Origin of the sequence: Shewanella sp. HL-SH4 (genome assembly GCF_051164845.1) — a bacterium.
GTDB lineage: Bacteria > Pseudomonadota > Gammaproteobacteria > Enterobacterales > Shewanellaceae > Shewanella > Shewanella glacialimarina.
Genome location: NZ_CP195037.1, coordinates 692,057 through 922,742 on the forward strand (window position 1 = coordinate 692,057; position 230,686 = coordinate 922,742).

Sequence of the window (230,686 nt, forward strand, 5' to 3'; positions counted from 1 at the left end):
ATAACGCACCTTGAATTGAGTTAGCGGATTTATCATCCTAAAATGAATTAAGTGACAGACTGAGAGAATTTAACGATTTCTGCCACAGCAAGTTTTAGGCTAGCGTCAAACGTGGTACCTGACGACTTTCTTGGTGTAAAACTATGATCGCCATCAGGAATAGTGACAAACTCAATGCTGTCCCTGAACGTCCATGCCGCTATTTGTTCAGGCAAACCAAATTTATCACGCTCTCCCTGTAGCACTAAGGTTGGCATGTTCGAATCATTAAGGGGTGGTAATCTGGGCTCTCCGCCTTTAATAGGAACAAAGGGATAACCCAGACATATTTGACCAACAACCTGGCCTAATATAGTTTGCGCCTCGACATTATCACAGGTGTGTAAATTTGAGGTTAATGTCGCCATCATTCTTGAGCCCATCGACTTACCGATAAACACGACTCGTTTAGCGGTAATAACTCCCTGCTGCTGTTTGTGATAAATATCGTTCAGCACAGATTCAAGATGCGACAGTAGCTTAGGGGGTCTATCAGGTGGGCGCTTCTTGCCATCAAGCATATTGGCCTGCATGTATAAGAAATTAAATCGATATACAGCAAAACCTTGTAATACCAAGAGCTCAGCCAATTGCTGCATAAAAGCATGGTGCATATTAGCGCCTGCGCCATGGGCAAGCACAATTAAAGTATCACTTTGATTATCGCCTTCAAGTAAGTAATCGCTTGCTAACAAGCTTGCTGGGCGATCAATATTTAAAGGACTGACAGCTAAGCTATCCTGTGAGTAATTCACTGCGTGACTCCTCTGCAAACATATCCACCATCCATTCACGAAATGCGCTGACTTTGCCTAATTCAGAATGGTTTTGCTGACACACTAAATAGTAAGCATCTTTACTGACTAAGACTTCAGGAAACGGACATACCAGGCGGCCCGCTTTAATATCCGGCCTGGCTAATACGCTGTAGCCTAATGCAACCCCCTGCCCGTGGGCAGCGGCTTGTAACACTAAAGATGAATGACTAAAAATGGGGCCTTGGTTAACATTAATATCACTTACCCCGCATTGTCTAAACCAGGCCTGCCAGTCGTGGCGGCTTGAGTCATGTAATAGGGTATGATATTTCAAATCACTTGGGGTACTTAGTGGCTTAGGTCCATTTAATAACAATGGTGAACAAACAGGGATCAATACTTCATTGCGCAGTTTATCCGCTCTAAGCCCCGCCCAATTACCTTGACCATAATAAATTGCCACATCAACATCATCTGTTAACGACCCTGTATCACTGTCTACCGCTTTAATACGCACATCAATATCAGGATTCTTTTCACTAAATTTGGCTAACCGCGGCACCAACCATTGAATCGCAAAACTCGGTGACATACTTACCGTTAACGAGCCCACAGCGCTGCGGGCAAGCAAGCGGTCGGTCGCCTCTCCCAACTGAATGAAAATATCCTTGATGTCAAGAAAGTAGCTCTGACCTTCTTCGGTTAACAGTAATGATCGATTTTTACGTCTAAAAAGCTTTAACCCTAGAAAATCTTCTAATGCTTTAATCTGATGGCTAACCGCCGCCTGAGTAACAAACAACTCCTCTGCAGCCCTAGTAAAACTGAGGTTTCTTGCTGCCGCTTCAAATGCTTTAACTGCATTTAAGGGCGGTAATCGTCTGGCCATGATGATTAATCTCTTATTATTTTAATTAGTTTTTCTAATGATTATCTCTATTTTTTACGGTTTGTAAAGAACAGGTTTTTGATTAGATTAACATATTGAAATAACGTTAGCGGGGAGGATTTTCGAGGTGTATCTCAGCTGAATAATGGAAGGGGAAATTCGCGCTCACGAAACGGTATTAATTAGATTTTTCCATATCGAAGATTATCACTTAATTGCTATAAACAGTTGCTATAAACAAATGCTATAAAAAAGGCTTGCACCGTTGAAGATACAAGCCTTTATTACAATCAGCTTAACGTTTTATGGACGATAAACTTTTACATTCTGATAGCCTTGTTCAATTAAATACAAGGCTTGTAATTTACTCATCACACCGCGGTCACAATATAATAGGTAGGTTTTGCTCTTATCTAACTCAGCAAATTTTGTTGCCAACTTAAAGAATGGGATTGCTGTAATCTCTACGCCTTCTATTGATAATGGCTTACGCTCTTCTTCAGGTGCACGTACATCAATCACTATTTCGCCAGATGCAATATCTGTTACCGTTTCTGTTTCAGTGATTTGTTGATTCATTTCTGTTTCAATATCTCTAATATCCATCACTTTAGCTGAATAAACGATACGTTCGATAAGATCTTCATCAAACTTTAATTCTTCAGCTTCAATTTTAGATAACACTGCTTTTACCGTCGGTTTTTGAGAGATAACACCGCAGTATTCAGGCATTGTCTTAGCAAAATCCTCTGTGCCAATTAAGCGACTTTGATTGATGATATCCTGTTTGTCCATGGCTATCAGTGGACGCATAATTAACATGTCAGTACAGCGGTCTATCACATTCAAATTGGTCAAGGTTTGGCTAGACACTTGACCTAAACTTTCACCTGTCACCAAACCCTGAATTTTAAATTTCTCGGCAATACGCGCAGCTACACGCATCATCACACGCTTTAAAATAACGCCCATTTGGCCACTATCAATTCGTTCTAAAATTTGTTCTACAACTGGCTCAAACGGCACGGTAATAAAACGCACTTTATGTGACTCACCATAGGTTTTCCATAAATGATAGGCGACTTGTTTAACGCCTATTTCATGCTGTGCGCCGCCCAAGTTGAAGAAGCAATAATGGGTACGCGAACCCTTTTTAATAAATTGAAAACTTGATACACCAGAGTCAAACCCACCTGAGATAAGTGATAACACATCCTCTTGGGTTGCCATTGGAAAACCACCTAAGCCTTCAATACGACGCTCAACCAAATAAACTTTATTCCCATCAATTTCAAGATTAACGGTAACATCGGGATTGTTCAGTTTTACGCCCAAGGCATCAGCATGTTGATTTAAGCCACCACCGACATAACGCTCAACATCAATAGAATTAAAATCATGGTTTCCGGTACGTTTTACCCGTACACAAAATGTTTTACCGGCAATTTCATCACGGTACCGGGGTAAGGCTAACTGGTAAATGCTGTCAATAGTATCAAACGGATACTCGCTGACTTGCACCACATGGGCAATACCAGGAATACACGCTAAGCGTTGCCCAAATATGTCCTGCAATTCTGGTTTATCTTCAGGTACCTTGACGATGATCCGATCAAATAAACGTAGCACCTTAGCCTCTTCGTCGACTTTTTTAAGTACATTTCGAATATTCGTTTCTAGCATTTTAGTAAACCTTAATCTTACCGATTTACTCTTCATCATGATTTCAGGGTATAACTTTACAATAAACTTCATAGCGGTTCCGGCAACATTAATTACTAGCTAAACACGGCAATGTACTTAGCCAACGTCATAGTTAATGGTTTGAATTAAGAAAATAAGGACTTATTTTTCACGGCAAAAAAATATCGACCCAGCTTACACTGAGTCGAATACATTAATTACCGTACGTAAAAAAGCAGTAATTCTGAGGATTATATCAAATTTTTAGTCGCTTGTAACAACATTATCCGCTTGGACAAGCATCACGATATATTTAAATCACGCTAGATATGGTCCAAAAAAAGCACAATCATTTGATTGCGCTTTAAAGTCAGACATTTGCGTTTATTAAGGATTTTGGGGCGTCTGCGGATCCTGAGTCACTTTAATCTCATCAGACTCTTTAGGTTTGCCCTGCTCTATGGCTATTTCGACTCGACGATTTCGAGCTCGATTAGTGTTACTGTCATTAGGCACCAGTGGATTATTGGACGCCTCTCCCATCACTTTCATTCGTGTCTCATCAAAGCCAGGTACTTTCATCAACTCATGGGCTACCGCAACAGCCCGCTGACTGGATAAATCCCAATTTGAACTATAAAGCTCATTGCTGATATGGGCGCCATCTGTATGTCCTGACACAGTGATAATGCCTGGGACATCTTTGAGTAACTCACCGATGGATCGCACAATAGGCCTAAACTGGGGCTGAAGAAAGCCTGAACCGGAAGAAAATGAACCCTTTTCTCGAATTCGAATAATAATTTGCTGACCTAAGGATTCTAATTCAATGGCACCATCAACAATTTGTTCATTCAATTGTTCAGCCATTTTTTTAAGCTGTTCATTGATATTATCTTGTGAAGATGCGGCATCTTTTTTAACCGCCTCAGCTTCTTTTTGTGCAGTTGCGCTAGCATTACCCCCACGTTGGGCGCCATTCTGTTTTTGTACTCCGCCAGCACTGTCTTCTTCACCTGCTTGATACTCAATGGTTGGTTGAGTCATTTCATTAGTTTGCTGGTTAATAATTTCAATCGGAGTGGGATCGGGTCGACCAGGACGAAACTCCAGTGCAATAACAGATGTTCCTTTAGGGATGTCTTTGACTTCAACTTTATTTTGTACACCGAAGGCATACTTCATTGAACCTGCAATTTGCTTGAACTTCATTACGTCCATTTCAGAGAACGCTAATAATAATACGAAAAAGCACATCAGCAACGACATGAGATCAGCAAAGGTTGCTAACCACATGGGCGCGCCGGCAGGTGGACATTCACACTTGGCCTTAGCCATGGGTTACTCCCCGTCCGTTGTATCTATTTTACGTTGTTTTTCAGCAATATAATTTTTCAAAAAGCCTTCAATTACCCGTGGATTTTGACCGTCTTGAATCGCCAATACCGCATCCATAATCAAATTACGATTCAATAGCTCTTCATTCATCCGCAGCGCCAATTTATCCGCCATTGGTATGGCTATCATATTGGCGATTACTGCACCATAAAGTGTGGTTAATAACGCCACCGCCATTGATGGCCCAATTGATTTAGGGTCATCCATATTTGATAACATGGCAACCAAACCAACAAGCGTACCAATCATCCCCATCGCAGGTGCAACATCGCCCATGGCTTTAAAAATATTCACCCCAGACTTATGGCGCTCTTCAGTTAAGGCAATATCCTTCTCTAATGCATTACGTACGACCTCGCCATCATGACCATCAACTAACATATCGACAGCTTTTTGCATAAATGTGTTACTAATTTGCGCTTCTTCTAACGCTAAAAAGCCCCCTTTACGGGCAGCATCGGCCATATTAACTGATTGCTCAATGAGGTCTTCTGGTTTATCAATTTTAAACATAAAGGCTTTTAAGCCAATCTTAATCGCACCTAAAAATTGTTTTAGGTTAAACTTCATCATCACCACAAATAAAGAGCCGGCAACAACAATCAAAATTGACGGTACGTCGATAAATAGGCCAATACCACCACTGGTCACCATAGCGCCAATGATAAATGCAAAAGCACCAATAATTCCTATCAGGGTTGCTAAATCCACAACATCTCCTCAAATGCAGTTAAGTCTGCTTGAACATGCTAATGCTAAAATCGTTAAACTTAAACATCATCTTACTATGTTATCGGTCAAAATCATTTCTAGTTTAGCTCGAATTTCAACTTTCTAAACAAATTTCAGTAACAAAGCGTGCTATTGAGCAAATATCCAGCGTCTGTATTTGACCCAAAAGCTCGGCTGATATACCTTGTCACACGCTGAACAAGAGGAAATATCAACGTGGCAAAAAAACCTGAAAATCTCAGTTTTGAGCAATCTTTAAATGAACTTGAAACTATTGTAGCCAGTTTAGAGCAAGGTGAAGTCTCCCTTGATGATGCATTGAAGCAGTTTGAACGAGGCATCAACCTCGTACGCCAAAGTCAGGCAAAACTTGAACAAGCACAACAGAAAGTATCCATTTTATTAGATGATAAAGACACCTTAACCCCATTAGAAATTGAACAATAAACAGCTTTGACAGCATGTTGAGGTATTACAGTGCTAACTGATGCAATAAAGACTTATCAACAAAGAGTTGATCAAGTATTAAGCCAAAAATTAACTGACCTTGATAACGCTGCACCAAAATTAAAAGCGGCCATGACCCATGGTGCGTTATTAGGTGGTAAGCGTATCCGACCTTTTTTGGTTTACAGTATAGGACAAATGTTAAATGTCCCGCTAAAGGTATTAGATAATTTAGCCGCTGCCATTGAATGTATTCATGCATATTCGCTTATCCATGATGACTTACCAGCAATGGATAATGATAGTCTTCGCCGTGGCCAACCTACTGTTCATATTGCTTTTGATGAAGCCAGCGCAATATTAGCAGGTGACGCATTACAAACTCTGGCATTCGATATTATCAGTGAGCCTATTGAGGGTTTAATGCCCGCTCAGCAACTAGCCATTGTTAAATCATTGGCAAAAGCCTCTGGTTATCAGGGGATGTGTGGTGGTCAGGCAATTGATCTTAGCGCCACAAATCAGCGTATTGAAATGGCGAGATTAACTGAGCTTCATAACAAAAAAACGGGTGCATTAATCTGCTGCGCAGTAGAAATGGCGTTGATTGCAGCCAATGCCACCGATAATGAACATCAAGCCTTAATGGTTTACGCTGGTAAAATAGGTTTAGCCTTTCAAGTGCAAGACGATATATTAGATATCGTTGCTAGCACCGAAGAGTTAGGTAAACCACAAGGCAGTGACGAGCAATCAAATAAAAGTACCTTTCCTAAATTACTTGGTTTAGAAGGTGCCAAGCAGACATCACAGCAACTTGTTGATGATGCTCTATCAGAACTGACTAAATTGCCATACAATAGTCAGTTAATTGCAGACTTTGCCCGGTATATTATCGTGCGAAGAATATAATAAGACAGATATCTCACTATGAGTTTCGATAATTCTCAATATCCTGTGTTAGCAAAAGCTAACACCCCAGAAGAACTTAGACAGCTACCTCAGAGTTTATTACCGCAGGTATCAGATGAGCTGCGCCAGTTTCTGTTGCAGTCGGTAGGCATGTCTAGCGGTCATTTTGCTTCTGGCTTAGGCACGGTTGAATTAACCGTAGCGCTTCATTATGTGTACGACACGCCTTTTGACCAATTAGTTTGGGATGTTGGCCATCAAGCTTATCCTCACAAAATTTTAACTGACCGCCGTAACCGCATGCACACTATTCGCCAAAAAAACGGTTTACATCCTTTTCCATGGCGTGAAGAAAGTCATTACGATACCTTTAGTGTCGGTCATTCTGGCACCTCTGTCAGTGCAGCTTTAGGCATGGCAATTGCCGCCGAAAAAGAAAATAAAGGCCGTAAAGTTGTTGCTGTTATTGGTGATGGCGCAATGACAGGTGGTATGGTATTTGAAGCTTTAAATCATGCCGGTGACTTACGCAACGATATGTTAGTCGTGCTGAACGATAATGAAATGTCGATTTCAGAAAATGTTGGCGCACTTAATAATCACCTTGCTCAACTTATGTCTGGCCGCTTTTACACGACTATCCGTGAAAGCAGTAAAAAAGTGCTTAAAGGCATGCCTGCTATCAAGGAAATAGCTAAGAGAACAGAAGAGCACCTAAAAGGCATGGTGGTTCCCGGGACTTTGTTTGAAGAACTAGGCTTTAATTACATCGGCCCTATTGATGGCCATGATGTTGATGCCTTAGTTGAAACCATGCGCAATATGCGTAGCCTAAAAGGGCCACAGATCCTACACATCATGACTAAAAAAGGTCGTGGATATGAGCCAGCAGAAAAAGATCCTATTGGCTGGCACGCAGTGCCTAAGTTTGATCCTAGCCAGTTTAAAAAACCTGCGACTAAACCGGGGTTACCGACATTTTCACAGGTGTTTGGTAAATGGCTATGTGATGTTGCTGAGCTTGACGATAAAGTGATGGGAATTACCCCTGCTATGCGTGAAGGTTCAGGCATGGTTGAGTTTTCACAACGTTTCCCTAAACAGTATTTTGATGCTGCTATTGCTGAGCAGCACGCAGTAACCTTAAGTGCTGGTATGGCAACCCAAGGCTTAAAGCCCGTTGTAGCCATATACTCTACCTTCTTACAACGTGGTTATGATCAACTCATTCACGATGTCGCATTACAACGCTTACCAGTGTTATTTGCCATTGACCGTGGTGGTATTGTCGGCGCAGATGGTCCGACCCATCAAGGCGCGTTTGATTTAAGCTTTATGCGTTGTATTCCCAACATGATAATCATGACCCCTTCTGATGAAAATGAATGTCGTCAGATGCTGTACACCGGCTATTGCTATCAGGACGGTCCTACTGCGGTGCGTTACCCAAGAGGTTGTGCAACAGGTGCTGAACAAGTTGAAGAAATGACCCAATTGCCTATCGGCAAAGGCGTAATGAAGCGCCACGGCAAAAAAATTGCTATCGTTAATTTTGGTACAACATTAGAAGCCGCCTTAATTGCTGCTGAAGCATTAGATGCTTCAGTTGCCGATATGCGCTTTGTGAAACCGTTAGATATTGATCTACTGACAGAACTGGCAAACAACCATGATGTGATTGTCACAGTTGAAGAGAACGCGATAATGGGCGGCGCAGGTAGTGGCGTGATGGAAGCGTTACAACAACTTAAAATCATCATGCCTGTGCTTCAAATCGGTCTGCCAGATGAGTTTATTAAGCACGGCGCGCCAGATGAAATTATCAGTGAGCTGAAGCTAGATTCGCAGGGTATTGAGCAACAAATTAGAGATTATTTAGCCTAACTAGCATTAATGTTAATGCTAGGTTTTAATGATCAACAAACACAAAAAAGGGCTGATAATTCAGCCCTTTTTGATGCGTTAAATTTGCCTACACAAGTGATTAGGCTTGAGTATCTACACCTGGACCACCTTGCGATACCATCACCATAGCTGGACGTAATAAACGGTCATTTAAAATATAACCTTTTTGCATCACTAACATCACGGTGTTCTCTGGATACTCAGCACTTGGCTGCATACCAATAGCTTGGTGATGTGCAGGATTAAACGTCTCGCCTAATGGGCTAAGCTGTACCACGCCAAATTTCTCAACTGTACTTAAGAAACCTTTCATGGTTAATTCAACACCTTCATAAATCGCTTTAGTGGCCTCATCAGCTGGCGAGGTACCTTGTAACGCTCTATCCATGTTGTCGATAACCGGTAAAAGCTCATTAGCAAATTTTTCTAAGGCAAACTTACGCGCTTGTTCTACATCTTTTGCAGTACGTGTACGAATATTTTGTATCTCAGCGGCCGCACGCACTTCAACTTCTTTGCGATCAGCGAGTGCTGCTTCAGACTCTGCTAATAGCTGCTCTAATTCTTCAATGCGGAAGTTAGCCTGGGTTAACTCATCCATTAAGCTTGCTTCACCAGCTTCAATGACGGTACCTTCTTCCACTTGATCTTGGGTATCGATATCTTGTGGATCGTAGTTTGACTCGTTGCTCATTTTCACTCCAGCTAAAAAATGCGATATTTTCGAAAATCTGACAGAAACATGTCAGAAGAAGATTAATTATCATGCTTCTGACACTTTTAATTAGTTTGGGTATATTATGGGGATCAATTTCAGCGTTTCAAGGCTTTTAAGCCCAACAAATATCAATATGAGCAAAAAGTTTAATACTATCGGCCTTATCGGTAAGCCGCATCATCATGGCACAAACTTGACCTTGAAGCGTTTGCATCATTGGTTATCAGTGCAAGGCTACCATGTTATTGTTGAGTCCCGTGTCTCAGCAGAACTGGGTAATGATATTTCATCCATGGACTTACTCGAGATGGGGGAACATTGTGATCTCGCCATTGTGGTCGGTGGTGATGGAAATATGCTAGGTGCAGCAAGGGTGTTAGCCCGTTTTGATGTTGCTGTCATTGGCGTTAACCGGGGTAATTTAGGGTTTTTAACCGATTTGCCTCCAGATAATTTTGAAGATACCTTGTCTGATGTACTTGATGGTGAATTTGAAACTGAATACCGCTTTTTATTAGAAGCTGAAGTACATCGCCATGGCAAAATAACCTCAAGTAATACTGCGGTTAATGAAGCGGTATTACACCCTGGTAAAATTGCTCACATGATCCAATTCGAAGTCTACATAGACGAGCAGTTTATGTACAGCCAACGCGCGGATGGCATGATTGTATCAACACCAACAGGGTCTACTGCATATTCATTGTCAGCAGGCGGTGCTATTTTAACGCCTAATTTACAAGCACTCATTCTAGTGCCTATGTTTCCCCACACCCTTTCTTGTCGCCCTATTGTGGTTGATGCTTGTAGCACTATCAAATTAGTAGTGTCACCTGAGAATGGTGAAAATCTTGAAGTCAGTTGTGACGGCCACGTTCACTTAGCCGTGTTGCCTGGTGATGAAATTATTATTCGCCGCTCAAGTGAACAATTAAGACTAATCCATCCTAAAGGCCATAATTACTTCCACGTATTGCGCAATAAACTGGGCTGGGGCAGCAAGCTGTTTTAGTCACTTAATGCTCACGCTCGATCTCTTCAACTTCCTATCAAGGTGATATATAGCATTGTTTATCACCTTGAATGCCCATCTCGTGAGTGAGTTCACATTCATAATCGCTAATATTAAGTAAAATCATCCTTCATTCGCTGAACACTTAAACGGTGATATTAATCACATACTTAAATGAGTGAAATCGATCTATGTCCCAATGTTTGGATGGTTTGTAATAGTTAAGATTTAAAATGATCTTTATCAAGTATTGAAGTCACAAAATACAGTCTATTACATCTACCTTTTGTTACATCGAAGTAATAGAAATATAACAAACAAAAATAAGACCTAAACTAACAAGCTTACAAATAAAGAGGTGTGCATGACTACGTTACAGCTAATCGCGAGCTTAACGCCTATTATCAGCGTTATGGTGTTCCTTGTTTTACTTAAGCTCCCTGCATCTAAAGCTATGCCCATTTCAATGGTCGCGACAGGATTAGCGGCTATCTTTATTTGGCAGATGGACACTAGAATACTCGCAGCTTCGATTGTAGAAGGATTATTATCAGCCCTCACACCCCTCACCATTATTTTTGGCGCAGTGTTTTTACTCAATACACTTAAATATTCTGGCGCCATGGACACTATTCGAGCCGGCTTTACCAGTATCAGTGCAGATGCGCGAGTACAGGTTATTATTATCTGTTGGCTATTTGGCTCGTTCATTGAAGGTTCGGCTGGTTTTGGTACACCCGCAGCCATTGGCGCCCCATTACTAGTTTTATTAGGTGTGCCGCCTATTGCGGCCGCTGTAGTGGCATTAATTGCCGACTCGACCTCGGTATCATTTGGCGCAATTGGTTTGCCTGTATTATTTGGTATGGAACAAGGTCTAATACAAAATGGCGTGTCCATGGCAACCGAACAAATTACCGCCCATGGCGGTAACTTTGCTGATTATGCTCAGTTTATTGCCATGCACATTATCACTATTGATTTAATCACGGGTTCATTAATTCCCTTAGTGGTTGTCTGTGTGTTAACTGGCTTTTTTGGTAAGAACAAATCATTTAAAGAAGGGTTACAAATCTGGAAATTTGCACTGCTAGCAGGTTTCGCTTTCACCATTCCGGCATGGTTAATTAATTACCTTGCCGGTCCTGAATTCCCCTCGGTTATTGGTGCGTTAATTGGCATGGCAGTGGTTATTCCGGTCGCTCAAAAAGGCTGGTTACTTCCAATAACGCCCTGGAATGACTTTGCAGACAATGAACAACTATCACAGGATATCACCACTGAAGATAAGCCTGTAGAAACTAGGTTTTCGCAAATTGCAGCCTGGTCGCCGTATATTATTATGGCCGCATTGTTAGTGCTTTCCAGAGTTGTTACCCCATTTAAAACTTGGTTAACAGGATTCAATATCAGCTGGACGGGGTTGTTAGGTACCGAGCTAAAAGCCAGCTTTGCCACATTTTATGCGCCGGGGATTTTCTTTATTCTAGTGTGTGTTTTAGGTTTTATATTATTCAGAATGAAACCAAAAGCCATTAAACAATCTATCACGGTATCTTGCGGTTCAATGTTACCCACCATCATCTCACTCGGCGCATCTGTGCCTATGGTCAAAATATTCTTAAACTCAGGTGCAAACTCTGCAGGCCTGCAATCTATGCCGGTAGCATTAGCAGATTTACTTGCCAATACTATGGGCTCAGTTTGGGCCTGGGTATCGCCCATTGTTGGTATATTTGGTGCATTTCTTTCCGGTTCAGCCACTTTCTCCAACATGATGTTTTCAGGCTTACAGTACTCTGTTGCCGATAATATTGGAATGAGCCATGCGCTGGCCTTAGCACTGCAAGGCATTGGTGCTAATGCTGGTAACATGATGTGTGTGATGAACGTTGTTGCAGCGGCAACCGTGGTGGGAATGGCAGGACGTGAGTCTGAAATTATTCGTAAAACAATGCCTATAGCATTAGGTTATGCGCTTGTTGCTGGCACCATTGCTGTCATTTGGGGTGGTTTCTAAGCTTAATGACCTGTTCTCAATGTCGCAAGTCACTGAAGTTTACTGTTGATGGTTTATTACTGTGATTTGCTGCTGAATTAATAAGAGAAATATTATGACGATTGATTATCAAACCATCATGCAAGAGTTAACGCTACAACTAGGCGAAAAAGCGGTCAGCAATGACCCAACTCGTCGCTTTGCGTGGTCTACAGATGCTAGTTATTTTCGTATCGTACCTGAAATCGTTGTTCATGCTAATGAACTTGAACAAGTTAAAATAACCCTTAAAATTGCACGCAAACATAATGCACCAGTTACCTACAGGGCAGCAGGCACCAGCTTATCAGGCCAAGCAATTGGTGAAGGTATTTTATTAATACTCGGCCATGACGGCTTTCGCACCATTAATATCAGTGCAGATAGAAGTCAAATAACCTTAGGTTGCGCGGTTATAGGTGCAGATGCGAATGCGGCATTAAAACCATTTAACAAAAAAATTGGTCCTGACCCTGCCACTCTTGCGGCGGCTAAAATTGGTGGTATTGTATCCAATAACGCTTCTGGGATGTGTTGTGGAACCGCTCAAAATAGTTATCAAACGATTTCGTCAGTGAAATTATTGTTTGCAGATGGAACCGAATTAGACACGGGTTGTGAACAATCTAAATCTGCATTCGCACTAAGTCATCCAGGTATATTAGAAGCTTTATCATCTTTAGCTAAAATGACCCAAAATAATTCGGCTTTGGCTGCGCGAATTCGTAAAAAGTTCTCGATTAAAAATACCACTGGATACAGCATCAATGCGCTAGTCGACTTTAATGACCCTTTTGATTTAATCAACCACCTCATTGTGGGTGCAGAAGGAACATTAGCCTTTGTCAACGAAGTGACTTATCACACAGTAGAAGAAGCCCTTTTTAAAGCTTCTGCTATGGCCGTGTTTTTCAGCATGGAAGATGCTGCAAGTGCCGTTCCACCGATGAAGGGGGACAGCGTAGCTGCGGTTGAATTACTCGACTGGGCATCGATTAAATCTGTTATGGGTAAGCCTGGTATGCCTACCTGGTTAAATCAATTACCTCAAGGCGCGGCGATATTATTAATTGAGTGCCGAGCAAACAATAAAACAACATTAGCCCAATATACCCAAGATGTGATTAACAAAATTGCCCATATTGAAACAGAACGCCCAATTGAATTCAGCAACGATCCTGCTGTATTTGGTCAATACTGGGCTATGCGTTCAGGTTTGTTCCCTATTATTGGTGGCGCACGCCCTAAAGGAACCTCAGTTATTATTGAAGATGTAGCCTTTGAACTTGAGCATCTTGCTGCCGCCGCGGCCGATCTAACCGCTTTATTTCATAAACACGGTTACCCTGAAGGCGTTATTTATGGCCATGCATTAGCGGGCAACTTCCATTTTATTATCACCCCCACCTTTTCATCTGAAACCGACACGCGCAACTTCCATGCATTTATGCAGGATGTCGCGGATATGGTGATCAATAAGTATGATGGTTCAATGAAGGCGGAACATGGTACAGGCCGTGCCGTCGCCCCTTTTGTTGAAATGGAATGGGGCGCTGATGCTTACACCATAATGAAGCAGATTAAACACATTTTTGATCCTCAAGGATTACTCAATCCTGGGGTGATTTTAAATGATGACGCTGAAATCCATGTCAAAAATATCAAACCATGCCCTGTAGTTGATGATTTTATTGATAAATGTATTGAATGTGGATTTTGTGAAAAAACCTGCCCAACATCAGCACTTAATTTTTCACCCCGCCAACGTATCGCCGTACTGCGTGAAATAGAAAGATTAACCGAATCCGGTGACAAGCAAGCGGCTGCAGAAATGCGCGCTAGCGCTAAATATGATGTAATTGATACTTGCGCTGCATGTCAGTTATGTACTATTGCCTGCCCTGTTGACAGCAGTATGGGGCAACTGGTGCGTAAACTGCGTACTCCTTATATCAGTACCACTGAACAAAAAGTATTAGATTTTCAAGCCAAACACTATGGCGCTGTGAATACCGTTATCAGCACAGGCTTTAATCTATTAGGCACTATTCATAAACTGACGGGTGATAGTGTTACCAACTCATTGATGAATGTCGGCCGCATGATCAGCAAAGAAGTGCCCTATTGGAACCCTGACTTCCCTAAAGGCGGCAATGTTGCTAAACCGTCAGCCCACATAATTGGTCAGCCAACTGTGGTTTACTTCCCAGCTTGTGGTGGGCGTACATTTGGCCCTACGCCAAAAGATCCTGACAGCCGCACCTTATCGGAAGTGGTTATGACTTTACTTGAACGAGCAGGCTATAACGTTGTTACGCCAAATAACACGCGTGAATTGTGTTGCGGCCAAATGTGGGAATCAAAGGGTGATTTCAAAAATGCTGACACTAAACGAGATGAGTTAATTGACTCCCTCAGCAAGCTCAGTGAGAACGGTAAAGTTCCTGTAGTGGTTGATGCATTATCTTGTACATATCGCACGCTCACGGGTAACCCCAAAGTCGATATTTTAGATCTTGTGCAGTTTATGCATGACAATATTTTACCTAAAGTGACTATCACTAAAAAAGCCAGTATTACGCTACACCAGGGCTGTAGTGCGCGTAAAATGAAACTTGAGCCGACCCTCCAGGCAATTGCTAATGCCTGTGCTCAGGATGTGATAGCACCGGCTGGCATTACCTGTTGTGGCTATGCGGGTGAAAAAGGGTTATATAAGCCTGAAATTAACGCCAGTGCATTGCGTAATATCAAAAAGCTTATTCCTACTGAAGTTAAACAAGGCTACTACGCCAACAGAATGTGTGAAGTGGGGTTAACTCAACACAGTGGTATTTCGTATCGTCATTTAGCGTATTTACTTGAAGAGTGTAGCCGTTAGTTTCTATCACAACAGTTACGATACTCTTTATATGTTTACATAAAATAGGCCCGTCTGATGACGGGCCTATTTTTTAGCGACATAATTGTAAAATCGAATAATGAAATAGATATGTTAAATAATGCTACGCGCCATATAAATAAAGCGACTCATAATCGTTAACCACAACAGGCCAGTAAACCTAGCTGTAATGCTTGGGCATCTAATGAAGTTGTGGCAATAATCTCTAATCGTGAATCGTTCGCATCATCCAGTTCAGATAAATTCAACTGCGCATCGACCATATTGACCCCAAGAATACCTTCTCCGGTAATCATTACCGCTTTAAGGCGAAGTATTTCAGGTCGTTTAAATGTGTCAATCCAGGCCATTAATAAATCAAAATCAAATATTACGCTTGGGCTAATTAACCAACCCACACTGAAGCACCCTTCACCTTGGTTGATTTTACACACCACTTCACCCTCATTTAAAGCAGGTAGAGCGATCTCTTCAACTTGATTAAACCATAAATTTGATTTTGCAGATAAGCCACTGTTTAACAAAGCATGTTGTGGCTTAATCTGTTTAATCGGCTTAATGGTTTTTTTATGGGGCTTATGCAAACTTTTTAGCAAAGTGTCAATAAGTTGAGGTGAGCTAAAATGATCGGCTGCGGTAACAATATTAGGATTAATTTTCAGCTCGTAAAAATAGGCGGTTAACGCTTTAATATCAGATGATTGGTACAGTTCACTTTTACTGGCAACGATGACATCTGCTATTAACAATTGCTGAATATATATTTCATGCTGACGATAACGGTTATCGACAATTTTGCGAGCGTCAACCAAACATAAACAAGCCTGCAGATGAATAACTTGTTGGTAATGTGGCTCACTCAAAGTGTTAATAATTTGCTGCGGGTGACCAATGCCGGTAGGTTCAATTAGCAACCTATCGGGTTTTGCCCGCTGAATAATTTGATTTATTGCCACTTGTATTGGTATGCCAGCGGCGCAGCACAAACAGCCTCCAGCAACCTCTTTAATCACCACACCATCTGTTGGCGAGCGATTAATTAACCCCGCATCAATACCAATTTCACCGAACTCATTGACCAGTACAGCCCAAACCTCGTTAGCTGGTTTATGCTTAAGTAACTGTTTAATTAGGCTGGTTTTACCTACGCCTAGAAAGCCGGTAATCACATTGGTATTGACGGGTTTTATGATCATATTTTGCTTATACTTCAGTTGTTTTTATTAACTCAGTTATTTCTTCTTACTGTATTTTCCATGGCGTTGTGGCTTAGCTGAGTCTTTATCAAATTGGCCTGAACGGTTATTACGATTTGGACGAGCATGCTTTTTAACTTGCTTTGTTTTGGTCGGATCTGACGCTAATTCACGATACCGAGCAGGAAGCGGCGCACCTTGCTCGTAGCCAGCAATGCTTGTTAATAGTAAAGGTTGTTGAATAACCGCCTCAATAGCCTCAAGGCATTCCTGCTCTTGCGGGCTCACTAGCGAAATAGCCTCGCCAGCTAAACCAGCACGGCCAGTACGGCCTATTCGGTGAACATAATCTTCAGGCTCTTCAGGTAGTTCAAAGTTAATCACCCGCGGTAAGGCTTGTATGTCTAACCCTCGGGCGGCTAAATCGGTTGCCACTAATACACGTAACTTGCCAGACTTAAACTCTTCAAGGGCTTTATTACGAGCGCCTTGGGATTTGTCACCATGAAACACAGCACTTTTAATGCCGTCTAATGACAATTCTTTTTGAAGATGATCAGCGGTTTCTTTACGGCTGGTAAACACCATCACTTGCTGCCAATTATGCTTGCCGATAAGTTCCGATAATAATTCAGCTTTACGGCGCTGATCGACTTGATAGGCCAGCTGAGTGACTGTGGCTGCAGTAGTTGTGGTTGCCACATTAATATGCTCAGGTGAAATAAGCATATCATCGGCTAACAATTTAATTTCATCAGAAAAAGTCGCTGAAAACATCATCGTCTGGTGATCGCGATTAATAAGCCGCTTCACTTTTTCAATGTCTTTAACAAAACCTAAGTCAAGCATACGGTCAGCTTCATCAATGACTAAATATTTTACCGATGCAAGTGATAAGTCATGCTGACCGACAATATCAAAAAGACGGCCTGGGGTAGCCACTAAAATATTTACCCCTTGGCTTATTGCTGTCAGCTGCGGGCGAATACTGGCACCACCATAAACAGCGACACTTTTAATTGGCAAAAACTGACTAAATTGTACAATATTCTGTTCAATTTGAATCGCGAGTTCACGCGTTGGCGTCATGATTAATACCGTAAGCGGATTAGCATCTAAGCCATCTTCATTGTCAAAGCTATCATCTGCTGAGGTGATCATTTCAATTAACGGTAATGCAAATGCCGCTGTCTTACCTGTACCTGTTTCAGCATTCGCTAGAATATCTTTACCAGCCTGGATTTTGGGGATCACCGCCAGTTGAATTGGCGTAGGGGTCACATAACCAATAGCGGTCAGTGCTCGTTGAATTTCAGGCTTTAATCCTAGCGATAAAAATGACATAACAGGCTCTATAGAGTAAAAGAATTAGCAATCGCGCATTATATACTGGATTGACCCGAAAACTTATAAAAAAACGGCAATAGCACTAAGGTTTGTCGATCATAATTCAAACACACCGAGTAACATTTTGTATCAACCAGACAATTTTTGGTTGAATCAATGGCCTAAAACAGCAACTATGTCGCAAAACTTATAACAACTTTATAAAGGAATATATGAAAGCTTATTTATTAGCAGCAGCTTTAATCAGTTTATCCGCCTGTGGTGGTTCAGACTCATCACCACAAACGCCAACGCCCCAACCAACTCCGACGCCAACTCCTTCGCCTGAGTTAGCGATTAATGTGTGTTATTTGGTAGATACCACCATGGGCGAATTCACCTTAGGAATTGATAACACTAACATGCCTATTACTGCTGCTAACTTTAGTCGTTATGTTGACGAAAAATTTTATGATGGCACTCTATTTCATCGCATTGCCAATAACTTTGTAAACCAAGGTGGTGGTTTTACACCCGGCATGAATGTAAAGTCGACTTATGACCCAATAAAAAATGAATCGAGTGTTGGGCTTAAAAATGATCGCGGCACTATAGCGATGGCACGCACCCAAGTATTAGATTCAGCTACCAGTCAGTTCTTTATTAACATTCATGATAACGATAACTTAAACTACCCTAGCCAGGGCGGTTATGCGGTATTTGGTATGGTAGTTGCTGGCATGGAAGTGGTTGATATTATGAATGCGGTTAATACTCAATCAGTACAAAAAGATGGTGTCACCTTTACCAATGTCCCTGTAGAGGAAATTATCGTTAATTCAATCAGTGAAACAAACTGTCCAGGGTAATACTCAATTCACCTGGCTACTTACTTATTTACTTTCGGTTAATCGTAAAAATAGCCTCTCCCCTTGGTAATATCGCTATTCAAACTTCAATGAATAGCGATATATTTTGCCTTTTAATCAGTAAACACGCTTAATAAAATAACGAATTTAAATAACAGCCAAGAACACTAAAAAAGGTGTAAGCGCACCTTTTTTTGCATTTCATGATAGAAGTCATATCACATTTTATTCAATACTTTCGTCCTAGTAACAAAACTACTCCTTTTTAAGTATGATTCCGTGAAATATTTGATATCTCTCACAAATATTATCCACTGAGGTTGATATGTTAACTACAGATAAAATAATCCGTAGAGGTAACACCATGGCGACAAAATTCTTTATTCCTAGTGTCAATATCCTAGGTAAAAACGGCGTTGAAGAAGCAGTAAAAGACATTAAAAGTTTTGGCTTTAAACACGCACTTATCGTTACAGATAAACCATTGGTAGCTATTGGTTTAGTCGCCAAGGTAGCCGATAAATTGCAAACCGAAAATATTCAAGTGTCAGTTTTTGATGGCGTTCAGCCTAACCCCACTACAGGCAACGTAGAAGCTGGATTGGCTTTGTTAACTAAAAACCAATGTGACTTTATTGTCTCGCTTGGTGGTGGTTCACCACATGATTGCGCCAAGGGAATAGCATTAGTTGCCACCAATGGCGGCAGCATTAAAGATTATGAAGGCGTTGATATGTCATCTAAGCCTCAATTTCCTTTAGTCGCTATTAACACTACAGCAGGCACAGCAAGTGAAATGACACGTTTTTGTATTATCACCGATGAAGCACGTCATATCAAAATGGCTATTGTTGACAAAAATACCACTCCTATTTTATCGGTAAATGACCCCGAATTAATGCTCGAAAAACCTGCGGCATTAACCGCAGCAACAGGTATGGATGCATTAACACATGCTATTGAAGCCTATGTCTCTATTGCCGCTAATCCGATTACTGATGCGTGTGCCATTAAAGCAATCGAATTAATTCGAGCAAATTTAATTAATGCAGTAAAAGAGGGTCACAATATTGATGCCCGTGAGCAAATGGCTTACGCCCAGTTTTTAGCCGGTATGGCATTCAACAATGCAAGCTTAGGGTATGTACATGCTATGGCGCACCAATTAGGGGGTTCTATGACTTACCTCACGGAGTTTGTAATGCCATTTTATTACCCTATGTGCAAATTTATAACGCCAAAGTGGTACCGCAACGCTTAGCCGACGTGGCCAAAGCGATGGGAGAAGAGATCAGTGGTTTATCAGCTGAAGCAGCCGCCATGCTAGCCATTAGTGCAATTAAGCGCTTATCTGAAGCTGTCAACATTCCAGCGACACTTAGCGAGCTTGGCGTAAAAGCTGAAGATATTCCAACACTGGCAGAAAATGCATTAAAAGATGCCTGTGGTTTTACTAACCCACAACAGGCAAGCTTTGAAGAAATATGTCAAATTTATCAAGCTGCGTTGTAAAAGTTAACCGGTAAAACGATTAGTACTGTTTTCCAAAAATATCATTTCAATAAATAAAAAGCTCGCATATTTTGCGAGCTTTTTATTAGAAAAATTTTGTTTATCAACAGATGGTTAGTCAGTACATTAGTAAAAGCGAACCTAGATCTCAGTTCTGATAATAACGATTGACCACCATAGAATTTACGGTCTATGATAAATTATCTTATAAAGAAAAGGTGCACCTAAAATGACAGCGATAACTCATGTCCACAATTACACCGTTCGTTGCCCTCACTACCAACAAAATGACAAGCAAGCCTCTTGGCAGAATCATATCGAAGTTAACCATTCTTGCGAAATAGCCTTAGACAGAATCACTAAATGGCATAACAATGCTGGCAGTAAATTATTTGAAATAGACGGCATTACTATTCGTAAAGCTGATAAGGAAGAAGCTTACTTTGCGATGCAAAGTAGTCGCTTAAAAAATGATGGTCACGGTTTGGTAACCTTTAAAGTTTATTTAGATAATTGTTGCCAAGATGCTTCGGTAAACGACATTATGACTCATCTGATTAATGACTATATGCAACGCTGTGAAAAAATAAGCTAGTCAAATAACAGCCCACAATACAGTCAACAATAAAGGTTTAGTATCACTACTAAACCTTTTTTATTACTTCAAAACCACAATAAATTTAGGTAATAACTATCCGCAGTTTAGCTGCATAAAGCCGCCTGCATGAGTGCTCTTATCAAAGGTTAAGCCTTTAAAATGATTATTAAGCAACGCTTGCTGATGTTCTTGAAAATGCGTACTAATACACAAATACTCACCAGTCGAAAGGTGACGGTGTTGCACGCTGGGGTTATCCCATAAAACAGAGCCTATTGGCTGACAATCTGGCAATGCTAAAGGCAATAAACCGGTGCTATTTCGCAAATAACATCTTAATCCTGCTCCTGCTCGCGCAATAACAGCATCATAACGCTTCAAGTCGATACTGATATAAACCATATTGGTAAAAATATGTAGCCCGGAACTCATTATCCGTGAGTTGAGATAATTAAGCATCTCAACGGGGTTAAGTAGCTCGCTACTTGTTCCAGTTCTAAAGCTTTTCAGTTTTTGATTAATAAAACTACGCAATAATACACATCCAAATGCGGCACTGTTATCTTCAGGTTGAAAATGAGCCATATACATCACAAGGTGATCATCACCGACCATAGTCGAATCAATAAAATAAGCACTGACATCGCTGTTTTTAAATAAACTGTAATCTATCGCAGCTTGCGGATATTGAATGTGAGAAGCGGGGAAAAGTTGTTGTTGCACATTTTTAGCGGCATGTGAGCTTTGCTCAAGTAACAATAAATTTTCATTTAATTCAAGATATGATAGCTCAGCTAATTGATGCTCAAATACATCTGTGGGGTCATAGGTATTCTTTGCGGTTTGATTAACGGAGTGGTTTAATGCCTGTTGGATAGCCGCTTCAATAATAAATAAATCCGCCAAGGGTTTAACAAGATAATCACACGCCCCTATGCGTAATGCTTCGACGACATCTGGCATTTCATCGTTACCAGAAATCACAATTACAGGCACATTTGGATTAATCACCATCATCTGCCTTATCATGGGTAAACCACCCAACTTAGGCATATTTAAATCAGCGATGACAATATCAAATGTTAACTCACTGAACAGCACTAAACCTTGATGCCCATTAGCAGCATATTTAACAACAGCCCCTTTGCTTTGCAAAAAGTCTGTCATTAACTGACTAAAAATAGGATCATCTTCAACAATTAAAACCGATATATCTGTCAGTGCCATGCTACAACTCCACAGATGAAAACCTCCCAGAGTCGTTATCTCTCTGGCTACTTACTCTAACTCATCCATATATTCATCTAACAGTTCATCATCCTGTTGATATTGAGGCACATTACCATCATAAACTTTATAATCCATGTGCTGAAAATATGCTTCTTTTACAAATGTATAAGGGTCAAGAGCATTGTCTAGCAGTCTTTCTTGATCGATAGCGGATGCACGTGTGTGCAACCCTTTAAATGCCCACTTTAAAGCTGATTGCCATAAAGTAAACTCTGATAAAGGGAAGTATAGACCATCAACCCAGTCTGTCGCGAGTTCACGTGTCACATAAGGGCCTAAAAAGGGCGCCATAAAATACGGACCATTGGGTACACCGTAATATCCGAGCACTTCATTGAAGTCATCATCTTTACGCGCCATGCCGATCATTTCTGCAACATCAACAATGCCCAGAAGTCCTAAGGTGCTATTAATAGTGAATCGCCCACCAGCATTGGCAGACCAACCCCATTTACCTTGCAAGGCGTTGTTGACCATCGAGCTAGGCTCTTCAAAATTACGAACAAAATTATCTAAACCTGACTTTACCGGGTGAGGAACATAATCATTGTAACCATGTGCTACTGGGCGAAATAAATACTTATCGAAGTATAAGTAATTTAAATCCCACATCACGCGGTTAAATCCTTCAAATGGATCTCGGGGATCATTATGGATTACGGTAACTGAAGATACATTGTCGCCGACTTGCATTAAATCGGTATCAGGCTCACTAGCGGCAGCATTACTGACATTCAATAACAGGAAAGGAAGTAATATTCCCTTAGACTTATTCATAATACTCTCTTAAAAACACAGCGGATAAAGCTATAAACAAACTGCTATTTTGTCGTTTTTATTAAAGCAATGATTGTTCAAGTCGATAAATGCTGAGATAGTCAATCCCAGCGAACTACACAGGCTAACGAGTCATTAAAAATTGACTATGTACTCTAAAAAGCCATTAGGCCGCTAAGGATACTTCAGCAGACATTAATCGCAAACTCAAAATTGTAAAAATAAATGAAAATTGCATCTTTAGTTTTATAACAGAAACACCTAAGGCCATAACATGAAGGCGCCACACACAAGATTACAGCCAGCAGTAAGTTCTAGCCCTGATGGTAAAACTGAGCAAATAAATAAAGTCACTGGCTCTGCTAATCAGCATGCACAGGCGCCTGTAAATAAGTCTCAATCTTTGTTAGATGTCCCCTTACGTGCAAGTGTCAATAACTCTGCCTATGTTGTTGCAACTACATCAGCCTCAGCAACAACCAATACAGTGCCAACTCAATCGGCTTCGACACAAGGTATAAGCACTCAACAGACAAGTTCAAGCACAACCAACAGCGCCATACTTGTCAGTGCAGACAAATCATTTATCTCGACCAATAATATCCAACCTGTGGTGATATCAACAACACAAAATAATAGTACGCCATCTCAAAATATGAACATCACCATTGCAAATCAGCAGTATCAATTTAACTTGACCGCAGAACTGCAAAAAATATTTCAAAACAGTGCTCAAATTGTTATTACTGCTGATGCGGCTAAAGAGGTTAACCTGCAACGAATAGCGGTCATTAATACATTAATGCAAACAGCCTCGCTAGATGGTGTACCTAAGTTGGCATCTTCATCTAAATCTACATCTTCATCTATGCTTGCACCAAATCACCAAGTTCAAACTCAGTTGATATTATTAGCACAAGCCATTCAAATAAAATTACCGACAACTCTGATTGCACTGGCGGTTAAAAATGGCGTATCAACTGAACAACTGTCACAATTAGCATCTCGGCCCCAAGGTTATCCATTACCCAATGCGATAATTAATCAACAACAACTCAGCTTTGTTGATGGGCCAACAATAAAATTAGATCATGCTCATTTGGCAAAGGGGCAATACCTAGTCAATATTATGAACGTTAATCAGCGATTGGTGCTGACTCTTACCCCTGTGCAAGCCGAAGTAAAGGTGAGTTTAACCCCAATAACTCAAACGCAAGATAGCACAATAACAACCAAGCAAGACTCTATTGTGTTAAGTAAACCAGAACCTTCACAGCTGCTCAATCTACTATTTAAAAAGCTCGAAACCTCATTGTTAACAGAAACGACACTCAGAAATAATCAGCCAACTAACGGACAAGCATCTCAATCTGAAACGGCCACTAAACAAGCTCTATCACCCGATAGTTTAAGTATACAGAGCAAATCAGCGGCTGTTACAGAGACTATTGCTAGCTCAAAAATAGACATATTATCTGCGCAAAAAATGGCTAAAGACATTGCTGGAGCTTTCAGTCAAAACGCTTTAAATCAGAACGCTTTAAATTCAGGTTCAACTAAAACTCAATCACCATTAGAGATAAATAATCCAGCTTCTTCAAATACAGAAAAACCGACTTTAGGTCCCATTGAAGTGTTGCAAAAAGCACTGTCTAAAGCAGGTGCCATGCCCGTAATGACTAAAACCGCCAACCAATCACCTCAAAATTTAGCATTAGAGTTACTAAAGTTACTGCCACAATTAGCGCCTCAACCTATGACAACATTGACAGAACCCAATCATTTACTGGGTGAATTACACAGTATAACCGGATTAAATTTAGCCCAAACAGCGCCTCCAGCTTCACAGTCTCAACTTTTTTCAGGTGGCGCTGTGTCAACATTATTTCAGTTATTGTTGGGCGTTAAAGCCCAAAATAGCGGCAAGCAAATCAGCGAAAAGCTACAAAACCACTTGCAGTTACTACAACGTTTAACCTCAGGAAAATCTTCAGCAAATAGTGGTTTATTGGGCTTGCTTGAAAAAGCAGGAACCTTAGATAGCATGAGTCAGCTAGCCAATAGTTTTCAACTTTATCAGCAAGCCAGCAGCAGTGATCAAACCATAAATTGGTATTTTGCTTTACCCTATTCCCTCAATCAACGAAACGAGCAATTTGAAGGGCACTTTCAAAAGGAACCCGATAAAGACACTGAAGATAAGGCGGGTTGGCGTTTACAGTTAAAATTTAATTTATCTCAAGGTGCTATTTTAATTATCGCCCACAAAAAAGCTGATGTTCTCAATTTACAATTTGAGGGTAATAACCAACAGCTATTAGATAAAATCTCCAATTTTGATAGCGCATTATCACAAAAAATGAGTCAAATTGGATTTACACCCGGCGAGTTTTCAACTCAAATAGCCAATATTCCAGCAACCCTGTTACCGGGTGATCATTTTTTGGTAAAAACACGCGCTTAATCGATTGGAGTTTGGAGTTTGGAGTTTGGAGTTTGGAGATAAAATATGCAAGAAAATGATCATAAAAGCAAAGTAAAACATGCTGTTGCCTTAAGTTTCGATGGTAAAAGTGCCCCAAAAATAACCGCGTCAGGGAAAGATTTAGTTGCTGATGAAATTATCTCACTGGCGAAAGAAGCAGGTGTTCATATTCATCAAGACCCTCATTTAAGCGAGTTTCTACAACTACTAGAAATAGGTGAAGAGGTGCCTAAAGAGCTTTATCTTTTAATTGCAGAGCTTATTGCCTTTGTCTATATGTTAGAGGGGAAATTCCCAGAGCAATGGAATAATTTGCATCAGCGTATCCTTACTGAAGTTTAATGACTGCCAGACACAGAGAGCAGGGATTTTGAAACCTTGTTCGCATGGTCAAATAGCTAAGTGACGTGGTAAACTTCATGTTCATTCCCTATTCCAGCAATTGACACAAAAACTCATGACTGACTCTCCATTTACTATCAGCAAAGTGGCCACTTCTAGTGCTGAAAAACGTGCTATAAGTTATGCCAGTACTATTTTCAATTTATTTGACTCTGTACTGACAACTAAGCAACCAGCAGATCGCATCATAGCCAACTATTTTAGAGAACATAAAAAGCATGGTTCAAAAGATCGACGTGTGATCAGAGAGAGTTTGTTTAGTTTATTTCGTTGGTGGGGCTGGATCCAACAACTTGGCGAATACCAACAACAAGAAACTTTTTTTAGCATGTTAGCGAGTGCGGCACAATTAGAAAACCACTCATGGATTGATATTCGTGACGCTTGGTTAACATTTGGCAAGCATAGTCATTTAGCCAACCCACTGCCATTATCAGCATCAGATAACGTTGTCGATAAACTTGATCTGTTTAAGCAATTCTCCCAACTGGATGACTGTACACTTGAACAGCTTTTACCCGCTTGGTTTTGGCAGCACTGTATTATAAACTCTGAGATAGAAAAGCAGGCTGTAATCCAAGCCATGAGTTCACGCCCGCCTATCTGGGCAAGAGCACAACAGGCTTCGACTCAAAATGTATTAAACCGGTTGTCCGTAGACAATATTCAAGCTGTAGGTTCTGAGTATTTTAGTGACACAATCAATTTAGGCCATAACAGCGTTAATTTAAATCAAGTAGCCGCATACACCGAAGGCTTGCTTGAGATCCAAGACATTGCTTCACAGGTGATTGGTCAAACTTGCGATCCTAAGCCGGACAGTCAATGGTGGGACGCTTGCTCCGGTGCTGGCGGCAAGAGCCTTCAATTATTATCATTAATGCAACAGGCTGGTATTGAGGGGCATGTAACAGCTTCTGACATAAGATTAAATCCGCTTAATGAGCTACTAAAACGTGCTAAAAGAGCCAACTTTAAGCAAATAAGTATTTCCCCATGGAAAACCGAGCAGCTGCCGGTTAAGTCAGACTTTTTTGATGGTGTGTTAGTCGATGCACCTTGCAGTTGTACAGGAACTTGGCGTAGAAACCCAGACATGCGCTGGATAGATGATGTTAGTAGTATAGAAATGAAGCCTCAGCTGCAATTAGATATTCTGAATCGCAGTGCTGATGCTGTAAAAGTCGGTGGGGAATTAGTCTACGCAACTTGCTCGCTTGCACAGGTAGAGAATCAACAGGTTGTGAAAGCATTCTTGCAAAGTAATGTTAACTTTGAACTGGTAATATTGACTCATCCTTTTGATGGTACACAAAGTAATATGATAACCGTGTGGCCACAGCAGGCCGACAGTGATGGTATGTTTGTCGCAAAAATGCGCCGAATAAAATAGTCATTCTTGCTATTAAAACGAAAAAACCATTACAGTTGTAATGGTTTTTTATTAACAAAGGCTATTTTTTATGCAACCGCAGCAGTAATTCAACCTCAGCTTTAGGCAATTCACATTCAAGCATAAGCTCTTCAATACCAGCGCCAAGTGCAATCATCTTCACTGCGCGCGAGTAAAGTTTAGCCTGCGGATCTTGTTGGCTTGCTTCATCAATAAGATCTGACTGTTTAGTCAATTTCTTCTCAATTTCAGCCAGTTTACGCCCCATGCCTATCGTACCACTGCGAAGCTCATTGAGTTCACGCTTGACAGCTTCTCTTTGACGATCGCTTTCTTTTACTAATAAAGTTAACGCTTCCACTTTGCTTTTTAACTTACTTGATTGTTGTTGCAAATAAAGCACTACACCTAAACAGGCAATGACATAGACCAAGGCTGCTATTAAAAATTCATCACCCATGTTTTACTCTCAAAAAACGCTTAAAACAAAAAGCCAGCATACTGAATGAGCTGGCCCTTTGTCACTGAAAAGTTTATTTAAATATCTGTTAACTCTTCCCACTCTTCGTCGGATAACAATTTATCGAGGTCTACTAAAATCAATAGTTCATTGTCGCGATTACTCACACCCTGGATAAACTTAGCACTTTCTTCGGTGCCCACGTTAGGTGCATTATCGATCTCAGAGCGGCGTAGATAAACAACCTCAGCAACACTGTCGACTAGAATACCAATAACTTGTTTTTCCGCTTCGATAATAACAATACGCGTAGAATCATCTACATCAGCAGGCTGCAAACCAAAACGTGAGCGGGTATCAATAACCGTCACTACATTGCCTCGCAGATTAATAATTCCCAATACGTAATGCGGTGCACCTGGTACTGGAGCAATTTCAGTGTATCGTAATACTTCCTGAACTTGCATTACGTTAATGCCATAGGTTTCATTATCTAATTTAAATGTAACCCACTGTAATACTGCATCGTCTGAACCTGCAGCTACAGCTGCTACACTTCTAGAATCACTCATAGTTAACCTCGGTCAATCGAATCCTGACAACCTAAACCTGCATCAAGCATGTCAATCAAAGCTTGTACATGCAATATGCCACACATTTGTTGTTTTACAACTCCGGCAAGCCACGGACGCTTACCAGGTTTCTCACGCCAATTGACGTGTGATTTATTAATCTTGACGGCATTGACTAGCGATTCACAAGCCAGTCCCCATCGACTATCGTCCAGCATCACCAGATACTGATAATCTATCGACTCAGCCATTTCAGGAGAATATTTCTCTGGCATCACCCAGGCACAAGTATCCACCACATTAATTTTTTGTTCTCGATAGGGCTGAACCCCTAAAAACCATTTAGGACGACCTATTAAATGGTTTATTCGTTCCACTTTTACAATACCACCTAAATTAACTAGGGGTACTGCTAATGTTAACCCTGCAACATTAAAAAACAGTACTTGAAACTCATCATCAAGCACTTGTTGTAAATCATGAGTGATACTCGGTGGTATTGCACCTAATTGTGTCTCAGGTACTACATCAAGTTTCTCTTCACTATTTATAATAGCTTCATTTACAGAACTTGGGGTTGTTTCTGTTAAATTTATATCGACTAAAGGCTTGATTTCTTTATTGGCATTTAGTGTTTTTTGTAATGAAAGAGGATTAACTGCAGTTTTTTTAATCGATTCCTCTATTGGCAGTCCTAAATTTTGTCTTACCTTATCTGCACTGGCCTTAATTTCCTGAGCTGTTATTGTCATTTTAGAAGAATCTGGCATAGCTTCAGTTTTGACGTCAGGTTTTACTTCAGGCTTTGAGACGGCCGACAATAACTTTTCAAGTGCTTGCTTATTAATACTCTCACTTGGTTCTGCAAAACTTCTTTCTAGAATCGAATTTAATGGCTGCTGATATTTAACTGCAGCATTTGGTTTATTTAACACCTCAAAGGAAGTTTTAGAGTATTTATCATCGATTTGATCAACACCTATCGCATCCGCCGTATCCACTCTTTTTGAAATAAACCTCGTCTCAGATAGTTTTTCTGGTTCAGAAAGGTCTTTTGCAAAATGAGAGTCTGGTAAGGTTTTTATCTCTGCTGTGGACTTTTTAGTGATTAAATTTGAAACTAACTTGTCAGAACTTGTTCGACTTATTTTACCTTTTGATATCAGCCCTGTAGAGTCAGAATTCTCAGATGCAACAAATCCCTGCTTTGCATCATTCGATTGCGCAGTTTGTGTATCCTCAGTAGTGTCCGAAGTCGGCTCAGTGAGGAGCATTGTAAAATAATCAAAAACAGTTTCATCAACCGATTTTGACATGTGCTAACTCCCGCGAATCAAGGTAATTTAACAGTAAATTGTAGGCTTTTACTCCACGGCTAGATGGAGAATAATGCGATGCAGGTAAGTGCGCTAAACTGGCATCCCTAAACTTAGTATCTACAGGGATCACATTATCTGGCCATAGGTTTTTATTATATTTTTCTTGCATATACGACAATGCTATCGGAGAAGCTTTTGTGCGTTTGTCATACATTGTCGGCACGACAGTATAGCTATACCGAGTCTTTTTAGAACGCCCCATTAGCTCCATCGTTTTAATCATTCTGTCTAAACCTTTAATCGCCAAAAATTCAGTTTGAACAGGAATAACAATATGTTGGCTCGCCGCTAATGCATTAACCATCAATACACCTAAAACGGGTGGACAATCAATAATGGCAATATCATATTTATCTTCTAGTAACACGAGTAGATTACGTAACACCAGGCCCATACCTTCTTGATGCCCTAATGCTCGGTCTAATGTTGCTAATGCCATTGTTGCTGGCAGTAAATCAAGCCCCTCAAGTTGAGTTGGCATAATATATTGTTGGATAAATTCTGCGGTAAGCGACTTATGATTTACAAATACATCATAAAGCGAGCCTGGAACCTCTTCAGAATCAATGCCTAAGTAATAACCTAGTGAAGCATGAGGATCTGTATCTATCATTAAAACACGCTGCCCACGCTTAACTATAGCGCCAGCTAAACTTGCCACAGTTGTGGTTTTACCTACCCCACCCTTTTGATTTGCTACGGTCCAGACTTTCAAATATTCATTCCTCGGCCTGTTATTATGAGTGAGATTTTATCATGCTAGCGTTTTGATTCAGTTTCTTTAGGTAATTCACGTGTAGTTACTCTTATACCACCATGAGGTAAGCGAATAACTTTTACACCATCAGCATTTTCAGACACTAACACATCTGTCGGTGGATTATCGTGAACCATTTGAGTAGCTGAAGGCTCAGTTTTAGAGAACTCTGTTGCTATTTGTGGCCCTAATAACACACTTTGCTGGGGTGAGTTTTCACCGACATTCCCATAAGTGCTGCTCTTATCACGACCTGCAAACTCAATAATTGTTTCAGTTTGATCTGGATGTTGCGCTAACCAATTTGCAATATCAGCAGCTTGCTCATCAGGTACCATCAGTAACACTTGTGAAGCTGCCAACCTTTCTACATCTGCCTTTAAAAGATCATTTTTTTTAAGGGCGTCAAAATATAAACTCGACAGCGCGATTACCGCTAACATTAATAAAAAAAGCATTAAATTGATACCGACGCTGCCACGGTAATATTTAAAACCTTGACTAGCCACGAGAAGTCTCTTTTAAAATTGACTCAGCCATGTTGTCCAAGCTAATAGAGTGACTAGCAATGCCTGCTGAGGCAACAGCTTGTGGCATACCATATACAACACAACTTGCTTCATCTTGCGCCCAAATATTGGCACCAGCAGCTTTCAGCATTCTAGCCCCTTCACGTCCATCTGCGCCCATGCCTGTTAATACTACGGCTAAAATGTCTCCCCCATAAGCTTTAGATGCCGATGCGAAGGTAATATCTACGCAGGGTTTATAGTTCATGTCACTGTTTCCAGGGATAACTTTTAACCGACCTGATATACCCGCTTTTTCTACTAACATTTGCATACCACCCGGCGCTAAATATGCACAGCCAGGCTTAAGCACATCGCCACTTGCCGCTTCTTTTACACTAATCTGGCAAAGGCTATCTAAACGAGTAGCAAAAGCAGGTGTAAACGCCGCTGGCATATGTTGAATAAGTAAAATGGGATGCGGGTAATTTGCAGGGAATTGAGTTAACACCTTTTGCAAGGCTACTGGACCGCCTGTAGAAGTACCAATTAGCAATAATTTATATGATTTACCACTGGCACGGATAGAAGAAGGTAAGTTCGGGACTGTTGATGCATTACCTAATGTTGAGCCTAACGTCGTTCGTGTTGAAGTGTCAGCTGAAGAAGACGATAAGCTCCTACGAGAGGTTAACGAACTTGCCGCATTGGCACTATTTAAGTTTGTGTTGGATGAGCTTAAGCTGCCTGTAAGTGAACTAGAAGACCTATAAGCTGTAGGAGCAGATGGTGATATACGGCTAACAGGTCTAAACACCCTTCTACGCCCTAACGCTTTTATACGTTGTTGTAGCAGAAGTATCGCATCATCTTTATTTGTAGCAATATCTTCAAAACGTTTAGGTAAAAAATCAAGTGCCCCAGCTTCAAGTGCATCTAAAGTCGATTTAGCACCATCATGAGTTAATGATGAAAACATAAGAATAGGAACAGGGGTACTTGCCATAATCGCGCGAACAGCACTTATACCGTCCATCACTGGCATTTCAATATCCATAGTGATGACATTCGGACTAAGTTCTGCCGCCATTTTAACAGCTTCTTCGCCATTGACAGCCACGCCCACAACTTCGAGTTCAGGATCTTGATTAACAATCTCACTGACTCGACGTCGAAAAAAGCTTGAGTCGTCAACAACTAATACTTTTATAGCCATTTCATTCCTTAAATAATGGAACTTTTATTTTTTATTTTTGGCGTACTGTTTTAATAAACCTGGTACATCTAAAATCAGCGCAATACCACCGTCTGAGGTAATTGTTGCCCCCGCCATACCCGGCGTACCTTGTAGCATACTTCCTAACGGCTTAATAACCACTTCTTCCTGTCCAATTAAACCATCAACCACAAAGCCAATCTGTTTTGTACCTAATTGAACAATAACGACATGGCCGTGCTTTTTATCACCATGTTTAAACTTAGTTTTATGGCTGTGCAACCAATGCTCTAAATAAAATAATGGTACGGCTTTATTGCGTACAATAACGGTTAGCTGACCATCTACAACATTGGTTTTGGTTAAATCAAGATGGAAGATCTCATTGACACTTGATAGCGGTAAAGCAAACACTTGCTTAGATACATCAACCATTAAGGTCGGCATAATAGCTAGCGTTAACGGTACTTTAATTTCTAAAACAGTGCCTTTGCCCTTCAATGAGTCGATATGAACAGTACCGTTTAGCTGAGTAATACGGGTTTTCACCACGTCCATACCCACGCCACGACCAGAAATATCTGATACCTCCACTTTAGTTGAAAAGCCTGGCGCAAAAATTAAATTATATGCTTCGGAATCTGTCATCCTAGATGCAGTATCCTCATCAAGCACACCACGGGTAATAGCGATCTCTTTCAGCTTTTGCGGGTCCATTCCCGCACCATCATCTTCAATTTTCAGTAAGATGTGATCGCCTTCTTGGCTTGCTGATAATGTAATAGTACCTGTTCTTGACTTGCCATTCGCCTCACGGGTAATAGGCATTTCAATCCCGTGATCAACCGAGTTACGCACTAAATGCACTAACGGGTCGGCTAAAGCTTCGACAAGGTTTTTGTCTAGATCGGTTTCTTCACCAATCATAACTAAATCAATTTCTTTATTAAGTGTACGCGCTAAGTCACGCACAACCCGCGGAAAGCGACCAAAAACCTTCTTAATTGGCTGCATACGAGTTTTCATTACTGCGCCTTGCAAATCAGCAGTAACTAAATCTAAATTTGCCAGTGCTTTTGACATTTCCTCGTCTTCACGAGTAACGCCTAAACTAACTAACCTATTTCGGACTAATACCAACTCACCGACCATATTCATAATTTGATCAAGTCTAGCGGTATCAACACGAACAGTTGTTTCTCCCTGAGGAACAGATGCAGCCGCTTTTGTTGGCGCCTTATCTTTAATAACCACGTCAACATTTGCTACAGGAGCAGGTGCTTTAGGTTGAGGAACTGGAGCTGGAACTGGAGCTGCTGCGGCCTTTACTGGCTCAACGGTTTTAGGTGCCGCTGTTTTAGGTGCTGCTGTAGAACTTGACGCAGAAGTATCTACTTTAGCAGGCGAAGAACCTTTACCATGAAGCTCATCAAGTAACTTCTCAAACTCGTCGTCGGTTATATCATCTGAGTCTACCATTTGAACTGGAGGCTCTACAGATTTAGCTGGTGCAGGTTTACTCTCAGCTGCACTTAATTTATTTGAACCATGAAGTTCATCTAACAATGCCTCAAATTCGTCATCAGAAATTTCATCTGAGCCAACAGGAGCTGGAGCTGATTGCTGAGGTGTTTTAGCTGTTGATGAAGTAGTTGCTACAGGACTATTACCTTGACCATGAAGCGCATCTAATAATGCTTCAAATTCGGACTCATTTATTTCGTCAATATTAGTGTCAGCGCTAACATTGTCTTCAATGAATTCTGGTTGATTGACAGGCGCGATTTCCTCTACGAGTTCTTCTACTGGCTCTTGAATCAGCTCTTCACTCTGCCCGCCCATTTCTGATGGCAAAGGTGCACCCGAACTGAGTAGCTTCAATTTATTAAGTAGTTCGACTTCAACAGGATCTTGTTCTTCGCCTTGCTGAGTTTGGGCAAACATAATGTTAATAGCATCAACTGCCTGCAAAATGATATCCATCAATTCTGCATTAACACTCCGTTTTCCGGTTCTCAATAGATCGAAGGTATTTTCCGCTTCATGGCAGACGTCTACCATAGGTTTCAAACTTAAAAAACCAGCTCCACCTTTTACAGTATGGAAACCGCGAAAAATAGCATTCAACAAATTACTGTCATCAGGATTATTTTCAAGCGCAACTAACTGCTCTTGAAGAAGCTCTAAAATCTCACCAGCCTCTACCAAAAAGTCCTGGAGTATCTCTTCATCAACATCAAATGACATTCAACTGACTCCTAATTAGAAACCCAGACTGGATAGCAAATCATCAACTTCATCTTGACCTGCGACCACGTCATCACGCAATTCTGCGTGCATAATTGGGCCCTCTGCCTCTATTTTATTCTCTTTTTTAACAGTTTCCGGTTGCGGCGTATAATCACCAAATACTGTCAACATAGAGACTAGATTATTTTCGACTTCGCGAACTAAGTCGATAACTCGACGGATCATTTGCCCTGTTAAGTCTTGAAAATCCTGCGCCATCAGTATTTCATTTAGTAATTGTCGTAAACGGGTTGTATCGTGTTCACTATGTGACATAAGCTGCTGAACATCATGACAAAGTTTTTTGAACTCACTCAACTCTATGTCTCGACGCATTAACTTATCCCACATAGGGGTAACAGATTTTATATTGGTAATTATTGTATCGGCCAAAGGTAAACATTCTTCAACTGCATCCATGGTTTTATTTGCAGCTTGTTCTGTCATATCAATAACGTAATTTAATCTCTCTTTAGCATCCGGTATTTCAACCTTGGCTAATTCTGATAAACGGTTATCTACCTGAAAATCTTGAAGTGCACTATGAAGTTGACGTGTTAATTTCCCGACCTCTTCAAATAATTCACGCTGTATTGGTGTAGCGAGTTCTCTAACAACGTCGTCAGCTTGATCTTGCTCCCCCGCAGTAAGCAGTTCGACAAGTTGCTGGGCCTGCTCGAGAGTAATTAACCCCGATATTATTGGCTGCATAACTTATCCTTGCTTAAGCGAGACGTTCAAAAATTTTATCTAATTTCTCTTTAAGGGTAGCCGCTGTGAAAGGTTTAACAACATATCCATTCACACCTGCTTGGGCGGCTGCAATAATTTGCTCACGCTTAGCTTCTGCCGTAACCATCAAAACAGGTAAATGTTTTAATGAATCATCGGCACGAATAGCCTTCAGCAAATCAATACCTTGCATACCAGGCATATTCCAATCTGTTACAACAAAGTCAAAATCACCTTTTTGCAACATAGGTAAGGCTGTTGATCCATCATCTGCTTCTTGGGTATTATTGAATCCCAAGTCTCGCAACAAGTTCTTTATGATACGTCGCATTGTTGAAAAGTCGTCAACAATAAGAATCTTCATATTCTTGTCCAAGGTTTCCTCCGGTGAGCTGACACTCTAGTGCTCTAATTAATAATTATTGTTGTGTCCAATGCTTGAGTTTGCCTTTTAATCTAAGCATAGCCTGACTTAATATCTGACTAACCCTAGATTCGCTTACTTCAAGAATTGCACCGATTTCTTTTAAGTTTAACGCTTCGTCATAGTACAGTGAAAGTACTAATGCATCTCTTTCTGGTAAGGTTTTAATTGCTTCCACCAGCGCTGATTTAAATTGCGTTTCAGCTAATGCTTCAAAATTATCATCTGGTATTCCATCATCTGTTACTAACACATCTTGCGAAATACCTAAATCTTCTATGCCTATGATTTTCCCAACAGAAACATCATTTAAAATATGATGGTACTCATTGAGCGACATATCAAGTTTTTCTGCAATTTCTGTGTCACGAGCATCACGTCCCAACCCTTGCTCTAGTTCGTCAATAACCTGCGCAACCCGGCGATTATTGCGATGAACTGAACGAGGAACCCAATCACCACGGCGGATTTCATCAATCATAGCACCGCGTATCCGAATGCCTGCAAAGGTTTCAAACTTAGCCCCTTTGGTGTCATCAAATTTTGATGACGCTTCAAGTAACCCTATCATGCCAGACTGTAGCAAGTCGTCGAGTTGCACTGAAGCAGGTAATCGCGCCAACATATGATGTGCAATTCTTTTTACCAGCGGTGCATACTGTTCAACAACGGATGTTTTATTATCGAACTGAGTATACGCGGCGGCTTTATTCACTCACTCTATCCTCTTGTGTTTCTTTGCGTTGGACTAAACGTTCAACAAAAAACTCTAAGTGTCCACCCGGCTGTTGTGGAACTGGCCAGCTCATAATTTTATTTGCCAGGCCGTGATAAGCAATAGCTGATGGCGACTTTGGATACGCCTCAACAACTAACTTTTGCTTTCGCACAGACTTACGTAAATTTTCATCAAATGGCACGGTTGCAACTAACTCTAAAGCAACATCTAAAAACCGATCCGTTACTTTACTTAGTTTAGCAAACAATTCCATTCCTTCACGTAAACTGCGTACCATATTAGCCACAATTTTGAAATGAAATACACCGTGTTCACGGCTTAATATTTTTATCAGTGCATAGGCATCTGTAATAGATGTCGGTTCATCGCATACCACAATTAATACATCTTGTGATGCCCTTGAGAAACTCAGTACCATATCTGAAATACCTGCCGCGGTATCGACAATTAATATGTCAAACTGTGTACGCATCTCACTGAAAGCACGAATTAATCCTGCATGTTGAGCCTGGGTTAACTCAACCATAGCTCTGCTTCCAGACGTTGCAGGAACAATACCAATACCTTTAGGGCCTCGAACAATGATATCGTCTAATTCGGCATCGCCAGATAAAACATGAGATAAATTTTTCTCGGCACGAATTCCTAACATCACATCAACGTTAGCTAAACCAAGATCCGCATCTAATACTAAAACACGTTTACCTTTTTCCGCTAGGGCAACGGCAGTATTTATAGAAACACTGGTTTTTCCTACCCCACCTTTTCCACCGGATACGGCAATTACTTTAACTTTTTCGTTATTTGGTTGATTCATCATACGTAAACCACTTGCTTGATCACGGGTCATATTCTTACTCGAATGCATAAGTCATTTCATTCGACCATGCGCTTGTGTCTTGAGAAATTACTTGTTCTGTTTCATTTAACGCGGCTAAAGCTTGCTTAGCCAGAGCTAAAGTATCTGCTACTTTTATGTCTTCAGGAACACGTTGGCCATCAGTCACATAGCTTAATGGTAACTCATTTTGTATCAGAACGCTCAATGCACCTGCAATTGATACAGATTCATCTAATTTGGTTAAAATTACACCCGCTAATGGAATGCGTTTAAAATGATTAACCGCGTCTTGTAATACCCTGCGTTGCCCTGTTGCCGACATCACTAAATAGCTGCGAATTGGGATCCTACTGTTTGCTGTCAAATTATCAAGTTGTTGATAAAGACGCATATCACGTTGCCCCATACCCGCTGTATCTATAAGTACTAACTTACGACTTCTAAATTGGTACAAAATCTGTTCTAGCTCGGTGACATCATGTGCTTGCTTTACTGGACAACCCATTATTTTGCCATAAGTTGCTAATTGCTCATAGGCGCCAATACGATAATGATCCGTTGTAATAAGTGCAACTTGATCTGCACCATGTTGTGCTGCAAAACGTGCAGCAATTTTTGCCAGAGATGTCGTTTTACCAACACCAGTTGGTCCAACAAAAGCCACAACGCCTCCGCGCTTTACAATATCATCACCTTGGTTATCAAGTAAGTTAGCCAAACTTTGTGGTAATGAACGCACTAATTCCGCTGGATTATAGTGTTGACTCAAAGATGAAAGTTTAGCTGCAACGGGTGCTGAAAACTCTGCAGCAAGTAGTTTACTTTCAAGCATAGCACCCACAGGATCTTTCCGCTTTTTTTGTTCAGTCATCAATGAAGATACTTGATGAGTCAGTAAGTTACGTAATGAAGCCATTTCTTCACGAAGCGCATCCATTTCAGTCGAACTGACTTTATTATTTTTTGACTGCTTATCAAATCCAGCCTGTTGCTGATACTGAGGTTTAGCTGGCTTGGCGTCAGCTGTCGCACCTTGTAATTGGCGCGCCCATTCAGGTAAATCAGAGTCATCTTGTTTAGGAGGCATTTGCTGACTTAAGCGGCTTTGTTGTTTCTCTAACAACGCTTGTAATGAATCTGCCGCTGGCGGTGGATTAATTTTTGTCTTTGCCTTGATTACAGAGTTAGATGCAAGTGATACGCGATCCTCACTTAGATCCATAAAGCCTGGAGTCGGTGCCGCCATAGCGGCACTCGCCTTAGGCTCATCGTAATCAACGGCGGCGACAATCTCGATCCCGCCTGCCACTTTTTTATTCGACATAATGACAGCGTCAGAGCCAAGGGTCTCTTTTACTTGCGCTAATGCTGCGCGCATATCTTTGGCAAAAAATCGTTTAATTTTCACTTACGCACCTCTTTTATCTGACGTTATCACTATTGGCCAACAGATGAAACAATCCGTATCTGTTTCTCATCTGGAATTTCTTGATACGAAATTACCCTTAAATTTGGAATAGTGTACTTAACAAATCGTGACAGAGTTGAACGTAGCATGCCTGATGTCAATAAAATGGCTGGCTGACCGACCATTTCTTGTTTCTGTGAAGCATCAAGTAATGACTGCTGCATGCGTTCTGCAAGGCCTGGTTCAATATTTGGCCCCTCTCCCCCTGTCGCCTGCATAGACTTATGCAACATTTGTTCCAACTCTGGAGCCAAAGTAATGACGGGGATTTCTAGCTCAGGTCCGGATATTTCTTGCACAATCATACGTTTTAGCGCGATTCGAACTGCAGCGGTAAGCACTTCAGTATCATTACTTTTGGTGCCGTATTCCAGCAAAGTTTGCACTATAGTACGTAAGTCACGCACAGATACACCTTCATTCAATAGATTTTGCATTACTTTAACCACATTGCCCAGCGACATTACATCCGGAATAAAGCCATCAACAAGTTTTGGTGACTGCTTAGAAAGCATGTCCATTAATTGTTGTACTTCTTCATAACCTAATAACTTAGCAGCATTATTACTGAGTAATTGGCTGATATGGGTTGCAACTACTGTCGCAGTATCTACCACTGTATAGCCTAGTGTTTGCGCATGCTCACGTTGCTCTGGTGCAATCCAAACGGCTTCTAACCCAAATGCAGGATCAGTCGTTTCTATGCCATCAAGCTTGCCATAAACTTGGCCAGGATTAATGGCTAATTCACAATCATGTCTGACTTCAGCTTCACCGACGACCACGCCCATTAAGTGAATACGATATGAATTTGGCGATAAATCTAGATTGTCACGGATATGCACTGCTGGCACTAAAAAGCCTAATTCTTGTGATAGCTTTTTACGCACACCTTTAATTCTACTCAATAATTCACCACCTTGGCCTTTATCAACCAAGGGAATAAGTCTATATCCAACCTCTAAACCGATAGTGTCAACGTGACGGACATCATCCCAACTTAAATCTTTTGGTTCTTTATCTTTGATGTCTGGTGGACCTTTTTTGACAAGCTCTAATGCTGCAGATTTTTTATCATTAATACGTTTGTGAACAAAATATGCCGCACCGGCTGTCAAAAATGCAAAGCTGATAAAGGCAACGTGTGGCATACCAGGCACAATACCCATAACAAATAACAAACCTGCAGCAATTGCTAACGATTTGGGCTTGTCAAACATCTGGCTCATCATCATCTGGCCCATATCACCAGATTCATTTTGACGAGTAACCATTAAAGCGGCTGCAATTGAAAGCAGTAAACCGGGTATCTGGGCGACTAAACCATCACCAATCGTTAGCAGTGTATAAACTTCAACAGCACTAGAAAAATCAAGCCCATGCTGGGCCATACCTATGATAAAGCCGCCCAACATGTTAATCACCAATATCATAATACCGGCTATCGCATCGCCTTTTACAAATTTTGACGCACCGTCCATTGCGCCATAAAAGTCCGCCTCACGGGTCACTTCTTCACGACGAATACGCGCTTGTTCTTGGTTTAGAATACCTGCGTTTAAGTCGGCATCAATGGCCATTTGTTTACCAGGCATAGCATCTAAGGTAAAACGTGCACTGACCTCTGATATACGGCCTGCACCTTTAGTTACAACAGCAAAGTTGATAATAATCAAGATTAAAAACACAACTAAACCAACAGCATAGTTACCACCAATAACCACTGAGCCGAAGGCTTCAATGACTTTACCCGCCGCGTCGCCACCATTATGGCCTTCCAGTAATACCACACGAGTTGAAGCCACATTTAAGGCAAGTCTTAGTAAAGTCGCTACTAAAAGTACTGTGGGGAAAGCGGCGAAATCGAGTGGTCTGTCGGTATAAATAGCGACAAGTAACACGACTAAAGCCAGTGCAATATTGAATGAAAACAAGATATCTAATAAGAATGGCGGGATCGGTAAAACAATCATCCCTAATGCCGCCAACACTAACAGAGGCGTACCAATTCCTTTAAAGGTTGATGGTCGGATTTGTTTAAATTGGCCGAAAACTGCTTTTACATCCATTCGCGAAAGCCTTTTACTGATGAATTTTTGACGCGTACAGTCAAATAGCAAGAATTAAGCCAACAAAAATTCAATGTCAATTTGATAACAGCATCTATGTAGTACGATTAAAAAACAATCTAAGAATGTTATTAATGCTTTAGTTCATCCGGAATGGGTTGCTTTAACGGGACTGGTATTGGACGACGCCCTTTACCTTTTTGGTATTGTTTTAACTGAAAGACGTATGCAAGTACTTGAGCAACAGCGGTAAATAAGCCTTCTGGCACTTGTTGATCTACTTTTGTTGTATGATAAATAGCCCTTGCTAATGGTGGCGCAGACACAATCGCAACGTTATGCTCACGAGCGATTTCACGAATCTTAAATGCAACATCGTCAACTCCTTTAGCAATTAAAAATGGTGCGGAGGAGCGTGCAACATCATATTTAACCGCAACAGCATAATGTTCAGGGTTGACCACAATAACATCAGCATTGGGCACTTCGGCCATCATCCTTCTTTGCGCCATTTCTCGTTGCAGTTGTCTGACACGACCTTTCACTTCAGGTTGGCCTTCAGAATCTTTATACTCGTCTTTAATTTCTTGTTTGGTCATTTTAAGTTGTTTATTGTGATTCCAAATTTGAAACGGTACATCAATAATCACAATGATTAACATCGAGGAACATAAGAGAATAAACATCCAAACTAATAAATCTAAAGCATGGTAAACATTGCCAGGTAAATGATCGCTAGACAGCATTAGAATATCGTAAAAATAGACCTTTAGTAAAAAATAAGCTGCAATGGCTACTACCGAAAATTTGGCTATACCCTTAGTTAACTCAACTAACGCCTGCGTTCCAAACATTCGCTTAAATCCACTGACGGGACTCATTTTACTGCCCTTGGGCATAAAAGCTTTTACAGAAAAAGACAAGCCACCTAAAACAATATTGCCCAAAAAGGATACCAAAGCGAGCAAAGCAATAAAACTCACCAAAGGCCATGCGAGCTCATTGCCCACCACGCCCCAAATTCGATACATCGAATTAGTATCAAAGATTTGATCTCGCTCCATGGTAAAAATTTGTTTCATTATGGTATACAAACTTTTGGCGATAGCTGGCCCAGTCATAGCAAAGCCAACCGATGCAGCAAGTAATACCGCAGCAGTGCCTAACTCTTTAGATCTGGCAACCTGGCCTTTTTCACGCGCCTGTTCAAGACGCTTACTGGTGGGCTCTTCTGTGCGCTCTTGACCGCTGTCAGCTTCTGACATTTACTGTGTCCTTAAAAAGCCACATCACCATCAATTTGGCATTGCAGTTGTAAAATATCACACATCAATAATTGGGCTGCTAACCATACTTCATCAAAATGTGCCATGATAGGACCTAATGTTAGCCACAATATCACTAATCCGCTAACCATGGTGACTGGAAAACCTATTGAAAAGATGTTCAGCTGTGGTGATGCACGGGTCATTACACCAAAAGATAAATTGATCAATAATAACGCAACAATGGCTGAGATAGACATAGTTAGTGCCGCGCCGAACATATAAGATCCCCATTCAGCAAGATTTTTATAGGTGGTAATATTAATACCTTCTGCCGATACTGGAATAGTTTCAAAACTGGCGACAATCATTCTAAACATCAGTAAGTGACCATCAACGGCTAAAAATATTAACGTCGCAAGAAGCAAGAATATATTACCCACCACAGGGGTTTGCTCACCAGAGCCCGGATCAACCATTGATGCAAAACCCAAGCTGGTTTGCATACCAATAATATGCCCTGTCAGCACGAATGTTTGCATCATCATCACACTCACAAAGCCCATTGCAGTACCAATTAAAAGCTGTTGTAAAGTAATAAACACTGAGCTGAGTGCAAATAGCTCTACATTTTCAACAGGGGGAGTACAGGCACAATGGCAAACGTAAAAGCCATTGAGAAAAGTAATCTAACGCGGGAGGGCGTTGTATTGGCGCCAAAGACAGTCATGGTCATCAACATGGCTGATATGCGAAATAGCGGCCATAGGTACATGGCAATTGTCTGACTGATTTCATCAAACAATATTTCCATCGGCCTACCCAATCACTACAGGGATAAGGTTAATCATCTCGAAGAAAAAATCCATCATAGTCTGTATAAGCCAGTGTCCTAGAAACATCAATGCAAATAAAGTCACCAATAATCTAGGTAGAAAACTCAATGTTTGCTCATTAATCGATGTTGCGGCTTGAAACACAGCAACCACTAGACCAATTGCTAAACCGGGCAAAATAATCGCTGATACAATCAATACAATTATTGATAGTGCTTCACGAAAAACATCAATTAAGGACTCGGGAGACATGTCTTCTCCTAAATGCCAAAGCTATTAGCTAGGGTACCCATGACGAGACTCCAGCCATCAACCAGCACAAATAGCATAATCTTGAAGGGGAGTGACACAATCATGGGTGACAACATCATCATACCCATTGCCATCAAGATACTGGCGACCACTAAATCTAATACTAAAAATGGCACAAATAACATAAAGCCAATTTGAAAAGCCGTCTTTAACTCACTGGTGATAAAGGCTGGCACAATGACAACCATTGGGGCTTGTTCAGGAGATTGAATGTCTTTGTAGCCTGAAATTTCAATGAACGTTTTTAAATCCGTGGTTCTTACCTGTGACAGCATAAAACTTTTAATTGGTTCTTTGCCAACATCATATGCTTGGGAAAGTGTCATCGATTCATTCATATAGGGTTCTACCGCTTCGGCATAAATTTTATCAAAAACGGGTGCCATGATAAAAAATGTCATAAACAAACTGAGGCCAATTAACACCTGGTTTGATGGAGTTTGTTGCAAGCCTAATGCTTGTCGAAGAATAGATAACACAACAATAATGCGGGTAAATGAAGTTAGCATTATCACCATAGCAGGAATAAAGCTCATGGCGGTCATCAGCAATAATATTTGCATGGTAACCGAATATTCTGTCGCGCCATCGGCACCTGTGGTTACGGTTAGCGCTGGCAACACCCCATCTTGTGCGATTGTACCTGAAGACCAAACTGTCGCAGCCAACACCGAGAACCAGAGTATTGCTTGAAACACTTTACTCATGATGTCTTTCCTTAGCATGTTGTAGGTTTTGGGCAAATGAATGAGTAGAGGCTTCAACGGGGCTTGCAAGTTTATCGATTAAATTAATTTGCTGGGATGTCACGCCGAGTAAGTATTGCTGTTGATTAATTTCAACCACCATCAACTTCTCTTTTTGACCTACAGGTGTCATCGCAATCGTCTTTATAATCCCATTTTGACTCGGAACAAGATTGAGCTTTTTAACGATATAGGCGAGTAATATAATAAGCGCAACTACAACAATAAGACCACCAAGCATATTTGCTAAGGTAGAGACTGTAGAGGTGTTATTTACCGATGTCGTTACATCAGCCACGGGTAACACTTGTGCTGTTGTAATGGCATTGGATAAAGCAACAGTTAGGTATGACACGGTTAATCCTTGAGCCATATGTCACTTAAGTGATTAATAAAAATATCAGCACTTAAGTGACCATTGATGATTAAAGAGCAATATAAAAAGGACTATAAAAAATAAACTAAATACATATTATTAATACTATTTTAGTTTTTTAATACGCTCAGTTTGGCTAATAACATCTGTCAGTCGGATACCAAACTTATCATTGACCACAACCACTTCACCGTGGGCAATTAAGGTACCGTTGACCATCACATCTAATGGTTCACCAGCCACCCTATCTAACTCGACAACTGAACCTTGGTTTAGTTGAAGTAAATTACGAATGCTGATAAAACTGCGCCCAACTTCCATTGAGATAGTTACCGGAATATCTAAAATAGAATCCAACTTAGCGGCATCTTCTTTAGAAATCGGCTTTGAATCATCAACTAATTCATCAAGCTCAATTTGTTCAGCTTCTTCAATTGCTTGCTCAGCCATTGCAGCTGCCCAATCATCGCCGGTATCTTCTGTGCTCATTTACATCACCTTATAATTCTGAAATATCACGCGACTTACCTTTGCGTGTTACCAATTGCAACTCAGACTTTACTGTTTCAGGTCGCGGAATTTTTTCACTAATTTTTAACGCTAAGTTATCGCGTGAACGCCCCAATTTACATCGGTAAGTGGGTAAATCTTCGATACGCATCATAATATGTTCAGGTAAATCTATCGGGATAATATCACCCGCTTTAAACCCCATAACATCACGAAGCGTCACTTCGTGTTCAATAATATTGGCGTCAAAACCAACCTTCACGTCCATAATTTCATCACGTAATGCCTGAGACCAACGCATGTCGGTATCTTGTTTATCACTTTGCACACCTGCATCAAGTAATTCACGTATAGGCTCTATCATCGAATAAGGCAGCGTGATGTGGAAATCACCACCACCGCCGTCCACTTCAATATGGAAAGAGTTGATCACTACCACTTCTGTCGGACTAACAATGTTAGCCATTGCGGGGTTAACTTCAGAGTCCAAATATTCGAACTCTACATCCATCACAGGTGCCCAAGCGTCTTTATAATCTTCAAAAATAATTTTTAATAATAACTGAATAATTCTTCGCTCTGTCGGCGTAAATTCACGGCCTTCAATTTTTGCATGAAAGCGACCATCACCACCAAAAAAGTTATCTACCAGTATAAAGACTAAGCGCGCTTCCATAGTAATTAGCGCAGTTCCCTTTAAAGGGCTGAAACGCACCATATTTAGGCTAGTTGGCACAAATAACGTATGCACGTATTCGCCAAACTTTAACATTTGCACACCGTTGATAGACACTTCTGCCGCTCTGCGCATCATATTAAACATGCTGATCCGTAGATGACGAGCAAATCGTTCATTGACAATTTCCAGTGTCGGCATTCGGCCACGAACGATACGATCTTGAGAAGAGAAGTCATAAGATCGCGCATCTTCGCCACCTATATCACCATCATCCTCATCAACATCATCAACACCATGTAATAGTGCGTCAATCTCGTCTTGACTTAATAAATCACTCACATGTTCACCTTAACTCTATCCATCTGGATTATTGCATCACAAAACCAGTAAATAGCACTTTCTCAACAAGAGGCTTTCCAGTAACAGGTTGCAAGGTATTTTGTACACTTAATAACGCCAATTGACGTACTTCGTCTTTACCCGCTTGTGTACTTAACTTTTGAACATCTGCACCGCTAAAAGTGGTTAGTAAAGCATCTTCAATTAAGGGAATGTGCTTTCTAACTGCAGTTTCATCATCAGCGCCACGCACCATTAATTGCACTTTAATTTCAACTAAACGAGATCTATCGACCCCAGGCAAATTGAACAAAAATGGTCTTGGCATACCGACATAATTTGCTTCATTAGTTGGTGCTTGAGAAGAGGATTCGGTAACCGCACCAACATCATCACTTTGAGCTGCTGCAGCAGGCTCGTCAGAGCCTAGAAAAAACCATGCTCCTCCCCCAATTAATAGTGCTGCAACTAGCCCTATTCCACCGAAAAGGATTAATTTTTTGGATTTTTTTGGTTCACTGCTTGCTTCATTAAGCTCTAACTCTTCAGCCATGGAGATCCCTAAACAAATTATGCGTATCAACTATGCGAATATCTAATAAGGGTAACATAAACCGCTTAGTTAGCTTATGAACCTTTAAGATAATAATTATGCTATAGATTACCGACTTAAGCGTAATAATCTATACCTGATTGCAAACTCTCTGGATGATTTTGAAACATTGAATGCTCTAACGCGGAATTTTCATCCATATCTTGCTGTTCAGCATAGCGTTCCGATGAGTCTTGCGGTTGTCCATCCCGTCCTCCGCCACCTTGAGAAACCTGGCTGTCGGTAAGTTGTAATCCTTCTTGCGCTAACATGTCTCTTAATCTAGGGATTGCTTGCTCAATCAATTCACGAGTTTGTGACTGCGTAACATGAAACTGTACTTGAGTTTGATCGCCATTTATCTGAATTTTAACCGTCAAGTGACCTAACTCAGGTGGATCAAGGCGAATTTCCGCCTGTTGAATGCCATTACTAACCATAGTGATCAATTGTTGCTTCATTACCGGTGAAAAACGTTGGATCATCTCCTGCATTTGAACTTGAGATTCACCCTGCTGCTTTAAAGATAATTGAAACTGCGGTACTTCACTTTTATGAATAGGAGTAAAACTACTTTGATTTTGCATCGCCTTTACATCAATCTCTTCATCCGGAGCACCAAAAACGTCAATACGAGCTGATTTGGCTAATTCGCTATCTATATTGGTTAACGCTGCAACAGAAGCTGTTTTAAGCGACTCAGCAGAAGCTGGCGTTTTTGAGTCAACCTGCGCCACAGCCATTGGCTCAATGACGTTAGCTGGACTAGGAGCTTCATCGCCCAAAATATTGCCACTATCTTGAGTGTCCACCGAGCTAAATAAAGCATTATTTTTTTGACCCAAAGAGTCATTCGCTAATTTAGTCGCATCACTGTCTTGAATGATATTGTTAGCCATATTGGTACTAGCCATAGCAGACATTGGAGCTTGAAGGGGCGCAATTGGAGAAGACTCTGTAATCGCTGGAGAGACATCATTAAGTGAATTAGCAGCAATAGGATCTAATTTAACCTCTAAATTTTTAGCTGCTAAGTCTAAAATAGATTCATCAAGTACCGGAGCTTGTAAATTAAAGTCAGCTACAAGGTTAACTAAATCATCATGGCTCAGCGCAATTAACTGCTCTGCTGATAAAGTTGAAAAATCGCTCAATGATTCTTTTTCTGAATCCGACAATGATGCCAAAAATTCGTCATTAGACTCACCTTCAACCGGCAATTGAATCATATTACTAAACAAGCTATTTTCTAATAGCTCTATGTCATTACTGGCGACTTGATTATCTAAAATGTCAAAGTCACTTTCACCATCAATGCCATCAATGCCATCAATGCCATCAATGCCATCAATGCCATCAATGTTGGATAAAGCCTGCGTTATAGCATCAAGACTGCCATCATCTGTAACATTACTTTCACCCTTAACCTCAAATATCGGCAATATTTGTCCGTCACCTTTTGACTTATCAAATGACTGCGCCATGTCTAATTGAGCGAAAATAAGCTCAATATCAGCTCCCTCTAGAGGCTCTGATAAATCAACATCAATAGTGGTGATTGCAGATTGCTCAGACTGTTTACTCGTATTAACAAGTTTAGCCGATTGAAAAGAAGACATTTGACTTGCTTGATTAAATTCATCTATAAATGATTTACTTTCAGACACTTGCATAGCATCTTTAGCCTGTGAGCCTGTAGACTTACTCGTACCAGTTAAGAGAATATTACCCATCTGTTGCATTATATATGCTCCACAAACTCAATCTAAAAGAAGATAATCAATCATCTTTTGTGTATTTAATCTACCGCCTAATAACACGCTAAACAAAATGTCACAACGCCACTTCAATGACGATTAATTATTACGTAGTAGATATTAAGCAATATAAGTGCCAACATAATAGTTGCAATTTGATTATCGTCTTATAAAGAAAGCTACTTATTTAAGCGCTGGCGAATATATTGCTGCATTGCAAACTCATCAGACATTTTTTGCTCGCGCTTAGTTTCTGCAATTTGTGCTTTTTCTGCTTTGTTGGCTAACAACATTTCAATGGCTTTACGTTTTTGTTGTTTTTCAAGCCAATGAGTTTGACGATAACTTATCTGGTATTCAGCATCTTGAACAGCTGTTACTTGTTGAGTAATAGCACTATCGACCTGTTTAATAAATTGATGAAATTGATGATATTGATTGGCGCTAATACTTTGCCCTTGTTGGCTTTTCATTTGCTTCATGTAATCGAGACGGTAGTTATTTAGCGCATCTAACTGACCTTGCCGTTTCTGTTTTTCAAATTGCGCCGACTTAAGCTGCATGGCGGCTTGGCTTTCAGCTTCGGTCGCTAGTTTGAGAACGGTAAATAACGGATCACTTGCCATAGGTTACCTCTTATCAACACACCAAATAAATCAACACAACTGATAAATCAACAGTAAAATAAATATTGCTTTGAATTAATTCTGACATTGACCCGCTATTTGCGTCATCATAATAGCGCTACTGTCAAAACTAATGGCTTCTTTATAACCCTGACGTAAAAAGGCATTCATTGCAGGTTGTAACCTAATCGCATTATCAATCCGCGGATCACTCCCTTGAGAATATGCCCCAATAGAAATTAAATCTCGATTCTGTTGATAAAGAGAGTACATTTGTTTAACGCGACGCATTGCCTCTAAGTGTTCATCACTGATCACCATAGGCGCTACACGGCTAATGGATTGTTCAATATCAATAGCCGGATAATGGCCTGAATCAGCAAGCCGACGCGATAACACCACGTGGCCATCTAAAATAGCCCGCGATGCATCAGCAATAGGGTCTTGCAAATCATCCCCCTCGGTTAAGACAGTATAAAAAGCCGTGATAGACCCCTGACCTGGGCCACCATTACCCGCACGTTCAACTAATCTAGGCAACTTAGCAAACACGGAAGGTGGATAACCTTTTGTTGCGGGCGGCTCACCAATCGCTAAAGCCACCTCACGTTGAGCTTGAGCATAACGGGTTAAACTATCCATTAATAACAATACGTTATAGCCTAAGTCTCGAAAATATTCTGCTATACGAGTCGATGTTTCGCATGCCCTCAAGCGCATTAATGGAGAGGTATCGGCAGGTGCTGCTACAACAACTGAACGGGCACGTCCTTCATCACCTAATATCTCTTCTATAAACTCTTTAACTTCTCGGCCACGCTCGCCAACGAGCCCAACGACAATAACATCGGCATTTGAACCACGGGTCATCATGCCTAATAAAACACTCTTACCCACACCAGAACCAGCAAATAAGCCCATTCGCTGACCCTTACCCACTGTTAACATGGCATTAATAGCACGAACCCCAACATCTAAAGGCTCGGTAATTGCACGTCGAGATAAGGGATTGATATAAGGAGGATGACGAGAAGCCTGTTCACTTGTGGTTAATGGGCCCAGCCCATCAAGGGGCTGACCGCTGCCATCTAATACGCGCCCTAATAAACTTAAGCCTACTTTTAAGCCTTCTTGCTCACCTAAAGGCTGCACTTTTGCGCCAGGTAATACCCCCCGAAGCTCTTCAACAGGCATTAAATATAATAATTTATCATCAAACCCAACCACTTCTGCCGTTAGCTCTCCCGCCATAGTTTCAATTGAACACAAACTGCCCACAGGTGCGCGACACCCAGTCGCTTCTAGCGTTAACCCTACAACACGCACTAACTGGCCGCTAGCAATAGGGCGTACAGGAGCAACCTTAAGATGATGGGTTTTAAGTTTATTCAGTAACTGATGTTGGCGGTCTTTCATCAACTTCACCTTGCTCAGTAATTTGCGTATCAGCGTGTTTAGATGAAGCTATGTCAATTGCTTCTGCTTCAAGAGATTGTGATTGTGAGTCTGATTGCTCTTTATCTATAGCCGCTTGTGCTGAACCAACTGCATCAGTTGGTGTTTCAGAAATTGACTCTGGCACATTGTCGATTAATGACGCTGTGGCGTCAGGCTCAGATACAGTCGAATGTTCGTCACTTGAATCATCATTATGATTTTTATCATGATTGTTGTCGTGGGTAGAACTAACATCAACAGATGATAGGTCGGTATCAACTTGTGTTGTGGTATAAACGCTATCTTCATGTTTTGCCAGCTGAACTTGACGAGCTAACTGAGCTGATTGTTCATCAAGGCTGCCAAATACCTGTAAAATACGTTGTGATAAACGTAAGTCAACATTTGAACGTGTACTATCAATAAATACATCACCTACCGATAAACTTGGGTCACTTTCTAGATGCCAATCATTTTGGGTTAATTGTGATTCACCGTATAAAGATATCACTAAAGCAACATCATCAGGATGCAATCTTAATTTTACGCGTTGCTCTTTTATTGGCAGAGCATCTACGCCTTGACGAATAGTGGCTGCAATATGCTCTGGATGCATTTTCAGTTCTTGTTGTACAACGGCTTTGGCTAACGCCAATGTCATTGCTAACACTTCTGACTCAACTTCAGCATCCAAAATAGCTAAAGGCTGTTGAAACTGATTGATTAATGAGGATAATTGCTCTGCTAGTTGATTGGCTTTAACCATTCCAGCTTCATAACCCTGCTCTTGCCCCTGAGTAAAACCTTCTTCATGGCCTTGGGCTAATCCATCTAGTCGACCTTGTTCAAGCCCCTGTTTAAGCCCCTCTTGTTTGCCTTGCTCAAATCCTTCGCTTTCTGCATCTGCTCGAATCTCTTCAATTTGAGCCATAGTCGGCATAGACACGACTTTATCAACCACGGCAACAGAAGACTGATATGCACCTTCTTTTTTACCGTATAGGTTTGAGGGTTTAGCTGAAATATCTTCGGTGACATCCGGCAGCTGCCAATGGCTGAACTCATGTTCATCCTCAACATTTAACACTTTCTTGGATATTTTTGAGTCAGTCATAGTTTAGCCAATGTTATATACATTCCTGCTGTGACATGTTGATTTTCGAGATAGATGTCGCTTCGAAAGTTCAATTGCCATTCGTCATGGGCTGAAGTGCTCCTTACAAGAACTCTTCACCGCCGCCACCGCCAAGCATAATCTCGCCACTATCAGATAAACGTCTGGCAATCGATAAAATTTCTTTTTGCGCCACTTCAACTTCACTGATACGAATTGGTCCCATAGCCTCAAGATCATCGCGCAGTAACTCTGCAGCACGCTTAGACATGTTACCTAATATTTTCTCTTTCAATGCATCATCAGCACCTTTGAGCGCTTTCATTAGTACATCTTGTTGTACGTCACGCAGTAATGCTTGAATACCACGGTCATCAACATCAATAAGATTTTCAAACACAAACATCATATCTTGAATTTGTTGTGCCATTTCTTCATCAGATTCACGCATGGTTTCCATAATCTGACTTTCGACACCCGTATCTAAGTAGTTCATGATATTGGCCGCAGCTTTTAAACCGCCCATTTTCGCTGCTTGCGCACCGCCTTGGCCAGCAAACTGTTTCTCCATAATATCGTTTAACTCTTGTAATGCAGCCGGCTGTACTTCTTCAAGGTTAGCAATACGCATCATTAAATCAAGGCGAGTATTTTCGGGGAACTGGCTAAAAATTTCAGCCGCTTGATCCGGTTCTAAATAGGATAAAACAATGGTTTGGATCTGCGGATGCTCATTTTGAATAATGGTCGCCACTTGGCGTGCATCCATCCATTTAAGCGAATCTAGGCCTTTAGCACCACTGCCCATGATAATCTGTTCAATCAAATTACCAGCTTTATCTTCACCTAACGCAGCTGTTAGTGCCTTACGCACGAATTCAGCACTGTTAAAACCAATTGAAGAGAACTTCTGAATTTCATCTAAAAAAAGCTTATGCACACCAATGACTTTTTCTTGACCAAAATCATCCATCGCCGCCATTGCCATACCCACTTTCTGGACCTGTTTAGGCTCAAGGTGCTTTAAAATTGACGCTGCATCGGCTTCGCTTAAACTCAGCAATAGAATCGCCGTTTTTTCAATTCCACTTAAAGAATCAGAATCAAAACCGACTTTCTCAGCTTTTTCTTTTTTATCTGTTTTATTATCAGCCATTGTCTTGTAACCAATTTTTAATTACTTGAGTGGATAATTCCGGCTCATTTGCAACCAGTGCCCTAATCGCCTTAATCATATCATCATCTTTATGTAAATTCGGAATAAGAATTGAACCATCATCAGCATAGCTGTATTCAGCATCTTTGGTATTTAGCATACCTAGCGTATCTGCAGCATATTGATCTTCAATTTCAGCAAGTTCATGCCCCAAACGAACATCATCCGGCATATTAACACCATCAGGGTTAACAAGGCGCTTAAGCATAGGGCGCACTACCGTAAGAATAAGAACTAAGACCACTAATGCACCTAGCACCAGTTTAATTGCACGCCAAAACCAAGGTTCTTCCCACATATCTGGCGCGGGGAGTTCTTCTAATAACTGATCCATAAACGGCACAGTTACCACTTCAAGCGCATCACCACGTTGGCTACTAAAGCCTACTGCACCTTCCAGCAACCGACGAATGTTAGTTAACTCTTGTTCCGTACGCGCAACCCGGCTAACTTGGCCATCTTCACCCGCCTCTCCTGGTTTAAAGTCGATTGCCACAGACACACTCACCCGACGAACTTGCCCTACTTGCTGGCGGGTATGACTAATTGTCGTGTCATAGTCAAAGTTACGGGTAGCTTCTCGATGAGTATCCGATGATTTTGATGATGCTGACCCACCGCCCCCAGCTTCAGTAGGAATATCAGACTCCATGGGAGGTTGATTGGTTAATGCACCAGGTATTCCGCCTACACTTCCACCAGATGATTTACTTTCAATAGTCATCTCACTGCTCAATGCAGGTAAATCAGGATCATAGCGTTTTGAGGTTTGCTCTATCGCAGTAAAGTCCATACTGACATCAACCTGAGAGGTGTAGTTTTCAGGACCAAGAATAGGCATAAGAATTGAATCTATCTTTTTACGGTATTCTGCTTCTTTTTGTTGCACTAACTCAAGTTCACGACGGGCACGTGCTGATACCCCATCTTGACTGCCCGAATTTAATAAGCGTCCATTAGAATCGGTTACTGTCACGCGCGAAGGTTCAAGACCTTGTACCGCGGAGCCTACGATATCAACAATAGCGTCGACTTCTTCTTGGCCTAGGCCGCCTCGACGCACATTGACTACAACTGTAGCACTTGGCTTAGATGCGTTACGGGCAAAAACATTCTCTTTAGGCAGTGCAAGAATAACTTTGGCACGGCTAATACTTTTTAATTCTTCAATAGCACGGGCAAGATTTAACTCTTGGCTGTGCTTTAATCGCGCTTGCTCCATACGCTGACTCACCCCAAAGCCACTATCCTGGCTTAAGTAGTCATCATTTTTGGTACTACTTTCGACCCCTGCACGACTTAACAGCAGTTTAACGTCTTGGTATTGATCTTCAGGAACCTTCACAACATCAACACTGATTTGGTATTTAATATTATTTTTATCAAGTACATCCAGTACCTGGATCATTTCAGCTGTTTCCATTTTACCCAATGGACGATACTCAGGCTCCTGTGCCCACATCATAATAAAAACAGCTAGGGCTAAACACACTGCTAACGCCAAAATCATAGTGATTTGACGCATCATGTCTGCCCCGCCCACATTGCTCAACAAGCCAGACTTATTCTCTTGCTGAATACCGGCATCAACTGCCGCATCTGAACCTACCATTATGTCTGTGCTCACAATATGCCCCTACTTTTATACTGCTTTAATAACGTCTTTGTGATGCAAGTTATACCGGCATACTCATGATTTCTTTATAAGCTTCTACCAGTTTATTTCTGACTTGCACACTCGCTTCAAATGCTACGCCTGATTTTTCGCGCGCAATGACGGTGTCAGATAAGGTCACAGTTGAATCCCCCATATCAAGACGAGTCGCTAAACTTGAAGATGATTTCTGTAAACCACTCACATGACCGACAGCTTGGGATAACAACTGGCCAAAGTCTGAACCTGAGGTGTTATTCACTTGCTGGATTAGGTTAGGGCTAATACCCGACCCCATATTCGAACGACCGGAAGGTGCAATTTCACCACGAAGTGACTGCATTTCTTGAAGTAATGGATTGGCGTTGATCTGCATGCTGAAACTCCCATTCGTCGAATATTTGACGATATTAAACTGTCTTAATAGGGATAAAGCAATTTTAGTGCCAGCATTATACGTAAAGTAAAAAGCTACGCGTGAAAGCGTAGCTTTGGTAGGAAATGATGAAAAATAAGTTCAGGGTGTTCATTAAACAAACAAATTAGTGATTATGCGGGCAATTGAATTCCCGCATCACGCATTTTAGCCATTTTATAACGCAGCGTGCGTGCACTTATACCTAGTTTTTCAGCGACAAGTTTTCGACTACCATGACATTGATTTAGGGTTTCAAGAATAATCACATGCTCTTGCGCTTGCAACTCACCGCCAAGACCTTCAACTTCAGCAGGCTTTTCGATACTGTCAATATCTGTGTGTAAAGCCACATCTGCCGAATCAATAATAATATCTTGCCCGCTTATTTCGCCACCATTACTTAAAATAAGCGCCCTTTGAATCACATTATCCAACTCACGAACATTACCAGGCCAACGATGGGCTAATAACCGTCTGGTGGCTACCTCTCCTAGAGTAGGAACGGGTGTAATATTAAATGCTTTAGCATGTTTAACCAGCAAATGTCTGGCTAACGGTAAAATATCGGCAGGACGCTGATAAAGTGCTGGCCAAGTTAATGGAAATACATTGATCCGATAATATAGATCTTCTCTAAATTCGCCTGAACTGATAATGGCTTTTAAATCACGATTTGATGTAGCTAATACACGCACATCAAGTTTAATCGTTTTACGACCACCTAATCGTTCCACTTCGCGCTCTTGTAAAACACGCAACAGCTTTGCTTGCAACCCCAGCTCCATTTCAGAGATTTCATCGAGCAGCAAAGTGCCACCTTGGGCCTGCTCAAATTTTCCTGGACATGCTTGATATGCACCTGTAAACGCCCCCTTCTCATACCCAAATAGGGTCGCTTCCAGCATATTTTCAGGGATAGCAGCACAATTGATGGCAATAAAAGGCGCATCTTTACGACTGCTATGATGATGAATATAGCGCGCTAGCACTTCTTTACCAGAACCGCTGGGACCTAAAATCATCACTGAAGCATCTGATATCGCAACACGTTGGGCTAACCCTAACAATGCGAGACTTTTTTCATCGGCAACAATAGGTTGGTTAGTATTTTGCTTCTGCGGCAAATATCTTGATACCTGATTAAGCAAAACTTCAGGCGCAAAAGGTTTAGCTAGATAGTCTACAGCTCCCAACTTAATGGCACTAACCGCACTATCAATAGTGGCATAAGCTGTCATCAACAATAGCGGTAGTTTAGGCTGAGCTTGCTGCAAATAGGTCAGCAGACCTAAACCACCAATACCTTCCATTTGGACATCGCTGATGACTAAGTCAAAATGTTGTGCTTTTAACGCTATAATCGCATCTTCTGCACAGCTAACATCAACACATTCATAATGCGCCAACAATAATGTATCAAGTAATGCTTCACGTAAATCAGCATCATCTTCAACGAGTAATAGTTTTGCTTCAGACATGATTACCCTCCTGCGACTGACTGTTCAATTCCGAATCTTTAGACATCGGAAAACTTAATCGCACCTGACAACCCATTTGCGGTTTACATGATAATTGAATGTTACCACCATGGTTACGCACCACGGATTGCACAACAGCTAACCCTAACCCAGTCCCCTGTGCTTTAGTGGTAAAAAAAGGCTCGAGCACTTGTTGCTGCATTTGAGGGTCTAGTCCTTTACCATTATCAATCACATCAATAATGACACTACCTTCAGCTTCCGTGGCGCAAATTTTAATTTTGGTTGCACCGGCCTCGATACTATTCATCACTAAATTATTCACCGCAGAACTTAACGCATCGCGATTAGCATATAAACTGGCATCAGTTGAGCATTGCTGGAATATCTCACAGGATTTTTTGTTGGCAATCACTTCACAATTAGCCATAACAATATTAATAATATCAGATACTGCTACGTTATCCGCTTTCGCATCTTGACGTCCTTTGGCCATCAAAAGCATATCGTTTACTTGACGCTCTAACTCATTTAAACGATCAACCAGTTTTGATTGAAAGCGAGTTCTAGAAGGCTCTGCTAGTTTAGTGTTACCTAAATTTGAGGCGTAAAGTAGTGCGGCTGATAGTGGCGTACGAATTTGATGAGCTAAAGTTGCTACCATTTTGCCAAGCGCCGATAAACGCTGTAAATGGGATAAGTTTTTTTGTAGTAAACGCGTTTCAGTTAGATCAGTTAATACAATCAACTGACCGGGTTCTGGGGTTAATGGCGTAATAGCCAACTTAACTCGACGTCCATTTTTCAATGACACTTCGTGGCCATCATCATCTTGGGGTGAAAAAGCGCGATTAATAATATCAAACCAACGTAACCCCTGAAGCGGTCGGCCGAGCAGCTCTGCCGCCATAGGATTAGCGAGTGTGACCACACCATCACCGTTAATAATAACGACACCAGACGGTAGCGCCTGAAGAATATGCGCCATTTGATTTGACATATTGGCAGCCTCTTTCACATGGGCAAACTGACTTCGGGTCAATTTACTGTCATGAAGGTATTCTGCTGAGGTGTCCACTCGCAAAGAAGCTACAGCAGATTGTTGCAGCGAATATTGAGTTTGCTGAAAATCTGTTGATTTTTGCTGGGTTACAGCGTGTGCAATTAGCATAGTGACTCCGTCAAAAGAACGACATTTAACGGGTTATTGCATTTAGTATGCCAAAATATGAACAAAAAAATAAAGCATACCTTTGGGGGTATGCTTTATCAGTTAATATACACAGTGTATAAAGGTTACTATTCTTTACCCATACCGTATTTTCGCATTTTTTCTACCAAGGTAGTGCGACGAATGCCCAACATTTCAGCGGCTCTAGCAACCACATTATCCTGTAATTCTAACGCCTGACGGATCATATCTATTTCAAGCTCTGCCAATAAATCTTTAAGGTTGACGCCTTCTGGCGGTAACTCTGTTGGAAAGCGTGTGTCAGGGAGTTCAATGGGCTCATCATCATTAAAAATAGACGCTAATGCATCACGCTCTAATTGCTCCTCACTTATCTCAACACAGTATTCTGGTACATCAATATAGCGATATTTATTAGGTAAATCGTTTACATCAACTAATCCACCAGGAAATAAGATAGTCAATCGCTCGACTAAATTAGACAATTCGCGAACGTTTCCAGACCAAGTGTGCTCTTTTAATGACTCAATAGCACGCTGGGTAAACCTCACTTTACCTCGGCCTTCATTAAAGACTCGACTAACCAATTCTTGCAATAACAATGGCACATCATCACGACGTTCAGACAATGCAGGCATTTCAATTGGAAAAACGTTCAGGCGATAATATAAATCCTCACGGAATTCATTCTCTGAAATCATAGTTTCTAAATCACGATGCGTTGCCGCGACGACACGCACATCCGTTTTGATTGTTTTACTGCCGCCAACACGTTCAAATACTCGTTCTTGCAGAACACGCAATAGTTTCACTTGCATTTGCAGTGGCATATCGCCAATTTCATCAAGAAATAGCGTGCCACCTTCGGCTAACTCAAAACGACCTTTACGGGATGATATTGCCCCGGTAAACGAGCCTTTCTCATGGCCAAACAACTCACTTTCTAACAACTCTGGCGGTATCGCACCGCAGTTAACCGGTATAAACGGTCCGTCACGACGTTCTGATATGTAATGAATATTACGGGCAACCACTTCTTTACCTGTACCAGATTGGCCAAGCACTAAAACCGTGGCATCAGACCCTGCGACTTGGCTAATTAAGTGTCGCACATTAGCTATACCCTGACTGCGGCCAACAAGACTGCGAAATAATTTAGTTTGATTACCACTGGTAGGAGCTTGCTCTTTTTTAGCTTGACCGAACACCTGACAAAAATGCAGTAATTCGGTTAATTGCGGATAATTAATCGGTTCTTCTATTACACCAAGAATACTGGACGCCTCAATAGCGGTATTGCCCAAAAGTAATAGGGGCTGCCAGGGCGCTATTGCTGCAATATTTTTAACACTGTCGAGCCCTACCGCATCGGAGTCTATAACAATGGCGCGGTATCTTGATTCTTCTATCAAAGGCAACAAAGCGTCAACGGCTAAAATGTCACATTGCTCACCTAAGAATTCAAAAATGCAGCACAGGCGAGTTACACGCTCAGAGAGGGTACCGACAATTAAAATTCGTTGTTCAATTTGCATCATTCAGAGGGCCAAAGCTTATTATAAGTATAAAAAATCCTGAGTCATTATTACGCGTTTAATAATAAAACCAAAGGACAAAATGGTCACAGTAAGTGACAAATGTTAAACAAAACATTAATTATAACCATAAAATGTCTATCCGAAGATGATTTTCTCGTTTAGAGGACTAATTGTTTCGCTTATGGGGTTAATTTTTCATTTACAGTACTAAATATGAATTAACCCCGAACCAGAAGCAAGTGCTTCAACGGCTAAATCATTATCTAAACTCATATTAGTGCACAATTGCTGATAATTCATGCAATACAATGTATTTTTTAAAAAAATATAAAAAAACGCCATTGAGATTTGCTCAATGGCGTTGAAATCTGTCACAGCATACCTGAATAAAACTAGCTTGCTTCAGAAGTTAGATGATGATCGCTTTGTGGAATAGCATCCCAACCTTCTTTCAGTGTCCTTAAAACACTGACAGCATCGTCGATAGACTGAGTATCGTTTTTCAGATTCGCTTCGGTGACTTTTATTAAAATAAAGTCATATAATTGACTAAGATTGCCAGCAATTTCACCACCAGCTTCCATATTTAAACTATTATTTAAACCGTTAACGATACCAATAGCTTTGCCGATAAACAGACCTTTATTTTCCATATCACCATTTTCAATGGCATAGCGACTTTGAGCAAGTCTTTCCAAGCCACCAGCGAACATCATCTGAATAATACGATGTGGCGAAGCAACTGATATTTCACTGTCAATCGAAACCTTACGGTATGACTGTAAAGAACTTCTCATAATAACCTACCTATTTGCATCAATGTTTTGATAAACTTTAATTTGTCGTTGATGAGTGCTTTTTAAATTTAATAAGTTTTGTCGATGGGACATTATTTTAGAAGCCCTGTTCACAAAGTCATTAGTGACTAGTAGCTGTTCTGATAAATAAGCAGCAAATGTGTCATCGACAGCATCATTAATCATTGAGTCAATATATAATTGACGCTCTCCTATACACTCAAGCAATAATGATACCAACTTATCAGACTGTTCATCTTCAGCAGGAATATTATCGATTTGATTTAACGTATCTTCAATAGTGTCGTTAATCAGTTTAAGTTTAGAGTGCAATCAATCATTCCTTTTATGTTCGAATGACGCCAGGTAGCGAATTGAGCCTATCTGACAAACCAGAACTTTGTTGATTTAATTGTGCAACAATCAAATCCATGGCATTAAATTGTTTAAGCAGTCGAGCTTGTAATTGTTCCATTTTCAAGCTAAACGTAGCTCTTTGATCTGTTAACCGACTTGATTGCTCTGTATAGGAGTTTTTTCGACCATCAATCACACCACCAGCTTTAGTATAGGTCTGAACCAGATCATCAAATTTATGTGCTAAACCTGTATTTTCAGTAGAGAAAACCCCCTCAACTAACGACATGTTATTATTAATAGCGTCAGTTAAACGGGTATTATCAATATTGAGTTGACCTTTATTATCTGTCGATATTCCTAACTCATATAAAGCTGACTCTATACCATCAACACTGACTCTTTCACTCACCGTCTTTCTAAGTTGGGACTCTAATGAACGGATCATAGAATCACCTTGTAAAGCTGATGCAGTCTTTGTTTCAGCATTATATGAAGACAACTTATCAATAGATGATATAAGAGTATTATAAGCACTAACAAACTCTTCAATATTCTTTTTTACTGAATCGGTATCTTGTTTAATCGAAAGTGTTGAGGTGGAGGCTATGTCTGCCTTAGTTAGGTCAAGTGTGACACCAGTAATAGCATCATCAACAGTATTACTTTGAGAGGTTAACTTTTGACCGTCGATGTAAATAATAGAATTGGCTGCAGTTTGAAGTTCTTCAAGATTAGCGCCATTAAACATATCGCTTAACCCTGTACCACTGGTATCTGTTGCAGACATGGTAATTTGATTATCGGTCCCAGAGTCATTGGCGGTAAAAACGAGGCGACTACCAGCATCACTTTTAACCACGGTCGCAGTGATACCTGCATTATCTGAAGCATTATTAATTTTTGATGCTATAGCGGAAAGCGTATCAGCTGGATCGACACTAACCGAGAAGTTTGCACCATTAACAGATAGGGCTAAACTACCTTCACCAACGGCCTGACTCGGATCGGCAATATTGGCACCAGCAACTTTGTGGGAAGCCGCAAGCTGCTCAACCTTAATAGAATACTTACCTGGTTGAGCAAATTGATCAGCCTTGGCGGTAAAAAATGCACTGTCTCCAGTCGATACTGTACGCAAATTTAACAGTGCACCACTTTGTAGTTTTTTGGCTGCATCTTGAAAGTTTGACAAGCCACTTTTCAACGTTCCTATGGCAGAAACTTTTGCATTAATTTGGGTTTCTTGTCGGGTAAAGAGCGCTTCTTTAGGGCCTTTTTCAGCACCTACAAGTACGCTGACAATATTTGAAATATCTAACCCAGAACCAATACCCGTCGCAGTTAATGCCATAACAGCCTCCGTTGAGCCGATTAATTACCTAAAATGCTTATTGCCAAAAAATACCTACACAATTTAGTATACAAATTTTTGGAAAAAATTAAACTTCAATTGGCATCAATACCCCTGATACCTCACTGAGTTTTTGTGCTAACTGTAATGCTTCTTCACTTGGGATCTGTCTGATAATATCACCAGACTCAATATCTTGTACTTTAATAACTTGCTTACCTGAATCAACATCAACAGAAAACTTTAAGCCTTTTTGCATCATTGCGACCATATCAGTCAATTCTTTTGCAACAACCTCTAGAGACTCATTTGGTTTTTTGCTATCCGTTGATGTTTCTTCTTGCTGTTTTACAGCTTGAATTGATGATTCTCGATTTAATTCTACCTGGCTAACATCAATTTTTTTAGCGCTCAAAGGTACACTATTTAAATCAGATTTTGTCGACTCAGCCCTGGCAATAAAACTCGCACTGCTATTTGTTTGAATTTCCATGTTCCACCTCAACTAATACTCTTTTACCAGTTAATTAATCGCTTTAAATAGATATCTTTGAAACAACAAAGGGAGATCCGCCAGCGAATCTCCCTATTAATGCTTACAGAACTAACTTACATTATAGTAAAGATAATGCGATTTGTGGTAATTGGTTAGCCTGAGCTAACATTGCCGAACCCGTTTGTTGAAGCACTTGGTTTTTAGTCATCGTTGATGTTTCTTTGGCGAAATCTACATCTACAATACGAGACTTAGCATCTGCAACGTTTGCTTGAGTGTTAGCACTGTTACTGATGTTATGGCTTAGACGGTTCTGAATCGCACCTAAATCAGCACGTTGGGTGTCAATACTCTTAATTGCAGCATCAATCCTAGTTAGTACTGAAGCACGGCCAGCTGATGTAGTCACATTTAAAGAGTTAACGGATAAAGAACCGGCATTGGTTGTCTTAACGGTAATCTTAACATCTTCCCCTTCTTGATGACCAACTTGGAAAGTCTTACCACCAGAAAAACCACCTGCCATTAGTTTTGTATTACCAAATGCGGTAGTATCACCAATCGCAGTAATTTCTAATGCAAGTTGATCCATCTCTGCTTTCAATGCTGTTAAATCCGCTGAACTGTTTGCACCGTTTTCAGATTGGATTGCTAAGTCACGCATACGTTGAAGCATGTTAGTCTGTTCTTGCATGGCGCCTTCTGAGATTTGTGCAATTGAAATTGCATCATTCGCATTACGCATACCAACATCAAGACCACGAACCTGTGAATTTAGACGGTTCGAAATTGCTAGACCTGCGGCATCATCTTTTGCGCTGTTAATACGCATACCACTAGACAAACGTTCCATAGAAGTCGCAAGTCCACTAGAAGATGAATTCAAATTTTTCTGTGCTTTTAATGATGTAACATTAGTGTTTACTGTGATAGCCATGATTGCTTCCTCATATTATTTCTGACTTGAGATACGCCTGTTTGCTTTAGCTCAAGTCAGACAGGTCTTGCTCGTTACAATATATGTAACGGCAATTACTTTTTTTCTTTAGATTTTTTTTGATTTATTTTTGTTCTTAATCTGTTTAAAAAATAAATTCCAAAAAAAACAATATTTAACAGAAAAATAAAGTTCTAGAAATTAGAAAGCAATTGGGTCATAGATACCCTATAAACAAAATCAGCCTCTATATAGAAGCTGATAGAGGCTGATTTATTAGTCGCTTCAGATTATCCCAATAGAGATAATGCAACTTGAGGTAACTGATTTGCTTGAGCAAGCATTGCAGAACCTGTTTGTTGAAGCACCTGGTTTTTAGTCATAACGGATGTCTCTTTAGCAAAATCGACGTCAACGATGCGGCTCTTAGCATCTGCAACGTTAGCTTGAGTGTTAGCACTGTTAGCAATGTTATGACTCAACCGGTTTTGAACAGCACCTAAGTCAGCACGTTGAGTATCAATTTTGTTAATCGCGGCATCAATTCTACCTAATGCTGAGTTACGCCCTGCGGAAGTTAATACTGTTATGGCATTAACAGATAATGACGCTGCATTATTAGTCTTGACAGTAACTTTAACATCTTCGCCTTCTTGATGGCCTACCTGGAAAACTTTTCCCGCCGAGAAACCACCCGTCAATAATTTAGTATTACCAAATGCAGTACTATTACCAATAGCAGTTACTTCTGTCGCAAGTTGATCCATCTCTGCTTTTAATGCCGTTAAATCAGCAGTGCTGTTTGCACCGTTTTCAGATTGGATGGCCAAGTCACGCATACGTTGCAGCATGTTAGTTTGTTCTTGCATCGCGCCTTCGGCAATTTGAGCAATTGAAATCGCATCATTGGCATTACGCATGCCAACATCTAACCCACGAACCTGCGAGTTCAAGCGGTTAGAAATAGCCAAACCAGCAGCATCATCCTTAGCACTGTTAATTCTTAATCCACTTGAAAGACGTTCCATTGACGTATTTAATGCACCCGTTGAGATGTTTAGGTTTTTTTGCGCCTTCATTGAAGTTACGTTTGTATTTACTGTAATAGCCATAAATAATTCCTCATTCCTAGTTTTGTTGCCAAGACTGTGGAGCTTGGCTAAATTTTACAATTTAACGTGATTGCTTTTTTGTTATATATAATCAAACAATGAAAGCGAACCCACTTTACTAAACACACTCGATACAGCATTAAGTGCAAGTTGTTGTTTTTCAAACTCTGTTATCGCTTCTGCATAATCTAAATCTTCCAGAATTGATAACGCACTACTATTAATAATTTTCTCGTCTGAATGATTTGTTGAAATGCTCTCCAAACCCTTCAAATTATTACCCGCTATACCTCGTGCTGTACTGACTTGATTTTGACCACTATCTATACCATTCAATAGTTGTGCCAACTGTGACAACCCTTGTGCGCTATTTGTTGAATTTGGGCTTTCTAATAACGCTAAAGCCTTATTAAATGTATCAAATACGCTTACTGTCTCTACCGGTTCAATGGTAAAAGAGTCCCCTGCTACTGGCGATCCATCCAATTTAACGTCAATGCCATTGAAAGATACTGGGGTTGTTGAATTGAAATTGGTTACAGTTGCAACGGTTACACCGCCAGAATCTAATACCTGAAGATCGACATTGGAACCATTCGGTGTAAAATTAAAAGTATAAGTATCAGCCACATGAGATGCTTGATTGGTTATTTTCGCACTTGAAACAGTAAAGTCACCTTGTTGTGATGACAAATAATTGGCGCCGTAGTCACCAAGTGGATTAACAGCATTCATAAATGCCGTATCTCCTGGTATATTTGTCGCCATAACGATTCCAGATGCGACCACACTTTTTCTGACACCAGAGTCACCGCTGTAAACAATTTCATCATTAGCGTCAAAAGAAAAAGGTTTAGAATTTGTTTTATTGCCCGCAAACAAGTAATTACCTGATTCATCCTTACTATTAGCAATAGAAAGTAACTCATCTAAACTTGATCTCATTTCATCGGCAACCATTTGCCGCTCGACTGAACTAAGACTGCCGTTAGCGCCTCGTAATACTTGTTCGCGCATAGATGAAATTAATGTTTCTGCACTGCCAATTTTGCTTTCGCTAATGGATAAGTGATTTGTCGCATAATCAATATTTTTAGCGTATTGATCGACTAAAGCATTTTTTTGCTTTAGGTTATCAATCACTATTGCTGCAACAGGATCTTCTCCCGCGGTATTCACTTTTTTTCCGCTAGAAAGTTGTTCCATAATTTTGTTTGTTGCAGTTTGCTTTTGCAAAATACTGCTGGTGTTTTGATTAAACATTTGTCCGGTAGAAATTCTCATGATTTACCTCCTAACGAACCGAGCTTAATAAAGTATCGAAAATGGTTTGTGCTGTTGTCATTATTCTGGCGGATGCTTGATAAGCTTGTTGAAAACGCATTAAATTAGCGGCTTCTTCATCAAGATTGACACCTGATTCACTTTGGACTCGGTTATAAGCTTGCTGAAAAATAGCATCTGCTGACCCCGCTCTCACTTCAGCAGCTTTTGTTTTACTGCCAATATCTAATTTAGTGTTTTCAAACACACCGACGAGCGTGGTTGTTCCACCGTTCATTAATTTGGCGTCAGCCATTTCTGCTATTGCAACTGCATTGCTGTTATCACCTTCTGCAAACGATAGATCGAAAGTAAAGCTGTCAGTGACACCTGCTGCAGATGTGTCATCAATTTCGATGCTGAAGCCATAACCGGTATTGACTGTAGGAGGCGTAAAAGCGCTTGGCCCCGCTAAAGAAGTGCCTGATGCATTAAAAACTTCAAAGGTATTGGCAGAACTATCTACGCGAACAGTGAGCTCACTGCCAGTAAGCGGAAAACCAGCTGTAGTACGGCTAACAGCACTAACCTTCACTTCCATTTCACCTGAGTTTGTTGTACTAGCTGTAATCTTAGGTGCGGCGGCGGCAATACCTTTAGGGTCGGTCATTATCATGGTTAACCCAGCAGCTGCACCAGAGGTTGGGCGGATTTCAAACTTGTCGCCATCATTCATTGCACCAGTGCTGATATTGATGGTAAAGCCGTCACCACCGACTAACTCTCCAGGTGGATTTAATGTCAACGGGCTAACTTTACCTGTTTGGGTATCAGTTAATTTATAAGTCGCCGGGGCGGTGAAAGATAACTCATAGCCACCACCACTTAACTTGCCAACATCATCAACATTGACGCTAATTTTTGCATTACCTGTATTAGTAGAGAACTCACCAACCCTTCCAGATGACATTAATGGGTCATTAATGTCGCGAAATAGGTTTTTGCCAACATTGCCATTTAAGTCGAACCCTTTTGACTGCATTTCATTAAATGCATCAGCAATACCTAAAGCCAGCTGGCCTAGCTCTTGGCTGGCAGGCACTAAGGTTTCTGAACGAAAATCAAATAAAGCACCTAACTGTCCACCTAACTTAGAGGGATTAATAATCAGTGACTGATTGCCGGTGCTTGCGGTGATACGAGGCTCATTTGGATAAGGGTCGCCAGTGGTGACGCCAACTGACATCGACACTTCGCCCGATACCAACATCACAGATCCGCCTAACATAATAGACTTAGCACCAGTGTCTAATGGAATGACGTTCACCTGAGCATACTGGCTAAGCTCTTGAATTAGTGCATCTTGTTTATCTAACAATTGACTGTCATCACCACTAGACTTCATTAGTTCTAAGTTGAGGTTGCCCAACTCTTTACTAATTTCGTTAATGCGCACCGTCATTGACTCAATCTGGCTATTGGTTTGTTTAGTTTGATTATCTAAATGCGATTGCATTTGATTCATCGTTTTGGCCAATTGCTCAGCTGAACTTAATGCACTGCTGCGGATCCCTATGTCTGTAGGTAAATCAGCTACGCTATTGATACTGCCAAAAAAATTATTGAGTCCTGCAGGTACCATATTGCCGATTTGTGAATAAAGTTGATCCAATTCACTCATCTTTGAATAAGTCGCCTCAGCACCACTTAAGCTAGTTTGACCAATGCGTAACTCACGGGCAGCGAATTCGTTGTACACTCTTTTAACATCAGTGACATAAGTGCCAGTGCCATAAAAGCTATTGCCTAATCGTTGAGACTCGGTACTTGCTTGGTTCGCCACCTGACGGTGATAGCCTTGTGTATTAGCGTTGGCAATATTATTACTGGTAACCGCCAATTGTGATTGCGATGCCTGTACACCTGTACGAGCAATATTAAGTAGATCGATAGCCATTATTTAGTCTCCACAGGTATTACGGACTTAAGTCCTTCAGTTACAGACTGCATTACGCTGATCACTTTTTTGGCATATTGTGGGTCGGTGGCATAACCCGCCTTTTGCAAAGCATGAATAAATTGACGCGGCTCACTGGCCACTTTGCGCGCATCTTGATAGCGATCGTTTTGAGAAATAAACGACACAAAGTCATTAAAACTTTGCTCTAAGCTTTCATACATACGAAAATCAGCACGTTGTTGAACAGGAATACCTTTTTCAAATTCAAGTGTATTCACTGTGGTTTTATCACCTTGCCAACGTTTATCGGCTTTAATATTGAATAGGTTGTTGCTCATACTGCCATCTTGTTTACGAATAACTTTTTGACCCCAACCCGTTTCAAGTGCCGATTGAGCGATTAACACTTCTGGTGTTGTGCCTAACTGCTTAGCCGCTTTTTCGGCATGGGGATACAACACAGATATGAAGTGTTGTGGATCATTAAATTTATTGATTACCTCAGTTATTGAAGGTGTAGATGCTGTGTTAAGCATTGGTTTACTTATACGTTTTGAACTTACTACAGACTTTTCTTCCGCAGTAGATGCGACCGCTGTAGGCAATACTTTGCCATTAAGATGATCTGTGCCACTTGGCGATACCTTGCCGGCTAAGATTGAATCCATGGTTTGTTTATCTGAAATTGACGACACAGGTGTTGCCATTAAAATGTCGCTTTTACCTGCTAAAGTCTGCGAACTGCCTAGATTATTGTTCGCAGTCCAAGACGGAGAAAAAGAAGAGGTGTTGAGCTCATTTGCGCCATTCACAACCATAGCTGGAATGACATTCCCATCAATATTACCACGCAATACTGATGCAGGTGTCATAGGGCTATCCTCAGGAGAAAGCTGCTGGACCATTAGCTCTGCTAGGCCCAGCATGCCTTTGTTTGATAAATCCATCGACATTTGTTGGTCACGCATTTGCTCATAAAAAGCTGTGGCGTCACTATTAAAAGGGCTATCTGACTTAAATGCTTCGTTGGCATCTCGCATGCTTTTCATCAGCATTTGAATAAAAATACCTTCGAACTGTTTAGCCACTTCTTTAAGCGCGCCCTTCTCGTCTTTCTGGGCTTGAGCACGAAGTGAATCCAGTCCCCCTAGATCCAGAAAGTGCGAAGAATTTGACAGCTTTTCCATAGTAGTCCCGTAACAGAAGTCGGTCTTATTTAAATAATCACTTTAAAAAAGTGCCAATATTTAAATGATGATAAGTTCACCATGCAAAGCGCCTGCCACCTTTAATGCTTCAAGAATAGCTAGAACGTCTGAAGGAGCTGCGCCGACTAAATTCACTGCCCGCACTAATTCATCTAAGGTGGTTCCGGGGTTAAACATAAACATACGTCTATCATCTTGTTGTACGTCAATAGTCGTGTTGGTGGTAACAACGGTTTCTCCCCCTGCCAAAGCATTAGGTTGAGACACTTGTGTTGCTTCAGCTATAGTGACTGTGAGTCCTCCATGGGTAACCGCTGCGGGTAGTAATTGCACATTTTGGCCCACAACTATGGTGCCGGTTCTAGAATTCACTATCACTTTGGCTGACTCGTCAGCTGGTTCAACCTCTACATTTTCTAAGGTCGCTAAAAATGACACCCGTTGTGAGGCATCTCTTGGCGCACTAACTTGAATTGAACTGGCATCTAAAGCTCTCGCCATGCCTGGTCCTAACAAATCATTGATGGCATCTGCGGTTCTCTTAGCGGTAGAAAAATCAGCCCGGCGTAGGTTGAAGGTTAGGTGATCACCACTTGCAAACGGTGATAGCACACTGCGTTCTACAATTGCACCACTAGGAATACGTCCAACTGTTGGGGTGTTCTGTATAACGCTTGAACCGTCTAAGCCATCGGCGCTAAAGCCACTTACCACTAAACTGCCCTGTGCAATGGCGTAAACATTACCGTCGACCCCTTTCATAAAGGTTTGAATCAAGGTTCCGCCACGTAAACTTTTAGCCTCACCAATACTTGATACGGTGACATCTATTGTTTGACCGGGCTTAATGAAGGCTGGCATGTCAGCGTGAACCGCAACCACTGCAACGTTTTTCACTTTAGGTCTAACTGAATCGGGTAAATTTATACCGAAGTTTTTTAACATAGTTTTAAAGGTTTGTTCGGTGTACTGAGTTTTCTCACCAGTACCAGGCAAGCCAACAACAAGTCCATAACCAATAAGTTGGTTACTACGAACACCTTGCACATTGGCAATATCTTTAAGACGCTGTGCTTCAGTGGGTGTGGTAATGACCATACATGCAGTGAAAATCAAGACTAAAATAGGTTTAATATTCATGTTCTACCCCTTAAAAAGGCCACCACTCACCCATAAAGAACGAGCTTAACCAGCCCACTTTTTGGGTGTCGGCAAAGGTGCCGGTTCCGCTATATTGGATACGAGCATTAGCTACTCGTGTTGATTCGACTGTGTTATCTGGTGTGATATCTTGGCTGCGCACAATACCCGTCACGCGAATAAATTCATCGCCATTATTGATGGAGATCCATTTCTCGCCTCGAATAACCAGGTTACCGTTACTCAGTACTTGCATTACATTGGCAGAAATACTGCCATCTAAACTGTTCGATTGATCAGCATCAGCTTCACGTTTGGTATTCATGCTGTCTGAATAGCGTAAATCTAACGGTACCCCTTTAATAGAGATATTACCGCCACCAGCGTAAAGTGGATCGACACTTAATCCGGTATTTTTTTTCATTTCATTGTTGGCACTTTTGGTCGCCTGAGTAGACTCTTTCAATACAACGGTGATGATGTCACCTACTTTGTGGGCACGAAGATCCGAGTACAAACTTGAAGCTTGTGAATCTAAAAATATTGATCCCGTGGCTACCACTTGAGTCGAAGGTTCTTCAGGATAAACAGGCGCGTAAAAAGGATCATCTGGGATCGGCTTTTTCTGAGTAGAACTGCAACCGACTAACAGCATGGCTGTTGTAGCTAAAACAAGAAGTTTACTCATCACTGCCCCCTAAAGATTTTGATTAACATAAGACAGCATTTGATCTACTGCTGAAATAACCTTCGAGTTCATTTCATAGATCCGCTGACTTTGAATTAAATTAACCAATTCTTCTGTCACATTAACATTCGATGTTTCTAACGCGCCTTGACGAATTGCCCCTAAACCATTTTGTGAAGCAGTACCTTGAATAGGCGTGCCACTGGCACCGGTTTCGGTATAGAGATTCTGGCCCAGTGGATCAAGTCCAGACGGGTTGATAAAGTCTGTCATGGTAAGCTGACCGATTGTCTGATTATCTGTTGCACCAGCCAATTTAACTGACACTTCACCCTCAGCAGAGACAGTAATACTCATAGCATCTTCAGGAATAGTAATTGGCGGTTGCAATACGTAGCCTGAACCAGGGGTAACAATTTGCCCGGTATCATCTAAGCTAAATTGACCATTACGGGTATAGGCTGCTGTGCCATCAGGCATTTGGACTTCAAAGAAACCAGGACCTTCAATCATTAAATCTAATGAATTGTCGGTTGTGAGCATGTTGCCCTGGGTAAACACTTTTTGCGTAGCAACAACTTTGGTACCCGCACCTAAATTTAAACCATTAGGTAACTTGGTATTGTCGGCACTGATCCCACCGGCTTGGTTAATTGTTTGATAGAGCAAATCTTCAAATACCGCACGGCCTTTTTTGTAACCTATGGTGCTAGCATTCGCCACATTATTTGAAATAACCGCAATATCTGTTTGTTGGGCGTCTAAACCCGTTTTACTAATCCACAGAGCTGGATGCATAATAAATACTCCTAACCAATTCTTAGTAACGATGAAGATGAGCGATCTGCTTCTTCTGCATTTTTCATCATCTTCACTTGCATTTCGTACTGACGCTGAATATCTATCATCGCCACCATTTCATGTACAGGGTTAACATTACTGCCTTCAACAGCACCACTTTCAACTTGTACCATGGGATCTTTGGGTGCAGGCAAACCAGACATTAAGCGAAATAAGCCATCTTCACCGCGCATCATTTGATCATTGCCCGGATTAACAAATTTAATTCTGGCGACTTCCTCAATCACTTCAGCTGTCGCTCCCTGAGGGCGAATTGAAATGATGCCATCTTGTGAAATATGAACTTTATCGATTGGCAGTGGCAAAACAATTGGGCCTGCATCGCCCATAATTGGCGTATTACGACTATTAACCAGCAGTCCAGTACTATCGAACTTCAAATGTCCTGCACGGGTATAAGCTTCTGACCCATCAGCCGCTTGCACTGCAATCCAGCCATCACCTTTAATGGCAATGTCTAAGTCATTACCCGTCTCTCTGATAGGACCTGGAGAAAAATTAGACCCAGGGCTTTCAATCATTGAAAATACTCGCGTAGGCAAACCTTCGCCAAACGCCTGCATTGACCTTGCTTGGGTCATATCCGATTTGAAGCCATCGGTGTTGGCATTGGCTAAGTTGTTCGCACGAACGGCAAGAGCATTCATGCCTTGCTTTGCACCGCTCATTGCAACATACAAAAATTTGTCCATTTGCCGCTCCGTCAATAATGCTTTAAATAAAGATACTAACTAGACAAAGCAAAGGGCATGCCAACAATCACGGTCAATATAAGTAACTGATTTAATTAGGTGGGGATACGATTTAAAACATAGTATTGTGAATGAAGTGTCAAAAAAACACCGATAAGAGAAAGTGAAAAAAAATAATGAAAATAAAAGGCAAGGTGTTGCCGCTATGGGCAACACCTTATTAAAGCTAATATTATAAAAACCAATGAAACGAGTGCTGTCAGGAAGCTTATTATCTGATCTGCAATATCGTTTGGTTCAAGGTATTGTTAACTTCAAGCGTACGGGAATTGGCTTGAAAGTTACGTTGGGCAGAGATTAAATCAACTAATTCTGTAGTTAAGTCGACATTCGATTGTTCAAGTGATGAAGAACGAATACTGCCGAAAGTACCGCTATTTGCTTCGCCCGCTAATGCAGGGCCAGAATCTAAACTCGCCTTCCAGGCAGTATTCCCTACCTGAGTTAAACCTTGCTCATTTGCAAAGCGAACTAAAGCGACTCGCGATAAAGGCACAGTAGAACCATTACTATAGCTTGCTGTGACTAAACCATCAGCACCTATACCTACGTTAGTTAATCGACCTACTGTTGTACCATCTTGAGTTAACTCAGTGACTTCAAATGGTGAGGCATATTGTGTCGGATTATTAAAATCAATCGTAACAGTCTGTGAGCCATCAGCTCCAGGCCCTAATACATTGGCACCAGTAACACCCAGTGGCAGAGTTTTTAGCACTGTAGGATTGCTACCGGTATAAGTACCAGAGTCATTAAACTTTATGACAGATCCTCTCCAACCACCTGCAGTTTGTGCATCACGAGGTGCACCATCAACTAAACCATCACCCGTAGTATCAACACTATATTGGCCAGCTGCACCGTCTAAACTTACTGGTTTACCATCAATGGCATAAAATGCAACCCAGTTACTTTCACCTGTGTAGGAACCGTTTTCAGGCTTAATAAAGTAGCTGGTCATGATATGCGATTCACCCAGAGAGTCATAGATAGTCACTGAAGTAGAATTATTAAATGTATCTGCATTGTCAGGATCAAATGCAGCAGGGTCTAAAGGTGACTCACCGACATTTAGATTCATCTGTAGGCCGACTTTACTAGACATAATAGGACTTCCTGCTGTGTCTGGTACTTTAATTGCCTGTGTAGTGGTTAAACTCACTGAAGTCGAGTTACCGTCCTTATCCACAGGGAAGCCCTGTAAGAAGTTGCCCGCTGAGTCAACCATATAATTATTTGAATCAACCTTAAAAGCGCCTGCTCGGGTAAATGATTGGTCACGTGTGCCAATCCCTGATGAGGTCACAAAAAAACCCCCACCACTTATCGCCATATCCAAAGAGTTACTGGTAAGTTGTAAACTACCTTGGTGAAACTGTTGTGCTACTTGAGTTGTAGCAACACCGCCACCGACTGCAGTTTTGCTGTTAGAAAAAATTGAGTTAGCATACACATCGGCAAACTCCGCACGAGACTCCTTAAAGCCTATAGTATTTACGTTTGCAATGTTATTGGCTGTGGTATTTAGATCTTTTTGAGCGGCTGCAATACCACTTAATGCGATGTTAAAAGACATATTTCACCTCGAGTAATCAGGTTTTCTTTAATGACAATTTCTTGTCACAAGCGTTATTAAATTTATGATTCGGACACCGCAAGTACATCGGTCAATTTAATGCCACCAATACCTCGAAGATTGAGAATCGCCCCAGTTGCTGCTGTACCTAATGAAACACTCGTCACATGTGCATAAGTAGAAACAGGTAAATCTTGAGATTGTCCATCGACTTTACCGCTAGCTTTGATGACGTAAGCACCTTCAACCACAGGTTTACCATTTTTATCTAGACCGTCCCATGTCACGTCGACGTTTCCGCCAGCACTGCCATCAATATCAAAGGTCTTAATTAACTGACCTGACTCATCTTCAATACGAATGCTTATTTTATCAATAGCAGCAGGCGTGCTTACCACACCTTTAAGTTCAGGACTTGCCGGCGAAATAGATCCAGTGTCTGATGGGATCAACACTTTGCGCCCAACTAAACTAGAAGCTTGTAATGCCTGGCTTGAACTCATAACACCATTCAAATTGAGAATTTCTTTATTTAAATTCGAAATACCATCAACTGTTGAAAATGAAGCCATTTGAGCAATCATTTGATCATTATCAACTGGCTTAAACGGATCTTGCATTGAAAGTTGCTGACTAAGCAGTGCAAAAAAATCTTCCTGCTTAAGCATTTGATCTTTCGCAGCAGGTGTTTCAGGCGCATCAGGTAAACGAATACCATCTAAAAATGGGTTACCTGTTGTCGTACTCGTCGTGTTCGATTGGACGGTATTTTTACTGACCGTACCGGTATTAGACAATGCTGATGCCTGTTGTGGCAAAGATTGGCTACTATATGGATTAACGAGGCTCATCATTTACCTCCTACAATAATCATGTTATTTACCCATTCTAAGTGTTTGTTGCAGCATTGTTTTAGCTGCATCTGCGACTTGAACATTCATTTGATAAGAACGAGAAGCTGAAATCATATCAGCCATTTCTTCCATTACATTTACATTAGGCTTATAAATGAAACCGTCACCATCGGCCATAGGGTGATCTGGTGAATATTCTTTAACCAATGGCTTATCACTTTCAACAATGCCACTTACATTAACGCGATGAGAACCTGATTGCTGATGATTAGCTTTAGACATTTCAGCTTCAAATACAGGATGTCTGGCACGATAAGTTTGATCAATACTACTGGAAACAGAGTCAGCATTGGCAATGTTACTTGCGGTGGTATTTAAGCGGACAGACTGTGCTGTCATACCTGAACCGGCGACATTGAATATATTAAATAAGCTCATGATTAATCACCTCGTAATGCTTTACGCATACCTGAAAACTTACTTTCTAGGAATCCCAATGACATTTGGTATTCAATAGAGTTTTGCATAAAGGCTGATTGTTCTTGTTGCATATCAACCGTATTACCATCGCCAGTATCAGGCTGGTTAGGGACTCGGAATTTGACATGTTGCTGACTGAGAGCAGTTAAATCAAAATGCTTTTCATTAGTGGCACTCATCGTTAAACCTTTCTGACGAGAACTAGCAGCTTGCATTGCTGAGGCAAAATCGACATCGCGTGCCTTATACCCTGGGGTATTCGCATTCGCTATGTTACTTGATAGCACTTCAGCGCGCTGTGCCCTGACACCAAGGGAGTATTGATGTACCCCAAGTGCATTATCAAAATTAATCGCCATAAAATTGCCTCCATCAGCTAACTGATAGATATAAAGCAAAGGTTATGCCAATTATTTAATCAATGGGAGGATATATAGAGAGGAAAGCATGTGAAAAAAGTAACACATGCTTTTCAATAGGTTAAACTAGGTTTTCTTTTGGTAATATATACCAGGGTTACAGCGGACCATGTCAAATTCTTCTGTTAATCCGGAAATAGATTCTGATGCCCCAAGAAATAAAATACCTTTTGGGTTTAAAGCGGCAGCAAATTGCCGCAAAATTTTAGCCTTTGCCTCAGGCGCAAAATAAATCAATACATTACGACAAAAAATAATGTCGTATTTTCCTAAAAGCGTATAACTTTCAAGTAAATTATGCGCTCTAAAATTCACTAACCGCTTAACATTATCTTTGACTTTCATATTGCCATTAGGCAAAGCATCAAAAAACTGACGTTTACGTTCTTCTGATAATCCACGCGCCAATGCCAAGCCATCATATTCAGCATTTTTACAACGTTCAAGCATCGAAGGTGACAAATCAGTCGCTTGAATAGTCACACCACCAGGCAGTGCACCCGGCTTGCGTTGTTGATACTCTAAAGCGGTCATTGCTAATGAGTAAGGCTCTTGCCCTGAAGAACAAGCCGCAGACCAAATACGCAATGAACGACCTAACTTAGAATATTCAGGTAGTAAAGTATTATGTAATAAATCAAATGGATAACGGTCACGAAACCACAATGTTTCATTGGTTGTCATCGCGTCAATCACTTCCGCACGTAATTGACGTTCGGTGGGCTTCATTGAATGCTTAACCACTTCAGATAGCGAGGGTAAACTGTATTTGCCCATCAATGGTGCTAAACGGCTTCGTACTAGGTATTGTTTATTTTCACCTAAAACGATGCCGCTGTGTTGTTCTAAAAACAATCTAAATTGATTATATTCTGCTTCTGCGAGTGATTTATCTGTCACATTCACATCCTAATATAATGAGTTATATTTGCCCTATCATTAGAGCTTTTACGCATAACTAACATTCATGAATTTTCATGCTGCCTACTGCGTTCAATAGACAGAAAAGATTACAAACTTAAATGTTTGTTTACCGCTGCGGCTAATTCATCAGGATTAAACTTAGCAATAAAGTCATTTGCGCCAACTTTTTGTACCATTGCCTGATTAAATACGCCACTTAAAGAAGTGTGTAGCACAACCTTAATATTTTTTAACTTAGGGTCATCTCTAATTTCAGCTGTAAGGGTATATCCATCCATTTCAGGCATTTCAATATCGGAAATAATCAACGGGATCTCTAACGATACATCATCCATCTCTTTAGCTATAGCCTTGAGTTTGTTCAGTGCTTCTCTACCATCTTTGGCGGTATCAATTTGTAAATTTAAAGACTCAAGAGAACGAATAATTTGCTTACGTGCTACAGCAGAATCATCTATCACCATGACATGATAATTTTGTTCTCTGTCTATGGTTAATGTCTTATCAACTTCTTCACTGATTGCCGTTTTAACAGGAGAAATTTCATCAAGAATTTTTTCCACGTCTAAAATTTCAACCAACTCACCTTCAATTTCAGTAACGGCAGTCAAGTAAGAATAACGCCCAGCACCTTTTGGTGGCGGCATAATGGCAGCCCAATTCATGTTGATAATACGTTCGACAGAACTGACTAAGAAACCTTGAACACTGCGATTGTATTCAGAAATGATAATGAAGCAATTCTCAGTAGAAGTGAGTGGACGTCCACCTGTTGCAGCGCTTAAGTCAATGACTGAAATAGTAGCACCACGAATGTGTGCAACCCCTTTAACAAAAGGGCTCAGTTTAGGTAACTTAGTTAACGGAGGACATTGAAGCACTTCTTTCACTTTAAACACGTTAATGCCAAAGCGTTGACGGCCATTAAGCTTAAACAACAGTAACTCTAATCGGTTTTGGCCAACTAATTGAGTACGTTTGTTGACTGATTCCATGATACTCGACATAACACTGCCTTTTTTTATTAAAATATCCGAATAAATAGATACTAGCTTGTTTTACTTAAAAACATAAATCGAATCATGATTTGTCTTGATTAGTAGGATTAAATTTGTCCTTCCTGCTGCTCATGATTCGACTATGCACTGGGTCAAGCCAATAACTTACTACCGGCATGATTATTGCTTTTAAATTATATTAATTGCATTAGCAGAATAAATAACGAGATAAGTCAATATATTGTCGCTACAGCTTAGCAAACTATGCCGTATTTGATATCAAATAAGCACATACACAAGCGGCATCAATATTTTCAAAAGACTCTAGATCAATTTATTCTTTTTATCTTCATAGAATTTAAGTATAGGTGCATTCTGGCTAAACAAGCTAGTATCTTCATTATGAAAATATATTTTTTGTTATTTTTTTATTTATTGTTCAATTCATTAGCTGCTTTTGCTGATGAAGAAGCTAGCATACCCTCTGTATCGACCATAAGTGAGATGGCTGAAGAGGCTGTTAGAAAAAAATCCAATTAACACCTGATGCTCAGTTGATAATTACCCCTCAAAATTTAGAAGGTCGCTTAACGCCTCCGCGCTGTTATAAGCCATTAACAATCGAACTTGCAAGTGATCGGGACATAGCTAGGAATAATACGGTTAAAATAAGTTGCAACAGTCCTGACTATGATTATCCTTGGCAAATATTTTTATCGGTGAGAGTCGAAATCATGTATCCCGTTGTGGTCGCCAGTGAAATTATCTCGCCGGGCATATCACTATCAACACAACAACTGCACATAGAATATATTGATCAGTTCAGCCTTAGAGGTCAATTTTATTCTGACATCAAAGCCGTTTTAGGCAGTAAAACTAAAAGACGTATTAGTAAAGACGCGCCAATTTTAAATAGTCATTTATGCTTTGTGTGCAAAGGTGATGCTGTATCAATATACGCCAGGAGCGAAAACCTCCAAATTAAAACATTAGGTGAAGCGATGCATGACGGTAGTATCGGTGAATCGATTAGAGTTAGGAATGCAAATTCAAGCAGAGAAATAGAAGCTAGGGTAATTGGTGTTGGTGAAGTAGAAGTAAGAATGTAAGAATGTAAAATAGATTAAAGTTTTTTTCAGCTAGGTCGATAGCCTATTTGGAAAACCAAAATTAACGCTGGAGCCACTCATGGCAATTGACATTAATAAACTTAAAGCTGCAACTTCGACACCAATGCAAACGGCACGAGATGCTAAAACGACAGGTAATACCGCTCAAGCAGCTCCCAAAGCTGCCACTGTTACAGTAAAGACCGACTCTGTTAGCATTACGCCTCAGGCGCAAGAGTTGCAAAGTGTGCAGTCAAAAATGGCTAGCCTACCTGAAATCGATCAAAAGAAAGTAGCCGAAATTAAACAGGCTATTTCGGAAGGCCGTTATAAAATTGACCCTGAAAAACTTGCTGCAAATATTGCAAGCTTTGAATCAGAGCTAAGCGGGCTTAAGTTCCAAGAAGAGTAGTAAAGCACTCAATATTGCTGTGTGCATGAATGTTTGCTGTAGTCTATTCTTCTGAGCTGAAATAAATCAGAATACCGGTGCCTAATGGCATCATAGATAATTGTTTTTCAAGCAAAATAATTTGAGTAATAGCATGGCTGAACTATCTACACTGCTCTCCCACCAGCACGGCATATTGACGTCGCTGAAGTCACTTATATCTGCAGAAAAGCAAGCGCTGCAAGACCAAAATGCCGACAAGCTGTTGAAACTTGCCCAAGAAAAGCAGCAATGTTTAATCGCACTGCAAACTAATGACCAGTCGATGGCTAATCACCCTGAGCATGCAAGACTGACATCAGACCCCGAGCTTATTGAAAAAGTCACTTTATCGAAAAGTCTTCTTGCTGAATGCAAAGATATTAATCAGCAAAACTCTAGCTTAATAGAACTGAATATCGCTAGTTTAAATAGATTTTCTCAGGCACTGCAAGCCAGTCGAAATGCATCAAGTTTAACCTATAATGATAAGGGTAAAACCTCGACGATTTCGACCCTGGGTAATGATTTTAAAGCATAAACGTAGGCTAGGTTTTATGTGAAAAGCGTCACAGAACTAGCGTTTAATGAATTATCTATTGACCTAACATATCTTGTTTTAAGCTTTTTTGAGCAGGCTTATCTCCTAACCAAATTTTAATAAGCGCTTGACGAAATAACTCACCAGGGATTTCACCCTGTGGTTGATCATTTTTAAAACTTGCAACCCCTTTATCCCTTGTTAATACAAAAGTAAATTGGTCACCATCGATAATTTCAGCGCTAAATAAAGCCATAAACTGGTCTATTTCAGTTTGTAAGTGCACACTATTTCCATCAGTAGCTTCATCAAACCCATCTTTAATGGCATCGGTCATCTTATCTGAGGTGATCATCTCTGAAGTGATACGTAAACGGATAACTGCAACTGGCTGTTCAATTACTTTTTCCAGCTCAGATTGAACAGATGCAAGGTATAAACTGCCAATATACAAATCCATGAAAAACTTACTGCGAACCCCTGCACCATTAAGGACTAAAGATTGCTGATTAACGACGATGGAATCGGGCACATTTATGCCAGATATCATTTTAGCTTGCAGAATTGGACTAACGAATAAAGCGACGGCTAAACCTAAATAGGATAATAATTTCATACTAAATATTCTTGTAGGATAAATATTTGAATTAAACTGAGCACAACTTAGCTAAGCTAAAATTACGGAAATAAAGGGTAGTTAGCCGCGAGTGCCTAATTTATATTGTCCGTTTTGCTCAAACATAAGCGCTTGTTTTTGGGTAGGAGAAACCAATAAAGGGCCATCATCAAAAAACAGAAAACATTTCCAATTACGGACAAACACATCCCAGCGAGTTTCGATAACCTGGTACTTTTCATAACAAAAATAAACAGTTGTATCATCACTCCATTGAATATGCTCAATGATAGCTTCAGGTAGCACATTATCACTCGCATCCCAGGCTGCTTGCCAGTGTTCAGTCGCGCTCCATGCGTCCTGTTTCACTGGCCAATCACCTTTAGTGAATTGTTCTGCTCGGCTACTTTTATTACTTATCCATTTATTCCAGACTTCCATTGCGCTTTTATCAGATAAAGGCTTAATCATCACTTTATCCGTTTCGCTAACTGGTAAATCTTTATGGTTAAAAATCCATTTACGTTTATAGTTCTCAAATGAAATATAAGTATGTCCCACACGACCCCACTATTGAAATGTATAATTTATTCGCCTGCCATTATACGGTTTGACTGACGACAAAGGAAATTATGGTTATCGATAACTAACTGTACAGCATTGATTGTGTTTATTAACCACCAATCTGTTGCAGATAACGCATTGCAGCTTGATTTTTGACATCTAAGTTCAATACATTTTGAAAACATGATTTAGCGCTATCAATTTGGTTCATTTCAGCAAGAAAAATACCTAGCTTTAGCAATACCAGAATGTCCTCAGGGTACTTATTTAAATAATCGAGATAAATATTTAACGCTTCCTGCGGTTTATCACTCAATCTTAAAGCATGAGCATATTGTGGTAAGTATTCATCGCTATAGTGGATTATTTTTGCAAAATGCGCAGTAGCTAGTTCAAGTCTATTCAGTTGCAAAGCCAGCTTGATAAGCTGTTTTAATTCAGCTTCATGACAAAGATCTATCGGAATTTTCAATATTGTTTCTAACGCTAACTCAGGAGTCTTCTCCAACATTTGCTGATAACTTAACGCTAAATGATAAAGCCTGGACGCCTCTACATCAGTCTCGATAAAGGGAAAAGTATATTCCACAATCTTAGATATACCCAGTAAATGTCTATTATGAAACAGTATCTGTAACTTTTTAAAAGCGTTGCCCATTCTTGGTCCGGTTGATTTACTGGTGTTATTTATGTATTTTTTAACCACAAATTGTTCGAAATACGTTATTTGGGCCGTTTGAATTAGCTCAAGTTCTATAGCGGTTAAATTTGCATATTGATGGGGATGGTTAGCCTGCCAAATGAGCGTTCTTCCCCATTGTTTATCATCATTCCACTGCTTACATAAGACGCCAATGTCACTTTGAGGCTGATATTCATTCATCCTTGATCGAACTCGTTGAGTCGCTGAAATAATTAATTCCGATAGCTCAGTCGATATAGCCATAAATGCCTGGTAGTAAATCCGAGTATGGTTAACAACATCTTGCTGTGACCACTCTTCCTTTTTTTTGTAGACAAAAAGTGCGAGAACTCATAATAACCATAAAATTTAATAAGATGGGCAAGTGAAATAAATTTTTTATTAATACTCCGCTCTATATTATCGATCTTCTCTGCCAACGCTGGAATAGCTTGAGGCTTTTTCTGACTTTTTTCTATTTTGTTATTAAGTACTAATGCTTCTGACACTAAAACGTTAAGTTGTAGCAGTTTATCTTGAGTTGTAGTAAGAGCATCTAAGGTATCACTTAAGTACTTAAGTTTTTCTTGTGTAGAAATCTGATAAGTTTCAGGCTTTAACATTTTCCGCTGTTTATCCGTTATTGGCTTAAGCTTAATATCGTGACAAGCTTGATATCGCACACCTTTTACTTTAGCAGCATCTTTAGATAAGTTGATGTAAGTGGTATTTTTTTGACATGCCACTGAAGCTTGCAATGACTCTATGGCATGCATTAACTGAATTGGGGTTTCAGCCATCTCACCAGAATAGGTTTCCACCCACTCAAGCATCACACCAATGTTAGGGCCTAAACTTGCACCATAGGTCCCCTGAGTGTGCGTCACACCTTTTTGAGAATGGCAAAAATCGACACCGCACAGCAATACTTGCTTAAAACCCATTTCGGTTGCAATTTCAATGGCACTGTTGGTTACGGTTGGGCCAACTGACTTTATATTGTCTGCGTCGCTATCGTTGTTCCAAGGCAAACGCGTGCCGGTATAGAGTGCGGCGCCTCTCCATTGCCCCATAATTTGTGGTGCCACATGATAGGAATTAATCAGTAAAGCATTATGTTCTAACTCCATAAACTCTTTATTAACATCAAAACTATGAGATTGTGGATCTACCGATACCACTATATCAGCTTTGATATTGAGTTTAGCTAGTTTTCCCATTACTCGAGAAGCCGCTATAACCACCAACTGCTGGGAGTTCGCTTTAATCCAATCAATAGAGTCATCAAGCGACGGTCCTCCCCCTAATACAATGCAGCTTTTATCAGAAAATTGTTGTTTTAAAATAGTCGCTGGAATTAGATTCTCGGCTAGGTTATGTAACTGAGCTTGTACAAAAACTTTCTGATTAAAACCAATGCCCTGCTCAAAATATTCGTGTTCAAGCGTAGTCTCCACTTGAGCATTGAGCCTACAATAGGACTCAAGATAGTTTTCGGCTACAGCGATTGAACGATGAATTCTAAATTTCTGCTTCACAATATAGAGATTATTTTCATGCTCTTTGATGAGTGCAGAAAAACTATCTGGTGAACATATAGTCAAATCGCTTTGCAAAGCTTTGGGAACCTCGATTGTCAATAACGCTAAAACGTCAGACAATTCTACAAAAATATATTTACTTCCCTTCGCTAGCGGACGATCCATTATGTAATTAGCTAATAGACCAGAGTCTAAACCTATGATGACATGTAATGTGTCAACTGCGCCAAAGGCGTCCTTAAACTTTTCTTCATACAAAGAAACTGAGTCAATTTTTTCGAAGGTATGTCGATTAACACTAGGTAAGTAACCTTCTTCAAACTGGCTTATAGCAAATATTTTGGCTATTTCTGATGGTGTATTAAGCATGGTGCCCTCAGCGATTAATTGTCCATAGTTTCTGTCAATTAATTGTCATTGTTAATCGACTAATCAACCCAATTTAAACAGTTTATCTAAAATACTCATTTAAATGCGACATTTATGCCACAAGGCTAAACAAAATGTAATTTATGCCAGTTTATTTCAAATTTGTAAAAAATAACCAATTTTCACGACGCAGAAGTAAAATAAGGTTAGACAATTAGAATTAAGTTACTAAGATTACAAATGTTTATATAAGTTTGCTGGCTAAATTGCACTATCATATAAATATAATTTATGGGTAGCTGTTGTGGTTAAACCTATTATGGTGCAAAAATTGCTTTAACGGTTTGTAGGGTTAACAAGAAAAGTTGTCTTTTGCCAGCTTAATATCGCAATAAAAAGAAAGCTGGGCGACGAAGATAATAATTTGGAGAGTACATGTTTGACAATAAATCGATTCTAATAACAGGCGGTACAGGCTCATTTGGTCAGAAATATACTAAGACTATTTTAGAGCGATACAAGCCTAAGCGGTTGATTATTTTATCGCGCGATGAACTCAAACAGTATGAAATGCAGCAGGTCTATAATGCCCCCTGTATGCGATACTTTCTTGGCGACGTCCGCGATGGCGATCGGATGATGCAGGCCTTTAAAGATGTGGATTATGTTATTCACGCCGCGGCGATAAAGCATGTTCCGGCCGCTGAATATAACCCGATGGAATGCATTAAAACCAATATTCATGGCGCCGAAAATGTCATTAAAGCGGCTATTGCTAATAAAGTGAAGCGAGTCATTGCGCTCTCTACCGATAAAGCTGCTAATCCGATAAATCTTTACGGTGCGACTAAGTTAGTTTCCGATAAATTGTTTGTCGCCGGTAACAATATTGTTGGTGAAGGCGAAACACGATTTTCGGCGGTCAGATACGGCAATGTGGTTGGCTCACGCGGTTCGGTTGTACCTTTTTTTCAGCAATTAATTCGAAATGGCGCAACATCACTACCGATAACCCACCCAGATATGACACGTTTTTGGATTAGCTTACAAGACGGGGTTGATTTTGTACTAAAGAATTTTGAACGTATGCAAGGCGGAGAAATCTTCGTGCCTAAGATACCATCGGTGCGTATTACTGATTTAGCTGAAGCTTACGGTCCGGGGCTTAAACACGATATTGTCGGTATTCGCCCTGGTGAAAAAATGCATGAAATTATGTGCCCTGCTGATGATTCACATCACACCATCGAATTTGATGATCACTTTGTGATAACGCCAAGTATTTCCTTCTTTGGTCGTGAGCATGATTACTCTATCAGTCAACTCGGTGAAAAAGGAGCTTTAGTTAAACCGGGGTTTGAATATCACTCGGGTAATAACCACCACTTTTTATCTATCGCTGAAATAAAACATTTGGATGAGGGGAGTGTTTAATGATCCCCTACGGACGACAAGATCTAAATACGGCAGATATCGAAGCTGTCATTAGCGTCTTAAATAGTGATTATTTAACCCAAGGCCCTCAAGTACCACTATTTGAAGCTAATATTTGTCGCGAAACTCAGGCCAATTTTGCCGTGGCAGGAAATAGCGCAACATCAATGTTGCACGCTGCCTGTCTAGCATTAGGGGTTGGTAAAGGGGATATTGTTTGGACAAGCCCTATCACTTTTGTCGCCTCGGCCAATTGTGCACTCTATTGCGGTGCAAAAGTTGACTTTGTGGATGTAGATCCGTCAACAGCCAATATGTGTCCCGATGCATTAGAGAAAAAGCTTCTTGAGGCCGATAGGTTAGGAATATTACCTAAGGTTATTATTCCTGTGCACATGGCGGGTCACAGTTGTGATATGCAGGCGATATCTAAGCTAATAAAACCTTATGGTATAAAGCTCATTGAAGATGCTTCGCATGCAATAGGTGGACACTATGTTGATAAGCCCATTGGTAGCTGTCAATTTAGTGACATTACCGTTTTCAGTTTTCATCCTGTTAAAATTATCACCACAGCCGAAGGAGGAGTTGCAACCACAAATTGTCCGCAACTGTCTCAAGCAATGCAATCGTACCGCAGCCATGGCATAACTAAAACCGCTGATGAGATGCTAAGACCTGATGAGGGTGATTGGTACTATGAGCAACATAATCTTGGGTTCAATTACCGGATGACAGATTTACAAGCCGGATTAGGAAATAGTCAGATAACACGCTTGAGTGAGTTTGTTGATAAACGTAATCAGCTAGCTAAACGTTATAAATTACTACTTAATAAGTTAGATATTAAATTTATTCAACCTATTAATCACTGTCACAGCGCCTATCATCTGTTTATTGTGCGCTTGCCTGCAAATATCGACCGTAAGTCTGTATTCAACCTAATGCGCTTAGCTGGGATTTGCGTTCACGTGCATTATTTCCCTGTTTACCTTCAGCCTTTTTACATGAAAAAAGGTTTTCTGCCTGGCCATTGCCCTGGCGCGGAAATTTATTATAGCCATTGTTTAACGTTGCCACTTTACACAGAGTTAACAGAAAGTGAACAGAATTTTATCGTCAGTAATCTTACTAGAATATTAGGCTCGTAAGAATGGTCATGGCACTTAAACCATGCTGATTAAGTTGCAGGCACAAGATTATCCTGTTCAAAAAGCAATCAAATTGAAAGTTCTTATCATAGATATTTTAAGTTTAGCTTCCCTGTAAACTTAAAATCTATAATTCAAAACTATAATCCATAGGAAGTTACCTTGCTTAATTTTGTATACATTGTGGGTGGTGGAACATTTGCGATAAAACTCGCTAAGGTAATGACTGATGCTTCGATAGATTTCGAATTTGTCGATGAAATGTCAGCAAGCCCCCTTATAGGTAAAAAAGTACATCAAGCTTGCAATATACCTAACGTTAGTGCTGAATTTATCATTGCGATTTCTCATGTTGAACATGCTCAGCGTGCTATTGATAGGCTATGTTTCTCAGGCGTTAACCGCGCAAATATTCTTGCCTTGTATTACGAATCAGCAGCAAATGTTCTAGAATTTATGCTGAAAAAAGATAGACAGAAATGTCTCTATTTAATCGAAAATCAAGGTGGTGATTTTAAAAAAATAGAAAAATTATTCTTTGATAATGATTATAAGAATCTTTATACCTTTGAAAAATATTGTAAAAAAATAGGTTTTTACTATATTGGCAAAGGAGGCGGTTTTCGTTCCCATGTTCTAGGTTTGCCTAAAGAATTAAGTGAAACCTTCGTTGTTAAAGAATTTAGCGATCAACCTCCACACCCAACGGCTCTTAAATCATATCATGTGATGAGTGAGCAAAGTATGCTAGAAAGTACTTGGCCCGATTTGGTCATTAATCCTCATTTTTTTGAATGCTCGCCTGCCCATATCCCGAAACTAACTATGATGCATATGGTTTATGACTTTCTCGTATATAAAGATTTAGTTGCCAGAGTGATGGCTCAACCACAAACACACTACCTATTTATACCATCTCGGCCTAGTATGGAACTCCATCAAAAAATATGTCGGGACTATAACTTACAAAATAATGTGGTATTAATTCCTGGTGGTTACCCACGTTTAGATAACAGTATTGCTAGATTAGATGATTCAAAATTAAGCGATAAAAAATCCGAGTTTATTATTTATGCACCAACATTATCGGCATTAATGACATCATCTGAAACAAAATATACCTACTCAATTTTTGACGCTGTAGAATTCATACCTGCCATTTTAGCGGCATTTCCCGATAAGCAGATTATATTTAGACCGCATCCAGATGATCTTTCGGTCATAAAACAAGGCATTGTTACAAAACGCGCAAACGCATTTAGACAATTACTTAAATTATGTGATCTTGAGCCTAGATGCCATTTAGATTCTAATCAATCAGATTATATATCCACTTTTTCCAAGGCCAGAGTACTGATTACCGATACTTCAGCAATTGCTTATTCATTTGCATTAACGACGAAAAGACCAGTAATTTTTTACTCCGCAGATCAAGAAAAAGTTAAACAGTTAATGCCTGATGTAGCATACATAAAAGATAGAGAGAAGATTGGTTATTGCGTTGACTCTATCGAGCAATTAATTAATACATTAACTAATTGTTTTAATGAAGATAATGACATTGAAAAAATCGAATTCTGCGAACAGGTTGTTTATCATCGAGGTAGCTCGATGCAGTATCTAATCGACAATATTGAATATATTTTAACAGGCAAAAAACACCCGGATTGGTGGTATTGGCTTGATAATTGCTAAATAAACTTACTTATTAGAAAGGAGAAATTAATATGAAAACTGAATGGGACTACACAAGCCTAGCTAACGCTTATCTAGAACGACCTGACTACTCTCAAGCTGCTATTGATGCAATGTTGTCTGTGAGCCAGATTAAATCTCAAGAACAAGTTTGTGATGTAGGTGCAGGTGTCGCACATTTGACGCTTATGCTTGGTGCTAAGAATTTACAAGTCACAGCAGTTGAGCCAAACGATGCAATGAGAGCGAATGGTATTAAACGAACCGCTTCATTTGAAAATATTAAATGGTTTGAAGGCACTGGTGAAAATACAGGCCAAAAGAGTGATCAATTTTCATTGGTTACTTTTGGTAGTTCGTTCAATGTTTGTGATCGACAAAAAGCATTACAAGAAACAGCACGTTTATTAACTAAAGGTGGATGGTTTGCATGTATGTGGAATCACAGAGATTTAAATGACCCTATCCAGGCTGAAATAGAATCAATTATTAAAAATATAATTCCATTATATGGATATGGCACTCGCAGAGAAGATCAATGTCAAGTTATTGAAAAAAGTGGACTGTTCAATACTGTGGTTCACCTTGATGCAACTGTAGTCCATCAACAATCAATTGAGAAGTGTATTGAAGCATGGCGGTCACATGCGACATTGGAACGACAAGCTGGTGATAAATTCGCATTAGTAATTGATGCAATTTCGACATTTTTACAAGGGCTAAAGCAAGATTCAATTTTGATCCCTTATTCAACAAACATCTGGATGGCACAACTAAAGTAATAGGTTTAAAAACAAATGAGCCAAATGCCAAACATTAATTTCATCCTGGATGAAAAACATACTGTTTTTAAAATACCTGTCTATATTGTTGGTGCAGGCTCATTTGCTATTAAGTTAGCTAGTGTACTTATTAATAATAAAATTGATTTTGAATTTATTGATGAATATGCATCTTCACCTCTACTTGAGCGAAGTGTGTATAAAGCAGATGAAGTGCCAAAAATAAATGGTTTATACTTTATTGCAATCTCAATTGACGAATACGCTACAGCAGCAATAACAAGACTAACTAGAAAAGGGATTTTAGAAAGCCAATGCATCAAACTTAAATATGATTCCGATAGCATAATGCTTGGTCACATGTTTGAGGAAAATCATAATAAAATTATTGCTATACTATCTAGTCCTTTAACAGACTTTAGTAAAATAGAATCTGTTTTTTATAATAAAAGAAGTGACTTTTTTGAGTCGATGAACTTCGGAAAAAATGATTTGATTGGTATCAGCGGTTTAGGTCGTGGTGGTGGATATTTAGGCCATCTAGGTAATATACCCAATATTTTAGCAAAAAAATATAATACTGTTATTTTAAGTGATTCCATAATCAACGGTAATAATTACAGTAGTGAATCATTTTTAATGGGTCAGTCTGCTATGTGTAATGAAAGTTCGCTAGATCTTGTTATTACTGCACATGTTTTTCCTTGCTCACCAACGTCAACTAAAAAATTAAGCTTTAGTCATATGGTGTATGACTTTCTGATATTTAATGAACAAACCATTGAACATATACAGCAAGCACAAACTCATTATATTTTTGTGCCGTCTATTTCAAGCATGAAAATGCATCAAAATATTTGTTTAGAAAAAAAACTTGATAATAATATTATATTAATACCGGGAGGCTACCCTAAACATGATCACAATATTATTGAATATCAACAATACTGTGATGAACCTTCTGATATCGATAGTATCTTATATGCTCCGACTCTATCCTCTTTGCAGGCAGGCAATGAAACTGATGCTTGTTTTTCAATTTTACAAGCACATTTATTTATCCCTGAGATTTTAGCGCGTTTTCCCGATAAAAAGTTAATTTTCAGGCCACATCCAGAGGATTTAGCACTCATTAAGTTTGATCTAAATCACCCAAGAGCAATTGCATTTTCTAAGCTTGTTTCTTGGTGTACTCTTCATCCAAGGTGTGAAATAGACTCAAGTCAGAATAACTATTTACAAAGTTTTTCACGCTCAGAATTAATTATCTCTGATACATCTTCAGTTGCCTTCTCGTTCGCATTGTTAACTGGCAGACCGGTGTTACTATTTTCAAATGACCACGCCTCTTTAATGGATGATTATATAAATTGTCAGTTTATTGCTGATAGACCTAAATTTTCTCAATTGATCGATAATGAAGAAGATTTATATAAAGCAATTAATGATATTTTCTCTGGTGATAGGCTTAACACTTCAAGTGCCAAATTCTGTAAGAGCACTATATATAACTTAGGTTATTCAGAAAAGTATCTCTATGAAAACTTTAACTACATATTAAATGATCAACGCCATCCAGATTGGTGGTACTTGAAAGATCATATCGGAATTGAACAAATATGAATAATGCATGTGTATATTGGATTACTGGTTTACCTGGTGCTGGTAAAACTACTTTTGCTAAGGCTTTAGTTAAGCGCCTTAGGCGTAAACATTCAAACGTTGTTCATTTGGATGGCGATGATTTAAGAAAGGTATTTGATAATCATGATTTCAGTACTGGCGCAAGGATGAAGCTTGCAATGCAATACGCTAGAATGGCTGAATTGCTCGTCAATCAAAGTATGATAGTAGTGGTATCTACAGTGTCATTATTTCATGAGATTCATCAATGGAATCGCATAAATTTACTAGGTTATATTGAAATATATTTAAATCCCGGAAAAACAGTTTTAAAGCAAAGAAATCAAAAAAACCTTTACGATGATATGGAAGTTAATACTCGTAACATTCTTGGTAAAGGGATTGAACCAGAATATCCAAAATCACCGGATTATATTTTTAATAATGTTAATATTTCAGAGTTAGATTCGAATATTGAAAATATAATTAATCACGTTTAGCTCATTAATATCGATTCTCAGAAAGGAAGTAACACAGTGGATTCATATGACTTTTCAAATAAAGGCCGTACTTTAGAGCAATTACATGGGAAGTTAACTCATGCTGAAGTTTTGCCATTAATTGTTATTTCTTATCAACAATTCATTAGTCTTCATGACGGTTTTTTAAAGAATTTATTTAGTACATTACAAACAAATTGTTTGGTAGTGAGAAGCAGTTATAGCCAAGAGGATAGTATTAATGGTTCCATGGCTGGAATGTTTACAAGTATATTAAACATTGAAACATCAGAACAGCTTTATCAAGCTATTAAAGATGTTTTTGCTAGTTATCCTGCAGATTTTAATGTTAACGAAGAAGTATTAATTCAACCTATGGCTACCGACATTGTCAATTGCGGTGTTATTTTCACTAGAGAGCCAACTTCAGGTTCATCGTATTATGTTATAGCTGATGATACATCAGGAAAAACAGATACTGTTACATCTGGTGTTAATTCAGAAATTAATACCTACTTTATCAAACATGGTGTTGTCCCAACTATTCCGTTATTAAAAAAGCTTATACCTTTTGCTGAAGAGCTAATGTTATGTTTTAGCCATAATACATTAGATATAGAATATGGGATTGACAGTGTAGGTAGATTATTTTTATTTCAAATCAGACCTCTTTGCACACACAAAAACATCGATGTAGACCCTTCGTTAACAAAAGTAGACAGTATATTCAACAAACTAACGATGTTAATGAACCCTCATCCATTTTTATTTGGAAAAACCACTGTTTTTGGCGTTATGCCAGATTGGAATCCAGCCGAAATTATTGGCTTATACCCAAAGCCCTTAGCGCTAAGTTTATATAAAGATTTAGTAACCGACAGTACATGGGCTTACCAAAGAAATAATTATGGCTATAAGAATTTACGTAGTTTTCCATTAATGATTGATTTCTTGGGCCTTCCCTACATAGATGTTAGAGTCAGTTTTAACTCTTTCTTACCAAAGGATTTACGTCCAAAACTTGGTCATAAGCTAGTAGATTTTTATTTAAATTGTTTAAAAGAAAATCCTAAATCCCATGATAGTGTGGAATTTGATATTGTACTTTCTTGCTATACACCATCAATTCAAACAAAAATGGAAAAGTTAATTCAAGCTGGCTTTTCTGAGGCTGAGTGTGGTGAACTTTCATCTCAACTACTCAGTTTAACAAATCGAATAATAGATCCTATTACTGGCTTGTGGATCCAGGATTTACATCGCATTGAAAAACTTAAATCACTTCATAAAGTCACCATTGAGGGGTTTGATGATCCGGTATCAAGAATATATTGGCTTCTAGAGAATTGTAAACGTTATGGCACTCTGCCATTTGCAGGTTTAGCAAGAGCTGCATTTATTGCGGTACAACTTTTACAGTCTCTTAAGGATGAAAATATTCTGACCCAAGATGAGTATGATCAATTTTTATCATCCCTAACAACGGTAAGTGGCACCATGCAAAGTGACTTTGCACACTTATCAAAGGAACACTTCTTAAAAGAATACGGGCATTTAAGACCTGGAACCTATGATATTGGATCCGCAAGGTACGATATGGCTTTCGAGAAGTATTTTGCATCTAGCCATAATTCTGAGTCTCAGGAATCTATTAGAACAGAGTTAAAACTTGAACCGCATATTTATGAAAAGATAAATAACATGTTGATTGAGCATGGTATTAATCATAGTGCCAGCTCATTATTACACTTTATTAAAAGCGCTATTGAAGGCAGAGAATATGCAAAATTTATCTTTACCCGTAGCCTAAGCGATGCGATTGAAGACTTTGCTTTACTTGGTGAGCATCATGGTTTTACTAGAGATGACATGTCATTTGCAAATGCAAATATAATTAATCAATTAATGACTGGTAGCGACTCTCAATATGAAGTGATTAAAAATAGCATCTCGTTAGGCAAACAACTATATGCGGCAGCTGAATTAGTAAAACTACCACCATTGATTAATTCTCCTCACGATGCATATGAGTTTATGACATCAGAATGTGAACCAAGTTATATTACCCGGAAAAAAGTTATAGCATCTCCAGTAACATGCCATGATGGTGCTGATTTGACGGGTAAGATAGTGCTAATAACAAGCGCAGATCCTGGTTATGATTGGATATTTTCACATAAATTAAAAGGGTTTATTACCGCATTTGGTGGCTGTAATTCACATATGGCGATACGTGCTGCTGAGTTGAATATTCCTGCTGTAATTGGTGCTGGTGAGTATAAGTTTAATCAATGGAAGCAGGCTAAGTTTTTAGAGCTTGATTGTGAATCTAAAAGTGTGCGAGTCATCTAATGACCCCAGTATTTATTGTGCAGCAAACTAATATCGAGGCCCATGATGAGGTACATAATACTTTAGATAATAGGTGGTCTGAATTTTTTAACAATGCCAATATTTGCCCGATTTGTCTGCCTAATCAGCCAGATTTAGTCATAAAAATGCTAGAAAGTAATATCGCCCGCGCCGCAATTCTTACTGGTGGAGGAGAATTTAGTCATCAGTTATCTGATAAAAGAAGCCAGGTAGAGCGACTGGTTATGGCTTGGGCTGAAAACAATAATTATCCTATCATTGGTGTCTGTAGAGGAATGCAATCTATGATGCTCTATAAAGATGCCTTGTTAAGTCCCTGTAAAGGGCAGGTATCTCAGCAACAGCAGATAACCTTTCGTAATGAGCTTATAGAAGTTAATAGTTTTCATAATTTTGAATGTATTAATCTTTCACCTGAGTTTGAAATTATAGGAACAGGACATGATGGTGTCATTAAGGCTGTTATTGGTAAGCAATTACCATGGCTTGCTATTATGTGGCACCCAGAAAGATTGGTGCCTCAGCGCTCACAAGACCTTCAATTATTTAATCATTTTTTAAAACAGGATAATACATGCAAGGATTAATTTTAGCAGCAGGAAGAGGTTCGCGTCTCGGAGAATTAACATCATCAAACCCTAAAGGGCTAACCCCTGTATTAGGTGTTAGCATGCTTGAGCGTCAACTTATGGCGATGCAATCTGCATATATCCTTGAGATAGCAGCAGCATCAGGTTACATGAGTGAAAAGATAAAGGATTATATTCCTAAGCTATTTCATAATGCAGATTGGCAAACATCCAACATGGTAAGCTCCCTTTTGGGGTGTCATGAGTATTTGCAAACTGACACTACAATTGTCAGTTATTCAGATATTATTTACCCTACGCAGGTTATTAGTAACTTAATAAAAGCAGATGGGGATATTGTGGTTGCTTATGATCCTCATTGGCAACAACAATGGCAATTACGCTTTGACAATCCTCTAGATGATGCTGAAAGCTTTGCACTTGATAATGTAGGTCTACTTATGGATATTGGTCAAAAAGTGAAGGATATTGACTCTGTGCAAGGTCAGTTTATGGGGTTATTCAAACTGACCGTGAATGGTTTCAAGTTAATTAACGATATTACTGCCAACCTAGATTTATCCATCGTCAATAAGTTAGATATGACAGCATTATTAAAGATGTTATTAAGCCATAACGTAATTATTAACGTGATGCCTATCAATGACTTTTGGTTTGAAATAGACTCTCAAAAAGATTTAGCGGTTTGTGAAGACTACATGAGTAAAAATAATATTATATTATCCTAGAGTCAGTTTACCTTGAACCTTTATATCTGAAAAAGGCTTCCTGTCTGGCTATTCTGGGACGGAGTCTTATTACAGTAATTGTTTAACTTTGCTACTTTACAAAGCGTTAAAAAAGAATGAGCAGAATTTTATTGTTGCCACGTTCATTCAAAATCTGAATAAGGATCGATGATTTGAGCGTGCCAATTTTGAGACAGTTTTGTCATTCTTTCTCTAGTCGGCGCATAAATTGGCACAATATAGGAAGTATTAGCCACCAGTTCTAATGCAGTGCTAGATAAAATCTCTTGTCCCGCAAAGGTGTGACCTGCAAGCTCATAATCATAAAGCATTATTTGTTGATTCTCTATTGCCTTGAGTATTGAAGGATACGATTGTATTAATAAATAAAAATCTCCACCGATACCCCATAACCCGACTTTTTCTTGCTGCGTTAGCTCCTGCTGGATCCGATTAAATAGAGCACTCAAGTAACTATTATATTGAGAAAAACGCTGTTCAACAGCAAGTTTAGCCGAGTGTTTTATAGCGCTATGGTGACTTATTTGTGCCGTGGTCACTTTTTTTAATAGCAACAATAATCTGGGAATATTACCTGTGGTTAGCTGCTGTTGATTGATAATTTTCAGACCCGCTTTTTCAGCAATCAACTTGAGAGAGTCTTTAGTGTAATAATGAATATGTTGGCCATGAACTATATTGGTCACTCCCAATTTATCTGTAAAAGCATCTGGACTGCAATCTGGCACTTCGATAAAAATAATACCGTCCTCAACTAAACATTCGCTCATTTGCGTTAAATAACGCACAGGTTCGACTATGTGCTCAAGAACATGTGTGCTGATTGCGATGTTGATTGGATATTTAGCAAAATGAGGCAGGATTGTATCCAGTTGATTTAAGTTAGCATTAATATGTTCGACTTTATTCGATTGTATGTGGTCGTGAAAATCTACGCTAGAAAGCTTGATTGAAAACTCTTTAAATTGACTATCAATATGCTTCAGCGTCGCACCACCACCCGCGCCAAAGTCAACAATATGCGCGCCCATTTTTATATAGGATGCGAAAAACGCTGACATTTCCTCATAGGGAGACTTCTCTCCTTCAGGAGTATCACACCACATATCAGGCTCTAACGTATTGGAAAAATAAAGTGCACCAAATATTGCGTCAGTATAAGGGATGGTTACTTGAACATGGCTGCAATGCTGGCACTGTCCAATGGGGAAACGGAGCACTTGTCTTTTGAGTTCTTTAGCCAGCTTATCCCAAATACCGGAAGTCAGTGTATCTATATTTTGCCATGCGGTGTGACCGCATACTTTACATGATGTTTGCTTCGCAACTATCGTGCTCATCTTAATCATTCCCGGTATAAAAAGGGTCTACAACATTATGCCAATCTTGGCTAAGTGATTTCATCTTTATCCTTGTTTCTGCAAGTTGAGGGCTCATAAAAACGGTATACTTGGCCGAAGGAATTTGACTACTGCATAAGATGGGTTGCTGCTGGAGTATTCTGTCTTTTAGTGCTAAATCAAACAGCACAATATTGCCTTGCTTAATCAAGTCATTTATATCTACGTGCTCAGTCATCAAATTATAAAAATCAGCCCCTACTCCCCAAATACCAACCTTACCATCTCGGCTTATACTCTCACGCAATGCATCGGCTAGATTAGCCCGTAGTTGACGACATTGTGCTTGATAATGTTTGATCACATTCGCGGCATCAAATAAAGAAGATGATGGATGAGATTGGACTATTTCATCTGGGGTTAGTAATACCTGTAATCTGGGTATATAGCCTGTTGTTATGCGACTAATTTTGACCACTTTAAATCCAGCACGTTTAGCTGCAAAAGTTATAGAGTCTGCCGTATAGTAATGAATATGTTGTAAATTAACTAAATTACTCATACCAATGGATTGAACGGTATGGTGTTGTGAAAAGTCAGGGACTTCAATAAACACCGCCCCATTTGGGCTCAGTTGTTGTTTGATATGCTGTAAGAAGTTAACTGGATTAATTACATGCTCTAATACATGCGAAGCCATCGCTAAATCAATACCTTCTGGCCAATGTTGGTTTGGCAACTGATCGAGATTATTTAAATCGAACGAGAGATAGTGAATATTATCTTCAGAAAAACGGTCATTAAAATCGATACCGACTAGTGTACTGTCTGGCAGTCGTTTATTGGCAGCAGCTAATAGTTTTCCTTCGCCACAACCAAAATCGACGACAGTCTTAGGTGTCGAATCATTTAATGCAAAGTCTATCATCTCTTCGTATGGGCTATTATCACCCACTAAAGTTTCATGCCACATAACGGCTTCTTGGGTAGAGTGAAAATACAACTTTTCAAATAAAGCTGGTGTATATTCATGACTAATCTGCACGTGTCCACAATGTTTACATTTAGATAAAGGATAAACTGAGTTTTGACGGGAAAGTATTGTGCTACTTTCCTCCCATATCCCAAATGAAATATCTGAAAACGTTTGCCATTGCTGACGGTTACAAAGCTGACATGAAGTTATAGCCATAGGTGAAGTCCTAGTTGGTAATACCGCCGTCAATCGTCAGCGTCTGCCCAGTAATAAATGCCGCGTCATCGGACAACAAGAAACTGATTGCAGGGGTTATATCTGCAACAGTGCCCAAACGATGCATAGGTGTACGGCGGATAATTTGGTCGCGTTTTTTATCTGAAAGTGTCGACGACATCTCAGTGTCGAGATAACCAGGAGCAATCGAATTAACGGTAATATTTCGGCGGCCATTCTCTCTGGCAAGCGCACGGGTTAAGCCATCTAACCCCGCCTTTGAGGCAGAATAGGCAGCAAGACCAGTATAACCTCGACTACCAATGATTGAGCTTATATTGATAATTCGCCCCGCACTATTCTGCCTTAAGAATACCCTTAGCACCTCACGGGCAAAGTACAAAGCACCGTTTAAATTCACTTGCAATAACGCATCAGATTCTACATTAGGAAAGGTGGCTAACACCCCCTCTTTTGCAATGCCGGCATTATTGATTAGCCCCCAAAGTGGTACTTCTGCCCATTCACAGGCTGATTTTACAAATGTAGCGGTTTGTTCTGCATTACCGACTTCACATTGAAACCACTTAACATGTTCGTTGTTATTTACTAGGTCCTCGATCGCCGCCGTTTTATTGCGACTACAGGTAGAGACCTTATAACCTTGATTAAGTAAGTGAATAACTGTGCCTAAACCCAGTCCACGACTACCGCCTGTGACCATAATGTGTTTCATTGAATCAACCTCTGTTTTTTACCCGTCGCAGAAAGACTAATTTGCTCACTAAAGGTGATAATTCTAGGGCGTGCCGCAGGTTCTAATTGTTCAGCAAGTTCTTTAAGTGCTTCTTTAGCAATAGATTGATCATCAGCACATAACTCTACACAGATAAGTGCCCCTGTAATAGGGTTAGCTTTGGCGTAGACTCTTGCGTCAGTTATTCCAACCAATGCAATAATTTTTTGCTCTAAGGTTTCAAGATTAACCTTAACACCACCTACATTCACTAAACTATCTTCTCGACCGGTAAATAATACTCTGTCACCAGTGAGTGCAATACAGTCGCCGGTGTCGATAGACTCGTTAAGCCTGTTTAATTGTAATGTATGCGTAGCGGTTAATTGCCAGCCATTAAACTCTTGTTTTAGCCAAGTTCGAGGAAAGCCCGCTAATCCATCTTTAACTGAAAATATCACACCAGCTTCAGTGGTTGCGTAGATATGGCGCACCTTAGCCTTAGGACATTGTAACTTGATAGCATCTAAGGTGCGCTGGTCAGCTATTTCTCCGCCCAGAGTAATAACGGCCAATGGTGGTGATTTTGTATGCCAGCTCATTAATAACGCCCGCATCATTGAAGGAGTCGCACTAATGGCATTAACACTATGCTTTATCGCAAGCTCGGCTTTGCGTTGAAGATTGGCATCAACATCGGCAATCAACGTATCTTTACTAACAATAGCCTGCAAAATGACTTGTAAACCAGCAAAGCTCATTGGGTGATAACAAAGTAGCCACCTGCTAGCCCCTTTTTCGGTATTGTTAGCATTTTTAGGCATCAATTTGTTTAGCCGATGAAAAACTAACTTAGGTTGCCCAGTCGTACCCGATGTTAATAGTCCAATAGCGAAACCTGTTGGAAGATTGCTGTCATCAATATCTTGATTAGTTCGATTAAAAATAACTGGAATATCAGCTTGTTGTGCATCAACCATCGCCTGGATCATTTTCGACACCAGCGGGCTAGTTGCGTTGTCAGCAGCGCCATTAAGCTCGATGAACGTTTTGCTTTTACAGTCAGTACTGGGAGTAAAATCAATTCCACAGCACTGTAAGCCCGGCTCAATTAATAAGAATTGCTCATCGATAACAAACATTAAACTGCTGCACCTTCATAAAGCGCTATCAGTTCGGCAATGCTGTGAAACGTCTTAAATCCATCACGAAAGGGATCAATTCCGGTTGTTAATTCTAAAGTCACAATCAATGTTGCTAAGTCCAAAGAGTCCATTGGTAAGTCGACTAAAAACTCTGACTCGACAGTTATTTCAGGACAGACCTCGGCCTTATTTTCAATAATTTGACGGGTCTCATTGAGGATGATATCGGCTAAGTTACTCATATATTATTCCAATCATTAAAAGCGGCTGATATTTTATCTAAGCTAAAATGTTGCTTTTGGGTTAGCCAATCTTCTTTTAGCTGCTCAAAAATGTGCACATCCAGTAGCTGGCCATTTTTACAAATATGTTGCTTTAGGTGACCAACTAAACGCGTTTTATGCAATGTCTGTAGCTTGACCACTTTTTCATTTGCATCAAGTACATAGTTTACAATTTTGTTGAGCTTTAGCTGGTAAAAAACATAGTTACAAATATAAGTATGCATTGTTACACCATATTTGAGTCTCGCTTGACGCTCATAAATATAAGAACCCGTACTGCAGCGTTGGTGTTGTCTATCTATATCGGTAAAACACAAAAAGCCAATTGAAACACCATCATCTTGGATCATATAACCACGATAGTTGTCATTTTTTTCAAGTGACTGTATCCAGTTTTTTTGTTTGTCTAATGATGGATCTTCAAGATCACTGAACATGTGTTTAGTGATCTCTGGATCGGTACGCCACTTGAGCAATAACTCTGCATCACTGACATCTACACGTTTAAAATTTAACGCCATTATCTACTTCTTAATTTGCTAAATAGCCGCCTTCAACTGGCAGTGTGACAGCGTTTATCCACTTAGCAGCGTCGCTAAGTAAAAAGGCTACCGCATTGGCCACATCTTCTGGCTGCCCTAATCCCATAGGGTGTTGGTTAAGCATATGCTGATATTGTGCTTCGGTCATACTGTCTTGGGTGCGTTGTGCCATCTCTGTTTCAACGAGTGCAGGCGCAACACAATTAACCCTAATATTATCCCGCAGCAACTCCATCGATAACCCTCGAGTTAGCGACATTAAACCAGCTTTGCTTGCGCCATAAACAGTATTACCTGTTTGGCCTATAAGCCCCGCAATTGAGGACACAAAAACAATCGCACCTTGCTTAGAGCGATCACGCTTGAGCCTGAAACCTTTAGCTATAGCCATAGCGCTAGCTAAATTGACATGCATAGTTTCATTAAAAAATGCTTGGTCAAATACCCGTATAGGTTTGGTTATTTGAATGCCCGCACAATGAACAAACCCATCAATATAACCGTATTCTTTAACTAATGACTTTACCCAGTCAGAGAGTTTATCGGTATCAGCCATATCAAATGGCGCACAAACATGACCACTACCTTCAAGGCTTGATGCTGTCTTTTCAAGAGCGACTTGGTCGCGACCATTGAGTATCAAGGTTGCGCCCAATTTAGCGAGTAACACGGCGCATGCGCGGCCAATGCCTGCCGATGCGCCAGTAATCAATACTCGTTTACCGCTGAAATCCATAGGATTAAAGATCATCTCGGTACCGACTAGTTAATTATGCAGTTAAATGTTCTTCAACCAGTGCAATAAGATCCGCTACTGTGTTGATCTCTTCTAATTTGTCACCTTGAATGATGATGTCAAAATTCTCATCAGCCATCGCAATCACGCTCAGAAAAGCTAATGAATCCCACTGCTCAAGCTCCATCAATACTTCATCACCTTTTAAGGTGTTGTCATCAAGTTCTAATATCTCTTCTAAGTTGTTTAAAAATTCTTGTCTGTTCATCTTATTCACCTCTAATTTATCGTGTTTTTTTATTTACAGTGCCGCTAATAGTGTATCGGCAAAAATAGGTATTTGTTTATGTTAATGTGCTGTGCGTTGTGCCACATGGGCATTTATCTTTGCAAGCTGCGGATCATTAAGCAGCAAAGTGCAAATTTTGTCAGGACTCGCCTCAAGCCAGTCATTGCCTAAATGCTCAATTAGTTGTTCAACAAGATGAAGGTCATCTTGTTCATCAACGCAAAGCCTAAACTGCCCCCAGGCTAATTGTCCGGTTTCTATCGGTACAATATGTGCATCGGGTTTGCTGTAAAGGTAAAGGGTCACATGTTCTCGTTGTGGCTGAGTCGTCGCCTCTTTATAGGCGTTTGACAGGCTTGCCATGCTAAATACTTCCACATCAAACCCTCTGGGGAAATACGCGAGGCTAATGTGTGTGTACTGTGATATGTCCCCTTGACGATGTTGTTTCACTGCCTCATCAATAAGGCTGGGGCAGATAAGCGGGCAATCCCCCGTGAGACGGATAATAATATCCTCATCGGTTGCCTCTGCCGTTAATGCTGCGTGATAAAAACGATCGAGTACATCATGTTCGTCACCACAAAAATACGGCTGCTGATTGGCTTCACAATAGTCAACAATGGGTTGATCTGTCGACTCAGTAGTGGTGGCGATAATATGAATATCAACCAGTGTTGACTGTTTAACTCTGCCAATGTGATATTCCAACATAGGGCGGCCATTTATTGGCGCTAACACTTTGCCAGGTAATCGGCTCGATCCCATGCGAGCTTGCGTAATGCAAATGACGCGCATTTATTTCTCCTTTTTAAGTAAAGGAAAAGACAGATAAGCTTCTTTCATCGGCTCGCCAAAGGCGATATCTTGGGTAGCGATTTGGCCAATTATTTGAGGTAAATAGCGCGTGTGTAGCCCGTGAGCGGGTCTCACTGATCGCACATTGTCAGCGGTAAACTTCTGGCCTTGTTTAATCGCCTGCGCAATATACAAGGAACGCCTGAAATCTCTTCCACCTGCTTCACTGGGTTTTACTTCATAGCCAGCAACGCCCAGTGCACTGTGCACTTTATCCGCTTGTTGTTTTAATTGAACAAATTCATCAGGTTCTAATGAAAATGCAGCATCTACTGAACCATCACTTTTATCGAGTGTAAAATGCTTCTCAATAACACTTGCACCAAGCGCTACCGCGGTAATAGATGCGGTATTTTCAATGGTGTGATCACTCAAGCCGATAGGAAAATCAAACCGCTGACACAGATCGGTAATAGTGCGTAAATTACAATCTTCAATCGGCGTTGGGTAACCGCTAATACAATGCAGTAATGCCAACTGCGTGCCACCAGCTAAGGCAACAGCTTCAACAGCCTCTTCAATCTCTTCCAGTGTAGCAAGACCGGTTGACATAATGATTGGCTTGCCGGTTTTTGCTGCAGCGCTAATCAATCCAATATCGTTAATTTCAAAAGAAGCAATTTTATAAGCTGGGCAACCAAGGGATTCAAGCAGTTCAATTGCGCTAAGGTCAAAGGGAGATGAAAATAACGTAATATTATTTTGTTTTGCTCGTTCAAATAGCGCTTTATGCCACGCCCATGGGGTGTGAGCCTCTTGATAAAGATCATATAGCGTACGACCAGCCCAAAGGCCACCTTCAATACTAAACTCTGGGCCATTATGGTTAAGCGTTATGGTATCAGCGCTATAGGTTTGAATTTTGATAGCGTCAACGCCTGTTGCCGCTGCGGCATCAATCATCGCCAAGGCTTGATCCAAATTACCTTTATGATTACCTGATAATTCTGCAATAACATACGGTTTATGCAGTGGGCCTATTTCTCGGCCATCGATATTAATTGTGGAAGCAAACATACTTATTCTCCCGAACTTAACTGCGGTTTAATATCGCTACGCCAGGCGTCATGAAAATGTCGGATCCTGTCTTCACATTTACCCAATATGCCTGGTGTATTAACAGCAGGCATATTCGCTTGGCAAGATTCAGCCACTAATCGGTCCTCTTCCAAAATGGTATGATTAAACTCGGTAAAGTTAGCTTTAATGACCGCTTTTACAGCATCACTTGTGGCACTGCCATCCAGTCTTTTTATCATTCGTAGCTGAAAGTTCAGTTGCGATTGGGTGGATGTTAACGGATCATAGGTTTGTAGCGACATTAATGAGCCATTGGTTAATCCAATTGCCAAATTAGGGTAAATAAAGAAGTGATTATATTCAGTAAACTCGCTGCTTTGCTCAAGTTTTAGGTGCTTTCTCGCCCCTGCCCACCATTTTTTGGGAGTATCTTGTAGCGGTGTGTTACCTGTTGTGTGTCCATTAAAAAACTCAATATCACATTCTGCTTTGGCAAATTTTGCAAACGTTTCCGGGTGGACACCGGCGACATGATAAACTTCTAGTACCGTTTCACAGGCGATTTTCCAATTGGTATTCCACTGATAATGACCTTGTTGAACGGGATCGGTAAACTCAGCTGAAATACGGCTTAAAATGGCATAATACGGCCCAAGATAATCTTCAAGTGACGGGCCTGCTTTCGCGACGCGAACAAAGAGCAATTCTCCGCAACTTTCTAAAGCAAACTCTTTCAGTGATAACGCCTTTTTAGCAGCCTCATCTAAACCAAAATCAGTACGATTTTGTGGAACGCCAGCCAATGCGCCATCGCTTTTATAACTCCAACAATGATAAGGACATACTAGTGGCCTATTGCCCTGGGTTTGCGTTTGAAGCTGTGCTCTTCTGTGACTACAAATATTAAGCAATGCACTAACTTGACCATTAAAATTTTGCACCACAACTGGGGTATTACCCACTTTAAGGGTAATAAAATCATGATTTTTAGCCACTTGATCTTTAAAGCCAACAAATATCCAGTTTTTCTCAAACACTTCTACGCGCTCAAGTTCAAAGGTGGCCTGATCATAATAATGGGTAGGGTGAATGGCTTGTGTCGCTATCATTAAAGTTCCGATTTTTGTTGTATGCTGACAATCAACTGTTTAATTATTCGTTGACAGCCTTGGCTGTCAATCAGTTGACGAGCAATGTCACTCATGTCTTGTCTCAAGCATTTATCATGCCAGAGGTTTACAGCATCGACTTTGATTTTACTCATTAAATCGTTATTAATCTGAGTATCAGCTTGGTTACAGTCAAAAGCACGCGTATCGATAGCATAATACCAACTGTTATTCAGCGGTGAGTCAAGTGCGGGCAATTGATTATCAACCGTCACTAACGCTAACGTAGGGACACCCTGACTTGCTAACTCCCCCAATGTGCCACCTGCGGCGGATATGGCTAACCCTGATTGCATCATTATTTGAGCAACTGATGTAGGGTTACAAATAATCGAGAAGTTTGAATGTTGTTTAGCCAATTGCTCTAAAGCGCGCTGTTGCTGATGAACTTGACCAATCAACAAGCAGACATGCGCTTCAGGTAGTGCATCAATAATGGCTTTTGAAAGCGGCAGTGCAAAAGATTTTGGGTCTGTACCCCCTAAGGCGATCAGTAAATCTGGGCGCTCAGCTATTGGGATATAATCTTGAGTAGCAAACTCTTTACGTAAATAGGTGTATTGAGGCCCTAAGCAAAAAGTCGCATTAGGCGCTCGTTGTCGGTACTCTTCAAGGCTGACATTGGGGGCCGGATTAATGACAAAGTCCGCCCAAATAGGCTGATGGTCTAAGGCATCATCTAGCTTAACGATAAAAATAGTAAGTTGATTGAGTTGTAACCACTCATCTGTTGTCAGATCATAATCATCAACAATAATGGCGGTAAACGCATGTGGTAAAAGTTCATCTGTCGATAATGGCGCTGCTATTTGTAGCGTGTTGAAATTAGCCTGATGCAGTTTATTGAGTAAAGGCAAACTACAGGTTTTATAAATAAAAGTGATATCAAAAAAAACCTGCGCTGCCTGTGCAAGCGCATATAGACGCATAATATGTCCAGCGCCTATACCATGGGAGTTATTTCCGTAAAATGCGACCCGTGGTTTAACCGGCAAGAAAACCACCATCAACGGCTAAGGTAATACCTGTTGTATTAGCACTTAAGCCACTCAGCAGAAAATATACACTATTAGCCACATCTTGCGGCGAACTTAACCCTAATGGATGGGCATCGATTAATAGTTGGCTTTGCTGTTCGCCTAAAGTCGAAAATTGAAGTTCAGCTTTTGCACCACTTACCACAGCTGGTGCAACACAATTAACTCTAATTTTTTTACTGGCAAGCTCCAAGGCTGCTGATTGCACCATAGATGATAGTGCCGCCTTCGATGCTGCATATAGGGTTCTAGCCTTTAGGCCTCTTTGACCTGCTGCTGAACCTATAAATACAAAGCTGGCTCCAGAGTTAAAATGTTTCGCCTTAGAAAAAGCCGCTGTTAACATCACAGCAGCTGAAAAATTAACATCAAAATATTGGCTAATCTGTTTAGGTGAAATAGTTCTTAGTGGGCTATAGCCTTGATAGCTGGCGCTATGCACTAAACCGTCTATTGCACCATATTGGTTGATAAGCGATTTTACCCAAGATTGAATATCTTCAAGGTGACTCAAATCAAAAGGGGCTATTTGATGATGTTGTTGAGTTAATTGACGTTTTGTGTCAATAAGCGCCGCTTCTCGCCGGCCAACTAAAATGAGCTTTGCGCCACATTCATCCAGCGTTTTGCAAATAGCGAGTCCAATGTCTGAATCCGCCGCAGCACCGGTAACAACATATAACTTATTGGTTAAATTCATTATCGTTATTGCACCAAGGTTAATGGCTCAAAATCATCACTTATCTCTATAATTTGTGGCGCCAGTATTGGGCCAATATCGGTAATAATGGCTCCCCAGGACCAACCAACACCAAAACCGCCTAGCATGACTTTTTTTGTATCAGTTTCGAAAAAATTACCTAACTTATGGCAAATAGCTAGCGGCACAGAGGCGCTGGATGTATTACCAAAGTCAGCCATGTCGATGAGATATTTATCTGCTGGAATTTTGGCTTTTTTACGCAAATGTTCAAGAATAAACTGATTAGCCTGATGCATAACGACCATATCTAAACTGTCTGCTTCAATATTAGCTAAAACCAACGACTCTCTGATTAACTTGGGCACCACTTTCAACGTAAAGGAGAATACCGCAGCGCCATTTAAATAAAGTCGAGACTCTTTATATAGCTTTTGTTCTTCTTCACTACTTCTGGCTTCAAGTTCTGGCATGGTGGGGTTTCGTCGCCCACCCGCTTTTACTGCAATATGCTGCCCGCCAGTGCCGTCGGTGCCAAAAACAGCGTAGGAGTCAGTCCAATTCTCATCAAATTGTAATGCTGTTGCTACGCCCGCATCGCCAAAAAGAGGAAGAGTACCGCGATCATCAGGCAAAAGATGACGACTAGAAGTGTCGCCACATAGCACTAACGCCCGTTGACCATCAGAGCCATTAAGCATTTGACTCGCCATCCAGGTGGCATAAACAAAACCCGAACAGCCTAAACTCACATCAAGACATGCAGCATCCTGAGACAAACCAAGTCTGTGTTGCATTAAACATGCTGTGGCTGGGAGTGCATAATCAGAATCCTGTGAGACATAAATCAATACATCAACAGACTCTGGTGCCCAATTAAGGCGCTTTAATAAGGTTTCAGCAGCCGCAATACACATGTCCGATGCACATAGATGTTTTGGCAGGATTCGGCGACTATGTATGCCTGTGCTGGCATAAATTTTATCCGCCTCCTCCTGAGTGAAAATATCTGGTGTTTCAACATATGAATGTCTATGGGGAGGAACAGCGGCTTGCATACCTGCAATTTTGACTGACTTTATCACAGCTTTCATAGATAACCCTGTTGAAATAAACGAATAATGTTGGTTTTAACTATAACATTGAATAATATAGCTTGAAAGTGTCATGCTTGCGTCAAATTTGCACTAACCTTTTCTATATAGTGAAAAAATCAGGGATAAGAAATGACCATTACTACTGTTAACAAGATTTCAATTGCTGGCATTGTCTGTGTCTTACCTGAATTAGTTTGTGAAAATATTGATAAGTCTTCTGAGGTTGCTAGCCAAGAAATGGCACGAATTGTTGCCTCTACAGGTATTCATTCAAGACGTGTAACACCACCAGAACAGACGGTATTAGATCTAGGGCTAATCGCATGCGAATCGTTATTAAGCGAGTTAGCTTGGGATCGCGATGAAATATCGCTGATTATTTTTGTGACTCAAACTCCCGACTACCCATTACCTGGCAATGCGATACAGCTTCAACATCAACTGGGGTTAAATAAAGGCACTATCGCTTTTGACGTTAATTTAGGTTGCTCAGGTTTTATTTATGGATTGTGGCAGACATCGCAATTACTCAGCGGGCTACCAACAGGTAAAGCGTTATTAATTGTAGGTGATACTACCAGTCATCAGTACAGCGAAAGTAACCGAGCCGTATCATCATTATTTGGTGACGCAGTCAGTGCTATCGCTATTGAGAAGCGTGATAACTGCGATGAGATGGTCTTTTCACTAGGCTCAGACGGTGCAGGCGCACCTTATCTTATTCAACCAAATGGGGGTGCTAGAACGCCAAATCGCGCCCCAGAATTATTTATGGATGGTATGCAGGTATTTGTATTCACCCTAAGAGAAATACCCGCCTCAGTTAATGCTTGTTTAACCCATAAAGGCTGGCAAGTAGACGATATAGACTACTGCGTAATGCACCAAGCAAATGAAATGATGCTAAAACGCTTAGGTGACAAAATAGGCATAACTCAGCAGCAATTGATTATCTCAATGGGGGACATAGGCAACACTAGCTCGGCATCAATACCCTTAGCGTTGTGCTTAAGTCTGCAAGATGAATTGCTGCGTCAACCGACTAAATTACTCTTGTCGGGGTTTGGCGTAGGTTGGTCTTGGGGAACAGTTGCCTTTGCATTACAACCGCTCAAAGTATGTAAAGTAATTGATTTAAAAACATCAAATTAGCGCGTATTTTAACGCATCTAGACTGTAAGCAATACTGGAAGTTCGTGTTCTAAGTAATCGGCTAAACCTAGCCAGTCATGACGTTCTTGAGCAGCCAACATACTTGGAATAAGCGCGAGTATTTGGCTTGCATGTGGAAGGAAAGCGAGCATAGGTTCTAAGTGATTTAAACATTCCCGCAGGCGCTGTGCCCCTTCAGCCTCATGGCCGAGTCTTAAAGCATGTGCCGTGGCAATAAGTTTCTCTATTAAGGTATTTGGACTACATAATGTCATAGTGATAAATCCTTATACTGAGCACCGTGTATACGTGCTCCATCTAGGCTAGATTGATAAAATCTCACATGCTGCTTAGCGCTGATATAGTGCTCTAAACTGCGTAAATATCCCCTGAAATTCAGATCCGTTGCCACGCGTTCGCCATGTCCATTAATGACCCAATGGTGATTTTGATTATTTATGGAAGGCCCTAGGGCACCATCATGCCAAAATGCATGTGTTTTATTGCCAGGGTAGCTAAAATCACAGCCAAAAAGTGTTATCTCCTTAATTTTAAGATATACCGCTAGGTCAATCGCAGGATGAATAACACTGCCATTGGTAAATAGTCTTAACTTCGGATACTGCTTATCTAGCTTGTCATAAATAGGATTTTTGGAATAAGCAATAAACTTTGGCCCTGGCCATTGCCCGTGTATTGATGATGACAAGGTGGGGAAATAAACCAGCGTAATCGACGACGGAATTGTGTCAGGAAAATGCGCAGGGGTAATTTTATTGTCTATTGACACCACAATATCAGGAATAATATTTTCATGAATGAGTGCCTTCAGTGCAGTATCCACTGCAATCATTAGTGATCGCTGGCCAATTGGCAGCTTACGCTGTGCGCGTAAATAATCGTAATGATTCTCTAAAGTGGGGCCTGAACCAATCAAATGCGCTTTGTATTGCCCGTGGGGAAGAATTAATGTCGATGCGTCAGGGTCATTTGCTATCGCCTGTGCATTTTCATTTAGACGCTTCTGTACTTCAGGGTTAGCGGGTTGATGCTGACGATTCACATAAGCACGATTATTTTCCAGTACTATGTGATCGCGTAAAATGGCATTTTCATTATTAGCGAGTAGCAAATCAGCCGTGATAGCTATATTTGGCAGGTTTATTTTATGCTGATGAGCTTGATAAGCAACCTTAACTCGAGGGTCGCTTAACCATTCACTTTGGTCAGTAAAGCTCAACAGCAATGCTAGTAATGACAAATTGAGTGGTACCACTTCGATTGATTGTAATTGTTTGTTATCAATCAACAAACTCATCACATCTCCCATCCCAATGCCGTAAACAGTCACCTTGTCGCAAACTAAAGGCAATTGGTTAATCAGTAACTTAGCTTCAGCTATTCGGTTATGGCGGCTACTAAGCTGAATACCGTCAACACTAATAGTTTGATTATTCCCCTCCACAAGCTGAGCATCAAAATGATCGATAGATTCAAATTTAAGTGCCGACGCAAGGATCGGCCAACGCTGGCTGATGATATCAACATTCTTAGCAAAAAGATCAGTCATTGACACTGCCCTCGATGTATTACTTTAAAGTAAAAGTCACTAACAAATCAGATGCTTGAAGTTAGCCTATTACAAGATTAATCAAAGTTAGCTAGATACTATTTCTCAAAACAGTAACTCGCTAATCTCGTTTATAAAATTATCCGACAGGTGTCAAAATAGTTCGTCGATAACAATACAACCACAGCATAATTTTAACGCTAAGTAATTATGGCATAACAAATTACTTTAACCAAACAAGGGTGTGAGCCACGAAAATAGACGCTAATATAAGCTATAAATTTAGCGGTTATACTGCTCGATGAAATACATTGTCAATTTTAACTTAATTTTATCGACAGTGAAGAGTATGGTCTGGCGGAGCAATTTAATGAATTGATAATAAGTCGCAGCGTTAAAAGGGCAGCTTGATCGCGGTAGATATTGCTGTAAATATTAATCTTAATACAAGCCAAATAAGCATCCATATTTAATAGTAAAACCTTAATCGTGGCGATAAGATTTATAACTAGACTTAAGCATTCAAATACAATTCGGTTCTATTTCTGCCAAGTGTTTTAGCTTGATACATAGCATTATCAGCCTGAGTAAATAAACCTGTAAATGATATATCTTTTGCGCTAATACTCACCCCTATACTGACGGTTAATGCATTGTCACCCACTTTAATTTGAGCAATTAACTTATGCAGCCGCTGGCAAAATAATTCAGTATCACTTTTATTGGTATCCGGTAACATGATCAAAAACTCTTCTCCGCCAAATCGAGAGACGAAATCTGTTTGACGACAAAACCCCTTCAATAATCCGCCTAGCTCCTTCAACACTCGGTCACCTTCTAAATGGCCAAAGGTATCATTAATTTTTTTAAAATGGTCAATATCGAGTACTAACAAACCTACCGATTGCTTAGACCTTGCAGCTTGTTCAAGGGCTAAAGTGCTTCGATATTTCATTTCCCTTCGATTGAGTAAACCGGTTAACTCGTCTGTAGATGCCAGCAACTTCAACTTTTCGGCCTGATCCTCTAATGTTTCTCTCGTTTTGATTAATTCTTCATAGAGCTGGTCTCGTTTAGATGCATTAAAAAAACTCCAATATATACAGCCATCTTCACTTAAACGTGCGTTCACCGTTATCGGAATACGCACTCCAGAGGCATTGAATATAATCAGCTGCATTTCTTCGCAAATCTTTTCATGTAACAGTGTTGGAATTAAATAACTTTGAAAAAATATTCGAGAAGACTGAGTAAATATAACATCAGCACTTTTACCAATAAGTTCACCGGGCGGCCACATTAGCTCACTGGTAAAATATGAATTTACATAGGTAATCATTCTTGAGGGGTCAGTCACTAGCACCCCACACGGGAAACTATCCGGAGAGAAACCCATCGAGGTATCCCCCTCCAACTTAAGTGTTTTCAAGGTAGTTAATTCGCATATTCTATTATCGATTTAATAATAGCATCAGGATGTGTCATGTGCAGGCAGTGGCCATCGGCTGGAATAACTTTAAGCTGGCTATGGGCTATTTCACTGGCAATAAACTCACCAATTGAGGTTGATGCCAGCGCGTCGTTCTCACTTTGTAAAATTAATGACGGTTGCTTAATCTCTTTTAAAAGATAACGATAATCAGATAAAAAAGTCGCTTCTGCAAAGTTTTTGGCAATAACAGGATCAGTAGAACAAAAACTGCCAGATAACTCGCCAATCAGATCATCAGAGTTATTGGTTCCCATGACTAATGGTGCTAAATAGTTAGCCCAGCCAATATAGTTTTTATCCATTAGGTTCAATAATTCTTCAAGATCTTCTTTTTCAAAGCCACCCAGGTATTCTGGAGGAAAATTTAAAAAACACGGTGAAGGGCAAACCATGATCAAGTTCGAAAACAACGTCGGTTTCTCAATTGCAGCTATTGCACCAATAATACTACTGACCGAATGACCTACAAAAATAGCATCAGTGAGCTTTAACGCTTCACAAATCTCAATAATATCTTCAGCATATCCTTCAAGTTGGCTATAGCGTTTTTTGCTGTATTGAGAAATATCAGAAGCACCCGAACCAACATAATCAAACAAAACAATTTTGAAATGCTTTGCCAGTTCAGGGATTAAAAAGCGCCACATGTTTTGGTCACATCCAAAACCATGAGCAAGAAACAGCGTTTTACTGCCCTTACCGATTAACTTAACATTATTTCTAATCAATACATCATCTGCATTTAGCATACTTTGTCGTCCTTTTTATCAGGTCACCAATAATGAGCGCCTGCTGACTTTGCCATGGTCAATGTAATTTAGCCATAGCTAAGTTAAGTAAACCATTCAAAATTATCCATTTCATGTTCTGCATCGCCGATATTTTCCGCTGATGTAAGTCAGTCAGATCACGTTATCAGCAATGTAAATAGCACTTTAAAATACAATAAAAACCAGTCGCTATACACCTTGAAGTATTGAAGTTTTTGGACTGAGCGAGGTATTACGACAACACATTTACCTAGTAAATTATCACATAATTTTAAATAGGCGGGTTTGGCAGAAAATAGCAGAGATTATAACAGAAAAGGACAGCTTGAATTTTTATATGGTCTCCCCACAGGGGATAAGCCTAACTAATAGACCTATCTTAACAAACCTTACTAAATCTATATACAGCAAGACTTTAAGCCGCTTCAGGTGCTATGATAACCTTAATGAATATCTACCAAAATGACCCTTTATTTATCTCTCGGGTGGTCTATAGGTGGTTTATGGGGTGGTTAAATGGAACGAGTAAAATTTACTAAGAAAAGCATTGAAGCCCTTATAAACAAAGGTGTTGCGGTATGGTGCAGTGATTCCGAAATAAAAGAATTATGCTTTCAAACCACTTCAAAAGGTGGTCAATTTTTTAAGCTGATTAAAAAGTTTGAAGGTAAGAAGGTCACAGTAAGCCTTGGTAGCTTCGAATCAATGACCGTTGAAAAGGCGCGCACTGCCGCTTTAGATAACCTTGAGCTAATGCGAAAAGGCGTAAACCCTAATACCCAAAAGGCTGCAAAGAAAGCCCGTAGGCTAAGCAGTTTCACCTTTGCTGATCTATTCATGGTCTATAAAGCTGATTTTAATGTCAGAATTAAAGCTGGCGAACGTAGACCAAAATCATTAGAAGATGCTGAGTCAATCTTTAAGCTTCACACTAACCCGCTATTCAAAAAGAAAGATGTTCGAGAGCTAACCAACGATGAAGCGCGAAAAATCATTGCTGACCTTAAAACAGCAAAGACCCCTGCCGTCAGTAATAAATGCTTAACTCAAATCAAATCTATTTTTAACTTCGCAAAAAAAGAAGGTCTTATATCTGATAATCACTTTGCTGTTGCCAAAAAATTTGCAGAACAACCAAGAGAGCGAGTCCTAACAGCAGATGAAGAAACTAGATTGCTGGTGGCACTTGATGATGAACCAGAGATATACAAAGACATTGTGTTAATCGCTTTGATGACTGGTCAGCGAAAGAATTGTGTTCTATCTATGCAATGGGAAGAAGTTGACCCACAGCAACGTATATGGGCAATACCTGCAAGCAAAGCTAAATCAAAAAAAGGCTTAGTCGTTCCGTTAATTCCAGAAGCTATGCAAATACTACAAAGAAGAAGCAGCCAAGCGGAACAAGGCGAGAAGTTTGTTTTTCCAAACAAGCGCAGCAAATTAGGTTATGTGACAGAGAAAACGGGGCAAGGTTCGTTTTGGAGACGCGTAACAAAGCGTGCAGGGCTATATTCCGACAACAAAGCACAACGCCTCACCTTTCATGATTTAAGGCGTTCTACCGCCACCAGAATGGCGAGAGCAGGCATTGAGTTAGCAATAATTCAAAAGGCACTTGGTCATAGCTCAATAGCGATTACACAGCGCACTTATGCTCATCATGATTTAAGTCAGGTTCGTGCTGGTCTTGAACATATCAGAAATGAGCCACCAGCAACGATAGACATCTTAAAAGAACAGTTAAAGGCACTTACACCAGAACAACGTAATAAGCTATTAGAGGGTTTTTAGTATGAATGTAGATGACTTGTGGAAACGTCCCATCACCGATCAGAGAACAGAAGAAAAAAGACTAGCAGACTATGAAAAATCTGATGCTGGAACGCTGCAACGTGATGCTGAAATAGAGATGCTTGAAGGGTACACTGATGATGAATTCCGACTTTTGTTTCTAATAAGCTCAAAGGCTGCGAACGATCCATCCTCATTATTTATCGAGATAAAAAAGTGGATTGATGACAATCAAGCAAAAGATTATAAGGGTAAAAATAGTATTGAAGGAAATGCGTTAATTGCATTAATTTTAAAAGGATTATTTTTAGATGTAGAAGTCTTGCCAAAAATGAAGAAAAAAAGCAAAACATAGACCGACAAAACTAACTAATTCCCAGATATTAGATTTACTCAAAGATGTTCAAGCTACAAATGTTATTCAAGCTGCAATTAAGAATGGAATTACCAGAGAAACCCTTCAACTTAGATTAAAGAATTTTGCTAAAAGGTATCACTTAACTTATCTCGAGTTAAAATCGATGGATATTAAAACAATAAATCTCCTTATAGCCCAACTTGAGAAAGTGCAACATAAGTCTATTTAATTCCGTTGCATGCAATTTAAGTTATTAGACTTTTCTTGCAATTATTCAACATTTATTAAAGTGCCATTATATATCCCAGCTTTAAACAAACTTAACTGGTGATAATATGCAAGACAACAAAATCCTACTAAACAATTCCGAAGCAGCAGCTTATTTGGGCGTTACAGAGGGCACCATGATGGTATGGCGCTCTACTGGGCGCTATCAAATCCCTTTCATAAAAGTTGGTCGTTTAGTGCGTTACAGACTGAATGACTTAAACAACTTCTTAGATAGCAGAACCCAAACCAAAACCGCTTAGTTTTATCTCTTATAGGGATAACACATGGCATCAAACTACCTGAATAAATTGCTTTTAATTTTATCAGGTTAAATCTAGCCACCTATAAACCACTTTAACAAGTGGAACAAACGACATATTAAAGTCAATCAACAATCGAGGATACATCATGAGCAATAGAAAATACGGCACATCAATGGTACTAAAACGTTTACTAAATGGTGAACGATTAACGGCAGAGCAAATCAGTTTTTTTAGCTTTGGGGAGCAGCAAAGTAGAGTTATGGACGAATTAAGAAAGTCCTATATCCCTTGGGAATGCGACCAATCAGCTAATGATACGACTTGGTTTATTCCAAAAATCGAAATAGCCCGTTATTACCATTGCAGGGATGAGCAAATAGCGGCTGAAAAGTCGTATTTTTACGCTAAGAAAACGGTAAGACTTGACCGAGAACTAAAAAAGGCTATCAAGTGGCGCGGTCTTAACTGGCTTATTAATCGAATAAATGAAAAGGCGGCAAATGATGACAGCTTTGAAAAGCAAAAAGGCTCTGAGGAGTAAACTCAAAGCCTTCTGACATACACATGGTTAGTGGCTCAATCTTGGCGGAACGACCGCTAACCATTTTTCAAGGATAGCCTAGTCATGCTCAATCAATCAAGCGTTAAACACGCACTCCTAAATTTGCAGGTTTGTGACCCCTCGAAAAATAAGACATTTCATGCAGGCTGCATATCAGCGAGATACTATTTAAAGGTTTGTGACCCGTTTAAATATTATCTAAAGCAATTCCCTCTTAGCAGTAAGAGGTTTTAATGAGCTATTCAACCAGAAAGCTCAATTTGAAGTATGGTGATTATATTCTAGAGATCCCAAATGGTAATTTAGGTTGGTGCAGAAAAATAATGGTTGCAGGGCTTAACCAAATGGAAGCGATGCTTTCACGTACTGATAGAATTTTTGTGATTAGGATTGATTGCCATGCCGCTGCTTATTCACAGACCAACAAACAAATTAGTACTTTTAGGAGGCGATTATTTAAAAGGCTAAGAAGGCATTACCCTGACTTACTGATAGGGTATTTGTGGGTAAGGGAGCAAGAAAAATCGAAGAACCAACATTATCATTTTGTCATTATGGTTGACGCTGACAGAATACCAGCGGCAAGCGTTGTTATAAGTGCCGCCGTTGATGTTTGGGAAAGGCTAACAGGTATTCACCCTCATGTACCCAAAAAACCTTATTACCTAGTAAAGCGTGGCAACAAGCAAGGCTTTATGGAAGCGTCGAAGCGGATAAGCTATTTAGCGAAATCTAGGGGGAAAGGATACAGACCAGATCAAACCAAAGACTATGGTGCAAGCAAACTAAAAGCGGCTTGATTCTTAGCTGACATAAATATAATTAGTTTAGCTGTAATGGCTCATACACGATCTGACACTTCCGATGAGATGACTTGAACAGATCGTACAATGATCTACTGAGTTCTCACTAACTCACTTTTGGACATAAGTGAGTTTGAGCTAACGCCCTGTTAACAGACAAAAAGTAGTTGGTTAAAATTAGCGAAGAAGGAGCAAAACAAACTATTTTTTATCCTTGTTTAACAGCTTTTTAGGTGTTTTTACCAATTTGCTTTATTGTCTAATTTTTTATTGGTAACGTAAGATTCGATATCTTTTACTATTTCGTTAACTTGCTTTTCAGCGTCAGCAATACGTTCTTTTGAAACATGACTAACAGTATAAGTACTCTTGTTATCAGTATTTGTGTGCTCGATGATTTTTGTAAGCGCCCTAAATTTATTATCTTTAGTATCTATACGAACGTTATACTTGATTTTATATTGGATAATGCCAAAGGGATCTGAGCCAATGTTGGCTATGCCATTACCAATTATTGTACCTGACTCAGGATCTTCATAGTCAACTACAGACTCACCAGACACAAAATATTGAGAAAACCATTGTCTGGTTTTTTTAAATAGAGTTTTTTGATCTTGATTTGGTACATTCACTACTGATGTAACCTCAACGGCTTTATATTCAGTTGTAGCACAGCCTGCGAGTGAAAGTGATACAGCCAAAGCAGCTATAGTTAATGCAGATTTTTTCATTTTATTCCCTTTATGATTATTGATACAAAATTTGATTATGACGATGAAACACCTAACAGCGTTTAGCGAAAATTCCTATAAACACCCTAAGAAACGCACCAAAACCCAACATCCACATCACATTAATAATTAATAATTAATAATTAATAATTAATAATTAATAATTAATAATTTTAGTAACTTACCAGTTTAATTAACCCGAATCAATCACCCTTTTGTCTAGATAAAACCGAGAATTTAGATAACCGAGAATGATATTAACTCGTTATGTAAATAATTTTTTAAACAAAAGCTAACCAATTCAATTGGCTATATTTTCCCTTGAGATAAAACCATAAATGAATTGCGAAATATTAACCCAGATAGCACTTAGGCTCATTTTCAATTAATGATTTTTAAGTGAGGTTATGGCGAGGTATTGGTGAGGTTATTTAACTAAAAGCTGACAAAACTAGACATTCAAACTCAAATGCCAATCTTTAGGGGCTGTAAAAACCATTTAAACACTAAGAACTCACTATGAAATACACACAAATAACGTAAAGCAAGCAATTCACAATGATAGCTAATTTTATGATAAGTCTAGGTTAGGTCGAGTCAAGGTTAGAGCAAGGTTTAAGCACCATTAGCAATATCAAAATAAATCACTAAATTTATTCTAATGACTCTCAAGGTGGTTTATAGGTGGTTAAATTCCTGGAGTGATATATAAAACACTGATTTAAAATGATTTATTTTAATGCTGGTCTCCCCACAGGGACTCGAACCCCGATCGGCCGCTTAGGAGGCGGCTGCTCTATCCTGTTGAGCTATAGGAAGACGAAACTGATTATACTGGTTTTCAGCCTGATGAAAAGAGCTTATAGGCGATTAAAATCGTTAGGATTTAATTGCTTAATTATTAAACTGATTTAAATAAGACAAAAGTTGCTCACCTTTTGTCTTATTTACCCTAAACACTTAGAGTTTAATGGCTATATCGTGAACCTGAATGTTATCGGCGGCATCAACGTTTTCAATCATCGCGGTGGCTGTGCCTTCACTCACTTGATCTATCACTATTTCAGTGCGGTTTTTAGTCACAACTGCGCGCATGATATTAAGACGATCGGGAATATTTTTTTGCAAAACCAACTGAAATTTATCACCCAGTTTAACGCCATTTTTACGGCCTAAATTGATAATAACTCGATCCCCTTGCCTAGCGATAATTTGCCCTAGCAACGGGCGACACTTGAGTGCGTTATCAAGTGACATAACACTTAATTGCAGCTGGCTTGTGATTGCTTGACCATAGGATGAAGACCAAAAACGCTGGCTGTTTGGCATTACGGTTTCTTGACGTTCAAACTCCCAGGGGGCTGTGGTAGCAAATGTTTGTGACCACACCTCTTCACCGCTGATGCCATGATATAGGGTTAGTTCATAGCTAAATTGACGTGAGGGGACTTCATCAACAAAGCCCATAAAACTGCTGGTGTAAGGCTCTGTCGACATATCAGTAATGTAAGATTTCAATATATATTGGCTGTCGGTGATTTCACCAAGCCAACTAGGGATGCTATAGCCTTTGAAATTAACCAGCTCGTTGGCGGTATCTAAGCGTTCATCAGCGTGTACCTTAGCGAAACTTGCGCTTGATTGTTGATTAATGGCTTTACCAAATTGAAGCGTAAAAGCTTTATTAAAATCGGATAAATGACCATAACTTAGCTGAGTTCTGTCCGCTATATCTGCCTGCGGTAACATAATAGCCGCCTTTAAGGACTGTGCCTGACACTGCTCTGTTTCACTTTCATCATCAATATTAAGCGACAAAATAACCGTCATAATATCATTGCTGACTAACTCGCTGAGCAATTCAATATTATTGGCCGCGCCCATTCGTTGCATTGAAAAGGTATCCTGGGTGAGCGAGCCTTGAGTAATTTGCTGCTGGCTAGAAAAATTAACCCCGCCCCTTAGGCTGGCGTAATTCAATGCTTGGTTAATGGCGTCTTCGCGCGCTTTATCTATATTACCATTCACAATTTTGGCAGTACCTGTCACTTCAATTTGCTCTGCAATTGAATAAGGACTCAATAAAACAGGCAATAACATCAAGGCCCGACACCATTTAGGCCACGAGTATTGTGTTAACTTATTATTTAATGCATGTACCATATTTCACCCTGCGTCAGATATCTGTCACTTGTACTACAAAACAACACGTTACATCGCTGAAATAGCGCTGTCGTGAGTTACTAACAACTTATCAAGCAAAAACTGTGCCCAATCTATCTTTACTTTCGCTAACGACACTATGACTGACGCCACTATGATTAGCGCTACTATGAATAACGCCGCTACAATTAATGAAACTCTATCTAGTTTAAGTCTACCTAAAATGGCCTGAGGTTTATTGACTGCAGTTTTATAAGTAAACAGCGCTTTATAAAGATAAAGATTATTTAAGCGGTGCCGATATATCAGTATCAATTGAATAATATTGTTTTTTAGACAGACGCGAAGGACTCAATCATGCAGCACAAGCTTTCTATTCTCGCTCTGATGCTAGTCACCATAGGGCTTGCTGGGTGCGGTAATACGCTTAACCCCGCAGCAAACTTGGACTATGCACAAAATGGCCAACTAGTGGGTTATCAAGACGCTGATGACGTGCACCAGGAAAAACTGGTTTATGATATTAATGCGTCGGGTTTAGCGCCCAAGGGACAAATTAATATTTGGGCTGAAAAATTAGTCAATGAGTTGGTGTTACAAAATGATGCCCTGCGTCCTGATCAACCCTTATTAATTGTTACCCCAGTAATGAGTAGCGACTTTAATCAAACTAATGAGTTAGCACTTCAGCTGCAACAGAGTTTACTGAGCGCATTTCACGCCCATGAATTCAATTTAGTTGATCTTAATGTGTCAACGTCACTGCGCGCGACAGAAAAAGGCGAATTAATATTAAGCCGAAACTGGGAACAACTTCCCGCTGACATGCCCGTGTCTCATGTATTAGTGTCAACATTAAACCTCACCAATGAAGGGGTGAATTTTAATGGCCGTGTGGTGGATATAACCAATAATCGTGTAGTGTCGGCGGTGCAGTCTTTTGTCGCAGGTCAAAGTTTATCCGGCTATGTTTTGCCAGCCAATAAAATACAAACCCGTGACGGATTAATTTATCGAACCGAAAATGTTAAACAGAGTCGTTACACTGTGATAGGAGACAAGCAATGAAAAATCTAATACTAATTACAGTGCTAAGCTTTTTAATGCTGGGTTGCACAAGTAATGATAAGTATGTGCAATGGGAAACCGAGGCTCCAAGCCACTTTCCGAAAATTTCAGCCATTGGTTATGCCCCACTCGCTACCCAACCAAGTAATATTGAGGCACATAAAGTATTGATGGCAATGCAAGCATCAAAAGTGGCCGCTTATCGTGAATTAGCAGAACAAGTATATGGGCAGAAGATTGATGCGGTTAGCAATGTCAGTGAGTGGCTACTGACTAACGATAGCGTTAAATCCTCTGTTAGCGGTATTATTCGTGGTGCAAAAGTGGTTAAAACCTACCCTTCTGGAGACTTTTATGTCACGGAACTTGAATTAGATTTTGAACAGGTTTGGCATTTATACAAGCAACAAAACCGCGCAAAACGGATAAAAGAAGTGACTTACTTTTAACCCGAACGCACTTAAGTTATTTCAACAAAACAAAACGCCGCGTATTATTGCGGCGTTTTGTTTTGAGTAACTGCATTTATAACAACTAAATGATTATCGTCAAAAATTAAAATTTCACTTTAAATGCCAACGCCGCTGCGACTTCATTACTGAGCACTTCAGTTGTTTGTGGCTCACTTAACTCCATCTCGCCACCAAAATAGTAACCAGTATAAGCATTCAAGCTAACGCTTTGGCTAATTTTCCAACCTGCGCGTAAAAAGCTAACCCACTCTTCAATTTCAATGGTGGTATCATCATTTTCAATTAAAAAACGTTCTGTACGACGAGAGCTACCGACACCAAAATCCCAGTCGGTTGAAAGCTGATACGTTAACTCTAAACCCGCGGGACCACTGAATCCGGCTTGGAACGGGTTAGCAAGTACCCACTTATCATTAATTTGCCAACGTACCGCAAGATAGGGAACGGTTCGCACCTCAGATATATCATTAAGATAAGCCACACCAAGACCTAGCATATTGCCAGATTCAAAACGGTACATACCTGAAGCAACTACGCCATAACTTTGAGCATTTGAAGATGATGCGGTATTGGCATAGGCATATTGCACTTTAGGTGCAAACATGAACATCCACTGATTATCAGGGCGATAAATCAAAGATAGTCCAGCGCTGTACTGATCAATAGAAGACCAGGGCACAGTGTTAGTTCTTAAGGGAGTTTGCTGGTTAATACGCCAGCCATAGTCAAGATTATCATAACCAATGTTAGCGCCTATCATCCATTGTTTGTTTAATGGCATGGTCGCGGATAATTTGGCATTCCATACATCACGCTTTAATTCATTACCATTATTACCCACAGTGGCGGCTTGCGAGCTAGTCCTGGCAACATTGAGCTCAAAAGGCGCACGATCTGGTGCTGATGTCGATGCTAAAGCACTCATACTTGTTAAGCTTAAACCTGCAACAACGCCTGTCACTAATAAAGGTAGCAAGCTCATTTTGGATAAATAATCTGGGTTAGATTTATTTGGCTTAAATTGATTTAGCTGTAAGTTAATGTGAAGTGCAGTTGTCATTAAAAGCATCCTTTCTAGGGTAACAAGTCGATTGATACTGCCTCAGGACAGTGTGGTATTTAAACTAGTACGAATTGTGCTACAAAGTGGTTCAATATCATCATATTTTTATAAAATACGATGATATTATTTTGTCCTTAACAATATTATTTACAGGCTCTTATTTATAGGCTCAAGTGATTATAGCTTGTGCGCTTTTAAAAACATCATCGCTGTTTCAGTTAAGTACGCTTGCCTTTTAGACAATAAATCCGCTGTTGGCAGGCCTAATTCTAAACGCATTCTCAACTCACCAAATAACATTAGACTTAATCGTACTGCACTGTCATGGGGGTTATTAAAATGATATTGGCCATGTTGATTAACCTTTTTAAGGTAACCACTGACTAAATTTAAAATATGTTTTGGGCCAGCATCATAAAAAAGTGCTGCCACTTCAGGATGAGTATCAACTTGTGCAACACAGGTAGTAAAGACGGTTATGGCTTCTTCTGACGCTATCATGGCACCAAAATGTTGAGCAAATGAAGTTAATACACGCTCAGGATCGGTAGCATCCACTAACAAATTTTCAGTCAATTGATGCACTACGCACTTAGATTCTATTGAGGCAACAAAAAGATCATCCTTCGAGCCAAAATGAGCATATACAGTCTGCTTTGACACGCCTGCGTGTTTAGCCACTTCATCCATGCTCGTATTAGGAAAGCCCTGATGGCAAAATAAATCAATAGCCGATTGCAAAATTTGCACCCGCTTCTGTTCACTTTTAGATAATGTCATTTGATTATTCTGGGTCAATGTTTGTTCTTCTGTCATCTTTTCCCCGTATGTTGTCACATCAGCTAAACAGTTAACACTATTTAATCATAAAATGGACTGGACAGTCTAGTTCCTTAAAACTAGACTAGGCAGTCTAGTTAACACTAACATTACATCATCAACCTAAACATAGACTTGTTTTATTAACGTGTAATACACGCTCGATAGCATTGGAGAATAAAATCATGGAACATAAATCGACCCGCTCAATGCATCGATATATGGTAGGCCTATTAAGCATATTGCTCGTCAGTAGCTGTGGCTCAGAGGTTAAGCAACATTCAGAGTCTGTTAGTTATCAAACGGTAGCAGTCTCAAACATTGTCGCATCCAATTATTATCCACATGAACAAACCTATACCGGTACTATTCGCTCTGCAAACACCACAGGTATTGGTTTTGAGCTAGCGGGAAAACTCAATGGCATAAATGTCGATAGTGGTAATAGCGTTATTAAGGGGCAAACACTTGCCACACTAGATACCAATTTACTTCAGGCTGAAAAACAACAACTTGAAGCAAGCCTGCAACAAACAAAAGCTGACCTAGACCTTGCCCAAAGCACCCTAAAACGCACCTTGGCCTTAAAAGATAAAAATTACGTCTCTGAACAACAATTAGATGAGACCAAGCAACAAGTTACCGGCTTGCAGGCTAACCGCCAAAGATTAAACGCCAGCTTATATGCCACCAATCTTAAAATTGAAAAATCCACCTTAACCGCCCCTTTTAACGGCAAAATCAGTAAAAGACATCATAATGTGGGTGAGGTTATTGGCTTAGGCAGTCCGGTGTTCACCTTAATTGGTAATGATCAACAACAGGCATATATTGGTGTCCCCATTACTGTGGCACAAGGACTAGCTAATCAACAACAAGTGCTTGTGCGTGTTGGTGAGCAAAGCCTCAATGGCAACATTGCGGGGATCAGTGGTGAAGTTGATAGCATTACGCGTACAGTGCAGTTACGGATAAGTTTACCCAATGATGCCACTGTGCTTAATGGTGAAATAGCCTACCTTGAATACAATCAAAACATTCAAGTTACTGGCTATTGGGTGCCTATTTCGGCATTAACTGATGGCGTTAGAGGGTTGTGGAATATATTTGTATTAAGTAAACAAGCTGACATGAGCGGCAGCAATCACTATGCGATTGAACGTCGTGACGTTGAAATTATCTATACCAATCAAGACCAAGCTTATATCAAAGGTGCAATAAGTGCTGACGACACCATTATTGTCGAAGGTTTACATAAGCTAGTGGTAGGTCAGGTTGTGACACCTGTTAAAACCGTGATGGCGGAGGCATTATGATTAAAGCCTTTTTAGAAAACGGTCGACTTACCAGTTTATTTATCGCCCTGCTTCTTGTGGCAGGTCTTGGTGCTATTTCTAGTCTACCGCGGACAGAAGATCCGCATATTACCAATCGTTTTGCATCCGTTATAACCCACTACCCGGGCGCTTCAGCTGAACGCGTAGAAGCTCTGGTCACGGAAGAGTTAGAAACTCAGTTACGTCGCTTAGAAGAGTTAAAGCTGGTTCAGTCTACTTCTCGCCCAGGGATTTCGGTGATTCAACTGGAACTTAAAGACACCATTACAGAAACCGATCCTGTATGGTCAAGGGCGCGAGACTTAGTTGCAGACGCAAAACGTTACTTACCCGCACAAGCACAAAACAGCACATTAGATGATCAATTTGGTTATGCCAGTACTGCTATTTTAGGTGTTGTGTGGGATGACGACTCGCCAGTAAGAAGTGATATTTTAAATCGCTATGCCAAAGAGTTAGAAAGCCGAATTAGATTATTATCAGGTACTGATTTTGCCAGACTTTATGGCGCACCAGAAGAAGAAATATTGGTTGAGTTAGATGGCAATAAAATCAGCCAACTTAAATTAACGCCCGGCACGATTGCACAAATTCTGACTAATGCTGACAGCAAAATTTCAGCTGGCGAAATCAATAACGATCAATTTCGTGCCTTGGTTGAAGTGTCTGGTGAGCTCGATTCACAAAGCCGCATTCGCCAAGTACCATTAAAAGTCGACGATGATGGTCAAATCATTCGCTTGGGTGATGTGGCAACCATTAGCAGGCAATCTAAAACTCCAGCCAGCAGCATTGCATTAATAGATAGTCAGCAAGGCGTGCTGATTGGCGCGACCATGTTAAATAGTCACCGAGTGGATGTGTGGCAACAACATGTTGCCGACACCATTGAGACTTTTTCAAAAAATTTACCAGCAAACATAAAAGTACAATGGTTATTTGACCAGCAAGGTTACACCAGCGTCCGTTTAGGTGATTTGGTGATTAATCTGCTGCAAGGTTTTGTCATTATTGTCGCAGTGCTAATGCTCACGCTCGGTCTGCGTAATGCACTTATTGTCGCGTTATCTCTGCCATTAACCGCGCTATTTACCTTAGCCTGTATGAAATACACTGGCTTACCTATTCACCAAATGTCAGTTACAGGCTTAGTGGTTGCATTGGGGATCATGGTTGATAACGCCATTGTGATTGTTGATGCCATAGCGCAACGACGCCAACAGGGGATGAGTAAACTAGAAGCCGTATCGAAGACTCTGCATCATTTATGGCTCCCGTTAGCTGGGTCAACCATTACCACCATGCTTGCCTTTGCACCTATTATGCTAATGCCAGGTGCTGCGGGTGAATTTGTTGGCGGCATTGCTATTTCAGTGATGTTCGCACTTTTAGGTTCATACATTATTTCTCATACGCTTATTGCTGGCCTTGCTGGACGCTTTAGTCGAAGCGAGCCCGCTACGGCATGGTATCAACAAGGGATGGCCTTTCCACGGTTGGGGTATGCTTTTAAAGCCAGTTTAGAATTTGCACTAAAGCGACCACTGTTAACCGCATTGTTGGTGGGTATTTTACCGATAAGTGGTTTTATGGCTGTAGGACAAATGACTGAGCAGTTTTTCCCGCCGTCTGACAGGGATATGTTTCAAATTGAAGTCCATCTTGCCCCGCAGGTGAGTATTGAAAACACCCGTCAGCAAGTGGATTTAATTGATAAAAAGCTACAACAGATAACTGATATTATTGAAGTCACCTGGGTTGTGGGCGGCAATACGCCTTCTTTTTACTACAACCTCACTCAACGTCAACAAGGGGCGACTAATTACGCCCAGGCAATGGTTAAAGCTGCAGACTTTGAAACCGCTAATCAATTGATCCCACAGCTACAAAATGAGCTAGACATTGCATTCCCTCAAGCACAAATTTTGGTGCGAAAGTTAGAGCAAGGCCCACCTTTTAATGCGCCAGTGGAGCTATTAGTCTATGGACCTAATCTTGACACATTAAAAGAAATTGGCGATCAGGTTCGCGCCCTGCTTATTGCTACGCCAGATGTTATTCATACCCGTGGCACCCTATCACCCGGAGCGCCAAAGTTATGGTTACAGGTCAACGAAGACGCTAGTTTGATAAGCGGCCTTAGCTTGACCGATATTGCCAATCAAGTGCAAATGGCCACAACCGGTATTATTGGTGGCAGTATTTTAGAACAAACTGAATCTTTACCTATTAGAGTCAGACTTGGCGATAACAGCCGCGAACAAGCAACCCGCCTAGCCGAGCTTAATCTGGTATCACCTTCAGGCACAGGCATTCCACTGTCGGCATTATCTTATAACGAAATAAGCGTCAGTCGTGGTGCAATACCCCGTCGTAACGGTGAGCGGGTCAATACCATTGAAGCCTATATCACCAGTGGTGTATTACCTGCTCAGGTGTTAAATGACGTGAAGCAAAAGTTAGCTGAGATTAATTTACCCTCGGGTTATCGCATTGAAGTCGGCGGTGAAAGCGCCAAACGAAATGAAGCTGTGGGGAACTTATTATCCAATGTGGTGGTGGTAGTCACGCTATTGCTGACCACAGTAGTGTTGTCATTTAACTCATTTAGGCTAACCGGTATTATTTTACTCAGCGCCATACAATCGGCCGGACTGGGGTTATTAGTGGTGTTTGTGTTTGGCTACCCATTTGGTTTTACGGTGATTATTGGTTTATTGGGTTTAATGGGATTAGCCATTAATGCCGCCATTGTGATTCTGGCTGAACTTGAGGACTTACCTGAGGCCAGACAAGGCAATATGGCATTAATTGTTGATACCGTTAGCAGTTGTGGCCGCCATATTGGATCGACAACCATCACCACTATCGGCGGTTTTTTACCGTTAATCATTGCTGGCGGTGGATTTTGGCCACCCTTTGCAATTGCGATAGCGGGCGGAACATTATTAACCACCATGTTGTCACTCATCTGGGTACCTGTGATGTACCGTTTACTTATGAAACCAAAATCTAGCCAGCTCTCTCTGTGAGAATTAAATGAATCAGTGACAAATATAAACCACTTTGCATTAGGCAGCATGGGGACTAAATAAATTATCATTAAAAAAGCCGCTTTATCACTAAAGCGGCTTTTTATGTTAATAACCTACATTTTATAAAACTAGGGCTAGCAATTACTCTTCGGCATTACGGTCCATGTTTTCAGTATTTTCAAGCCATAACGCATTGATGATACCGAAGGAACAAGCAAGCAACACACCTAAAATCCACGCAAAATACCACATAGATGATGACTCCTATTAATAAAGTGATGACTTGTTGTCTTCAATAAAGTTGCGACTTAAGCGGCCATACATCTTGTAGTAAGTCCAAATCGTATAACTTAATACAGTTGGAACAAAGATTATCGCTGCAAACGTCATAACTTTTAAGGTCATTTGGCTTGCTGTTGCATCCCACATGGTTAAGCTCACATTGGGTTCAAGTGACGACGGCATAACAAATGGGAACATAGCAGCACCACAGGTTAAAATGACACTCGCTATTGCTAATGCGCTAAAAAAGAACGCAAATCCGCTGCGGTTAAACCGACTAGCAAAAATAGCTAGCAACGGCATTAATAACCCTAAAGCAGGGAATAACATGGTAACTGGATACTTGTCATAGTTAGCTAACCAAGCACCCGCTTCAATCGCAACCGTTTTAGTGGTTGGGTTTGAAGGTCCGGCTAAATCAAGTGTTGAGGTAATCACGTAGCCATCAATACCATTGGCTAGCCACAGACCGGCAGCAGCAAATAATACAACCAACAAACCACCAAAAATTTGGGTCATGTTAGCCGCACGAACACGTAACTCGCCTTCTGTTTTCATTTGTAACCAGGCAGAACCATGCATCATGATCATGCTGACACAGACAAGGCCTGTTAGTAGTCCAAATGGATTAAGTAACCCAAAAAAACCACCATGGTATTTAGCCCGTAAAAACTCATCAAAGTTAAACGGTACACCTTGCAACAAGTTACCAAAGGCAACGCCAATAATCAGCGGGGGCACAAAACCGCCAATAAACAATGCCCAATCCCATGACTTACGCCATTTGGGATCTTCGATTTTTGAACGATAATCAAACCCAACAGGACGCAAGAATAAGGCAAACAATACCAACATCATCGCGACATAAAAGCCTGAAAATGATACGGCATAAACCATTGGCCAGGCAGCGAATAACGCACCACCAGCGGTAATTAACCACACCTGGTTACCGTCCCAATGGGGCGCGATGGTGTTAATCATAATACGGCGTTCAGTGTCATCTTTACCAATAATGGGTAATAACGCACCAACCCCCATATCAAATCCGTCTGTTACAGCAAAGCCAATAAACAGCACACCAATTAATGCCCACCAAATAAATCTTAATACTTCATACTCAAACATAATTAGGTCCTCTGATTAAGCATCTTGGTTTTCAAAATGATAACGGCCGGTCTTCATGCTACTAGGGCCAAGACGGGCATACTTAAACATTAAGAACATTTCTATTACCAGTAATATTGCGTAGAACAAGGTAATTGAAATAATACTGAACCACAGGTCTGCCGTCGTTAGACTTGAGGCTGACATAAAGGTCGGTAACACTTCAGAAATGGTCCAAGGTTGACGGCCATACTCAGCCACAAACCAACCACATTCAATGGCAATCCAAGGTAATGGTAAACCGTATAATGCAGCTTTAAGTACCCATTTTTTCTCTGCGATTTGATGACGCGTACTTTGCCAGAATGCAGCAGCAAAGATAAACAGCATTAATACTCCAGAACCAACCATGATACGGAATGACCAAAATATAGGTGCTACATTAGGAATAGAATCTTTGGCAGCAGCTTTAATTTGCTCTTCTGTTGCATCAACCACATTTTCGGTATAGCGCTTTAACAAAAAGCCATAACCTAAATCATGTTTGGTTGCTTCAAAATTATCACGCAGTTCTTGGCTTTGATCACCAGCACGTAATTGGGTTAAGAAGGAATAAGCAATCATGCCGTTACGAATACGTATTTCGTGCTCATCGATTAAATCAATAATCCCAGTAACCTGCTCATCTAATGAACGGGTCGCAATGATACCCATCGCGTAAGGAATTTTTATCGCGTAGTCTGTATTCATTGTTTCCTGGTTAGGAAACCCGACAACAGTAAAGGCAGCAGGAGCAGGTTCAGTGTGCCATTCAGCTTCAATTGCGGCTAACTTTACACGCTGTGCCTCACCGACTTTATAACCAGACTCATCACCTAACACGATAACAGATAAAATAGAGGCCATACCAAAACTTGCTGCAATCGCAAATGAGCGGCGCGCAAAAGGTAAATCACGGCCCTTTAAAATATAGTATGAACTAATTGCCAGAACGAACATGGCACCAGCGACGTAGCCAGATGCAACTGTGTGAACAAACTTAACCTGTGCAACTGGGTTGAAAATAACCTCAGCAAAGCTGGTCATTTCCATACGCATGGTTTCGTAGTTAAACACTGAGCCTACAGGGTTTTGCATCCAACCATTGGCAACCAAAATCCACAACGCAGACATGTTAGAGCCAAGCGCAACCAACCAAGTAACAGCTAAATGCTGACGCTTGCTGAATCTGTCCCAGCCAAAAAAGAACATCCCCACTAGGGTTGATTCCAGGAAGAATGCCATTAAGCCTTCAATCGCCAATGGCGCCCCAAAAATGTCACCTACATAATGTGAGAAATAGGACCAGTTAGTACCAAACTGGAATTCCATTGCCAAACCGGTAGTGACACCTAGGGCAAAGTTAATTCCGAATAATTTACCCCAAAATTTAGTCATGTCTTTATATATCTGTTTATCAGTCATCACATAAAGTGACTCCATGATCGCCAGAATAAAAGCTAAACCTAAGGTGAGGGGAACAAACAGAAAGTGATACATGGCTGTCAGCGCAAATTGTAAACGCGATAGCTCAACAACCTCTTCGATAATCATTGGCGACTCCTTACTTCAGTACAACCAAATACTGCATAGCAACATAATTGCTATAATGACGTTATACCTGAAAACAGTCATATTGACGCAATAAACAACTCACCAATGTGTATAACATGATAAATTAATCTGTTTGCCTGCGTTTTCAAGTCCAATTCTAAACGGTATATATATTAAGGTATAATTAAGCAAAAGGTCATGTTTTTTAATCAAAAATGTGATAAACATTAGATTTTTCGAATGAATCTACTTTTAATATAAATAATCATCTACTTAGCTCAAAACCGACTCTTACTAACTTTGAATTTAATGTCAGACAGTTCACAATTTAATCATAAAAAATCATCTCCCCGACTATCACATATATCACCCCCCACTTTTAGGTATTGACAAAAACATGCCACTTGCTAGGAAACAAAAAACGCATCGACCTTAATCAACAATAAAAGTCACAACTTACACCAATTGTTAATAGAAAGTATGAAATGGTAAGAGTAACCAATAATGGATTAATTATATAAATATTATAAAATTAAAAATCATATATAAAAACCTTAATAATCAATTGCAAAACAAAAAACACAACAAATTAAAACAATAATATCACAAGTCAACCATTAGATTATCTAATGTCTAATAATCATTTTTACTCGTTTGAACCCAAACTTCAATCTCAGTATGATATACGTATTAAGAAAACGAGCAGCATACATGCCAGGGAGTCGTTATCTTAAGCCCAAGGTGTTTTTTATCGTTCAGTTACTGAACTTATTGATCTAAGAGATGTTGCTATGACTAAATTATTTGAAAACGTTGTCAGCTTATACAAGCGTGCTTTTGTTGAGATGTACAACGCAAAAGAAATGAAATAATTCGTTTTATCCTATTTGATATTTTGTTAGCGCAAAATAGCCAATCATTGTCTTTTTAAACAATACGATGATTGAGACAAAAAAGCCCATTCATCACTGAATGGGCTTTTTTACGCCTAACAATTCTACCACTAGTCGTAACGGAATGTTTTAGCGATAAAAATAGAAAAGGCGACTATAAATAGTCACCTTTTTATTAGTTCAATTTACAGCGCTAAGCTTAAGACTAACTAGCCAATCTTAACTCGAGCATTGCGGAACATACGCATCCATGGGCTATCTTCGCCCCACTCTTCTGGGTGCCAAGAGTTGGCTACGGTTCTAAATACACGCTCAGGGTGCGGCATCATAATCGTTACACGACCATCAGTCGTACACACACCCGTTAAACCATTTGGTGAACCATTTGGATTTAAAGGGTATTGAGTAGCAACTTGGCCATGGCCATCAACATAACGCAATGCAATAGTGCCTGACGCCTCAGCTTTTGCTAATGCTTGTGCATTGGCAAATTCAGCTAAACCTTCGCCATGTGAAACAGCGATAGGCATACGCGAACCGACCATGCCTTCAAAAAAGACAGATGGCGTTTGTTGCACTTCAACCAAACTGAAACGTGCTTCAAAACGTTCTGAACGGTTACGGACAAAGTGTGGCCAATGTTCACTACCTGGAATGATTTCTTTCAAGTTAGATAACATCTGACAACCATTACATACACCTAAAGCAATGCTAGCGTCACGCTCAAAAAATCGGCTAAATTCATCACGGGCACGACTGTTGAACAGAATTGACTTAGCCCAACCTTCACCAGCACCTAATACATCACCGTAAGAGAAACCACCACACGCCACTAGGCCTTGGAATTCTTCCAAGCTAATACGTCCTGATAGAATATCTGACATATGCACATCACGGCTTTCAAATCCAGCACGGTCAAATGCCGCAGCCATTTCAATGTGAGAGTTAACCCCTTGCTCACGTAAAATAGCCATCTTAGGCGCTAAACCTTTTAAGATATAAGGCGCTGCAACGTCAACACTTGGATCAAAAGCTAACTTAACGGTTAAGCCAGGTGCATCAGCTTGTTGCTTAAGCGCGAACTCTTCTTTAGCACATTCTGGGTTATCACGTAGCGCTTGAATGCGGTAAGTGGTTTCAGACCATAACGTCCGTAAAGCGGTGCGAGTATCGGCAAAAATAATGCGCTGACCATCAGTGATGCTAATCATATCAGCGGCTTGTAGGCCACCAATGTTATGGCAAGTTACCCCTTTAGCTTCAAACAGAGCAGCTATATTAACAGCGTCACCTTGGCTAACTTGAATAACAGCACCTAACTCTTCGTTAAATAAACGCTCTAAATCAGTACCGTTCAAGCTGGCTAAATCGATGTTTAAGCCAGTATTACCGGCAAAAGCCATTTCCACTAATGTGGTAAATAAGCCACCGTCACTGCGATCGTGATAAGCGATAACAGCTTGGTCAGCCACTAATTTTTGCATCACTTCAAAGAAGCCTGCTAGGTTAGCAGTTTTATCCAATGTTGGCGCAACATCGCCTAATTCACTGTAAACCTGAGCTAAACAAGAGCCACCTAAACGGTTTTGACCATTGCTTAAATCGAGCATTAATAAAGCGGTATCGCCTTTATCGGTGCGAAGTTCTGGCGTGACTGTTTTACGAATGTCTTGTACTACACCAAAGGCGGTGATCACTAACGACATAGGTGAGGTCACGGTTTTTTGCACGCCGTTATCTTCCCAGGCCGTCTTCATTGACATTGAGTCTTTACCGACAGGAATGGTAATACCAAGTTCAGGACAAAGGTCCTCGCCAATGGCTTTCACAGCTTGATATAAACCGGCATCTTCACCAGGGTGACCTGCTGGAGACATCCAGTTTGCTGACAACTTAATACGTTTAAATGTGCCAATATCTGTGCCCGCAATGTTCATGATTGATTCAGCCACCGCCATACGGGCTGATGCATCAAAATCAAGCAAAGCTAACGGTGTACGTTCGCCCATAGACATAGCTTCACCGCAGTAGCTGTCATAGCTTGATGCCGTTACCGCACAGTCGGCAACTGGCACCTGCCAAGGGCCAACCATTTGGTCACGGTTAACTAAACCGGTAACTGAACGGTCACCAATGGTAATCAAGAAACCTTTATCTGCCACTGTAGGCAAGGTTAAAATACGCTTAACCGCTTCTTTAACATCAATTTTAGCTTGGTCTAACGCGGGTGAAACCGCTTTAGCAGATACTACATCACGGCTCATTTTAGGCGCTTTGCCTAATAAGACTTCAAGCGGTAAGTCGATTGGCTTGTTGTTAAAGTGACTGTCTGCAAGCGTTAGATGCATTTCTTCAGTCGCTTCACCAACAACGGCAAAAGGTGCACGTTCGCGGGCACAAATATCTGCAAATTGCTGTAGATTCTCAGGCGCAACAGACAATACATAACGTTCTTGTGACTCGTTACACCAAATTTCAAGCGGACTCATGCCTGGCTCATCTGACGGCACGTTACGTAAATTAAACACCCCGCCACGATCTGCATCATTTACCAATTCAGGGAAGGCATTTGATAATCCACCAGCACCCACATCGTGAATAAACTGAATTGGATTCGCATCACCCAACTGCCAGCAACGATCGATAACTTCCTGACAACGACGTTCCATTTCTGGGTTTTCACGTTGCACTGAAGCAAAATCTAAATCTTCACTTGATTGGCCTGATGCCATAGAAGATGCTGCACCACCACCAAGTCCGATGTTCATTGCAGGGCCACCTAATACAATTAGCTTAGCGCCAACGGTAATCTCGCCTTTTTGCACATGCTCATCACGAATATTACCTAAACCACCCGCTATCATGATTGGCTTATGGTATCCACGTACTTCCACACCGTTATGGCTAGACACTTGCTGCTCATAGGTACGGAAATAACCTGTAATAGCAGGACGGCCAAACTCGTTGTTAAATGCCGCGCCACCTAATGGGCCTTCAAGCATAATTTCAAGTGGTGTGACGATACGGTCAGGCTTGCCATAATTATCTTCCCATGGGTGAACAAAACCCGGAATTTTCAAGTTAGAAACCGTAAAACCGGTTAAACCTGCTTTAGGTTTTGAACCGCGACCAGTCGCACCTTCATCACGAATTTCACCGCCAGAACCTGTAGCCGCGCCAGGATACGGGCTAATTGCGGTTGGATGATTGTGGGTTTCCACTTTCATCAAGATATGCATAGGTTCGGTGTGGTAGTTATAAACGCCATCTGGATCAGGGAAGAAGCGACCCGCAACAGGCCCTGTCATTACCGCAGCATTGTCTTTATACGCTGACAGCACGAAATCTGGAGTCACTTCAAAAGTGTTTTTAATCATTTTGAACAATGATTTTGGCTGAACTTCACCATCAATTGTCCAATCAGCATTAAAGATTTTATGGCGGCAATGCTCAGAGTTTGCTTGAGCAAACATCATCAGCTCGATGTCGTTTGGATTACGCTTCAAACGCACAAAGTTCTCGACTAGATAGTCAATTTCATCTTCAGCCAGGGCTAGACCTAATTTGACGTTAGCCACTTCTAATGCACGGCGACCTTCGGCAAGAATATTAATACTTTTGAACTTTGCAGGCTCTGTTCGAGTAAACAACACATCTGCAGCGGCGAAATCGTTAAGTACAACTTCCATCATGCGGTCGTGTAGCAAGCTCACTAACTGGGCATATTGCTCAGTCGTTAACACTTGTGATTCAACATAGTAGGCAATACCACGTTCTAAACGCTTTACTTTACTTAAGCCGCAGTTACGGGCTATGTCAGTAGCTTTAGAAGACCAAGGCGAAATAGTGCCAGGACGAGGCGTGATAAAAATTAATTGTCCTTGTGGGGCGTGGGACTCAATGGCAGGGCCATAGGTAAGAATTCGTTCAAGCTGAACACGCTCATTATCATCTAATTGTTCAGTTAAATCAGCTAAATGCGTATATTCAGCGTAGATACTTTTCACAGGAAGATCTGCGCTGTCGCAGGCCTCGATGAGTTTTTGAACTCTAAATGCAGAAAGTGCTGGGGCTCCGCGAATGATTTCCATCACGTCTATTCACCTTATAAATTATATAGGAGGGTCAGAATTGGCGCTATTATAGGGAATTGCACAGTACAAATCACCTACCATGCTGTTTGAAAACAGTGTTTCCTAATAGACAAAATATCGAGCCAACAAAGCAAAGCAAAACCCAAAAAGTCAATCTAACCTCTATACTAAAGGTTATGGATAATTAGCCTTGTTAAGCACCCTAACCGTAACATTGGCATAACATTGACAAAGCAATTTCATCATTTAGCTCAGCATAATCGCTGTTATTTTAACCAGCACTATGCGATTTTAATAACTCCTGCTAAAGTAGGCGGCATAAAATACCCAACAGCTTAGCGATTAACTCTTTCTGCATGAGCTTACAATAGCCATTTATTTTGATTCCCAACAACCTTTTCATTAAATAATCTATTGAAATATATGATAAAAAAAATACTTTCCATTTTATTTGTTATTTTTATCTCGGCATGTCAACCAGCCGAAAAACAACAAATAGAAGACATTATACCTTCAGCACCAAAGCACACTGAACTTCGTGTCGGCACGCTTTATGGTCCACAAATTTATCTTAACTCGGAAGAGTTGGGAGAGTCAGGCTTTGATTTTGAAATGGCAAGCAAGTTTGCTGATTATCTAGGTGTACCATTACAAATGGTACCTTTTACGGACCGTAAACAATTATTTAGTGCACTTAAGCAAGGTAAAATTGACATTATTGCTGCCGGTATCGCGAAAACCCCCAACCGCATAAAGCAATTTAAACTTGGCCCAACCATGTACAAGGTTAATCAAGTACTGGTTTATAAAGAAGGCACCCCAGAACCTAAGGATATTGCCAATCTAGCGGGTGAGATCACGGTTGCGTCTAATTCGTCTTCTATACACACGTTAACCCAGTTGCAAAAAAATCATCCCGATTTAATGTGGAATCAAGTAAATGATAAAGACTATGAAGATTTATTTGCCTTAGTGGCCAATGGCGACATCAACTACACTATTGCAGATTCAAACAGTTTATTAATCAACCAACGTTTTTTACCCGAGTTACGTGAAGGTATGATTTTAGAAGAGAAGCTTGAAGTCGTGTGGCTTTTACCACCTGATGAAAGTGATCGCTTAATGAGCAAATTACTGGCTTTTTGGCATAATGAAAAGCGCGCGGGCACCTTAGAGCATTTAAACGAAAAGTATTTTGGTCACGTTAAACGGTTTGATTATGTCGATACCCGCGCTTTTATCCGGGCTATCGATAATGTGTTACCTGAATACCGTAGTATGTTTGAACAATATTCTGGCGACTTTGATTGGCGTAAATTAGCCGCTGCCAGTTATCAAGAATCCCATTGGAATCCTTCAGCTCGCTCACCAACTGGTGTTAGGGGCATGATGATGTTAACGCTTCCTACAGCGGCTTATGTGGGAGTCGATAACCGGCTTGATCCAGAGCAAAGTATTCGAGGCGGTGCATTTTATTTAAAAGATATGATGGAGCGCTTACCTGATACTATTTCAGATAATCAGCGAATTTGGTTTGCCCTAGCCTCATATAATATTGGTTTAGGACACGTGGAAGACGCCCGTAGACTAACAGAATCGATGGGAATGGACCCCGATGCTTGGCGAGATGTTAAAAAGGTATTGCCTTTATTACAGCAATCTAAATATTATAAACAAACGCGCTATGGTTATGCTCGTGGAAGTGAAGCTGTGCATTACGTTGATAGTATTCGTCGTTATTATGACACGCTAGTCTGGATTGATGATCAAACTAAGCAAATAGACATTATCGACTCAGAGCCAACGCCTGAAGCCGTTGCCGACAATATAGAACCACTAGCAGACTCAACAACAACCCCTAAGGGTTAGCATTGATGTTATAATACCAGTCGAAAATGTATATGGAGTCATTATGAAAAGACCACTAGCAAGTAATTTTATGTCTCGCAGACGGGTAATGTTAAAGCTGCAAAAAAGACGTATCAAGAATAGACAGCATATTTTCTTCTCTTTCCAAACTCCGGATGCCTAGGCATCCGTTTTTTTATGTCTATTTTGATAGCTTTAGTTACATCACTTATTGAACCATCAGTTATTAAAATCATAGAGGCTGGAAAGAAAAACTTTGATATTTAACAAATGATTTTTTGCTAAAAAAATATGCTTAACGGCCTTTGATACCATCAGGCTCGATAGCTAACTGCCGTGCTTGTTTTAGGGCTTTTTTCTCAGCTCGGCGACGGGAGAAAAAAGCACTTAACTGATTACCACATTCTGGCGCTAGTACACCAGAAGTCACTTCGAGCTGATGATTAAATGCCGGATGTTGCAGTATATTCATCACACTCCCCGCTGCACCTGTTTTTAAATCATCTGCACCATAAACCACCCGCTTAATACGGCTGTGGATCATGGCTCCCGCGCACATAGTGCAAGGCTCTAAGGTGACATATAAAGTGGTCTCTAACATACGATAATTAGCTAACATTTGACCCGCCTGGCGAATACATTCCATTTCGGCATGTGCGGTAGGGTCGTGATTTAAAATACTTAAATTAAAGCCACTGGCAATCATCACATCATCTTTGACTAATACAGCACCCACAGGCACTTCGCCCTTTTGCTCTGCTAGCTCAGCAAGTTGCATGGCAACACGCATCCACTTAATGTCGATAGCTTCTTGAGTGTCTTTTTCTGGGGTGTTTATCACTTTATTAACCTAGGCAATGATTGTACGGCGCTATTCTAGCAAATAAAAAAGACGCCGAAGCGTCTTTTTTATGAATAAGCAGGCTTAATGCTGACGCATTATTCCCATTCAATCGTTGCTGGAGGCTTACCTGATATATCGTAAACTACTCGTGAAATACCATCTACTTCATTGATAATCCGGTTAGATACACGCCCTAAGAAATCATAAGGTAAGTGTGCCCAATGCGCAGTCATAAAGTCGATTGTTTCCACTGCACGCAATGATACAACCCAATCATATTTACGGCCATCACCCATCACGCCAACAGAACGTACAGGTAAAAACACGGTAAACGCTTGGCTGACTTTGTTGTATAAATCTGCTTTGTGTAATTCTTCAATGAAGATAGCATCAGCGCGGCGCAGTAAGTCACAATACTCTTTCTTCACTTCGCCTAATACGCGTACCCCAAGACCAGGCCCAGGGAATGGGTGACGGTAAAGCATATTGTATGGTAAGCCTAATTCAAGACCAATTTTACGCACTTCATCTTTAAATAACTCACGTAATGGCTCAACTAAGCCCATTTTCATATCGGCAGGTAATCCGCCAACATTGTGGTGTGATTTAATTACATGCGCTTTACCTGTAGCACTACCTGCTGATTCAATTACATCAGGATAGATAGTACCTTGGGCTAACCATTTAGCATTGGCGCATTTTTTAGATTCTTCATCAAAAATTTCAACAAATACGCGGCCAATAATTTTACGTTTAGCTTCTGGTTCTGCTTCTGATGCTAATGCATCTAAAAAGCGATTCTCAGCATCGACATGGACAATTTTGAGTCCAAAGTGATCGCCAAACATCTCTAATACTTGATCAGCTTCGTTTAAGCGTAATAAGCCATTATCAACGAACACACAGGTTAATTTGTCACCAATAGCACGATGCAGCAGCATGGCCACAACCGATGAATCTACTCCGCCAGATAACCCTAAAATAACTTCATCATCACCGATTTGTTGCTTTAAACGCTCAACCGCGTCTTCAATAATCGATGATGGTTTCCAGTTGGCTGGACAACCACAAATTTCAAGGGCGAAATGCTCAAGCATACGCTGACCTTGACGAGTGTGGGTTACTTCTGGATGAAATTGTACGCCGTAGAATCTTTTGTCTTCATTGGCCATTGCCGCAAAAGGACAGGTATCGGTTTTAGCGACAGCAACAAAACCTTCTGGAATGGCTGACACTTTATCACCGTGGCTCATCCACACATCAAGAAGAGGCTTACCTTCGGCGCTAACAGCATCTTCAATGCTTTTAAATAATGCAGAAGTAGTTTGTAACTCTATTTGAGCATAGCCAAACTCACCTTCACCTATGCCTTGAATGACTTTACCACCAAGCTGCTCAGACATAGTTTGCATGCCGTAACAAATACCTAAAACAGGTACGCCAGCGTTGAACACGTACTCTGGAGCACGTGGAGAATTAGCAGCTGTCACACTTTCTGGACCACCCGCTAAAATAATACCATTTGGGGCAAAACCGCGGATTTGCTCTTCGCTTACATCCCAAGCCCAAAGTTCACAATAAACGCCAATTTCACGAATACGGCGGGCGATAAGTTGGGTGTACTGAGAACCAAAATCAAGGATCAGTATCTTATGCTCATGGATATTACTCATGGATTACCTTCAAATATTGATTAATGCATAACCTAAACACAGTGTTTAAGCCATTTGAAATAGTGTCAAACAGAGCGACTTTGTGTCACTCTGTTATCGGAAACTAATCGATTAAGAGCCTGAACGGTAGTTCGGTGCTTCTTTAGTAATGGTCACATCATGAACATGTGATTCACCCATACCAGCTGAAGTCACTCTAACAAACTGCGCTTTTTCATTTAAATCTTTAATGGTCGCACAACCAGTTAGGCCCATACATGAACGTAAGCCACCCATATGTTGATGGATAATTTCTTTCAGCTTACCTTTATAAGGTACGCGGCCTTCAACACCTTCAGGAACTAGCTTGTCTGCAGCGTTGTCGCTTTGAAAATAACGATCTGATGAGCCTTGAGTCTGACCCATTGCGCCAAGTGAGCCCATACCACGATATGACTTATAAGCACGGCCTTGGTAAAGCTCGGTTTCACCCGGAGCTTCATCAGTACCAGCAAACATAGAACCCGCCATGATACATGATGCACCAGCAGCTAATGCTTTGGCTAAGTCACCAGAGAAACGAATACCACCATCAGCGATAACCGGAATACCCAGTGCAAGCACAGCTTCGGCCGCATCAGATACCGCAGTAATTTGTGGCACACCGACGCCAGTTACAATACGTGTAGTACAAATTGAGCCAGGGCCAATACCGACTTTAACCGCGTTTACGCCAGCTTCCACTAACGCTAATGCGCCAGAAGCCGTTGCCACGTTGCCGCCAACAATTTGTAAATCAGGGTATTTAGCGCGGGTGTCACGAATGCGCTGTAATACGCCTTCTGAATGTCCGTGTGATGAGTCAATTAATAACACGTCAACACCAGCTTTTACGAGGGCATCAACACGTTCTTCATTGCCAGGGCCTGCACCAACCGCAGCACCGACACGTAAACGACCTAATTCGTCTTTACATGCGTTCGGCTTACGCTCAGCTTTTTCGAAATCTTTAACTGTGATTAGGCCTTTAAGTTTAAAGTTACCATCAACCACGAGAACTTTTTCAATACGATGAGAGTGCATTAATTTTTGCACTTCATCTAACTTAGTGCCTTCAGCGACAGTCACCAAGCGATCTTTTGGCGTCATCATGTCAGCAACAGTTTTACTCCAGTCAGTCACAAAACGTACGTCACGGCCGGTAATAATACCCACAAGTTCATGGGCATCATTCACCACAGGGTAACCGGCAAAACCATTGCGCTCTGTTAACTCTCGTAGGTCTGTTAAGGTTGTTGCAGGGGTTACGGTAACCGGGTCTTGAACGATACCAGCTTCATAACTTTTAACTTTACGAACTTCTTCGGCTTGTTGCTCAATACTCATATTTTTATGAATAAAACCTAAACCGCCCTCTTGCGCCATAGCGATAGCAAGACGAGATTCAGTCACAGTGTCCATAGCAGCAGACACAAGTGGAATGTTTAGTTCGATTTTATTGGTTAAACGAGTTTTAAGCACAGCGGTATTAGGGAGTACGGTCGAGTGGGCAGGAACCAACAACACATCATCAAAGGTTAGTGCATCTTTCAGTAAACGTAGCATGGCAACATCTCCCTAGTAAGTAGGATTTGAGGTGAAATATTGCGGCGAGATTATACCTTGCATATTGCAGTTGGTAAATGGAAAATAGCTTTTTATTACCCTTAGAATAAGAACAGTCATGAGTGCCACAAAAAACAATGTTTATACCGTCTCCAAATTAAACGGCGAAGTCAGGCAAATTCTTGAAGGTCAATTGGGTAAAATTTGGCTTAATGGCGAGATTTCAAACTTCTCATCGCCCTCATCTGGCCATTGGTATCTGACGCTTAAAGATAATTTCTCTCAAATTCGCTGTGCGATGTTTAAAGGTCGTAATCAAGCAGTGCGTTTTCGCCCTGTTAATGGCCAGCAAGTATTAGTCAAAGGCGCGATCAGCGTTTATGAGCCCCGTGGAGATTATCAATTATTAATTGAATCTATGTTGCCTGCAGGTGATGGTTTATTAGCGCAAGAATATGAAGCGCTAAAAATGAAATTGGCAGCAGAAGGATTATTTGCCGCAGATACTAAACGCCCACTGCCTGATAACATCCAGCGTATTGGGGTAATAACCTCTGCAACGGGTGCAGCCCTTCGCGATGTACTGCATGTACTCGCAAGGCGAGACCCCTCTATTGAAGTTATTGTTTATCCGACACAAGTGCAAGGCGGTCCGGCAAGTCAGTTGATTTGTAATGCGATTCAAATAGCCAATCGGCGCCTTGAAGTGGATGTATTACTATTAACCCGTGGTGGTGGCTCGCTAGAGGACCTGTGGTGCTTTAATAGTGAATTACTCGCCCATGCTATTTATAACAGTTCAATCCCTGTTATCAGCGCTGTGGGGCATGAGATAGATACCACCATCAGTGACTATGTTGCCGATGTACGCGCGCCAACGCCTTCTGCTGGGGCTGAACTCTTATCAAAAGACAAAGGCAATAAAGCCGAAAAGCTGGCATTGATGTTGTCGCGTTTACAACAAAGTATTCGTCATTACCAATTACATCAATCAAGTCGGTTAAATCAACTACAACATCAACTACAACGTCATGATCCCGCGAGACGCTTACAGCAATTTGAACAACGTTTTGATGAAATGCAAATGCGTTTACAACATGCCTTACAACATCGTTTAAACCGTTTGGCGATGCAACAGCAACAATTACACAGCAGGCTACAACAATGCTCACCAGTGAATAGTTTAAAAGTTGAAGCTAATCGCTTACAGTTTTTAGAGACGCGCTTTAATGACGCAGCCAAACAGTATTTTAACCATGCCGAGTTACGCCTCAAACAAGCGGTGCACCACTTAGAGACTGTTAGCCCATTATCAACATTAACCAGAGGATATTCGATAACCAAACACAATGATCATGTGTTAACTGATGCCACCAAGGTGAACTCAGGTGACCGGCTTACAACCCAGTTGAAAAACGGGCAAGTGATATCAAAAGTGATTTGAGCCCATACTATGCTTTAACCCTGTAACGTTTAGGTTGCGGATAATATAATGAAAAGATAAGCTGGAAAATAATGTTATAGATAAGGACTTCTATCAATGAGTATTGATGCAACTTTTGTAGGCCAATTTTTTATTGTTTGGCTAATTATATCTACCGTTATTATAGCTTTACTGGCAAAACGTAAAACAGATAATCCAGCGATGACTACCGCAATAGGTTTTATTGCCAGTTTCATCCCCTTTTTAAGTATTATTATGATGATTGTATTAACACTTAAAAAAGATATATCAGTCAAAGACTCCAAAGAAGTGCCTGCCACATACAAATAACCTCTGACTGCTTATTGAGCTTATTAGTTCGAAAATAAAAAACAGCTTAAACACAAAAGCCACCGCAAGGTGGCTTTTGTGTTTGTTAGCGCATTACGCTGCTAACGACAGCGAGTGTCCAACTACTTACCCATAGGGGTAAGCACAATTTCAACACGACGGTTTTGCGCACGACCTTGCTCAGAATCATTGCTGGCTATAGGGCTTGATTCGCCCATACCTGTAGAAGATACACGTGAGCCACTGACTTTTTGGCTAGTAATATATTGAGCAACTTCGCTGGCTCGCACTTGCGATAAACGTAAGTTATAAGAATCAGAACCTGAACTGTCGGTGTAGCCAATGACATTTAAGCGGGTGTTATCATATTCTTTGGCAACTAATACCACACTGTTTAATACTGATTTAGCGCGCGCACTCAGTACAGTTTGATCAACCGCAAAGGTCACATCATTAGGCATATTAAGGATAATATTATCACCATTACGGGTGACACTTACGCCAGTCGATTTTAACTGCTTGCGTAATTCAGCTTCTTGCACGTCCATGTAATAGCCAATACCACCACCTAACGCAGCACCCGATGCGGCACCAATGGCTGCACCTTTAGCACGATCTTTTTTACTTGATGATGCCACGCCAATAACGGCTCCACCTATTGCACCAATAATGGCACCGTTAGTTGCTTTGCTGTTTTCAGCTTCACCTGTATAGGGATTAGGTAGTTGGCAACCCGATAATAAAAGCGCACCTGATGCGAATACAACTTTAACAACATTGCTCATTACTTTATGACTCATTATTTACTCTCTTTTTAAAACATTTAGCGGCTATTAACACCACTTTTTAACATCACCTGTAAACTTAGTACGTGGCAATGTTCGAAATGAAGGTGATTGTAACGATTACTCGCTTCTTTACTATCTTTATTACTTATGATTTTTTAGAGACATCACCTGTCTGCTGAATAAGCCTGCAAATAGTAGTAATAATACGCCCCATGACAGACTTCCCCCCTCAACTATCACCACTTCTTCAACGATGACTTCTTGATAAATTACATCACGATCACTGCTTTCTAATGCCAAGGCATATAACCCATCAGATTGATCTGCGCTTAAGGTTGCAACCACATCGGTATAACCGTACTCATATAAATCGATTAGCACATCGTAATAATCAGTTTTATACCCTTGGCTCAATGTGGTCAGCACTTCAAAATCATCATCTTCTGATTCACCATAAATGGTAAATACATCGGTAGTGTAATAATACTCCCAAGGCCCTCCGTTACGGCTTAAATACATCTCGGCATACACATTGGCCGGTTCATTAAGGGTATAACCATACACGTCAGCATCGAATGTCACGCTAAAGGTTTGGTAGAATCCGTCTTGATCAATATCGTCAAACAAGCGGCTATGGGCTTGATAGACAGAGAAATCGCGATAACCAACATAGGTTTGCTGTTGCTGCTGAACCTGTAATTGAGTTACCTGAGTCAGTTTAGTTGCATTCTTAGTTAGGGCGGGCTTTTGCTCAGATAACTTCAGCTCAGGTAGCGCGATTGTTCCTTGTTGATATGCTGCAATACGTGCATCACGGTCTATCAATAATGGTTTACTTACACTTTGGTTGTTATTGAGTCGCTTTGCGCTTTGCTTAAGCTTTTCAATTTGATTTTTTCTGTCTTCATTAACAAAAGTCGCAGCTTGATTGTTAACCACTCGACCTTCACTTACAGCATGCGGCGTAGATATATTATTATCGGCGATAACCAATGACGATGCGCATAAACTGCCCATAATCATGCTACCAATAAGAACACCCTTTACTTGTGTCGCTAATCTTGAGTAATTCGACTGCATAATAATTCCTTAATGACTTCTCGCTTAAGTGCATTAAAGACTATTCAAAATGAATCGAAGCTGAACGAATAGAAAAATTTTATATTCAGTCTGTATTCATTTTCATTATTCGATAATCAATCTTATCGTTTGTTAACGGTTTCTAAACTGAAGAGGATCTTTTACACTGATGATTGATTTTGCAAAAAATGACTCACCATTATTGTGATCGCAGTGAATCCTTCAACCGCGTACTAATTTGGCTAAATGGAATAACACATGAATCTGGCTCCCTTAAAAAGCGTAATGATATTGGTATCCCTGCTGTGTAGCTTGCTATGCATTAGCTTGCCTAGTTCCGCTCAAATATCGTCAGTTGTGCTTAACCTTGCCGTGTTGCAGCAACCCGGACCACAAAATAATAAGCAGCAAAATTTAGTGATAAGAAGCCCTCAACAAGCCTCAAGTCGTGCTCAAAGCCAATTTGGTGGCAAAGTATTGCGGGTACAGTCAAGCCAAGTGAATGGCAACCCAGGGTATAGTGTTAAATTACTCAGTAATGATGGCGTAGTGTTTTATGCTAGCGTAAATGCCGTTACCGGCGCAGTGTCGAGGAATTAACAATGCGCATATTATTAGTTGAAGATGACTTAAGCTTACAAGCCAATCTAGTCCTGCATTTACAACAGGCAAATTACAGTGTTGATGTAGCATCTGATGGTGAGGACGGCTTATTTCAAGCCCAAGAAACTCTATTTGATGCGGCGATTATCGATGTCGGCTTACCTAAAATTGACGGCATTAGCTTAATTGAACAATTACGTCAGCAAGGGATCAGCTACCCTATTTTAATTTTAACGGCTAGAGATGGTTGGCAAGACAAAGTAAAAGGTTTAGATGCTGGGGCTGATGACTACTTAACCAAGCCTTTTCAAGTAGAAGAATTATCCGCTCGTTTAAATGCACTGATTCGTCGCTCTGCCGGGCAAGCCAGCCCTGTTATCAATAACGGCCCTTTGCAATTAAATACCCGAACATTAGCGTTAAGCCTTCTGCAACAGCCAATCACCCTAAGCAGTTCTGAATTTAAATTGTTTGAATATTTGATGTTGCATCAAGGTGAAGTTATTTCAAAATCGACTTTAATTGAACATATTTACGACCAAGACTTTGATTTAGATTCTAATGTTATTGAAGTATTTATTCGCAGGCTTAGAAAAAAACTCGACCCCGACAATCAATATCAATTGATTGAAACCTTGCGTGGCCAAGGTTATCGCCTGCGTTCTTTGCAAGATTAACCATCATGACAGCAACTAGGCATTGGCGACATTCACTCAAAGCCCGCTTTGTATTAAGTGGCTTGTTACTGATAGTGGTGTTATTGCCAGCTATTGGTTTTACGGTCAATAAAGCCTTCGAGAGACAAATCGCCTTATCGATAGAAAACCAGCTAAATGCCTATATGTATAGCATATTGGCGGTCACAGAAGTCGACAATGGCGACGTCAACATGCCTCCTCATTTGGTCGAAAATCAATTCAATGTTATTGGCTCAGGTTTATATGCATTGGTCAGTAATGAACAACATAAAGTGGTGTGGTCTTCAGGGTCTTTTTTCGGCCTTAAAACCCCAACGCTACAACAACCACCGGTCGGTGAAAGCCAGTTTTACCGGATTAAAATAGATAAAACTAAACATGTTGTGTTTAGTTTTACCGTTAGCTTTGCCCTTAACAAGCAACTTATTCCCATAACAATCCACATCATTAAAGATGAATCAGATTATCAATTACAGGCCCGTGAGTTTAATCGTACTCTGTGGAGTTGGATTGGTATATTGATGCTATTTTTAGTGGCAATTCAAGCTATTTGGCTGGCATGGACACTTAAGCCTTTACGCCAGTTCAGCGATGAAATAACCCTGGTTGAACAAGGTAAACTGACTGAACTTAATCAACAGTATCCCAATGAATTAAACATTCTTGCAAAACAGCTCAACGTGTTATTGCATACTGAACAGCAACAACGTAAACGCTATCGTAATGCCTTATCAGATTTAGCCCACAGCTTAAAAACCCCATTAGCAGTGATTAAATCTCAGCCCGAATTAAATCAAGATAGCCATGAGCAGCTTGATCATATCAATCATATTATTGGTTACCAGCTGAAAAAAGCACAAAGCGTCGCCGCAAATGCCTGGCACTTAGGGGTTAATGTCGACGACACCGCAACAAAGTTAGTCCGTACCTTAAGTAAAATTTACCATGACAGTCACAAGGATATTGATTATCAGCTCACGCAACATAATGACCAAGCTGCGATTTTCAAAGGCGACAGTACAGACTTAAGTGAAATGATAGGCAACTTACTTGATAACGCCTGTAAAGCAGCAAAATATCAAGTATTACTAACTGTTGAAACCACCATAGATTCCTTACATATCATTGTAGAGGATGATGGACCAGGGCTGACTGAAGTACAGCAAACCTTAATATTTGAACGCGGAGCGCGTGCTGATACTTATCAGCAAGGTCACGGTATTGGGCTGGCGATAGTGAGTGACTTAGTCAATAGCTATCAAGGAAAACTGAATGTCGGTAAATCAAACGATTTAGGTGGCGCAAAATTTAGCCTAACATTTACATTATAAAATTCTGCTTTCAGCTTATGTTCATTTTCAGTTTTGTATTATCACCCTAACTTAGCCAGAGTGTTGGAGATAATATGAAATGGACTAACTCACTACCGTCACTATTTATACGCATATTTGCGATGATGTCAGTTGTCATTATTGCCATGCCATTGTTTAGTGCCCACGCTGCTCAATCAACATCTGAGCAAAGACAACAAGGTATCGCTGAAGAGACTATTTCAGAAGCTGAACTTGCGCAAATACTCGCCCCTATCGCGTTATACCCTGATAGTCTGTTAACTCACATTCTGATTGCCACTACCTATCCATTAGAGCTAGTCCAGGCTAATCGCTGGGTGAAAAAACAAAAAGATCTCGATGTCAGCACCAGAATGCAGTTTGCTGAAGGTCAGTCATGGGACCCTAGTGTTATCGCATTAACCGCTTTTCCTAGCGTATTAGAAAAGCTAAATAACGACCTTGATTGGGTTCAAAACCTAGGGGATGCCTTCTTGCAAGATGAAGAAGCCGTATTAGCCATGGTGCAAACCTTGCGCCGCCAGGCGGATGACGCTAATAGCTTTGATAACATGGACAATATGCGAGTCACCAAAGTAGAGAAACAGATCATTATTGAGCCTGCTCAGCCAGAAGTGATTTATGTGCCTTACTACGACACTCGAGTGGTTTATGGTAACTGGTATTGGCACGCTTATCCGCCAGTATATTGGTACACCCGCCCAGTCTATGCATACCACAGACCCATTTATTGGGGACCTAGTGTCTATGTTAATTTTAACTACTTCTTTGGCTCTGTACATTGGTCTCAACGTCGTGTGGTTGTGATTAATCACCGTCATAGCAATTACTATCAACCTTCACGTAAAATTGCCTACAGCAGTGGTGCGAAGCGCTGGAAGCATCAACCTACCCATCGCCATGGGGTAGCCTATCGCAGCAGCTCGGTGAGTAAACGTTATGATTCACCACAGCGTTATCAACAACACCAACAGGCGAGAAGCATGCGTAATAACACGCAGCAAGCACAAAGCAGAACACTGAACAAAGAGCCACGTTCACATAACAGTCAAGCGGCTTATAAAGTGGATAATTCACCTCAGCATAGAGTGAATCAATCATTACAGCTAGCGGGCAAAGAACGCCAAAATTATTCAAATAACAAAATGACTCGAGATGATGCATTCATCGGCAATCGCTCGGGCAATATCGAAGAGCGCCAATTAAAGAATAGAGAGTTAAATAATAAACAGTTGAACGATAAACAGCTGAATACTAAACCCAATACTACTCCTGGCCAACACGACCGAGTCAGTCGCGAACTGCAGCGCCAAAAGGAACCTGCACAATATAAAAACAATGATAGAAACACCAGAACGACTACACAAGTTACGCGTACACAAAACCAATAACGCTGACCAACAGCCAGCTAAAGCGTCGAGGGAGCTGAATAATACCAGAGAGCTGTCGCGTCAAAAACCGAGTAATCAGAGCTTTAATAACCAAATATCAAGTAAGCCGAGCCATCAGGTAGCACAGCCGCCAGCAAGACAAGAGATTAACAGGCAGGCCAGTAGTAATAGGCAAACAGATAGCAGTAGGCAGTCATCGGCGAGAACTGCGCCACAGAGACAACCTAGCCATAATACCAGTGGTTCAAAATCGCGTGGAATCGAGCGTTAATAATAATAATAGTTTGTCTAGTGCAAAAAAGCTAACACGATTGTGTTAGCTTTTTTTGATCATCATTTGGCCCATAATTAGCAGACTTTACTAATCCGTTATAGTTAAGCTTGAGCGCTAGGCTAATATTAACATCATAGCGCCATCGTCGTGGTGACAGTAAAAATGCGAATTAAAACGGATGATCAACCATTATCCACACATTAGTGCCTTCATCCGATTTTGCTAAGTCAGTGCGGATAACTAATCCAGCCATCATGGCTCGAATTGATACCCCATAGTCATATTTTATATCGCTTAATAATTCACTCGCCTTATACGACTCTGCCACTCGCCCTGCTTCAACAAAACCCACTAACTGAAACCAATCTAAGTGCAAAAAACGTAACCAACGGATATCTTCGATTGGGTTGGCCTTCAAGGTATAACGATACTCAGCAGTGCCATAAATAACCGCTTTATCATGAAAACGATTTTGATCGTAGCCGCGCATACGATAAAAACCACCTAAAGTAGCCCCTTCATTATAGGGGGCGCTATTTGTGACTCGGCGATCATTATTGTCATTATATTCTAACTCCCAGGACGGCGAGTAACCGGTCCAGAAATTCAAAGCAATGACCCTTTGGCTAGCATATTCAGAAGGACCTATAGAGAAGTACTTACTAACATCTAAATTGATAAAAGACCACTGGCTATCTGACTCTAACCATCCTGCATCATGGGAAATGGATAAGTATTGACTGCTACCGTATGACGGGTTAATCGGAAAATCAGTATTGTCGTATAAAATGCCTAACTCGATAGCATGGACTGCCCCATCGAGTTTGTCATTTTCAAATTCAAAACTCTGGTAGCGGTTAAATTGCCTAAGCACTAATACCGAAGCGCCAGTGGTTAATGGGTTCCATTGACTGCCACCGCTTGGCGCTGAAACTAATAAACCATTTTTAATCTCATAATTGACCAAGCCACCTGCTTCCGTGGCTCCCCAAGGTAAAGCGTATTCTAATTTAATATCAAACCAATTGGACGAGCCATTAGCTTCTAAATATTGCTCCGCAGAAGAATCATTACTACCTGAAAGTGGCATATGTTGATCAATAAAACTTTCTCTAGGATCAGCATAAGCGCGCTGCTGTGGATAATAGCCGATCATGCCGTAGACACTTAAAAAAACCGATCGGTTTTAGGTAACATAAAGTTCCATACCCCACCACCAATCCCGCTACTGACATCACCGGTAAAACCCGTTAACCCCAGCGTCATTTGATCTTGATAGTAACCACTTAACATGGCACCCACACCTAAATTAACTCCCATAGTATCGGTGCTAAAAGCATAAGGTAAAATGAGTTGTTCTCTCACTTTTGCGCTATTGTCTATCCGATTCACTGAAGATTTAACATTCGCAGCGGGTGCGGCATGAATCATCCCAGGATAGAGAAAAGCCAAAACGATTAATACTCGGTATTGTCTGTTCATTAAACTCCCTAGCGGCTAAATCTATAGAGACTTAAAAAATCACATAAAATATTGAAACGCTCAAAAATATATTAGCTATCATCGAATCATTATACCGCTTCAGTAGCCCATACTAGAAAGCTTGATTTAATATAAACATCATTAAGCTTTATCTAATAAGCAGACCAATAGGCAGGCATGTTAAAAATAAAAAAGCCTGAACAAGTCAGGCTTTTTATGAATCACAATCTTATTTGCGATCACGAATATGGCTAGTAGCACGTTTACGACGACGCTCTTGGCTTAAAGTTAACTTCTCGCCACGGCCTTCAAACGGGTTAGCACCTTCATGGAAACGTAATTGAATTGGCGTACCAACCACCTTCAATGAACGGCGGAAATAATTCATCATATAACGCTTATACGAATCGGGTAACTTAGTTACCTGGTTACCGTGTATCACGACGATTGGCGGATTATAACCACCAGCATGGGCATACTTAAGCTTAACTCGGCGACCATTCACCAATGGTGGCTGGTGATCATCTTGAGACATTTGCATAACACGAGTCAACATTGAAGTACTCACACGACGTGTCGCACTATCATAAGCTTCTTCAATAGATTCATACAAATGGCCTACACCCGTACCATGAAGTGCAGAAATAAAGTGAATACGAGCAAAATCGATAAAACCTAAACGGCGGTCTAATTCGCTTTTTACGCGGTCTTTAATATTTTGATCAATACCGTCCCATTTATTTACCGCGATAACTAATGCCCGGCCAGCATTTAGGGTAAAACCTAACAAACCTAAATCTTGCTCGGCAATACCTTCATGGGCGTCAATAACAAGTAACACAACGTTACAGTCTTCAACGGCTTTAAGGGTCTTAATAACAGAGAATTTTTCAATGACCTCATGTACTTTACTGCGGCGACGAACACCTGCGGTATCGATAAGGACATACTCACGACCTTCACGTTCCATCGGAATATAAATACTGTCACGGGTGGTACCAGGCTCATCATAAACAACAACCCTTTCTTCACCTAAAATACGGTTAATAAGCGTTGATTTACCGACATTGGGTTTACCAATAATCGCTAACTTTATCGGCAAGCTTTGTAAGCGAGCTTGTTCAGCCTCAGCTTCTTCTTCAGTATATTCACGCTCAACTACATCACCGGTATCTTCTTCGATACGAACAATGCCCATAGCTTCAGCATAAGGTGTTAAGGCGTAATCAATCATGTTGGTAACGCCACGGCCTTGAGCCGCGGCCATTTGATACACTTGACCTAAACCAAGCGACCAAAACTCAGCACACTCAGAGTCACCGTCAATACCATCGACTTTATTAGCCACAACAAAGGTGACTTTATCGCGACTACGTAGATGTTGAGCGATAGCTAAATCAGCAGCCGTTAAGCCTGCTCTTGCATCGGTCATAAACAAAACAACATCAGCTTCTTCAATAGCAGCTAATGACTGCTCTGCCATTTTAGTTTCGATCCCCTCTTCTGAGCCATCGATACCGCCGGTATCAACCACAATGAATTCATAGCCAGCTAAAAACGCTCGGCCGTATTTACGGTCACGAGTTAAGCCAGGAAAGTCGGCGACTAATGCATCACGGGTGCGTGTTAGACGATTAAATAACGTCGATTTTCCGACATTGGGTCGCCCAACAAGGGCCACTACAGGGATCATGATTTTGCCTCTAAAATACTTCTCAATAAAAAGCCCCCAGAAAGCTTCCAGGGGCTCTAATAGAGTACATTATACTCTATTGTCTAAAAATTGCTGCTGCGAAATTATTCGTCAGCAGCAACTTCTTCGTTTGTTGCAACACTGCCGTCACCGTTTAGGGTTACAACAGCTAATGTACCATTGCGAGTTTGTAGATAAATTTTATCATCTACAACCAAAGGTTGGCCATATAAGCCATCGCTATCAACTTCAACTCGGCCAACAACGGCACCGTCTTCACGATTTAATACATGAAGATAACCTTCAAAATCGCCTACAATTAAGTACTGACCAATAATGGCTGGTGAAGTAAGTTCACGATTTTTAAGGGTCGAATTGCTCCAAAGTTCCAGTCCATTGCGGCGATCAACCGAATAAATTCGGCTACGATCATCCACTAAATATAAACTTAAACCGGCTTCTGCAAGTTCGTTAAAACTTGAATACTTACGTGACCAAATCACTCGACCAGTGCGTAACTCCATGGAAACTAAATTACCGTTATAGCTAATGGCGTATAAATTGTCCCCTAAAATCAATGGCGTCATATCCACATCAGCCATGCGGGTAAATTCATTACCGCCAGTTGGGGTAAAAATAGCTTGCTCCCAAGCAATTTGGCCACTGTTTTTAACTACAACAGCAATTTTACCATCAGCAGTACCAATAAAAAATCCACCAGCTTCATATGCCGCCGACCCTGTACCGCGTAGGGTTAGATTCGGAAGCTGCATGTCATGGCTCCATAACTTTTCGCCACTGTCGATATTAAATGCTTCAAAAGCACCTTTACTACTGTGAACAGTCACGACATCTTCTGCAACTGTGGGCGCAGATAATAATTCACCGTTAGCTTGTACTGACCAAACAACATCACCTGTTGCTTCATCCAATGCCACTAACAGACCGGTTTCACCGCCCACAAAAACTTTGTCACGTGCAGCGGTAATACCGGCGGCTAAACGTATACCTTTGGTTTTAATGTTCAGTTTTTCTTCAAACTCGCTAGAAAAGTCCTTTTCCCATACTAACTCTAGGGTTTGCTGATCATAGGCACTCACATTGCCGTTGCGATCTGCTACAAAAATTTTGCCATAACGTATTGCTGGACGAAGTTGTGAGTAATAATCACCTACGCCATTACCAATACTGGTACTCCAACTCACTTGAGGGAATACACTTGCTTGAATTTCGACTAGCTCACTAACCGGCTCTTCTTCAACATCGTTTGAAGAACACCCAGAAATAAGGGCCATACCTAACCCAACGGCAAGGAAATTTTTACACCATAACTTCATTGGGTAATTCCTTATGCTTTGTTTAGGTTATCTAACTTCATTGTCAATGCTGGATTAGTTAATGCACCGCCATTATCAATTGCTGTTTGATATGCCTGTTTTGCACTGTCTACATCGCCTTGACGAATCAAAAAATCACCTTTTAATTCTTCGCGTTGCGATTTGAACGCATCATCAGTGACAGCCTCCAATGTTTTTAATGCAGTGCCAACATTGTCTTGCTCAGCTTGTAAGCGTGCTAAACGGATCGTTGCCACCATATCTATACCTGAGCCAGGCTTAGCGACAATAACGCGCTTATAAGCATCTTCAGCCTTAACAAAATCACCAGACTCAACAGCCGCTTTCGCTGTCATTAATTCCAGTAATGCTTGGTAACCTTTTTGGTCATGAGCTTTAACGAAGCTTTCAGCACCTTCAATAAATAATGCTGGATTGGCTGCATTAACAACCAATTTATCAAAAGATTCAGAGGCTTCTTCTGATGCGGTCACTTTCATATCAGAATAAGTATTCCAGCCATATAAACCGCCTAAACCTACTACAGCGCCGACTATAATAGATGCGCCATAATCTTTACCGAACTGCTTGATAGCATCTACTTGTTGTTCTTCTGTGCTATAAATTTCCACGCGCACTTCCCCTTTCTAAATCAGTTCTGCAATTTTAGCTACCAGCTCACTGCGGGTAACTAATTGTTGTTCGTTATTGTTTCTTAACGGCTTAATAGCCACTTGATTATTGGTAATTTCATTCTCACCAATAATTAACGCAAATTGTGCACCGCTTTTATCAGCACGCTTCATCTGCTTTTTAAAATTACCACCGCCACAATGACTCATGACTTTAAGGCTTGGTAGCCCCTGACGCAACTCTTGCGCGACTTTAATCGCTTCAACAAGACAATTATCGCCCATTGCCGTGACATAAATATCAACTTCTGGAGCAATATCATCATTAAGCTCTAAGGTTTCAAGCAGCAATACAATGCGCTCTAATCCCATAGCAAAACCCACTGCGGGAGTATCTTTTCCACCTAATTGACCAACTAAGCCATCGTAACGGCCACCGGCTAATACAGTACCTTGCGAGCCTAAACTGCTTGTTACCCATTCAAATACTGTGCGGTTGTAATAGTCTAATCCACGCACTAAACGCGGATTAATGGTGTATTGGATACCCACAGCGTCTAAGAGTTCACATAATGTTGAAAAATGTGTTTTCGAGTCTTCACCTAAGTAATCCATTAACGCTGGCGCATCGGACAATAAAGCCTGCACTTGCTGATCTTTAGAATCGAGAACACGAAGTGGATTAGTATACATACGACGCTTGCTGTCTTCGTCAAGCACATCTTTGTGTTGTTCTAAAAACGCAATTAATGCATCACGATACGCGGCGCGCTCTGCTGGATCACCTAAGGTATTTAATTCTAATGATACGTGATCTTCAATGCCTAACTGCTGCCATAATCGCGCTGAAAGCATCAAGACTTCTGCATCAATATCAGCACTACCAATACCGTAAATTTCAACACCAAACTGATGAAATTGGCGATAACGCCCTTTTTGAGGACGTTCATGGCGGAACATAGGTCCCATATACCATAAGCGTTGCTCTTGGTTATAGAGTAAACCGTGTTCATTACCTGCACGCACTGTTGATGCAGTACCTTCAGGTCGCAGTGTTAAACTGTCACCATTACGGTCCTCAAAGGTGTACATCTCTTTTTCAACAATATCGGTGACTTCACCAATAGAACGTTTGAAAAGTTCGGTACTTTCTACAATCGGAGTACGAATTTCGCTATAACCAAAAGCACTCACTGAAGAGCGAATAATCGACTCGACTTTTTGCCAAACTGGACTTTGGGTGGGTAGAAGATCATTCATACCACGAATTGCTTGGATTTGTTTTGCCACAGGTAACTCGTCCATTCTGTTGCTAAGCTAACTGCATCTCAGTTAGCTGATAAAAAATAACCAATACTGTAACCCTAAAAGAACCTTAGGTTTAGTAAAGGCATAAAGTTATTCGGTTTTATCGCTGATAGCAATTCTGTTAGCCATTAAACGGGCTTTTGCACGAATTTTAGCTTCTAGCCCATCAACAATATTATTATTGTCAAAACGCTCTTTTTGACGTTCACCATCATCATAGTAACCACTTTTGTTACTGCCACCCGTTAGGCCTATGTGGGAAACCAAGGCTTCACCTGGTCCATTAACAACGCAACCAATAATGGATACATCCATAGCTGTTGTGACATCTTCTAGGCGGCGTTCTAATTCATTTACTGTTGCTATCACATCAAACTCTTGACGAGAACAAGATGGACAAGCAATAAAGTTAATACCACGGCTGCGAATACGCAGTGACTTTAAAATATCGAATCCGACTTTGATTTCTTCAATTGGATCTGCGGCTAACGAAATACGTATTGTATCGCCAATACCTTCGGCGAGTAACATGCCTAATCCAACTGCTGACTTAACGGAACCAGAGCGTAAACCACCCGCTTCAGTAATGCCTAAATGCAATGGTTGTCTAATTTGCTTAGCCAATAAACGGTAAGATTCGACCGCAAGAAATACATCGGAGGCTTTTACGCTGACTTTAAATTGATCAAAGTTAAGACGGTCTAAAATATCGACATGACGCATAGCCGATTCAACTAGCGCTTGAGGTGTGGGTTCACGGTACTTATCCATGAGATCTTTTTCTAATGAACCACCGTTAACCCCAATACGGATTGGAATATTTTTATCGCGTGCGCATTCTACCACACTGCGGATACGGGCTTCATTACCTATATTGCCGGGGTTTATGCGTAAACAATCTGCGCCGTATTCAGCCACTTTTAATGCAATACGATAATCAAAATGAATATCAGCCACTAAGGGTACATTCACTTGCTGCTTAATGAGTTTAAATGCCTCGGCTGAATCCATAGTCGGTACTGAAACACGTACAATGTCAGCACCCACTTTTTCTAGGGCAAGAATTTGCGCAACTGTAGCGGCTACATCATCGGTTTTTGTATTGGTCATCGACTGCACAGCAATGGGTGCGCCGTCACCAATCGGGACGTTTCCAACATAAATGCGTGTTGAAGGTCTGCGGATAATTGGAGATTCGTTATACATGCAATATTGCTCTACTAATTTTTGTCAATTTGGTTTTATCAATTTGGCTAATCAATCAGCGTAAAAAATTGATTCATCAGAATGCATAAGCAATTGAGTTAGCAAAATAACAGCAAACCCAAACTAGGACTATGGCTTAGTTAACGTTAATCGCGCCACACGGCCATTAGTATACTCAGATAAATCAATATTATTGCCATCAACGGCTAACGTTACCGACTGTGGCGCACCCAAAATCAACTTGAAAGGCGCTTCACCTGTAACTTTAACGTTATGCCCTGATTTTTTAACACCATCGATCAACACTTTACCAGTAACATCGACAAGGTTAATCCAACAATCAGCTGTCACATCCATAGTTACAACTGAGGTACTAGCACTAGAAACTGTATTATTGTCAGCCATAGCAGATGGTATTGAAGCTATAGGCGCTGGCACAGTGACACTAGGCTGTTGAGTCGCGCTTAGGTTATCGCGATTAGCAGAACTATTGTTACTAGAGGCATTACTATTGCTAACAAGGTTATCAGTTTGATTGACTTCACTTGTACCTAGATTGGTTTCTGCAGCATTTTGAATTAATTCATTCTCTGTAGTACCTACTTGCTCAGATTGCGGATTAGTAGGTTCAATTGCCTCGATGGAACCAGTCGCGACATCTCTTTGAGTCGGCACTAACACCCCAGATTGAGTATTGGCAGTTTCAGCTTGTATTTCTTCAACTGTTGGTAAAGCGAAGCTAGGCTCAGTTAATACATCTGATTTCTGTACCCACCATAACACCAACATAGCTAGCAAAATAATCACAATCGCATAGGTGACCAAGTTTACTCGGCTATCCCTAGCTTGACGGGTTGTTTTACGCGAGAAACTTTGCATCGTTGGAGGGACATATTCAGGAATTTGCTGATCTAGGCATTGCTTTATTAAAACAATATCGGCATCAACAAAACGCGCGTAGTTCTTGATATAACCACGTGCATAGGTATTAGATGAAATATTAGTAAAATTATCAGCTTCGATATCATTCAGAATTCTGGGACGTAAATGCAGCTGCAATGCTACCGCCTCAACAGTAACACCTTTTTTCTCACGCGCTGCTTTAAGTATTGCCCCGACGGTGGCAATGTCATTTAATACTGCTGCTACTTCAGTAGTTTCGTCTAATTGTTCTTTTATCATTTAAGCAAGTTTGCTCTATATTCTTTGGCTTGAGAAGATGTTGGAAATTTGGCTATCAAGGTAATACCAAATCGTTTCATGGCGTTAATGTCGCCAATTTCCTGTTCTATTTTTATCCCTAACGCTAAGCTTTCTGCAGTTTCATTCGCAACCTGATGATATCTTGATAAAATATTGCGAGCGTCTGCATAGTCGGCATCATCCATGGCCAACTCTGTCAATCCAATTAATGTGTTGCCTCGACGCGGATCGTATTTTAACGCCATCTTAAAATACTGTCGCGCTTTTTCTGGTTCACCGTTATTACGGCTGCACACACCTAAATTTTCATAACTTGATGCGACTCGGGTATATTTGGGTGTTTCTATCGCTTCTAATAGCATGGTTTCAGCGCGAGCATATTTTTTCTGCTGGCATAAAAACACACCAAAATTATTTTTAGCATCACCAGACGCATCACTGGCTTTAATTGCATCACCGTAGGCGTCTTCTGTGCGTGTTAAATCTCCCACAGTTTGATAATAATAAGCCATAGCAACATGAACTTCACTTATGTGTGGTGCAAATTCAATCGCTTTATCTAAATTATATTTAGCTTGCTCGCCATTACCAAGACGTAAATACGTGAGCCCTAATTGCATACGTTCACGCGCTGCAGCAACTTTATCAATATCTCGCTCTGCAACAGGTATGTCTGTACCGGTGTAAGTTCGTTCGGTAACACAGCCACTTAAAGATGCACCTAATAAACCCACTATTGCAATGTACTGTATTCCTTGTTTCATTTTATGGCCTATTTATTGTGCAAAACAAAGAGTTAATCCATTGTGACTGAAATCTGGTTTTGTTGCATTTGTTTTTTTGCTAAACGTTTGGTGCGGTCACGGATATCACCAGCCAGTTGACCACATGCTGCATCAATATCATCACCACGGGTTTTACGTACAATCACAGTTAAACCGTACTCCACAAGGACTTTAGAGAAACGATCAATACGTGAATTAGAAGAACGTCCATAGGGCGAACCTGGGTAAGGATTAAATGGAATTAAATTTATCTTACAAGGGGTGTCTTTCATTAGTTTGGCTAATTCGTGCGCTTGATCTGTACTGTCGTTGATATGATCGAGCATGACATACTCAACAGTAACGCGACCACGATTAGCATTAGACTTAGCTAAATAACGACGAATGCCGGCTAAGAACTCTTGTAATGGATATTTTTTGTTAACTGGAACAAGTACATCACGTAGCTCGTCATTAGGCGCATGGATACTGACTGCTAACGCCACATCGATTAAATCACCTAGTTTATCAAGTGCAGGCACAACACCCGATGTTGATAGAGTTACTCGACGCTTAGAAAGACTAAACCCAAAATCATCTAACATAATGTCCATGGCTGGGATAACGTTAGCAAGGTTTAATAACGGCTCGCCCATTCCCATCATTACTACGTTAGAAATAGGACGGTCGCCGGTATCCTTATGGAAACCTAAAAATTGCGATACACGCCAAACTTGACCGACAATTTCAGACACGGTTAAGTTACGGTTAAATCCTTGCTGCCCCGTAGAACAGAAAGTACATTCAAGTGCACAACCTACTTGAGAAGACACGCATAAGGTTGCACGTCCTTCTTCAGGTATATAAACGGTTTCAACCTCTTGACCTTGACCGACGTCAATAGCGAATTTAATTGTGCCATCATTTGATTTTTGAAAACTGGCAATTTCAGGTGCAACAATTTCACATCTAGCAGCAAGTTTAGCTCGCAATGCTTTGTTTATATTGTTCATTTCTTCGAAGTCGCTAACGCCAAAGTGATAAATCCACTTCATTAATTGATCGGCACGGAACGGTTTTTCACCCATTTCGCTGAACAATGCTCGCAGTCCTTTACGATCAAGATTTAATAAATTGATTTTCTTTTCACTCATTAGCCTAACCTCAAACACCTAAAACCTGTAACAGGGCGGCGAATTATACAGGCAGCGTCACGTTTTAGCCAGTATATCTGGATTTAACAATATGAATATATGATAATAGGCCTTGGCAATATTGCCTGCTATTAGGAAGTTTTCACCACATATATGTTAACTCTGTTTTTTATTGTATTTATCGCTATTGCGATTTCGTTTTTTTGTAGTGTTTTTGAAGCGGTTCTTTTATCTGTAACCCCGAGTTACATTGCCAATTTAAGAGAATCCAATCCTAAAATTGCCGCTTTGCTTGATAAGCAAAAAAAGAATGTCGAATCTCCTCTCGTATCAATTTTAACCTTAAATACCATCTCTCATACTGCCGGCGCAGCGGTTGCTGGTGCTCAAGCCTCTGTGGTATTTGGCAGTGAAATGCTTGGGGTATTTTCTGCGGTATTAACATTTTTAATTCTATTCTTGTCAGAAATCATTCCTAAAACTGTAGGTGCCAATCATTGGCGAAAACTTGCGCCAACGGTGTCGGTATGTTTGTTTTGGATGGAAAAATTAGCACTTCCGCTAATTTGGATGTCACAAAAAGTCACGATTCTTTTGGGTAAAGGTGAACAAGGCCAATACATTCGTCAAGAACTCAGCGCTATGACCAAAATGGGTAAAGACAGTGGCGAGTTGGGTGAGCAAGAGTCACAAATTTTAATGCAAATGCTGTCAGTAAAAGACATGAGTGTTGCTAATATAATGACGCCTAGAACGGTAATTTTTAAACTGCCCACTCACATTAGTCATTCAAAGTTTATTGACCAACACCTAACCAGTCCTTTCACTCGTATTCCTTTATATGAGGGTGACCGTGACAATGTGATTGGTTATGTTAATCGTAATGATATTTTGCTCTCGGCCCGCCAGACACCAGAAATGCCAATTGGCGATCTGCTAAAAAGCTTACTGGTTATTCCTGCATCCGCAAAAGTACTGCCACTGTTTCAAATGATGATAAAACGTAATGCAAAAATGGCATTAGTGGTTGATGAGTATGGTTCAAGTGAAGGCATTGTCACTATTGAAGATATTATCGAAACGTTAATTGGTTTAGAAATTGTCGACTCCAAGGATTTAGCGCCAGACATGCAAGCATTAGCGCGAAAGCTATGGTTACGTCGAATTGAAAGTAAAGGCATAGTGCTATCAAATGATGGCGAAACCCATTAATTCATAATCAAATAAGATTCAGATAGCGTATAGGCTAAACTGAATCATAAAGCTAAGTTTATCCTTGCTTAACGTTATCACAGCTAAAGTATCCCTAAGATGATACCGTTGAGTGAGGTAAATTAGTACCTGCTGATCTAAAAATGCTAGCATAAGGGCAATCAGCTGAGGAAAAAAATGTCAAAATCTTACCGTTTATCCATTGCCCACATTAATGATACCCACTCTAACTTTGAGCCAAGCCAGGTCAAGTTTACCCTGCAACATCAACAGCAAGCTTACAGCCTAAAAGTCGATACAGGCGGATATGCTCGTCTGGGATATCGCATTGAACAAGCGCGCCAGCAAGCACATGCTAAACAACAGCCGTTCTTATTTCTTCACGGTGGCGACAGCTTCCAAGGCACACTGTATTTTCGTGAATTTCAAGGTTCAGCAAACGCCCATTTACTCAATTTACTTAAACCCGATGCTATGGTACTTGGTAACCATGAAATCGATGCTGGTAACAGTCCAGTAAAAGCCTTTTTAAATCGCATCGAATTCCCGTTAATGGCCGGTAATATGGACTTAAGCCAAGAAGAAACCGAAAAAGAAGGTATATTGCGTGATCACCCTCAATTATTAGATTACAACGTTGAGCAAGGCATTGCTAAAACCTTAATCAAGCCTTTTTATGATACGCAAATGGCCATTATTGGTATTACGTTAGATCAAATGCCGCTGATTGCCAGACCTGATCCTGACACCTTGTTTGTCAACGCTATTGAAACGACTAAACGTACCGTAGATGCATTACATCAACAAGGGATAAAACATATCCTAGTGTTAAGCCACTTAGGGTTAGATCAAGACCGAGAACTTGCCAGTAAAGTCGATGGTATCAGTCTAATTATTGGCGGTCATTCACATACCTTACAAGGTGATTTTAGTGCCGTTGGCATGTCTCACCTTCCCTACGGCGAAACCGTTAATAACACTCCTATTTTTCACGCGGGAAAGTATGCCGAAACCATAGGTCTACTTGAGCTATCTTTGGATAAAGAAGGCAAAGTGTGTCAATTTACTGGTGATAACTACTTTATGCTCGGTAACAAGGTGGAAGTGAGTCAAGCATCTGATGAGGTGGTAGCGGACACACTACAACACACACTCATCAATACTCTTCGCCAGCATCCGAATATGCTTAACGCTGCGCAAGATAATGCCATTGATGAGGTGATTCAATCACAGTATCGTCCTGCTTTAGTGGCATTAGAAAGTCAAATATTGGCCCATATTCCAAAAGACTTTATTCATACTCGCCTGCCCAGTAAACATTTTCCCCACGGCAGTGAAATTGCGCCTTGGGTCAGTAGAAGCATGTTTAAAGCGACTCAATTAGTTGAGCCTAAATTGGATTTTGCACTGCACAATGCTGGTGGCGTAAGGCAATCACTCAGTAAAGGTCAGCTTTCCGTAGCCGATGTATTTGGCCGTATATTACCTTTTGAATTGCCCCTAGTGACCTATCAAATCAAAGGCGAATACATAATTGAGGTGCTAGAGTCGACCATTAACGCCGCCACCAATAATGGTGTAATAGGCACAGGTGCAGGAAGTTTTCCATACCCATATGGGATCCGTTATAGCTATGATGGGACCCAACCTTTAGGCGCCAGAATTACCCTTATTGAAGTGTATCGAAACGAGCAATGGGTGCTATTACAGCCTAATGAGCTTTATATCGGGGTATCCAGTTCTTACACAGCGACTGGACGTGAGGGATATGGTGCACTTTTAAAAGCCCTGTGGCAGCAACCGGTAGAAAGTAAAAACCTACCTGAAGCATTTATTGACTTTGTTTGCCAGTATGGTTACAAAATAGGTCAGCAACAAATTGTGAATATTAATTACATTAGCCATAGATAATTTTTGGCTTGGATCACAGACGGTAGCTATCTCGCGTGTTTTAATGACGCCAATACTAAAAACAATTAAGGAACATTAATGAAAACAAAATTGATTAAAGCACTCGCCGCTACAATGCTTGTTTTAGGTGTGTCATCGGCCTGGGCTGAAGGTGTTGTCCATCAAGGTGAAGTTATTGATACTATGAATGGCGGTGGTTATACCTATGTTCAAGTTAAAGAAGCCGATAAAACTTATTGGGCTGCGGGTCCTCAAGTTGAAATCGTGAAAGGCGACAATGTTGAAATGTCTGAACAAATGTGGATGAGCGACTTTAAAAGCGCAAGCCTGGACCGTACCTTTGATGAAATTATGTTTGTCGGTCATATTATTAAAAAGTAACCATCGATTTATGGCTGATACTGCAAAAAATTTATACTTTAATAATCGGTTAACCCTAGCTAAGTTAACTTAAACTGAGTTGACCGATTTTTTAACCCTCCTGATAAAATACCATGACCCAACTAAACATCGTTAGTTTCCTGCCTAGCCACGCTGCTGATATCAGCCATATTTATCATCAGTCAGTGCAAGCCATTAACCATCCTAGGTATAATGATGCCAAAAAAAATGCTTGGTCTGCAGCGCCTCGCTCAACCAAGTATTGGCTGCAGCAATATAAACTTAGCAAAGCTTGGGTCATTGAAGATGAATTCAAAAACGTATTAGGATTTATTGGTCTTGAAACAACATACCAAAGCCGAGGATATATAGATTGTCTTTATGTGCACCCAGGCTACCAACACCAGGGTTTAGCCACTCAGTTGCTTCAACACGCGCAGCAATGGGCGACTGTGCAACACTATAACCAACTCAGCGTTGATGCATCATATCTATCTAAACCCCTATTTGAGAAAAATGGCTTTGTATTAGTTAAATCAAATTTACGGGTAAAGAAAAATCAAACTTTAGCGACGTTTAACTTAATCAAATCGTTGTGATTTTTTATTTAAAAGTGGTTGTAGCATGCCTTCAAGCCCATTCAACTTCACCTCGTACATTAATGCTAACTGCTGACCTAACTTGCCTTCAGGAAACCCTTTGGCGTGAAACCAGACTAAATAGGGTTCGGGTAATTCTAATAACTTTCGCCCGGCATATTTACCAAAAGGCATAGTCTGGTTAATCGCTTCAAGTAGCTGCTGCTCATTCATGTGTCTGCTTTGCCTCGATATAAAACAATTATTTATATTATTTTGAAATAATAAAATAGAAAATAGTTATATTTGATTATATTAAAACAATCATTCTATTCAAGCACCTTAATTTAATAAAATCGTTTTTTAAAATATCCGCTTCAAGCGGCTCATTTCATTAACCTTTTGGCAACATTGACACTGTCTTCCCATCAGGGTCAATTTTTTGTCTAACAACAGAATAGCGTCAACAAAAAAACATCTAGACAGTTTATAAAAAGTGTCAAAAATCAGCTAATTGACGTGCCATACCACACAAGATTAAAGTAAAGCCATATCACTCAATAATGAGGGGCAGGTAAATGATTATTCTAGTTGGTGGCGAAAAAGGCGGTAGTGGTAAAAGCTGTCTAGCCCAAAATATCGCTGTATTTCTTACCAAAGAAACAAAAGCCAGTGTCATTATGGTCGATTGTGACCCACAACGAACAACATCAGATTGGATCCAAGCGCGTAACAATAATCCACAACTACCGCCGATTAACTGTGTGCAACTTTACGGAAAAATCCGTAATGATTTATTAAGTCTAGAGCAGCATTATGACTATGTTCTGGTTGATTGCGGTGGTCAAGACAACCTTGCCCTTAGAGCAACAATGTCAGTTGCATCACATGTACTCATGCCACTTAGGCCAAAACGACGTGATCTTAAAACCGTCAGCCATATGGATGATATTGTGTCTACTTGTATGATGATCAATCCTAAAATGCGCGCCGCCTTTGTGATCACTCAATGCCCTAATTTACCTAATCAAGCTGGGCGAATTTTAGAAGCAAAAGAGGTCTGTCGTACCTATGACATTGACGTATTAGAGGCAATTAATTACTGCCGCAACATTTATGATGACAGCGAAGAATCGGGTTTATCGGTTATTGAAATAGAACCTAATGGTAAAGCGGCTGAAGAAATGCGCGCAATAGCATGTGAGTTACTGCAAGCTGAAAATGCTAAGCAAATAATGGAACAGCGGTTATCGCCGCGAAATGTCACTTCACTGAGGGGGAATTATGGCACTGGCCGATCTCAAGAAAAACGCCTCGTCATGTAAATCGAGTTTTAAGAGACAGATGTCTGTTGAAGAGTTTATCGACACTGCCAGCTTATATGCACTAGGACAAACCCATGAGTTTGCTCGGTCCAGCAACGTTGTCGACTTTTTACAATGTCGTGATAACAAACGCGCAATAGCGTCTATTAATGTAAAAGCTGAATCAGTAACCCCCCAGGTCAGTAAACAGCCTTTTAGACGTGCCACATTTACCTTAAGTGAACAGGCAATTAATCAGTTGGCTCAGTTTAGCCAGGCGAGTCAATTAGCTAAATCAAAATTAATCAGGCATTTGATCGCAGAACACAACCTGTTATCTGATGAAGATAAACAAAAGCTTTATCAAAAGTTTGAATTAGAAACTCAACTTAAATCTATTCCTACATAGTCATAAAAGTAGTATTGCTCTATCCCCACCCTTTTTACTGGCAGCATTAATTGTATGCCAGTTTTTTTATCTGCTTGAAAATTGATTAACATTACCCCATCTCTTGTTTATCACCTAAATTAGAGCCTGCTCATGATTGCCATTATAATTGTCTCCATTATTGCTACTGCAGCAATAGGTTGGATAACCAGCGCCTCATTTAGACAAGAACGTCATCGCCAAAATGTTTGCCAGCAAGCTTTCCCTAAATCATGGCGCATTATATTGCGTCATCGATTTCCGTATTTTAAAAGCATGCCAACTGATTTACAGCTACAGCTTAAGAAACATATTCAAATTTTTATAGATGAAAAACAATTTATTGGCTGTGACGGACTGATGATTACCGATGAGATGAAAGTCACGGTTGCTGCACAAGCTTGTTTACTGCTGCTTAATCGTAAAACGGACTACTACCCTAACCTCAAGCAGATTTTAATTTACCCACACGCATTTATCGTAGAACAACAAAAAGTCGATTTTGCTGGTGTAACATCACAGCATAGAAGTGTCTTATTAGGTGAGTCGTGGGGAAATGGTAAAGTTATTCTGTCATGGCAAAACACGTTAAATGGCGCAGCAGACCCTTATGACGGTGAAAATGTGGTGATCCATGAATGTGCTCATCAACTCGATCAAGAAAATGGTCCCGCAAATGGCGCGCCGGCATTAAGACAAATTAAAGATTATGCCCATTGGTCATCCACGCTAGGTAAAGAATTTAATCAGTTACAGTATTGCGCGTCACAGCAAATACCGTCATTATTCAATTACTATGGTGCGACTAATCCAGCAGAGTTTTTTGCGGTGATAAGCGAAACCTTCTTTGAAAAACCAAAACAGTTCTTTCAACAACATCCTAAACTGTATAACGAGTTAAGTCAGTTTTATCAATTAGACCCAATACATTGGCACTAAAAGTATCATTTACTCAAGGCTAATATATTGCCATATACTTATCAAAAATACTGAACATCTGTTTTTTTACAAACAATAACAATGATAACAACACCACATTAGTTTTATTTAGCAGGGATAACCATGCAATCAATTATTCATAAACTTGGCTTTATCGCAGTATTACTCACAACGGTTAGTGCATTTGATATTAATGCTAATTCGCTACAACATCTCGATAGTGAAACCACTGCAGAGCAAGCGAGTAAAGCGGTAACAAATAAAAGTAATCAACAAACACTTGCAAGTGAGCTAAGCAGTGATGAAACGCCAGCTGTTATCACAAACCTAAACCAAGTTGACCAAGCATTAGATAGCCAGGGCTTAACAGAAGAAGATAGTCACAATGTTAATGGCTTACTCAACCAGCTACATGAAAGTGCCATGTCGGCTGACTGGGAAAGCTATTTTAGCTTATATCACCCAGATGCGATTTTTATTGGCACTGACGCCAATGAGCGTTGGAATATGGAGCAATTTAAACAATATGCAACACCCACTAATGGCTGGCGCTATGATCTTCAAGCTCGTCATTTACTTCAAATTGGCGATGTTATTGTATTTGATGAACAGCTTTATAGCCCCTCGTACGGCATTAGCCGTGGTACTGGTGCGCTAATTAATACTGAACAAGGCTGGAAGATAGCGCAATATCATTTAAGCTTTCCCATTCCAAATGATAAAGCCAAACGTATCACATCGTTAATTAAACAATAATACGGCTATTACTAATCGAAAAAACTCAAATTAGTTATATTAAAAAGCCCTTAGTGACTTATCATTAAGGGCTTTTTTTAAGTCGATAAATAATGTAAAACTTATTTCATTGCCACGCTAAAGCACACATTAGCAAGTTGTGAAAAATGGGTAAAAGCATCAAAATCAGCTTGTTCAAATCGTCTAAATGAAGCATGCCTATCAGCATAAAAAACACCTAACACCTTAGTGCCAACCATTAGCGGTGCAATTAAAAAGCCTTCTCGCGACAAGTCTTCAGTCAGATCACTAGCCAAACTTTGTGGCTCAGACCCACTGACTTGAGATACCCAATAGGGTTTCTTTTGTTCAATACACTGGGCAAAAATAGATTTGTGATCCGTTAACTCAATAACAAAATTAGTTTTCATGGTTTGCGCATCATCACCCATGGCGACTCTTGGCAGCAGCGTTTTTCGATTAGGTGACAATAACAACACCCCGCAACGGTCTACCCCTACACCGGTAAATATCCCTTCTAACGCAGTTTGCATTACCTGATTAAAGTCGGTTTTAGTAATAGCAAAACCCGTTAACTCACGTAGTTTAGTCAACTGAATCGATAAATTGGCCTCACGCAGTATGCTTTCAGGTTGAGGAGCATCAAGTGATTCAAACACTTTTTCAGTATCGGGAATAAATTCAACTAATATTTTAGCACCATAATCGACCGCTAATTTATGGGTAACTTGATTACAACGCACTAAGCGTAAGTTAAACTCTTCAATGCTAATATCAAGCATATCAGCTGCTTGCTTTAACCGTTTTTGAAAACCTTGCGGATCTAACTGAGGCTGGGCAATAGACTCAGCCAGTTTATCGGCTATAAAAATACACCGAATTTCAGGCATACGTTCATCGGGGTTATTCAATGCTTTAAGTAGCATGCCACCTAAGCCCCAGTTTCTGGCAATGCCTTGGGTTAATTGATTAAATGATGTCCCAAGCTCACCACGGATAATACTTAACTGCTCAACACTATCAGGATTGGATAGCAATTTTGCATCCAATTCATCCACCAATGTGCCACCCGTACTCCAAAAAGCACTTTCACCAATGCGATAGAGTAATGTAGCAATAAACACTTCTTCTCTTAAGGCTTCATCACGATCGCTCACCATCATACGGGCGATCATTGCCCCATGAAACGATTGGGCCATCAGCTTTAATAAGCGTTTAAATACACTGTCTGAAAGGTTATGACTTTCAAGTAAACTGGATAACAATCTAGCAGTTAGGCAGATATTTCTAATGGTATCAAACCCTAGTACCACAGCCGCTCGGCTAACGGTAGACACTTGATTAATACCTTTATTGTAAATTGCGCTGTTAGCAACCCGTAAAATGCGTGAAGTTAATGCATTATCGTGCATCACACTGCGACCGAGTAACGATAAAGAGGAGACGTCATCCTTGGCAAGCTGCTCTAAATCTCTAACGGTTGAACATAGGGCTGGCATCTCTTGATCACTAATGCGCTTGGTCCAATATTCAACACCTTTATGAGATTGATTGGCTGTCATAGTTGTCTTTTTTGATTAAATAATTGTTGATATATTGTGACAAGTATACTCAAGATAACCCAGTGATGGAGATCTTATTAATATCCAAGTTGATATTATGTGATTTAGCATAAAAAAAGCGGCCCATAAAGGGCCGTAACACAAACGAATTGGTTAAAAACTTACGGGTAGGAAGTACACCAACAATAAGAATCAACGACAAAGCTTATGGGCTTATGATCCAAAAAGGTCGGATAAAAGTCCCGTGCGGCCTGTAGGAGAACCGCACGGGGTTACAACAGTCGCAAAGCGACTAAACTGTAAAACGGTACATTTAAAACTTAAAACGGCTCTTTTCAGTTGAACCAGTTAGTGCTGTTACTGAAGGCTTACCACCTTGAATACAGGTTGTGGCTTGGTCGCAATAACCTGAACCCACTTACTGCTGGTGAAACACGAACATATTACTTTTTCTCTGCGACTGCGAGTCAGTTATCACGGCAGCACCTAAGATTCTATAATTAAATACTGTTATATTAAGCAGTTAGTAGCTCATATCCTGGTAACGTTAAAAAATCTACCAATTCATTTGATGTAGTAATTTGCTCAAGTAATTCAGCGGCTTTTGCAAACTGGCCAGCTTGATAACGTTCATCACCTAATTCTTGTTGAACATTCACTAGCTCTTCTGCCAGCATGCTTCTAAACAAATCTTTAGTGACTAATTTATCGTTAGATAATGTTTTGCCATGCTGGATCCACTGCCAAATTGAGGTGCGTGAAATTTCAGCGGTTGCAGCATCCTCCATCAAACCGTAAATTGGCACACAGCCATTACCTTGGATCCAGGCTTCTATGTATTGCACAGCTATACGAATATTAAGACGCATGCCTGATTCAGTGCGTTCACCATTGCATGGTTCAAGTAATTCAGAGGCAAGAATTGGCGCGTCAACATCACGGGTAATGTGCAATTGGTTAGTTCTATCGCCGCCAATATAATCATTGAATATTTTCATTGCGGTATCCGCTAATCCTGGGTGTGCCACCCATGTACCATCATGACCGTTACGGGCTTCTAGCTCTTTGTCACTACGCACTTTTTTCAGTACAAGTTCGTTAGTTGCTTCATCTTTTGCTGGAATAAATGCCGCCATACCGCCCATGGCTAGTGCACCACGTTTGTGACAGATTTTAATCAACAAGCGTGAATAAGCGCTTAAAAATTTGGTGTCCATGGTCACCGCCTGGCGATCAGGTAAGACTCTGTCAGCATGGCGTTTTAAGGTTTTAATATAACTAAAAATGTAATCCCAACGGCCACAGTTAAGTGCAACTATGTTTGAACGCAGTTCATAGAGAATTTCGTCCATTTCAAACACAGCAGGCAAAGTCTCAATTAAACAGGTACATTTAATCGTGCCAGGTTTTAAGCAAAAACGTTCTTCAACAAAGGCAAACACTTTTGCCCACCAGCGCGCTTCAACATGACTTTCAAGTTTAGGAAGATAAAAATAAGGACCTGAATTATTAGCCAATAGCTGGTGATAGTTATGGTAAAAATATAAGGCGAAATCCATCAAACCGCCTGGAATAGCTTGGCCTTTGTATTCAACATGTTTCTCTTTTAAATGAAGACCACGAACACGGGCAATGAGTACCGCAGGATCGGGGTTTAGCTTATATTGTTTACCATCTGGCGAGGTAAACTCAATATCACCACGAACCGCATCACGCAAATTGATTTGCCCTTCAACCACTTTCTGCCAGCTTGGCGCTAATGAGTCTTCAAAGTCCGCCATAAACACTTTAACGTTAGCGTTTAAAGCATTAATAATCATTTTACGGTCCACAGGACCGGTTATTTCGACACGACGATCGGTTAAGTCGTGTGGAATACCACGAATAGACCAATTACCATCACGTATTGCACGGGTCTCAGGTAAAAAGTCAGGTAATTCACCGTTATCAATACGCGCTTGTTTTTGTTTACGCTTTTCAAGCAGCTGTGGCACTTCTGCGGCAAAACGGCTACATAAGCTATTAAGTAATGCTAATGCACCTTCGTTAAACACATTTTCTTGTCCTGCTATTGCTGGACCAGTAATCACTAGATCTGACGAGCCGCGGGGCTGTTCAGATGTTGTCTTACTGTACTGTGCTATTAATTGCTCTGCCGTCATAACCAGGCTCCCTTGACGCGACTGTCATTGTTTTTCAAACTGGTTGAACATTTCTGTTTGGATTACCGCTTTGAATGAAAAGTGACTAATAAACTCAATAATTCAGAGTAACTAAAGTTGTTTGCTTAACATGCTGCAAATTAATCTGAGCGACTTACGTTTACCGGTAAAACTTTAATTCAAATAAAACCATCAAATGTTCGTTTCGAAGTAAAAACTACGCAAAAACAGTTGTATTTGCAACAGTTACCCCTTTACCAATTCGGTAAAAAACCATCAACACCCTCAGTTTTAAAATGGTCATACCAAAAGAGAATTTCCACAACAAATTATTGAAAAAAAACAATTTAAATTACTTTCAAACTGTGTAATCAACCCTGTAAAATTAAATGGTCTTACCTAATTACCAATAAAAAAGATAGGTAATAACACACGTAATAAAAAAACATGTCGTAAATAAATAATTACAAAACTTTAGTAGAACAAACCTTTACAGCAATAGCCTCTGCGTTTTGTACTCACCTTAAGGTAACCTAATTTTTATCAATATAATCAAATGCTAATACCCTAACCAACAATCATCAAATTAAAACACTCGTTTTAATCTTACGTTAACGTAAAGTGGAGCTTTTGCAAGAACTTAATCACAGCAATAAAGATGAACGTTATCCGATCATCAACTCTATTCTTTGTGGTTTTATTGAAAAATAAGTTAATTTATTTTCATTTTTTTCGACTTTTTAGTCATTTAGCTTAGTATTTAAGCAAAAAACAGACTTAACACGATTTTCAGCGGGCGTATTTGTTACTATTTCGCAACATCAACTCAGTAGAAATACCCCGTCGCACGTAGCACTAATATACCTACGAATATCATTCAATGGCTCGATAAATCATCAAACAGATATAGGCCCTACCTGCAAGCCACACACTAAGGACCATGCTATTTGATATCACAGCCAATTCAACATCCTAAAAGGAGCAAATAACTCTCTGAAAATGTCAGCGGTGGTGACTGGCTATAAACACCAAAAAACATATCAATTTGAATAGCCGAAAGCTGGATGATTGGATGATTGAGTTATCGAGCTGCTCGACGAATGGTCTGGTAAATAAATTAATCAGCAGATAAAGCAGCTAACGATTAACCTTGCCTATTAGATATTAGCAATGATGGGAGAATGACAAACATAAACAGTGATTAGCAAGTGAAAGGTTATTTGATGAAAAGTCGGCTTTCTGAGGTCTTTTTAGGCTTTTTCTAGGCTCTTTAAAACACTAGTCAAAAACATGTACCCACTATTGTCACAGTAATAGTATAAGCGATGATGCTTATTAAAATAGCGACAACCACTATATATTCTTAATGCTAGTAACTTGCAGAATTGCAAAGAGAGTTAATTAAAGCAGCTTTTAGGCGAAGCTAGGGTGATATACCAGCACTTTATTGCGTCCTTGATGCTTACATTTATACAAGGCAATGTCAGCACGACTTAATAATGGGTCAATACTTAAATCATCACGCGTTAACGAGCTTACCCCAACACTTAAGGTTATCGAAAAGTTATGACCAGAATACTTAGTATTAATCTGTTCAACTTCTTTACGTATCGATTCAGCTAGTTTAAAGGCTGTCTTCTCGTCGGTATTAGGCAAATAAAGTACAAACTCTTCACCGCCAAGGCGACAAAAAATATCGCTAGGACGAATAACATCTTCAATAACTTGGGTCACTTTTTTTAATGTCCAATCGCCAGTTGCATGGCCAAAACGATCATTAATCGACTTAAACAAATCCAAATCTAACACTAGTACAGAAAAGTGGCGATGATTAGATAACGCTTGTACCAATTCATTTTCAGCTAAATCTTGACCTGTTTGGCGGTTAAAAATTCCGGTTAATCCATCCCGCTGGGCCTGGCGCATAAATTGATTCCGCTGCAGCCATGCCGTTAACAGTAAAAGTAATAAGCCAATACACACCCCGAACAACAAGGTCGAAAACATAATCGATGAGCTTTTCTCTTTTAAAAACAGATCTTTTTGCTGCACCATTAATTCATGTTCTTGCAACAAATTCTTATTTTCACGATTTTTCTCAGCACTATCAAAACGGGCCATTTGATAAGCATTTTGTTTATGATTACTTTCATCTAAATCTTGTAAATCTAACGCATGGGCTACTACCTGATACTGATAGGCTTTAGCATATTCCCCATCTCGGCTGGCTAACATGGCCAATACTTCATTGGCTTGCTTTTTAACATGATTATTAGACTTATCTTCGTTTAATTCGTTAAGTTCATTAGCATATAGCGCCGCTTTTTGATAATCGCCCTGGTAGAAATAAATTTTACTCAAAAAGGCTTTCACGCTGTGTATTTCAACTTGAAATTGAAATGAAAAATACCCTTCAAGAGCAGCTTCAAACAGCGGCTTAGCCAGGTCTAGTTGGCCCGATTCAAAATAACTCTCCGCCTGTCCCTTAATAGACATAATTTCTATTAACGGCTGCTCATTACTGGCGCAATACATTTCAGACTGCTTAAATAAATCATTCGCCTCGCTATAGCGCCCTAACCTTAAGGTGGCTACCGCTAAATAGACTTTGGTATAGCACTCATGTTTAGTGTCTTTACCTTGATTAAGGTTTAACACTAACTGTGCGGTACTGAGCATCTCTTCATAGGCATTTAAATCGAGCAAGATATTTAACAGACGAACATAAGAAGCGACTTTAAGGCTGGTGTCTTCAACACCTTCAATGCGGGCTAGATTTATTTCCAACATAGCAAACGCTGCTTCATAGTTTTTAAGCATCAAAAACACAGTTGTTTTATAAAGATAAATTCGAGTAAGCGACTCTTCCGACGGGGAGTAAGTTAACGCTAAGTCAAGTGCTTGGTTGGCTTGTTCCAATTCTGATAAATAAACGTATTTTGAACTCAGCAGCGTATAAAACTCAGCCAACTGAGGATGGGACAACTTATCAAGCGAACGCTCTATATCTACAATCGCGGACTCAGCTTGAGTAAAATCTGTTTGCAGTAATTTTTCAATTCGACTTAAAGACTCATCGTAATTTTCAGATGCAAAAGCACAATTGGTCAATACCAATTGTGCTAATAAACAGAAAACTAAGCCTTTATATTTCATTTGTTATTCAGTTGGCGTTGCAACCATCACATAAGACTGCATTAAACTATCGCCAAGTAGTGCTTTTAAAGCATCTAAATCACCTGACATCACTAAATCGGCCTCTTGAGCTGTTAAGCCATGTGCCAACATAACGCCTCGAGGATCCGCTTTATAAGCTTCTAGTAACCCAGCATCGACCGATAGCGCTTCGGCAAATTTTTGTAACTTTGACATGACATTCCTTTATAGTTTTTGTAATTATTTTAATAACTAGCCGATAGTATCAGCTGTTATACCTAATTTATCTAAAATCTGTTGATTTAATGTTAACTTCTTTGATGGAGGTATCATTAAGGTACTAATTGACCTAAGTTCTGCAAAAGGTAAATCACTCAAAGCAATGGTGTCAATTCTGGGTTGTTGAAATGGCAAGGTAGCCGCTTCATAAATCACCACGGGATGTTCTAACGGATACCATTGGCTCAAATGCTCAACCAATATCTCAAGTTTTGCAGTAGTGGTCGAAAACTGGGTCAGCGTATGTTCACCGGCCAAGGCAATTTGCCATAACAATAAGTGAGTGCAATTATTGGGGATATGGTTATAAAGTAAAAACTGCGTCGCCTCAAAACTTTGATGACCGACATTAGCCGGGTCTATACCTAAATCAGCCCATAAACAGGCTTCAGCAGAAATACCTGGTAGCATATTCGACTCAAAACCCTCTGCCCGGGCTTGTTTTATGGCCATATGTGCCACACAGGCAAAAATACCTGGATGACCATAAAATGCGCACACCACCAGTTTACCTTGACGTACTTCAGCTAATATAGCGTTTACCATTTCACTATAGGTATCACGTCGATTTTTAACTTCATCAGGTTTGGCATAAAAAGACTGCAGCGATCGCACATCAGCGTTTATAGCATCTAGCCATCGCGCTGCAAAACCATCGGTTACCAACGAAAAAACCACATCGGCTATTTCAATATAACTTTTACTTAAGGTGCTAATTTGACCCGCCAAGTGCATGCCTGTACCCACGCACACCAATCGGCCGACATTTTTTGACTGTTCAGATTGAGATGTTATTTCAGTATTCTGAGCTTTCAACATGACACCATTCATTGTTTATTCATTTTTATTATTAAAATACCGTAAGGCAGTGCTAAATAACATTTAATTTATTGCTCAAGCTAAACAATTTGAGTAAAAATTCCAATGTTTTTTTGCTTAAAAATACAATAAACCATTGAACTTATCACCATGGGATCAATCAAATTAGCCGCAAGTCACATCCGCCCCTTGTCATGATAGGGTTTGCTTGGGTATGATGACCAACAGAATTTAGGAACTAGCACAGACAATGATTAACAAAAAACAAAGTCTTACTCTGTTAAGCGCAGTAGCATTATCTATCTCATTAAGCGGTTGTGGTGTATTTGATTGGCTAATTTACAAGCCAGATGTCCCGCAAGGGAACTACATGGAAAGCCAGCAGGTCGATAAATTACGTATCGACATGACAAAAGAACAAGCTGAATATATTTTAGGTCGCCCAGTTTTACGTGACAGCTTTGCCGACGATACCTGGTATTACGTGTATCACTTTAAAAGTGGTCGTGATGCAAGCATTATCCATAAAGAGTTAATTATTCACTTTATTGATGACAAGGTTAACCGTGTTGAAGGTGATTATGATTTAAGTGCAGATTTTAATACTCCACTAGATCAAAGCAAACTACCTTCAAGCAATGAGCCAGAAGATGATCCGCTTATTCCGGAAGCTCGACCAGACGCTAAACCTTTAGTTGAAGAACAACGTGGTTTAAACGGCACGATTAACAATAAAAAATAAACCTTAACTTAACGTTACAGGACACAAAAAAGCAGGGAGCCCATCCCTGCTTTTTTATATCTGAAATTCAACAGTGTTTAACTCAACTTTGCGCCGGTAATTTTATTAATTCGCCCTTCATCTTTAGCTTTTTCAGCGCGCTTACGACGTACATCTTTTGGATCGGCAATCAGCGGCCTATAAATTTCAACACGCTGACCAGGCACTAAAATCTCATCATGTTTCACCTGGCGACTAAATACCCCAAGCTTTACCTTGTCTAAATCAATTTCAGGGAAAAAAGCGCAAATATCACTTTGCCTAACCGCCTCAATAAAACTGCAACCCGGTGCAACCATCACAGTAATAATTTTTTGTTGGGTTGGCAGCGCATAAACCACATCAACAGCAAACGGTTGTTGTTCAATTGTCACGATAAATTACCTTAGCTCGGTCAGTAAATGCGGTCACCATAGACAACATTAATTGTTTAAATACCCGCCCGAAAGCTAAATCAGACAGCGGATTAGCAAATTCAAAATCCAAATCAAACTCAACTTTGCACGCATCATCGGTTAGCTCAGTAAACACCCACAAACCTTGCAGGCGTTTAAATGGGCCATTTTCGAGTGTTAAAGTAATCCGTTTACCTGCTTCCACATGATTACGTGTCGTAAAAGTCTTTTTGATGCCAGCTTTACTCACATCAACCGATGCCACCATGGTTGTACCATCAAACTCCAATACTTTACCGCCCACGCAGCCGGGTAAAAAAGCATGGTAAGACTCAACATCATTAACCAACTCATACATCTGCATGGCACTAAAGCGCACCAACACACTCTTGGAAATCTTAGGCATCCGCACTCACTTTTACGAAATAATAACGCGATTTTATCACGATAAATGAAAAAGGCATCTGTTGCAGTACAACATAGACGTACACAAACCAATAATTTAGGTATAATCGTTGAATTGTTAATACTCTCCCCCCATATCTGTTGTAGAACTGAATGAAAAAGTTAACACAACAGCGCTTTTAAAATGGGCAAATTGCAGGCGATATACGCCTAGATGGTAAAAAAGCATGGTAAAGAAATCGGCAAAAAATCCCTCAGCAACTATCGCACGTAATAAACGCGCGACATTTGAATACCGCATAGAAGACAAAGTCGAAGCGGGATTGCAACTTATGGGCTGGGAAGTAAAATCTATCCGCATGGGTAAAGTTAACTTATCTGATTGTTATGTATACATAAAAGAGGGTGAGGCCTTTATGCATGGTTGTACTATACAACCCCTTAATACCGCTTCAACCCATGTAATATGCGATCCAATAAGAACCAAAAAACTGCTATTAAAGCGCAGTGAAATCGACAAACTTGCCGGGTTAATTGAACGTCAAGGTTACACCCTTGTGCCCTTGTCCATGTATTGGCGTAAAGGTGCCTGGGTTAAAGTTGAAATTGGCTTAGGTAAAGGTAAAAAAGATCACGATAAACGTGAAGACACCAAAGAACGTGAATGGAAAGTAGAACAGTCTCGCGTAATGAAAAAGAGCAGACTGGACGGATAATAACCAAACGATGATATTTTGTTAATCGTCGCTAGGTATTAACCAAACAACACGTTATGATATTACTAATTGGGGGCGATTCTGGATTCGACAGGATTCACGAAACCCAAGGAGCATGTCGAGGGGCGGTTGGCCTCGTAAAAAGCCGCACCGTTATAGTTGCAAACGACTCTAACTACTCTCTAGCAGCTTAGGCTAGCTAGCCATCACCCACACGTTTCGCACGTGGACAGTGGATCATGATGGTCATATTACAGTGTGCTAGCGAGGGAACTCCGTCCGGGGGTGAACCGCGAAACAGTACCGGACTCACCAAGTAGCATCCTGTCTTTCGGAGACTCCTTGGTTAAATAAAAGAGAGACTAAACATGTAGTGCCGAGGATGTAGGCTTTCTGGACGCGGGTTCAAGTCCCGCCGCCTCCACCAATTTATAGAAGGGCTTAGCAGCAATGCTAAGCCCTTTTTGTTTGTTTTTTTACTTATATTGTTACAGCGAAAATCGCTTTCTATTTTGATCCGATTCAGATGTGGCGGCGGGACTTGAACCCGCGTCCTATTTGTATCGCTAAACCTCAATAACGCCTTTAAACCTTGCAAAGGTATTCATTGACGTTGTTGATAGCATGTCTTGATAATCTGGATTATTAGCACTTAAAGTGTACTGACCTTGCCCCAGTTTTTTCACTTTACGTAATAAATATTGGGGATCACCGGTTTCATCTAATAACTCAATCGCAAGAGTATGATTGGATATTGAGCCCGCACTAGTTGAAGTAATCCACTCAAACAGTAAATAATCGCCATCACAAATAGGCTGTTTACCTCCATTCATTGAGTCGCCCTTTGCGCGCGCGATGAAGTGTTTCTGAGAATTTAAGTTGCCATAGTGTGCTGGGACTTTAATGGTACGAACTTGTTCGGCTGAACTGGTTTTAAAATGTCCGCACGCAATTTTTAAATCTTCATAGAATGGCAGGTATATAACATTATCTTGGGGTGCATCATTTAGCATAGATAACGCACTGGTTGATAAATTCAGCGAGGTTAAATCTGATGGTTTTAATATAATATCGAGTTTGGCATAGTAATCTTTTAAGTCAGTTAGCATTTGTTGATTAATCTGTTTTAGATCGCTCTCTTCAAGCTTTTCCCATAGTACAGTGTCAAAGGACATTAAACTGAGTTCATTACACTGATAAAAGAACCGTTTCCGCTCAAATTTTTCAAATGGATTACTGCCTATACTGCGTTTAATATAAGCATTATCAAATAAATTTTCATGGCGGTTAAGCGGATTATGCTCTTTTTCACTTCGACCATATTGATCTAACATAGTCTGGTAAAAGCCGCTGTAATGTTGAACCATTTTATCAATGTCGACTTCACCTTGCGGATTATGATGGTTAATCATGATCAGCATAAAGATGATTTTATATGAATAGGTATAATCTCGTTTTTCAATAAACTCTATAAAATCAGCTTTACGGGTATCTTGGGTACGAATAGGGATATTTTTATCTTGTCTAAGATCATCAAGCTTTTGCTGGCTGAAATAATTTAAGGTTTTACTGCCAAAGGGAATCGTTTTACTTGCAATAAGTTCACCTTTTCTCATCCACGCTTTAACAGTACCCGTTGATATAAAGAGTTCTCGTGCAAGTTGCTCTTCATTGAGTAAATCACTAAATTCTTTTTCAAAGTTAAAGATATTAATTGGCTCAATTCTGCGCTCAGACTCCCACAAGCCATCTAGGATAATCAGATCATGCTGTAGGGTGCCATGGACATCTTTTACCACATCACCAAAGGGTTGATAAAATCCTAAATTAAACAATCCATGAATTGACCAAGGCTTAATCACAGCGCCATAACTATCAACAACGTCAATCACATATAATGCTTCTTTTCCTGGATGATTTCTTGTTCCCCGGCCTAACTGCTGGGTATACAGCACCTTTGACATAGTCGGCCTTGCCATGACCAATATACTGGTTTGTGGGGCATCCCAACCTTCATTCAGTAACTCGCATGCACAAATTATTTGTACTTTCTTTTGCTGGTATAAATCAAGGCCTGAGCGATCTTTACCGCTAACTGCCACTGCTGTTATGCCTGACTGATTCAACAATGCAGCCATTCGTTGGGTATGTTTAATATCCACACAAAAGATAACGCCCTCCTGGGCACTAATTTTGTATTCGCCATGATGAGTAAAGAAATACTTCTTCAACATATCAACAATGAGTTGATCCCTTGAAGGTAAGATGACTGTTTTTTGTAAGTCACTTTTAACAAATTCTTTGCCATTGAAACGCACTTTTGAAAAGTCGATATTTGACTCTAGTCGAAAAGCCCTTATCTGAGGAACTAGCTTTTGCTGAATAGCTTCCTCCAGTGTCATTTCAACTTCATACTGACCAAAAATATCAGCCAATTGACGCTGATCATATCGCTGATGCGTTGCCGTTAAGCCTAATAAGGTTTCTGGAGAGAAATAACTTAACACTTGCCTTAATCCGTCTGCACCAGCTCGATGAGCTTCATCAACTACAATATAGTCAAAATAATCTTTAGCTAATTTACGATAATGCCGCAATACATAGGCGCTTGTTTGCACCACAATATCCAATTGAGTATTGGATAACTCAAGACCAACGTTGATATTTGGTAGACGCTTTTGTATTCGCTCTATTAATTGCTGACGTAAATCTCGGGTAGGTACGATGGCAAGTACCTGTTTAGCTTTGGATTGCTGAAACTGTAATCTAAAGTCTTCGATAAATACTTCGGTTTTCCCCGTTCCAGTTGGCAACACGACTAAAAAGCTGTTGTGACCGTTTTCACGTTTTAAAATGAGATTATCTACTGCATCTTGTTGATGTTGATATATCTCGAAATTGTATGCTCGTTGTGCCCTATAAAGCGGCGACTTTTTAAAGCTATTTGCATCACCAAAATAATCTTTTATTTGGTCTTCAAATTTAAACTCGTCACTCATCCCCCTATCAGACCATCGATAAACCAAGTAACCATCTTTAACTAATGAGTTCTGCTTAAACAGTTGTGAGCGGTATTTATTTTCAGTCACTAAAGCAGATAAAGGGTGATGATAAGTTTCACCATTGAGTTCAATAGCAATGGGATTAGTGGTGCGTTGGAGAATGTAGTCGACGTAACGTTTATGACCTAACCTATCAATATAGGGTACTTCTGCTTGCAAGGCATGGATAGATGCTGCACCATAAACTTGTTCAAATAACTCGGCAAACTTATATTCTGGTGGCGTTGGGTCAATATGATCCTCAGATCTATTCGCACCAAACTTTCTTAGTTCAATATCTTCAATTTCATCAAGTAGAAAGTTTTGCCAATCATTGAGTAATTGCAGCTTATCAGATGCACAAAAACGATAAAGCCCCTGATATCGATGCATGAGTTTGTTTTGATACCTTGTATAGCTTACATAATGAAATGACGTTGGTGATAAATCGTATAATGTGTGATCAACCAATACAGCAGGTTTATCTAAAGCAGAATATTGACTTCCTCCACCTGTATAAACATACAAACGACCAACATCAACCACATCTTTAAGTTGATACTGAAAACCAGCAGCTATGTTATCTATGTCATTTCCAGTGATAGCCATGGTGTTACCGTTTTATCAAAATGGCATTAAGCCACTTATCATCTTGCCTATCGGGTCTGACATCCTGAGTTATCCATGTTTTGTTTATTGATAAATTAGAGTTAACAATAAACGAAGCTAATCTTTGTTCATTAGCATTGGTAAAGAAGCGACCGCCTCGATTTATATCATCATCACCATACTTAAATGAACAATAGAAAATCCCCCCAACGGCTAAATGTGAGGCTAAACGCTTAAAAGTATTGGCGATTAAAGGGCTAGGCACATGTAATAATGATGCACATGCCCAAATGGCATCAAATTTCAGTTTAGTGTCAAAGCTATCAAAAGTGGCGAGTGAGACTTCAAGGCCTGTATATAATGTCGCTTTCTTAACTAGGGCTTCGCTAGCGTCAAATGCGGTGACCTTAAAACCCTGTTGAATGAAGTAAGCACTGTCACGACCGCTGCCACAACCTGCATCAAGGATATGTCCAGTTAACGGAATGAGTGGAATAAACTCATTATAAAGGGCTGTCATATTCACATTAACAGTATCAGAATAAAAAGCATCAGAATGCTGGTTGTAGAAATCTATGGTCATACTGAGTTTAGTTATTTTAGGCGCTAGACATAATTCCAAGATTAACATAACCAATTGAAAGGTATAGTAACTAATTCATATTACCGCAACAAAAAATACCTGCACTTGGCAGGTATTTTCGTAAGCTTAAAAAGAAGCAAGGCTAAAGTATTAACCCATACCTTATTTCACTAGCTCTGCTTTTTAACAAATTTCGATTTCAACATCATTTGGCCGTTGCCATCTACTTTACAATCGATGTCGTGGTCACCGGCGACAAAACGGTTAATAACCGCTTTTGTGCCGACTTTTAATACCAAAGAAGACCCTTTTACTTTTAGATCTTTGATTAAGGTGACTTTGTCACCTTCAGCAAGCAAGTTACCTACGGCATCGCTAAGAATGATAACGTCTGGGTCTACTACCACTTCATTTGGGTTCCACTCATTAGCGCATTCTGGGCAAATTAATAACGTGCCGTCTGAATAGGCGTATGGTGACTCACATTTGGGGCATGGTGGGATTGTATCGCTCATCACTAATTCTCTTTAATTAACATACTGTAACAGCCAGAACTTTATAAGCGATGCTGACTCAATAACGAGTCTATTGGGCTTTAAGCTGCATTCTGACTAAAATGATAATGGCATTATAATGAAATTATCATTTACACTCAATCCAGCATCATCTTTTAAGACTGAAAATGGTGGTTAGCTCTTCACTTTTGGGTTATTAGTCGGCTGTTGATCACCATAGCTCACATCATGTTGCTCAAGATAACCGCGAATTAGCTGACGCACTACTTGCGATGGCGTTAGGTCTTGCGATGCGCACAGTTGCTCAAATGCCTGCTTTTTACTTGGATCGAGTAGCACAGTAAAGCGTGCCGTTTTATTTTCCATTAAGGTCACTCCCATTAAAACATTATCATTTGATGATAATACCCTATACGCAATTATGCAGATACTCATTTACATAAAAGCACTTTATTTTCAGTTCAACTACACTGATTTTTATCTTCCGCAGGCCCATCATTCTAGCTGCCAATTGCAACTTGTATTACCACTCTTATGGCAGTAATTGGCAAACTAAAATATCAGGTTAGGATGTTGTTTTTAGTTAATACTAGGCTTGACCGAATCAGTTTTGCACCGCATATTACAAGTAACAAAATACTTACATTTGATTTTCTGGTTAGTATATCCGTCAGATGTTCTATTACTCGTATTAAGGATGGCATGTGTCGCGGTTTCATTCGATAATTTTTGACTAAGTGATGACACTAAATGATTGCCATAGGCGTCGCCAGTAAATGAGTTTAATTGCCCATTATTTACATAAGTGGAAATTCAGAGTAGCCATATTAATTGGCTTATGTTTACTGTGGCCGATACAAAGCATCATCATTAGCGCCTTACAGTCTGGGGCGCTTGAACCCTATCGTATTCAGTTGCCGGTCAATGTTGATAACACCACTCGTGATAAGTGGGGCATAAAGCATGATGCAATTATTGAAAAGATCTTTGTGAGTGGCAGCTTCAGCGACTGGCATATTGACGACACTTTCTATCAACTAACACAACAAAACCAGCAGTGGTACTTTGACTTACCGGTCTACCCTGGGGATCTTGAATATAAATTAGTGCTTTTTATTCAAAATAAAGTCGAACCGGTGTGGATTTTAGACCCTAATAACCCTCAAACCAGTGTTAACCCCTGGGGTGGAGAAAATTCGCTTATACGGATAGCTGATTGGCCAAAAATCACTTTAATTAGCCAAATTCTTACCGCAGCGTTATTAGGTACATTTTTACTCTTTTGTATTCTCGAACCCTTTCTTTACTGGTTACTGCACCAAAAAATACCGTTTCATCGTAAATTAGTACTCAGCAATATTCTGATATTGGCCTGCGCGCAACTATTATTTTTCAGTTATCAACTGCATCTAAATAGACAATTAATTAAACAAGGTTTAATCGATAGCGTGCACGCTATGCATCTGATTTTACATGGTGAGGGAGTGGATTTTGAACAACTGGACACACAAGCAAACAATATCAATAGGGGGTTAAGTCAGTTTTTTTGTCCCTGCTACCACGCGCATTGATAAAACCCAAAGTAGTTTATTTCAAATTACCCTTTCCGATTTTGCTGTGTTGGATAAAAATGGCCAGTTAATTACCCTGCGCCATCGTGGGCAAAATGTACAAATCCAACAGTCTCGGGCTGAACAACTGGGTTTTAATAATAGCCGCGACTACTTTGTTGACGGTATGTGGCGTGACTTGCTGCCCAAAGCAATAGCTGAAGCGCAAAAAGGCCAGATAGTAATAATGTCACGACCGCAGAATATGAATGGGGTTGAAACATCGCGGACACGGACTGCTGAGTTGATACTTGGGTTTAGTCAGTTTGTGCAGCCGATTGTATATCGCGGCCAGTTAAAAGGCTTCTATGCGGGGTCTATTCAAGTAAAGCTTTACGGTGACGAACTGCTGAGAATGTTTCTATTTCAGTTACTCTTGCTTGGCGGGGTAATTGTGTTATCGAGTTGGTTATTCACCCGTGTGGGTAAAATGGTCACTGAAGATATTTTAAAGTTAACCAAGTGGACTCAAAATATTGTTAAGGGCGATTTGTCACAGGTGTTAACCATCAATAGCCAGGATGAAATTCAGCAATTGTCTGAAAACTTCAATAACATGCGCCAGTCTTTACAGGACAGCTTTACCCAAATAGCAGAGCAAAATAGTAAGTTATATCAAGAAGCATATTTTAATGGTTTAACGGCGCTACCTAATCGAAAAAAATTATATAGTGATCTTGCAGAGCAATCTATTGGCGCTTTGCTGGTGATTAACATTAACGATTTTGGTGAGTTTAATGACTTTTATGGTGTCGATACCGGTGATGAAATTTTACTGGAGGTCGCCAATCGATTAGCCGCTAAAAATAGGCCGGTTACCTTATATAAAACTGGCCCTGATGAGTTTGTCGTAACATTAACAACTCAAATATTAACCTCAGACACAGTATCAAATTTTGTATCAACCGAAAGTTCAAATAATCATCTACAATTGGCAAAACTTGGACAGCTTTTATTTGACGATGTTTGTCAAAAACCTCTGCTTATCAAAGATAGTGAATATTATATCTCCGTCAGTATTGGCGGAGCACTGTTATCGGTTAATCAGCAAGTATTAGCTAAAAATATACCTGGTTCAACCATAGCTAATTCAAGTTCAACAACGTCAGCAAACCAACTACATCGGCATGCTGATTTAGCAAGGCGCTTTGCTAAAAAACAACAGCTGACTTATTGCTGTTTTAGCAGCGAAATGGCTAATTCAGCAGCATTTGAAGAAAACATGCGCCAAAGCAGAATGCTAGCTAAAGCAGCACAAGAGCAATGGGTAGTGCCCTATGTTCAACTTATTCAGCCTTTAATTGATGCGCCAATAAAGTTTGAGTGTTTGATGCGGCTCCAACTACCCGATGGGCAAATATTAGCGCCGCACCAGTTTATGGCAGCAGCCAGACAATCACGCATTTATCCGCAGTTAATGCGCTGTATGCTGCAAAAGTCAATTGCACTGTTTAAAAATCAGCCCTATGAGTTTTCCGTTAACATCACGTTAGATGATATTGCCATTGCACAAAATTTGGAGGCTATTGTCAGTTTACTTAAAAGTGAACCGGACACCACGCAGCGGATAACCTTTGAATTATTAGAAAGTGAAGAAATAACTAACTATGAGGCGGTGGAACATTTTATTAAGTTAGTCAAACCGTTAGGCTGCAAAATTGCGATTGATGATTTTGGCGCAGGTTATTCGAACTTTGTGCATTTGCTCAGTTTAGATATTGATATTATCAAAATAGATGGATCATTAATCCGCCATTTAGATAGCGACCCTAAAGCGCAGTTGTTGGTTGAAACCATAGCTATTTTCGCCCATAAAATGGGTAAAAAAACCGTCGCTGAGTTTGTCGAAAACGACGCTATTCTCAGCTTACTTAACCAGTATGAAATTGATTATGCCCAAGGATACTTACTGGGCAAACCTGCAGCAACCATAGCTCAAGCATTAGCGATTTATTCAGCTGAGTAGCTGTTTAAAAATCAGCTCAAAATCAGGCCGCTGTAAAACATCCCCTTGCATGCAAGTCTTTGCTAATATTGCTAATTCAGCATACTTGGAAGTTGACTGTTGTGGATGATCTGGCTTAATTAAGCATAACAAATCATCAATCAAACAACCTAATGCACGCACTTCAATTTTGTGCATTTTCAGGCGCTGTTGCGGCGGTAAGTGAGCTAAATTAGACGCTGCGCCAAAATCACCAAATAACACCTTAAACTCATCATCCACCATAATATTATGTGCATAGATATCGCCATGACTAACCTGCTGCATATGCATATGGGCCATGGTGTGACTCATTTGTTTTGCAATATGCGCTATCGCCTCTACAGAATACTGCGTATCAGCGTTAAAAGTGTCTCGGGTACAGGTACTTAATGAGGGTGGCAGGCCTAAATTTTGATAACCCTCTGGAATAAGCGCCATTACTAACCCCAGTTGTTCACCATGATGAATTTGGCCTATGGCGGGAATTAAATTGTCATGTTCACCCGTTGTTAAACAACAATCAAGCTCATCTGCTGGGTAACCGTCGCTGGTGATAGCGCCTTTAAACATTTTCACTGCCACATTGTTGGGCAAATGGGCTTGGGAAACGGGTTTATCAAGCCAATGCGCTTTATATATAATGCCCGATGCCCCCTGACCAATTTGAGCGCTAAAATGCAGGTGTTCTGGGTGGATCATTGGCACGCTGTTATTCAAACACTCATCAACATGGCTAAAAGGGTTACCCGCAAACGCTAACCAACTTAGTTTGGGTAAGTTGAGCAACCAATCGGGTAAATGGCTCAGTTTGTTGGCCGATAACCGCACTAATTCCAACTCACGACAGTTAGCCATACTGCCAGGTAATTCAGTTAGTTGGTTACCGGCTAGCATGAGTTTTTTAAGTTGGGTTAAGCGGCTGATTGAATCTGGTAAATGGGTTAACTGGTTATCAGTTAATATCAACCAACGGGTATGGTCGGGTAAAGCCTGTTCACTCACGTGGGTAAGTTGATTGGCTTTAAAACCAATCATTTCAAGCTTAGAGCATCGACCTAATACTTCAGGTAATTCAGTGAAGCAATTTTGTGATAAAAACACGATGCGCAGCTGGCTTAATTGATCAAAGTCATCGGGTAGGCTTGATAATTGATTATTCGATAAGTCTAAAATCTCTAAACTGTCAGCTAATGAGAATATCGCTCTTGGAAACTCGGTCAGTTCTGCCACTATTTGCACACGTGCAAGCCCTTTAAGTTCGCCTGATTCAAGCTGAGCTAAGGTATGCATAATGATATTCCTGTCGAGGTCGTAATGTGCTAAATGGAGGCGGGATTGTAAAGAAGCTGTTGCTTGATAGCAAATGTCATCAGATTCATATTGGAATGGTAGGCTGAAATGACAGGCAAAAAAAACCACTGCATAAGCAGTGGTAAAATGGATACTAAAATTGTCAATTGGGGTTGATTTTTAGTTTTATTTTCATCTGAATGAAAATAATATCCTAAGTGATCTCTAACAAAGCAGATCAAACAATGGTGTTAAATAAGTTCAGCCAACATAGCGTCGTTGTATTCAACAACCGCTTCACCTTGACGCACTTTGGCTACGTAATCTGGGTTAGCAATAAATGGACGGCCAATAGCCAGTAAATCAAATTTGTTGTCTGCTATTGCTGCACTGCCAGTTTCGGCAGTATAGCTACCCACACCCACTAAGGTGCCAGTGTAAACACTGCGCAGATAGGTCGATATATTGCCACCTAAGTAATCAAACTGCATTGAGTCGTCAAATATCCCAGCATGAACAAAAGCAATATCACGTTTGGCAACCTGTGGTAATAAATAATCGAATACCTCACGGTCACGTTTGTCGCCTGCCATATTGAAATAGGCGCCCGGTGATAAACGAAGACCTGTACGATCTGCGCCAATACGTTCAACAATTGCGTCAAGCACTTCTAATGCAAAACGAGACATATTTTCAGGCGTTTGGCCATATTCATCATCACGACGGTTACTGTCATGGTGTAAAAATTGATCAATCAAATATCCGTTAGCACCATGAATTTCAACACCATCAAAACCGGCATCAATTGCATTCGCTGCAGCCTGGGCATAATCTTTAACTAACTGCACTATATCTTCTTTAGTGGCAGCTTTAGGTGTTTGGTATGTCAGTTCACGCATTCTTGGGACACTGCCCTCAACCGCAACGGCTGAAGCAGATAACACATCGCCACCACCAAAAAAGTGTGGATGCGCTACACGACCGGTATGCCATAGTTGGGCAAATATTTTGCCACCATTTTTATGCACCGCATCTGTTACCACTTTCCACCCTTGAATTTGTTCAGGACTGAATAAGCCAGGGGTATTTGGGTAACCTTGACCGTCAGGTCGAATAATAGTGGCTTCACTAATGATCAATCCAGCTTCTGCACGACGTGCGTAATAGTCAGCAATTTGTTGGGTTGGTACTAAGTTGGCATCGGCCATACAACGCGTTAATGGCGCCATTAAGATTTTATTGGCTAAGGTTAATGAATTATTTAAAGCGTAAGGCTGGAATAAATTGGCTGACATGACAGTCTCCGTTCTTGAATATGCGTTCAAGATAATCTTATTTGAATATTCATTCAAGTAATTTTTGAATGTTTATTCAAAATTGGTTAAACTCACCCAATAATCACTAATGCTAAAGAGAACGCCATGAGAAATGCAGAGTTTGATCGCCAAGTTGTACTGCGTGCGGCCATGCGAGCATTTATGATGAAAGGTTATGCGAAAACCAGCATGGCGGATTTAACCAAAGCGACTGGATTGCACCCAGGATCAATTTATTGTGCATTTGAAAACAAAAAGGGTCTACTGCTAGCGGCAATAGGCCAATACCATGCTGACCGCAGCGCGCAATTTCAACTATTGTTTGCCAATAACAATAACCCGTTGCACAACTTAAAAACTTATTTAGCGGGCATTGTAGAAGAGTGTTTGAGTTGTGATGCCACCCAGGCTTGTTTGCTAACCAAAGCGTTAAATGAAGTGGGTGAGCAAGATGAAGATATTAGCCAGTTGATTAATACCAACCTTAACGCCTGGCAACTCGGCATTGAGCAGGTGTTTGAAGCGGCAAAACTACAGGGACTAATCGACAGCGACACTAATAGCCAATTACAGGCGCAGTTTTTAATGATGGGCATTTATGGTTTGCGCACATTTGCCCATACACATCCTACAAAAGAAGTGTTGTTACCACTAGCTGACAAATTATTTAATAGCTTGCTTTAAAAACAAAATGACGCCTTTAGCGTCATTTTTATTGAACTCGAATATGGGTTTAGCTTGCTATTAACCAATTACTTTTTGAGAAAATACTCGCTCGCCCAAAGCGTTCAAAATAGTACACTCGCCATCTAATACCGCAATAATCGATTTTCCGCGACGAAAGCTATCAGGGATCATCACCCGACCAGACTCACTAATGGTTAAATCAGTTAATACTGTGTTATGCATTTCAAGCCCAGCGGGTGCTTCATAAAATAATATTGTCACAGTGGCTAATGACGGTTTATCGCTATTTGCATCTTGCTTTGATTCAGATTTCATTCTTTACTCTCGTACCAGTAGACACTAGTTAAGTGAAGGATTAATTAGCCAATATTCCGTATTCAGTCTATCAATCTTTTTCATTTATATACTGTGGTGCGATTAAGCCATAACAAAAATCACATCACTTTTAAGTTTAATAATATGCTTTTTACCGCGTTAATCCTATACAAAAAGAAACAAAGGTAACCAAAATGTTGCCAAAATCACCTTTGTTGATTGAATATAACCTCGCTTAAACCGACATATGTTGATTTAAATATAGATTATCTACACGTTTTTTAAAGTCTGATCTAAACAGCTTGAATGATTCCTGCTAGAATCGATGACAATTTTTAGCATTAAACATTTAATAAAACGAGATTAAGATGGGCAGAGCATATCAAAATAAAAAAGAGTCCATGGCGAAAACCGCTGGCCAAAAGACACGCATTTACTCACGTTACGGTAAAGAAATTTACATTTGCGCTAAAGGCGGTGTTGACCCTGATGGTAACTTAGCACTACGTAGCTTGATTGCCCGCGCGAAGAAAGATCAAGTTCCAGCACATGTTATTGAACGTGCTATTGAAAAAGCCCGTGGTGGCGGTGGTGAAGATTACGATACGGCTCGCTATGAAGGTTTTGGCCCTGGTGGTTGTATGGTGATTGTTGACTGCCTAACGGATAATGGTAACCGTACTTTTACTCAAGTTCGCCAGGCGTTTGTTAAAAATGATGCCAAGCTAGGCGGTCCAGGTACTGTTGGCCATATGTTCGAGCATCAAGCGGTATTTGTGTTTGATGGTGATGACGATGAAGCGATTTTAGAACTGCTTATGATGGCTGACGTTGACGTTGCCGATGTAGAACTTGAGGATGGCATTATCAGTGTATTTACACCGGTATCTGAATTTAACAATGCCCGCACAGTGTTAACTGAAGCCTTCCCAGAAATTGATTTCAAGGTAGAAAACTTAGCTTTTGTACCACAAACCATGACTGAGATCAGCGGCGAAGATATCGAAAGCTTTGATAAGTTTTTAGCGGCATTAGATGATTGTGATGACGTACAAAACGTGTATCACAATGCTGAGATTAGCGAATAAGTTAATCACCGCATACAGGCTAGAATTTATTAAAGCCTCTAATAAAAAACGCAGCTTAAGCTGCGTTTTTTATTAGAAACTGGATCCGTTAACTCAATTAACGTAAATCCATCTCTTGTACTTTTTCATACGCAATTTCTGGCGCGGTAACTTCAGGCTTAGCATGCAAGTCTGCTTTTAAATGGCCTTTACGGTGTTTAAGTGCTGCGTCTAATTTTTTAGCAGCACTGGAAATAGCTGGGTACATCACTGAATCTAGGCCTTTAGCGGCAATTCGAGTACCTTCATAATTGGTGCTAACTTCTACATCATATTCGCCGTGTTCTTTAGCGATAATAATGTCTAATGCAATAAGGGTTGGAAAATGGTTAGCAAGCTTGGCGAACTTTTCTTCTACATGTTGTTTGACAGTGTCAGTAACATCTACATGGTGACCAGAAAGATTTATTTTCATAAAGTGTCCTTAGCGTTATAACGTTTCTTTAATGTCATATTAATTGACTGTATAAAAGAGAACTTGGGGCATTTACTGTAGATTTCAAGGGATTAAATCAAAAAAGTGTCAAAATGAGTATAAAGTCACATCTGTAATTTAATTCTGTATTGCTTGCATCAGTAAAGTTAGATCAAACTAGTTGAACAACCTTGTTCTCAATTTGAGTTAACATCACCATACACACTTAGTATAGACATAAACAAGTAACTTTGTTCACTACTTTTACTCGCTTTACAACACAGCTCACAAAGCCATCTAATAAGTGGCTTTTTAAGTTAAAATTTAACCAGTTAAGTTAGTTGTACCCTACTTTAATAAACTTAAATTAATCTATAGGTTAACCCAATGTCACTCAAAACCCTGCAAATAGATATTGTCTCAGATGTTATGTGTCCCTGGTGTATCGTTGGCTATAAGCGACTTCAGCAAGCCTTAATCTCCTTTACCGATCTTGAGGTGCAAATCACTTGGCACCCTTTTGAGTTAAATCCCAATATGGGCAAACAAGGTCAACACCTTGGTGAGCATTTAGCTGAAAAATACGGTTCGACACCGTTGCAAAGTCAGCAGAATCGCGCCAATTTAACGGCTATAGGTAAAACGCTGGATATTAAGTTTAACTTCACCGACCAATCGCGTATTTACAATACCTTTAATGCCCACCAGCTACTGCAATGGGCAAAATCATTTAATAAACAAACTGAGCTTAAGCTCGCCTTATTTGATGGCTATTTTACCCAGCAGCAAAACCCTGATGATATTGCAGTATTATTAACCCTTGCCGACAGTGTTGGATTAGACCGTGCCGAAGCTGAGCTAGTATTAGCATCACAGCAATTTGCCGAGTCGGTTAGACAAGAGCAGGCCTTATGGCAAAGCCGAGGCATAACTGCTGTACCAGCGATTATATTGAATCAAAAGTATTTGATTTCAGGTGCACAAAGTGCGGATTACCTCATTGAAGCTATTAAACAGTTGGCAGCAGAGTAGATAAACTCAGCCTCAGCTTGCTCAGCCTCAGCTTGCTCAACTTTAGCTTGCTCAACTTTAGCTTGCTCAACTTTAGCTTGCTCAGCCTAGCCCCATAAAAAAACCAGCTTGCGCTGGTTTTTTGTTATTGATATTTAATCAACTTTGTTGCGCTATATCGGTTAATTCAATTTAGTCACATTCAAGGTCGGTGAGTCGCTACTTGGACCGTTTACCGTAAAGCGATAGGTTGCATTACTGGCGACAGATAACTTCATGTTAGCGCCCTTCTTAGCTAAGGTTTTAATCGCACCTTCAACAACTGTTTCATCAGCGGCAATAGCACCAAAGTCGACGGTAGACCAATCACCTGTGGCGATTTTGAACTCGTAATCGCCGGCGGCAATGGCGATATCAACCGTGTAAACAGATGAGCCTTGATAAGCAAGCGCATCAACTTCACCCCAACCATTCATGCCACCGCGAATATAAACGGTATTACCGGCAAACATATCGGTTTTATCTATGGTTAAGATAGGTTCGTTACGGTTACGCATGTCAAATGTGAAGCTGTACATGGCATCGCTATCAAAATTAAAGCCTAAATTAGCCCCTTTGACCGCTAACGCTTTAGGCTGTCCTAATTGAACCGTTCCATTAGCATCTGCGCTACCATAATCTACGCTGCTCCAGTCACTTGAAGCGATTTTGAAGCCTTTAGTGCCTGCGGTTACCATGATTTCAGCGCGGTATAAGCTGCCACCTAGATAAACCATTTCACTGTCAGTAGACCAACCATTCATGTCACCACGTAGGTAAACCGATGTGCCGACAAATGGCTCTTCATTGAACACAGTTAATACTGGGTTGTCTTTGTTTGCAGCATCTAATGAGAACACATAGGTGGCATCAGCAGTGGCCGTAAAGGTCATGTTGGCCCCTTTCGCGCTCAGTTGCTCAGCTATGTCCTCGTCAACCGCTGCAACATCGGCTGAAACAGCGCCAAAGTCAACAGTACTCCAGTCAGCAGAAGCTATTTTGAACTCATAACTGCCTGCGGCCAGTGTGATCGCAATGCGGTACTCACCTGCGCCCACATAGGTGAACTTATCCACTTCACCCCAGCCATTCATGCCACCACGAACAAATACATCTGTGCTGCCATAAGGCACAACATCGGGTGCACCTGCTGTCGCATTGGCACTTAAGCCTTCGCCTTGAACATCACCTTGTGTTTTAACAAATACAGCTGTGGTGTAAGCCGGCACAGTAAAGGTACCCTCGGTATCACCCTGACTGAAGCTTGCGTCTTGCACAATGCTGTCAATCGACATCATTTGTTTAGCATGTAAGCTAAAACCCGCTGCGGTGGCTATGGCATGTGATTGCGTTTGTGCGCTACCGTTTACCATCACCACTATGGCGTCAACCGCGGGGTCAATATCGGTTAGCCCTAAGCCGTCATCGATGCTCATGACTATCACGCCCTGCTGCTGGTTTTTACCAATATTATGGAAACCCACTCGGTCGATAATGTCTTGCGCCTTGGTTAAGCGGAACAACTTGCTTGATTGACGAATCGATAGAAACTCATTAAACACACTTGATGCAAAATCAATTTCTGACATTGACGCGGCGGCATTAGGGTTAGCTGAAATACCGCTAATCACCGACCATTTATCTTTATTGTCTTGTGCTAAAGGTAAGCCAACATTCCAGTTATTACTGTTTTTGCTAAAGTCGACCCAGTTAAACCAATCGCCGGCATCGTAGGTATTACGGTCCATTGATTTTGAGCGCAGCATTTCACCGCCCATTTGGAAGAATGGAATACCTTGGCTCATTAACGGAATGGTGGCGGCAATATTCTGCACTCGAACACGGTGTTCTAACGATAAACCGACGTTATGCTTATATTGTAAAATGTCCCATAGGGTTTCGTTATCATGCTTTGACACATAGTTAATGCTGTCTGCCGGGTCTAAGGTGTAACCTGTTGGTTGGTTGTTCCAGCTAAAACTACTGCCTTTGGCTGAATTGCCGTTAAAGTCTTTTAGGATGTAGTTTTGTAAGTTACCCGCCATAGATAAGCGCAAGGTATCTTGATCACGTAAGTAATCATCTTTTTGCTCTGTGGCAAATAACGCCCCACCACGCACGGCCTCACGAATACGATCGTTAAAGGTGCCCACTTCACTGCCAGCCATATTGGCTTGGGTTGCCTGTTCGAATAATCGATTATCAGCCACCTCACCAAAGTTCCAACCTTCGCCGTAGAAGTAGTTATCGGCATCAACCGCTTGAACAGCTTCACGAGCCGCTAGAATGCTGCTTTTAGGCATATGGCCCATGACGTCAAAACGGAAACCGTCATAGCCATATTCTTTGGCTAAAATCACCATTGAATCAGACACAAACTTGTCCATCATTCTATGTTCTGTGGCGGTATTGTCACAACAGGTTGATGATTCAATTTTGCCGCTGATTTCGTTATATCTGTGGTAATAACCCGGTACCACTTTATCGAGTACTGAGTTGTCCCATAACCCTGATGAACTGGTGTGGTTATAGACCACATCAAGTACCACGCGTAAACCAAGCTCATGCAAAGCTTTGTTCATTGCTCGCAACTCTTTTACTCGTGCAACCCCTTCAGGGCTTGAAGCATAACTGCCTTCTGGTGCAATAAAGTGCTGTGGATCGTAACCCCAGTTAAAACCATCGTATCCACGCATGGCATTGACTAGATCTTGTGCATCCCCTGAACCAGGTAAAAAGTCCGCTAATATATCAACAATTTTGGCGGCTTTATCTTCTGTTTTACAGGCTTTAGCATTGTCAGCAATCTTGCTGCATAACATGCCTAAGGTATCGGTAATTTCAATCCGCTTAGTCACATCTTCTTCTATGGTGGCAATATCGGTTACTGGCAATACATGAAAATGGGTAACACCGCTTTCAGCAAGTTGACGTAAATGCTCAACCGGCGCGCTGCCTTGTTCAGTAAAGGCTAAATACTTACCACGATTAGCGGCTGATGTGGTTTCATCTCTGATACTAAAATCACGTACATGGCCTTCATAAATAACGATATCTTCTGGGTTTTCTACCGTTGCAACTGTGTGCCCGTCCCAACCATCGGGTTTGGTGTCATCGTCAGATAAATTAATAAACTGACTGTAACGGCCATTGGTTGATACGTTCAGTGAATAGGGATCTGTGGTTTCCAGTGTTTCAATTTTTTTCGACACTGGATGATAGACTTTTACTTCATAGCGATAATATTGACGGTCTAAGCTCATGTCGCCACTAAATGACCAAATACCGCTTAGGCTATCTAAGGTCATGGGCTCAGTTTTAGTCAGCTTTTTAGCACTGTCATATATCTTCAAATTAACCGATTGTGCCGTCGGCGCCCACACTTTAGCGCTAATACCGTTGTCGTACATAATGCCTAATGACGCTTCATCGGCATCCGCATCGCCCTGGGTATAAAGTGCATCTAACACTTTAGCCACTTGAACATGAGTTGCGGCAGCGGGCTTGTTATCACTGTCGTACGCCACTAACACCAATTGTTCTTTGGCGATATTTTTCGCTTCATCAAGGCTAAAGTTAGCTTCATAAGCAGGCCATTGTGCTAAATGTGGCACAAGGGCTTTTTGCTCGTCAGTCAGTGTCGCTTCGGTTAACTCAACTTGAATGCCGTTGATATTACTGTCGTTATCAGCTTCAATGCCTGCTGTGGCCGAATGATGTAATACAAATTTAGCGATACCCTCTGGTGATTCATTCCACACAAAGGTGTTTTGATCTAACCAATGAGCGCTGGCGCCATCAATGGCAAAGCCGACATCCAAAATAGGATAGTCATACACATCACTTTCACCGTGAATGGTGAAGTTAGCACGGTTAAATTGTGCTTCAGGGGCAGAGTCATCGGCAAAAGACTTAAGGCTCATCACTGAATCGCCATCGCCTAATGCTTTGCCTGAACCTTCAGTGCCGATATGAATGATAAAGTTAGCGCACTCGCTGTAACCTTCTTTTAAATTGATTAACCAGTAAGCGCCGTAGTTTGGGTCGATACCATCAAAAGAGTGGCCATTAGCCCAGTCAGTTGAATCAAAGGGTGGCGCATAGGCGTCACAGGTATCATTGTTCCATGAATGGAGCTTATAACCGGGATAATTAGTATTACCACTGCTGTTATCTTTATCTTTAATGCGGTTGTAATACAACACAGCCTGATTAGGCCCAGCAAGTACAGAAGGCATAGGCAAGTCGGGGTTGTAACCGACAATACAGCTTTCATTATTAGCATCGGGAAATTTAGGTGCAGGGCAACTTAATGGTGGTGGCGGCACACACTCTGTTCCCCCTGCATTAGGTACGTTTGGTACATTACAAGTTAGTAATACTGTGCCTGGCTCGGTTGAGTCACTGCCACACCCCATTAGTGCTGTCATACTCAATGCAAACACACTGAATGTCGTAATTGTTGACTTAGTCATCATGACTGACTTCTCCCCATCACTTTTTGCTGTAGAGCAACCGCTTGGTTGGTATTTGTTGTTATTGTTATATTGGTAACTTTGATAATTGCTAATTGATTACATCGCATAAGTGAACCCCATATAGAATTCGCGACCAAAGTACTGCAAGGTGCCGGTTTTGTTTTCGGTGCCGAAGTAACTTCTGGTAGGCTCGTCGGTTAAGTTATTCACCTGGAACAACACCCCTAGACCGTCAGTGACTTGGTATGACGCCTGGTAATCAATCACGGTTTCGCCGTCAAAGTTAACCACTTGCTCATTAATAGCGACCTGTTCCGAGACAAATTCATCACGGAAACGCGCACTTACGCGGGTTTCAAAACCTTCATAGGAATAAAACAAAGTGGCACTGACAACGTTATTAGACAGACCAGGTAAAGCTTGGGCTGTCGTATCGCCGCCAAGGTTAGTAATTGATTGCACTTCAGATTCTGTGTAGGAGTAACTCGCATTAAAACCTAATCCAGACCAGGCATCGGGTAGCGAGGCAAACACTTGGGTGTAAGCCAGTTCCAAGCCTCGAATGTAACCGCCTTCAGCGTTGTTCACTGCGGTGGTGTAAGTACCATTGGTGGTGGCAATTTGCTCTCCGCTGATTTCATCAGTGATATATTCAGGTACGTTGAATCCATTGCCTTTAAAGTCAAAGTTTTCAATCGCGACGGTATCAATGAATGAATCAATGTTTTTATAGAAAATGGCCGCAACAAATGCGCCTTCATCAAAATACTGCTCAAAGGATAAGTCGTATTGATCAGCATAAAATGGCATTAAAAAGGGGTTGTTGGTGCTTGAACCATTAATTTTGCCATCATCAGATACTGATGCACTGATATCACCGGCTAAACGATTGATCGGTGGACGTGACATCACTTTGGCTGCAGCAACCCGTATTTGTGAGTCTTCAGCCACTTTGAAGTTTAAGTTAATCGATGGCAGATAATCGGTATAGCTAACCCCTTGCACCGTTGGCGCGTAGTTTTTGTTAATAATACCTATGCTGTCAGCAATGTTTTGTGCGCCGAGATTTACATCGCCTTCAACGTTTTGCAGCATGGTGGCTGATTGATCGGTATCAACCATACGCACACCAAAGTTACCGGTAACAGGAATACCCGCTATTTCAGAATCGATGTTAGCCATCACATAAGCAGATAATACTTCTTCATACACTTCACCGCTTTGTAGCATGGTCCACGAGTAGTTAGTGGTGTAACCCTGAGGGTCGATAACGCCACCCGCATTGCCCCAGGTTTGTACCGGTTGTGGCACACCATTTGGAAACCAGGCATTTAACGCGGAATTTAAGTCAATGGCTAAATAAGATGGGAAGTAACTAAAGTCACCTTGCCAATCGACCACTGTGGTCATGTCGTCGGTAAGTTTTAAGGGCGGCTGAGATTTAGAAAACGCACCATCGTTACCGTATTCAAATACCGAGCGGTCATTTGAATAGTTACGGTCAGAATAACGCGCGCCAAACTCAACGCTGGTAATCACATCCATTTCTAAGTCGTATTTAAAGTCGACACGATAGGCTTTAACTTCATCTTCATTCAGAAAAGGATAAATACCGTATTTACTGACCATTACGCGGTCTATATCAGAAAAAGCATCGGCTTGATTAAAACCCACATCGGGTAAATCTAGGCCATTGAGTAAATAACTGATTGACACATTTTCATCAAAAATAGGGGTTTCTGCATTAGCATCTTGGGCGACATTGGCCCATAACAAACCGTTGCGAAAATCACTTTTAGCCGATGATAACGACACGTCAACATTCACATTTAAACGGTCAGTCACTTGCCAGTCGGCATTAATGCCAAAGTTGTTTACTTCATCAAAATCTTGATTGTCATCGTTAACAATTTCTACTCGGGTATAGCTTTTTGAGGTGCGATTAAACGTGCCGCCAACGACGCTGTTACCGTCAAATACCGGATTAGCAACACTGGCATTACGGCCACCTAATTTGGCGCGAAAACCGCGGGCAAACGATTCACTGTCAAAACGAGACATAAACGCATCGGCTTTAAGCACAAAGTTATCTACTGGTGCCCATTCAATGGCGCCCATATAACCATTGCGGGTTTCAACGCCGCCTAGGTGCTGCATTTCAAAACCTTCACTAATATATTCATAGCTTGGGTTATCAACCGGGCCGTTGGTGTCGTTCGCTAGGCCATCTAACTCTTTAGAGTCGTTATAAGCCAAACCAATAAACTGAGTTGCTACGCTAGGTTGATCTAAACGGGCATAACCAATCGCAATACCTACCGTATCTTCTAAAAACTTACCTTGATAGGAAAAACTTAAGCGGCTGCCATATTCTTCAGCACCAAACACTTCACTGGCGCGATCGTTATGCATGCCACGGGCATTGACCACAAAACTATGGTCTTTATCTATGCTTAACGGACTAATAGTTTGTAGCTCAACCGTACCGGCAACACCACCTTCAATGAGTGAAGCTTTAGGGGATTTATAAACGGCGGCAGAGCTAATAAGCTCTGAAGGATACTGGTCAAACTCAATACTGCGTGAACCACTGGTAGAGACTTGTTCGCGACCATTAAGTGTTGAAAACACAAACCCGCCAGACATACCGCGAATGTTAATTTCAGCGGCCTGGCCACCGGTTCGTACCGCGGAAATACCCGGTAAACGCGTTAATGCATCGGCCATTGAGACATCGGGCAAGGCGCCTAAATCATCGGCAGATAATTGCTCGGAAACCGTGTCACTAAATCGTTTAGAGTTAAGTGAATCAATAAGGCTGCGGCTGTAGCCTTTGACGGCGATGCGCTCGATTTCTTGATCATTTTCTGCAAGCGTGTCATCTGCAATAACATCACTGTCAGCTTGATCACTGGTGGTTTTATTCACTTCAAGGCTAGCATCAGCTTTAACTGTTTTTTGTTGCACTATGGGCTTTATATCATCTGCTGCATTAGCGCCATAAGACATGAACATCACGCTCATACCTGCTGTTGCTAAAGCCAATGATAAAACACTGGGTTTACTTTTGAGCATTGGTTTTCCCCTTCACCTTTAAGGTTTTTATTGTTGTCCAATACTCGGATATACCACCCACATTATGCAGAATACCGGACACTTATTATTCCGATATACTAGGCTTCTCTCCCTTTTGATAACAATACAATGCATACGTATTCATAACATTTCGGTAACAATTGGATTTTCAACATCACAGCTAAAAAGCTAACTTGTGTATTTTTAGTGATATAAATTAATACTTTGTAATTAATTTGGGGTGCGCCATATTCTTTTGTGTTAGTGCTCATATGAAAATCATTTAAACCGAGCACCTAAAAGCATAGATAAAACATGGACATTAGCGCCCAGTTAGTGTTGAATCAGCACCGAATAACGCATTGTGAATGCAATGTGGTCGCTCAAACTAGGAGTATCAGATGGGTTTTAAAGTCACTGTTGATTGGCACACTTCACCTGCACCAGAGGGTGAGTTTAATCGTGACCATCAAGTCAGTTATGGCAGTGGTCAAGCGGTTCAAGCTTCATCAGCGCCGGAATATAAAGGCAATGCCGATAAAGTTAATCCAGAGGAAAACTTATTAGCTGCGCTATCTTCTTGTCATATGCTGACTTTTCTGGCCATTGCACACCTAAAACGTTTACCGGTTGATAGCTATACTGATAACGCCATTGCTGATTTAGGTAAAAATGATGCAGGTAAAATTGCAGTGGTTAAAATGACCCTTTATCCTCAGGTTGTGTTTGCCGATGGCCTTGAAGTAAGCGAAGAAACCATCGCTAAAATTCATGAAAAAGCCCACGCCAATTGCTTTATCGCTAATTCTTTAGCCTGTGAAGTTGAAATTAAGCATTAATTTTTAGCTTAATTATGCTGTTTTGATTGTCAACAATCATGCGCTAAACATAAAGCAGCAAACACAAAAAAGCCGCTTTCGCGGCTTTTTTGTGTCTACTTATCCATATCTATTTATGCTTGTTTTAAAAGTGCCTATATCACTACAGGCACTTTAAGTATGACTATTTAATATCATCCGCTTTGCCACTTTTTGGCAACGGCAATGCGTTAAGTGGTAACATTGGCTGCTTAGCTTGCGCTTGCTGTAAGTATTCAATCGCGGCGGCTAACTGAGCATCGTCCCCCTGGTATGTTGCATAGGGTAAGTTACTTACTTCAATATCAGGTTCAACACCATGGGCTTCAACCACCCAGCGTCCGTCCATTGCATATTGTGGATACTCTGCAACCCTTGCCATGCCATTGTCAGTTACACTGTTACGACCCGATAACCACACCCCTGCACCTGCTGTTTGCTTACCGATTAGTGGCGCTATACCAAGAGCTTTAATACCTGCAGAGAAAGTTTCCCCATCTGAATACGTCATTTGATCAGCCAATACCACTAGATCGCCGCGGAAGGTTTGTTGCATATTAGTGTTAGCGCTACCATGGGTGGGTTTCCAGAATGCCCACGCTTTACGCAGTAATTTTTCAATAATCCAACTATCAATATTACCGCCTCTATTGCGACGTACATCGATAATTAACCCTGGTTTGTCGTAGTTGGTGTAAAACTCACGGGCAAAACTTTCGATATCGCCCGCGCCCATAGCGTATAAATGCAAATAACCAAACTCACCCTTCGATGCTTCGGTAACTTTAGCTTGATTATGTTGCACCCAATCTAAATAACGCAATGTGGCATCAGTGATAGTGTCGGTAGGTAACACCACGGTTTTATGTTGATTTCTACCACGCTCTAGGGTTAATAACACTTGTTTGTTGGCTTGGTTACGCAATAGCTGTGTTACATCACCTAAATTTGCCACTGGCTTACCGTTAATGGCTTTAATGATGTCACCCACTTGGGCATCAACTTCAATACGGGCTAATGGTGAAGCCTGGCTCGGTAACTCAGGATCATTTTGATAAATATGGGCTATCTCAACACCTTTGGAACTCAGATTTAACCGTGCACCGAGTGACGCCGATTTAGCCGCATCTTTATCCTGCACCATATCGCCACCGCGCACTTGCGAGTGTAGCGAGTTTAGCTCGCCCATCATTTGTTCAAATATATCGTTTAGCTCGTTACGTTCGGTGACCCTTTGCAATAAAGGTTGATACTTAGCTTTGGTTGCTTGCCAATCGAGTCCGCGCATTTGGGTATCAAAAAATTGATCGCGATGCATTAACCACGCATCTTCAAATATTTGCTGCCATTCTTGCATAGGTGAAATGCGTAATTGCCATTGATTTGTTTTGACCTTCGCCTGACTCACATCTGCAGGTAACTTCTCACCCGCTGCAACAATCAATAACTCTTTCGGATTGGCTTGTTTGCGCAGTAAAATAGTGGATTGATCATCCGCTAAGGTAAAGTCAGCCACATCGTCAGCAAATACGTCCACTTTTGGCGCGACATTATCGAACTTAATCCACTTTAAAGCGCTTTTATCATTCACACTATCAATAACATACAGACCTGATTTTGATTGTTGTAAACGGCTGTAATTACCAGACTCTACCGGCACTTGCCATAGTCGTTGCGCCAAGCCTTGCCATTCAAGTTTTATGTCGGCTGTTTCAACTTTGTCCTCATCTTCTTTGTCATTTTGTACTGATAACTCGGTTGTTTTAGCAAACGGAAATAGTGCTTTTTTATTTAACGCCAGGGCAAACACTTGGGTGCGTTTATCAAACACCGGGCCCATGTTTCTGTCGCCCCAAGGTGAACTTGGCGTGGCATTGAAATCACGATTAGATAAAAAGTATAGCCAGTTACCATCTAAACTAAAGCTTGGCGCAAATGACTCATATTTATCAGAGGTGAGTGTTTGCGCTTTAGATTCATTAACTGAATACAGCACGATTTGTGGGCGTTGTTTACCGATTTCAGCTTTAGTTAATGCGATATATTCGCTGTCTTGTGACCAGACAATATCTTGATATGGCCCTAGACCTTCGCCATTAACGGCAATTTTACTATTTTTACTCGTGGTTAAATCCAGTAGCCACACATTACCCATATAATCGTCATGGACTAAGTATCGACCACTCGGTGACAGCGTTAAACTGGTACGTAACGTATTACCATCTTTAGTCAGCTGTTTTGCACCTTCGCTGCCATCGGCAGGGAACTGCCATATTTCTTGTTCGCCAGAAGCATCACTTATACCGTAAACCCATTTACCATTTTTACTCAGTAATGCATCACGTATTCTGCTATCAGGTGCCGATGCTATTTGCACTAAGCGACGATCATCTTTATTGGCAATAGCAACATGGCTGCGAGCAGTTATCACCACTTGATCGCCTTTAGGGCTTAAGCTGGTTGAGGTAGCGTAATCCATTGGATCGTTAACCCAGTGCTCACGTCGATGGGGAAAATCACTGCTTAATTCAACATCCACAACCGAGTCTTTATTACTGGCGAGATCAAATAATTTGATGTCTGCACCCTGCTGGAAAACCACTTTACCTTGATGTAACTTAGCATCTCTGACCTGCCAATCAGTATATTGGCTATGTTGCTTAATGTCGCCTCCGGTTAATGACATAGACCAAATATTATCATTACCTGATGCATCACTAATAAAATAAACTCTGTCCTGCCACAACATGGGTTGACGTACTGACCCTTCATGTTGGGTGGTTAATTGCTGTGCTTCTTTGTCTTGGCCTAAACCAAAACGCCAAATTTCACCTTTGGCGCCGCCACGATACACTTTGGCATTATCACCACTGGCCTGCAGACCAAATTGGGTAAAATAAACATATTCGCCTTTAGCATCAATCACACCTTCTATCGCATCGGCAAGCGGTAAATTAGTTACCGTTAATGTATCAGGATTAATGGTTTTTAATACCCAGAAGTTTGCTGGGCCAAAGGCATTGTCTGTGGAATACAGGATCTCACCTGTGGCTGTCCAGCCTTGTAGTCTTATCCGCGAGTTTTCAAAGCTGACTCGCTTGGCAACGCCACCAGCCATAGGCATAACATACACTTCTGTCGCGCCTTCGTAGTTAGCGCTAAATGCAATCCATTGTCCATCTTGGGAAATACTGGCATCGGTTTCTTCCGCCGCTTGAGTGGTTAACCGACTGGCAACTTGGCTATTAAGCTGGGTTTTCCATAAATCCCCCTCAGCGGTAAACACTAAGGTATTGTCATGTAATGCGGGGGCGCGATAATAACCATTACTGGCTTGCACCACTGATGAGAACGCACTAACACAACCTAGGGCAATCATGCAGCTTAATACTGAGCGACGAAGTTTCATTAAGGGTTTATTCCATATTATTTTTGTTAGCAGATAAGTTACCAGAATGTGACTTTTTTAAAAGCCTAAAAATGTAACTAATGGCAACAGATTAATCGCCTTTATTGCGGTATCTTCATAACGCTAGACTCACTTATTTTGGAGAGAGGAAGCTCAATGGAAACGATATTAAGTGGCAAAGGTATCAGTTGACGTGAAGTGCTGTGATAAATATCACCGCTAAAATAGGCGCTAAGAGACATGTCCCATAGAGCCTATTTAGTTTGATTTATAAAACATCACTTTACAGTTAATTGCTGCTTAATCTTGTTGTAATCTTCATGTAGTGGATGATTAAGATTATTCAACTCAGGAAACCGTTGCTCCATCGTTAACATGTAGCGCTCAGCTTGTGACAATTTTTTTAATTTAACCAACTCAGTTAACCTTAGCATCGCTTTATCAGCGGTATCTAAGGTGATCATACCTGAGTCTTTTAAATATTGATTATTAGCAACTTGGGTAAGTTCACTGTGTTCTGATGGTTTGAGTTCCGACATCATTTTTTGCTGACGACTTTGCTCAACTTGCTCAACCACTTTAGCGGTTTCATTCGCTTGTTCAGCTTGCTGCGATAAACTTGTTTGCGACGATCCTTTACTGCTAAATCTATCATCTGCGCTATGAGTGTCGACGATGTTTTGCTCTTGGGCGAATGACGACAATTGAGGTGCTGTAGACATAGGTGCTGCAGAGGTATTAGGTGCAGTCGAGTTAGGTGATGACATGGGCGCAGACTTAAGCGCGGCAGAGGCTGTTATGTCATTAGCTTGGTTATCAGCCACTGGCATATCCAATGATAACGCCTCAAAATCTGATGACTTTAGACCGGATGGATTAAGCTCTAATGAATTATAGTGCTGCTTCATCGGCATCATAATAAACAAGCCTGCCACCAGCACCACTGATGCTGCGGAAGACAGTTGCCAACGATATTGTCGCCAACCTTTTATGCTTACAACATTCGTTTTGTCCTGGTTTTGAACCGCTAGCGTTAGTGCCGCTGACTGACTTAAGCTTAATTCGGTTTGTGCTTGGGCTAAAATCGCTTCATCTAGTTGCGCTGATGGCTGCGGTTTGGGGCCTTGATGGTATAGCTTAGCGATTTCATCTTGTAAGGCTAAAAATGTTTCATCATGTTGTTGAGTCATCTTTATACCGCCTGTAATTTTTGGGTGACACAAGATTTAATACTTTGATAAGCATAGCGAATACGACTTTTAGTTGCTTCCACTGTCACTTGCGCAATATCGCTAATAACAGATGCGGTCAGGCCTAATTCGACATTAAGTAAAAAGGCTTCTTTTTGTACTGCAGGTAACAAATCAATACAGGCTTGTAATAATCTTGCTTGCTGTTGTTGCTGCAATTGGCTATCAGGTTCTACATTTGACGCAGCGTTAAAGTTGTCCATGGTTTGATCTTCTGCCAACTCTTGCGTGTCATCCAAGGGCTTTACCGCGCGAACGTGATCGATAATTAAGTTATGGGCAATTTTATATAGCCAGGTGGTGAATTTAGCACTGACCTGATAATTTGCCGCCGCTTTTATTACCTTGCCCCACACCTCTTGATATAAATCTTCCGCCAAGACATTATCGTATAGCTGACGCACAAAGTAACGATATAGCGGTCCTTTATGTTTAGTATAAAGGGCCTCAAATGCTTTTATATCGCCCGATTGGTAAGCTAACATCAATTGCTCATCGCTTTGCGCATTAACAAGATTTACGTCTAACTCAAGGGTTTCACTATTATTTGCTGTCATGCACACTCTCTTAAAAATCCGTTTGTTTACCCATAGGCTAGAGGTTAAGTGCCACCAGCCTATGGATAATAGTGTTAATTGGTTTGCATCGTTTTTGGCACTGGGCGAGTTACTGTGGGAGAAAGCGCTGATGAATACTCTGTTGGCTGTACCTTGTCATAAAAGCCTCCTTGTTGCCCGACACCCTGTTCAACGAGCAATTTAGCCGAACGCATTAATTGAACAAACTCATGCCGATAGCCAAATCTATCTTCGCCTAATCCCGTTTGAGCGAGTGTTATCAACTTATCATAATCAGTATTATGCACATAATGATTATGGTTGAGTAATTGCCCAAATCCCGCGACTGCGGCGGCAAATCTGAAATCATCACTGGTTTGTTGAATGCCTTTAACTTCGATGTCGGCATAAATAGGTTGGCTGATTAACTGGCTGTCATTTGCAGCGAGTTTGCCCCCTGAAAAAGGTTTGTAACGCAGTTTTAAGAATGCTATTTCGTTACGGGTAAATGGCTTACCCACCTCCCCTGAACTCGGCTCACGGTTTTGTTTATAGCGTAACGGCTCATGCATCAAACTTTCACTGTCGTTATAACGTAGCTCGTAAATAGCTGTCACGTTATGGCCGGCGCCAATTTCGCCAGCATCGACTTTATCATTATTAAAATCTTGACGTTGTAACTGGCGGTTCTCATACCCGATTAAACGGTATTCCGACACGATGGCGGGATTAAACTCGACTTGAATTTTTACATCAGACGCTATGATATCTAACGTTTGCGATAATTGATCATGTAACACTTTACGTGCTTCATTGAGGTTATCAATATAGGCATACTGACCATTAGCTTGATTAGCCAGTTGCTCTAATAAAACATCGTTAAACTGGGCAGATTGTGAGCTTAAGCCAAAGCCTAATGTGGTTAAACCAATACCCTTATTTCGTTGTTGGCTGACGTAGTTTATCAAATCTTCTTGGCTGGTCATGCCGAGATTAAAGTCACCATCGGTTGCCAGTAACACCTGATTAATACCTTGATCAATAAAATGCTGCGCCGCTAAGTCATAAGCGAGTGCCAAGCCTTTACCACCATTGGTGCCGCCACCAGCTTGAAGGTTATTTAACGCCTGTTTTATCTGCTGGGTATTATTGCCTTTTGCGCCACTAACTACTTGGTGTACGCCATTGGCATATACCACAATAGAGACTCTATCTTGCGCGGTTAATGATTGGGTTAACATTAATAAGGCTTGTTGTAATAACGGTAATTTATCCGCTGCAGACATTGAGCCTGAAACATCGATTAAAAAAACTAAATTTTTAGCTTTTATTTGATCCGCTGCTAGCTTAAATCCTTGAATGCCTATGCGCAGAAGCTTTGCATCTTGGTTATACGGCGAAGGAGCTAATTCGGTATTAATGCTAAAAGGCGCTTCATTTATGGCTGGTATGGGATAGTCATAATCAAAGTAGTTCAGCAGTTCTTCCACACGAACACTGTTCTTTAGCGGTAATATTGCACGGTTTATTTGCTGTCTCATGGTGGTATAACTTGCAGTATCAACATCAATTGAAAAGGTCGATATGGGCGTTTCTGCGGTGACCATATTGCCATTTTGCACATAGGCGGCAAAATTTCCGATGGCACCGATGCGATTTTCATTCGACACTAGATGATATTTGTCATTCGCATTTTGATGAGTAAGTACAGATGATTTAACCCAATCTGATTTAGCCTGACGTTCAGCAATATCTGTGCTGGTTTGCGCTAACGAATAAGCAATACCTTCACTGACGTTGGGCATTTTTTGTTGCTGGTTTATTCGCTTATCAATCTGCCCAGCTTCAAGTGGCATAGATTCGGATTCAAGTTTTTGCTGACAGCCCACTAATCCGAAAGCACCGATGAGCAATAAGCCAATTGGCCATTTTGCTGCAGAATAACAGTGCTGCTGCGAAAGTAAATGCTGTGACTGGTTATATCTTGAGAGTCGTAATGAAGTAAAAATAGTCATGGTAAAACCCTTATTTGAATACGCTTGTGTTTTATAACGTAATCAAAACTAAAAAGGGTTTTTCTAGATAACCTAAACACATTATGGCTGCAGTAATTTATCCAATTCAGGCCTGAGTAAAGCTTTCTCATCATCATCAAAATTTTGAAGATGTTCTTCAATAAAAGCCTGTTTAAAAGCCGGCGTCGCCATAATTAAATCTATATTTGCGATCAACTTTTCACCCGCAGCTGTTTTTGAACAAGCCATATAGCCAAAGTTTGGCCGCATCACACCTTTAATCGGAATAGCTTGAAAATCAAAGTTCAGCCCCTGTAAATCCTGAATTAAACTGGCCTCTTTTGAATACTCAATAACACCAACTACCCGCTCTTTTGTGAGCATTTCTAAAAGCTTAAGCGTCGAGCCCATGCCACTGCGAAAATAAAAATACTCTGGGTGGGCCAATAATGTTGGGTTAATCGCTTCACCATATGAGCGTGATGTCACTACACCGATTTGACCTTTTAAACTTGGGGGTAAATTGGCTAAGTCGATTTGTTGTGGAAATTGTGCCGCATACTTTTTCAACACAATTAATCTCAGCGGTGGAAATATGCTAATCGGTTTTTGGCTGAAATAAGCCACTTGCTCACGATCAGTTGATTTCAACTTGTTATACATACATGCATTGCCAAGCTTATTTAAATCACTCCATGAGCGAGTATAACTCGCCTGATGTTGCTCGAAATGAAATAGATTTTGGTTATGTTGCAATAAAATAGCAAACATTCCCATCGGTTGCTCTTGGGTTAAGTCGTTTTGAGTAGTGTCAATTTCAGCTAATAAAATTCCCGGCAACGGGCTGGCTTGGATTGATTGTAGTAAGAAGGGAAATATCGGGATCAATAACATTAGCTTTAGGCTCAAGCATATACGCTTAATCATTTTAGCCGTAAATAGAGACTCTTTTTTAAAGATTGAATAGCTCACATAATACTCCTGCAAAACAGTCGTTAACGTCTATCCATTTTTAAATTAATAATCCTTTACAGCGGCGTTTTTGCTTTAACCTTAATTATTCAGGTTGCCCAAAGATACTGGTTAACTCAGAAGTTAATAGTGATTTGTCATCTATAGATGCAAAATCATTATGAATAGAGATTAGCTCATTTTGGAAAGGTTTTCTACTCATCGCCTGATCAATCGCATCAATCAATTGTTTTCCATAATCTGTTTTAGAACAGACAATATAACCTGGTGAGGGTTTATCCACTCCCTTTATGGCAATGCTTTTAAAATCGAAGTTAATTTTATTCTCAGTAATATGAGTATTAACCGAATCAGCATACTCGATAAATCCATCAATTCGATTAAGCGCTAACATGTCTACTAGTTTGCCAACTGAGTTTGCCCCATCACGAAAAAATAGTAACTCTTTTTTAGCTGAAATATCTATGTCGAGCATTTTGCCATATGAGCGACTTTTAGCCACCGCATAACGCATATATTGCTGCGGCTCAATCGTCGATAAATCAAAGCCTGCTGAATATTTATCGGCATCAGCTGCCCGTATAATCAGTCTTAATGGTGGGTATAGGGTAATAGGATATTGGCTATAATAAGCAATTTTTTGCCGCTTTTCGGTTTTGACTTTGTTATACATACAAGCATTGTCAATTTTAGTGATCTCTAACCAACCGCGTGGCATACTCATTTGTTGAAAAGAAAAGGCAATATTTTGTGAGCTGTTTTTTTTCAATAGGGCCAACACAGCCATAGGTTTCATTTGCGTCACATCAATAGCGTTTTCAGAAAACTCACCTAATATTACAGCTTTCAGTTCAGCATCATAAGCAAATGAGTTTGATAAAAGCAGTCCAAATACGACTCCACCAGCAAATAAACTTGATGCCGTTTTTATGAATGAAGATTTAATTGATGAGTGTTTGATAGTCAAGGTTCAGCTCTAAATTAGTGATTATAGTCAGTCAATATAAAGTTAAACTACTGATAAGTTTAACTCGTTTTTAAAATTATTCTATGATGATTATATTTCGGCATACACCATTCCATTATTGCCAAACGGAATCCTTGATCCACAAATAACAATATAACACCTTTTGGGTATCATTTTACTAACAAAGCCAGATAACTCACACTTTTTTGATCTTTATCATTTTTGTGAGCAAGCGGTTCAAACCTCACTCTGTAGAGTTTTCTATTTTACAAACTAAGTGTTAGCCGCACGAAACACTAAACAGCAGCGAAACAAAAGTCATCATGCTATTATCTGTCCCCTTTTTTATCGCCTTAATATTAATGCTGTAATCACTTCGCCACTAACTGGGTAATGATGAGCTAAATATACCAATAAATAGTACATTAAGGAGTAAACATGCAAGCCCTTGTTGCTGTAGTTATGGGTTCTAAAAGTGATTGGCCAACGATGGAAGCTGCGGCTGAAATTATGGATAAACTCCAAGTGCCTTATCATGTTGAAGTGGTTTCAGCTCACCGTACTCCAGACAAGCTGATGGACTTTGCCAGTACAGCTGTCGACAAAGGTTACAAAGTCATTATTGGCGGCGCGGGTGGCGCGGCGCATTTACCTGGCATGATTGCTTCAAAAACACGTTTACCTGTTCTGGGTGTCCCGGTGCAAAGTAAAGCGTTATCAGGCATGGACAGTTTATTATCCATCGTGCAAATGCCAAAAGGTATTGCCGTAGGTACTTTGGCAATTGGTACTGCAGGCGCATTTAATGCAGGCTTGTTAGCCAGCCAAATTCTTGCAATAACCGACAGTGAGCTTGCTGCTCGACTGGAGGCGTTTCGTGAAGAACAAACTCGCATGATTTTAGACAATCCTGATCCGAGAGAAGCGTAATGAGCCAACAACATACTGTTTGGGTGTTAGGTGATGGTCAATTGGGTGCAATGCTCAGCCATGCAGGTCAACCTTTAGCGATAGATGTTCGCCCGGTTGACATAATGGCGCCAACAGGCGACACCTTACCCATTGATGCATCACACATCATTACCGCTGAACGTGAACAATGGCCAGAATCAAGCACTAGCTTACAACTCAGTACTCATGCGCACTTCATCAATGGCCCTGTATTTGGGCGCCTAGCCGATCGTTTCACTCAAAAAAGTCTGTTAGATGAGCTCAACGTTGCCACATCACCTTGGCAGCTAGTTGACGATAAAGTGCAAGCCGATGACTTACATCAAGCCTATGGCGATCGTGTGTTATTGAAACGTCGCACTGGCGGTTATGACGGTAAAGGTCAACATTGGTTAAAACAAGCTGAAGCGACCGGCATTCCGAATGACTGGCGCAATGAAGCCATTGCCGAGCAAGCGATTAATTTTGACGAAGAAGTATCTTTAGTCGGCGTGCGAACTCAAGATGGCCGCTGTTTATTTTACCCTTTGACATTAAACTTGCATCAAGACGGTATTTTAATGGCGTCAATTGCGCCATTAGCTCGTCTTAGCCATTTGCAAGATGAAGCTGAAAGCATGCTTTCAACTATCATGAATGGCCTTGAGTATGTCGGTGTTATGGCCATGGAATGTTTCCGTATCGGCGAACATTTACTGGTAAATGAACTGGCTCCACGGGTGCATAATTCAGGGCATTGGACTCAAACGGGTTGTCATATCAATCAGTTTGAATTGCATTTACGTGCTCTATGTAACTTGCCCACTCATACCCCACAAGTAAACTTCCAGTGTGTAATGGTGAACTTAATTGGCATTGAAAAAGACGACCGCTGGTTAAGCCTGCCTAACGCTGAACTGTTTTGGTATAACAAAGAAGTTCGCCCAGGCCGCAAAGTGGGTCATTTGAATCTATCAATACATAATAATGCAGCGTTAAATGAAACCATAAACCAATTAAAAATATGGATGCCAACGCAATATCAAGCACCACTTGATTGGATATTGGCTGAGTTTGCTTAAGGTTTATTAAACATCAGTGAAATACAACAAGGAGCCTAGGCTCCTTTTTTTATGTTTGATTATTTTTGGTCTGGCGTCGCAGCAATTTAATCACACGGCGCCTAAGTGATATTTCAGTCTATTTTTTATTTTTAATCTGATAAAGATATGGATCACGCGAATGATACGTTGTAACATAACCAAAAATCACTTCGAGATCATTAACCGTGCTTCAACAACAAAAACTGCCTGTGACGGTACTTTCTGGTTTTCTGGGTGCAGGTAAAACCACCCTGCTTAGCCATATTCTGAATAATCGTGACGGTAAAAAAGTCGCTGTTATCGTCAATGATATGAGTGAAATTAATATTGATGCAGCCACAGTCAATAATGATATATCGCTTAATAGAAGCGATGAAAAGCTGATCGAAATGAGCAATGGCTGTATCTGTTGTACATTACGTGAAGATCTTCTTATCGAAGTCAGTCAATTAGCCAAAGAAGGTCGATTTGATTACCTAGTCATTGAATCAACCGGCATATCTGAGCCATTACCTATTGCTGAGACCTTTACTTTCGCAGATGAAAATGGCGTATCGCTGTCAGATATTGCTACGTTAGACACTATGGTGACCGTTGTGGATGCGGTGAATTTTTTACGCGACTATGAGGAAGCGCAAGATATACAAGAAACAGGGCAATCACTTGGGGATGAAGATGAAAGAAGCGTTGCAGATTTACTTATCGATCAAGTCGAATTTGCTAATGTTATTTTGATCAGTAAAACAGATTTAGTTGAATCACCCGAGCTAGAAAAACTTACCGCGATTCTCAAAGCCTTAAACACCACTGCTAAAATTATTCCCATGTCAGAGGGGAAAATTGATACTAGCTTGGTGCTTAACACCGGCTTATTTAACTTTGAACAAGCCCAATTAGCGCCAGGCTGGCTTAAAGAGATGCGTGGTGAACACATTCCTGAAACAGAAGAATACGGCATAAGTAGTTGCAACTTTCAGGCACGTCGTCCATTTCATCCCGACAGATTTCATCAGTTTATACACAATACTGAACCGTTTGGAAAACTACTCAGATCCAAAGGCTACTTTTGGTTAGCGTCACAACCAGAATTTGTCGGTCAATGGAATCAAGCAGGAGGAATTGCACGATATGCTATTTCAGGAATGTTTTGGAAAGCAGTACCAAAAGAAGATTGGCCCACTGATGAGGAGTCTCTTATGGAAATACAAAAACAATGGCTTGAGCCTTTTGGTGATATGCGTCAGGAACTAGTCTTTATTGGTCAAAAACTAGATAAAACCGCCATGATACAAGCATTAAATGACTGCCTGTTAACTGATGTTGAATTACTAAAAGGCCAAGATTATTGGGTGACACTCAATGATCCCTTCCCACAATGGGGAGATGAACAATGAGTCAGTTAGAAGCCGTACACCAAGAAAAAATTCATAGCACTCTCTCTCGGCGCTCAGTAAAAGGAGATGACTTAGCCATTTTCACAGATATTTACCAACCAGAAACGAATATGGTGATTTGGCAACGTAGCATGTCTGAAGCCTTATCTTTAGCCGTCAGAACATTTGTTAATACCAGTACCACAAAGCAAACAATATTGGCCGTAACGCCTCAAGATACCCAACAAAAACTCTACGATATATTTGGTCAAACCGATGCGGTTACTTTGATCAGTCATGACATTTCTCAGCTAGTTGATATGTTTTGTTGTTTATTTGATCAAAAGCGTGTCGGATTAAGGCTAACCATTTTAGACCATGCCATGTGCCCTCGATTTCATGTCGATCGTATCCCTTGCAGATTAGTCACCACGTACCAAGGCATAGCGACTCAGTGGCTTGAGCATAAAGATGTAGTAAGAAGCAAACTGGGTGCGGGTAATCAAGGTCACGCTGATGAAAACTCAGGACTATTTGATCATCAAAACAAAATTCAACACTTAAACACCGGTGATGTGGCATTACTAAAAGGTGAGCTTTGGGATGAACATCAAGGGGCTGGATTAGTTCATCGCTCACCACCATTAACGGTTGGTGAATCTCGTTTACTATTAACTATCGACTTCATTAATTAAGGTCTGCGGGTCTTTTAAAGCCAACTTCACAGCAATTTGCTGCAAGGCATTCGCTTAGAAGACTCGCCATCGTTTGCAAGAACATAGTAAGGGAATCATCGCCAAATGGAACACAGTAGTATTAGCATGATTAAGCGTTATTGGCGTAACACCATCATACTGATAATAGTGACTTGCTCACCCGCCAGTTACGCTCATCTTGATGCCCATGTCAATGGATTAGCACAAGTCACGATAGCGATAGAAGACCAGACGATTGAAATTGAAATAAGCGCTCCAGCGGCGGATTTAGTTGGTTTTGAACATGTGGCAAAAACGGAGAGTGACATAAAGTCCGTTGCGGATTTAGCAACAAAACTGGCTAAAGATGCCGATTTATTTGTGCTTAAAGCCGGAAATTGTAAACTTGTAAATAGCACTATCAATACCTCAAGCATGACAAACCAGAACAGTGGCGTGACAGATAAGGTAAATAAGCCATCACATAATGACGGCCATAGTGAGGTTGTTGCTCACTATCGTTATCACTGTAAAAAAATAGAAAATTTATCTACCATTACTGTTACAGTATTTGAAAAATTCCCTAGTATTGAAAAAATACAGGCTATGTGGGTTACCAGCACTCAACAAGGTGCTATCACCCTCAACATCAAAAACAACATTATTAGTTTGAGATAAAAATGGTATATAACGTAGACGTCATTATAAAACATGCTGAACAAAACTGTAAAAGTCATGGTGCGCGATTAACTATCAAAAGAAAACAAGTATTGGCTTCATTAGTTCAATCCGAAAAAGCGCTGTCGGCTTATGACTTAATCGAATTATACCTCACCAATTTTGGCGAAAAAATTCCCGCTATGTCCGTATATCGCATACTTGATTTCTTAGAGAATGAGAACCTAGTACATAAGCTCAATTTGGCCAATAAATATGTCGCGTGCTCGCACATTACCTGCAGCCATGATCATGGTGTACCGCAGTTTTTGATTTGTAGTTCATGTAATCAGGTAAAAGAAATCACCATAAATAAATCAACCATCGCTGAACTTAAAAGTAATGTTGAGCAGGCCGGTTTTCACTTAGTTACCCCTCAATTAGAAATGAACTGTATATGTCATACCTGTTTATCAACAGCGGCTTAGCCCGATAGTGTGATAGTCCTCTTAACGAGTAAAGCAAAGTGTTTGACTCATATCTGCTTTATTTACAAACCGTTCACAGGATATAACAATGAAAGTCGTTCAAAAAATAACAGACCAGTTTTCAATTGGTTTGTCGCTATTATGCGCTGTACATTGTTTATTCTTACCATTATTACTGGTACTACTGCCAGGATTAGGGGCACTGCAACTCGACAATGAAGCCTTTCATTTATGGATACTCATCGCCGTTATTCCCATTAGCCTAATTGCATTGTCTTTAGGGTGTAAAAAACATAACAGTTTCAGATTATTGATATTAGGCAGCACAGGGCTTATGTTACTTTTATTTGCTGCGATTTGGGGACATGAGTTAGTGGGAGATACTGGCGAAAAAGTACTGACATTAATTGGCTCCTGCCTTGTAGCTATTGCGCACTTTGTCAATTTAACCCGCTGTAAACGTAATCAATCACAGTGTAATAATGCCTAATGCCACTACAAGAGCTGGATGCACAAAGCGGTCAGAGTGATAAGGGCGAAGCGCCAACCTTGGCTGCAAGGCTGAAAACCCTAGCCCGCAGCATGAACGTCAATAAACACAAGGCCATGGCCAGTGAGTATCTTGCCGAGCAACAGGTCGAACAAGCAGCCGAGAAACAGATCGAGTGGTCCAACGATAACGAGCTAGCAGCCTAAGCCAGAGATAACAAAGCCCGAAAATACGGGCTTTGTTATCTCTTTAACTGACAGACTAAATATTTTAACTATGGATCTCGTTAATTTTTCTTATCTAACAAATATCAATCTAATCGGTATAAAATACAACAGAACGATGCCTATTAAGTAGTCTAATAACACACCATGCGACGGTACATCGAAAAATAAAAGCCATGTCGATATGCTGCCTAAGACCAAAGTAATAAACCTTATTAAAGCAATAAAATTAACATCAGAAACTCTCTTAATTCTGACACCTATTGTAAGGATAAGATCCAGTATAAACAGGCCTGGAACGAGCAAAATTAACATATTGTTAGTCAGCATTGTGCCTCATCCCATATTGAATAACTAACCCATCATTAATTGCTAACGATGACCCAGTAACTGTCTGATAATTTCTTATGAAATCCCCCCTAAAATAAACGTTACTTCGCCCCAATGCATTGTTTATATTACTTGAGTGATGAATTGTTGACGTTCTTGAAGCTTTTGCACTAAATTGCCCTAATTTCCTCCCCAATGCAGACCAACCAGCACTCGCTATATCAACCCCATAATACGTATAATCACCATATTGTTTTCCTAAAAGCCCACGCCATCCTTTCTGAGCATAATTGCTGCCACTCAACCCAGTACCTTGAACTGTGTTAGCGAGACCGTGAGCAAAAAGTATAGCGCCGGGAACAAAAGTGACCGGATTACTCATCAACCCTAATCCAAATGTAGTTTGTCCTACACCACCAATTATTTGAAGGGCATTCATACCATAATTTTGAATGTACTCTAACCCTGAACGTATACCAGTAACATTAGTTTGCTTTTTTTGTAAATTTGAAAATTAGTGTGAAAATTAGTGGGGTCAGGGTAAACATTTTAAGGGAGTTAATAAACGCATGTTATTGAATGGCTTTTTCTTCCCTAAATGGCGCGCTCGATGATTATGTTCGAGGTTACCCAATTTTGTCCTTAAGTTTTCATACTTTAATCTACTTTATAGCTTTAATTCAATGTTTTAATACAAGTTAAATTAGGTAGATTAAGTCAGTTCGTGACTTTAATCTAATCAATTGCCTGCCGCAGATTCTTATGCAGATGATATTTTCGCTTCTTCGATTTAACTATGTTCGTAACTAACTAGACGCAAAACTACAAGGCTCAATTTGAATTGAGGTCATCGAGACAAGGCCGTGAGCTTGGCATGGATGCCACGCTAGCTTTCGTTGGGCCAGGGACGGCTCATCGGAAGCGTTAGGATATTTTTTATATTAGGTGACAATGGCCGACGCTGGATACAGATGAAGTTTAAAGCTGGATCGATCCCCATCGAAAATTATGCGCTTTTCAGCATTTTTCGTCTGGGGCGCTGAGGGTTTCCAAAGGGGCGCAAGCGTTTTGCCCCTTTGGTCTGGTGTGGGCGAAGCGCCACGACGTTGACTTTTTTTCAAAATGGCAAACAAATTGAACTTTTATCAACACAGTACTTCAGTATCCGCTATTCGCTTTATGGCCTATCAATAAAAAAGATAGGCCATCAAATTATCAATAGATTACACGCATACTCGCCCAAGTACTTGTTCTAGTTTATCTGAGGTTTTACTTTGAATTTGCGCACTTTCGACAACTACTTTTAACCCTTGGGACACTTCTTGGCTAAGGCGCGATATTTCATTGGCGCGCTGATTAATACTTTCAGTAGAGGACTGCTGGCCCTGAATACTGTAAGTCATATTACTGGCTACATTATCTAGCAAGCCATAAGCCTGTTCGATATCTTTAAATGCGCGTGTAACACGTTGACACTGTTCGACACTTCCATGGCTAATACGCTGACTTTCACTGATGCCATTCACGGCATTTTTAGCTTTGGTTTGTAACTGCTCAACAATGATTTGTATTTCTACTGTTGACTCTTGAGTACGGTGTGCAAGTGCTCTTACTTCATCGGCAACTACCGCAAATCCTCGCCCTTGCTCACCAGCTCGTGCAGCTTCAATGGCAGCATTTAATGCCAGTAAGTTAGTTTGCTCGGCAATACTTTTGATCACCTCAAGTACATTACCAATCTTTAAACTGTCTTGATTCAATAAACTGACATCATTGACCATACTCTCAATTCCGCTAGCTAAAGCGGTCATTGCCGTTTGATTTTCAATGGCATCTTTATTACCGATTTGCAGTAATTGGTGTACTTCTGCTGACGTTGACTTTAACTCGTTTGCATTAGAGGATAATTCAGAAGCGGTATGGGTAATTTCTTGCAGTGATAAGGTTATTTGTTGGTTTTCATACACGCTTTTATCAACCGAACCTTCTGCATGGTGCATTTGTTCAGTTAATACTTTAGCACCTTGTTTGAACGCTTTGGCATCAACTCGAATAACATCTAATATGACTTTAAGGCCTTCAACAAACTGGCTTAAGTCATTGGTGATTAACGCAAGCTCGTCAGCTTCATTATCTTTAAGCGGCCCTGCTGGCGCTTTTTCTGTATTAACCACCAGCTGTAAATATTGATGTAATTTAGCCAAACGTGCTTGTAAGTAATACTCCATTGACCATAATCCGATAGCCAGCTGACACACCAGCAATCCAATCAGTAAGCTTAATATCGTAGTCTTAGTTATTTCAGCGTCCAAAAAGCTAATAATGATTAAAAAAGGCACTATTGTTAATAAAATAGGCGCTAATAACTTACGGTGTATCGATTTTTGGAATGTCGTATTCATATTATTTTCCGATTATCTTGTTATTATTCTTCAATCTGGAGGGGCTGTGTTATCAACAATATTGGTATTATTCATCATAAGGTAAATGCATTGTTAACAAGCTAGTTACATTGTATCGGCAAACAAGGGCGAAGTTAAACTAATAAAGTTTCATAAAAAAATACCACTCAAAAGAGGGGAATTTTTTTGGTTGTTTTAGCAACAAATAGGCTTATTCTAGCCAAAGAAAACTCGCCATAACCATGATGAATCAAGATCATCCTTACATGTTTGATATTGCTGAGCATAGCGCCTGGCGCGATCATCAACTTTTTGAGCAACGGGTGTTAACCATTTTTTGGCTTTATATGAGCCACGTTTATAACCGCCCCAGCCTTCGTGATAATTGAGATACTGATTTTTCGCATCCCATTTAGACACGCCATTAATCTTATTGGTTTTATAAATAAACCAGCCCATGAAATCCATCGCATCATCAAAGTCGCTGCGACTAGACCAGGAATTCCCAGTTTCTCGCACATAATCATCCCAGGTCATGGTTTTAGCCTGCGCATAACCGTAGGCATCGCTGGCACGCCCGGTAGGAATAAAGCCCAAAAAGTACTCCATGGGTGGAGCGGCGTTATGCTTGAATGAACTTTCTTGGTACATCATGGCTAAAGGAACATGCACAGGCACGCCCCACTTTTCACGGGTATCTACCGCAGCTTCATACCATGAACGATGTTGTTTAAAAATGGAGCAAAGGTTTTCAGGTTCAGCAGGAGGAGAGGTCGCACAACCGGATAATACAATTACACAACACAAACTGACCATGTATAAAAACGGTTTCATAGCACCTCAATTAGCTCACTTAATAAAAATTAAGTGTCACATTTATGGCCTACTAATGCAATTTATGGTTTGGGATTTAACTCACACTCAAAGAATTCTTGCTTAAATACCACGGGTTGCCAGAAATCTTTATTACTACCAACGTAAATTTTGTCGGTATTCATTTGAGCGGCTATATGGTAACGCTGATCCGTTTCAACATTCACAGTTAAAGTTTTTGGACCTCGCGCGGACAGTGACACTTTTAGCTCAGGTGAGTTAATTAATTCCACTACCGTAAATTGATGCTCACCAGTTTGCAGCAAGTAATTAGGGCGAGAAATAACAGGCACCCCATCTAAGTGGGTCACAATAGTGCGATAAAGGTACTGGGTTGCATCAGGTTTTATATAAGCAGACACAGTGCCACATTCAAGGCCATTGTCAGACGATGCACAACCAGACAGCAACATAATCGTTGCTGTTAGGCTGAGGAACACCCCTGACTGTGGGTTCAATCGTTTTACTGCACCCATCAGACTTTATCGCCCTTCATTATGCTTTACAACCACTATACAACTCTGGCGAAGCAACTTCTTTAAAGTATTCTTGCAGGAAAATATCAAAATTAGGCATAGATTCAGATTCAATCTGCTGCTGTTTGTCTAATGATGATTCTGCCTCATCCTTATATTGCTGCTCAATTTCATGACTTAATGGATAAGTGCATAAAAAATCATGGTAATTATTAGCGAGTTGTTTAACCCAGTCGCCATGATCCACATTTTTAGTGATAATTTCATTAAGGACACGGCCAGAAAGTGTTTGGCTAGGATCTTCAATCGCCCCAGCCCAATGGCTTAATGCGTTTTGATAACTGTAGCCATGCTCACCGTCTAATAAAGTGGCGAGTCGAGACAAGTCAGCAAACAAATCGGTTAGCCACACTTTAATATCAATATCCTGGCCATTTTGCTTAAGCATTAGTCCAGGCTTACGTCCTTCTAACACTACAGCTTTTAGGTTTGCCGCAATTTCTTTCTCGCCTTGATCATCGGTCAGTGCTGACGGTGACAATAAGCAATACAGTAAGAATAAATCTAAAAAGCGTACTTGAGTGGCATCAATACCAACCGGGCTAAATGGATTAACATCCAGTGCTCGCACTTCAATATATTCAACCCCAGCACGCATCAGAGCCTGTGAAGGTTTTTCGCCCGATTTTGTCACGCGTTTAGCACGAATAGGCGAGTAAAATTCATTCTCAATTTGCAAAATATTATGGTTTAGCTGACGGTATTCTCCGTCCACATTAACGCCAATTTGTTCAAACTTTTTCGATGGCATTTTAATCGCAGCTTGCACACCCGCTAGATACTCGGGCAGCGAGTTATAGCTGATATTCAGCGTATCTTGTTCTTTATTGGTATAGCCTAAATCACTCATGCGTAATGATGTGGCATAAGGTAAGTAAAGTGTGCCTTTTCCGGTTTTTTTAAAATCAAAATCAACGGTTTGATCTTTCACAAACGATGAACATAATGCGGGAGTAGAGCCAAATAAATATGGCAACACCCATACCAAACGGCGATAATTTCGGATCAAACCAAAATAAGATTCAGAAATAAACTCACAACGGCTTAATGAGTCTGAACGCATCTGCGGATTATTAGATAATTTATTATCAAATAAGGTTTGCCATAGCTCTGCTGAGACAGAAAAGTTAAAATGCACCCCAGAAATTATTTGCATCAACGCACCGTAACGATGAGTTAAGCCTTTTCTGTAGAGGGTTTTCATCAGGCCGTTATTTGACACACCGTATTGCGCCACAGGAATATTTTTTACATCGCCAATATAACAAGGCATGCTCACTGGCCATAATTTTTGGCCATTTAAGTTCCGTACTGTGTAGGCATGGGTTTGCGTTAACTCTTCAAGTAATTCATCAATGTCATTGTGGACAGGGGTAATAAATTCAAGCAAAGCTTCACTGTAGTCAGTGGTAATTCTTGAGTGTGTTAATGCAGAGCCTAAAGCTTGTGGATGTAAATCTTGTGCCAACTGGCCGTTACCTTCGATACGTAAAGCTTCACGCTCAATACCACGGAGCATACCGAGTAAGGCTTCGCGCCCTTCGCTGTCGCCAAGCTGGTCGACAATTTCATTGAAAGATTTCAATATTCTATTCTCTATTGATTAATTCGCGTGATTAAATACGATTGGTATCAGTAGACCCGATGATACCCGAGATTATTACCAAATTGGCAAAAAAACTGTAAACAAAAACGGCAACAGAAATTCTGCCGCCGTTTTAACTAGAATTAATACTGATATTGGGGTAAATCAGATCAATTCAAGTCAGCTATATAGCCAATTAATTTAACACTTCAATTGGATAGCCCAATGGCGCAAGCTGTGGCTCAATCACCTTTTTATCGCCAACCACTAATATCACCATAGTATTGATATCAAGCAAGGATTTAGCAAGTGAGTTTAATTCAGTGGTGGTCACTGAATTAATGATCTGAGTTTGCTCAGCGGTAAATTGATGATCTAGCCGATAACGCTGAATTTTACGAATAAAACCGGCCTTTTGATAAGGTGTTTCAAAGTCTAACGCTTGTCCTTGAGTAATAGAATTGCGTAAAAATGCCAACTCTGTGTCATTCATACCCGACTGCTGATAGATTTGAATTTCATTAATAAACTCGCTAATTGCCGCGCCTGTGACATCGCTTCGCACACTGGCGGAGGCGATAAACTCACCACTGTCTTCTTGGCCACTGAAGCTGGTTCTGGCGCCATAGGTATAACCTTTGTCTTCGCGTAAGTTTAAGTTTATGCGACTATTGAATGCGCCGCCCAATGGGTAATTCATCAAATTGGCTTTAAAATAATCACCGGTGACATCATAGGTTAACGCGCGTTTACCAATATTAATCACCGACTGCGCCGCATCTGGTTTATCGATAATATAAATGGTCGCAGGTTTAGCGTGGATCCGTTTATCAATAGGTGACAGCGCACTGGCGTTACCCGCCCATTGACTGAACCCACTGAGCATCGGCATCACATCAGCTTTGGCTAAATCAGACACCAACACCATTTGGGCATTGCCTGCGGTAAATTGCTGTTGATAAAAATCTTTTACATCATCAAGGGTTAATGCTGATACCGATGCCACTGTGCCTAAATCGCTACTGCCCATGGCAGTATTATTGCCATATAACAAGGCAGAAAAACCATTACTGGCCAGGAAACTCGGATTAGTCATTGCTTGTTGTAAACTTTGTAATTGCTGCTGTTTAACGCGTTCAAAGTCAGCACTGACAAAACCAGGCTGGAATAGACGTTCTTCAACAATACTTAAGGTTGCGGCAAGATTTTTCGACAAACTAGACACTTGTACATAGGTTTGTGACTCACCTGCGCTAACACTGACACTTGAGCCTAACATCTCTAATGCTTGAGCTAGCTCTTCTGCAGAGCGCTTATTGCTTGATTCATTCATCATAGCGGCAGTAAGCTTGGCTAGTCCGGCTTTTTCAACAGGCACAGTACGGTGGCCGCCTTCAAGGTAAATCACTAGCTCGACTGTCGGTGTCTCTTCACTTTCAGTGCCCATCACCTCAATACCATTGCTTAAGGTGGCAGACCAAAGTGTGGGTACCGTCAGTTGTGGAGCGTCACCCGGAGCAGGTATTAAGGTGCGATCAAAACTTGATACAACAGGCTTACTATCAACCAGTCCCGTTACCGCATCCTCTGCAATGGCTAAGCTTTTGGGCTCAAAATTATCTGCTTTGGCAATTAATTGTGATTGGCCTTCAGGCACCACACTCATCACCACTTTAGGTTTATCTTTGATGTACTGATTAAATACCCGCATAACATCTGCTTTAGTCACACTGTTATAACGGGCTAAATCTTTTGCTACTCGATTAGGATCACCATAGAAAGTTTCATTTGAAGCTAAAGTCGCCACCTTGCCAGCGACGCTTTGCAACCCAAAAATAGTAGTGGCTTCAAACTGTACTTTAACCTTTTGTAGGTCTTCGTCAGTCACACCACGTTGCTCAAATTCGGCAATAGATTCATTAATTTTAGCTTCTAACGCATCCAGCTTGCCACCATTTGCAGGATTAGCTAGGGCATATAAAGTAAATTGGCACATCAATTCTTGACATGGATGACTAACAGATGATTGCACTGCCAACCCATCTTTAACTAAGTTTTTGTATAACAATGACGTTTGACCACCGCCAATGATATTCGCCAGTAGATCTAATGCGGCTTCATCAGGGTGACCGGCATACACGGTTGGCATACCCACATATAATAAAGGCAAATGTACTTTATCTTCCATTGAAAGATAACGGGTTTTATCTAAGGTCACCGCGGTTTTGGTGGCCGCATCTACTTTAGGTCCTGAAGGGATTTCACCAAAATATTGGTTAATCCAGGCTAAGGTTTGCGCTTCATCAAAATCACCACCAATAGTTAATGTGGCGTTATTAGGCCCATACCAACGCTGGAAAAAGTGCTTAACATCATCAACAGTGGCACGTTCAAGATCGTCCGGCCAGCCAATAACTGGCCATGAATAAGGATGGCCTTCAGGATAAAGGGCTTGTGCAAAACGTTCGCCTAAACGACCGTAAGGGCGGTTATCAATCCGTTGTGCCCGCTCATTTTTAACGGTCTCACGTTGTACTTCAAATTTTTCGCTGGTTAAAGCGGGTAACAAGAACCCCATTCTGTCGGACTCTAACCAGAGCATTTTTTCTAACTGATTTTTGGGCACAGTTTCAAAATAATTAGTTCTATCGGAATTGGTTGTACCATTTAGTGTACCGCCCGCTTCGGTAACCACTTTAAAGTGTTGTTCATCGGCGACATTTTGTGAGCCCTGGAACATCATATGTTCAAATAAATGAGCAAAACCACTGCGTCCGGCTAATTCCCGTGCCGAGCCCACATGATAAGTCACGTCAACGTGTACAAGGGGATCTGATGTGTCTTGATGCAAAATCACCGTTAGCCCATTTGCGAGCTGATATTTTTTGTAAGGGATGCCAATGTTACTGTCAGCGATAGTAACCGCTTCAACTAGATTAACGCCTGCTGGTAAGCTTGTTTGCTGTGCGATTAGCTTAATGTCATCATTAACATTGTCTACTGCACATCCGGTAATTGCCGCACTAATCGCGACCGCAAGTATCCACTTTTTCAAAAAACACACTCCTTGAGCTTACATAACTGCATTATCAAATTGCTGCCATAAATATAAAAACAATTAAACTATAGCGTACTGTTTTACCGATAAAAATCATTACTGTTGAGCTTACCACTGGTAATTTTAACCACCCAGCAATTAAGCATAAAATATCACCAATAAGCGGTAGCCAGGACAAGAGTAACGCCCATACGCCAAAACGTTCAAACCATCCCAGCGAACGCTGATAGTACTTGTTATCAAAATCAGCTGGTGATTTTGCAAACCGTCCCGCTCGGCCTAAATAATAACTCGTGACGGCACCTAAGGTATTGCCCAAACTGGCAACAATCAATAAACCTAACCAAGGGTCACTGTTTTGCTGTAACAAACCAATAAGTAAAACTTCTGATCCCCCCGGTAACAAGGTGGCAGCTAAAAAAGCTCCAGAAAACATCAGCCATAACTCAGTCAAAATATACCCTTATGATTTTAAAACACTTTTTTATTTATAAACGCTTTATTTTAAAAGTTATTGCACAGTAAAAAACTTATAATTATATTAACATTGATATATATAATTATAAGTTATATCAAATTGACGTTGTTTGTCTTTATTTGCCTCTCTAGAATGCCATTAAATTTGATTCATCTGTCTAGAATGGGTAACTTACACCGCTGGTTCACACCGCAATAGACGGATGAATTATGCATAATCGCCCATTCATCTTATCAATACGCCTAACAATAACCATAAAATGAGAACCTCGATGATTTTAGACACCTTTAAACGTATTCCATTTTGGCAAAAAGTTCTCGCTGGCTTCATCTTGGGCACTCTTGCAGGTATCGCTTTGGGCGAATCAGCAATTGTGCTTAAGCCTCTTGGTGACTTATTTATTAGCGCGATCAAAATGTTGGTCGCCCCGCTTGTCTTTTGCGCCATTGTGGTCAGCATTACCTCTTTAGGCAATCAAACCAACTTAAAGCGCTTAAGCTTAAAAACCTTAGGCCTATTTATGCTGACGGGCACGATAGCTTCATTTATTGGTTTAGCGGTTGGCAGCTTAATCGACATGGGTGGTTCACTTGAATTAGCCACTACCGAAGTGCGTGAACGTGACATTCCCGGATTTGCCCAAGTATTACTCAATATGATCCCGGTTAATCCTTTTGCTTCTTTAGCGGAAGGCAAAGTGTTACAGATAATTGTGTTTGCAGCCTTAGTCGGTATTGCAATTAATGCCGTCGGTGAAAAAGCTGAACCATTGAAGAAGGTCATGGAAGCCAGTGCTGAAGTGATGTTTCAATTGACGCGCATGGTATTAAAACTGACCCCGATTGGTGTGTTTGGCTTAATGGCTTGGGTTGTTGGCGAGTACGGTTTAAGTACCTTACTACCATTAGGTAAATTTATTATTGCCATTTATATTGCTGCGTTCATTCACATTATTTTTGTTTATGGTGGATTGATTAGATTTGCCGCTGGCTTAAGCCCGGTAAAGTTTTTCCGCAAAGCCATGCCTGCTCAGCTGGTTGCCTTTAGTACCGCATCGAGCTTTGGTACCCTACCTGCTAGTACACGTTGTACTGAAGCAATGGGCGTATCAAAACGTTACAGTGCCTTTGTACTACCGTTAGGCGCGACCATGAACATGGACGGTTGTGGTGGTATTTACCCTGCTATTGCCGCTATCTTTATTGCTCAAATCTACGGTATCCCCTTAGATATGACTGATTACATGCTGATTGCCGTTACCGCCACGGTTGCCTCTGTAGGTACCGCTGGCGTACCCGGCAGTGCAATGGTGATGTTAACTGTTACCTTAGGCGTTATCGGCTTGCCCCTTGAAGGCATTGCATTTATTGCCGCCATTGATCGCATTATTGATATGATCCGCACCGCGACCAATGTCACCGGTGACATGATGACCGCGGTTGTTATAGGCAAAAGCGAAGGTCAATTAGATATTGAGCAGTTCAACTCTGAAGAGACACTCACTGAACAGAAAATCGCTTAACCAGCGTTGAAAGGACTTATGTTTGATTGAGTACCTTTAAGTCTGTTGATGCTAAAGCAATAAATGCCAATATCACGTTAATGATATTGGCATTTTTTATCGCCTATCCCGCAGTCTAATTCGGTTCATAATAGGGTTATTCTGCATGCGGTCTTTTTACATAACCTCATCTACAATAACGTCAAAATCTTATACTCAGGTAACAAAAAAACCAAAAATATCCTGCTAACATATTTATTTTTACAACAAGAGTCTTTGTTGCAAGGTGTTCGCTGAGTAAGAAAATGCGTATTTCATACTTACGCAGCATTCTTGTATAAAGCACAAAACAGTTTATCTAGAGCATATAAATGCAATATTAATATCATTAAACTGTCACGCAAGTTAACTAAATTGTCCGCTTTATATTACAGAATTCTATTCAGGACGTTAGTTTATGAAGCGATTTACTCAAGGTAAGGTAACACTTTTAGTGTCTGCAATTATGACCACAATGTTATTAACAGCATGCAATGGTGATGATGGGCAAACAGGTGCCGCGGGGACTAATGGCGCAAACGGAACTGATGGCAGTATAGGATTATCAGCATTAGTCGCGGTAACCCCCATTACGGCAGGTCATGCGCAGTGCCCCTTTGGTGGACAACAAATTGAAACCGGATTAGACGCCAACAGTAATGGCGTACTGGAGTCTAGTGAAGTTGATAGCCTACAAACTCAAGTGATTTGTAATAACAACCTAAATACCCTGAGTGTTGATTTAGTCGGCCGTTATCAATCAGGAGTCTATGGACTTAGCGCCGCTGAAATCGTTGACTATCACTCGACTAGCCAAAGCGCATTTGTGGTCAATGCCCAAAGTGGCAAGGTTGATGTGTTAGATTTATCACAATTGACTCAAACACCCGTTGAAGCTGAAGCAGGTTATAGTTTAAATAATATCACCAAAAAAACTGAATTGAATATCAGCGGCGATACAGGGTTAACTCTATTAGGTGCAGTTAACAGTGTCAGTGTGTCGGGTAATTTATTAGCCACGGCCGTTGAACGTGCTGATTCATTAGGTAATGCGACTCAAGGCAATGGTATTGTTGCCTTTTATCAATTATCAGGCAGTGAATTACCTGTCTACTTGTCATTTGTTGAAGTGGGTGCGTTACCTGACAATGTCGCTTTCACGCCTGATGGTAGTGTGTTGTTAGTTGCTAATGAAGGTGAGCCGAACAGCGCTTATGATGTCGATCCTGAAGGGTCTATTGGGCTTATTGCCATCACCAATGGTGTACCGGCAACATCGGCTACCATGATTGATTTTAAAGATTTTAACCTAGGTGGTTTACGTCATGCTGAACTTAGCCCATTAATTAAAATCAATGGTCCAGGAGCTAGCGTAGCGCAAGACTTTGAACCTGAGTACATTTCAGTCTCTCCTGACAATCAATATGCTTATGTTAGTTTACAAGAAAACAATGCCATTGCGGTGATTGATATCAAGGCGGCAAAGGTAAAAAATATTATCGCATTAGGCCTTAAGAATTTTGGCTTAGATACCAATAAAATAGACGCTAGTGATAAAGACGATGCGATAAACTTACAAGCTTACACTGGTGTTTATGGCATGTATCAGCCAGATACGATTGCCAGTTATCGCTGGAACAATGCTGACTTTATCGTGACAGCCAACGAAGGCGATGCTCGAGATTATGCAGGGTTTTCTGAAGAAGCTCGCGCTGCGGACCTAAGTTTAGACCCTAACCAGCCACAGTTTGCCACCGCACAAGATAAAACCCAACTGGGACGTTTAAAAGTAACCACCAGTATGGGCGATGACAATAATGACGGGTTAATGGATAAAATTGTTGCCTATGGTGGTCGTTCATTTTCAATTTGGACAGCTGATGGTCAACAAGTATTTGACAGTGCTGGTGACTTTGAGCGTATTACTGCGGCGTTATTAGGGATGAACTTTAATAATAACAACGATGAAAACAAAGGTGACAGCCGCAGTGACGATAAAGGACCAGAGCCAGAAGCTCTCGCTATAGGTCAGATTGGTTCAAATACTTATGCATTTATTGGTTTAGAACGCACTTCTGGATTTATGATTTACGACATCAGCAATCCTTTTGCTGCGTCATTCGTAGATTACGTTCATAATCGTAACTTTGATGCTGATTTTGCCATTGATACCGACACTGGTGAAGTTGAAGGTGATGCATCAATGGCCGGTGATTTAGGTCCTGAAGGGATGATATTTATTGCTAGCCAAAACAGCCCAACAGGGGTGCCACTACTACTTATTGGTAATGAAGTCAGCGGCACAACTGCAGTATATCAATTACGATTACAGTAAGGTCATTGCCTCACTCAAGTAGATCCTAAATATATAAGGTTTACTTATCGCTACATAATACAAAACGCCAAGCATAATTTGCTTGGCGTTTTGTATTTATCCCTATTTTATAGAGATCGGCTATTAAATTTAAATTTCAACAAAAATAGTTACTGGATTATTCGTCATCTAGTGACATAGCTTCTTTTATTTCATCACTGCCAAAACCTTTACGGGACAAATACGCATACGCTTTCGACTTTTCTTTATAATCCGATAAGTTATAACGTTTTTTAGCTAGCTGATCTTTACAGCTTTGATAGAAATCAACCTCTTCTGTTAAGGTTAACTGGTAAAGGGTTTCTTCAAAATCAGTCACGTCAATCAATCGCTGTTTAAGCTCCTGCAAGATAAGTGTTTTACCTTTGCCTTTATTAAATAGCTTGATAATTTCTGTTGTTAAATCAACTTTGTCAGCTTTTATCGCCAGCTTACTGCGCAATGTGTCACTTTCAGGGTGGTGGGATAATGCATGATCAATTTCTGCGCGTGAAAATCCTTTTGTAGTCATCTGGGTATAGACTTTTTCTTTACTGGTGCCATTAAAGTTATCAAATCTATTAAGTAGTCTAGACGCGGCCATTTCAAAGGTATCGACCTGTTGCTCGTGCATTACTTGCTCTATTGCTGTTTCAATGTCTGTTGCTGATAGACCGCGCAGTTGTAGTTTGCGCCTTATTGCGCCTGCACCTAGCTCACTGCTAAAGGCCGACTGGCAATAACGTACAGCGAAGTCGAAGTCATTTTTTAAATAACCACTTTCTACTAGTCTAGCCAGTACGATATCAATCCATTGTTGATTATCAGTTTTACGCGCTAGCTTGGTGCGAATTTCATTAATGGTGAAGTCTTGCTGACTAAGATGCCAGTAAGCACTGTTAAAGACATTATCGATAGTTTTGGCTTGACGTAATGGGGCACGCTGCATAGAAATGGGTCTTTAAGTAGCAAGTAATCTCAAACAGTGTAGCAGTTATGGCTAATGATGATTAAGCAAAAAATAAGGCCAGTACATGATGTACTGGCCTTATTTTAATAATATCGACACAGATTTGTAAGCGCTACTTTAATGTGTAGATATATAACTTTAAAACGATATTAGCCTAATACCGCTAATAAGACCCCAGCAGCAACGGCACTGCCTAACACACCAGCCACATTCGGGCCCATAGCATGCATCAACAAGAAGTTTTGATGATTAGCTTCCAAGCCAACCTTGTTAACCACTCGGGCCGCCATAGGCACGGCTGACACGCCTGCTGCGCCAATTAATGGGTTAACCTTACCGCCAGATAACTTACACATTAACTTAGCCATCAACACGCCTGTAGCGGTACCAATAGAAAATGCCACTGCACCTAGAAGTAAAATGCCTAAGGTTTCAATTCGTAGAAATTGATCAGCTGACAGTTTAGATCCCACAGCTAACCCTAAGAAGATAGTGACGATATTGATAAGTTCGTTTTGTGATGTTTTAGATAGACGGTCAACTACACCCGATTCACGCATCAAATTACCCAAACAGAACATACCCACAAGTGGCGTGGCGGCAGGTAAAAACAAAATGGTTAACCCAACTACCATTAACGGGAAAATAATTTTTTCACGTTTACTGACTTCGCGAAGCTGCTCCATTTTAATGCTACGTTCAGCAGGAGTAGTTAACAACCTCATAATAGGCGGTTGAATTAAAGGCACTAACGCCATGTACGAATATGCAGCTACCGCAATTGCGCCTAACAAATCTGGCGCGAGCTTGGAGGCCAAAAAGATAGCTGTGGGGCCATCTGCGCCACCAATAATGGCAATAGCAGCCGCATCTTGCATAGTAAACTCAAAACCTGGCACCCAATTTAATGCAATCGCACCTAACAATGTGGCAAAGATACCAAACTGTGCTGCGGCCCCTAAAAGTAACGTTTTAGGGTTAGCAATTAAGGCTCCAAAATCGGTCATAGCGCCAACGCCCATAAAGATCAATAACGGAAAAACTCCCGTTTCAATTCCAATATGGTAAGCGTACCAAAGCAAGCCGCCTTCGTCGGTAAAGCCTGCATTGGGAATGTTGGCTAAAATGGCACCAAAGCCGATAGGCAATAATAACAAAGGCTCAAAGCCACGTGCGATGGCAAGATAAAGTAATAAACACCCTACGCCCATCATTAATACTTGCCCACCGGTGAAATGAGCAATACCTGTTTCGCCCCAAAAGGCCATTAATCCTTCCATAATGTCCTCTTACGCCAAATCTAATAATGCTGAGCCAACCGTGACACTGTCGCCTTGCTTAACCGCAAGATTAGTGACCACACCGTCTTCGTTCGCACGCACTTCAGTTTCCATTTTCATAGCTTCAAGAATGATAACCACTTCACCGGCTTTAATCGCTTGACCGTTAGCCACAAGCACTTTAAATATATTACCCGACAGTGGCGCTGTCATACTGTATTTAACTGCACCAGTAGGCGCTGAGACGACTTGAGTAGGGGTAGCAGCATTAGAAGTAGCCACAGGCACTATTTGACTGATCTCACCCCCCTGGCTTACCTGAACAACAAAACTTTGACCTTCTACATTAACGGTATAGGTTTCAGGGTCTTTTTCTTTATCCGCTTTAACCACTAAATCATCTGCTGAGGGCACAGGTTCAAAGGCATCAGGGTTACCCCGATTTTGTAGAAACTTAAGACCTATTTGATTAAATAACGCGTAGGTCATTACATCGTCGTCAGACTCAGCTGCCAAAGTAAAACCTTCTTCTTGGGCTTTAATGGCTAGCTCTGTTCGGAGCTTATCGAGTTCAGGGGCGATTAAATCAGCAGGACGACAAGTAATAGCTTTTGCTCCATTTAACACACGAGCTTGAAGTTCAGCATTTACCGGAGCGGGTGTCGCGCCATATTCACCTTTTAACACACCTTCGGTTTCTTTAGTCATCGATTTGTATCGTTCACCCATCAACACATTGATAACCGATTGGGAGCCAACTATTTGTGATGTTGGTGTCACTAAAGGTAAGAAACCTAAGTCTGCACGTACCCGTGGGATCTCAGCTAACACCGCATCCATCTTATCTGCAGCGCCTTGCTCTTTTAGCTGATTTTCCATGTTGGTTAACATGCCACCTGGCACTTGGGCGCGTAAAATACGTGAATCAATTCCCTTAAGTGCGCCCTCAAAACGGACGTACTTTTTACGTACTTCACGGAAATAAGCGGCTATCTCTTCCAAGAGCACCATATCGTAGCCAGTGGCCCTATCGGTATCTTCTACCATGGCAACTAACGTTTCGGTTGCGCTGTGGCCGTAGGTTTGGCTCATTGAAGAGATTGCAGTATCAAGCACATCAACAC

206 protein-coding genes, 1 tRNA gene, 1 other RNA gene and 3 pseudogenes (2 of these 211 cut by a window edge) are annotated in these 230,686 nt (G+C 40.6%); 69 read left to right on the forward strand and 142 right to left on the reverse strand.

The genetic code is table 11. The features are described 5' to 3' along the window. From ACRWQL_RS03945 to pomA, 6 genes are all read right to left on the reverse strand, one after another. Nucleotides 1-2: a 2-nt sliver of a DUF423 domain-containing protein gene (locus tag ACRWQL_RS03945; protein ID WP_434930121.1), read on the reverse strand. It extends 388 nt beyond the left edge of the window; only 2 of the gene's 390 nt are visible here; only part of the start codon is in view: it crosses the left edge, with 2 bases visible at nt 1-2; the stop codon falls past the left edge of the window. A 45-nt stretch (nt 3-47) separates the two neighbouring features. Next, on the reverse strand, nt 48-734 hold the full coding sequence (locus ACRWQL_RS03950) for an alpha/beta family hydrolase (protein WP_434953329.1): 687 nt from the start codon (nt 732-734) through the stop codon (nt 48-50). 40 nt (nt 735-774) lie between these two features. Then, nucleotides 775-1,686 (reverse strand): transcriptional regulator GcvA, encoded by a 912-nt coding sequence (locus tag ACRWQL_RS03955; RefSeq protein ID WP_434928769.1) that lies wholly within the window; start codon nt 1,684-1,686, stop codon nt 775-777. Nucleotides 1,687-1,989: 303 nt separating this feature from the next. Then, nucleotides 1,990-3,441, reverse strand: coding sequence for a tRNA uracil 4-sulfurtransferase ThiI (gene thiI, locus ACRWQL_RS03960; protein ID WP_434952466.1), 1,452 nt, complete (start codon nt 3,439-3,441; stop codon nt 1,990-1,992). Between the two features lie 315 nt (nt 3,442-3,756). Beyond that, nucleotides 3,757-4,707: a flagellar motor protein MotB gene (locus tag ACRWQL_RS03965; protein WP_434928767.1), complete on the reverse strand. Its 951-nt coding sequence runs from the start codon at nt 4,705-4,707 to the stop codon at nt 3,757-3,759. Between the two features lie 3 nt (nt 4,708-4,710). Next, on the reverse strand, nt 4,711-5,478 hold the full coding sequence (pomA, locus tag ACRWQL_RS03970) for a flagellar motor protein PomA (RefSeq protein ID WP_434928766.1): 768 nt from the start codon (nt 5,476-5,478) through the stop codon (nt 4,711-4,713). A 237-nt stretch (nt 5,479-5,715) separates the two neighbouring features. On the opposite strand from pomA, the gene xseB reads away from it, so the two are divergent. From xseB to dxs, 3 genes are read left to right on the forward strand one after another with little or no spacing between them, the layout of a single operon-like run. Beyond that, nucleotides 5,716-5,946 (forward strand): exodeoxyribonuclease VII small subunit, encoded by a 231-nt coding sequence (xseB, locus tag ACRWQL_RS03975; RefSeq protein WP_226410419.1) that lies wholly within the window; start codon nt 5,716-5,718, stop codon nt 5,944-5,946. A 30-nt stretch (nt 5,947-5,976) separates the two neighbouring features. Continuing rightward, on the forward strand, nt 5,977-6,858 hold the full coding sequence (gene ispA / locus ACRWQL_RS03980; RefSeq protein WP_434940422.1) for a (2E,6E)-farnesyl diphosphate synthase: 882 nt from the start codon (nt 5,977-5,979) through the stop codon (nt 6,856-6,858). An 18-nt stretch (nt 6,859-6,876) separates the two neighbouring features. Continuing rightward, entirely contained in the window at nt 6,877-8,742 is a 1,866-nt protein-coding gene (dxs, locus tag ACRWQL_RS03985) for a 1-deoxy-D-xylulose-5-phosphate synthase (protein WP_434952467.1), read from the forward strand. Between the two features lie 100 nt (nt 8,743-8,842). Here the strand turns inward: dxs and grpE are convergent, their stop codons facing one another. Beyond that, a complete protein-coding gene (grpE, locus tag ACRWQL_RS03990) occupies nt 8,843-9,457 on the reverse strand; it encodes a nucleotide exchange factor GrpE (RefSeq protein WP_226410422.1) in 615 nt (204 codons plus the stop codon). A 157-nt stretch (nt 9,458-9,614) separates the two neighbouring features. Here grpE and nadK point away from each other — a divergent pair, with 157 nt between their 5' ends. From nadK to ACRWQL_RS04005, 3 genes are all read left to right on the forward strand, one after another. Further along, nucleotides 9,615-10,493: an NAD(+) kinase gene (gene nadK / locus ACRWQL_RS03995; protein ID WP_434952468.1), complete on the forward strand. Its 879-nt coding sequence runs from the start codon at nt 9,615-9,617 to the stop codon at nt 10,491-10,493. Nucleotides 10,494-10,857: 364 nt separating this feature from the next. Further along, entirely contained in the window at nt 10,858-12,513 is a 1,656-nt protein-coding gene (locus tag ACRWQL_RS04000) for an L-lactate permease (protein WP_434952469.1), read from the forward strand. A gap of 94 nt (nt 12,514-12,607) precedes the next feature. Next, nucleotides 12,608-15,412, forward strand: coding sequence for an FAD-binding and (Fe-S)-binding domain-containing protein (locus ACRWQL_RS04005; RefSeq protein WP_434952471.1), 2,805 nt, complete (start codon nt 12,608-12,610; stop codon nt 15,410-15,412). Nucleotides 15,413-15,570: 158 nt separating this feature from the next. On the opposite strand, the gene ACRWQL_RS04010 is transcribed toward ACRWQL_RS04005, so the two are convergent. Beyond that, the gene (locus ACRWQL_RS04010; RefSeq protein ID WP_434952473.1) at nt 15,571-16,629 is read right to left on the reverse strand and encodes a CobW family GTP-binding protein; all 1,059 of its coding nucleotides are present in this window, start codon (nt 16,627-16,629) and stop codon (nt 15,571-15,573) included. Nucleotides 16,630-16,665: 36 nt separating this feature from the next. Then, the gene (locus ACRWQL_RS04015; RefSeq protein WP_434928759.1) at nt 16,666-17,973 is read right to left on the reverse strand and encodes a DEAD/DEAH box helicase; all 1,308 of its coding nucleotides are present in this window, start codon (nt 17,971-17,973) and stop codon (nt 16,666-16,668) included. 215 nt (nt 17,974-18,188) lie between these two features. On the opposite strand from ACRWQL_RS04015, the gene ACRWQL_RS04020 reads away from it, so the two are divergent. From ACRWQL_RS04020 to ACRWQL_RS04030, 3 genes and pseudogenes are all read left to right on the forward strand, one after another. Then, complete coding sequence (locus ACRWQL_RS04020) at nt 18,189-18,824, forward strand: peptidylprolyl isomerase (RefSeq protein ID WP_434952475.1); 636 nt, start codon at nt 18,189-18,191, stop codon at nt 18,822-18,824. A 364-nt stretch (nt 18,825-19,188) separates the two neighbouring features. Further along, a pseudogene (gene yiaY / locus ACRWQL_RS04025) lies at nt 19,189-20,336 on the forward strand (L-threonine dehydrogenase). A gap of 229 nt (nt 20,337-20,565) precedes the next feature. Next, entirely contained in the window at nt 20,566-20,931 is a 366-nt protein-coding gene (locus ACRWQL_RS04030; protein ID WP_434928756.1) for a cytoplasmic protein, read from the forward strand. 96 nt (nt 20,932-21,027) lie between these two features. Here ACRWQL_RS04030 and ACRWQL_RS04035 read toward each other — a convergent pair whose 3' ends face one another. Continuing rightward, a complete protein-coding gene (locus ACRWQL_RS04035; RefSeq protein ID WP_434928755.1) occupies nt 21,028-22,161 on the reverse strand; it encodes a response regulator in 1,134 nt (377 codons plus the stop codon). Between the two features lie 51 nt (nt 22,162-22,212). Then, nucleotides 22,213-22,917 (reverse strand): MlaA family lipoprotein, encoded by a 705-nt coding sequence (locus ACRWQL_RS04040; RefSeq protein WP_434953330.1) that lies wholly within the window; start codon nt 22,915-22,917, stop codon nt 22,213-22,215. Between the two features lie 358 nt (nt 22,918-23,275). On the opposite strand from ACRWQL_RS04040, the gene ACRWQL_RS04045 reads away from it, so the two are divergent. From ACRWQL_RS04045 to ACRWQL_RS04055, 3 genes are all read left to right on the forward strand, one after another. Further along, nucleotides 23,276-25,465, forward strand: coding sequence for a hypothetical protein (locus ACRWQL_RS04045; RefSeq protein WP_434952477.1), 2,190 nt, complete (start codon nt 23,276-23,278; stop codon nt 25,463-25,465). A 45-nt stretch (nt 25,466-25,510) separates the two neighbouring features. Further along, nucleotides 25,511-25,828: an EscU/YscU/HrcU family type III secretion system export apparatus switch protein gene (locus ACRWQL_RS04050; RefSeq protein WP_434952479.1), complete on the forward strand. Its 318-nt coding sequence runs from the start codon at nt 25,511-25,513 to the stop codon at nt 25,826-25,828. Nucleotides 25,829-25,943: 115 nt separating this feature from the next. Next, nucleotides 25,944-27,281 carry an RsmB/NOP family class I SAM-dependent RNA methyltransferase gene (locus ACRWQL_RS04055; RefSeq protein WP_434952481.1) on the forward strand — a complete coding sequence of 446 codons (1,338 nt, stop codon included), beginning with the start codon at nt 25,944-25,946 and terminating at the stop codon, nt 27,279-27,281. Nucleotides 27,282-27,342: 61 nt separating this feature from the next. Here the strand turns inward: ACRWQL_RS04055 and ACRWQL_RS04060 are convergent, their stop codons facing one another. The 51 genes and pseudogenes from ACRWQL_RS04060 to ACRWQL_RS04310 form a co-directional block, all read right to left on the reverse strand. Continuing rightward, nucleotides 27,343-27,741, reverse strand: coding sequence for a DUF2802 domain-containing protein (locus ACRWQL_RS04060; protein WP_434952483.1), 399 nt, complete (start codon nt 27,739-27,741; stop codon nt 27,343-27,345). A gap of 77 nt (nt 27,742-27,818) precedes the next feature. Further along, complete coding sequence (locus ACRWQL_RS04065) at nt 27,819-28,313, reverse strand: chemotaxis protein CheW (RefSeq protein ID WP_226410437.1); 495 nt, start codon at nt 28,311-28,313, stop codon at nt 27,819-27,821. Nucleotides 28,314-28,315: 2 nt separating this feature from the next. Next, nucleotides 28,316-29,629 carry a chemotaxis protein CheW gene (locus ACRWQL_RS04070; protein ID WP_434952485.1) on the reverse strand — a complete coding sequence of 438 codons (1,314 nt, stop codon included), beginning with the start codon at nt 29,627-29,629 and terminating at the stop codon, nt 28,316-28,318. After that, on the reverse strand, nt 29,613-30,407 hold the full coding sequence (locus tag ACRWQL_RS04075; RefSeq protein WP_226410439.1) for a ParA family protein: 795 nt from the start codon (nt 30,405-30,407) through the stop codon (nt 29,613-29,615). Before ACRWQL_RS04075 ends, ACRWQL_RS04070 begins: the two co-directional genes overlap by 17 nt. A 44-nt stretch (nt 30,408-30,451) precedes the next feature. After that, entirely contained in the window at nt 30,452-30,958 is a 507-nt protein-coding gene (locus ACRWQL_RS04080) for a membrane anchored protein in chemotaxis locus (protein ID WP_434928750.1), read from the reverse strand. Next, nucleotides 30,951-32,174 carry a protein-glutamate methylesterase/protein-glutamine glutaminase gene (locus ACRWQL_RS04085; RefSeq protein ID WP_434940409.1) on the reverse strand — a complete coding sequence of 408 codons (1,224 nt, stop codon included), beginning with the start codon at nt 32,172-32,174 and terminating at the stop codon, nt 30,951-30,953. Before ACRWQL_RS04085 ends, ACRWQL_RS04080 begins: the two co-directional genes overlap by 8 nt. Nucleotides 32,175-32,198: 24 nt before the next feature. Continuing rightward, nucleotides 32,199-34,421 (reverse strand): chemotaxis protein CheA, encoded by a 2,223-nt coding sequence (locus tag ACRWQL_RS04090; protein ID WP_434952487.1) that lies wholly within the window; start codon nt 34,419-34,421, stop codon nt 32,199-32,201. Nucleotides 34,422-34,436: 15 nt separating this feature from the next. Next, nucleotides 34,437-35,174 (reverse strand): protein phosphatase CheZ, encoded by a 738-nt coding sequence (locus ACRWQL_RS04095; RefSeq protein WP_434928747.1) that lies wholly within the window; start codon nt 35,172-35,174, stop codon nt 34,437-34,439. A 13-nt stretch (nt 35,175-35,187) separates the two neighbouring features. Further along, nucleotides 35,188-35,571 carry a chemotaxis response regulator CheY gene (cheY, locus tag ACRWQL_RS04100; RefSeq protein WP_007649667.1) on the reverse strand — a complete coding sequence of 128 codons (384 nt, stop codon included), beginning with the start codon at nt 35,569-35,571 and terminating at the stop codon, nt 35,188-35,190. Nucleotides 35,572-35,614: 43 nt separating this feature from the next. Then, nucleotides 35,615-36,334 carry an RNA polymerase sigma factor FliA gene (locus ACRWQL_RS04105; RefSeq protein WP_226410444.1) on the reverse strand — a complete coding sequence of 240 codons (720 nt, stop codon included), beginning with the start codon at nt 36,332-36,334 and terminating at the stop codon, nt 35,615-35,617. After that, nucleotides 36,327-37,208 (reverse strand): MinD/ParA family protein, encoded by an 882-nt coding sequence (locus ACRWQL_RS04110; protein WP_226415986.1) that lies wholly within the window; start codon nt 37,206-37,208, stop codon nt 36,327-36,329. The genes ACRWQL_RS04105 and ACRWQL_RS04110 overlap by 8 nt, the downstream gene beginning before the upstream one ends. A gap of 4 nt (nt 37,209-37,212) precedes the next feature. Next, entirely contained in the window at nt 37,213-38,607 is a 1,395-nt protein-coding gene (gene flhF, locus ACRWQL_RS04115) for a flagellar biosynthesis protein FlhF (protein WP_434952489.1), read from the reverse strand. A gap of 29 nt (nt 38,608-38,636) precedes the next feature. Next, nucleotides 38,637-40,736 carry a flagellar biosynthesis protein FlhA gene (gene flhA, locus ACRWQL_RS04120; RefSeq protein WP_434952491.1) on the reverse strand — a complete coding sequence of 700 codons (2,100 nt, stop codon included), beginning with the start codon at nt 40,734-40,736 and terminating at the stop codon, nt 38,637-38,639. Between the two features lie 131 nt (nt 40,737-40,867). After that, on the reverse strand, nt 40,868-42,001 hold the full coding sequence (gene flhB, locus ACRWQL_RS04125) for a flagellar biosynthesis protein FlhB (protein ID WP_434952493.1): 1,134 nt from the start codon (nt 41,999-42,001) through the stop codon (nt 40,868-40,870). An 11-nt stretch (nt 42,002-42,012) separates the two neighbouring features. Next, a pseudogene (gene fliR, locus ACRWQL_RS04130) lies at nt 42,013-42,815 on the reverse strand (flagellar biosynthetic protein FliR). 4 nt (nt 42,816-42,819) lie between these two features. Continuing rightward, nucleotides 42,820-43,089 carry a flagellar biosynthesis protein FliQ gene (gene fliQ / locus ACRWQL_RS04135; protein ID WP_226410449.1) on the reverse strand — a complete coding sequence of 90 codons (270 nt, stop codon included), beginning with the start codon at nt 43,087-43,089 and terminating at the stop codon, nt 42,820-42,822. Nucleotides 43,090-43,097: 8 nt separating this feature from the next. Then, nucleotides 43,098-43,856, reverse strand: a complete 759-nt coding sequence (gene fliP / locus ACRWQL_RS04140; protein ID WP_434952495.1) for a flagellar type III secretion system pore protein FliP — start codon at nt 43,854-43,856, stop codon at nt 43,098-43,100. Next, nucleotides 43,849-44,250, reverse strand: coding sequence for a flagellar biosynthetic protein FliO (fliO, locus tag ACRWQL_RS04145; protein WP_434952497.1), 402 nt, complete (start codon nt 44,248-44,250; stop codon nt 43,849-43,851). The genes fliP and fliO overlap by 8 nt, the downstream gene beginning before the upstream one ends. A 126-nt stretch (nt 44,251-44,376) precedes the next feature. Continuing rightward, a complete protein-coding gene (fliN, locus tag ACRWQL_RS04150) occupies nt 44,377-44,760 on the reverse strand; it encodes a flagellar motor switch protein FliN (protein ID WP_226410451.1) in 384 nt (127 codons plus the stop codon). A gap of 10 nt (nt 44,761-44,770) precedes the next feature. After that, nucleotides 44,771-45,799 (reverse strand): flagellar motor switch protein FliM, encoded by a 1,029-nt coding sequence (gene fliM, locus ACRWQL_RS04155; RefSeq protein ID WP_226410452.1) that lies wholly within the window; start codon nt 45,797-45,799, stop codon nt 44,771-44,773. Nucleotides 45,800-45,827: 28 nt separating this feature from the next. Beyond that, nucleotides 45,828-46,352, reverse strand: coding sequence for a flagellar basal body-associated protein FliL (gene fliL, locus ACRWQL_RS04160; protein ID WP_434952499.1), 525 nt, complete (start codon nt 46,350-46,352; stop codon nt 45,828-45,830). Between the two features lie 116 nt (nt 46,353-46,468). Then, a complete protein-coding gene (locus tag ACRWQL_RS04165) occupies nt 46,469-48,133 on the reverse strand; it encodes a flagellar hook-length control protein FliK (RefSeq protein ID WP_434952501.1) in 1,665 nt (554 codons plus the stop codon). 194 nt (nt 48,134-48,327) lie between these two features. Continuing rightward, complete coding sequence (fliJ, locus tag ACRWQL_RS04170) at nt 48,328-48,774, reverse strand: flagellar export protein FliJ (protein ID WP_434952503.1); 447 nt, start codon at nt 48,772-48,774, stop codon at nt 48,328-48,330. Between the two features lie 75 nt (nt 48,775-48,849). Continuing rightward, the gene (fliI, locus tag ACRWQL_RS04175; protein ID WP_434928737.1) at nt 48,850-50,190 is read right to left on the reverse strand and encodes a flagellar protein export ATPase FliI; all 1,341 of its coding nucleotides are present in this window, start codon (nt 50,188-50,190) and stop codon (nt 48,850-48,852) included. After that, complete coding sequence (gene fliH / locus ACRWQL_RS04180) at nt 50,159-51,325, reverse strand: flagellar assembly protein FliH (RefSeq protein WP_434952505.1); 1,167 nt, start codon at nt 51,323-51,325, stop codon at nt 50,159-50,161. The genes fliI and fliH overlap by 32 nt, the downstream gene beginning before the upstream one ends. Nucleotides 51,326-51,428: 103 nt before the next feature. After that, nucleotides 51,429-52,481, reverse strand: coding sequence for a flagellar motor switch protein FliG (gene fliG / locus ACRWQL_RS04185; RefSeq protein ID WP_434928735.1), 1,053 nt, complete (start codon nt 52,479-52,481; stop codon nt 51,429-51,431). Continuing rightward, a complete protein-coding gene (gene fliF, locus ACRWQL_RS04190; protein WP_434953331.1) occupies nt 52,474-54,153 on the reverse strand; it encodes a flagellar basal-body MS-ring/collar protein FliF in 1,680 nt (559 codons plus the stop codon). Before fliF ends, fliG begins: the two co-directional genes overlap by 8 nt. Nucleotides 54,154-54,217: 64 nt before the next feature. Beyond that, entirely contained in the window at nt 54,218-54,571 is a 354-nt protein-coding gene (gene fliE, locus ACRWQL_RS04195) for a flagellar hook-basal body complex protein FliE (RefSeq protein WP_434952507.1), read from the reverse strand. A gap of 173 nt (nt 54,572-54,744) precedes the next feature. After that, complete coding sequence (locus ACRWQL_RS04200) at nt 54,745-56,091, reverse strand: sigma-54-dependent transcriptional regulator (protein WP_434928734.1); 1,347 nt, start codon at nt 56,089-56,091, stop codon at nt 54,745-54,747. Next, nucleotides 56,084-57,262 (reverse strand): sensor histidine kinase, encoded by a 1,179-nt coding sequence (locus tag ACRWQL_RS04205; protein ID WP_434952509.1) that lies wholly within the window; start codon nt 57,260-57,262, stop codon nt 56,084-56,086. Before ACRWQL_RS04205 ends, ACRWQL_RS04200 begins: the two co-directional genes overlap by 8 nt. A gap of 128 nt (nt 57,263-57,390) precedes the next feature. Then, nucleotides 57,391-58,821 carry a sigma-54 dependent transcriptional regulator gene (locus ACRWQL_RS04210; RefSeq protein WP_434952511.1) on the reverse strand — a complete coding sequence of 477 codons (1,431 nt, stop codon included), beginning with the start codon at nt 58,819-58,821 and terminating at the stop codon, nt 57,391-57,393. Between the two features lie 207 nt (nt 58,822-59,028). Continuing rightward, complete coding sequence (locus ACRWQL_RS04215) at nt 59,029-59,196, reverse strand: hypothetical protein (RefSeq protein WP_434928731.1); 168 nt, start codon at nt 59,194-59,196, stop codon at nt 59,029-59,031. A gap of 17 nt (nt 59,197-59,213) precedes the next feature. Beyond that, a complete protein-coding gene (gene fliS / locus ACRWQL_RS04220) occupies nt 59,214-59,618 on the reverse strand; it encodes a flagellar export chaperone FliS (RefSeq protein ID WP_226410463.1) in 405 nt (134 codons plus the stop codon). 6 nt (nt 59,619-59,624) lie between these two features. Continuing rightward, nucleotides 59,625-59,951, reverse strand: a complete 327-nt coding sequence (locus ACRWQL_RS04225; RefSeq protein WP_434928730.1) for a flagella biosynthesis chaperone for FliD, FliT — start codon at nt 59,949-59,951, stop codon at nt 59,625-59,627. A 13-nt stretch (nt 59,952-59,964) separates the two neighbouring features. After that, the gene (fliD, locus tag ACRWQL_RS04230; RefSeq protein WP_434952513.1) at nt 59,965-61,329 is read right to left on the reverse strand and encodes a flagellar filament capping protein FliD; all 1,365 of its coding nucleotides are present in this window, start codon (nt 61,327-61,329) and stop codon (nt 59,965-59,967) included. Nucleotides 61,330-61,417: 88 nt separating this feature from the next. Next, nucleotides 61,418-61,822, reverse strand: a complete 405-nt coding sequence (locus ACRWQL_RS04235; RefSeq protein ID WP_226410466.1) for a flagellar protein FlaG — start codon at nt 61,820-61,822, stop codon at nt 61,418-61,420. Between the two features lie 121 nt (nt 61,823-61,943). Further along, entirely contained in the window at nt 61,944-62,762 is an 819-nt protein-coding gene (locus tag ACRWQL_RS04240) for a flagellin (protein ID WP_434952515.1), read from the reverse strand. 290 nt (nt 62,763-63,052) lie between these two features. Continuing rightward, complete coding sequence (locus tag ACRWQL_RS04245; protein ID WP_226410468.1) at nt 63,053-63,874, reverse strand: flagellin; 822 nt, start codon at nt 63,872-63,874, stop codon at nt 63,053-63,055. A gap of 81 nt (nt 63,875-63,955) precedes the next feature. Further along, nucleotides 63,956-65,158: a flagellar hook-associated protein FlgL gene (flgL, locus tag ACRWQL_RS04250; RefSeq protein ID WP_434952518.1), complete on the reverse strand. Its 1,203-nt coding sequence runs from the start codon at nt 65,156-65,158 to the stop codon at nt 63,956-63,958. A 10-nt stretch (nt 65,159-65,168) separates the two neighbouring features. Then, on the reverse strand, nt 65,169-67,094 hold the full coding sequence (gene flgK / locus ACRWQL_RS04255) for a flagellar hook-associated protein FlgK (RefSeq protein WP_434952520.1): 1,926 nt from the start codon (nt 67,092-67,094) through the stop codon (nt 65,169-65,171). Beyond that, complete coding sequence (gene flgJ / locus ACRWQL_RS04260; RefSeq protein WP_434952522.1) at nt 67,094-68,284, reverse strand: flagellar assembly peptidoglycan hydrolase FlgJ; 1,191 nt, start codon at nt 68,282-68,284, stop codon at nt 67,094-67,096. The genes flgK and flgJ overlap by 1 nt, the downstream gene beginning before the upstream one ends. Nucleotides 68,285-68,344: 60 nt before the next feature. Beyond that, the gene (locus tag ACRWQL_RS04265) at nt 68,345-69,403 is read right to left on the reverse strand and encodes a flagellar basal body P-ring protein FlgI (protein ID WP_434953332.1); all 1,059 of its coding nucleotides are present in this window, start codon (nt 69,401-69,403) and stop codon (nt 68,345-68,347) included. Nucleotides 69,404-69,455: 52 nt separating this feature from the next. After that, nucleotides 69,456-70,133: a flagellar basal body L-ring protein FlgH gene (gene flgH, locus ACRWQL_RS04270; protein ID WP_434952524.1), complete on the reverse strand. Its 678-nt coding sequence runs from the start codon at nt 70,131-70,133 to the stop codon at nt 69,456-69,458. Nucleotides 70,134-70,142: 9 nt separating this feature from the next. After that, entirely contained in the window at nt 70,143-70,931 is a 789-nt protein-coding gene (gene flgG / locus ACRWQL_RS04275; RefSeq protein WP_226410474.1) for a flagellar basal-body rod protein FlgG, read from the reverse strand. Nucleotides 70,932-70,942: 11 nt separating this feature from the next. Further along, nucleotides 70,943-71,686 (reverse strand): flagellar basal-body rod protein FlgF, encoded by a 744-nt coding sequence (flgF, locus tag ACRWQL_RS04280; protein WP_434928720.1) that lies wholly within the window; start codon nt 71,684-71,686, stop codon nt 70,943-70,945. A 271-nt stretch (nt 71,687-71,957) separates the two neighbouring features. Further along, nucleotides 71,958-73,322, reverse strand: a complete 1,365-nt coding sequence (gene flgE / locus ACRWQL_RS04285; RefSeq protein WP_434940390.1) for a flagellar hook protein FlgE — start codon at nt 73,320-73,322, stop codon at nt 71,958-71,960. A gap of 62 nt (nt 73,323-73,384) precedes the next feature. Next, nucleotides 73,385-74,173: a flagellar hook assembly protein FlgD gene (gene flgD / locus ACRWQL_RS04290; protein WP_434953333.1), complete on the reverse strand. Its 789-nt coding sequence runs from the start codon at nt 74,171-74,173 to the stop codon at nt 73,385-73,387. Nucleotides 74,174-74,197: 24 nt separating this feature from the next. After that, entirely contained in the window at nt 74,198-74,614 is a 417-nt protein-coding gene (gene flgC, locus ACRWQL_RS04295) for a flagellar basal body rod protein FlgC (protein WP_434952526.1), read from the reverse strand. A gap of 2 nt (nt 74,615-74,616) precedes the next feature. Continuing rightward, a complete protein-coding gene (gene flgB / locus ACRWQL_RS04300) occupies nt 74,617-75,015 on the reverse strand; it encodes a flagellar basal body rod protein FlgB (protein WP_434928717.1) in 399 nt (132 codons plus the stop codon). 126 nt (nt 75,016-75,141) lie between these two features. Continuing rightward, complete coding sequence (locus ACRWQL_RS04305) at nt 75,142-75,981, reverse strand: CheR family methyltransferase (RefSeq protein ID WP_434928716.1); 840 nt, start codon at nt 75,979-75,981, stop codon at nt 75,142-75,144. A 104-nt stretch (nt 75,982-76,085) separates the two neighbouring features. Next, the gene (locus ACRWQL_RS04310; RefSeq protein ID WP_434928715.1) at nt 76,086-77,006 is read right to left on the reverse strand and encodes a chemotaxis protein CheV; all 921 of its coding nucleotides are present in this window, start codon (nt 77,004-77,006) and stop codon (nt 76,086-76,088) included. Nucleotides 77,007-77,551: 545 nt separating this feature from the next. On the opposite strand from ACRWQL_RS04310, the pseudogene ACRWQL_RS04315 reads away from it, so the two are divergent. The 4 genes and pseudogenes from ACRWQL_RS04315 to ACRWQL_RS04330 all read left to right on the forward strand — a co-directional run. Next, a pseudogene (locus ACRWQL_RS04315) lies at nt 77,552-77,671 on the forward strand (flagellar basal body P-ring formation chaperone FlgA); the annotation flags it as partial. Between the two features lie 60 nt (nt 77,672-77,731). Beyond that, nucleotides 77,732-78,106: a flagellar basal body P-ring formation chaperone FlgA gene (gene flgA / locus ACRWQL_RS04320; protein WP_434932035.1), complete on the forward strand. Its 375-nt coding sequence runs from the start codon at nt 77,732-77,734 to the stop codon at nt 78,104-78,106. A gap of 79 nt (nt 78,107-78,185) precedes the next feature. Then, nucleotides 78,186-78,518, forward strand: a complete 333-nt coding sequence (gene flgM, locus ACRWQL_RS04325; protein WP_226410483.1) for a flagellar biosynthesis anti-sigma factor FlgM — start codon at nt 78,186-78,188, stop codon at nt 78,516-78,518. Between the two features lie 133 nt (nt 78,519-78,651). Beyond that, complete coding sequence (locus tag ACRWQL_RS04330; protein ID WP_434928713.1) at nt 78,652-79,077, forward strand: flagella synthesis protein FlgN; 426 nt, start codon at nt 78,652-78,654, stop codon at nt 79,075-79,077. Between the two features lie 55 nt (nt 79,078-79,132). On the opposite strand, the gene ACRWQL_RS04335 is transcribed toward ACRWQL_RS04330, so the two are convergent. The 4 genes from ACRWQL_RS04335 to ACRWQL_RS04350 form a co-directional block, all read right to left on the reverse strand. Beyond that, complete coding sequence (locus ACRWQL_RS04335; protein ID WP_434952528.1) at nt 79,133-79,693, reverse strand: chalcone isomerase family protein; 561 nt, start codon at nt 79,691-79,693, stop codon at nt 79,133-79,135. A gap of 81 nt (nt 79,694-79,774) precedes the next feature. Then, on the reverse strand, nt 79,775-80,254 hold the full coding sequence (locus ACRWQL_RS04340) for a DUF2947 domain-containing protein (protein ID WP_434928711.1): 480 nt from the start codon (nt 80,252-80,254) through the stop codon (nt 79,775-79,777). 112 nt (nt 80,255-80,366) lie between these two features. Continuing rightward, the gene (locus tag ACRWQL_RS04345) at nt 80,367-81,203 is read right to left on the reverse strand and encodes a hypothetical protein (protein ID WP_434953468.1); all 837 of its coding nucleotides are present in this window, start codon (nt 81,201-81,203) and stop codon (nt 80,367-80,369) included. Further along, nucleotides 81,173-82,849, reverse strand: a complete 1,677-nt coding sequence (locus ACRWQL_RS04350) for a motility associated factor glycosyltransferase family protein (RefSeq protein ID WP_434952530.1) — start codon at nt 82,847-82,849, stop codon at nt 81,173-81,175. Before ACRWQL_RS04350 ends, ACRWQL_RS04345 begins: the two co-directional genes overlap by 31 nt. A gap of 435 nt (nt 82,850-83,284) precedes the next feature. Between ACRWQL_RS04350 and pseB the strand changes: the two genes are divergently transcribed. The 9 genes from pseB (at nt 83,285) to ACRWQL_RS04395 (ending at nt 93,725) form a co-directional block, all read left to right on the forward strand. Next, on the forward strand, nt 83,285-84,283 hold the full coding sequence (gene pseB, locus ACRWQL_RS04355; protein ID WP_434952532.1) for a UDP-N-acetylglucosamine 4,6-dehydratase (inverting): 999 nt from the start codon (nt 83,285-83,287) through the stop codon (nt 84,281-84,283). After that, nucleotides 84,283-85,434 carry a UDP-4-amino-4,6-dideoxy-N-acetyl-beta-L-altrosamine transaminase gene (pseC, locus tag ACRWQL_RS04360; RefSeq protein ID WP_434952534.1) on the forward strand — a complete coding sequence of 384 codons (1,152 nt, stop codon included), beginning with the start codon at nt 84,283-84,285 and terminating at the stop codon, nt 85,432-85,434. The genes pseB and pseC overlap by 1 nt, the downstream gene beginning before the upstream one ends. Before the next feature lie 162 nt (nt 85,435-85,596). Continuing rightward, the gene (locus ACRWQL_RS04365; protein ID WP_434952536.1) at nt 85,597-87,129 is read left to right on the forward strand and encodes a CDP-glycerol glycerophosphotransferase family protein; all 1,533 of its coding nucleotides are present in this window, start codon (nt 85,597-85,599) and stop codon (nt 87,127-87,129) included. Between the two features lie 32 nt (nt 87,130-87,161). Then, nucleotides 87,162-87,911, forward strand: a complete 750-nt coding sequence (locus ACRWQL_RS04370; protein WP_434952538.1) for a class I SAM-dependent methyltransferase — start codon at nt 87,162-87,164, stop codon at nt 87,909-87,911. 15 nt (nt 87,912-87,926) lie between these two features. After that, entirely contained in the window at nt 87,927-89,534 is a 1,608-nt protein-coding gene (locus ACRWQL_RS04375) for a CDP-glycerol glycerophosphotransferase family protein (RefSeq protein WP_434952540.1), read from the forward strand. Then, complete coding sequence (locus ACRWQL_RS04380) at nt 89,531-90,034, forward strand: adenylyl-sulfate kinase (RefSeq protein ID WP_434952542.1); 504 nt, start codon at nt 89,531-89,533, stop codon at nt 90,032-90,034. The genes ACRWQL_RS04375 and ACRWQL_RS04380 overlap by 4 nt, the downstream gene beginning before the upstream one ends. 36 nt (nt 90,035-90,070) lie before the next feature. After that, entirely contained in the window at nt 90,071-92,386 is a 2,316-nt protein-coding gene (locus ACRWQL_RS04385) for a PEP/pyruvate-binding domain-containing protein (protein ID WP_434952544.1), read from the forward strand. Next, nucleotides 92,386-92,994, forward strand: coding sequence for a gamma-glutamyl-gamma-aminobutyrate hydrolase family protein (locus ACRWQL_RS04390; protein ID WP_434952546.1), 609 nt, complete (start codon nt 92,386-92,388; stop codon nt 92,992-92,994). The genes ACRWQL_RS04385 and ACRWQL_RS04390 overlap by 1 nt, the downstream gene beginning before the upstream one ends. After that, nucleotides 92,982-93,725 (forward strand): NTP transferase domain-containing protein, encoded by a 744-nt coding sequence (locus ACRWQL_RS04395; RefSeq protein ID WP_434952548.1) that lies wholly within the window; start codon nt 92,982-92,984, stop codon nt 93,723-93,725. Before ACRWQL_RS04390 ends, ACRWQL_RS04395 begins: the two co-directional genes overlap by 13 nt. A gap of 143 nt (nt 93,726-93,868) precedes the next feature. Here the strand turns inward: ACRWQL_RS04395 and ACRWQL_RS04400 are convergent, their stop codons facing one another. The 14 genes from ACRWQL_RS04400 to ACRWQL_RS04465 form a co-directional block, all read right to left on the reverse strand. Then, nucleotides 93,869-95,086, reverse strand: a complete 1,218-nt coding sequence (locus tag ACRWQL_RS04400) for a class I SAM-dependent methyltransferase (RefSeq protein WP_434952550.1) — start codon at nt 95,084-95,086, stop codon at nt 93,869-93,871. Nucleotide 95,087: 1 nt separating this feature from the next. Further along, on the reverse strand, nt 95,088-96,278 hold the full coding sequence (locus tag ACRWQL_RS04405; protein WP_434952552.1) for a class I SAM-dependent methyltransferase: 1,191 nt from the start codon (nt 96,276-96,278) through the stop codon (nt 95,088-95,090). Between the two features lie 10 nt (nt 96,279-96,288). Then, the gene (locus ACRWQL_RS04410; protein WP_434952554.1) at nt 96,289-97,014 is read right to left on the reverse strand and encodes an SDR family NAD(P)-dependent oxidoreductase; all 726 of its coding nucleotides are present in this window, start codon (nt 97,012-97,014) and stop codon (nt 96,289-96,291) included. Continuing rightward, complete coding sequence (locus tag ACRWQL_RS04415; protein ID WP_434952556.1) at nt 97,011-98,156, reverse strand: AMP-binding protein; 1,146 nt, start codon at nt 98,154-98,156, stop codon at nt 97,011-97,013. Before ACRWQL_RS04415 ends, ACRWQL_RS04410 begins: the two co-directional genes overlap by 4 nt. Then, complete coding sequence (locus ACRWQL_RS04420) at nt 98,156-98,401, reverse strand: phosphopantetheine-binding protein (protein WP_188923647.1); 246 nt, start codon at nt 98,399-98,401, stop codon at nt 98,156-98,158. The genes ACRWQL_RS04415 and ACRWQL_RS04420 overlap by 1 nt, the downstream gene beginning before the upstream one ends. Further along, nucleotides 98,398-98,964 carry a UDP-4-amino-4,6-dideoxy-N-acetyl-beta-L-altrosamine N-acetyltransferase gene (gene pseH / locus ACRWQL_RS04425; RefSeq protein ID WP_434952558.1) on the reverse strand — a complete coding sequence of 189 codons (567 nt, stop codon included), beginning with the start codon at nt 98,962-98,964 and terminating at the stop codon, nt 98,398-98,400. The genes ACRWQL_RS04420 and pseH overlap by 4 nt, the downstream gene beginning before the upstream one ends. Nucleotides 98,965-98,974: 10 nt before the next feature. Next, a complete protein-coding gene (locus ACRWQL_RS04430) occupies nt 98,975-99,736 on the reverse strand; it encodes an SDR family NAD(P)-dependent oxidoreductase (RefSeq protein ID WP_434930169.1) in 762 nt (253 codons plus the stop codon). 19 nt (nt 99,737-99,755) lie between these two features. Beyond that, nucleotides 99,756-99,989: an acyl carrier protein gene (locus ACRWQL_RS04435; RefSeq protein ID WP_226410496.1), complete on the reverse strand. Its 234-nt coding sequence runs from the start codon at nt 99,987-99,989 to the stop codon at nt 99,756-99,758. 81 nt (nt 99,990-100,070) lie between these two features. Next, complete coding sequence (locus tag ACRWQL_RS04440; RefSeq protein WP_434952560.1) at nt 100,071-100,808, reverse strand: cytidylyltransferase domain-containing protein; 738 nt, start codon at nt 100,806-100,808, stop codon at nt 100,071-100,073. Then, on the reverse strand, nt 100,809-101,885 hold the full coding sequence (gene pseI / locus ACRWQL_RS04445) for a pseudaminic acid synthase (RefSeq protein ID WP_434930172.1): 1,077 nt from the start codon (nt 101,883-101,885) through the stop codon (nt 100,809-100,811). Between the two features lie 2 nt (nt 101,886-101,887). After that, nucleotides 101,888-102,997 (reverse strand): aromatic ring-hydroxylating oxygenase subunit alpha, encoded by a 1,110-nt coding sequence (locus tag ACRWQL_RS04450; RefSeq protein WP_434952562.1) that lies wholly within the window; start codon nt 102,995-102,997, stop codon nt 101,888-101,890. Next, nucleotides 102,997-104,052 carry a PseG/SpsG family protein gene (locus tag ACRWQL_RS04455; protein ID WP_434952564.1) on the reverse strand — a complete coding sequence of 352 codons (1,056 nt, stop codon included), beginning with the start codon at nt 104,050-104,052 and terminating at the stop codon, nt 102,997-102,999. Before ACRWQL_RS04455 ends, ACRWQL_RS04450 begins: the two co-directional genes overlap by 1 nt. Further along, nucleotides 104,042-104,794 carry an SDR family NAD(P)-dependent oxidoreductase gene (locus ACRWQL_RS04460; RefSeq protein WP_434952566.1) on the reverse strand — a complete coding sequence of 251 codons (753 nt, stop codon included), beginning with the start codon at nt 104,792-104,794 and terminating at the stop codon, nt 104,042-104,044. The genes ACRWQL_RS04455 and ACRWQL_RS04460 overlap by 11 nt, the downstream gene beginning before the upstream one ends. A gap of 5 nt (nt 104,795-104,799) precedes the next feature. Then, nucleotides 104,800-105,888: a 3-oxoacyl-ACP synthase III family protein gene (locus ACRWQL_RS04465; protein WP_434952568.1), complete on the reverse strand. Its 1,089-nt coding sequence runs from the start codon at nt 105,886-105,888 to the stop codon at nt 104,800-104,802. A gap of 132 nt (nt 105,889-106,020) precedes the next feature. Here ACRWQL_RS04465 and ACRWQL_RS04470 point away from each other — a divergent pair, with 132 nt between their 5' ends. Beyond that, a complete protein-coding gene (locus tag ACRWQL_RS04470; RefSeq protein WP_434952570.1) occupies nt 106,021-107,043 on the forward strand; it encodes a ketoacyl-ACP synthase III in 1,023 nt (340 codons plus the stop codon). 17 nt (nt 107,044-107,060) lie between these two features. On the opposite strand, the gene ACRWQL_RS04475 is transcribed toward ACRWQL_RS04470, so the two are convergent. The 4 genes from ACRWQL_RS04475 to ACRWQL_RS04490 all read right to left on the reverse strand — a co-directional run bounded on the left by ACRWQL_RS04475 (nt 107,061) and on the right by ACRWQL_RS04490 (nt 110,854). After that, nucleotides 107,061-107,318, reverse strand: coding sequence for a hypothetical protein (locus tag ACRWQL_RS04475; protein ID WP_434952572.1), 258 nt, complete (start codon nt 107,316-107,318; stop codon nt 107,061-107,063). Beyond that, nucleotides 107,315-108,613, reverse strand: a complete 1,299-nt coding sequence (locus ACRWQL_RS04480; RefSeq protein WP_434952574.1) for a motility associated factor glycosyltransferase family protein — start codon at nt 108,611-108,613, stop codon at nt 107,315-107,317. Before ACRWQL_RS04480 ends, ACRWQL_RS04475 begins: the two co-directional genes overlap by 4 nt. A gap of 514 nt (nt 108,614-109,127) precedes the next feature. Next, entirely contained in the window at nt 109,128-110,009 is an 882-nt protein-coding gene (locus ACRWQL_RS04485; protein ID WP_434952576.1) for a sensor domain-containing diguanylate cyclase, read from the reverse strand. 38 nt (nt 110,010-110,047) lie between these two features. Further along, nucleotides 110,048-110,854, reverse strand: coding sequence for an alpha/beta fold hydrolase (locus ACRWQL_RS04490; RefSeq protein WP_434952578.1), 807 nt, complete (start codon nt 110,852-110,854; stop codon nt 110,048-110,050). A gap of 537 nt (nt 110,855-111,391) precedes the next feature. Here ACRWQL_RS04490 and ACRWQL_RS04495 point away from each other — a divergent pair. The 5 genes from ACRWQL_RS04495 (at nt 111,392) to ACRWQL_RS04515 (ending at nt 114,922) form a co-directional block, all read left to right on the forward strand. After that, entirely contained in the window at nt 111,392-112,669 is a 1,278-nt protein-coding gene (locus tag ACRWQL_RS04495) for a tyrosine-type recombinase/integrase (RefSeq protein ID WP_434952580.1), read from the forward strand. Between the two features lies 1 nt (nt 112,670). After that, nucleotides 112,671-113,024 carry a hypothetical protein gene (locus ACRWQL_RS04500; RefSeq protein WP_434952582.1) on the forward strand — a complete coding sequence of 118 codons (354 nt, stop codon included), beginning with the start codon at nt 112,671-112,673 and terminating at the stop codon, nt 113,022-113,024. 338 nt (nt 113,025-113,362) lie between these two features. Then, the gene (locus ACRWQL_RS04505) at nt 113,363-113,557 is read left to right on the forward strand and encodes a helix-turn-helix domain-containing protein (RefSeq protein WP_434952584.1); all 195 of its coding nucleotides are present in this window, start codon (nt 113,363-113,365) and stop codon (nt 113,555-113,557) included. Between the two features lie 148 nt (nt 113,558-113,705). Then, nucleotides 113,706-114,101, forward strand: coding sequence for a hypothetical protein (locus tag ACRWQL_RS04510; RefSeq protein ID WP_434952586.1), 396 nt, complete (start codon nt 113,706-113,708; stop codon nt 114,099-114,101). Nucleotides 114,102-114,355: 254 nt separating this feature from the next. Continuing rightward, nucleotides 114,356-114,922 carry a YagK/YfjJ domain-containing protein gene (locus ACRWQL_RS04515; protein WP_434952588.1) on the forward strand — a complete coding sequence of 189 codons (567 nt, stop codon included), beginning with the start codon at nt 114,356-114,358 and terminating at the stop codon, nt 114,920-114,922. 242 nt (nt 114,923-115,164) lie between these two features. On the opposite strand, the gene ACRWQL_RS04520 is transcribed toward ACRWQL_RS04515, so the two are convergent. The 3 genes from ACRWQL_RS04520 to ACRWQL_RS04530 all read right to left on the reverse strand — a co-directional run bounded on the left by ACRWQL_RS04520 (nt 115,165) and on the right by ACRWQL_RS04530 (nt 117,756). Next, the gene (locus ACRWQL_RS04520) at nt 115,165-115,656 is read right to left on the reverse strand and encodes a DUF4468 domain-containing protein (RefSeq protein WP_434952590.1); all 492 of its coding nucleotides are present in this window, start codon (nt 115,654-115,656) and stop codon (nt 115,165-115,167) included. A 743-nt stretch (nt 115,657-116,399) separates the two neighbouring features. Next, a tRNA-Arg gene (locus tag ACRWQL_RS04525) sits at nt 116,400-116,475 on the reverse strand. A gap of 141 nt (nt 116,476-116,616) precedes the next feature. Next, the gene (locus ACRWQL_RS04530) at nt 116,617-117,756 is read right to left on the reverse strand and encodes a flagellar assembly protein FlgT (RefSeq protein ID WP_434930192.1); all 1,140 of its coding nucleotides are present in this window, start codon (nt 117,754-117,756) and stop codon (nt 116,617-116,619) included. A gap of 420 nt (nt 117,757-118,176) precedes the next feature. Between ACRWQL_RS04530 and ACRWQL_RS04535 the strand changes: the two genes are divergently transcribed. After that, nucleotides 118,177-118,887: a FlgO family outer membrane protein gene (locus tag ACRWQL_RS04535; protein WP_226410512.1), complete on the forward strand. Its 711-nt coding sequence runs from the start codon at nt 118,177-118,179 to the stop codon at nt 118,885-118,887. Continuing rightward, on the forward strand, nt 118,884-119,336 hold the full coding sequence (locus tag ACRWQL_RS04540) for an LPP20 family lipoprotein (protein ID WP_434952592.1): 453 nt from the start codon (nt 118,884-118,886) through the stop codon (nt 119,334-119,336). Before ACRWQL_RS04535 ends, ACRWQL_RS04540 begins: the two co-directional genes overlap by 4 nt. A gap of 106 nt (nt 119,337-119,442) precedes the next feature. Here the strand turns inward: ACRWQL_RS04540 and ACRWQL_RS04545 are convergent, their stop codons facing one another. Together ACRWQL_RS04545 and ACRWQL_RS04550 are read right to left on the reverse strand one after the other, a co-directional pair. Next, nucleotides 119,443-120,420 (reverse strand): DUF6268 family outer membrane beta-barrel protein, encoded by a 978-nt coding sequence (locus tag ACRWQL_RS04545; protein ID WP_434952594.1) that lies wholly within the window; start codon nt 120,418-120,420, stop codon nt 119,443-119,445. 180 nt (nt 120,421-120,600) lie between these two features. Beyond that, complete coding sequence (locus ACRWQL_RS04550; protein ID WP_434928687.1) at nt 120,601-121,239, reverse strand: TetR/AcrR family transcriptional regulator; 639 nt, start codon at nt 121,237-121,239, stop codon at nt 120,601-120,603. A gap of 188 nt (nt 121,240-121,427) precedes the next feature. Between ACRWQL_RS04550 and ACRWQL_RS04555 the strand changes: the two genes are divergently transcribed. Together ACRWQL_RS04555 and ACRWQL_RS04560 are read left to right on the forward strand one after the other, a co-directional pair. Further along, nucleotides 121,428-122,558 carry an efflux RND transporter periplasmic adaptor subunit gene (locus ACRWQL_RS04555; protein WP_434952595.1) on the forward strand — a complete coding sequence of 377 codons (1,131 nt, stop codon included), beginning with the start codon at nt 121,428-121,430 and terminating at the stop codon, nt 122,556-122,558. Then, complete coding sequence (locus ACRWQL_RS04560) at nt 122,555-125,611, forward strand: efflux RND transporter permease subunit (RefSeq protein ID WP_434952596.1); 3,057 nt, start codon at nt 122,555-122,557, stop codon at nt 125,609-125,611. The genes ACRWQL_RS04555 and ACRWQL_RS04560 overlap by 4 nt, the downstream gene beginning before the upstream one ends. 144 nt (nt 125,612-125,755) lie before the next feature. Here ACRWQL_RS04560 and cydX read toward each other — a convergent pair whose 3' ends face one another. The 4 genes from cydX to purL form a co-directional block, all read right to left on the reverse strand. Beyond that, entirely contained in the window at nt 125,756-125,866 is a 111-nt protein-coding gene (cydX, locus tag ACRWQL_RS04565) for a cytochrome bd-I oxidase subunit CydX (protein WP_226410518.1), read from the reverse strand. A 15-nt stretch (nt 125,867-125,881) separates the two neighbouring features. After that, complete coding sequence (gene cydB, locus ACRWQL_RS04570) at nt 125,882-127,021, reverse strand: cytochrome d ubiquinol oxidase subunit II (RefSeq protein WP_434952597.1); 1,140 nt, start codon at nt 127,019-127,021, stop codon at nt 125,882-125,884. Between the two features lie 15 nt (nt 127,022-127,036). Beyond that, on the reverse strand, nt 127,037-128,593 hold the full coding sequence (locus ACRWQL_RS04575; RefSeq protein WP_434952598.1) for a cytochrome ubiquinol oxidase subunit I: 1,557 nt from the start codon (nt 128,591-128,593) through the stop codon (nt 127,037-127,039). Nucleotides 128,594-129,695: 1,102 nt separating this feature from the next. Continuing rightward, nucleotides 129,696-133,577 carry a phosphoribosylformylglycinamidine synthase gene (gene purL / locus ACRWQL_RS04580; RefSeq protein ID WP_434953334.1) on the reverse strand — a complete coding sequence of 1,294 codons (3,882 nt, stop codon included), beginning with the start codon at nt 133,575-133,577 and terminating at the stop codon, nt 129,696-129,698. A gap of 426 nt (nt 133,578-134,003) precedes the next feature. On the opposite strand from purL, the gene mltF reads away from it, so the two are divergent. Then, the gene (gene mltF / locus ACRWQL_RS04585) at nt 134,004-135,449 is read left to right on the forward strand and encodes a membrane-bound lytic murein transglycosylase MltF (RefSeq protein ID WP_434952599.1); all 1,446 of its coding nucleotides are present in this window, start codon (nt 134,004-134,006) and stop codon (nt 135,447-135,449) included. 295 nt (nt 135,450-135,744) lie between these two features. Here mltF and tadA read toward each other — a convergent pair whose 3' ends face one another. The 3 genes from tadA to guaB form a co-directional block, all read right to left on the reverse strand. Further along, a complete protein-coding gene (gene tadA / locus ACRWQL_RS04590) occupies nt 135,745-136,287 on the reverse strand; it encodes a tRNA adenosine(34) deaminase TadA (RefSeq protein ID WP_434953335.1) in 543 nt (180 codons plus the stop codon). A gap of 101 nt (nt 136,288-136,388) precedes the next feature. Continuing rightward, complete coding sequence (gene guaA, locus ACRWQL_RS04595; protein ID WP_434930202.1) at nt 136,389-137,966, reverse strand: glutamine-hydrolyzing GMP synthase; 1,578 nt, start codon at nt 137,964-137,966, stop codon at nt 136,389-136,391. A 111-nt stretch (nt 137,967-138,077) separates the two neighbouring features. Next, nucleotides 138,078-139,550 (reverse strand): IMP dehydrogenase, encoded by a 1,473-nt coding sequence (gene guaB, locus ACRWQL_RS04600; RefSeq protein ID WP_226410523.1) that lies wholly within the window; start codon nt 139,548-139,550, stop codon nt 138,078-138,080. A gap of 118 nt (nt 139,551-139,668) precedes the next feature. Here guaB and xseA point away from each other — a divergent pair, with 118 nt between their 5' ends. Further along, the gene (gene xseA / locus ACRWQL_RS04605; RefSeq protein ID WP_434952600.1) at nt 139,669-140,994 is read left to right on the forward strand and encodes an exodeoxyribonuclease VII large subunit; all 1,326 of its coding nucleotides are present in this window, start codon (nt 139,669-139,671) and stop codon (nt 140,992-140,994) included. Between the two features lie 96 nt (nt 140,995-141,090). Then, complete coding sequence (locus ACRWQL_RS04610; protein WP_434952601.1) at nt 141,091-141,324, forward strand: hypothetical protein; 234 nt, start codon at nt 141,091-141,093, stop codon at nt 141,322-141,324. 122 nt (nt 141,325-141,446) lie between these two features. Here the strand turns inward: ACRWQL_RS04610 and ACRWQL_RS04615 are convergent, their stop codons facing one another. Continuing rightward, nucleotides 141,447-142,124, reverse strand: a complete 678-nt coding sequence (locus ACRWQL_RS04615; protein ID WP_434952602.1) for an OmpA family protein — start codon at nt 142,122-142,124, stop codon at nt 141,447-141,449. 129 nt (nt 142,125-142,253) lie between these two features. Then, nucleotides 142,254-143,192, reverse strand: a complete 939-nt coding sequence (locus ACRWQL_RS04620; protein WP_434952603.1) for a choice-of-anchor H family protein — start codon at nt 143,190-143,192, stop codon at nt 142,254-142,256. A gap of 258 nt (nt 143,193-143,450) precedes the next feature. On the opposite strand from ACRWQL_RS04620, the gene ACRWQL_RS04625 reads away from it, so the two are divergent. From ACRWQL_RS04625 to ACRWQL_RS04640, 4 genes are all read left to right on the forward strand, one after another. Further along, nucleotides 143,451-143,792, forward strand: coding sequence for a PepSY domain-containing protein (locus ACRWQL_RS04625; RefSeq protein WP_434928675.1), 342 nt, complete (start codon nt 143,451-143,453; stop codon nt 143,790-143,792). A gap of 2 nt (nt 143,793-143,794) precedes the next feature. Further along, nucleotides 143,795-144,472 carry a response regulator transcription factor gene (locus tag ACRWQL_RS04630; protein ID WP_434952604.1) on the forward strand — a complete coding sequence of 226 codons (678 nt, stop codon included), beginning with the start codon at nt 143,795-143,797 and terminating at the stop codon, nt 144,470-144,472. A 5-nt stretch (nt 144,473-144,477) separates the two neighbouring features. Further along, complete coding sequence (locus tag ACRWQL_RS04635) at nt 144,478-145,824, forward strand: ATP-binding protein (protein ID WP_434952605.1); 1,347 nt, start codon at nt 144,478-144,480, stop codon at nt 145,822-145,824. Nucleotides 145,825-145,898: 74 nt separating this feature from the next. Next, nucleotides 145,899-147,236, forward strand: a complete 1,338-nt coding sequence (locus ACRWQL_RS04640; RefSeq protein WP_434952606.1) for a DUF3300 domain-containing protein — start codon at nt 145,899-145,901, stop codon at nt 147,234-147,236. A gap of 443 nt (nt 147,237-147,679) precedes the next feature. On the opposite strand, the gene ACRWQL_RS04645 is transcribed toward ACRWQL_RS04640, so the two are convergent. The 10 genes from ACRWQL_RS04645 to ACRWQL_RS04690 form a co-directional block, all read right to left on the reverse strand. Beyond that, nucleotides 147,680-148,666, reverse strand: coding sequence for a BamA/TamA family outer membrane protein (locus tag ACRWQL_RS04645; RefSeq protein ID WP_434952607.1), 987 nt, complete (start codon nt 148,664-148,666; stop codon nt 147,680-147,682). Between the two features lie 11 nt (nt 148,667-148,677). Next, nucleotides 148,678-148,992 (reverse strand): hypothetical protein, encoded by a 315-nt coding sequence (locus tag ACRWQL_RS04650; RefSeq protein ID WP_434952608.1) that lies wholly within the window; start codon nt 148,990-148,992, stop codon nt 148,678-148,680. A 229-nt stretch (nt 148,993-149,221) separates the two neighbouring features. Then, the gene (gene der / locus ACRWQL_RS04655) at nt 149,222-150,685 is read right to left on the reverse strand and encodes a ribosome biogenesis GTPase Der (protein ID WP_226410532.1); all 1,464 of its coding nucleotides are present in this window, start codon (nt 150,683-150,685) and stop codon (nt 149,222-149,224) included. 104 nt (nt 150,686-150,789) lie between these two features. After that, nucleotides 150,790-152,022 (reverse strand): outer membrane protein assembly factor BamB, encoded by a 1,233-nt coding sequence (gene bamB, locus ACRWQL_RS04660; protein ID WP_434928669.1) that lies wholly within the window; start codon nt 152,020-152,022, stop codon nt 150,790-150,792. A gap of 11 nt (nt 152,023-152,033) precedes the next feature. Next, a complete protein-coding gene (locus ACRWQL_RS04665; protein WP_434928668.1) occupies nt 152,034-152,654 on the reverse strand; it encodes a tetratricopeptide repeat protein in 621 nt (206 codons plus the stop codon). A 15-nt stretch (nt 152,655-152,669) separates the two neighbouring features. Next, nucleotides 152,670-153,944 (reverse strand): histidine--tRNA ligase, encoded by a 1,275-nt coding sequence (gene hisS / locus ACRWQL_RS04670; RefSeq protein ID WP_226410535.1) that lies wholly within the window; start codon nt 153,942-153,944, stop codon nt 152,670-152,672. Nucleotides 153,945-154,052: 108 nt separating this feature from the next. Then, on the reverse strand, nt 154,053-155,168 hold the full coding sequence (gene ispG, locus ACRWQL_RS04675; protein WP_226410536.1) for a flavodoxin-dependent (E)-4-hydroxy-3-methylbut-2-enyl-diphosphate synthase: 1,116 nt from the start codon (nt 155,166-155,168) through the stop codon (nt 154,053-154,055). 129 nt (nt 155,169-155,297) lie between these two features. Next, nucleotides 155,298-156,350: a RodZ domain-containing protein gene (locus tag ACRWQL_RS04680; RefSeq protein WP_434952609.1), complete on the reverse strand. Its 1,053-nt coding sequence runs from the start codon at nt 156,348-156,350 to the stop codon at nt 155,298-155,300. Next, nucleotides 156,347-157,135, reverse strand: coding sequence for a type IV pilus biogenesis/stability protein PilW (gene pilW, locus ACRWQL_RS04685; RefSeq protein ID WP_434928666.1), 789 nt, complete (start codon nt 157,133-157,135; stop codon nt 156,347-156,349). Before pilW ends, ACRWQL_RS04680 begins: the two co-directional genes overlap by 4 nt. Nucleotides 157,136-157,167: 32 nt before the next feature. Continuing rightward, nucleotides 157,168-158,289, reverse strand: a complete 1,122-nt coding sequence (locus tag ACRWQL_RS04690) for a bifunctional tRNA (adenosine(37)-C2)-methyltransferase TrmG/ribosomal RNA large subunit methyltransferase RlmN (protein WP_434928665.1) — start codon at nt 158,287-158,289, stop codon at nt 157,168-157,170. A gap of 153 nt (nt 158,290-158,442) precedes the next feature. Between ACRWQL_RS04690 and ACRWQL_RS04695 the strand changes: the two genes are divergently transcribed. The 4 genes from ACRWQL_RS04695 to ACRWQL_RS04710 all read left to right on the forward strand — a co-directional run bounded on the left by ACRWQL_RS04695 (nt 158,443) and on the right by ACRWQL_RS04710 (nt 162,392). Further along, nucleotides 158,443-159,501: a CNNM domain-containing protein gene (locus tag ACRWQL_RS04695; RefSeq protein ID WP_434952610.1), complete on the forward strand. Its 1,059-nt coding sequence runs from the start codon at nt 158,443-158,445 to the stop codon at nt 159,499-159,501. A 177-nt stretch (nt 159,502-159,678) separates the two neighbouring features. Next, nucleotides 159,679-161,412, forward strand: coding sequence for a bifunctional metallophosphatase/5'-nucleotidase (locus ACRWQL_RS04700; protein WP_434952611.1), 1,734 nt, complete (start codon nt 159,679-159,681; stop codon nt 161,410-161,412). A 78-nt stretch (nt 161,413-161,490) separates the two neighbouring features. Then, nucleotides 161,491-161,793, forward strand: coding sequence for an NrfJ (locus tag ACRWQL_RS04705; RefSeq protein WP_434928662.1), 303 nt, complete (start codon nt 161,491-161,493; stop codon nt 161,791-161,793). Nucleotides 161,794-161,906: 113 nt separating this feature from the next. Beyond that, complete coding sequence (locus tag ACRWQL_RS04710) at nt 161,907-162,392, forward strand: GNAT family N-acetyltransferase (protein ID WP_434952612.1); 486 nt, start codon at nt 161,907-161,909, stop codon at nt 162,390-162,392. On the opposite strand, the gene ACRWQL_RS04715 is transcribed toward ACRWQL_RS04710, so the two are convergent. After that, nucleotides 162,375-162,605 (reverse strand): DUF3820 family protein, encoded by a 231-nt coding sequence (locus ACRWQL_RS04715; RefSeq protein ID WP_434952613.1) that lies wholly within the window; start codon nt 162,603-162,605, stop codon nt 162,375-162,377. The genes ACRWQL_RS04710 and ACRWQL_RS04715 overlap by 18 nt on opposite strands. 344 nt (nt 162,606-162,949) lie before the next feature. Between ACRWQL_RS04715 and ACRWQL_RS04720 the strand changes: the two genes are divergently transcribed. The 4 genes from ACRWQL_RS04720 (at nt 162,950) to ACRWQL_RS04735 (ending at nt 165,797) form a co-directional block, all read left to right on the forward strand. Further along, nucleotides 162,950-163,696: an AAA family ATPase gene (locus ACRWQL_RS04720; RefSeq protein ID WP_434952614.1), complete on the forward strand. Its 747-nt coding sequence runs from the start codon at nt 162,950-162,952 to the stop codon at nt 163,694-163,696. Between the two features lie 19 nt (nt 163,697-163,715). Beyond that, entirely contained in the window at nt 163,716-164,084 is a 369-nt protein-coding gene (locus ACRWQL_RS04725) for a hypothetical protein (protein WP_434952615.1), read from the forward strand. Nucleotides 164,085-164,216: 132 nt separating this feature from the next. Continuing rightward, nucleotides 164,217-165,041, forward strand: coding sequence for a M90 family metallopeptidase (locus ACRWQL_RS04730; protein ID WP_434952616.1), 825 nt, complete (start codon nt 164,217-164,219; stop codon nt 165,039-165,041). 123 nt (nt 165,042-165,164) lie between these two features. Then, a complete protein-coding gene (locus ACRWQL_RS04735) occupies nt 165,165-165,797 on the forward strand; it encodes a nuclear transport factor 2 family protein (RefSeq protein ID WP_434930214.1) in 633 nt (210 codons plus the stop codon). Between the two features lie 101 nt (nt 165,798-165,898). On the opposite strand, the gene ACRWQL_RS04740 is transcribed toward ACRWQL_RS04735, so the two are convergent. From ACRWQL_RS04740 to ACRWQL_RS04760, 5 genes are all read right to left on the reverse strand, one after another. Further along, nucleotides 165,899-167,359 (reverse strand): HDOD domain-containing protein, encoded by a 1,461-nt coding sequence (locus ACRWQL_RS04740; protein WP_434928655.1) that lies wholly within the window; start codon nt 167,357-167,359, stop codon nt 165,899-165,901. A 515-nt stretch (nt 167,360-167,874) separates the two neighbouring features. Next, entirely contained in the window at nt 167,875-169,521 is a 1,647-nt protein-coding gene (gene aceB / locus ACRWQL_RS04745; RefSeq protein ID WP_434952617.1) for a malate synthase A, read from the reverse strand. A 1,413-nt stretch (nt 169,522-170,934) separates the two neighbouring features. Further along, on the reverse strand, nt 170,935-172,677 hold the full coding sequence (locus ACRWQL_RS04750; RefSeq protein ID WP_434952618.1) for a tetratricopeptide repeat-containing diguanylate cyclase: 1,743 nt from the start codon (nt 172,675-172,677) through the stop codon (nt 170,935-170,937). A gap of 3 nt (nt 172,678-172,680) precedes the next feature. After that, complete coding sequence (locus ACRWQL_RS04755; protein ID WP_226410552.1) at nt 172,681-172,893, reverse strand: hypothetical protein; 213 nt, start codon at nt 172,891-172,893, stop codon at nt 172,681-172,683. Nucleotides 172,894-172,929: 36 nt separating this feature from the next. Next, complete coding sequence (locus ACRWQL_RS04760) at nt 172,930-173,775, reverse strand: SAM-dependent methyltransferase (RefSeq protein WP_434952619.1); 846 nt, start codon at nt 173,773-173,775, stop codon at nt 172,930-172,932. Nucleotides 173,776-174,025: 250 nt separating this feature from the next. Here ACRWQL_RS04760 and ACRWQL_RS04765 point away from each other — a divergent pair, with 250 nt between their 5' ends. Continuing rightward, nucleotides 174,026-174,517, forward strand: coding sequence for an outer membrane protein assembly factor BamE (locus tag ACRWQL_RS04765; RefSeq protein ID WP_226410554.1), 492 nt, complete (start codon nt 174,026-174,028; stop codon nt 174,515-174,517). A 77-nt stretch (nt 174,518-174,594) separates the two neighbouring features. Here ACRWQL_RS04765 and ACRWQL_RS04770 read toward each other — a convergent pair whose 3' ends face one another. Together ACRWQL_RS04770 and ACRWQL_RS04775 are read right to left on the reverse strand one after the other, a co-directional pair. Next, nucleotides 174,595-174,930 (reverse strand): RnfH family protein, encoded by a 336-nt coding sequence (locus tag ACRWQL_RS04770; protein WP_226410555.1) that lies wholly within the window; start codon nt 174,928-174,930, stop codon nt 174,595-174,597. Beyond that, the gene (locus tag ACRWQL_RS04775; RefSeq protein ID WP_226410556.1) at nt 174,920-175,357 is read right to left on the reverse strand and encodes an SRPBCC family protein; all 438 of its coding nucleotides are present in this window, start codon (nt 175,355-175,357) and stop codon (nt 174,920-174,922) included. The genes ACRWQL_RS04770 and ACRWQL_RS04775 overlap by 11 nt, the downstream gene beginning before the upstream one ends. Nucleotides 175,358-175,583: 226 nt before the next feature. On the opposite strand from ACRWQL_RS04775, the gene smpB reads away from it, so the two are divergent. Both smpB and ssrA read left to right on the forward strand, forming a co-directional pair. Further along, complete coding sequence (smpB, locus tag ACRWQL_RS04780) at nt 175,584-176,072, forward strand: SsrA-binding protein SmpB (RefSeq protein ID WP_226410557.1); 489 nt, start codon at nt 175,584-175,586, stop codon at nt 176,070-176,072. A 71-nt stretch (nt 176,073-176,143) separates the two neighbouring features. Beyond that, nucleotides 176,144-176,499: a transfer-messenger RNA gene (gene ssrA, locus ACRWQL_RS04785) on the forward strand. A gap of 139 nt (nt 176,500-176,638) precedes the next feature. Here ssrA and ACRWQL_RS04790 read toward each other — a convergent pair. From ACRWQL_RS04790 to ACRWQL_RS04805, 4 genes are all read right to left on the reverse strand, one after another. Further along, nucleotides 176,639-179,722 (reverse strand): DEAD/DEAH box helicase family protein, encoded by a 3,084-nt coding sequence (locus tag ACRWQL_RS04790; RefSeq protein ID WP_434952620.1) that lies wholly within the window; start codon nt 179,720-179,722, stop codon nt 176,639-176,641. A gap of 4 nt (nt 179,723-179,726) precedes the next feature. Then, nucleotides 179,727-180,344 carry a class I SAM-dependent methyltransferase gene (locus ACRWQL_RS04795; protein WP_434928641.1) on the reverse strand — a complete coding sequence of 206 codons (618 nt, stop codon included), beginning with the start codon at nt 180,342-180,344 and terminating at the stop codon, nt 179,727-179,729. 131 nt (nt 180,345-180,475) lie between these two features. Beyond that, the gene (locus ACRWQL_RS04800) at nt 180,476-180,820 is read right to left on the reverse strand and encodes a zinc ribbon domain-containing protein YjdM (RefSeq protein ID WP_226410605.1); all 345 of its coding nucleotides are present in this window, start codon (nt 180,818-180,820) and stop codon (nt 180,476-180,478) included. Nucleotides 180,821-180,994: 174 nt separating this feature from the next. Further along, nucleotides 180,995-181,186, reverse strand: coding sequence for a ribbon-helix-helix domain-containing protein (locus tag ACRWQL_RS04805; RefSeq protein ID WP_226410606.1), 192 nt, complete (start codon nt 181,184-181,186; stop codon nt 180,995-180,997). A gap of 410 nt (nt 181,187-181,596) precedes the next feature. Here ACRWQL_RS04805 and ACRWQL_RS04810 point away from each other — a divergent pair, with 410 nt between their 5' ends. Together ACRWQL_RS04810 and ACRWQL_RS04815 are read left to right on the forward strand one after the other, a co-directional pair. After that, nucleotides 181,597-182,391, forward strand: coding sequence for a glycogen-binding domain-containing protein (locus ACRWQL_RS04810; RefSeq protein WP_434952621.1), 795 nt, complete (start codon nt 181,597-181,599; stop codon nt 182,389-182,391). Between the two features lie 46 nt (nt 182,392-182,437). After that, the gene (locus tag ACRWQL_RS04815) at nt 182,438-184,396 is read left to right on the forward strand and encodes an EAL domain-containing protein (protein ID WP_434952622.1); all 1,959 of its coding nucleotides are present in this window, start codon (nt 182,438-182,440) and stop codon (nt 184,394-184,396) included. Here the strand turns inward: ACRWQL_RS04815 and ACRWQL_RS04820 are convergent. Together ACRWQL_RS04820 and ACRWQL_RS04825 are read right to left on the reverse strand one after the other, a co-directional pair. Next, nucleotides 184,385-185,707, reverse strand: a complete 1,323-nt coding sequence (locus ACRWQL_RS04820; RefSeq protein ID WP_434952623.1) for a leucine-rich repeat-containing protein kinase family protein — start codon at nt 185,705-185,707, stop codon at nt 184,385-184,387. The two genes, ACRWQL_RS04815 and ACRWQL_RS04820, sit on opposite strands and share 12 nt — an antisense overlap. Before the next feature lie 251 nt (nt 185,708-185,958). Beyond that, nucleotides 185,959-187,002 (reverse strand): alkene reductase, encoded by a 1,044-nt coding sequence (locus ACRWQL_RS04825; protein WP_434952624.1) that lies wholly within the window; start codon nt 187,000-187,002, stop codon nt 185,959-185,961. A 126-nt stretch (nt 187,003-187,128) separates the two neighbouring features. Between ACRWQL_RS04825 and ACRWQL_RS04830 the strand changes: the two genes are divergently transcribed. Beyond that, the gene (locus tag ACRWQL_RS04830; protein WP_434952625.1) at nt 187,129-187,707 is read left to right on the forward strand and encodes a TetR/AcrR family transcriptional regulator; all 579 of its coding nucleotides are present in this window, start codon (nt 187,129-187,131) and stop codon (nt 187,705-187,707) included. A gap of 60 nt (nt 187,708-187,767) precedes the next feature. Here ACRWQL_RS04830 and ACRWQL_RS04835 read toward each other — a convergent pair whose 3' ends face one another. Next, complete coding sequence (locus tag ACRWQL_RS04835; RefSeq protein ID WP_226410611.1) at nt 187,768-188,025, reverse strand: TIGR02922 family protein; 258 nt, start codon at nt 188,023-188,025, stop codon at nt 187,768-187,770. A 368-nt stretch (nt 188,026-188,393) separates the two neighbouring features. Between ACRWQL_RS04835 and ACRWQL_RS04840 the strand changes: the two genes are divergently transcribed. Beyond that, complete coding sequence (locus ACRWQL_RS04840; protein ID WP_434928636.1) at nt 188,394-189,113, forward strand: YebC/PmpR family DNA-binding transcriptional regulator; 720 nt, start codon at nt 188,394-188,396, stop codon at nt 189,111-189,113. A gap of 97 nt (nt 189,114-189,210) precedes the next feature. Here the strand turns inward: ACRWQL_RS04840 and hpf are convergent, their stop codons facing one another. Further along, nucleotides 189,211-189,567, reverse strand: coding sequence for a ribosome hibernation-promoting factor, HPF/YfiA family (gene hpf, locus ACRWQL_RS04845; RefSeq protein WP_226410613.1), 357 nt, complete (start codon nt 189,565-189,567; stop codon nt 189,211-189,213). 387 nt (nt 189,568-189,954) lie between these two features. Between hpf and ACRWQL_RS04850 the strand changes: the two genes are divergently transcribed. After that, complete coding sequence (locus ACRWQL_RS04850) at nt 189,955-190,599, forward strand: DsbA family oxidoreductase (RefSeq protein ID WP_434952626.1); 645 nt, start codon at nt 189,955-189,957, stop codon at nt 190,597-190,599. A gap of 161 nt (nt 190,600-190,760) precedes the next feature. Here the strand turns inward: ACRWQL_RS04850 and pulA are convergent, their stop codons facing one another. Together pulA and ACRWQL_RS04860 are read right to left on the reverse strand one after the other, a co-directional pair. Continuing rightward, the gene (gene pulA / locus ACRWQL_RS04855) at nt 190,761-195,095 is read right to left on the reverse strand and encodes a pullulanase-type alpha-1,6-glucosidase (RefSeq protein WP_434952627.1); all 4,335 of its coding nucleotides are present in this window, start codon (nt 195,093-195,095) and stop codon (nt 190,761-190,763) included. A gap of 96 nt (nt 195,096-195,191) precedes the next feature. Next, on the reverse strand, nt 195,192-198,170 hold the full coding sequence (locus ACRWQL_RS04860; protein WP_434952628.1) for a TonB-dependent receptor: 2,979 nt from the start codon (nt 198,168-198,170) through the stop codon (nt 195,192-195,194). A 401-nt stretch (nt 198,171-198,571) separates the two neighbouring features. On the opposite strand from ACRWQL_RS04860, the gene ACRWQL_RS04865 reads away from it, so the two are divergent. Further along, on the forward strand, nt 198,572-199,009 hold the full coding sequence (locus ACRWQL_RS04865) for an OsmC family protein (RefSeq protein WP_434928632.1): 438 nt from the start codon (nt 198,572-198,574) through the stop codon (nt 199,007-199,009). A gap of 163 nt (nt 199,010-199,172) precedes the next feature. On the opposite strand, the gene ACRWQL_RS04870 is transcribed toward ACRWQL_RS04865, so the two are convergent. The 6 genes from ACRWQL_RS04870 to ACRWQL_RS04895 form a co-directional block, all read right to left on the reverse strand. Then, a complete protein-coding gene (locus ACRWQL_RS04870; protein WP_434952629.1) occupies nt 199,173-202,436 on the reverse strand; it encodes a S41 family peptidase in 3,264 nt (1,087 codons plus the stop codon). A gap of 278 nt (nt 202,437-202,714) precedes the next feature. Further along, the gene (locus ACRWQL_RS04875) at nt 202,715-203,626 is read right to left on the reverse strand and encodes a hypothetical protein (RefSeq protein ID WP_434952630.1); all 912 of its coding nucleotides are present in this window, start codon (nt 203,624-203,626) and stop codon (nt 202,715-202,717) included. Between the two features lie 2 nt (nt 203,627-203,628). After that, nucleotides 203,629-204,243: a sigma-70 family RNA polymerase sigma factor gene (locus ACRWQL_RS04880; protein WP_434952631.1), complete on the reverse strand. Its 615-nt coding sequence runs from the start codon at nt 204,241-204,243 to the stop codon at nt 203,629-203,631. A 74-nt stretch (nt 204,244-204,317) separates the two neighbouring features. After that, a complete protein-coding gene (locus ACRWQL_RS04885; protein ID WP_434952632.1) occupies nt 204,318-206,258 on the reverse strand; it encodes a vWA domain-containing protein in 1,941 nt (646 codons plus the stop codon). Between the two features lie 81 nt (nt 206,259-206,339). After that, nucleotides 206,340-207,230, reverse strand: coding sequence for a hypothetical protein (locus ACRWQL_RS04890; protein WP_434952633.1), 891 nt, complete (start codon nt 207,228-207,230; stop codon nt 206,340-206,342). An 85-nt stretch (nt 207,231-207,315) separates the two neighbouring features. After that, entirely contained in the window at nt 207,316-208,197 is an 882-nt protein-coding gene (locus ACRWQL_RS04895) for a hypothetical protein (protein ID WP_434952634.1), read from the reverse strand. A gap of 438 nt (nt 208,198-208,635) precedes the next feature. Between ACRWQL_RS04895 and purE the strand changes: the two genes are divergently transcribed. From purE to ACRWQL_RS04935, 8 genes are all read left to right on the forward strand, one after another. Continuing rightward, the gene (gene purE / locus ACRWQL_RS04900; protein WP_226410624.1) at nt 208,636-209,127 is read left to right on the forward strand and encodes a 5-(carboxyamino)imidazole ribonucleotide mutase; all 492 of its coding nucleotides are present in this window, start codon (nt 208,636-208,638) and stop codon (nt 209,125-209,127) included. Beyond that, nucleotides 209,127-210,209, forward strand: coding sequence for a 5-(carboxyamino)imidazole ribonucleotide synthase (gene purK / locus ACRWQL_RS04905; RefSeq protein ID WP_434952635.1), 1,083 nt, complete (start codon nt 209,127-209,129; stop codon nt 210,207-210,209). The genes purE and purK overlap by 1 nt, the downstream gene beginning before the upstream one ends. Before the next feature lie 206 nt (nt 210,210-210,415). Continuing rightward, entirely contained in the window at nt 210,416-211,624 is a 1,209-nt protein-coding gene (gene zigA / locus ACRWQL_RS04910) for a zinc metallochaperone GTPase ZigA (protein WP_434952636.1), read from the forward strand. Then, entirely contained in the window at nt 211,621-212,298 is a 678-nt protein-coding gene (locus ACRWQL_RS04915; protein ID WP_434952637.1) for a DUF1826 domain-containing protein, read from the forward strand. The genes zigA and ACRWQL_RS04915 overlap by 4 nt, the downstream gene beginning before the upstream one ends. Before the next feature lie 105 nt (nt 212,299-212,403). Continuing rightward, a complete protein-coding gene (locus ACRWQL_RS04920; RefSeq protein WP_434952638.1) occupies nt 212,404-212,976 on the forward strand; it encodes a DUF2796 domain-containing protein in 573 nt (190 codons plus the stop codon). A gap of 2 nt (nt 212,977-212,978) precedes the next feature. Then, nucleotides 212,979-213,443 carry a Fur family transcriptional regulator gene (locus ACRWQL_RS04925; RefSeq protein ID WP_434952639.1) on the forward strand — a complete coding sequence of 155 codons (465 nt, stop codon included), beginning with the start codon at nt 212,979-212,981 and terminating at the stop codon, nt 213,441-213,443. An 88-nt stretch (nt 213,444-213,531) separates the two neighbouring features. Beyond that, nucleotides 213,532-213,933, forward strand: a complete 402-nt coding sequence (locus ACRWQL_RS04930; protein WP_434952640.1) for a MerC domain-containing protein — start codon at nt 213,532-213,534, stop codon at nt 213,931-213,933. Then, nucleotides 213,933-214,139, forward strand: coding sequence for a hypothetical protein (locus ACRWQL_RS04935; protein ID WP_226410631.1), 207 nt, complete (start codon nt 213,933-213,935; stop codon nt 214,137-214,139). The genes ACRWQL_RS04930 and ACRWQL_RS04935 overlap by 1 nt, the downstream gene beginning before the upstream one ends. Nucleotides 214,140-214,476: 337 nt before the next feature. Here the strand turns inward: ACRWQL_RS04935 and ACRWQL_RS04940 are convergent, their stop codons facing one another. The 7 genes from ACRWQL_RS04940 to ACRWQL_RS04970 form a co-directional block, all read right to left on the reverse strand. Next, nucleotides 214,477-214,926 (reverse strand): hypothetical protein, encoded by a 450-nt coding sequence (locus ACRWQL_RS04940; protein ID WP_226410632.1) that lies wholly within the window; start codon nt 214,924-214,926, stop codon nt 214,477-214,479. Between the two features lie 784 nt (nt 214,927-215,710). Beyond that, nucleotides 215,711-216,889 carry a methyl-accepting chemotaxis protein gene (locus tag ACRWQL_RS04945; protein ID WP_434952641.1) on the reverse strand — a complete coding sequence of 393 codons (1,179 nt, stop codon included), beginning with the start codon at nt 216,887-216,889 and terminating at the stop codon, nt 215,711-215,713. A gap of 216 nt (nt 216,890-217,105) precedes the next feature. Beyond that, nucleotides 217,106-217,723, reverse strand: coding sequence for a hypothetical protein (locus tag ACRWQL_RS04950; protein ID WP_434952642.1), 618 nt, complete (start codon nt 217,721-217,723; stop codon nt 217,106-217,108). Between the two features lie 62 nt (nt 217,724-217,785). Further along, entirely contained in the window at nt 217,786-218,238 is a 453-nt protein-coding gene (locus ACRWQL_RS04955) for a hypothetical protein (protein ID WP_434928615.1), read from the reverse strand. 19 nt (nt 218,239-218,257) lie between these two features. Further along, nucleotides 218,258-219,883: a glutamate--cysteine ligase gene (gene gshA, locus ACRWQL_RS04960; protein ID WP_434952643.1), complete on the reverse strand. Its 1,626-nt coding sequence runs from the start codon at nt 219,881-219,883 to the stop codon at nt 218,258-218,260. Nucleotides 219,884-220,079: 196 nt separating this feature from the next. Continuing rightward, a complete protein-coding gene (locus ACRWQL_RS04965) occupies nt 220,080-222,938 on the reverse strand; it encodes a M16 family metallopeptidase (RefSeq protein WP_434952644.1) in 2,859 nt (952 codons plus the stop codon). 34 nt (nt 222,939-222,972) lie between these two features. Next, nucleotides 222,973-223,395, reverse strand: a complete 423-nt coding sequence (locus ACRWQL_RS04970; protein ID WP_434928612.1) for a YqaA family protein — start codon at nt 223,393-223,395, stop codon at nt 222,973-222,975. 295 nt (nt 223,396-223,690) lie between these two features. Between ACRWQL_RS04970 and ACRWQL_RS04975 the strand changes: the two genes are divergently transcribed. Both ACRWQL_RS04975 and ACRWQL_RS04980 read left to right on the forward strand, forming a co-directional pair. Then, nucleotides 223,691-224,941, forward strand: a complete 1,251-nt coding sequence (locus ACRWQL_RS04975; RefSeq protein WP_434952645.1) for a dicarboxylate/amino acid:cation symporter — start codon at nt 223,691-223,693, stop codon at nt 224,939-224,941. A 436-nt stretch (nt 224,942-225,377) separates the two neighbouring features. After that, entirely contained in the window at nt 225,378-227,294 is a 1,917-nt protein-coding gene (locus ACRWQL_RS04980) for a choice-of-anchor I family protein (protein WP_434952646.1), read from the forward strand. Between the two features lie 157 nt (nt 227,295-227,451). Here ACRWQL_RS04980 and ACRWQL_RS04985 read toward each other — a convergent pair whose 3' ends face one another. The 3 genes from ACRWQL_RS04985 to oadA all read right to left on the reverse strand — a co-directional run. Next, the gene (locus ACRWQL_RS04985; RefSeq protein ID WP_434952647.1) at nt 227,452-228,261 is read right to left on the reverse strand and encodes a RecX family transcriptional regulator; all 810 of its coding nucleotides are present in this window, start codon (nt 228,259-228,261) and stop codon (nt 227,452-227,454) included. Between the two features lie 170 nt (nt 228,262-228,431). Then, nucleotides 228,432-229,562 carry a sodium ion-translocating decarboxylase subunit beta gene (locus tag ACRWQL_RS04990; protein WP_434928608.1) on the reverse strand — a complete coding sequence of 377 codons (1,131 nt, stop codon included), beginning with the start codon at nt 229,560-229,562 and terminating at the stop codon, nt 228,432-228,434. Between the two features lie 9 nt (nt 229,563-229,571). Next, nucleotides 229,572-230,686, reverse strand: partial view of a sodium-extruding oxaloacetate decarboxylase subunit alpha gene (oadA, locus tag ACRWQL_RS04995; protein WP_434952648.1) — the 3' portion only. The gene runs 667 nt beyond the window's last position; 1,115 of the gene's 1,782 nt are visible here — the last part of the coding sequence; the start codon falls outside the window, past its right edge — the gene reads right to left on this strand; it ends in the stop codon at nt 229,572-229,574.

What these genes read in the sequence shown, in the direction of transcription:
- ACRWQL_RS03955 (WP_434928769.1), bottom strand. Translation starts at nt 1,686, where the DNA reads ATGGCCAGACGATTACCGCCCTTAAATGCAGTTAAAGCATTTGAAGCG.
- thiI (WP_434952466.1), bottom strand. Translation starts at nt 3,441, where the DNA reads ATGAAGTTTATTGTAAAGTTATACCCTGAAATCATGATGAAGAGTAAA.
- ACRWQL_RS03965 (WP_434928767.1), bottom strand. Translation starts at nt 4,707, where the DNA reads ATGGCTAAGGCCAAGTGTGAATGTCCACCTGCCGGCGCGCCCATGTGG.
- dxs (WP_434952467.1), top strand. Translation starts at nt 6,877, where the DNA reads ATGAGTTTCGATAATTCTCAATATCCTGTGTTAGCAAAAGCTAACACC.
- grpE (WP_226410422.1), bottom strand. Translation starts at nt 9,457, where the DNA reads ATGAGCAACGAGTCAAACTACGATCCACAAGATATCGATACCCAAGAT.
- nadK (WP_434952468.1), top strand. Translation starts at nt 9,615, where the DNA reads ATGAGCAAAAAGTTTAATACTATCGGCCTTATCGGTAAGCCGCATCAT.
- ACRWQL_RS04000 (WP_434952469.1), top strand. Translation starts at nt 10,858, where the DNA reads ATGACTACGTTACAGCTAATCGCGAGCTTAACGCCTATTATCAGCGTT.
- ACRWQL_RS04005 (WP_434952471.1), top strand. Translation starts at nt 12,608, where the DNA reads ATGACGATTGATTATCAAACCATCATGCAAGAGTTAACGCTACAACTA.
- ACRWQL_RS04010 (WP_434952473.1), bottom strand. Translation starts at nt 16,629, where the DNA reads ATGATCATAAAACCCGTCAATACCAATGTGATTACCGGCTTTCTAGGC.
- ACRWQL_RS04015 (WP_434928759.1), bottom strand. Translation starts at nt 17,973, where the DNA reads ATGTCATTTTTATCGCTAGGATTAAAGCCTGAAATTCAACGAGCACTG.
- ACRWQL_RS04020 (WP_434952475.1), top strand. Translation starts at nt 18,189, where the DNA reads ATGAAAGCTTATTTATTAGCAGCAGCTTTAATCAGTTTATCCGCCTGT.
- ACRWQL_RS04030 (WP_434928756.1), top strand. Translation starts at nt 20,566, where the DNA reads ATGACAGCGATAACTCATGTCCACAATTACACCGTTCGTTGCCCTCAC.
- ACRWQL_RS04035 (WP_434928755.1), bottom strand. Translation starts at nt 22,161, where the DNA reads ATGGCACTGACAGATATATCGGTTTTAATTGTTGAAGATGATCCTATT.
- ACRWQL_RS04040 (WP_434953330.1), bottom strand. Translation starts at nt 22,917, where the DNA reads ATGCAAGTCGGCGACAATGTATCTTCAGTTACCGTAATCCATAATGAT.
- ACRWQL_RS04045 (WP_434952477.1), top strand. Translation starts at nt 23,276, where the DNA reads ATGAAGGCGCCACACACAAGATTACAGCCAGCAGTAAGTTCTAGCCCT.
- ACRWQL_RS04050 (WP_434952479.1), top strand. Translation starts at nt 25,511, where the DNA reads ATGCAAGAAAATGATCATAAAAGCAAAGTAAAACATGCTGTTGCCTTA.
- ACRWQL_RS04055 (WP_434952481.1), top strand. Translation starts at nt 25,944, where the DNA reads ATGACTGACTCTCCATTTACTATCAGCAAAGTGGCCACTTCTAGTGCT.
- ACRWQL_RS04060 (WP_434952483.1), bottom strand. Translation starts at nt 27,741, where the DNA reads ATGGGTGATGAATTTTTAATAGCAGCCTTGGTCTATGTCATTGCCTGT.
- ACRWQL_RS04065 (WP_226410437.1), bottom strand. Translation starts at nt 28,313, where the DNA reads ATGAGTGATTCTAGAAGTGTAGCAGCTGTAGCTGCAGGTTCAGACGAT.
- ACRWQL_RS04070 (WP_434952485.1), bottom strand. Translation starts at nt 29,629, where the DNA reads ATGTCAAAATCGGTTGATGAAACTGTTTTTGATTATTTTACAATGCTC.
- ACRWQL_RS04085 (WP_434940409.1), bottom strand. Translation starts at nt 32,174, where the DNA reads ATGGCTATAAAAGTATTAGTTGTTGACGACTCAAGCTTTTTTCGACGT.
- ACRWQL_RS04090 (WP_434952487.1), bottom strand. Translation starts at nt 34,421, where the DNA reads ATGTCATTTGATGTTGATGAAGAGATACTCCAGGACTTTTTGGTAGAG.
- ACRWQL_RS04095 (WP_434928747.1), bottom strand. Translation starts at nt 35,174, where the DNA reads ATGCAGCCAATAATATCGGGGTTAATTACTCTCGAGCAGGCCCAGCAA.
- ACRWQL_RS04110 (WP_226415986.1), bottom strand. Translation starts at nt 37,208, where the DNA reads ATGACCCGTGATCAAGCAAGTGGTTTACGTATGATGAATCAACCAAAT.
- flhA (WP_434952491.1), bottom strand. Translation starts at nt 40,736, where the DNA reads ATGGATGTAAAAGCAGTTTTCGGCCAATTTAAACAAATCCGACCATCA.
- flhB (WP_434952493.1), bottom strand. Translation starts at nt 42,001, where the DNA reads ATGTCAGAAGCTGACAGCGGTCAAGAGCGCACAGAAGAGCCCACCAGT.
- fliQ (WP_226410449.1), bottom strand. Translation starts at nt 43,089, where the DNA reads ATGTCTCCCGAGTCCTTAATTGATGTTTTTCGTGAAGCACTATCAATA.
- fliP (WP_434952495.1), bottom strand. Translation starts at nt 43,856, where the DNA reads ATGAGTAAAGTGTTTCAAGCAATACTCTGGTTCTCGGTGTTGGCTGCG.
- fliN (WP_226410451.1), bottom strand. Translation starts at nt 44,760, where the DNA reads ATGAGCACAGAAGATACCGGCGATGATTGGGCAGCTGCAATGGCTGAG.
- fliL (WP_434952499.1), bottom strand. Translation starts at nt 46,352, where the DNA reads ATGGCTGAAGAGTTAGAGCTTAATGAAGCAAGCAGTGAACCAAAAAAA.
- ACRWQL_RS04165 (WP_434952501.1), bottom strand. Translation starts at nt 48,133, where the DNA reads ATGCAACAGATGGGTAATATTCTCTTAACTGGTACGAGTAAGTCTACA.
- fliJ (WP_434952503.1), bottom strand. Translation starts at nt 48,774, where the DNA reads ATGGCAAGTGATCCGTTATTTACCGTTCTCAAACTAGCGACCGAAGCT.
- fliI (WP_434928737.1), bottom strand. Translation starts at nt 50,190, where the DNA reads ATGAAAGACCGCCAACATCAGTTACTGAATAAACTTAAAACCCATCAT.
- fliH (WP_434952505.1), bottom strand. Translation starts at nt 51,325, where the DNA reads ATGACTGACTCAAAAATATCCAAGAAAGTGTTAAATGTTGAGGATGAA.
- fliG (WP_434928735.1), bottom strand. Translation starts at nt 52,481, where the DNA reads ATGGCTGATAATAAAACAGATAAAAAAGAAAAAGCTGAGAAAGTCGGT.
- fliF (WP_434953331.1), bottom strand. Translation starts at nt 54,153, where the DNA reads ATGGTAGGTTCAGATGCGGCAGTTGATGCCGGTATTCAGCAAGAGAAT.
- fliE (WP_434952507.1), bottom strand. Translation starts at nt 54,571, where the DNA reads ATGCAGATCAACGCCAATCCATTACTTCAAGAAATGCAGTCACTTCGT.
- ACRWQL_RS04200 (WP_434928734.1), bottom strand. Translation starts at nt 56,091, where the DNA reads ATGTCTGAAGCAAAACTATTACTCGTTGAAGATGATGCTGATTTACGT.
- ACRWQL_RS04205 (WP_434952509.1), bottom strand. Translation starts at nt 57,262, where the DNA reads ATGCTAATTGCACACGCTGTAACCCAGCAAAAATCAACAGATTTTCAG.
- ACRWQL_RS04210 (WP_434952511.1), bottom strand. Translation starts at nt 58,821, where the DNA reads ATGATGCAAATTGAACAACGAATTTTAATTGTCGGTACCCTCTCTGAG.
- fliS (WP_226410463.1), bottom strand. Translation starts at nt 59,618, where the DNA reads ATGAGAAGTTCTTTACAGTCATACCGTAAGGTTTCGATTGACAGTGAA.
- fliD (WP_434952513.1), bottom strand. Translation starts at nt 61,329, where the DNA reads ATGGCATTAACTGCGACGGGTATTGGTTCTGGGTTAGATATTTCAAAT.
- ACRWQL_RS04235 (WP_226410466.1), bottom strand. Translation starts at nt 61,822, where the DNA reads ATGGAAATTCAAACAAATAGCAGTGCGAGTTTTATTGCCAGGGCTGAG.
- ACRWQL_RS04240 (WP_434952515.1), bottom strand. Translation starts at nt 62,762, where the DNA reads ATGGCTATCACAGTAAACACTAATGTTACATCATTAAAAGCACAGAAA.
- ACRWQL_RS04245 (WP_226410468.1), bottom strand. Translation starts at nt 63,874, where the DNA reads ATGGCTATTACAGTAAATACAAACGTAACTTCAATGAAGGCGCAAAAA.
- flgL (WP_434952518.1), bottom strand. Translation starts at nt 65,158, where the DNA reads ATGAGAATTTCTACCGGACAAATGTTTAATCAAAACACCAGCAGTATT.
- flgK (WP_434952520.1), bottom strand. Translation starts at nt 67,094, where the DNA reads ATGGCTATCGATCTACTTAATATTGCTCGTACAGGTGTACAGGCATCG.
- flgJ (WP_434952522.1), bottom strand. Translation starts at nt 68,284, where the DNA reads ATGGAAAAGCTGTCAAATTCTTCGCACTTTCTGGATCTAGGGGGACTG.
- ACRWQL_RS04265 (WP_434953332.1), bottom strand. Translation starts at nt 69,403, where the DNA reads ATGGTCATTACCACACCCACTGAAGCACAGCGTCTTAAAGATATTGCC.
- flgH (WP_434952524.1), bottom strand. Translation starts at nt 70,133, where the DNA reads ATGAGTAAACTTCTTGTTTTAGCTACAACAGCCATGCTGTTAGTCGGT.
- flgG (WP_226410474.1), bottom strand. Translation starts at nt 70,931, where the DNA reads ATGCATCCAGCTCTGTGGATTAGTAAAACGGGTTTAGACGCCCAACAA.
- flgF (WP_434928720.1), bottom strand. Translation starts at nt 71,686, where the DNA reads ATGGACAAATTTTTGTATGTTGCAATGAGCGGTGCAAAGCAAGGCATG.
- flgE (WP_434940390.1), bottom strand. Translation starts at nt 73,322, where the DNA reads ATGTCTTTTAACATCGCATTAAGTGGTATTGCAGCCGCTCAAAAAGAT.
- flgD (WP_434953333.1), bottom strand. Translation starts at nt 74,173, where the DNA reads ATGAGCCTCGTTAATCCATATAGTAGCCAATCTTTGCCACAACAGGCA.
- flgC (WP_434952526.1), bottom strand. Translation starts at nt 74,614, where the DNA reads ATGAGCTTATTTAATATATTCAATGTCGCCGGTTCAGGTATGACAGCA.
- flgB (WP_434928717.1), bottom strand. Translation starts at nt 75,015, where the DNA reads ATGGCGATTAATTTTGATAATGCACTTGGGGTACATCAATACTCCCTT.
- ACRWQL_RS04310 (WP_434928715.1), bottom strand. Translation starts at nt 77,006, where the DNA reads ATGTCGAGTATCATGGAATCAGTCAACAAACGTACTCAATTAGTTGGC.
- flgA (WP_434932035.1), top strand. Translation starts at nt 77,732, where the DNA reads ATGTATCCCGTTGTGGTCGCCAGTGAAATTATCTCGCCGGGCATATCA.
- flgM (WP_226410483.1), top strand. Translation starts at nt 78,186, where the DNA reads ATGGCAATTGACATTAATAAACTTAAAGCTGCAACTTCGACACCAATG.
- ACRWQL_RS04330 (WP_434928713.1), top strand. Translation starts at nt 78,652, where the DNA reads ATGGCTGAACTATCTACACTGCTCTCCCACCAGCACGGCATATTGACG.
- ACRWQL_RS04335 (WP_434952528.1), bottom strand. Translation starts at nt 79,693, where the DNA reads ATGAAATTATTATCCTATTTAGGTTTAGCCGTCGCTTTATTCGTTAGT.
- ACRWQL_RS04345 (WP_434953468.1), bottom strand. Translation starts at nt 81,203, where the DNA reads ATGGCTATATCGACTGAGCTATCGGAATTAATTATTTCAGCGACTCAA.
- ACRWQL_RS04350 (WP_434952530.1), bottom strand. Translation starts at nt 82,849, where the DNA reads ATGCTTAATACACCATCAGAAATAGCCAAAATATTTGCTATAAGCCAG.
- pseB (WP_434952532.1), top strand. Translation starts at nt 83,285, where the DNA reads ATGTTTGACAATAAATCGATTCTAATAACAGGCGGTACAGGCTCATTT.
- pseC (WP_434952534.1), top strand. Translation starts at nt 84,283, where the DNA reads ATGATCCCCTACGGACGACAAGATCTAAATACGGCAGATATCGAAGCT.
- ACRWQL_RS04370 (WP_434952538.1), top strand. Translation starts at nt 87,162, where the DNA reads ATGAAAACTGAATGGGACTACACAAGCCTAGCTAACGCTTATCTAGAA.
- ACRWQL_RS04375 (WP_434952540.1), top strand. Translation starts at nt 87,927, where the DNA reads ATGAGCCAAATGCCAAACATTAATTTCATCCTGGATGAAAAACATACT.
- ACRWQL_RS04380 (WP_434952542.1), top strand. Translation starts at nt 89,531, where the DNA reads ATGAATAATGCATGTGTATATTGGATTACTGGTTTACCTGGTGCTGGT.
- ACRWQL_RS04390 (WP_434952546.1), top strand. Translation starts at nt 92,386, where the DNA reads ATGACCCCAGTATTTATTGTGCAGCAAACTAATATCGAGGCCCATGAT.
- ACRWQL_RS04395 (WP_434952548.1), top strand. Translation starts at nt 92,982, where the DNA reads ATGCAAGGATTAATTTTAGCAGCAGGAAGAGGTTCGCGTCTCGGAGAA.
- ACRWQL_RS04400 (WP_434952550.1), bottom strand. Translation starts at nt 95,086, where the DNA reads ATGAGCACGATAGTTGCGAAGCAAACATCATGTAAAGTATGCGGTCAC.
- ACRWQL_RS04405 (WP_434952552.1), bottom strand. Translation starts at nt 96,278, where the DNA reads ATGGCTATAACTTCATGTCAGCTTTGTAACCGTCAGCAATGGCAAACG.
- ACRWQL_RS04410 (WP_434952554.1), bottom strand. Translation starts at nt 97,014, where the DNA reads ATGAAACACATTATGGTCACAGGCGGTAGTCGTGGACTGGGTTTAGGC.
- ACRWQL_RS04415 (WP_434952556.1), bottom strand. Translation starts at nt 98,156, where the DNA reads ATGTTTGTTATCGATGAGCAATTCTTATTAATTGAGCCGGGCTTACAG.
- ACRWQL_RS04420 (WP_188923647.1), bottom strand. Translation starts at nt 98,401, where the DNA reads ATGAGTAACTTAGCCGATATCATCCTCAATGAGACCCGTCAAATTATT.
- pseH (WP_434952558.1), bottom strand. Translation starts at nt 98,964, where the DNA reads ATGGCGTTAAATTTTAAACGTGTAGATGTCAGTGATGCAGAGTTATTG.
- ACRWQL_RS04430 (WP_434930169.1), bottom strand. Translation starts at nt 99,736, where the DNA reads ATGATCTTTAATCCTATGGATTTCAGCGGTAAACGAGTATTGATTACT.
- ACRWQL_RS04435 (WP_226410496.1), bottom strand. Translation starts at nt 99,989, where the DNA reads ATGAACAGACAAGAATTTTTAAACAACTTAGAAGAGATATTAGAACTT.
- ACRWQL_RS04440 (WP_434952560.1), bottom strand. Translation starts at nt 100,808, where the DNA reads ATGCGCGTCATTTGCATTACGCAAGCTCGCATGGGATCGAGCCGATTA.
- pseI (WP_434930172.1), bottom strand. Translation starts at nt 101,885, where the DNA reads ATGTTTGCTTCCACAATTAATATCGATGGCCGAGAAATAGGCCCACTG.
- ACRWQL_RS04450 (WP_434952562.1), bottom strand. Translation starts at nt 102,997, where the DNA reads ATGATAGCGACACAAGCCATTCACCCTACCCATTATTATGATCAGGCC.
- ACRWQL_RS04460 (WP_434952566.1), bottom strand. Translation starts at nt 104,794, where the DNA reads ATGAATTTAACCAATAAGTTATATGTTGTTACCGGTGCTGCGGCGGAT.
- ACRWQL_RS04465 (WP_434952568.1), bottom strand. Translation starts at nt 105,888, where the DNA reads ATGAAAGCTGTGATAAAGTCAGTCAAAATTGCAGGTATGCAAGCCGCT.
- ACRWQL_RS04470 (WP_434952570.1), top strand. Translation starts at nt 106,021, where the DNA reads ATGACCATTACTACTGTTAACAAGATTTCAATTGCTGGCATTGTCTGT.
- ACRWQL_RS04475 (WP_434952572.1), bottom strand. Translation starts at nt 107,318, where the DNA reads ATGACATTATGTAGTCCAAATACCTTAATAGAGAAACTTATTGCCACG.
- ACRWQL_RS04480 (WP_434952574.1), bottom strand. Translation starts at nt 108,613, where the DNA reads ATGACTGATCTTTTTGCTAAGAATGTTGATATCATCAGCCAGCGTTGG.
- ACRWQL_RS04485 (WP_434952576.1), bottom strand. Translation starts at nt 110,009, where the DNA reads ATGGGTTTCTCTCCGGATAGTTTCCCGTGTGGGGTGCTAGTGACTGAC.
- ACRWQL_RS04490 (WP_434952578.1), bottom strand. Translation starts at nt 110,854, where the DNA reads ATGCTAAATGCAGATGATGTATTGATTAGAAATAATGTTAAGTTAATC.
- ACRWQL_RS04495 (WP_434952580.1), top strand. Translation starts at nt 111,392, where the DNA reads ATGGAACGAGTAAAATTTACTAAGAAAAGCATTGAAGCCCTTATAAAC.
- ACRWQL_RS04500 (WP_434952582.1), top strand. Translation starts at nt 112,671, where the DNA reads ATGAATGTAGATGACTTGTGGAAACGTCCCATCACCGATCAGAGAACA.
- ACRWQL_RS04505 (WP_434952584.1), top strand. Translation starts at nt 113,363, where the DNA reads ATGCAAGACAACAAAATCCTACTAAACAATTCCGAAGCAGCAGCTTAT.
- ACRWQL_RS04510 (WP_434952586.1), top strand. Translation starts at nt 113,706, where the DNA reads ATGAGCAATAGAAAATACGGCACATCAATGGTACTAAAACGTTTACTA.
- ACRWQL_RS04515 (WP_434952588.1), top strand. Translation starts at nt 114,356, where the DNA reads ATGAGCTATTCAACCAGAAAGCTCAATTTGAAGTATGGTGATTATATT.
- ACRWQL_RS04520 (WP_434952590.1), bottom strand. Translation starts at nt 115,656, where the DNA reads ATGAAAAAATCTGCATTAACTATAGCTGCTTTGGCTGTATCACTTTCA.
- ACRWQL_RS04530 (WP_434930192.1), bottom strand. Translation starts at nt 117,756, where the DNA reads ATGTTATTGCCTGTTTTATTGAGTCCTTATTCAATTGCAGAGCAAATT.
- ACRWQL_RS04535 (WP_226410512.1), top strand. Translation starts at nt 118,177, where the DNA reads ATGCAGCACAAGCTTTCTATTCTCGCTCTGATGCTAGTCACCATAGGG.
- ACRWQL_RS04540 (WP_434952592.1), top strand. Translation starts at nt 118,884, where the DNA reads ATGAAAAATCTAATACTAATTACAGTGCTAAGCTTTTTAATGCTGGGT.
- ACRWQL_RS04545 (WP_434952594.1), bottom strand. Translation starts at nt 120,420, where the DNA reads ATGACAACTGCACTTCACATTAACTTACAGCTAAATCAATTTAAGCCA.
- ACRWQL_RS04550 (WP_434928687.1), bottom strand. Translation starts at nt 121,239, where the DNA reads ATGACAGAAGAACAAACATTGACCCAGAATAATCAAATGACATTATCT.
- ACRWQL_RS04555 (WP_434952595.1), top strand. Translation starts at nt 121,428, where the DNA reads ATGGAACATAAATCGACCCGCTCAATGCATCGATATATGGTAGGCCTA.
- ACRWQL_RS04560 (WP_434952596.1), top strand. Translation starts at nt 122,555, where the DNA reads ATGATTAAAGCCTTTTTAGAAAACGGTCGACTTACCAGTTTATTTATC.
- cydX (WP_226410518.1), bottom strand. Translation starts at nt 125,866, where the DNA reads ATGTGGTATTTTGCGTGGATTTTAGGTGTGTTGCTTGCTTGTTCCTTC.
- cydB (WP_434952597.1), bottom strand. Translation starts at nt 127,021, where the DNA reads ATGTTTGAGTATGAAGTATTAAGATTTATTTGGTGGGCATTAATTGGT.
- ACRWQL_RS04575 (WP_434952598.1), bottom strand. Translation starts at nt 128,593, where the DNA reads ATGATTATCGAAGAGGTTGTTGAGCTATCGCGTTTACAATTTGCGCTG.
- purL (WP_434953334.1), bottom strand. Translation starts at nt 133,577, where the DNA reads ATGGAAATCATTCGCGGAGCCCCAGCACTTTCTGCATTTAGAGTTCAA.
- mltF (WP_434952599.1), top strand. Translation starts at nt 134,004, where the DNA reads ATGATAAAAAAAATACTTTCCATTTTATTTGTTATTTTTATCTCGGCA.
- guaA (WP_434930202.1), bottom strand. Translation starts at nt 137,966, where the DNA reads ATGAGTAATATCCATGAGCATAAGATACTGATCCTTGATTTTGGTTCT.
- guaB (WP_226410523.1), bottom strand. Translation starts at nt 139,550, where the DNA reads ATGCTACGTTTACTGAAAGATGCACTAACCTTTGATGATGTGTTGTTG.
- xseA (WP_434952600.1), top strand. Translation starts at nt 139,669, where the DNA reads ATGAGTGCCACAAAAAACAATGTTTATACCGTCTCCAAATTAAACGGC.
- ACRWQL_RS04610 (WP_434952601.1), top strand. Translation starts at nt 141,091, where the DNA reads ATGAGTATTGATGCAACTTTTGTAGGCCAATTTTTTATTGTTTGGCTA.
- ACRWQL_RS04615 (WP_434952602.1), bottom strand. Translation starts at nt 142,124, where the DNA reads ATGAGTCATAAAGTAATGAGCAATGTTGTTAAAGTTGTATTCGCATCA.
- ACRWQL_RS04620 (WP_434952603.1), bottom strand. Translation starts at nt 143,192, where the DNA reads ATGCAGTCGAATTACTCAAGATTAGCGACACAAGTAAAGGGTGTTCTT.
- ACRWQL_RS04625 (WP_434928675.1), top strand. Translation starts at nt 143,451, where the DNA reads ATGAATCTGGCTCCCTTAAAAAGCGTAATGATATTGGTATCCCTGCTG.
- ACRWQL_RS04630 (WP_434952604.1), top strand. Translation starts at nt 143,795, where the DNA reads ATGCGCATATTATTAGTTGAAGATGACTTAAGCTTACAAGCCAATCTA.
- ACRWQL_RS04635 (WP_434952605.1), top strand. Translation starts at nt 144,478, where the DNA reads ATGACAGCAACTAGGCATTGGCGACATTCACTCAAAGCCCGCTTTGTA.
- ACRWQL_RS04640 (WP_434952606.1), top strand. Translation starts at nt 145,899, where the DNA reads ATGAAATGGACTAACTCACTACCGTCACTATTTATACGCATATTTGCG.
- ACRWQL_RS04645 (WP_434952607.1), bottom strand. Translation starts at nt 148,666, where the DNA reads ATGATCGGCTATTATCCACAGCAGCGCGCTTATGCTGATCCTAGAGAA.
- ACRWQL_RS04650 (WP_434952608.1), bottom strand. Translation starts at nt 148,992, where the DNA reads ATGAACAGACAATACCGAGTATTAATCGTTTTGGCTTTTCTCTATCCT.
- der (WP_226410532.1), bottom strand. Translation starts at nt 150,685, where the DNA reads ATGATCCCTGTAGTGGCCCTTGTTGGGCGACCCAATGTCGGAAAATCG.
- bamB (WP_434928669.1), bottom strand. Translation starts at nt 152,022, where the DNA reads ATGAAGTTATGGTGTAAAAATTTCCTTGCCGTTGGGTTAGGTATGGCC.
- ispG (WP_226410536.1), bottom strand. Translation starts at nt 155,168, where the DNA reads ATGTATAACGAATCTCCAATTATCCGCAGACCTTCAACACGCATTTAT.
- ACRWQL_RS04680 (WP_434952609.1), bottom strand. Translation starts at nt 156,350, where the DNA reads ATGATAAAAGAACAATTAGACGAAACTACTGAAGTAGCAGCAGTATTA.
- pilW (WP_434928666.1), bottom strand. Translation starts at nt 157,135, where the DNA reads ATGAAACAAGGAATACAGTACATTGCAATAGTGGGTTTATTAGGTGCA.
- ACRWQL_RS04690 (WP_434928665.1), bottom strand. Translation starts at nt 158,289, where the DNA reads ATGAGTGAAAAGAAAATCAATTTATTAAATCTTGATCGTAAAGGACTG.
- ACRWQL_RS04695 (WP_434952610.1), top strand. Translation starts at nt 158,443, where the DNA reads ATGTTAACTCTGTTTTTTATTGTATTTATCGCTATTGCGATTTCGTTT.
- ACRWQL_RS04700 (WP_434952611.1), top strand. Translation starts at nt 159,679, where the DNA reads ATGTCAAAATCTTACCGTTTATCCATTGCCCACATTAATGATACCCAC.
- ACRWQL_RS04705 (WP_434928662.1), top strand. Translation starts at nt 161,491, where the DNA reads ATGAAAACAAAATTGATTAAAGCACTCGCCGCTACAATGCTTGTTTTA.
- ACRWQL_RS04710 (WP_434952612.1), top strand. Translation starts at nt 161,907, where the DNA reads ATGACCCAACTAAACATCGTTAGTTTCCTGCCTAGCCACGCTGCTGAT.
- ACRWQL_RS04715 (WP_434952613.1), bottom strand. Translation starts at nt 162,605, where the DNA reads ATGAATGAGCAGCAGCTACTTGAAGCGATTAACCAGACTATGCCTTTT.
- ACRWQL_RS04720 (WP_434952614.1), top strand. Translation starts at nt 162,950, where the DNA reads ATGATTATTCTAGTTGGTGGCGAAAAAGGCGGTAGTGGTAAAAGCTGT.
- ACRWQL_RS04725 (WP_434952615.1), top strand. Translation starts at nt 163,716, where the DNA reads ATGTCTGTTGAAGAGTTTATCGACACTGCCAGCTTATATGCACTAGGA.
- ACRWQL_RS04730 (WP_434952616.1), top strand. Translation starts at nt 164,217, where the DNA reads ATGATTGCCATTATAATTGTCTCCATTATTGCTACTGCAGCAATAGGT.
- ACRWQL_RS04735 (WP_434930214.1), top strand. Translation starts at nt 165,165, where the DNA reads ATGCAATCAATTATTCATAAACTTGGCTTTATCGCAGTATTACTCACA.
- ACRWQL_RS04740 (WP_434928655.1), bottom strand. Translation starts at nt 167,359, where the DNA reads ATGACAGCCAATCAATCTCATAAAGGTGTTGAATATTGGACCAAGCGC.
- aceB (WP_434952617.1), bottom strand. Translation starts at nt 169,521, where the DNA reads ATGACGGCAGAGCAATTAATAGCACAGTACAGTAAGACAACATCTGAA.
- ACRWQL_RS04750 (WP_434952618.1), bottom strand. Translation starts at nt 172,677, where the DNA reads ATGAAATATAAAGGCTTAGTTTTCTGTTTATTAGCACAATTGGTATTG.
- ACRWQL_RS04755 (WP_226410552.1), bottom strand. Translation starts at nt 172,893, where the DNA reads ATGTCAAAGTTACAAAAATTTGCCGAAGCGCTATCGGTCGATGCTGGG.
- ACRWQL_RS04760 (WP_434952619.1), bottom strand. Translation starts at nt 173,775, where the DNA reads ATGTTGAAAGCTCAGAATACTGAAATAACATCTCAATCTGAACAGTCA.
- ACRWQL_RS04765 (WP_226410554.1), top strand. Translation starts at nt 174,026, where the DNA reads ATGATTAACAAAAAACAAAGTCTTACTCTGTTAAGCGCAGTAGCATTA.
- ACRWQL_RS04775 (WP_226410556.1), bottom strand. Translation starts at nt 175,357, where the DNA reads ATGCCTAAGATTTCCAAGAGTGTGTTGGTGCGCTTTAGTGCCATGCAG.
- smpB (WP_226410557.1), top strand. Translation starts at nt 175,584, where the DNA reads ATGGTAAAGAAATCGGCAAAAAATCCCTCAGCAACTATCGCACGTAAT.
- ACRWQL_RS04790 (WP_434952620.1), bottom strand. Translation starts at nt 179,722, where the DNA reads ATGGCTATCACTGGAAATGACATAGATAACATAGCTGCTGGTTTTCAG.
- ACRWQL_RS04800 (WP_226410605.1), bottom strand. Translation starts at nt 180,820, where the DNA reads ATGAGCGATACAATCCCACCATGCCCCAAATGTGAGTCACCATACGCC.
- ACRWQL_RS04805 (WP_226410606.1), bottom strand. Translation starts at nt 181,186, where the DNA reads ATGGAAAATAAAACGGCACGCTTTACTGTGCTACTCGATCCAAGTAAA.
- ACRWQL_RS04810 (WP_434952621.1), top strand. Translation starts at nt 181,597, where the DNA reads ATGAGTTTAATTGCCCATTATTTACATAAGTGGAAATTCAGAGTAGCC.
- ACRWQL_RS04820 (WP_434952623.1), bottom strand. Translation starts at nt 185,707, where the DNA reads ATGCATACCTTAGCTCAGCTTGAATCAGGCGAACTTAAAGGGCTTGCA.
- ACRWQL_RS04825 (WP_434952624.1), bottom strand. Translation starts at nt 187,002, where the DNA reads ATGTCAGCCAATTTATTCCAGCCTTACGCTTTAAATAATTCATTAACC.
- ACRWQL_RS04830 (WP_434952625.1), top strand. Translation starts at nt 187,129, where the DNA reads ATGAGAAATGCAGAGTTTGATCGCCAAGTTGTACTGCGTGCGGCCATG.
- ACRWQL_RS04835 (WP_226410611.1), bottom strand. Translation starts at nt 188,025, where the DNA reads ATGAAATCTGAATCAAAGCAAGATGCAAATAGCGATAAACCGTCATTA.
- ACRWQL_RS04840 (WP_434928636.1), top strand. Translation starts at nt 188,394, where the DNA reads ATGGGCAGAGCATATCAAAATAAAAAAGAGTCCATGGCGAAAACCGCT.
- hpf (WP_226410613.1), bottom strand. Translation starts at nt 189,567, where the DNA reads ATGAAAATAAATCTTTCTGGTCACCATGTAGATGTTACTGACACTGTC.
- ACRWQL_RS04850 (WP_434952626.1), top strand. Translation starts at nt 189,955, where the DNA reads ATGTCACTCAAAACCCTGCAAATAGATATTGTCTCAGATGTTATGTGT.
- pulA (WP_434952627.1), bottom strand. Translation starts at nt 195,095, where the DNA reads ATGATGACTAAGTCAACAATTACGACATTCAGTGTGTTTGCATTGAGT.
- ACRWQL_RS04860 (WP_434952628.1), bottom strand. Translation starts at nt 198,170, where the DNA reads ATGCTCAAAAGTAAACCCAGTGTTTTATCATTGGCTTTAGCAACAGCA.
- ACRWQL_RS04865 (WP_434928632.1), top strand. Translation starts at nt 198,572, where the DNA reads ATGGGTTTTAAAGTCACTGTTGATTGGCACACTTCACCTGCACCAGAG.
- ACRWQL_RS04870 (WP_434952629.1), bottom strand. Translation starts at nt 202,436, where the DNA reads ATGAAACTTCGTCGCTCAGTATTAAGCTGCATGATTGCCCTAGGTTGT.
- ACRWQL_RS04875 (WP_434952630.1), bottom strand. Translation starts at nt 203,626, where the DNA reads ATGACTCAACAACATGATGAAACATTTTTAGCCTTACAAGATGAAATC.
- ACRWQL_RS04880 (WP_434952631.1), bottom strand. Translation starts at nt 204,243, where the DNA reads ATGACAGCAAATAATAGTGAAACCCTTGAGTTAGACGTAAATCTTGTT.
- ACRWQL_RS04885 (WP_434952632.1), bottom strand. Translation starts at nt 206,258, where the DNA reads ATGACTATTTTTACTTCATTACGACTCTCAAGATATAACCAGTCACAG.
- purE (WP_226410624.1), top strand. Translation starts at nt 208,636, where the DNA reads ATGCAAGCCCTTGTTGCTGTAGTTATGGGTTCTAAAAGTGATTGGCCA.
- purK (WP_434952635.1), top strand. Translation starts at nt 209,127, where the DNA reads ATGAGCCAACAACATACTGTTTGGGTGTTAGGTGATGGTCAATTGGGT.
- ACRWQL_RS04915 (WP_434952637.1), top strand. Translation starts at nt 211,621, where the DNA reads ATGAGTCAGTTAGAAGCCGTACACCAAGAAAAAATTCATAGCACTCTC.
- ACRWQL_RS04920 (WP_434952638.1), top strand. Translation starts at nt 212,404, where the DNA reads ATGGAACACAGTAGTATTAGCATGATTAAGCGTTATTGGCGTAACACC.
- ACRWQL_RS04925 (WP_434952639.1), top strand. Translation starts at nt 212,979, where the DNA reads ATGGTATATAACGTAGACGTCATTATAAAACATGCTGAACAAAACTGT.
- ACRWQL_RS04930 (WP_434952640.1), top strand. Translation starts at nt 213,532, where the DNA reads ATGAAAGTCGTTCAAAAAATAACAGACCAGTTTTCAATTGGTTTGTCG.
- ACRWQL_RS04935 (WP_226410631.1), top strand. Translation starts at nt 213,933, where the DNA reads ATGCCACTACAAGAGCTGGATGCACAAAGCGGTCAGAGTGATAAGGGC.
- ACRWQL_RS04940 (WP_226410632.1), bottom strand. Translation starts at nt 214,926, where the DNA reads ATGAATGCCCTTCAAATAATTGGTGGTGTAGGACAAACTACATTTGGA.
- ACRWQL_RS04945 (WP_434952641.1), bottom strand. Translation starts at nt 216,889, where the DNA reads ATGAATACGACATTCCAAAAATCGATACACCGTAAGTTATTAGCGCCT.
- ACRWQL_RS04950 (WP_434952642.1), bottom strand. Translation starts at nt 217,723, where the DNA reads ATGAAACCGTTTTTATACATGGTCAGTTTGTGTTGTGTAATTGTATTA.
- ACRWQL_RS04955 (WP_434928615.1), bottom strand. Translation starts at nt 218,238, where the DNA reads ATGGGTGCAGTAAAACGATTGAACCCACAGTCAGGGGTGTTCCTCAGC.
- ACRWQL_RS04975 (WP_434952645.1), top strand. Translation starts at nt 223,691, where the DNA reads ATGATTTTAGACACCTTTAAACGTATTCCATTTTGGCAAAAAGTTCTC.
- ACRWQL_RS04980 (WP_434952646.1), top strand. Translation starts at nt 225,378, where the DNA reads ATGAAGCGATTTACTCAAGGTAAGGTAACACTTTTAGTGTCTGCAATT.
- ACRWQL_RS04985 (WP_434952647.1), bottom strand. Translation starts at nt 228,261, where the DNA reads ATGCAGCGTGCCCCATTACGTCAAGCCAAAACTATCGATAATGTCTTT.
- ACRWQL_RS04990 (WP_434928608.1), bottom strand. Translation starts at nt 229,562, where the DNA reads ATGGAAGGATTAATGGCCTTTTGGGGCGAAACAGGTATTGCTCATTTC.